Genomic DNA, 224,582 nt, shown 5'->3' with positions numbered 1-224,582 from the left:
TCTGAAATATCCTGCAGCGCCACACCTGCTGCATGATCAGACATCTCATCTGTGGACAGGTCACCAAGGGAGATGATTCCGGCCAGACGTCCGTTTTCAACAACAGGCAGGCGGCGGACCTGGTGTTGAGCCATGATACGGCTCGCTTCTTCCAGGGAACAATCCGGTGCGCAGTTGTACATCCGGTCACTCATCACCTGCTGAATTGGTGTTGAATCCGGTTTTTTATCCGCATAGCCGCGGATAACCAAGTCACGGTCTGTGACCATACCCATCACATTGCCTTGATCGTCGCAGACAGGAACAGCCCCGACGTTTTTGTCTTTCATCAGCTTGGCTGCATCACTTAGTTGGTCACTCGTCTGACAAACGGAAACATCCTTCGTCATGATATCTTTTACAGTTTTCATACAAAGATCCTCCTCATTGATCATGATCACTGTTTAGTGTCCCCGATCGACCGAATTTATTACATGCAGCCTCTGTCTATTTATAGTATAATGATGAGGAAACTGCTGACACGCCCTGGTGTTTCTGCCAGGAATTGCAACCTGGGTCATTTCATACTAAAATGAAGGAAGATACATACCAAATAGGTGAGGTGGAAAGTAATGAAATTAGAAGGCACTGGTCTTGAAGGTCTTGTGGTCGATTACAAACCATTGACTGAAATCATGGAGAAAAACGGATTTATCCTGGGCGGTTCCTGGGATTATGAACGTGTTACATATGATTACAAACTAATGGCTCCTGAGAAAAACATTACCCACTACGTCCGGATTCAAGGGTTTGCCCTTGAAGGAGACGTTGATAAAGGAGATGCGGTGATCCGTCTGATGAAGCCGCTGCTCGGCCGTCATTACTACCCTCACGGTGTAGAATACGGGCATCAGGAAGGTTTCTCAGATGACATGATCCAAAAAGCCAAAGCACTGATTGCCAAAGTAGCTGAACCTGCGAAAAAATACCACAGCCAGGTACCGGAGCACGTTGTCCTGGACAAGCTGAAAAAATGGGCACAGGAAAACGAAAACGACGAAGTCCTGCAAAAAGTGGAAGAGCTTTCAAACGACCCGGACCGCCGCTGAGGTTCACCCAATAAGTGATTTCTTTAGTCGCACATCATTGTATGGTGAGCGGCTTTTTTTAAAACCGGAATCCCCCGGATAAGAAAATCACTTGATTTTAATGGGGAAAGGAGAAAATTACATAAATTGTTACGCTATCTTTCAAAAAAACAATGGATTCTACTTATACTTTCCATCCTGCTCATCGTGGCAGGTTACTTCATCCTGCCTGTGTCCATTCCCTTGATCCTTGCGTTTGTGACGGCCCTGTTTTTAAACCCAGCCGTACGTCTGATGCAGTTCCGGTTCCGGATCAACAGAAAAATGTCGGTGACGATTGTCTTTCTGCTGTTTCTCATTCTACTCGGACTGCTTGGAGCTTTTGCTGTCACAAGAGCTGTCACGCAGGTGGTCCAGCTGGCAGATAACGCACCGTTATACATTAATCAAATAAACAATGTGCTGTTAGACTGGGAAAAACACATGGCCAGCTTCACTCAAAATATGCCGAAGGAATTCGTCGATAAAGTGACCAATGAAATATACAACACCGTCGACCGGACCACTACGGCCATTTCAGAAAGGCTGCAGCTGGGCAACATTGCAGCTGCAGCAGCAAAAATCCCGGAACTGCTTGTCAGCTTCCTCGTTTACTTGATTGCGTTGTTTCTGTTCATGCTTGAACTTCCGCGTCTGCGTGAAAAGATGCATGACTCTTTTACTGAAGCCACATCTGAAAAAGTGAAGTTCATGAACGCCCGTCTCGGGTATGTCGTTTTTGGCTTTTTAAAGGCACAGTTTCTTGTAAGTATCATTATTTTTGTCGTCTCCCTTATTGGACTGCTCTGGATTACGCCGGAGGTGGCCGTCATCATGTCGCTGATTATATGGGCGATTGATTTTGTCCCGATAATTGGTTCCATAGTTATTCTCGGTCCATGGTCCGTGTACATGTTCATTGTCGGGGATATTGCCATGGGAACACAGCTGGGTGTCCTGGCTGTAATCCTGCTTGCCATACGAAGAACTGTAGAGCCAAAGGTGATGGGACGACACATCGGGTTATCTCCGCTGGCTACATTGATTGCTATGTATCTTGGTCTGCAGCTGATCGGTCTGCTTGGATTCATCCTTGGACCGCTCGTGGTTATTGCCTTTAACTCAGCCAAAGAAGCCGGCATTATCAAATGGAACTATAAACTTTAACATCAATGACATCTGTATGTAGATCACACCCTCTCCAAAGGCAGCCGGGAGAAACCAAACAGAACACTTCCTTACGGGGGTACTTTTTATACAAACAAAAAACCTGAAGAGGTGCTTCAGGTTTTTTGCTGCTTTATTTAGCCTTATATGAATTCTCTTTATGGTCATTTCTTGCTTTTTCCTTCTTGAAGACCAGAATGTCCTGGCTTCTTCCTGTATGAGAAAAACCATTATTGATCAAAACTTTTTGTGACGGAATATTTCCTTTATCACACTGAGCCTCAATGCCTTCCACCCCCGGCTGGGTGAATGCCCAACGGCACAACTCGCCGACGGCTTCGGAAGCATAGCCTGCATTCCTCTCCGAGGCAACGACATGATAGCCGATTTCGATGTTCCCATCCTCATCAGGGCTCCCTTTAAAGCCGATATCTCCAACGACATGTTCCCCTGCGGCGTCCATCATCACCCAGGGACCAAACCCCATTTCTTCTGCACGCTCCTCCAATCGTTCCGTATAAATAGGCAGCATGGCTTTCAAGCCGTCATGAGGCCAGTTTTTGTTCCAGGGGAGCTGGTATTGATAATAAAAAGCCAATGAATTCTTCATTAAGGTTTGAGCCAGATCAAGGGTGATCGGAAAAATCCGCAGCCTTCCTGTATTAATTTCCACTTTTATCCATCCCTTTCATTATGTAGGCAGATTATGTCCATCGGTTCTCCTATTCCTTTTATCCCCGTGGTTTAAACAATAAAAACACTTCTTTCAAAATAAAAACAACGGACCGTTCGTACGGTCCGTTGTTTCCTCACCCTCCAAGTATAGCCTTGATCATACTTGTGGTCGTTCCACCATCATAGATGATATATAAGAGCAGGTAGACGGCTACTCCGGTAACCGCTGTACAGAACCAGATCACGCTTGTCACGGGCCCCACACGCCGGTGCCTGCTGATCTTCCGTTTAAAAGCAAGGACGAGTGTAACAATTCCAAAGACCGCCCCCACTGTTGCCAGGAAGATGTGGAAAATTAAAAAGATAGTATAAAAAATTTTAATGTCGTCCGGACCGCCAAAGCTTGTGTTTCCTACAACAATGGTCCGGCTTACGTAAATAATGAAAAATGTCAGGGCACTGACAGCGGCCGCTATCATCACTTTCCTGTGCGGCTCCCTTCTTTCCTTTACGATCAACACCCAGCCGACTGCAACTAAAACAGCGCTCAAAACGATGAAAAATGTACTCAACGTCGGCAGCAAAGGCATACCTTCACCTCTCCTCAATCAAATCTCTCTATGTTTCCGACGACAGCTCACCAGGAAGCGGATCAATGGTATCACGCTCACGGTTGAACCAGCTGAAGAAAATATAGGCGATGACGGAACCAAATATGATTTCCTGTGTCACCTTCATAATGATGCCACCCAGCTGCTGATCTTCAATAAGCGGCATCGGAGTGAAATAAGCCGGACCGCTTAAGCTTGCAGATAAGTCCGACAGCACGTTAACGGGTACGCACAGACTCATGGCCTGCAGCCAGGCGCCTGCTTCTGAATAGGTCGCATACAGCGGGGACCCTGCAAAAATAATCAATCCACACGCAGGTGTAATCAGTACCCCATTCGCAAATATGAACCCGATTTTCATAATGGGACTGAGAGCATCCATACTTTCGAGAGGTGGAAATATGGAAATCCACATACAAAAGGCGGTAATCAAAATGACGGTAGTAATCACCGCATGGGCGGTTTCACTGGATTTGGCGTAGTCAAAAATAACCGGCATATGGTAAAGCGAAAACAACCCATTAAACAAAATCAAAGATAGGAGCGGCTTTGTCAACAGCTTCATCACTGGACGTACAACGTTCTGTTTGAACAGCCATTCCCATATCCATGCGGGAATCCCACGTATGATAAGGATCGGAAACAAAAGGTAATACAAAGCCATCTGCGTCATATGGGCCGTAAACATGATGTGCCCCAGTAAATCAACAGGAGATCCTTTTACGATATACAAGAGCACAAGGCCTGTATAAAACATAAACTGCCGGGCTGGATTGGGCCTCTCCTCCCCCTTTTTCCTGCCGGGGCCTGTGATGTAGAAATAGACCAGAGCCAGTCCGAGGACAAACAGAAAGTAAAAAGGACTCCATAACGCCCGAAACCCGAATATTTGTAGTTCCAACCACATTGGTGTCTCACCTCAGATTGTAGACTTATACGTTTTCATTTTACCTAATTTAACTATAAAAAACGAGCCTTCCAGGCAGAATTTTACGATTGTTCATAATTTAGCCATAACTGTTGATAGACGCAAAAAGACCGGATATCCGGTCTTTTTGCTTTTCACCTATCTGATTTTTAGTGATTACCACCAGATGATCGAAGTAAAGGTGATAATCGTCAGAAGAGCGACAGCTGCTCCCCCGTACATCATTAATGCAACCATATCATGCCCCTTGTTTTTCATATGCATGAAATAGTAAAGCTGGAAAGCGACCTGCACGATAGCAAGGATGATCAGCGTAGGAATAATGAAATAGGAATTCACTTCCATGACGACCATACCAAAGGCAATCAGCGTAAACAGGATCATTAAAGCAAAGGTCAGGACCTGGTGCTTCATTTCCTCTTTATGCTGCTGCTTCTCATATTCCACTTTGTGCATCGGTTTGGATTGTGTTTGATCAGCCATCCGTTAACCCACCTTTCCCATAAGGTATACAACGGTGAAGATGAACACCCATACGACGTCAATGAAGTGCCAGTATAGGCTGGCGATATAATACTTCGGAGCGTTGTACAGATTCAGTCCTCTCTTCCGGTTCCGGAGAAGAAGAGCCGTAATCCAGCTGAGTCCGAACAATACGTGTCCGCCGTGGAAACCAACGAGCGTATAGAATGCGGATCCAAACGCTGAAGAACGGAACGTGAATCCATACTCATGGATGTAATGGTAGAACTCATAAATCTCACATCCAAGAAACGCGAGACCGAGAAAGACCGTAATGGCAAGCCACGTCTGCATCTTGCTGAAATTATGGTTTTTCATATGGTACATCGCATAAACGCTGGTCAATGAGCTTGTAAGGAGAAGCATCGTCATGATGAACACAAGTTCCAGGCCGAACAGGTGGTCAGGTGTATTCTCCCCCTGTGTGGATCCATTCAGAGCGAGATAGGTACCGAAAAGACTCGCGAAAAGCACCGTTTCTCCTCCAAGAAAGAACCAAAAGCCCAGAAATTTATTTTTTCCTTCAAGGGTGGCCTTTTCTGGATCATGGGGCATATGCTTCGGATTTAGAACGTCTTCATGACTCATTATCTGCCCACCCCTTTCTTAATATCTTCTTCCAGTTCTTCTTTATGAATATGATGGCCGAGATCGTCTTTCAGTGAGCGGATCAGCATAGAACCAAGCGTGATTCCCATACCTGCAAAGACGGCGATAAGCCATGCTGGATCATCAACCTGGTAGATGAATCCAAATCCTGCGATGAACAGCCCAAGAGAAATCGTAAATGGAAGAATTGAAGCGTTAGGCATATGAATATCCCCCAGCGGTTCTGCCGGTGTCATGCCTTCTTTTCCATCCATTTTTTCCACCCATAGCGGATCAAGACCACGTACAAGTGGTGTTTGAACGAAGTTGTAGTGCGGCGGTGGTGACGGAATGGACCATTCGAGCGTACGGCCGTTCCAAGGATCACCGCTGACCTTTTTCTCTTTTACAGACGTGTACACAACGTTAATCAGGAAGATGACTGTACCAATAGCCATCAGGAATGCACCAATCGTACTGATTAAGTTTCCTGCATCGAGACCCTGTCCCTCCAGGAAGACCCAGTAACGACGCGGCATTCCCATAAGACCAAGGAAGTGCTGGATAAAAAACGTCAGATGGAAACCGATGAAAAACGGCCAGAATGCCAATTTTCCAAGTTTCTCGTTCAGAACTTTACCGAACATTTTCGGCCACCAGTAGTGAAGGGATGCAAATATACCGAAGACGACCCCTCCGACGATAACGTAGTGGAAGTGTCCAACAACGAAATACGTATCGTGATACTGATAGTCCGCTGCTGCGGCCGCAAGCATAACCCCTGTCATTCCTCCAATTGTAAATGACGGGATAAAAGCGATGGACCAGAGCATGGCGGAGGTCATTTTAATCTGACCGCCCCACATCGTAAACAGCCAGTTAAAGATTTTAATTCCTGTAGGTACGGCAATGGCCATCGTTGCTACAGCAAAGATGGAGTTGGCAATCGGTCCCATCCCGACCGTAAACATATGGTGAGCCCATACCATGAATCCAAGGAACCCGATCAGGACTGTCGCAAATACCATAGCGGAATAACCGAACAGGCGTTTCTTGGAAAAGTTGGAGAAAATATCACTGAATGCTCCGAATAACGGAAGAATTAAAATGTATACTTCCGGGTGTCCGAAAATCCAGAAAAGGTGTTCCCAGATAATAACGTTACCACCGAGACCGACATCAAAGAATGCAGATCCGAACATCCGGTCAAACATCATGAGGAACAAACCGACCGTCAAAGCCGGGAAAGCAAATAAAATCAATGTGCTGGTTACGAACGTAGACCATGTAAACAGCGGCATACGCATATAAGTCATCCCGGGCGCTCTCATATTGACGATGGTTACAAGGAAGTTAATCCCCCCGATTAACGTCCCTGCCCCTGAGATCTGCAGCCCCATGACATAGTAGTCCACGCCGTGTCCCGGGGAGGATGTTGAGAGCGGTGCATAGTTGGTCCATCCCGCATCCGGCGCCCCTCCTGTAAACCAGGAAACATTCAACAGAAGACCCCCGAACAAAAACAGCCAGAAGCCGAGTGAGTTCAGGAATGGAAAGGCAACGTCCCTTGCCCCTATCTGCAGAGGGACGACCGCATTCATTAGAGCAAATATAAGCGGCATAGCTGCCAGAAAGATCATTGTTGTTCCATGCATCGTAATCATTTCATTATAGAGTCCAGCTGAGATGAAATTGTTATCCGGTTTCATCAGCTGAATACGAATTAACATGGCTTCAAGTCCGCCGATTAAGAAAAACAATCCGCCGGCTACCAAATATAAGTGGGCTATTTTTTTGTGGTCAACCGTAGTTAAGTAATCCCAAATCGCAGCGCCGAGCCCACGCTTTTGTGCTGTTGCAGTACTCACGCTTTAACCTCCCTTTTCAACCTCTTTCTCAAAACTTATTCGCTTGCTTCAATGACAGGAACGTCCTGACCGACATCCGAATGCTGCAGCTCCAGCAGATAGTCAGCAATCTTATCAGCCTCTTCCTCTGTCACGAGCTCTGCAGGCATTTGGTTGCCCGGCTTAATTTCATCAGGGTGCACGATCCAGTCTTTCAGGTTTTCTTTTGTAGGCTCAAGAATACCGGCGATTTTGGAACGGTTTCCAAAGTTGGCCAGGTTGGGGCCTACCCCCGCAGAACCTCCGCCGATGGCATGGCAGCTCATGCAGTTGTTGTTGAACAATTCCTGCCCTTCCTGAGCTGAAGCGGTTTCAGGTTCAGCTTCAGGATCCACATTTTTCATATCCTCCACCCACTGGTCATATTGGTCAGGACTGACCGCTACGACTTTAAAGTACATCAATGAATGGGAAGGACCGCACAATTCTGCACAGAACCCTTCATAAACCCCTTCTTCATAAGCTTCTAAGTACATCGTGTTCGTGTTTTCACCAGGGTTGGTGTCCATCTTACCAGAAATAGCAGGAACCCAGAATGAATGGATCACATCGCTGGATTTCATGTTTAAGTATACCCTTTCATTTGTAGGTATATAGAGTTCCTGGCTCGTTGAAATTTCCTGGTCGGCGTATGTAAACTGCCACCAATACTGATTCCCTGTTACATCGATCGTCAGTGTCCCTTCATCATCCTGGGAAGATTGATCCGCAAGATCAAACGTTGCCTGAACCGTAGGGATTGCAAGTACAAGCAGGAGAATAATTGGAATGACTGTCCAGATCACTTCCAACGCCTTGTTTCCTTCCGTCTGCTTCGGAATCCTGTCTTCCTGTCCTTTTTTCTCCCGGAATCGGAATAGAACGAAAGCATAGATTGCCATGACGATAACAAAGACAAAAATCATGATTGCAATGCTGATCATCATTAGATCAAATAATAATTCCGATCCGTATCCCTTTGGTTTTAAAGCGCTAACATTTTCAATACCACAACCGGTAAGAATCAGTGTCAGTGTACCAAAGAGTATTAACGAACGGAATTTTCCCATCCAACCTCTCATCTGAAATACCTCTCTTTCTTTTGTCATGCATGATTTATTTAATAACCGACCCCCGGAGCGGGGGTCAGTTCATTAAAATGGGAAAGGCAGTGTCACGATTACCATCATAAAAAACAGGATGGTCATATAATTCAAAGAATAAACAAACATCCATGTGGCCCATTTATCATCATTCTTCATAAAGAAACCAGCTATACCCAGGGCCAGCCAGCCAAAGGATAAAAGGAAAGCTGTGACAAGAAAAACAGGACCCAGAGATGCCAGATATACCGGCAGGGGCAGGAGACATGCGACGTAGACGACGATCTGACGCTTTGTCATCTTAAACCCGTGTACAACAGGCAGCATCGGAATACCCGCAGCCTTATATTCATCTTTTTTCTTCATGGCAAGCGCCAGGAAGTGAGGCGTCTGCCAGATGAACATAATCAGAAATAGAATCAGGGCTTCAAGCTGAAGGCCCGGATCCACCGCAGCCCAGCCGATCAGCGGCGGGACAGCGCCGGAAAAACTTCCGATCACCGTGTTGATCGTGTATCGGCGTTTTGACCACATCGTATAAAGGACGACGTAGACAAACCATCCGAATGCCCCCCATAATGCTGCCTGCCATGTAGTGAAAAGCAGAACAACAAACCCCAGTATGGAGAGAGCGATTCCCATATTTTTAATTACAGGCAGTGATATGGAGCCTGTAACGGTGGGACGCGTTTGAGTTCTCGACATGATCGGATCGATGTCCCGATCATACCAGTTGTTAATAACACAGCCACCCGCTATCACCAGAGCGGTACCAAGCATCGTTAACAGGAAAGTGACCCACTGGTCTGTGAATAGAGTGCCTGTAAAATATAAGGCCAGCCAGAACCCTGTAAACGCGGTAATCAAATTAGAGTTAATAATACCAACTTTGATTAAACTTTTTATATCAGCTAACAAAGTAGTTTCCTGGGTTTTTGTTTGGATCATTTCTGTAGAAGCAGATTCGACTGTTCTTGGATTGTCCATCGTTTATCTTCCTCCTTCTACTTCCCCTGATTCATCATTGTAACAAGTTCATGACGAAACAGGAGATGTTTCCGTCCTTGCACGTATCCCAGTGACAAGAAACATCAAAATAATTGTATCATGTAATGTTTTTTCTATCTATTTAAACCGGATAATTTTATGAATTTGTGACAAATTTGTGAAACCTGTCCTCCTCCCTCTTAGTATCTACCACGCCCGCTTATTTCCACTCCCTTTCCGGAGTGTTGACGACGTTCATTGAAATGTTCAGCTGAAATTTCGTCTGCCTGCCAGCCTGTAGTACATGAAGTTGCATTCAATCTGTCATACGGTTGTAAATTCCGCTCCGTCTATTTTACATGACCGTATCGGGAACATGGACCATCAGGAGTGAACGTTCTATGACAAAAATGTCCTTTTCTATCAGTCTGCCCTGATAACTGAATGTTCCTACATGCTTCCGCTCAAATATAAAGGGAAATTCCTGCACTATAAAAAAACCTGCCTGTGTGCTCTTTAAGAACACACAGGCAGGGTACCGGTATTTATTGCTTATCCAGCCGCCGGTTATCCGTTGAATCCTTTTTATTCAAACTCAATCAAAAGGTCGCCTACATGAAGGGCTGCATGATTATTGACGAAGATGTCTTTGATCACTCCATCAAAAGGAGCCTGAACGGTGGTTTCCATTTTCATAGCTTCCGTGATCATCAAATGGTCGCCTTTGTTCACCTTTTCCCCTTTACTGGATAAAACTTTAATCACCGTGCCGGGCATTGTCGCACCGATATGCTTCTGATTTGTTTTATCTGCTTTTGGACGCTCCTGGACAGCCGCTTTTACATTTTCGTCTTTGATGACGACCTCCCGGGGCTGGCCATTGAGCTCAAAGTATACCGTCCTCGTTCCGTCGACCTGAGGTTCACCTACCGAAACAAGTTTTACGATCAAGGTTTTCCCCTGCTCGATTTCGACTTCGATCTCCTCCCCGAGTCTCATTCCATAAAGGAAGGACGGCGTATCGAGCATAGACATATCTCCATACTGGTCTCTGAATTTTTGATGATCCATAAATACCTTCGGATACAACGCATAGCTGATCATATCAAAGCTTGTCACCTGTCTGTCCAGAGAGTGGAAGAGTGTTTCCTTTAAATTATTGAAGTCGACCGGCTCCAGTAGTTCGCCCGGACGTACTTGGATAGGTTCTCTTCCTTTCAAAATGATCCGCTGTAATTCAGCCGGAAACCCTCCATAAGGCTGACCGAGGTATCCTTGGAAAAATTCAATGACGCTGTCCGGAAAATCAAGGGACTCCCCTTTTTCATAAATGTCATCTTCATTCAATTCATTCTGTACCATATAAAGAGCCATGTCTCCTACGATTTTGGAGGATGGTGTGACTTTAACAATGTCGCCGAACATATCATTCACCCGGCGGTACATGCTCTTCACTTCGTCCCAGCGCTCACCAAGACCGACAGCTTTTGCCTGCTGTTGAAGGTTGCTGTACTGCCCTCCCGGCATTTCGTGTTCATACACCTCAGTATGTGGAGCATTCATGCCACTCTCAAAATCCTGATAATATTTTCTAGTGTCTTCCCAGTAATGGCCAAGCTTCTCGTAAGATTCGATATTCAGCTCAGGCTTACGCTCATGCCCCTCCAGTGCGTAGTAGAGGCTGTTGGCACTCGGCTGTGAAGTAAGGCCGGCCATTGAACCTGCAGCAACATCAACGACATCCACGCCTGCATCAACAGCTTTACTGTAGGTGAGCAGTCCATTGCCGCTGGTGTCATGTGTATGAAGATGAATCGGAATATCTACGGTTTCCTTCAGTGTGGAAATCAGCTGATAGGCGGCTTCCGGTTTTAACAGCCCCGCCATGTCCTTAATTCCGAGGATGTGGGCACCAGCCTCTTCCAGTTCCTCCGCCAGCTTTTTATAATAGGCCAGGTCATATTTTTGTCTTCCTGTATCAAGGATGTCACCGGTATAGCACATGGCCGCTTCTGCCACTTTACCGGATTCCCGAACCGCATTGATTGTCAGCTTCATCCCTTCCACCCAGTTCAGGGAATCGAAAATCCGGAAGACATCAATCCCCGCGGATGCACTCTTATCCACGAACTCACGGATCAGGTTATCCGGATAATTTTTATAACCTACTGCATTGGATGAGCGGAGAAGCATTTGGAACAGCACGTTCGGGGCTTTGGCTCTCAGCTTCAACAGTCTTTCCCACGGGTCTTCATTCAAAAATCGGTAGGATACATCAAAAGTTGCGCCTCCCCACATCTCAAGCGAAAACAAATCCGGCAGCAGACGTGCCGTCGGTTCCGCAATATTTTCCAGATCTTTTGTACGGACACGAGTAGCCAGCAGAGATTGATGCGCGTCACGGAAGGTGGTGTCGGTCAGAAGTACTTGCTTTTGACTTTTCAACCATGCGGCGAGGCCTTCTGGTCCCTGCTCATCAAGAATCTGTTTCGTCCCGCCGGGCATCCGTTCAGAATGATTGATCACAGGGATGCGCGGCTTAGGGAACACCGGCTTCTTCCTGTTTCCATACCCTTCAAATCCATTAATTGTCCTGTCCGCGATATACGTGAGCATCTTCGTCCCACGGTCTTTCCGCTTAGGAAATACAAAAAGTTCCGGAGACCTGTCGATGAACGTCGTATTATACTCTCCTGATAGAAACTGCTTGTGCTGCACAACATTTTCCAGAAAAGGGATGTTCGTTTTAATCCCGCGGATTCTGAATTCCTTCAGGTTCCGCAGCATTTTATGGGCCGCCTGATCAAAGCTCAGCGCCCACGTAGACAGCTTCACGAGCAGGGAGTCATAATACGGGGAAATAACCGCTCCCTGAAATCCATTGCCCGCATCAAGACGCACACCGAAACCTCCACCTGAACGGTAAGCCATAATTTTTCCGGTATCGGGCATGAAATTATTGAGCGGGTCTTCTGTTGTAACCCTTGATTGGATAGCAAAACCATGGGTGCGGATCTCTTCCTGCTTCGGAATTCCTATAGGGCTGCTGTGCAGACTGCGGCCTTCCGCCACCATGATCTGAGTCTGGACGATATCCACTCCTGTGATCATCTCCGTAATGGTATGCTCAACCTGGACACGCGGATTCACTTCAATAAAGAAGAACTCTTCATCTGTCACTAAAAACTCAACTGTTCCGGCGTTGATATAAGAAACGTTTTCCATTAACTTGACAGCTGCCTGACAAATCTCTTCCCTGAGCTGGTCACTCAAGTTCACACTCGGAGCAATTTCTACGACTTTCTGATGACGTCTCTGCACGGAGCAGTCCCGTTCATATAAATGGACGATATTTCCTTCGCGGTCTCCGATGATCTGCACCTCGATATGCTTGGGTTCCTCAATCAGCTTTTCAACGTAGACTTCATCACTTCCAAAAGCTGCTCTCGCTTCCGAACGGGCACGGTCATACGACTCGTCCAGTGTTTCAGCACTTCGGACCACCCTCATTCCCCGGCCGCCCCCGCCCATAGCCGCTTTAATCATAAGGGGGAAACCATGCCTGGCTCCGAAATCGTGAATTTCCTTCAATCCAGTCACTGGTCCATCACTGCCCGGGATCACCGGTATGCCTGCCTGAACAGCCTGATCCCTTGCTTTCACCTTATCCCCGAACATATTTAAATGGGTACTGGTCGGACCGATGAAAACGATCCCTTCTTCTTCACAACGTCTGGCAAACTGAATATTTTCAGATAGAAAACCATAGCCCGGATGAATGGCATCCACGCCGACACTTTTGGCAATATCGATCATGCCTTCAATATCAAGGTATGCATCAATCGGCTTTTTTCCTGCCCCGACAAGGTAAGCCTCATCAGCTTTATAACGGTGATAGGAACCGGTGTCTTCCTGGGAATACACCGCTACTGTACGGATATTAAGCTCTGTACACGCTCTGAATACACGGATGGCGATCTCTCCACGGTTCGCTACAAGTACTTTACTGATCTTCTTTGTCTCTGTCATTTTCCCACTCCCTCTATGTACGTAAAATCTGTTACTCCGCTTACCTAGATTCTCTATACTGTGGCAAAATTCCTTCAAATCTGACAATTTTACATTTAACCTGACTAGAAGCTTCCGTTCCATTTAAGAGAAGACATAAAAAAAGCCCAAACTACAACAGGATCTGTCGCAATTTGAGCTTTATGTTATGACTTCTGGGCAGCTTCGTGCAGAACGTTCAGCTGCTTTTCCAAGTTATCCAGTAAATCTTTACCTTCTACTTCGCTGATTAAATTCAAGCGAACTGCGAAATGTATTTCACGGGATAATCCAAACATCTGTGTATCTAAAACTTCTTCATATAGTGGACACTGGGGCATTGTGAGATTATCCATTTGGACTTTAATCAGTCTTAATATTTTATCAGCGTCAGCTTTCAGAAGGGCATAGGCTTTTTCCCGATGATCCACAGCCACATCAGACAACATTGAAATCCCCTCCATTACACAAGTCTTTCTTCTCACTATATTATCGTTTCGGCGTGAAAATTGCAACATTGGAATGGACGCCGCCTAGAAGATGGAGAGGTCATATCGATTGGACAATGTTTCCAGAAGCTTCAAACCTATGACGCTGTTTCCTTTTTCATCCAGGCTTGGACCATAGACAGCTATTCCTCCGAAATTATTCAGAGAAGCCAGCACCGATCCGGAGACACCGCTTTTGGCAGGAATTCCAACTTTAATGGCAAAGGACCCGGAAGCATCGTACATCCCGCATGTGACCATAAAAGTTTTACAGATACGGGCAAGATGTTTCGGAATGATCCGGCGTCCCGAAGAAATGTCCCGCCCTTCATTGGCAAGCAGAGCCCCGATCCGTGCAAGCTGACAGACGTTGACTTCAATCGCACATTGTTTTGTATAAGCATCGAGCGTTTCCTCTACACTGCCGGTCACGATTTGGTGCTGTTTCATATAAAACAACAGAGAACGGTTCAAAAAGGCCGTTTCGAATTCTGAACTTGCCACTTCTTCGTTGTAGCGGATGCTGTGATCATCGGTTAAATCATGAACAAAGCTCAATAGACGGCCTACTTTTTCATCAGGTGTCGCCCCGTGAATCATATTGGTCACAGCAAGAGCTCCGGCATTGATCATCGGATTCAACGGCTTGGAGGGGATCTGCTCCAGTCTGTAAATGGAGTGGAACGGATCTCCAGTCGGCTCCATTCCCACTCTGTCGAACACATACTCCTCCCCATTGTCCATTAGCGCCAGGGCCAGGGAGATGACTTTTGATATGCTTTGAAGCGTAAACCGGACTTCTGTCTGTCCCGCTTCTACCGTGTCCCCGTCCTGGTAATGGATGGCAACGGCCAGGTCTTCAGGATTCTGTCTTCCCAGTGCAGGGATATAATCGGCCACCTGGCCATCATAGGCGTAGGGACGGACATTTTCAAGCCACTCATTTAATACTTGTTCGGAAATATCTTTAATCAAAGAAAAGAGCCTCCTTTAATGAAATCGAATTCATTATCTGCTATGATTTTGGATGGATGATTCTTACTATTTTGAAAGGTGGCTTCAGCCATGATTGTTCAACTAACTGGAAAAGTAAAATTCCCGATTACTTTAGACCCCACCGTATGGATTTTTGATGACCGCAAATTAACATTTACTGAAGCATTTGAAGGGGGATCCCCGGAAACCTCCCCTGAGGAGGAAGATGAAATGAAACGGAAATCCCTCCGCTTCGACAGAGAAGTTTACCAGCAGAAACTGAATCCACCTGTAAATAAAAGCATCAACCGGTACGAAAAACAGAGAATTATGAACGGCACTTTCCTAATGCCCCTTCTCCCTTTCCTGCAAACCAGTGAGCCTTCCGCGGATTCGAAAAAAGCGGCGCTCGTTTCTGATCAGGGAGAAGAAATCATCCATGCCGATGATTTGAAAGATGCCCTGCTTTTATTTGCTGAAAACGGAAAACCTTTACAAACGGAGGGACCTGTTCACCTATACTTCGGTGATGGATCCAACCGCGAAACTCCTGTCAAAGGAATAAAGAAAATCATCTTTCAGTAAAGACGAAGGACGGCTGCCTGCAGCTGTCCTTTTTGTATATTATCTCTCCTCAGACACAGACTATAAGTAAAAAAAAGTGGTGGTTTCCTTTGAACAAGTTCCTATTGATAGCTGTTTTCCTACTTCTGAGTGCCTGTCAGCAGGGTGATAATGAACAATCCCTCCTGGAAGAAAAGCAGAGCGATCCAAAGTACAAATACGTATCTGATTCCGATCCCATTGAGAAAAAGACACTGACAAGTGAAGAAGCAGCCGAGCATTTAGCCGGGCTGGCTGTACAAGTTCCGGATGTCCATGATGCGACTGCTGTCGTCCTCGGTGATTATGTAGCGGTCGGCATTGATGTAGACAAAGACCTCGACCGGTCCAGAGTTGGTGTTATTAAATATTCAGTTGCTGAAGCGCTGAAAAATGATCCTTACGGAAAGCAGGCCGCCGTATTTGCGGATGCTGATGTCGTCGAACGCCTCAGGGGGATCGGGGACAAAGCCTCTCAAGGACACCCAATCGGGGCCTTGACCGATGAACTCAGTCAGATTATTGCCCGGTACATGCCTGAAGGTCCTATAAATGAAGAACCGGAGTCCAATGGCAGCCAGGACTCCATTCCGGAAAAAGAACAGAAGCAGCTGGATCAAATAGAGAAGGAACAATCGCATTCGGATTAGTACAGAAAAACAGCTAAATCCTAAAAAGGATTTAGCTGTTACTTTTTTCCAAAATTTCTCTTTCTTTTTCCGTCAGTTCATTATAGTACTGAACTCCGAACTGGGATCCCTCATTTACCATTTTAGAGTTTTCCAAGTCAGCGGTTTCCGGTTTGCCCGCTTCTTCGATCGGCATATCGTCACCTTTTTTCAGGCGGCTTTGAAGGGAACCTGCCTTGTCCTTCACTTTCTGTCTGTTGTCACCGTCTTTAAGAAAATAGGCAGCCACCCCGCCGGCCACGGCGCCTGCTGCTGTAACCATCCAGCGTTTTCTCACTATTATCATCCTTTCCATGACTTCTATAATAACAGTTCCCAAACCCAGTTCCGTTAAAACGTGGAAACTCCATCTATTTCTAAATTTTCACATGTGTTACACTAGAGGCAACCGTACTAAGTAAATAGAGGTGAGTATATGCGTGTCCAATGCGTAATTTGTGATCATATTGAAAAAATAGACAGCTACTGTCTTCAGGCGAAACGGTTAAGAAACCGGAGGATCAACACGTATATGTGTCAGCCATGTCATGAGCGGATAGCTGAAAATACGAAAAAAAGACTGGCCACCGGTGATTTCAAATTCCACCGCGAGCGTAAAAGAGAAAAACATTTAAGTTAACGATAAAAAACCCGGCTTATGAATGAAGCCGGGTTTTTCCCGTTTTACGATTCTCCCTGATGCCTGGCCGAACGCTCCCTGTGCAGTCTCACCCTGTATATACCAAGAATTAATGCGGCTGCAAGCAGACTTTCTGGTACGGGCAGATTCAGTCCCAGAATCAACGTCAACACGAATGTACCGATAATAAGGACGGCATAAACAACAATGGTCTTCAGCAAAGGGAGCTTCTTTGCAAATCCCAGTTTGAAGGTAATGACCGTTAAAATGACAGTCGTTAAGTATAACAGCATAAATGAGCGAAACAACATCGTTACTTCGCTTTCATCATTTAAGTTCACTTCGCTTCCAAGCCCGCGGAAGAAAAAGTCGGCCACCGGCCATAAATCCGTCGGTACTGGAAGTGTCGATGTATCCTGCATGATGTTCCTCCTCAAGAGATCCTGTCCTTTTCTCTATATTACTAGAAAAGAGACTGGGTTGCTACCCGTGAAACCATTTTCATCCGTGTTCAAATCCGATATACTGGTATCGAATAGAGGTGATTCAAAAATTATGGTGAACAATGCAATGCTTGCTGTTCTTGTCATTTTAAGTTTCGTTTTTGTCGGATTCGCCATCGGCCAGAATTTGTTCTGGCTGGCCGGACTCCTCTTCTTCTCCGGCTTTGCTCTCATGAGCGTCGGTCTCCGCCGCAAAAGAAGACGGGATGAAGTTCATGCCGATTAATTCATCCGCACACAAAACAAGCGACCTTTTCCCAAGGTCGCTTTTGTTCTATCTTTTCAGTTGTACATAATCATTGATGATTTCATCATGAATGTTGGACCGGCAGGCAAGCACGGTTGTTTTATTTAATAAATCCAGTTCTTCTTTGTCTGCACGGGTAACGATTCCACCTACTTCGCGGACGAGGATACTACCTGCTGCATAATCCCACGGCATCAGCGTCATCGTTAAATATCCATCGAGAATACCTTCAGCCACGAATGCAAGTTCAAGAGCGGCAGACCCGTAAGAACGCGTGCTTCTAAGCGTCTTCACAAGCTCCTCCACCCCTTTATGTTCTATAAATGGGTTTTCAGGAATGAGCCAGGTTGTATTCAAAGCGAGAATCGACTGCTTTAACGGACGGTCTTTGCTAAGCTGTGGAAGCTGCACATCGTTTTTCCATGCCCCTTCCCCTCGTTTCGCTGTGTAAAGAGTCCCTTCCATGACGTTATAAATAAAGCCGATTTCCCCTATACCATCTACGTAAATGCCGATGGATATAGCGAAATTGCGTTTTTGGTGGACGAAGTTCATCGTGCCGTCAATAGGGTCCACAATCCAGACGGTCCCTCCGATGTCTTCCAGTTCATCCCCAAAACCTTCTTCTCCAAGCAGATAATGATCCGGGTAGGCATTTTTAATTTTCTCTGCGAAAAATTGTTCCGTCTGCTGATCCATTTCTGTTACAAGGTCATTCGGATTGGATTTTGTTTCAATGGATCGGGGGGCATCAATCTTTGATTTGATCCGCTCGCCCGCTTCCAGTATCCATGCTTTAGCTTGATCGAACACTTCATTCTTTGTCTGTTGATCCATAGCATCGTACCCCTTTTATCAGTCTCACCTTTAATCGTACCAAATGCAGGCAACAAATGCATGCTTGATCCCCTTCCATCACAAATCTTTCACGCTTCCTGCCATTGGTAGAGGGAGTCCCGCGGTACAGGATTCACCCCTTTACAGGGAAGGAACACAAAAAAAACAGGCAACTCTATCGCTGCCTGGTTCTAGATCGACCATTCAATCAATTGTTTACGAAGTTCAGTCAGACGCCTTTTTGTCTTTGACATCTGCTCGGCGTCTCCTGCAATCATGGCATCATGCAGGGTGACCAGTTCATAATCAATCTCCATACGGATTACCGGGAGCTTCTCTTCAGCTTCTCTCTTACGCAACGCTTCCATTACATGTTTCATTGCAATCCCTCCCTTTTAAATCCTTACCTTATATATATGTGGCTTTAACGACAGAAGTTTCATTTAGATTACTTATATGTAACCCATTTTTCACGCCTTCAAACCAGTCAAACACATCCCTTAGTAACTTTGTCGAATTGTGTTAAACTATTATGGAAGAAATGGTAGGAGATGATAGTTTGACGACTTTTACAGGTTTTAAACAAGAAGACTTTGACGTATTTTCCATTCCCGGACTGGAAAATCGAATGGAAGCTCTGCGGGAAAGGATCTCCCCTAAACTTGAAGCGGCAGCACAGGAACTTTCAGCGGATGTTACAGCTATGACAGGCGATGAAATGTTTGTCCACGTCGCCAGGCATGCCCGTCGCAAAACCAATCCGCCAAACGATACGTGGGCCGCTCTTGCCTCCAGTAAACGCGGCTATAAAAAACTTCCCCACTTCCAGATCGGCTTGTGGGAAACCCACGTATTTGTATGGTTTGCCGTCATTTATGAAAGTCCAATCAAAGTAGACTTCGCTTCCAAGCTGGAAGAAAATAAAGAGGATATCCTTTCGCACATTCCAGAGGATTTTGTGTGGTCTGTCGATCATACGAAGCCCGAAGCGGCCCCTCACAGCGATGTGGACGACGAGACATTCTCCAAAATGACGGAACGGTTGAAAACCGTCAAGAAAGCAGAGATCCTTTGTGGACGTCAGCTTCAGCGTGGAGATGACCGATTGAAGGATCCTGAGGCATTCATTGAATTCTGCCGGGAGACATTCCAGACGCTGGAGCCTTTGTATCGTTTTACGAAACAACTGGAAGAAAAGTAAGAGACACACGTCTGACGTGTGTCTCTTTTTTCTTTACATTTTCAATCGGTCACCCTCTGAGAGACTGCGCGCCTGCTTCACGGTACGGTAACAGGAATATCCGGAATCTTTTTCAAACTGCCCGCAGAGTGTTTTTTCTTCACTCTTCGATGGCACAATCTGTTTAAACCGTGTATAAGCCAGCAGCAGGTCGTCCCGCTTCACTCCCTGCTCATACGCTTGTTCAACGATACTGTAGAAATTCACAACATCGATGATCTCTTCCTTTGACCAGTGGATTTCATCAATTGGATAAGTATAACTCATCTTTTTTCCTCCTTCATCAGGACCAGCGGGTGCGGATATCCTCCGCTTCCTTGATCACCCGGTCAAAGAGTTCTTCGACCGTTGGGACATCATGGATGCGGGAGGCAATCTGTCCGGCCCATCCAAAGCCTTGACCGGCCTGTCCTTTGTATATAAATGTTTTATTCGCATCCCCGCTGATATAGGAGCGGAGACCGTCATAGCCGGCATTTTCCTGCTCCAATTCTAAAATACGAGTTGTCCAGTCATTTTTCAAGGCCCGGGCCGGAGCTTTTAAACTTCTTTTAATGACGGTCGTTGACGTTTCATCTGCTTTAATCAGGGCGTCCTGGTAGGCGGGGTGCGCATGGGTGCACTCTTTTGTAGCAATAAAACGTGTTCCCATTTCCACTCCTTCCGCACCAAGGGACAACGCAGCCATTAAACCCCGGCCGTCTCCAATTCCCCCGGAAGCAATAACCGGAATATCGACGGCATCGACGACCTGTGGAGTAAGGACGAGCGTCCCCACATCATCACGCCCGAGGTGGCCTCCCCCTTCATGACCGACCACCATCACAGCATCCGCCCCAAGCTCCTGAGCTTTTACCGCCTGCCTCCGCGCAGCAACAAGGACGAGCGTTTTAATGCCGGTACCTTTAAGCGCTTCCAAAACACCTTGTGGATTCCCTCCAGTAACAGAAACCACGGGCACCTGCTCATCCACGGCTGTCTGCACCATTTTTTCAAAAGGGCGCCCGTGCTGGCCGATCGCAAAATTGACCCCGAACGGCCGGTTGGTTTTTTCCCGGACCAGCTTAATTTCTTTTTTCAAGTGTGCGGGTCCCTCCATGCTCATAGCTGTCAGCTGACCAAGCCCGCCGGCATTCGAAACAGCGGCGGCCAGGTTCGAATAGGCCAGATAGGCCAGCCCTCCCTGTATGACCGGGTATGTAATGTCCAAAAGTTCCGTCACTCGTGTATTCCATTTCATTTGCTCCACCTCCATACTTCTAGTTTAGCACGATTGGAAAAAGGAGACATAAAAGACTGGCGCAAGGTTCTGGACTCTGCTATAATTCATTTGCTTTGCTATTATAAAGAGGTGTTCCCATACATGAATCAACATGAAACCCCCCTGTTTACAGGGTTGAAAAAACACCGGGAGCGTAATCCCGTACAATTTCACATCCCCGGTCATAAAGGCGGACGTGGAATGGACGAGGAATTCCGTTCCTTTATCGGTGAAAATGCATTATCGATTGATTTAATTAACATACAGCCATTGGATGATCTCCATCATCCACAAGGCATGATCAAAGAGGCACAGGAGCTTGCAGCAGAGGCTTTTGGAGCCGACTACACGTTCTTTTCTGTTCAAGGGACCTCAGGAGCCATTATGACGATGATACTTAGTGTCTGCCAGCCGGGCGACAAAATCATTGTTCCAAGAAACGTGCACAAGTCGGTAACCACTGCCATCATTTTTTCCGGGGCCAAGCCTGTTTTTATCCATCCGGAACTGGATGAACGATTTGGCATTTCCCACGGCATTACGACTGACGCCGTGAAGAAGGCCTGTGAGGCACATCCGGATGCTAAGGGCCTGCTCGTTATCAATCCGACGTATTTCGGTGTGTCGGCTGATTTAAAAGGAATTGTGGATATTGCCCACAGCTTCGATATACCCGTCCTCGTCGATGAGGCTCACGGTGTGCATATACACTTCCATGAGCGTCTGCCTATGTCCGCTATGGAGGCCGGAGCGGATATGGCTTCCACCAGCGTCCACAAGCTGGGCGGGTCCTTAACGCAGAGCTCTGTTTTGAATGTAAGAGAAGGGCTTGTGTCTCATGAGCGTGTACAGGCTGTATTGTCGATGCTTCATACGACATCGACCTCCTATATTCTGCTGGCCTCCCTGGATACAGCAAGGCGTCATCTTGCCATTCATGGACATCAACTGATGGAAAATGCTATTCTGCTGGCCGATCGCGCACGTGAAAAGCTCAATCAAATTCCAGCCATTTTCTGTCCAGGTGCTGATATTTTATCGTCCAGCGCAACGATCGACTATGACCCGACCAAACTGATTATTTCAGTGAAAAATCTCGGCATGACCGGTTACGATGTTGAAGTGTGGTTAAGGGAGAATTACAGCATTGAGGTGGAACTTTCCGACCTTTACAATATTCTTTGTATCATCACTTCAGGCGACAGCCTGCAGGAAGTCGAAAAACTTGTACAAGCGCTGCATCATTTAACAGATCTGTGCCGGACCGAGGCCGAAGTAACACCCGTTTCTGTAAAAGTTCCTGACATCCCTGTTCTTGCGCTCTCTCCAAGAGAGGCGTTCTACTCCACCACCGAGACGGTTCCTTTGAAAAAGGCAGCAGGCAGAATCAGTGCCGAGTTTGTGATGGTCTATCCCCCGGGAATCCCTATTTTCATCCCTGGAGAAATCATTACCGCCGATAACATTGATTACATTTATGAAAACGTGGAGGCAGGACTCCCTGTCCAGGGACCCGTTGATGATACCTTAGAAACAATCCGAGTCATCCGTGAGCAGAAAGCCTTCAAGTAAACCTAAAAAAGCCGGACGCATCACAGCGTCCGGCTTTTTTCAGGTTTATTTTTCGGTATCCGTGCATGTCGGGCATGTGCTGTATAAAGTAGAAACCTTCTCGTTTTCGTAATGCTCAATCACCTTTTGACAGTCTTGACATACGATTGTTCCCATTCATATCCACCCCTTCATTTTTGTAATCGTTTTCAATGTATTTTTATTTTAATATGGCTTATTGTGAAAATCAACCCTTTTAGTATAACTTTTTAAAATATATGTCATACTAATAAGTCGCCCACCTACCATTATATGATCCTGTTCTTCAAAAAAGAATAAAAGAAAAAGGAAGCCGGGCGGCTTCCTTTTTTTAAGTGATGGTCATTATTTAAGGGGTTTGAATAAGCGCTGGATCAAGCAGGGTATATCCTTTATCCCTCAATCCATCTACGATATCCCCGAGAGCTTTATTCGTCCAGTCACGGTCGTGCATAAGCAAGTTTGCGCCGTTGGCCAGCAATGGTGTATTAACCATTATATCAGCGAGCGATGACGCATTTTGGTATTCCTGTTCCCAATCATAGCCATACGTCCAGTTCATCAGCAGCATGCCCTCTTCCTTTACGAGCTGCTTGACATAGTCTGTATTCGAGCCAAACGGCGAACGGTAAAACACCGGCCGTTCCCCGGTAATTTCTTCAATCTGGTCACTTACTGTCAGGATTTCCTCCCGCTGTTCCTCCTCGGACATTGTTTTAAGATCCTTATGGGAATAAGTATGGTTTCCGATTGGGAAGCCCATGTCATGAATGTCCTTCACCCACTGCTTTCTCTTTTCTGCCAGTTCTTCATCCGGAGTGTCTAAAAAGTGTCCATTTACAAAGAAAATGGCGGGGGCACCTTTCTCTTTCAAAGTTTCAGCCATCTCCATGGCATGTTCATCAGGTATATCATCAATCGTTAATAAAGCCACCTTCGGATCAGCATCTGCAATCGGCTGGAAAGACCAGGTGTCTGTCATTTCATATTGAGCCTCTTTCTGCACGAAAGCTTCCTGCGCAGCCTCTTCCTCATCTGACGCTTGCTGCGTTTCTTCTTCTGCCTTTTCCCCTTCTTCAGGGTTTTCTGACGACTCCGTACTGTCCTTTTCCTGCTGCTCAGCAGCCGGTTCATCTGACGCTGTCTGATCTTCTTCTGCCCCTGATGTTCCCTCGTTGCCGCCACAGGCAGCCAGGAATACAAGCATAAGCAGGAACGCACTAAACCATCGTTTCATTTTTGACCCTCCACTGTTATGTATTTCCACTTTTATCATTATAATAGATTATCCGACATTTTTTCTATCGTTTTTGGGTAATTTATTATATAATAAGGAACCGTGGTCAGAAGACACGACATATGGGTGATGGTTATGCTTCATACATTGAAGAAATTTAAGATTTTAGGAAGCCGGACGTTGAAAACGGGAATCTCTGTCTTTTTGACTGCATTAATATGCGGTTTTTTTAATTTGCCGATCATCTTTGCTGTTATTACAGCTATAGTGACCATCGAGCATACGGCAGCAGATTCCATTAAGAAGGCAGCGGTCCGGTTTCCTGCATCAGCAATCGGGGCTTTACTTGCAACTGCCTTTTATGGATTATTCGGTAAAGGTGCGCTGACATTCGCACTGGTCGCCATGGCTACGATTGCCGTCTGCCACAAATTAAAGCTTGATGATGGGATTTTGGTGGCCACGATCACAGCTACAGCTATGATTCCCGATTTTCAGGACCAGTATTTTGTTTCGTTTTTCACAAGATTGGGTACTACATCCATTGGGATCATCATATCGACATTTGTGAATTTTTTCCTGCTTCCACCCAACTATTCCCCCACGATTTACAAAAACATCAATGGTCTGTATAATCAAGCTGGTCTGCTCTTAAGGCGTATAATCGAGAATGTAACGGCAGATTCTAAAGAGAAATCCCGTGGGATTCAGCGGTCATACCGACAACTCACTGCCCATCTGGAAACAACGAACCAGCTGTCACGGTATCAGCGTGAGGAGTGGAAGTACCATCGTCATACCGACGAAGAGATGGTTTCTTTTCAGCTTTCACAGCGAAAGCTTGCCGCTTTTCAGCAGATTGCCTATCATTTGGGGAACCTGCAGTATGTCCAGACAAAAGCCTCTGATTTTACGGAAAGCGAAAAAAATCTGCTTCTCGAACTGACGGATGAATATGTCAATGTACTGCTTGACCCGGCTCATTCGATCAGGGAGAAACAATTCAATATGGTGCATCAATTGGATGAAGCATTTTGGAAATGGAAAGAAGAACATGTCGTGAAACAGACCGGGTACAGGCATCACTTACCCCCTCAAACCATTTTAATCTACGAAATGCTTTGTTTTCACGATGTTCTGGAAGAATTGCAAAATTTGTCAGAAAAACAGATGCATGTCGTGAAAAGGTGCTACTTTTAGACCTGATTTTTATGAGGGGAATCAAACATAATACTTAATAGGAGGGATTTTCTTCATGAATCAAGTGACGAAAGTGTTTTATATCTCTGTTGTCGCTGCACTATTATTCATTGGATGGGGTGTTATTCCTGAATCCACCCTTCCCACGTGGAACTTAAGCAACGTTACATCTACAATTCAGGGATTTCTAACCGATAAATTCGGATGGTTTTATCTATTATCTGCTACAGGCTTCTTAATCTTTGCCATCTTCCTCGTCTTTTCTAAATTCGGAAAGCTGAAGCTTGGTAAGCCTGACGACGAGCCGGAATATCCATACATTACATGGTTTGCGATGCTGTTTAGTGCAGGTATGGGGATCGGCCTTGTATTCTGGGGAGCTGCGGAGCCACTTTCCCACTTCCACACGCCGCCACTTCCAGGACAGGAGGCTATGAGTGAAGAAGCAGCCCAGGCTGCCATGAAATATTCCTTCTTCCACTGGGGACTCCACCCTTGGGCCATTTATGCTGTACTTGCTCTTGCCCTTGCCTACTTTAAGTTCAGAAAAGATGCCCCTGGTGTTATCAGTGCGGCTCTTACACCGGTATTAGGCGAGAAGAGAGTAAAAGGTCCAATCGGTACAATCGTGGACTTTATCGCTGTATTTGCCACAATCTTTGGTGTCGCTACATCACTCGGACTTGGTGCCCTGCAGATTTCAAGTGGTCTTGCATTTGTCATCGATGGACTTGAGGATACGTTTACACTGCAGCTGATCATCATTTGTGCTGTTACCGTATTGTTCATGGTTTCTGCTATGACAGGATTGAACAAGGGGATTAAATACCTGAGTAATACAAACATCGTACTAGCGATTACATTAATGGTTTTCCTACTGTTTGCAGGTCCTACGAACTTTATTATGGATTACTTCACGACGACATTCGGTTCTTATGTCCGTGACCTTCCTTATATGAGTTTCCGTCTGACGCCTTTTGCTGAGGATAATTCCTGGGTTCAGGGCTGGACGATCTTCTACTGGGCATGGTGGATTTCATGGGCACCATTCGTAGGTACATTCATTGCCCGTGTATCCCGCGGCCGTACCATCCGTGAGTTCATTCTTGGTGTCCTGCTCGTTCCAACGATCTTCGGTGCCCTTTGGTTCTCCGTATTCGGCGGAACAGCAATTTCTCTTGAATACTTTGACGGTATAGATATCATCTCTGACGTTAATGAACTTGGTACAGAAGTTGCTCTATTCTCCATGCTCGAGCACATTCCGCTCGGAGCTGTCATGAGTGTCATCGGACTGCTGTTAATCAGCACATTCTTTATCACATCTGCCGACTCTGCAACCTTCGTTCTTGGTATGCAGACGACAAATGGAAGCCTGAATCCTAAAAACCAGGTGAAATTTACTTGGGGAATCATTCAGGCAGGAGCTGCTGCTGTGCTGCTGTGGCAGGGTGGATTGGGAGCCCTTCAAACAGCTGCCATTATCGCAGCCTTCCCGTTCACATTCATTTTAATTCTCATCTGTTTCTCCCTGTTGAAAACGTTCCAGGAAGAAGCGAAGAAAGTCGACCTTAAGAAAAAACGATAAGCTCAATAAAAATGCCCGGGTAAAATACCCGGGCATTTTTATATCCAATCCTACTCTCCCTGATAACCTCCCCTCTTTAACATCTCTTTTCATTATAAAACACCAGGCTTTCATTCCTGTGACAAATCCATAACAACCCGGGATCCATCTTCTTCATCTGTTAAACTGAACATGAACTCAGATAAGGGAGAGAAGCTGCATGCAAACAAACAAACTTATGATCTTCACCGTCCTTCTCCTATTAATGGGCTGTATCGGTCAGTCTGAAGAAGTCCAGGTCCTTTCTACATCTCCTGATGATTATGATTTATACCTCTACACGAATCCAGATCAGGAGGAAAAGGCTGAAAACTACATGAGCGCCCTTCTGAATTGGAAATTAGAGCATCAGGACCAAAACCGCCTGCAATTCAAACAAACGACCACAGACTCCCACAAAGTCGAAGATATTGAAGGGGCTTCTCTCCCTATGCTCGTTGTCAAAAAGGAAGGCCGTACGATTACCCGGCTTTCCGGTATTGAAACCGAACATCGAATTTCATCCACCCTGGAGGAAGCACTCGTGCTCTCAGGAACATAAACAACATACCTCCAAACAAAAAGAAGCACCCGCTCCCGGCGGACTGCTTCTTTTTAATTCAGGGGCGCTGATCCCCCGTTTTATGTGGAAACATAAAAAAACTGCCGGACTTTTTGTCCGGCAGTTTTTACTTTATCATTACTTCGTGATGTGAATCGGCTGACCGATCGCAACTTCAGCAGCTTCCATCGTAATCTCACCAAGTGTAGGGTGAGCGTGGATGGTAAGAGCCAAGTCTTCAGCAGTCATTCCAGCTTCAATGGCAAGACCAAGCTCAGCAATCATGTCACTGGCATTTGGACCGGCAATTTGAGCACCGATAACAAGATCATCATCTTTACGCGTAACGAGTTTAAGGAAACCGTCACTGTCGTTAAGAGAAAGGGCACGACCATTAGCTGCAAACGGGAATTTAGAAGCTTTCACTTCATATCCTGCGTCTTTAGCTTCCTGCTCAGTATAACCAACAGAAGCAAGTTCTGGATCAGAGAATACTACAGCAGGGATGCCGTGGTAATCAATTTCTGTTTTCTCGCCTGCAATAGCTTCAGCAGCCACTTTCGCTTCGTAGGAAGCTTTGTGAGCAAGCGGAGGTCCAGCTACGATATCACCAATCGCATACACGTTATCAAGGTTTGTGCGGCACTGGTTGTCGATTTCAATCAGACCTTTATCCGTCATGTTCAATCCAAGATCTTCAAGACCGATTTCATCAGTGTTCGGACGGCGTCCAACCGTTACAAGAACGTAATCAGCATCAACGGTTTTTGTTTCGCCTTTCACTTCATACGTAACTGTTACGCCATTTTCTGTTTCTTCCACACCTTGAGCCATCGCGTTTGTTTCAATGGCCACGCCTTTTTTCTTCAGACGTTTCTTCACAATGGAAGACATTTGTTTTTCGAATCCGCCAAGGATATCTTTCATACCTTCAAGGATGGTTACTTCCGTATCGAAGTTTGCGTACGCTGTACCAAGCTCCGTACCGATGTATCCTCCTCCGATTACGACAAGCTTCTTAGGAACTTCCTGAAGGGAAAGAGCTCCTGTAGAATCAAGCACGCGGTCAGAGAACTTGAAGTTTGGAAGTTCAATTGGACGGGATCCTGTTGCGATAATCACATTGTTGAACGTATAGGTTTGAGAGTTTTTCTCATCCATAACGCGTACCGTGTTTTTATCGACAAAGTATACTTCACCTTTTACGATGTCTACACTGTTTCCTTTAAGAAGACCTTCAACACCGCCGGTAAGTTTGTTTACAACGCCGCTCTTCCATTCCTGGACCTTGGAGAAGTCAACCGTTGTATTTTCAGATTGGATACCCATGTCGTCGGCACCTTTAGCATGCTCGTAACGGTGACCCGCCTGAATCAATGCTTTTGAAGGTACACAGCCGACGTTCAAGCAGACACCGCCAAGGTTGCCCTTATCAACGATGGTTACTTTCTGACCCGTCTGGGCGGCGCGGATGGCAGCAACATAACCGCCTGGGCCCGCACCTACTACTAATGTGTCTAGTTCAATTGGGAAATCTCCTACTACCATACTTTACGCCTCCATCATAATTAGTTGTGGATCGTTCAGTAAACGCTTGATGTTGTTCATTGCGTGCTGAGCTGTTGCACCGTCAATAATACGGTGGTCAAAGCTTAGGGAAATAGCAAGAACTGGAGCCACTACGACTTCACCATCGCGTACGATCGGCTTATCAGCGATACGGCCGATTCCTAGAATAGCTACTTCAGGGTGGTTGATAACTGGTGTAAACCACTGACCACCGGCAGAGCCGATATTCGTAATCGTTGTGGAAGCACCTTTCATCTCTTCACCAGAAAGTTTACCATCACGGGCTTTAACAGCCAGTTCATTGATTTCACTTGAGATAGAGAATACAGACTTACGATCCGCATCTTTAACGACAGGAACCATCAGTCCTTTTTCTGTATCTGCAGCAATACCAATATTATAGTAGTGTTTCTGAATAATTTCATCCGTATTGTCATCAATGGACGTATTTAGAACAGGGAATTTCTTCAGTGTAGAAACAAGGGACTTCACAACATATGGAAGGTAAGTCAGCTTGATATCCTGTTCTGCAGCAACGCTCTTGAACTTCTTACGGTGTGCAACAAGTTCAGAAACATCCACTTCATCCATCAATGTTACGTGAGGAGCTGTATGCTTGGAGTTCACCATAGCTTTGGAGATCGCTTTACGGATTCCACTCATCTTCTCACGAGTTTCTGGATAAGCTTCGCCTGCAGCTGGTGCTGCCGGTTTGCTGGAGGCTTCTTCCTGCTTCTCTTCCTGAGCTGGAGCTTCAGAAGAAGCTGTATCCGCTTGTCCACCGTTCATGAAGCTTTCAATATCTTCCTTAAGAACACGGCCATTTTTGCCTGAACCCTGGACCTGACGGATTTCAACGTCATTGTCACGGGCAAACTTACGTACAGACGGCATAGCGATGACGCGCTTGTCTTCGTCTACATCTGCATCTGCAGAAGATGCAGCCGGCTGTTCAGTTTTTTCTTCTTTGCTTTCTTCTTTAGGAGCCTCTGCTTTTTCTTCCTCAGCGCTCTCTTCCTGAGGAGCTTCAGAAGAACCAGTGTCCTCGGAACCGTCATCAATTGTGATGATTACAGTACCTACGGTTGTTGTTTCGCCTTCATCAACATGGATCTCTTTTACAGTACCATCCACCTGGGAAGGAATTTCAACAACGGCTTTGTCGTTCTGTACTTCACAGAGTACATCGTCTTCTTTTACTTCGTCGCCTGGTTTGACGAACCACTTTGCAATTTCACCTTCGTGGATACCTTCACCGATATCAGGCAGTTTAAATTCAAATGCCACGGGTATTCCCTCCTAGTAATTAGAGATAATTAAAAGTTCATAACGTCGTTGACTTTTTCAACGATCGTGTTGTGATTAGGAAGCCATACTTCTTCCGCTTGAGTAAATGCATATACCGTATCTGGTGCAGCTACACGCAGAACCGGGGCCTCAAGGTGAAGAATCGCTTTTTCCTGGATTTCAGCTACAATGTTGGAAGCGATACCGGCCTGCTTTTGTGCTTCCTGCACAACAACGGCACGGTTTGTCTTCTTCACAGATGCAAGGATTGTTTCGTAGTCCACAGGGGAAACCGTACGAAGGTCAAGAACCTCAGCGCTGATTCCATTTTTCTCAAGTTCTTCTGCCGCTTTAAGGGAAGAATGAACCATTGCACCATAAGCAACAAGAGTTACATCTGTACCTTCGCGCTTAACGGCTGCCTTATCCAGATCCACCGTGTACTCTTCTTCCGGTACTTCTTCACGGAAAGAACGGTAGAGCTTCATATGCTCAAGGAAGATAACTGGATCATTATTACGGATGGAAGAGATCAAAAGACCTTTGGCATCGTAAGGGTTGGATGGAATAACTACACGCAGGCCAGGCTGCTGTGCCATTAGACCTTCAAGGCTGTCCGCGTGAAGTTCAGGCGTGTGAACACCGCCGCCGAACGGAGAACGAACCGTGATCGGCATTGGACGTGTACCGCCGGAACGGTAGCGGTAACGAGCCATTTGGCCGCTGATCGCATCCATGACTTCGTAAACGAAGCCGAAGAATTGAATTTCTGGTACCGGGCGGAAGCCGGTTAGTGCAAGTCCGATGGACATACCGCCGATTCCGGATTCAGCCAGGGGTGTATCAAATACACGATCTTCGCCGAATTCTTTTTGAAGACCTTCAGTAGCACGGAATACTCCGCCGTTTTGACCAACGTCTTCACCATAGATCAGCACGTTTTCATCATTTTTAAGTTCTGTGCGCATCGCGTCTGTGATGGCTTGAATCATTGTCATTTGTGCCATGATTTACTTCGACTCCTTTTCCTTATATTCTTCCAGCTGCTCCTGTAGGTTGGATGGAAGTTCCTCGTGCATGATACCGATAAGATCGGCTACCGACTGCTTAGGAGTGTTGTCAGCTTCTTTAACCGCTGCTTTGATTTCTTCTTTTGTTTTTTCGATCAGTTCGTTCTCTTCCTCTTCAGACCAAAGACCTTTAGCTTCGAGGAATTTACGGAAACGCACGATTGGATCTTTCTTCTCCCACTCGCTGTCTTCATCTTCCGTACGGTAGCGTGTAGGATCGTCACCAGCCATGGTATGAGGGCCGTAACGGTAAGTAAGAGTTTCGATCAATGTAGGACCTTCACCGTTTACAGCGCGGTCACGAGCTTCTTTTGTAGCCGCGTAAACAGCAAGAACATCCATACCATCAACCTGGATTCCTTCGATACCAGCAGCGACTGCTTTTTGAGCAATGGTCTGAGCCGCAGACTGCTTCTCTACAGGTACAGAGATCGCAAAACGGTTGTTTTGTACAACGAAGATCGCCTGGGCACCGAAAGCACCTGCAAAGTTGATACCTTCGTAGAAGTCACCCTGGGAGGCACCGCCGTCACCAGTATAAGTAATCGCTACAGCGTTTTGGCCGCGCTTTTTATAGCCAAGACCAACGCCGGCTGTTTGTGTAATTTGTGCACCAATAATAATCTGCGGGCTTACTGCGTTCACGCCCTCAGGCATTTGGTTTCCTTTGAAATGTCCACGGGAGAACAGGAAAGCCTGGTGAAGTGGAAGACCGTGCCAGATCAACTGTGGTACATCACGGTATCCCGGCAGGATAAAGTCTTCTTTCTCCAATGCAAACTGGCTTCCAAGCTGTGAAGCTTCCTGCCCTGCTGTTGGAGCGTAGAAACCTAGACGTCCCTGGCGGTTAAGCGCAATAGAACGCTGGTCCAAAATACGCGTATATACCATACGGCGCATGATTTCTTTTAAATCTTCATCTGATAGGTCAGGCATGAAATCGTCATTTACGATTTCGCCTTCTTCGTTAAGGATTTGAAACGTTTCGAACTGGTTTTCAATGTTCTCTAGAGTTCGTTTCAAGTCATTCACCCTTTCCTTTCGTATTTTAAAAATGGATGCTGTAAGTAGCTTTCCCAATTATGAAAAAAACTGTACCGATTTGCTCTTTACGTTTTACCCCTCACATCCATGGATTAATCATGACGAGGAGATATCTAAAACTGTTACAATTGTTAACTAAGATTCAATGGTACAATGTCAATCCACTTTGTAGTTTAGCTCAATTCGTCATCATTCGTCAATCACTTCGATGCAGATAATATCCAGATGAGGAAAGAGCCGCTGCACAGCAGTCGAAACCCGGCAGATCCTGCGGTGAAAAAAACTAACACTGTATCACCCAAAATTTAAACCTGTATTAATCTTATGTTTTTTCTCCTTAATAATCAAATGGGAGGCTTTAATAGGCAGGCATTTCCGGGCAGTCCAGTCAGCGTGAATCATATCCGGTGCGTAAAGCACCCTTCTTCGGGGCATTGATGGACTTAAGACTCCGGTCACCCCTCGCCCATGGGCAGGTGTCAAAACGGGGAGGGTTGAAGCGTCATCATAAAAACAACAAAAGACCCGCTTGCGTATGTAAGCGGGTCCTTTGTTGTTAAGAAGCTTCTTCCTCTGTTGTGTCCTCTTCAGATTCTTCATAGGTCACATCGAGTTCCATCATTTCATAAAGCTCTTTCTTCAATGTATTGTATTCATCTGTATACTGGTTGAACGCTTCGTTCTTTTCTATAACCGTATTGTAGCTTTCATTAATCTTCTCAACTTGAGATTTCAAGTCCTCTTCCTTCAGGTCTTCCTTCTGCGTCATTTCATACAATTCCGCATCAAGCGTGAGTGCCTCATCATAGGCGCTGTATAACTCCTCATATGTACGGTACCGTTTCTCCATGACATCTATAAGCTCCTGCGCTTTTTCCTGAGCTTCCTGATTCTCCTCGCCTAGATCTTCTACAGGAGATTTAATCTCATCAAATTCAGCTTTAGCTGCATCGATGCTTTCTTTTTCGAGCTCCAGCTTATTCCGTCGCTCTTCCACAATGCCGGCGGCTTCTTCTGATTTTTCTTTGATTTGATCAAGCTGATCCATATTCAAGGCAATGATTTCGTCATAAAGCTTTTGTTCCTGCTCTTCCAGTTCAACCATCGGCTCCTGCTGTTCACGGAACGTTTCTTCCTGTGAAACGGCTTCTTCCAAATGCTCGTAAATTTGTTCTTCCGGCGCTTGATTGGAACAGCCTGTCATAACTAAGGCCGCTGCGGCAAGCGCTCCGATCATCGTATGTAATCGCACAACATTTCCCCCTCGTAATCCCTGACACATTATTGTAAACTAAGCATATCTACAATAGTATAATAATTGGCAGGAATTGAAAAGTACCGAATTCATTCACCTGTCCTGTCAATGGAAATACAGAGGAAGATATAAGCTTGAAAGGATGTTGTTTCATGATCACAATGGACGATATTGTCCGCGAGGGTCACCCCGCATTAAGGACAGTAACGGAAGAAGTAACCCTCCCTCCTTCTGAAGAGGATAAGAAAACATTGGAGGAAATGGTTCAATACTTAAAAAACAGCCAGGATGAACAGGTGTGCAGCCGCTACGGCCTGCGTCCCGGTGTCGGCCTTGCAGCACCTCAGATCAATGTGAACAAACGGATGCTGGCCGTACATTTTACAGATATGAAAGATAAACTATACAGTTACGGTCTGTTCAACCCCCGTATAGTCAGCCACTCAGTGGAACGTACGTATCTATCCACTGGAGAAGGTTGTCTTTCGGTCGACCGTGAAGTGCCCGGATATGTCCCAAGGTACCGGAGAATCACAGTAAAAGCGACAGATTTGGAAGGGAATGATGTGAAACTGCGGCTGAAGGATTACGCAGCCATTGTCTTCCAACACGAAATCGATCACCTTCATGGAGTGATGTTCTACGATCACATCGACCAGGAGCAGCCGTTCAAAGAACCGGAAAACGCCACACCCGCCGATCGTTAATAAAAGAGCGCCGTCTGATCATTCAGCGGCGCTCTTTTCATTATTTTAATAAGCCAAGTTCATATATCGCGTGGGACAGGCCATCCTCTCCAACATCAACCGTAACAAAATCGCTCACAGCCTTCGTTTCGGACACGGCATTCCCCATAGCTACACCGGTGCCGACCTCCCGGATCATTTCAATATCATTCAATCCATCACCAAAGGCAAAAGTGTCCTCCATCTTAAGGCCGGCGGCTTCTACGAGTTTCTTGATCCCCTCTGCCTTTGACCCTCCACGGGGAAGCACATCACAGGACACCGGGTGCCAGCGGATATAATCGAAGGCCGGAAAGGCTTCCCTGTACTCTTCAATTTCATCGCCTTCACAAAAAATCAGGGACTGATAAATGTTTCTTCCTTTATAAAAAGACGCATCTTCATCCGGATGATCAATGTATAATGTTCCGAGGCTGGAAGAAATATCTTCATGATCCGGAGTGGAGGCCCTCATCTCCTCATGGTTCATGAACACCATCGGATGATTATTCGATTCTGCATGAGCATGGAGCTTTTCAAGATCAGGTCCTGAGAGGGGGTTCGTGTAGACTTCCTCCCCTTCAAAAACAACATACTGACCGTTGAAGCTGATATAGGAATCGATTCCAAGTTCTTCTCTCAGCTCTTCGTACATAAAAGGAGCACGTCCGGTGGCAATGGCACAGTAAACGCCTTGATCCTTCAGATCCTGAACCGCTTTTTTCGTCTTCTCCGGAAGCTTTTTATCGTGGTCAAGCAGTGTTCCATCAATATCAAAAAAGGCAATTTTCTTATCCATAAGCGTTCCTCCTGCATATTCAAATTCTTTCATTTCTGCGCTCTTATCATAGCATGTCCTGCTCTTTGGCTATACTGTAGCATGAGTGGATAGGTTTGAGAAGAAAAACACACCATAATGACAAAATATAAAATGTAAATGTTTCATTCTTTCACAAACCGTATTATACTAGAGATAACAGGGATTGGGCGGTTTAACGTTTTTGGCGTTTTCTTCATCAACATAAAGGGGATGGATGCAAATGATGAAGCGTCTGAGAAGAAAGCTTAGAAAACGTTGGAAAAATTTTATGAAGCGGAAGACATACGCGTAAATCATTGTTTCAGGTGTACGGCCACCTGCGCATACAAGAATCATTACCATACACGCTGGAATCGTGCTATGATGATGAGAGGACAAGAATGTGGAAATTATATCTAGTTAGGAGCGATAACGTAATGATATTCAAAGTATTGTATCAGGGACTTGATACTGAAGTTCCTGTCCGCGAACGTACAGACAGCATGTACCTCGAAGCGGAAACCGAAAGACAAGTACGTGAAAAATTAAAAAATGCAGGATTTAATATCGAATATATCCAGGTGCTTGATGAGGATCACCTGGCATATGAGCAGCAATCCGAAGATTTCAGGCTGGAGCAGTTTTAACCGATGAAATTTGTGAAAAATGACCAGACCGCCGTGTTTGCCCTTGGAGGCCTCGGTGAAATCGGTAAAAACACATACGGCGTACAATTCCAAGACGAAATCATCCTCATTGATGCAGGGATTAAGTTCCCGGAAGACGAACTGCTCGGTATCGACTATGTCATTCCGGATTATACTTATCTCGTGCAGAACCAAGATAAAATCAAAGGTCTGTTTATCACGCACGGTCACGAAGATCACATCGGTGGTATTCCCTACCTTCTGCGTGAACTCAATATTCCAATCTATGCAGGGAAGCTTGCCATCGGCTTAATCCGTAATAAACTGGATGAGCACGGCCTGCTGCGCAGTGCGAAATTAAACACGATTCAGGAAGAAGACGTGATTAAATTCCGCAAAACGTCCGTATCCTTTTTCCGGACGACACACAGCATTCCTGATTCTTATGGAATCGTTGTAAAAACACCACCAGGCAACGTCGTTCACACGGGTGACTTCAAGTTTGATTTCACTCCTGTAGGTGAACCGGCCAACCTTGCTAAAATGGCTGAAATCGGTAAAGAAGGCGTTCTTGCCCTCCTTTCTGACAGTACCAATAGTGAGGTTCCTGGTTTCACTAAATCAGAACGTGTTGTGGGACAAAGCATCCATGACATCTTCACGCGTATGGACGGCCGTTTAATTTTTGCGACCTTCGCGTCGAACATCCACCGCCTTCAACAGGTCGTGGAAGCCGCTATTAAACATGGCCGTAAAGTTGCCGTATTCGGCCGCAGTATGGAATCTTCCATCCGTATCGGTCAGGAACTTGGATATATCCGTGCCCCTAAGGATACATTCATTGATGCCCAGCAGATCAATCGTCTGCCGGCAAACGAAGTCGTCATCCTTTGTACCGGATCCCAAGGTGAACCAATGGCCGCCCTGTCAAGAATCGCCAACGGCACCCACCGTCAGATTCAAATTCAACCAGGCGACACCGTTGTGTTCTCTTCTTCCCCAATCCCTGGAAACACAATTAGTGTCAGCCGTACCATAAACAAGCTGTATCGTGCAGGTGCCGATGTTATTCACGGACCACTGAATGATATCCATACATCCGGACACGGCAGTCAGGAAGAAATGAAGCTCATGCTCCGCCTTATGCAGCCGAAGTTCTTTATGCCGATTCACGGTGAATACCGCATGCTGAAAGAACATGTGAAATTGAGTCTGGACTGCGACGTTCAGGAAGAGAACTGCTTCGTTATGGATAACGGTGATGTGCTTGCCCTAGGCAAGGAAGAAGCCTCTGTGGCAGGAAAGATCCCATCCGGGTCTGTTTATGTAGACGGAAGCGGAATCGGTGATATTGGTAATATCGTTCTTCGGGACCGACGCATCCTTTCTGAAGAAGGTCTTGTCATCGTTGTAGTCAGTATCAACATGAAGGAATTTAAGATTGCTTCCGGTCCTGACATCATTTCCCGTGGATTTGTCTACATGAGAGAATCCGAGGACTTGATCAAAGAAGCCCAGCAGCTCGTCAGCTCCCACGTTGAAAAAGTGATGGAGCGCCGTACGACTCAATGGTCTGAAATTAAAAATGAAATTACAGATACCATCGCGCCGTTCCTGTTTGAAAAAACAAAACGCCGTCCGATGATTCTTCCAATCATTATGGAAGTGTAATGAAAAAGCCCGCTGTCTCTCGACAGCGGGCTTTTTTGATGTGGTATTATAATAAACGTTGAATGGATTTCTTGAGGTCAGGAAGGTCCAGCGTTCCGGATTCAAAGAATTCCTTCACGATATACTTCGAATAATTCACCGCCGATGTGTAATCGATTTTCCCTGGAAGCGGAGCCTGGTCTTCAATGACTACATCAATCAGAACCGGTTTATCTGAGAGGAATGCCTGCTTCATTTTGGTCCCAAGTTCTTCATAGGATTCAATGCGGTAGCCTTCTGCTCCGCACGCTTCAGCAAATTTGGCAAAGTCCACTTCACCAAGGTTTGTTGCATAATTCAAGTGTCCCATCTGTTCCTGCTCATACTTAATCATCCCGATTTTACTGTTATTCAGAACAACCATTTTAATCGGCAGGTCGTATTTAACAGCGGTGACGAAATCATGCATGACCATGGAGAACCCTCCGTCTCCGGATACTCCGACCACCTGCTTCTCCGGATGAGCTTTCTGCGCTGCTATGGCACCAGGGAGTCCACTCCCCATTGTTCCAAGCCAGCCGGAAATGAGGAATTTCTGGTTGACGAGATGAAGGAAGCGTGTGAGCCATACGGTAACGTTCCCAACATCTCCGGAAACGACTGCCCCCGGCTTCAAATGTTTTTCCAATTCATACATTACTTGTGGAGCATGTAGAGGATCCTCTTCCCTTCTCTTTTCCTCCTGTACAGCAATACGCCAATCCTTCATCTTTTCCTGGTAGTAAGACAGAAAGCTGCGTTCTTCCACTGGTTCCATCACATCGGTCAGCGCCTGCAGTGTTTCCCGGCTGTCCCCGGCAAGACCTGTTGTAATCGGATAATGCTTGCCAAGGTGAGCGGGCTCCCGATCAATCTGAATCGCATTCACTTGTTCCGGGAGAAAGTCACGATAAGGAAACTGGGTGCCGACTAAAATGAGAAGGTCGGTTTCCTTCATAGCATGGTACGCCGGTTTGGTACCAATTTGACCGTGCTGGCCCAGACAATACGGATGATTATCGGGAATGATCCCTTTTCCGAGCAGGCTCATAATGATCGGCGCTTTAATGGTTTCGGCGAAGGCAATCAGTTCACTGGCTGAAGACTTCGTCCCCTGTCCTGCCAGAATCAACGGTTTTTCGGACTTCTCAATCAACTTCCTTGCCTCATTTAAATGTTCCTGACGAGGGAAAATTTCCGGTTTGAAAAATTCACCGGATGTCCGTCTCGTGTTATCGCTCTGCTTTTTAGCGAATAAATCATCCGGGACAATCAATACAGACACGCCTTTATTGGCATAAGCTTCCTTTACTGCCTGGTCCAGCAGATCCGGGAGCTGCTCTTCCGTTTCCGCACGTTGATTAAAAACCGATACATCATCAAACATGCGCTCCAGATTAATTTCCTGAAATGCTCCGGTTCCAATTTCCTCGCTGTGTACCTGCCCCACGATAGCAAGGACAGGCGCACCATCAGCCTTCGCATCATAAAGTCCATTTAATAGATGGATGGCTCCCGGACCGGCTATCCCCATCGTCACACCAAGTTTTCCGGTAAGCTTCGCATATGCGGCTGCAGACAGAGCACCTGTCTCTTCGTGGCGGACCTGAAGAAATTCGATCTCGTCCTTCCTTTTTCTCAAATCATCAATCAATTCATTTATAGAATCACCAGGCATGCCGTATACATGATCCACACCCCAGTCGATCAACTGCTGTGTCAGTAATGCTCCTGTACGTTTTTCAAACATATGCTTCATCCTTTCAACTTGCTGAATTTCTCGTCTATCCTTTGTATTTCCTTATCGCTCATTCAGTAAACAAAAAAAGAACGGGGATTCCGTCCCGTTCTTAAGATTCTTTCATTCTTCCCCCTCATCTAAAAGGGCCACAATCTCTTCGAGCTGTACCAGTACATCCCCCATCCACTGTTCCACCTCATCGATAAGAGGAGACTTTTCCAGCTCTCCCCCCTGCTCCTGTTTTTGCATCAGGTATAGGAAAAGCAGCTTCAAGGAGTCCTCCTCCAGAAAAACAAAACTATGGTCATCTGTCCGCTTGGCACTCTTTTTCTGTTTTAATTTTTCAACAAGCCAATGCTTTATAAATTGCTGGACATTTTCTTCCGCCATCAATCTCCCTCCCCTTTCACACCACTTGCACTCATCTGGTTCAAGGAGGGTACACCGGATTCCCACCCTTTTCCATACGCAAATCCCTGCATAATGGAAGCATAGGATTTCTCCGGTTTCCATTTCAGCTGAAAATTTGCGAAGGTCAGGGACCCTCCAGGTTCAATCATGTTCTGCTCCAGGGGTTTTAACCAGAATTCGTTCTTCGCCTGTTCTTCATCCATCCGAAGCCAGGCACCTGCTGCCTTCATTTTTGCGACTTGAGCTTTATGTATATATTTTCCTGAGAATTGAAATGGGGAATCCTCTGACATCTTAAGGCAGATGTAAGGGTCATGCATCACCTGGTGACCCAGGTTACGGATATGAAAACTTGCGATCATCATACTTTCCTGATCGGAATCATGGGAAACGTGGATGGAATACGTAAAAAAACAGATAACAGCCCTGTGCTGTCCTGCCTTCAATGCGGTGACTTTTTTACGGATGTCCTTGATGCGGGCCTCCTGCTGTTTTTTCAACTGCAACAACCGTTCCATATCATGCCACCTCCAAAAAAAATACAAGAGAAGAAGGGATTCCTCTCTTGTATTTATGCAGCTGGTTTACGCATTATCACCATCGTCAGCCGTTGGGAACAATACCGGACATTGTGGCGGCAGTGTTGGTGCCGGGCAAGGTGGGATTGGAAGCAGATCACGCGGCTCACAGAACTCAGCAATAAGCTCAAGCGTTACTGGATATGTGGATTGGATGCTTTGGCAGAGACGCACGGATACCGTGATGTCATCAAGGGAATCTCCAGCTGTTCCATTTTCTTCACACGTGAAGTTACAAACAAAACAGTCAAGGTCTGTATAAGTAACCTCCACGTTTGTTCCTTCCGGCGCACACAATAGTACCTGCTCACAGCGGACAAAGTCAGCTTCTCCTACTTCTACAACTGCTCCACCATTTTCTGCTGTCAATTCTACAGCGATGGTTACCGTAAAGTATTTACGGATGTTCACAAGCTGAAGCGTCAACAGCGTTCCGTCAACGACAAGCTCCTGATCGACGCGTCCGACGATTTCAATCGGATCGTCTTCACGCGGCTCTACTGTACAGATGACTTCTTCAATGTCATCACACTCAAGCTGTTCTCCTGAGGGACCGACGGGAAGCTCAAAGTCTCCGATTGTTAGATCAAACGAAGCCTCATTGATTACCCAGTCATAAACTTTTGTTGTGTTGATACATAGGAGCTCCTGGCCCCCATTAAGATTTTTTGCTTGCATGGTTAGCAAACACCTCCGAATAAGATTTTTCTTTCATTCGTAGCATATGTCTGGAAAAAAGCTTGGGTCTAGTACATTCGCTGATGTTTGGTGGGATTTTACAATTTTGTGCGAACACCTATATTACATGCAGGAGACCTCATATGGTGTCTGTCCAGCCCAAAGGAAATGTTCCACACATAACATCCCAAAGGCGGGCATAGGCTGATATGTAAAAAGAGCCGTTTCACAACCGTGGGCAGGTGTCTTAAAAACACCTCAGCGATGTGTCACGGATCAGGAACGAATCAATACTATAATACTGTGCTGGTAAGGGTGATGAATGATGGGACAGTTCAGCCATACAGGCCCGGACCATGTGGAGCTCCTAAAATGGAACATCAACCTTTTTAAGGAGATGGTCCAATCTCTGGAAAATGGTGACTGGACGGTGGAGGATGGGTACAGGGGAAAAGATCCGCTTCATTATAAGTTATTGTTAGAAGGAGTTATCAACAAAATGGAAGAATTCAACCAGCAGCTTGAGCTGCGAACGAATCAGCTCACAGCTCAAGTTCAGCAACTGAGTGAGCATGTTCATCTATTGAAAGATGATGTGGAAGACATCAAGGAAAAGCTTGACCGCCTGCAATTGAAAGATTTAATTCAGAAAATGAATGTGATTATTGAACAGCAGGACGATCGTGAACAGGAACAAGTGCAGCAATCTGAGAATGACCGGTTAAAAAGTGAAATTGATCAGTTAAAAGCGGAAATGAAAGCGCAGAAGATGCAGGAATACACCGAACAGAAGACGACGGCGAAAGAGCAGGCAGGACCTAAAGTTTCAGAGTATCGGAGACTGAAGACGATGCTGCATTCCTCGCCCATGTATCCAGCCCAGAGACAGGACTATTACCCTCCCCAGCAGCCTTATCCATATTCCAGCCCTGCCTCCTACTATCCACCACAACCGGGCCAGTATCAGCAAAACTATCCAACCGCACAAGAGTCGACCCGGAGAGGACAGAAACGGTCGTCCCGCCACCCGTTTATAGAACCTGTCAAAAATACCATCTTAAAGTCAACTTCAAAAAAAAACGATAAAGAACCCGCCCAGACCGTGAGTTCCCACACTCCGCCGGCGGTAACTACAATTCAGAAAGAGCCTGAAAATAAAAAAGCGCTGGTTCAAACCATCGCTCATACCATCGCGGCCATTCCAGCAGAGGAATCAACTCTCCCTGAACAACAGGCCTCCAAGGGGATGAAACGCACCTCCCCTGTCTCAATCGAAAAGGCTAACATCACGCAGAGGCATAAGCCGGAAATCGTCTCTCCTCGGTCAGAACCGTTATTGGAGAAGGAGACCCCTGCTAAAAAACGGGAATTCTCTTCGATCTTTTCCATCTTTCAGAAGTGGAACGGATAATGGTGAGGATTGATCAGAGGTTATATGAGCAAATGGTCGATCACGGGTATACCTGCCTGCCGAATGAAGCCTGCGGACTGATCTCGGGTCACGGTGAAAAGGTTGAGCAAATCTGGCCGCTTGTGAACGAACGCCCTTCCCCCCGCCGTTTTTTTGTCAGTAAGACCATCGTTTCTTCCACCCTTGAAGCTATTGAACAATCAGGGCAGCAGGTGCTGGCCGTTTATCATACCCATCCGGGAACAGCACCCGTGCCCTCCTCTTATGATCTTCAAAGTCACCAGGACAGCACGGTGAAAATGGTGATCATCTCCTACAAATTCCATTCTCCACGCTCCGCCTGCTACTCCATATGGGACGGCCGCTATGTAAAGCACCCATTTCATATCGGGGAGCGTTAAGCGCCCTTCCCTTTTTCCATAGTGTGCTTATACTACAGTATCAAGGTGTAAGGAGAGGTGGCTATGAAAGAAAAAAGAAGAAAAAGACTGGTTAAGGTCAACCGGACCATGAAACAAACCCCAACCCCAATCGTTATTGAAACGACGAAAAATAAAGTCGAGCGTCCTGTTAAACGAGGGGGCTGCTGTTTAAAAAGGAAAAGCTGATTGAATCTCGCCTCCGAATGAGACCAATGAGCGGCATGTCCTTATTATTATTTATAAACACTTATAATAAAGGCCCCGGATTCCATATAGGAACCGGGGCTTCTGGTTTAGTCCTCAACAACAAGATTTTTTTCAAAGCGGCTGATATCTTTGTCTGCACCAATGACGATCAGGACATCACTTTCCCTGATTTCCTCCGTAGCCATCGGGGAGACAATCACATCCTTCTCCCGCTTAATGGCAACGACGTTACACCCATATTCCGCACGGATATCGAGGTCCACCAATGTTTGTCCGCCCATTTTACTGCCGGCTTTCACCTCGACAACGCTGTGGTCATCGGAAAGCTCGATGTAATCCAGAATATTATTGGAAATGATATTATGAGCAATCCTTTTCCCCATATCTCTTTCCGGGTGGACGACTTGATCGGCACCGATTTTGTTCAGGATCTTTTCGTGGTAATCATTCTGGGCTTTGACCGTAATCATTTTGATGCCCATTTCTTTTAGAATCAAAGTAGTCAGCATGCTGGCCTGTATATTGTCACCTATGGCAACAATGACATGGTCAATGTTGCGGAATCCAAGTTCTTTCAGGGCATTTTCATCCGTCGAATCTGCAATGACGGCATGAGACGCGATATCCCTGTATTCATTGACTTTATCCTCATCAAGGTCAAGCGCCAGTACTTCCATTCCTTCACGGCTTAATTCGCGGCATATACTGCCCCCGAATCGTCCAAGACCAATGACGGCAAATTCTTTCTTCATCTTTCCCGACCCCCATCTATCACGTAAAAAATCTATGCTTATTCTATCACACAATTGTGTCCATCACATAAAAAAGTAGAAACCACTTGTTCTTCCACTGCCTAAAGAAGCTCCTACCATTCAGACGGGACCGGGGAAAGGCGGGGTATTCATAAGAAACAGGTTCTTTACCACTATTGTTTTGCAGAGCAAAAAGGGAAGAACGTCTGTCAAACAGAGGTTCTTCCCTTTTATCGATATCTATTTGGTCAGGCTGGTATCCGCCAATAAGCGATCCGTGACCTTACATGATGAAGGTGTATTTCTTCAGTAAGCGTAGAGAAGGAGCTCTGCTACTTTTTCCCCTTCACATAATCTGCATCAAACAAGAACATGCGCATGAGGAGAATCAGCGATGGAATCAGCAGGAAAAGACCTGCAATAAAGACAATGACAAGCGCCACAGCCATCGATTCATTCGTCACCGCATTGGAAATCGTCACGTACGGATAAAGCAGATACGGTAGATGAGACGCTCCATACCCAAAGAAAGCTACGAAGAACTGAAGCATGACGGCAATAAAGGCCCATCCGTAAAACCTTCCTGTATAGACGAGGAACAATGCAGTTATAAAGAACCCTACAGAAATTCCGAACACCCACCACAAGTCAATCGCCCGTTGAAAATGCTCTGGATTCTGCTGACTCAAAGCAATAAATGTCGTGAGGCTGGCAATGATGGTCGGAGAGCTCCAGAACAGGGCATACTTCCTGACAATTTCAAGTGCCGGGCGGTCTCCTGCACGATGGGCATAATACGTTAAAAACATCGCGCTGATGTAAAGAACGGAAACGATGGCGAGAAAAACGACACTCCATGAATAAGGGCTTGAGAACAGTTCTCCGAAAAGAAGCTGCACACCATTTTCCGTTTCTTCAATAAAGCCTCCCTCTGAAATCGTCAGAGCGGTGGATAAAGAGGCCGGAATGAGCAGCCCTGTCGCTCCGTAAAGGAACATGTAGAGGGAGTTGTCTTTGGATCCATAGTTTTCAAACGCATAAAAGGATCCCCGTATAGCAAGGAGAACAATCGCAATACTTCCAGGAATCAACAGGGACTGCCCAAAATAATACGCCATATCCGGGAAGAATCCGACAAGACCGACGAAGAAAAAGACGAAGAAAACATTCGTCACTTCCCATACCGGAGAGAGGTACCTGGAGATCAGCTGATTAATCAAGTGATCCTTTTTCGTCATTCTTGCATAATAGGCAAAAAAGCCAGCACCAAAATCTACAGATGCGACGATCAAATATCCGTAAAGGAACAACCAGAGGACGGATATCCCGATGATTTCATAGCTCATGACTGTCCCTCCCTGCTGGCTGCGGCTGTATTCGGAAAGCGGTGCTCCAGTTCAAGCTCGGCAGGCTTGCCTTTGAATATTTTGCGTAACGTAAGCAGACATCCAACACCGAGCACCAGGTAGACGGCAGCAAACAGCGCAAACATCCAGCCGATGTATGGAGATGTCGTCGAACCTTCCGCAACAGTCATAAAGCCTCTCAAAATCCACGGCTGTCTTCCGACTTCGGCATAAATCCAGCCAAACTCAATCGCGAGCATCGTCAAAGGACCAGCCGCTGCTACTCCCCACAAGAGAATAGGATGGAACGGGTTTCCTTTCTTCCATTTCCAGAGCACAAGGAACAGCAGGGAAATCCCCAGGGTGTAAAAGCCGATCGATACCATCAGATCGAACATATAGTGGATCCATAAGGGAGGCCGCTCGTTCTCAGGTGTTTCCTCGAGCCCTTCCACTTCTGCATTAAAATCGCCGTGAGCGAGGAAACTTAAAGCATTTGGAATCCTGATCGCGTTTTCGACTTCATTGTTCTCATTCAGCGTACCGAATACAACAAGGTCAGCGCCTTCTTCGGATTCAAAGTGCCATTCCCCGGCAGCGAGCTTCTCGGGTTGATGCTCAGCCAGAAACTTCGCCGATAAATCACCGGCAAGCGCTGTAAGCATAGCAAAGATAAAAGTGGCAGTCATTGTAAGTTTTAATGCTTTTTTGTGATAGAGGGATCCTTTTTTTATCAAAATGATGAAAGCAGCAATCCCTGCAAGCACCGCTGCAGCGGTTAAATAAGAGGAAGATATGACGTGAAAGACCTTCGTCGGTGTCGCAGGATTGAACATCGCAGCAAGTGGATCCACCGATGTAAAACGGCCCTCTTCCAGCTCAAAACCCTGGGGCGTGTTCATAAACGAATTCACCGTTGTAATAAAGAAGGCGGACATCGTGCCTCCAATGACCACAGGAATGGATAACAGCCAGTGGTAGATCGGCTTCTTGAACCGGTCCCACGTATATAAGTAGATCCCTAGGAAAATCGCCTCAAAGAAGAAGGCGAAGGTTTCCATGAATAACGGCAGAGCAATCACGTTCCCCGCAAGCCTCATGAAGCTCGGCCAGATGAGTGACAGCTGCAGACCGATCGCCGTCCCTGTCACAACTCCGACAGCGACCGTAATCGTATACCCTCTCGTCCAGCGCCTGGCGAGCAGAGTGTAATGCGGATCCTTCCGCTTGATTCCGATGAATTCCGCAATGGACACGAGGACGGGGACCCCGACTCCCAGTGTTGCGAAAATGGCGTGAAATAGTAATGTCATCGCAGTGAGCGCACGACTCACTTCGACGGTTTCGAATCCAAACATCTTAATTCGTTCCCTCCTACCCAGGAATAATCTCAAAATCTGTTCTGGGATTAGTATAAAACGTAAAACACCGTTGTGGTATTCAAGATGATGACTATTTTGTGACAAACTTCACAAAGTCTTTTCGATTCTCATCGTACCGCACACCATCCGTCCTGTCGACCTATCTGCCTGTTCCCCTCCTCCGTTCTTTTCTAACGTTGTTCAAAAGAAAAAACCCTGTAGAATTTTTCTACAGGGTGATTTATTATATGGCATCCAGCATTTGGAACTGGGCTTTTACAAGTTCATAATATTCACCGTGCTGATCCATAAGTTCATCATGAGATCCCTGCTCAAGAATCTTTCCATGCTCGAGCACGAAAATGTTGTCGGCTTCACGTATCGTTGATAAGCGGTGGGCGATCATAATGGCTGTTCTCCCTTTCAGGAGCTTCTTCAAAGCCTGTTGAATCTTCAATTCGGTTTCTGTATCTATACTCGCTGTTGCTTCATCCAGAATGAGAATTCTCGGATTGGCAAGCAGGGCCCGGGCAAAGGAGAGAAGCTGCCGTTCTCCGGCTGAAAGAATATTCCCCCGCTCCTCTACTTCGGTTTCGTAGCCGTTGTTCAAGCGCTGGATAAAACCATCCGCTCCTACCACTTCTGCCGCTTCTTTCACCTCTTCATCCGTAGCACCCGGACGCCCGAAGCGGATATTTTCCATAATCGTTCCCGAAAAAATGAACGTGTCCTGAAGAACGACACTGATCTGCTGTCTGATACTATCAATGGAAGCATCCTTCAAATCCACCCCATCGATTTTGACGGCACCTTTGGTTGGGTCGTAAAAACGGCTGATCAAGTTGGCAATCGTAGATTTCCCTGATCCCGTATGTCCAACAAGGGCCACCGTTTCTCCTTGTTTCATCTCAAGGTTGATATCATGAAGAGCTATCCGCTTGGAATCGTAGGCAAACTGAACGTGGTCGAATTCGATGTGACCTTTCATATCCTTCAGTTCCACGGCATTTTTCTTCTCCTCGACATTTGGTTCTTCATCCAGGAATTCAAAGATCCGTTCAGAGGCTGCCATCGCCATAAGAAGCTGGTTGTACATCATCCCCAGTCTGGATATAGGTTCCCAGAACATCCCAAGGAAGAAGGCGAACGATACAAACGTTCCGACCTGGATATCTCCCTGAAGAATCAACCAGGCCCCAAATGAAACGAGGATGACTGTACCGATGGCATTGCTCATTTCGACAAACGGACGAAACATCGCGCTTTTTTTCGTCGCTTCCTTCCATGCGAGAAAGTTATCCGTGTTCACCCCGTCAAAGTATTCGGTATTTTCCTTCTCCTGTGTAAAGGACTGGGTAATCCGAATGCCCTGCAGACTTTCATTCAAGTGGGAATTCAGCCTGGACTGCTGGATTCGTACCTGCTGCCAGGAGCGTCGGATATTCCGGCGCAGCTTCGTGGAAATATAGAACATCAGCGGCATGATCACGAGAATCGCCAGGGCAAGCTTCGGATCGAGTGCCAGCAGAATAGCGATGATCCCAGTTAAGAGAACAATATCCATCAGAAGGTTGATGATCCCGTTTGTAAACAGTTCCTGAAGCGAGTTGATATCATTCATAATCCGCACGAGAATGGAACCGGCAGATCTTGAATCAAAAAACTTGTGCGACAGCCTTTGGACATGGGAAAACAAATGCTGTCGGAGATCATAAATCACGTTCTGCCCCAGAATGTTGACATACTTAATCCTCAAGGCGTTGGCGATGTAGCTGAGAACATACAAGCCTGCAATTCCCAGCACCAGCTGGATCAATAAACCGTTGTCTCTTTCTGCAATCGCAGTATCAATAGCCACCTTACCAATTAAAATCGGTACAATCAGCCGGACGAGCGTGGAAATCAGCATGGAAATAATGGATACAGGCAGAAGTTTTTTTGTATACGGCTTGATGTACGTAAGCAGACGCCACATCTGTGCCCAGTTAAAAGGCTTCTCAATGGCCTGATCCTGTGAATATTTGAAACGGTTTAAGTGTTTATTTTTTCCTGCCATAGAATGTCCCTCCTTCCTTTCATCGATGGGAAGCTGTATTTAGAATCTTTTCTTTGTCCTGGTATTGAATATCGTAAATGCGTTGATACGGTCCTCCATTGCTCAACAGCTCTTCATGCACCCCGCGTTCTTTCACGCTTCCATCTTCGAGAACGATGATTTCATCGGCGTGCTTCAACGAGGAAATGCGGTGGGCAATGATGAATGTCGTACGGCCTTTCATGACTTCCTGTAGAGCTTTTTGGATGTTGAACTCGGTTTCCATATCCACAGCTGAGGTCGCATCATCCAAAATGAGAACAGCAGGGTCAATAAGAATCGCGCGGGCAATCGCAATCCGCTGCTTCTGTCCGCCGGATAATCCCATGCCCCTCTCTCCAAGGAGCGTATCATAGCCATCGGATAACTCCATGATAAACTCGTGGGCCTGGGCTCTTTTGGCTGCATCAATCACATCATCCATAGTCGCATCTGGATTACCATAGGCGATATTTTCCTTGATCGAAGTCGAGAATAAAAACGATTCCTGGAGCACGAAGCCTATATTCTTCCGGAGGGTTCTCAATCCATAATCCGAAACCGGCCGGCCGTCGACAAGCACCTCCCCTTTTTCCGGTTCATAAAAACGGGTAATCAGCTGGGTGATACTCGTCTTGCCTGACCCTGTAGCTCCGATTAACCCGATCGTTTTCCCAGGTGGGGCATCAAAGCTGATCTCCTTTAGTGCTGAGTCATCATCCTCCACATACGTCAGTGTGACATCCTTGAAGGTGACATGGCCTTTCAGTCGTTCCTGATGGATGGCATCCTCCTTTTCGGTAATCTCTTCCGGAGCTTCTAATATCTCAAGCAGCCGCTCGCCGGATGCTTTGGCCTGTGAAAACTGGTTGATGACAAACCCCAGATTCATCAATGGGCCGAGGATATACCATACAAAGCTGAAAAAGGCCACCAGCTCTCCAAGCTGGAGCGAGCCATTGATGACAAGATACCCGCCATAGGCCAGCAGTGCCACAACCGACACGTTTCCGATAAACTCCATCAGCGGAAAATAACGCGACCATATGTTGGAGGTGTCGATATACTTCGTCCTGTAGTCATTGCTGCGGTTGGAGAAACGACCGATTTCAAAATCCTCTCTGGAAAGAGATTTCACCGTGTTCATTCCACTGATATTTTCCTGTACTCTTGTATTCAATTTACCGAATGATTTCCGGATTTTACGAAAAGCCGGGTGCACACGGCGGTCGAACCGGTAGACGACTATCCCAAGAAACGGCATTGCAGCCATCGTGACCAGTGCCAGAGGAACGGAATAGTAAAACATGACAATCAAGCTGATCACAATCAACAGGACAATCCGGAGCAGTTCTGAAAAGCCAAAGGATAAAAAGAACCGGAAGCCTTCCACATCCGCTGTCAAACGGGACATCAGATCCCCCGTTTTCGCGTTGTCATAGTAACGGAAAGGCAGACGCTGCAGTTTCTTGTAAATTTCATCCCTGAGTGTGTAAACCGAACGTATGCCGAAATAATCTCCATAATACTGGTTGAAATATGTAGCGATTCCTTTAACAATCATAAGTCCGATAAAAGCAGCACATAAATAGGGAATTAAGCTGTACTGCTCCCCTGATACGGCATCGTCAATCGTTTTCTGCAAGACAATCGGATAAACCACGGTAATAGCTGTAACAAAAAGCAGGGCGAACATGGACCATAAAAAATAACTTTTAAACGGCCAGTAAAACTGTTTCAACTTTTTGAACGTATCCAAATCATGACCTCCTTCGCTGTCAACGTATTTATAAATATATCGGGTATCGAAATAAATTGCCACCCATTTGAAATAATTTTTAAAATTTTCTGTTAAGCCCTTTCCCGCTTTACCGCAGGATCTCAGCAAATGGCTCCTGGGTTCCCTTCCCCGGCTTTTGGATCTTGTCCAGCCTGAACAGCTCACGCCTGCCTATGTCTTTCCATTATATGCACAAGATTAGGGTGTCCCTATACGCCTCTTGGCAAATAGAAAGAAATGTAAAAAACGCAAGCGGATATGCGAAGTTTTATGCGTATTTTCGACAAATCATTGAAATCATCCCTTACGTTCCGCTATTCTATTAGAGAGGTCAGTACAAGGACATAAAGAAAGGAGCTCCATGCAGCTATGAATTTATTTGAAGAAGGAATGCAATTTAACCTCTCAGAGCTTGTCGAACTGCTCATTCAAGTCGGCTTGAAAGTGCTCGTACTCCTGATCGGTTATGCTATTGCAAAACCACTCGGCCGTAAAGCCATCGAATCGGCCATCAACCGCTTAAGTACCCAGAGGAAACTCTCCGAAGGACGGAATAAAACGTTACAGAAACTTTCTGTTAACCTCTTTTCCTATGCTCTTATTTTCATCCTCGTCATGATGCTCTTCAGTGCTGTCGGCATTGAAATCGGCCCTCTCCTTGCCGGTGCAGGAATCGTTGGTCTTGCGATCGGTTTCGGAGCCCAGGGTCTTGTGTCAGACATTGTCACCGGCTTTTTCATCCTGCTTGAACGTCAAGTGGAAGTGGATGATTACGTAACCGCCGGCGGTTATGACGGAATTGTCGAGGAAGTAGGCATCCGCACAACCCGCATCCGGAGCTTTGATGGAACGTTGAACTTCATTCCAAACCGCAACATTTCAGGTGTAGCCAACCACTCCCGCGGCAACATGCGTGCCCTTGTGGACATTGGCATCGGGTATGATGAGAACATTGACGAAGCAATGGCTGTCCTGCAGAAAGTGGCTCAGGACTTCCAAGAGGATGAACGCTTCAAAGAAGGTCCGGACGTCCTTGGTGTCCAAAGCCTCGGATCATCCGATATCGTCATCCGTATTCTTGGTAAGACGGAAAACATGGAACAGTGGGCCGTGGAACGCGACTTGAGAAAAGCGATGAAAGAAGCGCTTGATGCTGCAGGCATTGAAATTCCGTTCCCTCATCAAGTCTACGTTCATAAAAACGAAGAATAACAGAAAAACGCCCGGATGATTTGATCCGGGCGTTTTCTCATTCTTCCACTTTCCATATTTCCACTTTTTTTATCTGCCCTTTCACCATATCGACAACCTTAAAGGAATAGCCGCTGCTCACGACAACTGTCCCTTCTTCAGCCTCATAGTCCTGCGTATAAATCCAGCCGGATATTGTATCAATGTCCTCATGGTGAAGATGTACCTGGAAGTACTCATTAATATCCTGAACCGCTGTTTTCCCCTCGACGAGGTAGTGGCCGTTTTTCAAGCGTTTGATGTCCCGTTCCTCTTCTGCATCGAATTCATCCCTGATTTCCCCGACGATCTCTTCCAGGATATCCTCGACCGTCACGATACCGGCCGTCCCGCCATACTCATCAATCAGAACAGCCATATGGTTGTGCTCCTTCTGCATTTTCACCAACAGGTCATGAATGGGCACATTTTCGAACACTTTCATCACAGGCCTCATGAAAGGCCGGAGGGATGTATGATGTTCTGCATCATCAAACAGCAGCTCTTTCATATGGATGATTCCGATCACTTCATCCTTATTCCCATCTATAACAGGATAACGGGTAAAACGATTCTGCTTCACTTCACGTATGATGTTGGACACCGGCTGATGGACATTGATCACAGCCATTTCTGTCCGGGGGATCATAATCTCCTTGGCTGTACGGTTATCAAATTCAAATATCCGGTCGACATACGTATATTCTGAACGGTTGATTTCGCCTTTTTGGTAGCTTTGGGATAATATATGGCGCAGTTCTTCTTCAGAATGAGCCTCTTCAGATTCATTCGCTGTATGAAATCCCATCATCCGTACAAAGATATTGGCAGCGCCGTTCAACAGCCAGATCAGCGGGTACATGACCTTGCTGTAGAGCATTAAAGGCCTGGATAAGACCAGCGTGAGCGCTTCTGCTTTTTGGATGGCTACTGTCTTCGGAGCGAGTTCCCCGAGTACGACATGAAGAAATGTGATGACGAAAAACGCAATCGCAAAGGAGAGCGTGTGGGTAACTCCTTCAGGAAGCGGAAAACGATCAAACAAAGGCCGGAGCAGGACATCCAGTGTCGGTTCGCCCAGCCACCCTAAACCGAGGGCTGTGATCGTGATTCCGAGCTGACACGCCGATAGATAGTAATCCAGGTCATTCAACACTTTCAAGGCGTTGCCCGCCCGTTTATCCCCATCGGAGGCAGCCGACTCAATCCGTGTTTTTCTCACTTTTACGATTGCAAATTCACTCGCTACAAAGAAAGCTGTCAAAATGATTAAAACCGCTACTGCAGATAACTTCAACACCGATTCCATTTCAGCCGATCCCCTCCACTATAGAAAAAGAGGAGTCGTCCCTCCTCTTTTTCGATCATTGCTTATGTGAACTTCTCCTACACATGTTTTACCATTACTGACGTATTCTAAACACCTTTCTCTAGTGTTCACATAAGCGGGGAAGCTATACGCCTGCTTACAAAGAACGAAGCGTTTGTTCGACAGTGTCAACGCCTACAACCAGCGCTTCCTCTTTCGGCATTAAAGAAGATTGATGCAGACCTGCCTCCGAGTCCACCCCAAGCCAGAACATAAAACCCGGAATCTCTTTCAACATGTATCCGAAATCTTCCCCTGTCATGGCCATAGGGGCTTCTTTGAACGTATAGGAAAGATTATTCATCACCTTTTGAAAAGCTTCCACCTGCTCCTTGTCGTTATACACCTGATGATAAGTGGAGCCGTAATCTATGGAAATGCTGCAGTCGTGGGCAATTTCAAACCCGCGCGCGATTTTTTCGATTTCTTCTTTCACAAGCTTCATGGATGCTGGAGAAAGAGTGCGGATCGTTCCTTCAAGCCTTGCTGTTTCTGCGATGATATTCTGTACAGTGCCGGCCTCGATTTTCCCTACGGTAATGACGGCACTGTCGAGCGGATCCATCCGGCGGGCCACAATCTGCTGGATGTGTGTAACAAACGTACTTGCCGCCACACCCATATCATGCGTCAGGTGAGGAAAGGCGGCATGCCCTCCTACCCCCTTGAAATCGATGAAAAGTTCACTCGTGTTGGCAAACAACAGGCCCGGACGCGAAGTCACTGTCCCGACAGGAACGTCAGGAGCTACATGCAGCGCAAAAATAATATCCGGCTTCATTCGTTTCATTGGCTCAGAGGCCAGCATCGGCTCGGCTCCGCCCGGGCCTTCTTCCGCCGGCTGGAAGAGAAATACGATGTCGTCTTCTGCTGGCTGTTCAGCCAGCCGGGTCAATGCACCGAGGGCAATGGTCATATGAAAATCGTGCCCACACGCATGCATACGCCCTTCATGGATCGATGAAAACGGATAACCGGTGGTTTCTGTCAAAGGCAGGCCGTCGATATCTGCGCGGTACCCGATCGTCCGCTTCCCTTCTGTCCCTTTCACATAGACGAATACACCGGTCCTCCACGTTTCTACCGTTAACCTTTCCTGAGGCAGTGTATCAATATAGGAAAGTAAATAGGTCTGTGTTTTAAATTCTTCAAATCCCAATTCAGGGATTTGATGCAGTTCCCTGCGGATGTCTATCAGTTGATCCAGTTGCAAAACACTCACTCCTTCTATAGAAAAACCCTGCAGACCGCAGGGTATCAGACAGGCGCAGCCCGCTTTGGACTACGCCTGTATAAAGCTTATGAAGTGGAATTAGTTATCCAACTTACGCAGCTCCTGTTTGATTTCTGTTTTTGATTTTGTCTGGTCATCAATTTCCTTGATCACTTTAGCCGGGGTTCCCGCCACGAGTGTGTTTGCCGGTACATCTTCAGTTACAATCGCTCCAGCTGCTACAACGGCACCTTCTCCTACTGTGACACCTTCAAGGACGACCGCATTGGCACCAATGACAACGCCGTCTTCTACTACAACCGGTTGGGCAGAAGGCGGCTCGATGACTCCCGCGAGAACGGCCCCTGCACCGATGTGGCAGTTCTTACCGACCGTCGCGCGGCCGCCGAGAACGACGTTCATATCAATCATTGTGCCTTCTCCGACTACGGATCCGATATTGATCATCGCTCCCAGCATGATCACCGCTCCATCACCGATTTCCACTTGATCACGGATCACAGCACCCGGCTCGATCCGCGCATTGACTTTCTTCAGGTCAAGCAGCGGAATGGCAGAGTTGCGGCGGTCATTTTCAAGGACATAATCCTCAATGTCATTTTCATACTGTTCAAGAAGTGGCTGAATGACTTTCCATTCTCCGAAAATGACACCTGTATTTCCAGTAATGAAGTCCTGGATCTGGTCACCAAACTCAAGGCTTTCCAGATTGTTACCTTTAAGATAAACCTTTACAGGTGTAGATTTTTCACTGTTTGAGATAAAAGAAATAATCTCGTTGGCATCCATTTGTTTCATCAGTCATTTCTTCCTCCTTTATGTATCTTTCATCCTTTACTTTATCAAAGGATGTCCGGGGTTATCAATCTTTTTTCGGAATTTGCAGAATCAGTAGAAAACTTACGGCCGCTAAAAGGACCAGACTGATGTATACGATATGAAGTCCCGAGGTCAGTCCATGCTGCAGTACGGCAAGAGCTTCTTCACCTAAAGACAGCCGTGTTTCTTCCCGGAGCAGGGCGTTCGTATCGTTAATGCTTAATTTACTGCCCATGCCGGCCTCCTCAATCGCCTCAGATACGCGGCTGTTCAGCAGACCGCCGAGAAGGGCTGCTCCAAGCGCACTTCCGATCGTCCTCATAAACATGTTGGAAGCCGTCGCGATCCCTCTTTTCTCCCAAGTTACACTATTTTGAATGGAGACGATAAAAGAAGTGGTCGTCAATCCCATCCCGATTCCAATGAACAAAGAACCAGCTGCTGCGAATAAAGGCCCTTTCTCAGGAGAAAGCAAGGAAAAGAGAATGCTTCCCACTATAAGAGAAACACCGCCGGCGAGAGCTGTAGGTCTGAAACCGATCTTCAAAAACAACCGTCCGGCAGCTGCAGATGCCGCCGGCCAGCCAATCGACATTGTCGTAAGGGTAAATCCTGCCACTGTAGCGGACTGCTCCATCACGCCCTGGACAAAAGCCGGAAGGTAACTGCTCACCCCGATCAAAATCATACCTGTAATCAGAGACGTGGCATTGGAGTAACGGATGGACCGGATCTGCCACAAGTCGAGCGGCATCATCGGGTCCTCCATCTTTCTTTCATGAATAATAAAAGCCAGGGTCCCTCCTGTGGAAATCACACCCAGTGCAGCCATCCCCCACGAAAGCCACGGGATGCTTGTCCCGCCCTCAATCAAAATGACAATCAAGGAACTGATCGTAATCATCACCCATACGGAACCGGGCAGGTCTACGCTCCGTTTTTCTTTCGTTTTCTCTTCCTTAAAGAAGAATAAAATGCCCAGCAGAGCCAGCATACCGAGAGGCAGGTTCATCCAGAAGACATAAGGCCAGCTGAGCACATCGACGAACAATCCGCCGAGCAGCGGTCCTGCGACTGCAGATATGCCCCACACACTGGACAGCCATCCTTGGATCCGGGCCCGTTCTTCTTTTGTATAGATATCTCCGACGATGGTGGTTGCTATCGGCATCAAAGCCCCTGCACCAAGTCCCTGTATCAGCCTTGCCCCAATCAGGACTTCCATTGAAGGCGCGAGCGCACATAAAACCGCTCCGGTTAAAAACAGACCGATGCCGGTCATAAACACGGGTTTCCGACCAAAAACATCAGAGAGACGGCCGAAGAGCAGAACGGTGGCCGCATTCGTCAAAAGATAAGCGGAGAACACCCATGAATACCATCGGAAACCACCGAGGTCTGCAGCGATACTCGGCATGGCTGTTGAAACGATGGTAGCTTCAATAGCCGCCAGAAACATCGCCAGCATAATCGAAGCGAGGACCAGTCCTCTATTTTGTTGTGTATTCGACATATGTATCTCCACCTTTTTCGTTATAAAAAAAAGATGACACCCGGTGGATGTCATCCATTTTACCATAGATGGAAGATTATGTTGTCTCCAGCATGGTATACTTCAACGTTTCATGATAGTGTTTGCTGAATTGTTTTAATATCGTTCTACGGGTCACAATACCGTCGAATTCGCCTTTGTCGTCTGTTACACATACAAAAGGATGATCGATCAGTTTGTGAAGCGCATCAATCATCGTCTGCTCCTTGGTGAGGCATGGGACTTGATCATCCATGACTTCCTTAACCATAATTTCAGAAAGACGGTTCATCTCGAATTCTTCTATACCAATCGTTTCCTCTAAAATTCTCGTTTTGCTGATCACACCTTGAAATGTATAGGATGGGTCCAGTACAGGAACAGCGGAATACCCGGATTTCACTAATACGAGCAGGGCATGCTCCAACGGGTTGCTGATTTGTACGTGGGCCACTTTCTCAGATGGAATCATCAGCTCAGATACTAATGGAATACGCAGTGTTTCTTTTTGTAAACTTACCATGTTCTACTTCACTCCTCTTTTTTTCACAAACATTGAAGGAGCAGAAAGAGACGTTCATTGGACCATAAACAGTTTATCATACATCATCCTAAAACTCGAACCGCAATTCCCGACAAATCTCTCTCTGACCAGGTTGACGATTATCTGATACCCCGATTCACAGGCTGTCAAAACCTGTAAAACACACTTGGTCTTTATAATTTTTTCTTAACCGCTTATAATGAATATAACTGAACAATATTGGGGTTGAATCGATGCTGACACATACATTTACGAAAAAGGAAGAAATCGCAAATGCCGTAACTCACGGAATTGGAGCCGTCCTGAGTGTGGCTATGCTTGTCCTGCTGATAGTTTTCGCAAGTCTCGGAGGCAATGCGTGGCACATTACAAGTGTGACGATTTACGGAGTAACGATGCTCCTGCTCTACACTTCTTCGACTCTCGTCCATAGTTTTCCTCCCGGCCGCGCCAAAGATCTCTTTGAGATTTTCGACCATTCCGCCATCTATTTGTTTATTGCCGGGACGTATACACCGATTCTCCTCGTTCCACTGAGAAGTTCCCTCGGCTGGACGCTTTTCGGAATCGTGTGGGGAATTGCCATTCTGGGGATCGTTTTCAAAGTATTTTTCGTGAAAAAGTACGTCTTTATGTCCACGGTCTTCTACCTGCTGATGGGCTGGCTCATCGTTCTCGCCTGGGAGCCTTTGACTGCCCAGTTACCAGCTGCCGGCATCACCTACCTCGTCGTAGGAGGCGTCCTTTATTCCATCGGGTCCATCTTTTACGTATGGAGAAGCTTCACCTACCACCATATGGTATGGCACCTGTTCGTACTCGGAGGGTCGATCCTTCACTTCTTCACGATTTTCTTTTATATCATCGGATAAAAAAACGCTGCGCTTTATGCGCAGCGTTTAGCTTTTAGAGAAACCTTTTTCCAAAGGAGTGGTCATCAATACTTGGTCATGGATAGGATTTTTCCCACGCAGGCCGCAGTAACGCAGCTTGTCCTGTTCTTTTGAAACGGCGGAGGAGCGATGCTTAACGTTCTCTTTTATCCGAGGGTAAAGCTGTCTTCCCACAGGCATCGGCACGAGGAGCGTTCGGTGGTGACGCCTGCGGGAACAGCGCGAGCCGAAGATCCACTTGGTCAAAAGGGTTTTCTTGACCAAGTTAGCTGAGGCCGTGCCCGCGGCAAGCATCCACCGATAAGCGGAACGTGTCACCCTCAACACGACAGGCGGACAACTCTAACTGGATAACACGGCTTTTTCTACAGCCTGAACGCTGCGCTTTATGCGCAGCGTTTTTTATTTAGACTACATCGTATCCTTGATCTTCGACTGCTTCTTTCAAAGCTTCATTGGAGACCGTATCGTTATGAGAAACACGGACCTCTCCCGATTTCAGGTTGACATCGGCTTGTTCCACACCGGAAAGTCCGGCTAAAGCTCCTTCCACCGCTTTCTTGCAGTGGTCACATGTCATTCCTTCTACTTGGAGCATCGTTTCCATTATCGTTCCTCCTTTACAATTTAACCCGCTTCAGTCTGAGAGCATTGGTTACAACACTGACCGAGCTGAAGGCCATGGCCGCACCAGCCACCCAGGGCGCGAGCAGCCCGAGCGCCGCCACCGGAATCCCTGCACTGTTGTAGGCGAGTGCCCAGAATAAATTCTGGCGGATGTTGCGCATCGTCTTCCTGCTGAGGGAAACGGCCTGGCTGAGATGGGCAAGGTCTCCTCCGACTAGAGTAATATCTGCGGTTTCAATCGCAACATCCGACCCAGTCCCGATCGCTACCCCTATATCGGCAACAGCAAGCGAAGGAGCATCGTTGATTCCATCCCCGACCATGGCTACTTTATGACCTTCCTGCTGCAGTTCCTTCACTTTTTCCGCTTTCTCTTCTGGAAGCACTTCTGCAAAGACGCCGTGAATGCCTACTTCCTTGGCAATCGCTTCAGCCGTCCGGCGGTTGTCTCCTGTGACCATGTACACATCCAGACCAAGCTTCTTCAAATCGGCAACAGCTTCCCTTGAGGATTCCTTCACCGTATCAGCCACAGCCATAATACCTGCAAGTGCAGCGTCGACAGCAATGAACATCGCTGTTTTCCCTTCCTGCTCAAAATCTGCCATTTTCGATTCATATGCCTCATAATCCAGCTGTTCCCGTTCCATCAATTTTCTCGTACCGATCATAATGTGGTGTCCCTCTATGTCTGCAATGACCCCATAGCCAGGAACGGCTTCAAATCGCTCAGGTTCTGCCAGCGCTGTCTCCTGCTTTCCCGCATAGTCAACGACCGCTTCCGCAAGCGGATGCTCAGATGCCGATTCCGCAGAAGCAGCGAGATGCAGCAGATCAAAACGATCATCAAACGATTCAAAGTTCGTGACTTCCGGTTTCCCTTTCGTAATGGTCCCCGTTTTATCCAACAGAATAGTGGTCAGGTTATGTGTCCCCTCCAAATATTCTCCGCCTTTGTATAAAATGCCGTGTTCTGCTCCCTTACCGGTCCCAACCATGATCGAGGTCGGCGTAGCAAGACCAAGGGCACAAGGGCAGGCAATAACAAGGACAGCAATCGCAGCCTCCAGAGCAGGCCCCCATTCTCCTGGAGATACAAAGATCATCCATACTAAGAATGTCATCAAGGCGATTCCGACGACAATCGGCACGAAAATTCCGGAAATCCGATCCGCTGTTCGCTGGATGGGAGCTTTGGACCCCTGGGCCTCTTCGACGATTTTCACGATGCCGGAAAGAGCGGTATCCTTCCCTACCCTTTCCGCTGTCATTCGGATTGTACCATGCTTGTTGATGGTGGATCCGATGACCGCTTCTCCTTCCATTTTCTCGACCGGAATCGATTCACCGGTAATCATCGATTCGTCGATGGAAGTCATCCCGGAGCGGACCGTCCCGTCGACGGGTATTTTTTCTCCAGGTTTAACGATGAGCTCATCGCCCACCTGAACCTGTTCAACAGGAATTTTTTCTTCTTTTCCGTCTCTAAAAACGACAGCTTCCTTCGCCTGCAGATTCAGCAGGTGGGAAAGGGCGGCTGTTGTTCTTCCCTTAGCAAGGGCTTCAATCAACTTCCCGACGAGGATCAGCGTAATGAGGACGGCACTCGTTTCAAAATAAAGATCCGGCATCCCGTCTGATGCGCTCATCCAGCGGATCATTTCTACAACACTGTAAAAATAAGCCGCCGAGGTACCCAGCGCAACGAGTACATCCATGTTGGCACTCTTATTGGATAACGCCCGCCAGGCCCCTTTGTAAAACGGCGCCCCGATGTAAAACTGGACGGGAGTTGCCAGAAGAAATTGAAACCACGGATTCATCAGCAGTTCAGGCACGTAAAAAGCAAGACCAAAAGGAAGATGACCAGCCATCGTATATAGCAGAGGAAGGGAAAGGAGAGCCGAAATCCATAACCGGCGTTTCTTCTGTTGGATTTCCTCTTCTTTCTTTTCCTTCTGATCCTCCCGGTCACGTTTCACTACAGCACCGTATCCGAGCTTTTTCACGCGGGCAATGATATCATCGACCGTGACTTCCGATGGGTCATATTCCACGACTCCCGCTTCTGTCGCCAGATTAATGGCTGCCTCATTGACGCCATCCGTCCGGCTCAGCACTTTTTGGATGCGGGAGGAGCAGGCAGAGCATGTCATCCCTTCAATATCAAGTTCCAGCTTTTCCATGCGGAGACCATAGCCGAGTTTCTCCACCCGTTCTTTGATCTGATTGGCATCGACTTCATCATTACGGTAGGAAACAGACGCTTTTTCCATGGCCAGATTGACGTCTGCCTGTTCCACGCCATCCATTTTATTTAACACGTTTTCAATTCTGGAAGCACAGGCGGAACATGTCATTCCTGTTACACCAAATTGTATTTCTTTTGTATCTGACATATCATGATCCCTCCTTATTTGGAGAACTGCTGGACGACTTTCATTAATTCATCAATGGCTTCGTCTCCGTCTCCCTTTTGAATAGCATCTTTCACACAGTGGTGTGTATGCCGCTCAAGAAGAGAATAGCCGACACGTTTCAAGGCTTTATCTATAGCAGATATTTGTACGAGAATATCGACGCAGTAACGGTCATCCTCGACCATTTTCTGGATACCACGGACTTGACCTTCAATTCTCCGCAGCCTGTTTACGACGGCCTGCTTTTCATCGTCGGTTCTTGGCGTCACCGGGGCTTTCCCGCTGTTCTCAGGTAATGAGTGCTCACACATGTTCTCCGCCTCCTTTGATAAGCTTAATATACCCGGTATAGGTATAGATAGTCAAAAGAAACGTTTGAAAATCTATGTAGGTTTCATATTTTCATAATTACTTACCGGGGGTATACAAAAGTGACATCTTATATAAAAAACTGATCGAATGGCTTACCATCCTCAGATGATGAAAGTCTTGAATGTTGTATAGCCGATCAACGGCTGGATCCTCGTCAACAAGGAATCAAAGAAGAGAGGGAGTCTAAGTACAAGGCCTGCTGTTCAAGTCCATCAAGCATAAGAACCTTTGAAACAAACAAAAAACTGCCGGGAATTTTCCCCGGCAGTTTCCGATTATAGGTTTGTCTTCATTCATACAGGACATGCCTGCTCATGGAAGAACCGATTGGGTCTGTATCCTCGCGGCATTTATACACAATGGGATGATAAACGTTTAAAAAGGAAACTTATTCAACCACTGACCACCATCCAAGGTGATACACTCTCCGTTCATATAAGCCGCTTCCTCAGAAAGAATAAACCTTGCCAGTCCGGCAATCTCTTCTGGAGTTCCGACACGTCCGAGCGGCACCGATTGAATCGTACGCTGCGCAGCCTTTTCGGACTGAAATAACTTATCGGCCCCTCCCGTACGTTCAATCGGTCCCGGAGCTATGGCGTTGGCCCGGATTCCATACTTACTTCCCCACTCCACCGCAAGGGTCCGGGTCATCGTGAGAACGCCGGCTTTCGCTGAGGCAGAATGAATGACGCCGGCCCCGGCATTCCAGGCATATGTAGCCACCATGTTCAGGATCGACCCTTTGATATGGTTTTCAATCCAGTACTTGCCAACGGCCTGACTGCAGTAGAATGTACCATTGAGGACAATATTAATAACCGAATTCCAGCCATTTGGTGAAAGTTCTTCAGCTGGAGCTATAAAGTTACCGGCCGCATTATTGACGAGGTGGTCGATGGTCCCGAATGCATCTACGGTTTCCTGTACCATCCGCTGTACATCCTCCACTTCTCTGACATCCATTTGAATGGTCAGAACAGCAGACTCATCTCCGCCTGCTATTTCCTGTTTAGCGGCCGCCAGACGTTCTTCGTTCCTTCCAGTAATAGCTACACGGGCTCCTTCGGAAACGAAACGTTTCGCCATATGGAGCCCCATACCGCTTGACCCCCCAGTAACGATGATTACTTGATCCTTCATCATGTACCTCCATCTTTTTGACTTCTTAACTTACATTCCACAAAAGGAAAATGAATTCCTGTTCATTTTAGAAATTTAATCGATCATTCGACTTCTTCTTACAGTAATTCGTGATATAATGACGAAAGAATTTCAGAGGAGAATCGCTATGAACTTAACACGCCGCCAGTTTATCAAGCGGATGACCGCCGGAATAGCCGGATTTGTGGGGATCGGTGCGCTCGGTTATTCTTATGCCTGGTATATAGAGCCGCGTCTGCTTTCCAGACAAATGTATGTCATCGAGCATCCGAAGGTACCTCGTGCCTTTCATAACTTTAAAATACTGCAGTTTTCCGATACCCACCTCGGGTTTCATTATGATTTGGAACAACTTGAGAAGCTTGTCCGGAAAATCAATGAAGAAGAGCCTGATCTGCTTTTGTTCACGGGTGACCTGGTGGATGAACCGCAGACGTATCCTTTTTCACCGAGGCTTGTGGATGTACTCAAAAAACTCCACGCCTCCAAAGGGAAATACTGGATTTACGGCAACCATGACCATGGCGGTTATGGGACCGAGAAAATTCAGCAGGTGATGGATGCCTCCGGTTTTCAACTGCTCCAAAATGAGCATAGATTCATAAAAAACGGGAACGCTTCCTTCACTCTGGCAGGACTGGATGATGTGATGCTCGGGAAACCGGACATTGCCAGAGCTTTATACGGGGCGGATGAAGAGCTTTTCACATTGTTGATGGTTCATGAGCCGGATGTAGCCGACCGCTTCACAGACAGAGCTGTCGATATCCAGCTTTCTGGTCACAGTCATGGCGGTCAGGTGCAGCTCCCTTTGATTGGTCATCTGATTACACCGCCTTATGCCGATAAGTATGTGGAAGGACATTATTCAATCACACAAACCTTCGACTTATATGTAAGCCGCGGGATCGGTACGACAAGACTCCCTTACCGTTTTCTCTGCAGGCCGGAATATTCCGTCTTCCAGCTCAAGCATAAGGGTCCCTGACTCGTACAGTTTTGTGACAGATGACAGAACCGGTGCCTCTCTTCTCCCCTGAATGTTACACTAGACTCATCTAAAGACATGGAGGCAGGAACATGAATGCAAAACTTTGGTTTGGACTACTATGTACCGTTCTCTTTATAACGGGATGCGGATCGCAGGATGTCAATCCCCTCCACGCTGTCAATCAGAACGGAGAAGAACGAACCCTCCCCCAGTCCTATGAAGGGGGCTACTGGATCGTTGATTTCATTTTTACCAACTGTGAAACCGTCTGCCCTCCAATGACCGGACATATGTCCAGACTCCAAGAGCAGTTGGAATCGGAAAATCTGGACGCCCGGCTCGTATCTGTGAGTGTGGATCCGGAGAATGATACGAAGGATGTGCTGAAAAGCTTTGCGGATGCCTATCAGGCAGACTACGACAATTGGGACTTCCTGACGGGCTATTCCTATGAGGATGTCAAAGAATGGTCAATCAAATCCTTTCAATCCCCTGTCAAGAAAATGGAAGATTCCGATCAGATGGCCCACGGAACGAGCTTTTTTCTTGTCGGTCCTGACGGGGACATATTAGAGAATTACAGTGGGACAAGTGCCGACAGCATCAACGAAATCATCAAAGATTTAAAAGAATATAAAAAGTGACCAATGTAAAATGTTGTCAATCGATAGAGGGAACGCTATACTTGGATGGAAAGGAGATCTTAGATGAACAGAAAGCAGCTATCCGACCGTGAAATTGCCGAATCATTATTCATCGTAAACCGCCACGCAAAAACGGCTCCTGAGCCGAAACATTTATATGACATAAAAAAACACACCATCGACCTCCTGCTGAAGGAGAAACGGGCCAGGAAAGTTGGTCTTCATTATTCTGATCATCCTCGTTTAAGTCAGCAGCATTCCACTCTTCTGATCGAAATTGGCGGGTATTATTTTCACGTACCAGCAGCAAAGGATGACTTCCAGCACCTGGAACACCTTGGCCGGGTCGACCAGTCCTACCGCAACCCTAAGCCGAAGCTGTCTTTGTCCCGTGCGAAACGGACCTTATACCAATATTTAAACTGGAAGCAGCCGGAAAAGAGCTCTCCCCGCGCTTTTCATTCCACTCCGCAGCCATCCCTGCTCGGCCAAAGGACGGAAACCCCTTGGAATCAGCGCCCAAGAAGATGAATGTAATTCTCTTCCTTTTTGATGTTTCGTTCTTTCAGGAAGAAGGAATGAAAGTACCAGAGGAGGAGGATCACTATGACGATGAATCCAATGGACGATTTTCTATGGCACTTGAAAAAGTATATGGAGTATACCACAGAAATGAGAGCTTCTTATGAGCATCTATCCGATCATGAAAAAAGCCTGATTGTAGAATCATCCCCTACAAAACAAGGGCCGGAAACCCTTTCTAAACAGGCCTATGCCTGGCATGACGAACTGTTTGAACGACTGAAGAAATAAAGAAAAATCCGCTGATTCCAGCGGATTTTTCTTTATGTTACAAGATGTTTTGATCGATGATTTTGACCAGCTCCACGATTTCCGGTTTGGAAACCTGGGCATCTGCCCCTACTCGTTCTCCTTTATGTCGGAGATCTTCTGTAATAAGGGAGGAAAATATGACAACAGGAAGTACCTGCAGCTGCTCATGCTCTTTCAACAGTTTCGTAAAATGATGACCGTCCATCATAGGCATTTCGATATCTGTAATGATCAGCTGGTATTCCTCGGTCATCGTTTTTCCTTCTTCCATCATTCCTTCGAGATGATCCCACGCCTCCCTGCCGTTTTCAAAACTGACGGTCTGATCATACCCGGCTTCACTCAACGTTTCCTGAAGCATCGCACGGAGCATGGCAGAGTCTTCAGCTATAAGAATCTTTTTCGAAGAACGCTCCCGCTGTCCCAGCTCCCGGAGCTGTTCTTTTTTCATACTCGTTTCCGGGTTGATATCAGCGACCACTTTTTCGAAATCAAGCAGAAGCAGCATATCCTCTTCTCTTTTGATGACCCCGGTGATCTGCGTGTCGAGGCCTTGATACATTTGATTCGGTTTTTCAATCTGTTCCCATGAAATCCGGTGAATCTGAGTAACCGTATGGACGTGAAAAACGATTTTCGTCTGGTTGAATTCCGAGAGAATAAACTTATCCTTTTCCGGACGATCAGAGGCTGGAAATCCCAGCGCATGCGCAACATCGACGACGGGCACGACTTCACCGCGTATATCGATGATCCCCTCTACAGAGGGGTGGGAGTGAGGCACTTTTGTCATTGGCTGCGGGTTTAAAATCTCTTTCACTTTTATCACATTCATACCGAAGCGGTTTTCACCAATTCCAAACTCTACGATTTCGAGTTCATTGGTACCACTCTCCAGTAAAATTCCCTGGTCCTGTTTCATGAACATCGCCCTTTCTTCTAAACATCCTCCTATAGTATCGGCAGGACTCGTCCAGTGGTGAAGAAAAAAACTCTCTTTTTAAAAGAGAGTTCAAGCAGCCTTCCTTCTTTTACGCTTCGTGAATCTGAGGTACGCCTGTTTTACCGTCAGCCACCCGGCGAGGGTGAGACCGTATCCACTGATAGCGGAAAGGCAGATGAACCAGTAGTATTCCGGCAGGGTGGATGTTGTTCCTGACATGGCATACCTGTCCACCATCTGCAGGAAAACGAGCGCGATCAATACAGAGGCCCCGCCACTTAAAAAGATGAGCCAGTTTCGCAGCATCAGCCACTCGACCACCGGCTTTACCACCCACATCAAAGCCCCCATGAAAGCAAACACCAGAAGAAACTGGATGTATTCCGGCTCCATACCAAATATCTGAAGGATATCTTCATCCAGCCATTGGATCGGTTCTTCCAAAAAGTGAGGATCGAGCCATTCACCCATATTCATCATGTACGTCTCCTTTATCCTTGTTCTCTTCTCCATTATGAACAGGAGCTTTAAGGAATAAACCTAGAGACGGTCCAGCAGGTGAGGCTGCTTGTTCTTCAGCCACTTCAATCCCTCCCGGCGGCTGAGGGGACGGCATTCATGCGTCGATAAAAAATCGATAACAGCATCCGGATCGGTTTTGCTGTATTCCCTGAGGGCCCATCCGATGGCTTTTTCGATGAAAAATTCCTTCTCCTCTCTTAAACGGAGGATGGTTTCAAATAAAAGGGCTTCATCTGTCTCCCCTTTGTACTTCAGTTGAAAAAGCAGTGCGGCACGACGCAGCCACATAAAGTCCGAATCACGGAATTGTTCTGTATATGGACGCAGCTGTTCCGGGTAGAGCTTAAAATATTCGCCGCACAGATGGGAAGCGATCATATCAACAGTATCCCACCACGGTTTCATCAAAAGGAGCTCTCTGTAAAACTCCAGCGCCTCCGGAGAAACCGCCTTTTTCCCTTTTTCCAAGACAGCCAGGGCTGCATAGTGACATTCTCTCTCAGGCATCTGAAAAAGTTGAAACGCCAATCCGAATCGTTCCTTCTCATGGTAGGTTTTACTGTCGCTCACAAAAGGAGCCAGGATTTTTTTCCTTTCGGGCGTTTGGATTCCATAGAATGGAAAGTGGTTTTTCATATAGTTTTCCATCGGCTGCCGTTGGCGGTCATCCTTATGTTCCGCCAAGGCTTCATTGATTTCAGACGCTATATACTCAGGTCTCATGTCCGGATCATTTCTAAGTGATCCATCTGAAGAAAATCGGCCAGCTGTCCTCCAAGATCCTCTGCTTCCTGATAGCCCTGCGTATAGAGGTTGTGCAGCCGGTCGCGGTTCCTCTCAATCCGGCTGACCACCAGCGGCTGGCGGGGACGGATGACGAGAGCCCTGCCCTCCTCCTCCAATTTTCTTACGTGTTCCAACTGGGCATTGTAGTTTAAATGGCGGTCTGTCATCGTTTTAGCGAAGTTCGGAAACTTTTTATACCGCCGGTTCAAATACCAGCCCGCTTTGGATTTTTCTTTCGTATACCCGTCATTTCTTGTCAGGACGATCACATGCTTTTGATTGCCGTCATCAATCGAACGCTGCAATGGGATCGGATCGGCAATACCGCCGTCCATGAGTTGAAATCCGCCGAAGTCAATGCTGGGAGCAATCATCGGAAGCGAGCTGGAAGCCCGGATGACTTTCAGAAGACTTTCCCTGTCATGGAAGGAATCAAAAAAGACCGGTCTGCCGGAATCCATGTCTGTTGTCGCTACGACGAACTTCGTCGTCTGTTTCATAAATGAGTCATAATCGAAAGGGACCAGTTCATTTGGAAGCTTGTCGAAAAGAAAGTCCATGCCAAACAACTGCCGTTTCGTCAGCATTCGCTTATAGGATATGTATTCGGGATGATCCCCGTATTCAACAATGACCCGGTAATTCCTGCCCCGCTGTCTCGCTACATAGGAGCTGCCATTACACGCGCCGGCAGAAGCTCCGACAACATAGGGGAAATGCAGACCCTGATCGAGAAAATAATCCAGGACTCCTGCGGTATATGCTCCCCGCATCCCCCCGCCTTCCAACACTAAACCAACATCGTTCATATGGATCACCTGCCTGAAAATAGTTATGGTTTATGCTTTACATTCTCCCACGTTCCTATGAAAATGTAAAAAGCAGCCCCTTGCAGGCGGCCGCTTTTTTTAGTACAGTCATTAATTTACAACATGGTCAGGACGAAGTTTATTTGTATGTTTTTCATCTATTTGTCTTTCAATTTCTTCAATCGCTTCTTCGTCTTGCAGCAGCTGCTGCTTGTTACGATCAACAAGTTCTTCAAAAGATAAACGGTGAATCGACCTCATTCTACACTTCCTTTCCTTGTCTTAGTTTGAATTATAACAAAATTCAACAAATGATACACTTGAATTGTTTGAACATTTTGTTAACTTTATGTAAAAAGGAGAGCTATAATGGAGCATTTGATCAACCCAACAGTTAAAAACATCGAAATTTCAGGCATCCGCCGCTTTTTTAATATGGTCAGCCATTATGAGGACGTCGTTTCCCTGACCATCGGCCAGCCGGACTTCCCTACCCCTGATGCCGTCAAGCGGGCGGGTATCCAGGCGATTGAAAGAGACCAGACGAGCTACACACATAACGCCGGTCTCCTTGAGCTCCGCCAGGCGGTCCAGCATCATGCGGCCGCATCCTATGGTCTTTCTTATGACGCCGAACAGGAAATCATTATAACGGTCGGAGCATCCGAAGCGCTGGATCTTTCCCTGCGTACCATCCTCCATCCTGGAGATGAAGTTATCCTCCCCGGCCCTGTATATCCGGGATATGAACCATTGATCCGGCTCGCCGGCGGCATACCGGTATTTGCAGATACGAGTGCTGAGGAATTCAAGCTCACCGGCGGCATTATTCAGTCACATATCACCGAAAAAACTAAAGCGGTCATTCTTCCCTACCCTTCCAACCCAACCGGTGTTTCATTAACAAAAGAAGAGTTGGAGGACATCGCTGAAGTCATCAAGCAGAACGACATCTTCCTCATTGCTGATGAAATTTACAGCGAGCTCGTTTACGAACAGCCGCATACATCCATTGCTTCTATTCCGGATGTCCGCGACAACGTCATCGTCGTGAACGGAGTATCCAAGTCCCACAGCATGACGGGTTGGCGGATCGGCTATCTGCTTGCACCGGAATGGCTGTCCCGTCATCTATTGAAAGTCCATCAATATAACGTGTCCTGCGCCACCTCGATCAGCCAATATGCTGCTCTGGAAGCACTGTCCAATCAGAAGCAGGAAGCGGAGAACATGCGTGATGCCTATAAGGAACGTCGCGATTATGCAGCAGATCGACTCAAACAAATGGGATTATCATTCGCTCAGCCGGACGGTGCCTTTTATTTGTTTATCCAATTCCCCCTGGATGGTAAATCGACCACAGATAAAGCCGTCGAGCTGGTGGAAGAAGCCGGCCTGGCCCTCGTGCCGGGAGATGCTTTTTCCAGCTATGGAGAAGGATATATGCGACTTTCCTACGCTTACAGCATGGAAACACTGAAAAAAGGTCTCGATCGACTTGAGAAATATTTGAAATAACAAAAACACGTGTGACAGCTTGCAGATGCAAAGGCCTCATGTGTAGATGGTCACGTGCGACTTAACGCTGGATGTTTGCATCGTCACTAAGTCTTTGTGAATCAAAGCCTTTACACATGGTTAATTGCGATCAACGTTTCTCAAAACAAACCTTTATTTACAAGATTACAGAAACAAGCCCCTTATCAGAGAAACGAAGGAAAACCGACGGTCTGGGCCAAATTGTTTTAAGACACATCCATGACGGATGTGTCTTTTTATTAGAAGTGCCTGATTTTAAAAACTTTCATTCCTCTAGTACACAAACCTATGCAGCTTCTTCTTTTTATCATAGGCTGTACTATAACGATTCAAGGAGGAAAACGAATGGCGAATTGTTGTTGTCCCGACCGCGGTGGTCAATTTGCTATGGATGAGTTCTGCGGAAACTTTACGATCGATTGTTTAACTGATACGGCAGACCCGGCATTCGACCTTGCAGAAACGGTCTGGACCTCAAGTTTTTCGATTGATGCCGGTACCATCAGTGTCTTTTATGATACCGGGTGTGCCGATCCATTGACTGTTTATGTAGCGAATGGTGGAGTGGTGGTGGAAACCTTTACGATCCCTCTGGCAACACTTGGGAGTAACGGAAACACACGATCAGTGACGGTCCAGACCTTTGATGAAGTCCGGATCATTTGTAATACAGAGGCGGCAGCAGGAAACGCATGCCGTGGAAAATACTGCATCAGCGCGAATTATCGATTATGAATGGCGGGGCAGGATACCTTTTACTCCTGCCTTTTCCGATTTATCCCAAAATTCAATCTTTATAGGAAAGGTAGTGTGCCGGTATGGCCACAATAGATGAAATTGTTGAAGCACTGGTCACTCCCTTGACAAAGTGCTGTTTAGTAAATGCTACAGTGACAGGCCCGTCTGTTCAAAGTGAAATTTTCTCTACGGCGCTCCAGGGTTTTCCGACGAATGGAAATGAATTTGTCGTTTTAAGCAGCGGTTTTGCCAGCCTTACTCCTGGAACAGCCACCACTTTCGTATCTGAAAATACAGGCGGGCCCATCGTGCCCGCCGGAGACCCCTTAGGTTCCCCGGATGGGCAGGTGTCTCTTGATGTTGTCACCGTCAGGCTTCAATTCCTTCTGCCGAAAGACCCCGGCAAGCTGACATTCGACTGGAAATTCGGTACCGAGGAAAATCCACAGTTTGTCGGAGCGTTTGCCGACTATTTCCGGGCGGATGTCTTCACTTCTCTCGGGACAGAAAATATTGCCCTGCTCCCGGATGGAAATCCTGTAACGGTTACGAATGCTGCGCCCTTTTCCAATATGCCGAATGGGAATTCCATGGCACCTCTTCCACCTTTCCCTACACCTAATGATGTTACGTATAACGCTGTGACTACGGACATCTACACAGCGGAGCTTGACCTGTCCTGCTACAGCTGTGAACTGATCACCCTTCAGATCAGAGTGGCTGATGTCATTGACCGGGTGTTTAACTCGGCTGCTTTTTTGGATAATCTGCGAATCACCGGATGCGAAGATCCGGAACCCGTGAAACCGATCTGTCCATGAGCCGTTATGGTTCCCTGCAGGAAGAAGATGGAGGAGCGTTTGTTACGAATGATAAAAAAGAGGGACCAGCATGAATGTTTACAGGTGCCGGCTACTATTCTAAAAGGGGGGATCTTATGGATAAGCATTGTATACAAACAGAAAAAGTGTATGACTGGGTGACCGCACCTCTTCAATTTACGAAGTGTTTAACCATTTCATTTCGTGATGATATCCTTATGGATGAGGTCTGCGGCAACTTCACCTTGACGAATGATTCCCGTCAACTGCTTTGGCAGTCGCTGTTGACTGAACCGATTACAGGAACCATTGTCCTCACCCTTCAGCAGGGAGATTTAAGCGATCTTTTTATTTTTATTAATGGCGAAAAAGTAAATAGTGGTACAGGGAAAACATTCAGCAGGACTGTTCAAGGTCTTCAGAGCCTTGAAGTTGTCCGTACGGGGGATATGGTACTGAGAGGAAAATACTGCCTGGATTTAAATTACATCCTTCCCCAAGGAAAGGAAGAACTGCCTCTCGACTGTGAATGTTACACCTGCTTTTTAACGGATGGGTGCTGCAGGAAATCAGGTCTTGACTCCATTATCTGCAGGGAAATTGGACAGAGAAAAGAAGTCCCGGTTCTTCTGCCGTCTGGTGAAAAAATCATCCTTCATGAAGTTACTTTATGTAAAGAAGGCTGTCTGGGTGTCAAACTCCCTAATGGATGCGTCTGTGTGTGTGCCTTTTCGCAAATTGAAAAACTGCTCCTCTGTGCCCCGCCAGGCACGAGTATCCAATGTGAAGTGACCCATTTTACCTGCAGGGTACAAATGATTACGAAAATCAAACACTGCCTCTGCCTGGAACTGCTGATTGATATCTGCCAGTCGGTCAAAGTGATTCACCCTGCCACCATTGCTGTGACTGCTCAGGAATGTGATCCCCGCCCTTTGATCGATCCTCTTTCCTGTTCCAATCAAACAGAAAAAAACTGATCTGCTCTTTATGTATAGATGACATCATCGCTGAGGGCAGCTACATAAAAAAACTTACAGAACGGTAAGCTCTGTAAGTTTTATGATTGTTGTTGAATCTCGTTGAGTAATGTATCCAGCCGCTGACTGATTTGAACCGATTCCACACTGGAGAATCCCTTTTCATTGGCGACCTCCATCATTCTTTTTCGAAGGTGCTCAATCTCTTCCAGCATCGTCTCTTTATCCATGACCTGCACGTGCGACGACCTCCTGCCAGTCCTATCTTTTTGTCTTTATCTCTTTCAAATACGTAAGCAAAAGGAATGTTTGTTCGCCTGTCCAACCTGCACGAAAAAAATTATCTCAATTTTCATTCCATTTGTAAAGATATATGCTAAAACAATTTACAATTCGACATAGGTTGACGAAGATTCCCCCTTTCCTATGTTACATATCCATTACATTGAAATCGATCTCCCTTTCATTTCTAAACCAATATGGTAAAATAAAAGCGAAATCATTTCTGTTCATCGAGAAAGGAAGATGAGATTGTCTGAACAATCTAAAAATGAATGGCTGGAATGGTTGAAAGCCATTGCCGTCGCCATCACACTGGCCTTCATTCTAAGAACGTTCTTCTTCGCCACGTCTATCGTAGAGGGTGCCAGTATGGATCCTACTCTTCAAAACGGTGAACGAGTCATGTTCAATAAAATTATCTACTATATAGATGAACCTGAGCGTGGAGATATCGTGATCATTGAACGTCCTGTTAAAAGTTATGTGAAACGAATCATCGGTCAGCCGGGGGATACCATCGAAATCCGGGACCACGAGCTTTATGTTAATGGAGAAAAGCAGACGCAGGAATACTTGAGTGAAGATGCGGCCTCCGCTACGAGAGACTACGGTCCTGTGGATGTTCCAGACGGGAAATACTTTGTCATGGGAGATAACCGCTCCATCAGTAAAGACAGCCGCAACGGTCTCGGCTTTATCGAAGAAGATGAGATCATCGGCCGTACAGAACTGGTCATCTATCCATTCAATCAATGGGGGCTTACCAATTAAAAAGAACATCCAGCCTATCATGGCTGGATGTTCTTTATTTTTGATTGATCAGCTTTTCCGGCCACTGATGCATCGTTTCAATCAACTGATCCAGCTTTCCTTCGATCCGGTGAAGCAGGTAAAAGGTCACCGCAACCGGAAAACCGACATCCGCCATGATGGATATCCACGTGTCCAAGGGCAGCATCCTCCTTTTGATAAAAAAGCCGCCCGCATCTCCGGGCGGCTTTCCTCATTTACAACGCAATATCAAATACGTTCCGTTCCACAATACGGGCTTCTTTCTTGGATACAAGACTTCCCCCAGTTGAAGTAAAACAGTCTTGCACGAGGATTTCATCCATCGCAGCGTTCACCAAAGCCGGATCCACTGGTTCTACTGGATCATCAAGACTGATTGTCACTGTCCTGTTTTCTTCATTTAAAAACTTAAGCTCGAGCTTTTTCATCGTTTGACCTCCTTGTTATTAATCTTCAGTAAGAATCGAGCGGTTGTCTCGGGCGACTTCTTCCATGATGTGCTGTTGAAGCGGTGCAAGCGCAACTGCGGTTTGGTAAAGCTGTTCATCCGTTGCTTCGGTTTTCATGTTGTTAAATGATTTCGTCTTGTAAACCATGTTTCCCTCTTCATCCTGTCCAACCGCTAATACAAGCTGCAGCCGGGAATCCATGCGTGTGTTGGTTACGGCCATATTTCTCACCTCCTCTCACTTCTATAATCGAAGTGAAAGACAAATAGGTGTCGGCCTATTTTTTCTGCGGCCCAAATTACAATATGGTAAGTCTTCATAGACGGATACACAAGCTGTTTCTACGAAATGACATAGATTATTACTATAGTGTAGAAGTGAAATTTGAGACTGCAAGGAGGAATGAATATGTGTGGTGTCTATTCGGATTCCGGGTCCGCGTGCTGCCCCCAGGCACAGATCGTCCAGGAGGAAATCTGTGGGAATATCAATGAACTGCTGGTCGCTGATACTTTATGGGAGGCTCCAGCCGGCAGCTATGTTTCTGCAACGTTCCAAGTATTTAATTCAGCATCAAGTGCAGGGAACATTGTCACAGCCGGAGATGTCGTTTTGACAGCCCTGCCGGGGAACACGGTTTCCGAAAGTGTTAACAACCCGACATTATTTACGGTAACCACCCTCGCCGGGGTAACCGGCACGTACTGTATTACGTTGTATAAACGTGTTTTAGCTTAATAAAACAAAGGAGAATATAATTATGTGTCAATCACATTCGGCCTGCTGTCCGCAGGCGCAGATTGTTCAGGAAAAAATTTGTGGGAATTTCAATGGAGCACTTGTAGCTGAAGAAGTGTGGAACGCTCCTGCAGGAAGCTACGTCTCCGGAACCTTCCAGATTTTCAACTCCGCTTCCAGTCTCGCTCCTGTAGCAGGGGCAGTCGTAGGTACACCCGCAGGGGTTCTTGCAGCAGCTCCAGGTGTTACTGACTCTGTCAGCGTCAACAGCCCGACTTCATTTACGATTACCTCTGCGCTTGGTGACAGCGGTACCTACTGCATCACGCTATACAAGCGCGTCCTAGCTTAATTCAACTAGATAAACAGCTCATCTGCGTACGCGTGCGTTAACAATAAAAAAGCCCGGGAACCTGTATGACAGGTTCCCGGGCTTTTTTTTTCTACGTATTAACCGTGATCAAAAATCGTGAGGCCGATCAATCCCAGCATAACGACAATACTTACTACATTCATGACCATTTCCATGATCTTCCCACTCCTCTCTCTGCTCCCATTTTAACAAAAAACGCTTTCATCTGCTTCGTTTATTTTTAGACATTCTCTCTTCCTTATTCGTGATTCTTTCCCGATAACCTTCCTTTGCCCCTCACTGTTCACCATTCGTTCTTATGTTTATGGCTATATTGTGAAATAGTGAGCAATACACCATCCATCCTCATGATTCATTATATAATGGAGTTGTAACAAAGATGCCGGCAATCATGTGAAACAATGAACATAATAAACGAAGGAGTGAGGAACATGTTGAATCATTTCCTGAGAACCAATAAAATAGCGGCTGCTGTGTTAGCGGTCATCCGGGTTTATATCGGTGTGACGTGGCTGAAAGCTGGTATTGGTAAGCTGACCGGTGGTTTTGAAGTCCAGGGATTTCTCCAGGGAGCCATCAGTCAAGCGGCAGGCGATCACCCGGCCGTACAAGGATGGTGGGCGGCTTTCCTTGAAGGGTTCGTGCTTCCGAATCATCCATTATTCGCACAGCTCGTCATGTGGGGGGAAATTCTTGCGGGCATCGCTCTTATCCTTGGATTATTTACAACAGCTGCAGCCTTTGGAGGCATCCTGATGAATTTTGCTTTCTTGTTCAGTGGTACAGTCAGCACCAATCCACAGATGGTCATCCTGACGATTTTCATCCTTGCTGCCGGTATCAACGCCGGACGGTACGGCCTGGATCACTGGATCGTTCCATTCATGCAGAAACGCCGGCCGCACATCCGAAAAGGGCAGCTGGCTCATACGTAACAGAATAGACAAACACAAAGAGCAGGCCCATGCCTGCTCTTTGTGCATGAAAGGAACCCCTGTATCCGGATTCCATTTGAATACAAAATATTGTTTATTTTCTAGATGGATGAGGTATCATGAAAGGAGGTCTCGACCCTGTTATATATTTGATATTCTTCGTAGAAATTGAGGTGCGTTCATGTCCACTTATATTTTCCGCTTTTTTATTTTCTGGTACATATGCGGCGTATTCCTGGTTACCTTTGACTGGCTGCCCCCCTGGCTCGAATGGGCCAACAGTGTATTTTTAATCGCTGCCGGTATTGTCGCCGGGCTGTACTTTATACATATGTATGGGAAAAGAACAGGCATCCTCTACAGCCTGTTCATTATAGCTGCCAGTATTTATATCGAACATTTAGGAGTGGCCTACAACTTCCTGTTCGGAACCTATGACTACACGCAGGACTTTGGGATAAAGATCGCCGACACCCCTGTCACCATTGGGTTTGCCTGGCTCTTGATCATCGGGTGCTCCCACGAAATCGCTCGTGTTATTTCCAGCGGCCTTCCATCCCTCCCCCGCTTCCTTACGTTTCTTTTGACGGGAGCGTTGTGTGCGGTAACGATCGATCTTATTCTCGATCCTGTATCCTATAAAGTAAAAGAATACTGGATCTGGCAGGAACCCGGCTTTTATTATGACATTCCTTTCAGCAACTTTGCCGGCTGGTTTGTCACCGCCGCCTTCTTCCATCTCGTATTCCTGATATGGAATCCGGATAACCTGGTGAATGAGGGAACATGGCCGAAACGAATGGCTTTGGTGTTCGGGCTGATGGTGTTCTTATTTATCTGTATGGCCTTTACCGGGGGGCTGTATTTGGCTATCACGCTTGTCGCTCTCTTAACCGCTGGCTGGTACGCTCTTTATTTTTGGAGGAAAAAACATGTTCAAGCCGTCTCATAAACGTCCGATCATCGAGTGGGGGTTTACCCGTTTCAACCGGATGTTCCTGAACAAACATTTCAACCGGATCCTGTTGGATGCCCCGGAGACCGTTCCAAAAAAGAATACCTTATTTCTTATCAACCACTCAGCATGGTGGGACCCTTTGTTCATCTTTTATCTCAATGACCAGGTCGTCCATTCCGACGGATACGGTATGATGCATGAGGATGGGCTGCAGAAATTCCCCTTTTTCAGGAGCATTGGCGCCTTTTCCATCAACAGCAGCAGCCACAAGCATCTTATAGAATCCCTTTCCTATAGTGCGGATCTGTTATCTAAAGGAAAAACGGTATGGATTTTCCCCCAGGGGGCGGAACAGCCTTTGGAAAAACGTCCGCTTGAGTTTTTTTCCGGCATCAGTTATATCGTGCAAAAAGCTCCACACGTCAACGTGGTGCCTGTTTCCATCTATTATGCCCTGGAGCATGAACGAAAACCGAATGCTTACATAACAATCGGGGACCCTCTTCCACAGGAGGGGTACTCCGATTTGAACCGGAAATCTATGACCCGTTACTTTGAAACAGCCGCCACGAAGCAGCTGGATGAACTCCGGACACGAGTCCTACAGGAAGACCATCAGCTGTTCCGCCCTATTTAAACAGAAAGGAGGCTGCCGTCATTGCTATGGTTTTTTATCTTTGTCCTTCTTTTAGTCGTTATGAACGTATGGACAATGGTTAACAGTTTATTCCTATATCCTTTGCGGGCAGGTAAACACGAAGAGGCGGATCAAAAAGTTTCCCTGCTCGTCCCCCTCCGGAATGAAGTGGATAACGTGGAGGGCTTGATCCACTCGCTATCATCACTCACCTATCCAAATCTTGAGATGCTTCTTCTTGATGACCATTCCGAGGATGGTACCTATGAAAAACTACTCTCTCTCACAGCGGAGGATGCCCGGTTTACGATTCTGCAGGGGAAAGAGCTGCCGGATGGATGGAACGGGAAAGTTCATGCCTGCCACCAGCTTTCAGAAAAAGCAGGGGGCGACTACCTGTTTTTCCTGGATGCAGATGCCCGTGTCGCCCCATCCGTGATACAGCAAACATTGGGAACAATGAACAAAAGAAAAGCTTCTATGCTCAGCGGATTTCCGTATTACCCGAATCATCATTTTCTCAGCCATATGCTTGTGCCGCTTCAGCATATGGTCGTGTTGCTTCACCTTCCACTTTTTATGGCCAACCGCACGACAAAGCCGATGTTTACAGCAGCCTGCGGCATTTTTATTATGATTGAACGGTCGGCTTATCAGGCGGTCGGAGGTCATGAATCGGTAAAGGATTCGCTTGTAGAAGATGTTCATCTCGCTCGTGAAGTGAAAAAGAACGGTTACCGCATGATCCTTGCCAATATTACATCATCCGCTCTGTCGTATATGTACGAGTCGAACAAAGAAACGTGGGCAGGATTTAAGAAGAATCTATACACCGGCATCGGACGTTCCACATGGATGGTCGTTTTCCTAACCGTGTTGTATGCCATCCTTTTTATACTCCCAGGGGGCCTCGCCGTTTTCGGTGTCTTCACGGGAGCCTTTTACCTGCTGCTTCCCTATGTATTGCTGATTACGTTCAAAATGTATGTGGATGCACGGACAGGACACCCCTTGTGGCTGTCGTTTCTCATGCCAGTAGCAGGAGTGCTGCTGATTGCGATGATGTGGGCATCCATGCTTGTACATAAACGAGGACGTACTTATCAATGGAAAGGCAGGTCGTATCAATGAAAGCAGTCATTATCGGGGGTGGACTCGGCGGTCTTTCCGCTGCGGTCCACCTGGCCAGTGAAGGCGTAGATGTGAAATTGTTTGAAAAGAACAGCCATTTTGGAGGCAAAATGATGGCCGTAGACGAAGAAGGCTATCACTTCGACTTTGGCCCCAATACTATGACAATGCCGGATGTATTCACAAGAGTGCTGTCGAAAGCTGGACTCTCCCCCCATCTTCTCGACTTTGAAAAGATTGACACTCATACGAGAAATGTCTTTCCGAATGGCACGACCTTTGATTTTTCCACCGATCAGGATGTTATGAAAAAACAGCTGAAGCAGCTTGATCCTGAAGGGTACCAGGCTTATGAACCGTTTCTGAAGGAGATCGAGCGGCTCTACCATATGTCCCGGGAGCATTTTCTGCACAGAACATTCAACGGATGGAAGGATTATCTGTCTCCCGCCCTTATGAAGAGCATGATGAAGGTACGCCCGCTCCAATCGATGGATCATTTTTTCAGACAGTACTTTACCAATCCTGATATCATTAAGGCCTTGAACCGGTACTCGACGTATATCGGATCCAATCCTTATCAAGCTCCGGCCACATTCAGTATGATTGCCCACCTTGAATGGAATGAGGGGGTGTATTATGTGAAAGGCGGCAATACGAAAATTGCGGAAGCCTTCGTTCAAGCAGCAGAAGCTGCCGGCGTCCATCTCTACAGCGGCACCCCCGTATCAAAAATCCATACGTATCAAGGAAGTGCCGTAGGCGTCGAAACAGGGGATGGCGATTTCTTTGAAGCCGATCATGTCATCGTAAACGGCGATCTGCTCCAGGCAGTCCCGGACCTCATCGATCAGAAGGAAAGGAAAAAAATGAGTGACGGGAAGCTCGCTTCCTATGATCCTTCCATTTCCGCTTTTGTGATCATGGCAGGACTGGATACCTATCTTCCCCAGCTGCACCACCATCATCTGCTCTTTTCGGGTGATTACAAAAAAGAGTTCCGGCAGCTGTCCCGTGGAAGGTATGCCGACGATCCGACGATTTATATCTGTACGTCAGCAAAATCAGATCCTGATGTTTCTCCTAAAGGGGATAATTGTTTTATTCTCGTCAATGCTCCAGCCGTTGGCGGGCATCCGCAGAATAAGGACCATTACAAAGCGCTGATCTATGAGAAACTGAAAAAGGCCGACATCCCCATCAGTGATCATCTTGTATATGAAAAGGTCATCGGACCGGAGGAAATTGAAGTGACATTCGGAGCCTATCGTGGTTCGCTTTACGGCCCTTCCTCCAACAGCAGGAGTCAGGCCTTTATGAGGCCGTTCAACAAATCCCAGGACTTGAAAGGCTTATGGTTCTGTGGCGGCAGCACCCATCCTGGTGGTGGTTCCCCGATGGTCGTTCTCAGTGGAGAAAACGTAGCTAATCAAATCATCGGAAAAATTGTCCATATCGAATGAATGCCACACCTGCAAAAAGAGGCTGCCGGAAATCCGGCAGCCTCTTTTATTATGTAAGTTTATGCCTGTTTTCTTTTTGGCAGACAAGATAGGAAATAGGATACGGTGGCCACCACGACCAGGATCAACAGATGGGATGGACCACTGCCAGCTCCGCCTGTCCCAGGGTCATATTGGATCGTCAAAATTATACCAGAGAGATATTCATAGAAAAAATAAAGAACGATAAAACTACTTATAAAAATCAAATACTTTTTCATCAGGCTGCCTCCTTCTTCTGTCTATACGAAAAAAGCAGCCAATCGTTTCAAAAAAAATAGGAAATGCATCAGGAAAGGGAGATTGATCGGCTCCGTAAATCCTTCCCTGACGGATCGTCTTCGTTATACAAATGACAGGCTGCATAGTGTCCACTTTCAACCTCCTGCCATTTTGGAACTTCCTCTGCGCAACGGTCCATCGCTGCGGGGCACCTTGTCCGGAACACACACCCGCTTGGAGGATCGATCGGACTGGGAATTTCCCCTTCAATAATCATTTGTTCGCGCTCATCTTCCAAATCCGGGTCAGGAATTGGAATCGCAGACAACAGCGCTTTTGTATAAGGATGGAGGGGTTTTTTATAAAGCTGATCACTGGTTGTCAGCTCGACGAGGTGACCTAAATACATCACCCCGATGCGGTCCGATATATGCTGCACCATAGACAAGTCGTGGGCAATAAACAAATACGTGAGCCCCTTCTCCTCCTGCAGCCTCTCCAACAGGTTGACCACCTGAGCCTGGACAGAAACGTCGAGCGCAGAAATAGGTTCGTCAGCAATAATGACGGATGGATCAAGAGCAAGAGCGCGGGCAATCCCGATCCGCTGCCGCTGTCCGCCGCTGAACTCGTGTGGATATCGATTGGCATGATCACGGTTCAACCCGACTTCTTCAAGCAGTTCATACACCCGTTCCATCCGCTCCCGCTTTGTTCGGAAGAGCTTGTGAATTTCCATGGGTTCCGCAATAATTTCCGCTACTGTGGATCTTGGGTTTAAAGAAGCATAAGGATCCTGAAAGATCATCTGCATCTCTCTTTTCAAGTGGAACTGCTCTTGTTCACTACGATCATGAACACTTTTCCCTTTATATAGAACCTCTCCATCTGTGGCGGAATACAGGTTCATCATCGTCCGGCCTGTGGTCGATTTGCCGCACCCGGACTCCCCGACAAGGCCGAACGTCTCCCCTTCATATACATCAAAGCTGATGCCGTCCACAGCTTTCAACGATTTGTTTCTGCCGATGTCAAAGTGCTTTTTCAATTGTTTGACTTCCAATACTTTTTCCATCGTCATCCTGCCTCCTCCGCTTCTTCCCAGTATCTTCGTACCGCACACAGTTCTTTTTCATAGATCGTGTCGTTCAGCTCAATGATTTCAATGCTCTTCCCTATGTTCGGAGAGTGAAGCATTTTTCCGTCCCCATAATAGAACCCGACATGGTGGACACGCCCCTGACCTTGATCATAGGCAAAAAACAACAGATCGCCAGGCTGCTTTTGATCGATCGGTACTTCCACTCCTTTGGTCACTTGATCAGTGGCGTCACGCGGAATGATGTAGCCATGAGCTTTGTGCAGTGCATAAGCGAAACCTGAGCAGTCAAACCCATATGCACTCATCCCTCCCCAGAAATAAGGCAGATCAAGGAAGGTTTCTGCTGATTCTATAATGGCTGCTCCACTGCCTTTCGGGACCGCTTCACCAGAAGGGTAAACCGATACAGCCTCTGCAGATACATAGCCTTCTCCATGAGGGGTACGGACCTTGATCAGCACGCCCTCCTCTTGAATGACCGGAAGAGAGGTCAGATAACTGAGCTCCAGGAACGGCTGGCGTTTTTCATCCAGAAGCATCGTCTGTTTATCATGGACAACGAGCATGCCATTTCCCTGCCATTTGGAATCCGCCAGAGCACTGAGCTGCCTTTCAGGTATGTAGCCGGGATATCCCCGGGCATCTTTTTTCGAAGCCTGATGCGGAATAATAATCCGTGCCCACCCGTCCTTCATGTCATCGACGATCACTTCTTCGCCGTATAAAAGCTGGGATTGAACGAGATTGTCATCGCAGAGTGCAAGTTTCTGTTTATGATCGAGCTGGTTCAGCCATTCGGACATCGAACTGACCGCTGACAGCCCTGCTTCATCACAGTCTCTCGGGGAGTCTGGTGCCGTCCAGACCGTGGCTACTGGAACGGCCACCACCCAGACTGTTTCGATTGTTGGTTTCTTTGTCATGGTCTTCCTCCTTTTATGAAATCCCGGTATTCTTTAAAGAGAGCCTGGAAACGCCGAGACCCGGAGTTTTTGGTAGAGTCATAACCGCCTGATTGTAATGCACGCCTCCTTCAACAGGGTCTGCGGTAAGCATGAGAGGAGCATCGAAATCTACTTTCGTTACGTTCTTCTGACTGGCAGCAAAATGGGCCGCTGCGGTAATGCCGAGTTTCGTTTCAATCATACTCCCCACCATGCACGGGACGCCGAAACTTTCAGCAGCCGCATTGATTTTCAAGGCCTGGTGAATCCCTCCGCTTTTCATCAATTTAATATTAATCATATCTGCGCTTCCTGTTTTCAAAATACGTATCGCATCTTCTGGAGAAAACACACTCTCATCAGCCATAATTACCGTACTTACTGCATCGGTCACCATCTTAAGTCCATCAATGTCTCCCGCTTTGACCGGCTGCTCCACCAGTTCGATCGGAAGCTTCCTGTTTTCCATCTCACGGATCGCGTAGACAGCTTCTTTTGCTGTCCACGCTTGATTAGCGTCAAGTCGTATGGCAGCTTTTTTTCCTATTCTTTGATGAATGGCTTGTATGCGTTCAATGTCATGATGGATACTGTCTTTACCAACTTTCACTTTCAAGACGCGGAATCCTCGCTGGATATAGGCGTCAGCGTCCTCCGCCATTTCCTCTGGTGTATGGACACTGACGGTATAATCCGTTTCCAATTGGTCCGTCCACCCTCCAAGAAATTGATAAAGAGGGAGTCCGGCAGCTTGAGAAAGCCCATCATACAATGCCATATCGACGGCTGCTTTGGCACTGGTGTTTCCTACACAGCTCCTATGGAGAGACTCAAATACAGCTTCTCTCTGCAATATGTCGGAGCCAATTAACACCGGTGTCAAAATCTCCTTGATCGTGTGCTCAATACCTCCGAGCGATTCCCCTGTGATGACATGGGTGGGCGGGGCTTCCCCGCAGCCTGTCAGACCATTATCAAATTCAATTTTCACATAGATCGATTCGGCGACGGTCACCGTACGAAGAGCGGTTATAAATGGTTTGTGTAGTGGAACGGCCACCCTCATTGTTTCTACGGACTGGATTTTCATCGCTTTCCCCCCCCCTTTCGTTATTGAACACCTGCGGCAATCCTCAAATATTCCGCGTTGCTGCACAGCTCCGCCTCCACCCCGAGAGGCACAGCATAGTGAGGCAGACAATGACCGATTCTAAATCCTGACAGGACCGGTTTTTGAAAATCAGCAAAATAATGACGGAATACTTCCTGAACTTCGATCGTTTCTTTTTTCTTTTTAGGATCGGTCTCACTGAAATCACCAACGACGATACCGGAAGCGTCGTCGAGTTTACCTGCAAGCTTTAATTGACTTAAGAAAGAATCAATCCGGTAAGGTTCCTCACCGACATCCTCGATCAACAGAAGCCGGTTCTTCGTATCGATTTCATAAGGGGAACCGATGGAGTTGACAAGAAGGGAAAGGTTTCCCCCCACAAGTCTGCCCGAAGCCGTCCCCTTACAGATTACTTGTAACGGTGATGTCTTATTGGTGTACGTAAATGTCTCCGGATGAAACAGCTGGGTAAACCGCTGTTTTGAACGATCATCAAAGCCGGGCTTCCCGACATCCGAGCTCAACATCGGTCCGTGAAATGTGACAAGACCTGCCTGACGCTGGATGGCGGTATGTAAAAAAGTAATATCGCTGTAGCCCCAGAATACTTTGGGGTTTCTGCGGATCATGCTGTAATCGATGGAAGCAGCCAGACGACTGGTCCCATACCCCCCTCCGGCACAGAAAATCCCTTTAATGGCTGGATCTCTGAACATCTGATGCAGGTCGTTCAGTCGTTCACGGTCTGTGCCAGCCAAGTAGCCGTATGTCCGCTTAACGTTTGGTCCGATCATAACGTTCAATCCCAGCGAATGCAGGAACGGCAGCGCATTTGTTAAATTCGTTAGATCCGGAGGGCTGGCTGGAGCAATCACTCCAACCGTATCTCCTTTTTGTAATCGGTTTGGTTTCTGCATAGACTCCTCCATAGAGAAGAGGCAAGCCCGGCTCAGCCGGGTGCCCCTTTGGTTGTTACTCCTTATCTGCCCATTTCAATTCCAGATAGCCGACAGGATGACGGATGACATCGGATATGCCTTCTTTTTCGAGCAGAACGAAGTTGTAGAAATGGATCGGGAAGATCGGCATCTCTTCAAATAAAATCTTCTCTGCTTCATACATATGCTCCCACCGCTTCGTTTCATCGGTTTCATTTTTCGCCTGTTCAATGAATTGATCATACTCGTCATTGGACCAGCCCGTCCGGTTCATGGATGAATCGGTGACGAAACTTTCCAGGAAGTTGATCGGATCGGCATAGTCGGCGATAAAGGAGCTGCGTGACAACTGGTGCTTCAAATCTTTTTGATTCTGGAGGAATACGTTCCACTCTGCATTTTCCAGGGTGACGTCAACATCCAGGTTTTCCTTGAACATCTGCTGGATCGTTTCCGCAACCTTTTTATGTGACTCACTTGTATTATAGGAAAGAGTGATTGGAGGCAGTTCTTCATAGCCTTCTTCCTTCATCCCTTCCTCCAGCAGCTTTTGCGCCTCTTCAGCGTTGAACTCTACAAGGTTTCCATTCTGTTCACGGAAATCTTCCCCGGAAGGGCCTTCGAATCCATAGGAAACGAATCCGTAAGCAGGTTCTTCTTTGTTTTTCGTTACATAATCGACGATGTCCTGCTGATTGACAGCCATCGCAAGCGCCTGTCTGATTTTCTTGTTCTGGAACGGCTCTTCGTTTACATTAAAACGATAAAAATAGGTGCCCGCCTGGTCTTGAACTTTCAGCTGTTCATGTTCCATCAGCTCTTCGGACATATCAGCCGGGATGTTCGTCGTGTCCAGTTCCCCACTTTCATACATCTGGTATTCTGTGTTGGTATCATTGACCATGGCCCAGTGAACTTCATCCAGCTTGACTGTATCCTTGTCCCAATAGTTTTCATTTTTCTTAAACGTCATTTCACTGTCATGCTTCCACTCGTCCAACGTAAACGGTCCGTTTCCTACAAAGCTGTCCGCTTCCGCATACCATTCGGCATTTTCTTCCGCCACACTTTCATTAATCGGGAAGAACGCCGGGTTGGAGATAATATTCAGGAAGTAACCGGTTGGTGAGGAGAGGGTCACTTTCAGCTCCTTCTCGCTTACGGCCTCGACCATCACATCTTCTTTTGATTCATCACCATTGTTAAACGCTTCTCCACCTTCAATGAAATAGCCGAGAAACGCAGCCGGAGAGGCCGTTTCAGGATCCAAAAGACGTTTCCAGGCAAATTCAAAATCTCCTGCTGTTAAGTCGTCACCATTGGACCATTTAGCATCCTCACGAATCATAAACGTGTAAACCTTACCATCTTCAGAAACTTCCCACTCCTCTGCCGCTGCAGGCTCAGGCTGATGATCCTTCCCGAGCCGGGTCATTCCTTCCATCAGGTTGTTCAAAGCGTTCCAGGAAACGGAATCAAATCCCATCGGAGGGTCAAAGGACGTCGGCTCTTCCCCATTATTGAGCAGTAATGTTTTAGTGTCTCCTGATTTTGCCTGCTCCCCTTCCGCATTGTCCTCTTCACTAGAACTGTTGGCTGTACAGGCCGCCAGCACAGCAATAATTGCAATCCCCCATAAAACATGCAGCCACTTTTTCATCGTACTACCCCTCTCTTTGATCATGATTGAATGGTTGCTGAGTATTTCTCCGCCCGCTCATCTTGAAGCCAGCAGTCCACCTCATGGGTTTCGCTGCGGACCGTTGGATATGGATAAATCCTGCTGCACACTTCCATAGCAGCCGGACACCGGGCGGTAAATGGACAGCCTTCCGGTGGTGAAAACAAATCCGGAGGCGTACCGTCAATCGGAATCAGCTTTTCTCCTTTTTGGTCCAGACGGGGAACAGAATGCAGAAGCCCTTTTGTATAGGGATGCTGCGGCTCATAAAAGATCTCCCGCCTTGTACCTGTTTCGACGACTTTCCCTGCGTACATGACCGCGATCCGGTCCGCCACTTTCGCAACCACACCCAAATCGTGTGTGATCAGGATGATCGAGACTCCGGTTTCCTTTTGAATTTTGTTAAACAGCTGGAGAATCTGCGCCTGAATCGTTACGTCAAGGGCAGTCGTCGGTTCATCGGCTATCAAGAGCTCCGGTTCACAGATAAGAGCCATAGCGATGACAATCCGCTGCCGCATTCCGCCGGAAAACTGGTACGGATACTGCTTCATCCGTTCATCAGGATTCGGAATGCCGACGAGGTTCAACATGTCCACAGCCTGGCCTTCCGCTTCTTTTTTCGTCACACGCCGGTGCTGTCTGAGCCCTTCTGTAAGCTGATCACCGACAGTCAACGTCGGGTTCAAGGCTGTCATCGGATCCTGGAAGATCATCGATATGTCGACACCACGGATCCCTCTCATTTTCTTGTCGGACAGTTTCGTCATGTCCTTTCCCTTAAAGAGAATGCTTCCCTCTTTGATCTGTCCCGGAGGGGTCGGGATTAAGCGCATAATGCTTGAGGCTGTTACACTTTTTCCACAGCCGGATTCTCCGACAATTGCAAGCGTCTCTCCTTCGTACAAGTCGAGATTGACTCCGCGTACCGCCTGCACTTCTCCTCCGAACGTCTTAAAGGAGATATGCAGGTCATGAATTTCAAGAATCTTGTTCAACATCCTCACCTCCTTAAGCGTGGGTCGAGCGCATCCTGCAGCCCGTCCCCGAGCACATTAAATGCAAACATCGTTGCTGAAATAAAGAAGGCCGGGAAAAACAGCCGCCACCAGTCCCCCGACAAAATGACGCCGAGGGCATCGTTCGCCATGACTCCCCAGCTGGCATAGGGAGACTGGATGCCGAGACCGAGAAAACTTAAAAAGGCTTCGGCGAAAATCGCCGTCGGAACGGTCAGCGTCATTTGTACAATGATGGGCCCCATCGTATTAGGCAGCAGATTTTTCTGGATGATCCGTTTCGTTTTGGCACCAAAGGACTGCGAAGCCATCACAAATTCGTTGTGCTTCAACTGCAGCACCTGCCCACGGACAATCCTTGCCATCCCCACCCATCCGGTTACTGTAAGAGCAATAATGATGGTCAAAAGGCTCGGCCCCATAACGACTAACAGAAGAATGACAACGAGCAGGTAAGGAAGGCCGTACAATATTTCAATGATCCGCATCATCACATTGTCCGTACGGCCGCCTTTATAACCGGAGATCCCTCCATAAACGACTCCGATAAAGAAATCAATCAGGGCGGCCATCAAACCGACAAATAAAGAAATTCTTGCTCCATACCACGTTCTTGTAAACACATCACGGCCGAGTTCATCCGTCCCGAACCAGTGGTCCATTGACGGGGGCTGGTTTTGATCAGCCAGGGAAGCTTCGGACACGGTATACGGGGAAATCCATGGGCCGATCACCGCCATGACGGCAAGCAGAATGAGGAAAACAAACCCTGCCATGGCTAATTTGTTCTGGCGGAGCCTGCGCCAGGCATCTTCCCAGTATGAAAGGGAAGGACGGACCACAGACTCAGCCTCATCGATGTTTTTCTCTTTTGGCCGGAACCACTCATCCGGAATCGATGAATGGGAATCATCCCGTTGCTTTTCTTTTAAAGCAGACATATCAGCTGCTCCCCCCTTCCTTATGAAGTTTGATGCGCGGGTCTAAAAAGCCATAGGCAATATCAACAAGGAACAGCATGAATACGAGAAAAGCGCTGTAAAATACGGTCGTTCCCATAATGACTGGATAGTCCCTCTGGTTGATCCCTTCTACGAAATATTTGCCCATACCTGGAATAGCGAAGATTTTTTCGATAACAAAAGTGCCTGTTAAAATTCCTGCAAGGAGGGTCCCCATAATGGTCACGACCGGCATCAAGGCATTTTTCAATGCATGTTTCACAACGACCTTATAGGGAGAAAGCCCTTTGGCACGGGCTGTTTTTATGTAGTCCTGGGTCAAGGTTTCCAACATGCTCGATCGTGTCAGCCTGGCGATAATCGCCATCGGCCCTGTTGCAAGGGCGAGTACAGGGAGAACCATATGAGCAGGAGAACTCCAGGTCGCTGCCGGAAGCCATTCCAGCTGTACAGCCAGCTGTTGGATCAGCATGGTAGCCAGGACAAAGTTTGGAATGGAAATGCCGAGAACGGCGATAGTCATGGCCATGTAATCAATCAGATGGTTATGTTTTAAAGCCGCAAACACTCCGAGAGCCACCCCGGATACCAGCGCGATCAGAACCGTCCAGATTCCGAGTTCAGCTGAGATAGGAAAACCACGGCCAAGCAGAGAATTCACCGTTTCGGTCGGCTGCTTGATCGAAGGACCAAAATCAAGAGTGATGATGGATTTTAAATAAAGCACATACTGGACAGCGAGCGGTTCATTCAAGTGGTAATGCTCCTCCAGATTCTGCTGAACCGCTGCATTAGTGGTCCTTTCTTCGTTAAACGGTGATCCTGGAATCAAGTTCATCAGGAAGAATGTTAACGTAGCGATAATAAAAACGGTAACAACCATGTAAACCAAACGTTTCACTATGTATGTAACCAATCGTTTTTCCTCCCCTCAGCTTGATGTCGCCTGCATCGCAAGTTCTGTCATGACGAGCATCGCCTGGTAGGCTTCCAGTAGATCGACGGACTTAAAATGAACCGTTGTTGAACCTGGTTCAAGTGTGGTTCCCGGCATCAAATGGGCCCATTCTGCCTGTCCATAGTTCATGAATTCAATTTTCAGCTCAGGGTGTGCTACTGTCGTGAGCGGCTTTATTTCCCCCCGTCTATTTATGGCAAGTGCGGTTCGCTCCCGGAGAAGCTCACCGGCTTTTTTCGGTGTGAGGCTTTTCACGGCTGTACGGGAGATGGTCTCTTTCACAGGTGCCGTCACGATGTTCGGCACCAGGTCTTCGGCTTCAGCTGCTGCACAATCATCACCAGCCACCATCAGGACAGGCACGCCGTAGTAGCCGGCCATCAAAGCATTGAACCCCAGTTCTCCAACGGGTTTGTCGTTAATGAAAAAGTGACGCACTCCAAACGTCATGGAATGGGAAAGCACCCCTTTTTGGGCCGCTCTTGCGTGATAGCCGATAAACACCGCGCCGTCAAAGCCCGCATCAAGTCCCTGAACCATTGAATAAGGTTTCGCACTTCCGGTAATAAGCGACACATCCGGATGGATTTCATCAATAAGCAGGTTATTCATTTTAGAATGACTGTCGTTGACGAGAATCTCAGTGGCCCCATTTCGAAATGCTTCTTCAATCACATGATTCGTTTCCTGTGTCATGATTTTTCTAGCGCGTTCATAATTGTGTTTGGACGAATCGACAAAGGTGTGATCGGGAACCCCAGTAATTCCCTCCATGTCGACAGAAAGATACAGCTTCATACAGTTCTTTCCTCCCTAGTCATTATGTGTTAATATTTCTAATTTTCTCATAACTTTACCAATAAAAAGGAATAATTTCAAGAAGGAAAACGAACTATGAAATATTATTTCAAACCGCAGAATCCCTCGATTCCTCGGCAAAACAGCCGGTGTTCGACAAAAAGGGATGCAAAAAACCGCTGGATTTTCCAGCGGTTTTCAACTAAAAAGCTCTATTCCTTCCCGATTCAACACGTTCCCTTTCACCGACGGTTGATGGGGGCTGTTTTTGAAAACGTCTTGACAGGGCACCATGATTCCCGAGCCTGTCTTCTCAGCCATCTGCTTATTTGAAGCGCTGTATACCACCCGGCGGACGCTGGAAAACACGATAGCACCGGCGCACATGACGCACGGCTCACAGCTTGTGTACAACGTATAGTCACTCAAGTCTGTCCCCCCTGTTTCCCGGCAGAAACGCCTGATTAAGGCAAGCTCTGCATGATGGGTGGGATCGCTGTTTGTATGCACCTGGTTTCCTTCCTCCATGATAACAGCACCCTCTTTCACGAGAAGGGCACCAAACGGCGCATTTCCTTGTTTTTTAGAACGGCGGGCTATGATAAGCGCCCGCTGAATCATCTCTTCATCCTTCGTCATTATCCAATCCCTCCTGTCTAGTCCTTTTGTTCCTTGTTGTGTTCCCTTTTATTCCCTTCACCACCCATTAAAAAAAGAGACGGATGCTATTCGTCTCTTTTCTAAAGTAATCGGATGTGTGTAATTTTAGTTTCAGGAAACTTTCTCAAATGGCTTTCCCGGGCTTGTTCCCGGTGAGCAGCAAACACGGGAACACGTTTGACTACACCAGATTTTGCCTGATAGTAGATCAAATACTTCTCCTGCATCAGGACGCTCCTTTCTATAAACAACAGATCGTAGTTACAAGTATCTGCTATATTATAGAAAACTATACCTGTGGACGCCCCGGCGCATGAATCATCCGCTTTCCCTTTTTGTCCAATCGACTGCGGAACGAATCCCGCCTGACACCCCCGCTCCGGCAAGAAAGATCATCCCATAGGAGGCCAGCAGGAGCGGTCCCGGAATACCCGAAGAAACAACGGCTCCGCATGCGGAGCCGATGCCGATAGCAGAGATCCATAAAACTAGAACATTCTTCAATATCTTATTCAAGCACAGTCCTGACACGAATAAGCCTCCTGCTATCCATAACACAAGCGTCATATAGCTTCCCCCTTTTTCTATGCCGCCCTGGTCTTGTCCTATAAGGGAAGCAGCGGTCATTCCTCCGCCCACTGCTAATCGTGATAGCCTTCTGCTGTTTTACCAGATCCTGGTTTATTCCACAGCTCATGAAAGGCCCAGTATGGACGTCCATCTTCATAGTAAAAAAGCACAGAGTTTGACTCTGTCACCAGCCCTTTTCCTTCGTACCGCCAGTCCATCAGCCATGCTGTTTTCAGCCTTCGGATAGCTTCTGTGTCGGTAAGACGGGTGTGTACGGCAACAATTCTTAAAGGCGGTGCAACTGACACCCCTTTAATTTCCTTGACCGGTTCCCACAACTGTTCCATCAGACGTACTTTTTCCAACCACCGCAGACCTCGGCTTTTCTTTTCATGCCCATCCTGTTTTTTCTGCATCCATAAACCGATTCCCCAGCAAATGAGAAGCAGGGCACTGACTATCGATAATATTCTCACTCGTATTCCCCTCTATCAGCTTATGCGGGCAGAACAGGATCCTTTCCTACATAAAAAAAGAAGCAGCATCACTGCATTTCTGCAATGATCTGCTTCTTCTGCTTGTCCGAAACGTAATTCCGGCGGCCGAACACTTGGTAATCATTTTTTCGAACGGTGGGAAGGATCGCACGATACATCTTCGCCGCTCCCCCCACAGGAGCTCTGGAATACACCGGATAATCGGGAATGGTTTTCAAAGCCCTCTCGTAATAGGTTTCTGCGTCATGAGCCAGGTCCTCCCACATTTGTATGAAGGCGGTATTTACTTTTCCATTCTGCAGATCCCGAGAGGTATAACCATAGGATTCCATGACTTGTGTCGGTAAGTATACACGGTCAATTTCCACATCTTCTCCAATATCCCGCAGGATGTTGGTCAACTGCATCGCATAACCGAGTTCAACAGCCCCCTGCCTTAAAGAAGCCGTACGCCCGGGAGCAATGACAGGCAGCAGCATCAGACCAACGGTACTCGCTACATGATAGCAGTAGTCAAGAAGATCTTCCTTCGTCTCAATCAAAGTCGGATACAGGTCCATCCGCTGCCCCTTGATCATATCGTAATATGGGTCCGGATCTATAGAAAAACGTCGGAAAACGTCGTCCAGAGCGAGCCAGCACGGATCATTCAGTTCAAGCTTTCCCTCAAGGAATTGGTCAAATTCAAAGGCGAACGCCTCCAGCTCTGCTTTCGGGTTCGTCCCTTCATCAACAATATCATCCACACGCCGGCAGAAAGCATAAATGGCCCAGACAGCCCTTTTCTGCTGCCTGGGCAGCATAGCGAATGCTTTGGAAAATGTCTTGGAATGTTCTTCGATAATCCTTCGACAATGATGGTATGCTTGATTCAAATCCGTCATCATTAAACACCTCGCTTGTAATTATGCCTTTTTTTAGACCCATATTGCAAATAATCTGCCAACAATTTTGCTCCCTGCATAACAATAGGGACGCCACCGCCGGGGTGAACAGACGCTCCGACAGCATATACATTCCTGACCGGATAAGGCTGAAGCTGTGGTCGGAAGACACCGGATTGGAACAGGGTGGGGGCAATCCCGAAGCTGCCGCCTTCAAACAAACCGTCTCTTGCCGCTTCCTCAGGAGAACGGACATGCATCCATTCGATATGGTTTCGGAGTTCAGGGAAACCGCGGGCTTCCATTTCATCCAGGACGTGCTCGATCAATGCTTCTTTTCCGTTCCAGTCCACGTCCTTTCCAGCTGGTACTGGAATCAGCGTATACAATACCCCTTTTCCTTCCGGAGCCAGGGAGCCGTCGATAATGGATGGGTGGAACGTGTAAAAGGATGGTTCATCAGGAAGCACTTTATCCATAAATACCTGTTTCATATGATGGTCGAAATCAGACGTCATGAAAAACTGGTGCATCGTGTTGTTTTCATAAATACGGTCAAGACCCATATAGAGGAGGAGACATCCGGATGAAGCCGTATATTTTCTATTCAGACGCTTCTTCTCGGGCATCAGTTTATCCATTAATGGAAAGTCACCATTCAGGATATATTCATCAAAAGAACGTGTTTCTCCATTGACGGTAATGGAAGAAGCTTCTCCCCCCTCCACCTCCACATGGCTCACTTCCGCATTCGTGTGTATCGAAACGCCGCGGCGTTCCAATTCCTTTTGTATGATCTCCACAAGGTGGGCGTACCCTCCTTTGACATACCAGATCCCGTGTTCATGCTCACTGTAGGAAACGAGCGAATACATCGCCGGAGACTGCTCGGGGTGACCGCCGATGTACAGCGTCTGGAGTGTGTACGCTTCTACAAGACGTTCATCATCGAAGTACGTCCGCATCATCTTCTTCACATTTTGATAAGCTTTCAGTTTCATCAGCGTTTTGATGTTCTTCCCCGAAAAGAACGTCCGTTTTTCGACAAAAGACTTTTCAAGAAACTGTGCTTTTCCCTGCAGGAACCTCGTTTTCATGTCCTGAAGGAACCGGTCGAAATGCTGTTCGTTCCCTGCAAATTTCGCTTCCAGTTCTTCCTTCTGAAGAGCTGGATTTCTATGTTTCGTATAGATGGACCCATCCTTAAAGTGAATATGATATAACGGATCACACGGTTCCATAGGGATTTCCTCTCTCGGAATTCCCGCCTCCTCCATAATGGTGAGCAGCATTTCTGGCAGAAGGACGATGGTCGGGCCCTGGTCAATCTTGAAACTGCCGTGACGCTCATAAGTTAAACGCCCGCCTAGAAAATCGTTCTTCTCAAAAATCGACACGTGTCGTCCTTCCTGTTTGGACAAGTACAAAGCGGTCACAAGTCCGCCTATTCCTCCTCCGACAATGGCTGTACGTCTCATACCGGCTCCACCTCTTTCTCGGTAATCCATCCGGTGGTGATTCGTGCCGATTCCAAAATCGTAGGAAGACCGCTTCCCGGGTGCGTTCCTCCTCCCACAAGCCAGCAGTGATCCAGCTCCTGGAATCGGTTGTGAGGGCGGAAGTACATCATCTGCGACAGTTGGTGACCAAGACTGAACGTAGCTCCCTGATGAACAAAATGGTCCGTTTCCCATTGTTTCGGTGTCAGAACTTTCTCGACGACGATATGATCCCGAATGTCTGAAAAGCCGGTTTTCGCTTCTATTTCGTCAAAGACCAATTGTTTAAAAGTATCTTCCTTATCCTCCCAGTCGATTTCAGAATAATTGTTCGGTACAGGGGCCAGAATGTAAACAGCCGAATGACCTTCGGGTGCCAGTGTATCATCCGTGACACTGGCGTTATGAATATAGATGGAGGGTTCATCGGATAAAACGAGGTCTTTGGTCATTTCCTCCACATTCTTCTTATAATCTTCGGCGAACAGGATCGTGTGATGGGGCATTTCATACTTTTTGTCCAGCCCGACATAGATCATAAAAGTGGAACAGGAGAATTTTTTATTCTCCAGCTTCTTCTTCGAATGCTTGCGGAGGACGCCGTCATCAACGAGTTTCGTCATGGCCTCTGCAAAATCGGCGTTGATGATGTATTCGTCCGCCTTCACAATTTCGCCGGAATCCAGTTCCAGGCTCGAAATGGCCTGATGATCTGTATGGATTCGTTTTACTCCACTGTTCAAATGGATCTTCCCACCGTGTTCTTCTGTCACTGCGGCCATCGCCTTGGAAAGCTGATTGACGCCTCCAATGGGATGAAATACGCCCCATTCGTGTTCCATGTACGAGAGAATGGAAAAAGCTCCCGGGCATTCCCACGGAGACATGCCGAGATATTTAGCCTGGAATGTAAAGGCTATTTTCAACTTCTCATCCGTAAAGTAGTCGGAGAGGACATCGTACACGGATTTACCCAGTGACAACTTCGGCAGGGCTTTCAACGCCCGTTTGGAAACATAGTCCGTCAGACGGTTATGTTTCGTCTGCAGCAGCGGCATCAGCGCCTGCATCTTCTCCCCTGTCTCCTCCATAAACCGCTCATACCCGTGTTCATTTCCAGGGAAATGTTTCTGGATGACTTCCACCATCTTCTGCCGATCGCGATACATCGGGATGCGTTTCCCATCAAACTGCAGCTCATACATTGGTGCCAGTTCTTTTAAATCGAGATAATCATGGACGTTCCTCCCTGACATCTCAAAGATCTCCTCCATGATCTGCGGCATACTTAAAAATGTCGGTCCAATATCAAACGTATATTCTCCTAAAGAAAAATGACCGTTTCGTCCTCCTACAAACGGCTGTTTTTCATAAACGTCTACGTCGTACCCTTTTGCGGCTAAAATCATAGCCGATGCAAGCCCTCCGGGGCCGGCACCAATCACAGCGATCTTTTTCATTACGTTCACCTTCTCTTATGTGACATCTATTGTGCAATCATTATACAAAATATGTACAAAGCCGGCTATTCAATGTACTTCCTCAATGTGCCGGTCTTTTTTCCTATACACATGATGTACCCTTCTTCGTTGTTCTATAACCTACATAAGAGCATTCACATTAATTATTTTCGACACATGTGTCAAAAAACCTTCTCCTCTACCGATTTTAACGGGATAAAATCATGAATTATGGGAAAAATACAGCCGAAGGAGGACTGTCTATGTATGCAAACCAAAGAATTTCGGGACCTTATTACCCTTCTCATTCGACTCAGCATCCGCCCCATAACCAGTATAACAATGAACAGATAAACCACTGGTGCGAAGAGCTCGACCAATGCAGCCATCAGCAGAAGCAGCAGGCTGATGCCCTTCACCAAAGGAGCAGCATTACGAAGTTATCTCCACCGACATTTATGAACTGATCTTTCTGGGTGAATGACCATACACAACAGCCTCCCTCTGCATAGGCTACGAATGTAACAACAGGAGGTGAGCTTATGTACGGAGGCTATCCTTACGGAGGAAGACAATGCCACAGACCTTGCTACCGCAACAACTTTGCTTTAATCGTCGTATTGTTCATCCTGCTTATTATTGTAGGTGCAGCATTTTACTGCTGATGGGTTGGTCATAAACTGCCGCAGTGAGATCAGGCGGCCGGGCCGGTCTGAAAAGAAAATTCGGGAACAGGAGGGTATGTCATCTCCCTGTCCCCTTTCTACAGACTCATCCTATACCTTATTAAAAAAGAACACAGCCCAAGCGCTGTGTTCTTTGTCTTTATCTGCAGCATCAAAACCGTGTGCGTTGGGAATAGCTGCCCGCTGCATGATCGGCGCCGTGGACGATTTCCACGGTTACCATAAGGAACAGGAGTAGATCCTGAATCCGGCTTTGAACCTATTCTTCCACCGGTCAGGATGAATTTGAATGCTCAAGCATTCAGCTTCCTGTTGTTTATCCAATGATGATTCTTTCTCTCGGATAATGGTAATTTCCCCTGGCATCGTTTTTCTGGAACGTAAACAAGAATGTCAACAGACCTATTCTTCCTAAGAACATAAGGAGCATTAACACACACTTCCCGAATGTTGTCATTCCAGGGGTGATCCCCAGGGATAACCCGACGGTTCCGAATGCAGATGTTACTTCAAATACAAGTTCATTCAAAGTAAATGGTTCTGTAATCGTTAATGTAATCACAGCGCTCAGACAGACAAATAGAGCAACAATTAAAACGACAACGGCTTTATTCAAGTCTTCCGGATGAACCTCACGACGGAAAATGCGGATGTTATTTCCTCCGCGGGCAAAAGTGAGCACAAAAATGACCACAAGAGCAAAAGTTGTCGTTCGAATCCCGCCTCCGACACTGCTTGGAGACGCCCCGATAAACATCAGCGAGGACATGAACAACTGGGTCTGCTCTGTAAACTGGTTGATATCCAGCGTGGATAAGCCGCCGCTCCGTGTGGTGACGGATTGAAAAAGCGCATAAAAGAATATTTCATGCCAGGTCTTATCAGCAAAGAAATGATTGAACTCAAGCAGGACAATCATGATCGTCCCGAACACAACCAGGACAAAAAATGTCAGGGTTGTAAGCTTGGCAAACAAGGAAAAACGAATCGTCTTCTCCTCCTGATTTTGGAGGAGATACTGCTTCACCTCAATCAAGACGGGAAAGCCGATCGCCCCTGCGATAATCAAAATCATATTAATGAACTGGACAAAGTAGTCATCCTTAAAGAGGACGAGCGACTGTCCTGTAATATCAAAACCACCGTTGGTCATGGCACTGATTGTCCCGAAAAATCCTTGAAGGTAAGCTTCCCCGGGATCGAAATACTGGAGGTAGTACGTACCCAGCACTAAAAATCCAATCAATTCGATTAAAAGCACTACGAGGACAATTTCCTTCACAAGCCGTACCATTCCCTGGAAGGAGGTCTGATTCTGATCGGTCATGATCAAACGCCGTTCCTTCAGGCCGATCTTCTTCCCGAGGACAAGCCAGATCAGTGTTCCAAGCGTCATGACGCCAATCCCGCCAAGCTGCAGGACGATAGCGAGGATGAATATGCCCGGTGTACTGAAAGTCTCGGCTGTAGGGACCGTTGTCAACCCTGTTACACTGACAGCACTGACAGCTGTAAATAATATATCAATAAAATCCAACTTCACGCCGTCCTGGTGAGCTACAGGCAGAGCGATCAAGATGGAAGATATGGTCACAGCGAGCAGGTAATACACTGCAATCAACTGAAATGGTGTTAAATCGTTAAGCCACCGCAGGCCTTTTCTTCTCACCCACATACTAAAACTCCTTTTGATGCTGCTTTTTCTGTTCGATGATGACCATCATTCATAGTATAGCAGGATAATCGACATAATACTTCCATGATTTATGAATTTACAAAAGCTGATAAAAGAAGCACATAGAAGGCGTCTGGGGGGGATCCCAGACGCCTCTGTCCGTTCAATTAAGCTTTCGATTCGCTGCCTTTCTGCTTGAACTGCTCCAACAGATCCTCCCCTTGATATCCTTCATCAAGCAGCTGTTTGAGCACTTTTTCAACCTGTTCCTGTTGACGATCCATCATCGTTCCCATGAAAATGACATTCATTGAACCACCAATTTCATTAAAATCGATCGGTTTGACCATAAACGTAGCGGGACGGTTTGTCTGTTTCGTAATCTTCGCCTGGATAATAATCTCATCCCCGTTCCGGTACATATCCTCAAAAAAGGAACGGTAGCTGTTATCCATGTAGGCCTCAATCACCCAGCGCCCGTGATCATCTTCACGGTTGATGATTAAACCATCCTGCAGCTTGATTCTCCGCTGCGTAATGTCTTCGTTCTTCTCTTCGACAATGTCCAATGAAATCAATTTAAAGGTTTTCATCCGAATGACCTCCGGGATTCATCATTATAACTCATTATAGAGGAAAAGGAGGGGGTGAGAAAAGCCTGAATCTTACTTTTTTCTATCCTCCGATGTAGGACATTTCAATTTTCCGCTCTTTCATCGGTTTTCCCCGGGCTCTGTCAGCCGAGTATTGATCGGCACGTCCTTCCCATACAGCCATCAAATAATCGGTCAGGTCCTCGTCACTCCAATTCTCCCGCAGACGTCCACGCAGATCGTATCCTGAATCCGCAAACAGGCAGGTATACAGCTGCCCGTCTGCTGACAAACGGGCTCTCGTGCAGCTGGAGCAGAATGCTTCAGTAACCGATGAAATGATGCCGATTTCCCCTGACCCATCTTCATATTGATAACGGGAGGCCACTTCTCCGTAATAATTAGCTTCTGCCGGAATTAAAGGCATCTCCTCATGAATAGCATCAACGATGGCTTTTTTTGATACGACGGCATCCATATTCCACCCATTATGGTTTCCGACTTCCATAAACTCAATGAATCGAAGGTTGTCCCCCGTCTTTTTAAAGTAACGGGCCATCGGAAGAATCTGATCCTCATTCATTCCTTTTTTTACGACCATATTTATTTTAATTCCCAGTCCAGCCTTTCTCGCGGCTTCAATTCCACGCAGGACCGGATCCGTATGAACTCCTCGGCCGTTGGTTTTCTTGAACACTTCATCTTCAATGGCGTCAAGACTGATGTTCACCCGGTCTAGTCCCGAGGCCTTCAATTTTTCTGCCTGCTTCACAAGCATCACCGCATTCGTCGTCAAAGCGATATCTTTGATTCCGTCAATTTCCCGGATACGCCGGATGAGTACATCCAGATCCTTTCTGAGCAGAGGTTCCCCTCCGGTCAGACGGATTTTTTCGACACCGAACTGGGCAAAGATGTGGACAAGACGTATGATCTCATCAAAGTTGAGCCGCTCTTTTTCCGGCATAAATAAATAATCCGGTCCAAAAATCTCGGCAGGCATGCAATAGCTGCAGCGGAAATTGCATTTATCAATAACAGATATCCGCAGATCTTTAATCGGCCTTCCTAGTCGGTCTATGATACGGGAATCGATAGGATCACCCCTTTAAAATTGTGTTTGACCCGTCTGGTCTTCCAAAAGGACGGCTTCCACCATGTCCCCTTTGCTGTATCCCCTTGTACCGCCTCTTAAGACGATGAAAACATCTGTATGGGCCAGTGAGGTCACAACGGCTGATTTATCCATGCCGGCGGGATAAACGACGACTTTCCCCTCTTCGTAGTGCAGTTTCCCACGGACGAACCTCATAAATGGATTGGCTTTCTTGAAATCCTCACCAAGAACAGCCTGCACCCGGGTGTGATAGGGACGTGTGTTCCCCATAAAATGCTGAAGGATCGGATGGACAAATAATTCATACCCGACATAGCAGGCCGAAGGATTTCCGCTCAGTCCATACAGCAGTTTTCCGTGATGCTCTGCGACCGTTGTGACACTCCCCGGTCTCATCGCCACCTTATTGAATAAGACTTCCGCATCCAGCTTTTCGTAAATATCCGGCATCAGATCATAATCCCCGACAGAGACGCCCCCTGTTGTCACCAATACATCGTAATCTCCAAGAGCACTGGAGACCGCTTCATAGCAGGAATCAAAATCATCATCCAGTTTTCCTAAATATGTACACGCTGCCCCGGACCTCTGCAACTGAGCCTGAATCATAGATGCATTGGAATTGCGGATCTTCCCAGGTTCCAGAGGTTCATCCACTTCCAGCAGTTCTGTACCTGTGGCAAAAACACCTACCCTGGGTTTTTTATATACGCTGATTTCAGAATAACCGAACGTGGCCAGCAGGGCTTGGACCCCCGGATTTATTTTAGCTCCTTCCGGTACGAGCACTTCTCCCTGCTCTGCTTCCGAGCCTTTCTGAATTACATTCTGCCCTGCATCCATCCTCCTCTTAAGCGTCATAACCGGGTGCCCTGTTTGATCTTCTCCCGTGGTGCAGATTTCAAACATAGCTACGCAGTCCGCCCCCTGTGGGATTTCAGCACCTGTCATTATTCTGACGGCCTCCCCCGGCCGCAGCTCCCTTGAAGCCCGGTGTCCTGCAGCCACCGTTTCTATAACCTGGAACGTTCCCGGATTTTCGCGGGACAGGTCTTTTGTATCCGCTGAAGACAAAGCAAAACCGTCGTAAGGAGATTTATGAAAAGGAGGTACGGCATGAGTGGCAGATACATCTTCTGCCAGCACTCGTCCACCACTTTCATGAAGGAATTTCTTTTCCACCCCGCCCTTTCGTTTATACTGCATGACCCTTTCCACAGCATCCAGGACGGGAAGAGGTGTTCTATGTAAATGTGCCATCTATTTCTTTCCTTTCTGTGATCCGGTAAAATGGATACGCTTCTTAGAACATAAAGCATTTTTCCAACTTTTTCAAAGGTTGTCGAATGTAATCATTTTTTCCCTTTACAGACGATTCTGAAACATATGGACAGCCCATGTTTTCTTACGGACCTTACGTTATAGATCGATGATACCGGAACCTTGTGTGTGATGGGCCTGCTGCGGAAGTAATTACCGACAGGCTCCTCCAGTCAGATTCAGGAGAAAGGGATTCCCCCCTTCCCCTGAATCATGCAGAGAGATCATCAAACACGTCTACCATGAGGCACCTCTGTCCCTACTTCACAGAAGAAGAACAAGGATCATCCCTTGGTATTGGATAACCATAAGAAAAAGGCTGCCGGTGTATGTACCGGCAGCCTTTATACAGCTCACCCTGTCATTGTTCTGTTAGATGGGGTCATAGACATTGACGACGTGGTTCACGGCTGTCTCCCCCTGATCTCTGCCACGTCCTCGTTTACGTTCTGCTGGTTTCTTTCTGCCGGTTTCAGCAAGTTTTTTATTCCCTGAAGCCATCTCGACTCCCTCCCCTCGTCCTTATTCTTCACCGCTCTACATTTCAATATGATACCAAAATCAGGATACGCCAAAGAAAAACCCCTGCACAGCAGGGGTTTGCATCATATGTGGTATTTGGATTTCACATCATTGATCTTCTTCCCAATCGCGCGGGCACGCTGGATGGAGTGATCCATGTTTTTACGACTGGTCCGTTCAATAACAATCGTAAACATCAGCATATTCAATCTCATCGTTCTACCTCCTCTTTGTAATGAGGCTAATCCGTATCCTTCTCCGCATTGAACCAGCTCATAAAGACCATCTTGAATGTCTGTGTCATTGTTTATTCTCCTCCTTCTTGTATTTACACGTAGCGGTTAAAAGCGGATGATTTACGGTCGAGCCATTCGTCTTTGACTGTGGGTTGGTACCCGGGAACCGGCTGCAGACGCTGCTGCTTCTTTTTGGTCACATGAATCGTAAACAGGAAAAAATGAATCGTCATAGGTGTCAACTCCTTCATAAATATAGTGTAATTTTATATCAAAAGAGTAAAATTACTCTTTGACAGCATAAGAAAAAGCCGCAGGAGGTCTGCGGCTTTTCAACATTCAAATCCATTAAAAAAGCCACAGGAATACAATATGCACCTCCTGCGGCTATCATGATTCATTGTAGGTAAAATAGTCGTTGGTCTCAGAAATTATTCCGAGCGCAGGTCGATGGTATGAAATTATTCAGGAAAACCGTTTTTGTGTTTTTCATGATTTCCGACCTCGCTTTCTGAGAATTTTTTCTTACAATGGAAAGTATATAGGGCTTTTTTCCAATTGTAAACCTTTTTGTGTAAATCATTTGACTTTTCTGAAACGCTTCATACAGATTCAGGATCCTTCTCATCGAAAAAGGCTTCGATTTTCTGGTCCAGTTCGTGCAGACGTTTCAATGCTTCACTTTTATCCATTTCCTTATAATGATGCAGCCCCATCGGCTGTTCATCTTTTTCATCGGCCTTGGCGACCACATGCTGGAGCGGGGTTCTTTTTTCATCCAGTCCAAACGGAAGGTAGCTGTCCGTATGCAGAAGAACAGCGACGGATACATCCTTCGCAGTCAGCCGGTCTTCCCCAAGCCGGATCAGCAGTTTATGAGCCCTCTCTGCTCCTTTGATGGCATGGATGTCATGTCGGCGGTATTCATCATAATCCCATTTCCCATCCCTGTACCATTCATAGTGCCCCATATCATGAAGCAGGGCTGATTTCGCTGCAAGATCTGGATCCACTCCTTTTTCAACCGCCATATCAAACGCATAACCTGCCACGGTGACCGCGTGATGAATGCCTGAGCGTTGAAGATACTTTTGTGTTATTCTGTGCTTAAATACATCTACCAGGGTAACACGAGCCATACGATCACCTCCGTCGATTTCCAGTCTCTCCCTGATATGGTGGGCTCTACGGGAGAGAACGTGCATCCTTTTGTTAAAAAAAAGCTTATCATGAGGCTTGCTTTTGAACAAGGCTGAAAAGCTATTCCAATCTAGAGAAAAAGGTGGACAACCCATGAGCGAACGCAATGAAACCGTCCTGATCACAGGTGCGGCAGATGGAATTGGTTTTGGGACAGCAAGATTTTATGCAGAAAAAGGCTTTCAGGTCATCGGGGTGGATAAGGACCGGGAAAAAGGAAAAGAAGCACTCGAAAGCCTTCCCGGAGGAAGAGGCGCTTTTTATTATTGTGATGTCAGTGACCCGGATAGTACAGCGGAGCTTTTTCAACAGTTGAATGAAGACAGCCGTTCCTTTTCGATCCTTATCAATAATGCCGGAGAAAGCACCTTTACATCCATGTTCGAGTTGTCTGTGGAAGATTGGGACCGGATACTGAATACCAACCTCCGCAGCGTATTTCTCTTTTCCAAGCTCGCTGCAGCACTGTGGAAAAAGAATGGGACGAACGGAAGAATCGTAAATATGGCTTCCACGAGAGCTTTGATGAGTGAGCCGGATTCAGAAGCCTATGCAGCCAGCAAAGGCGGCATTACAGCGCTGACTCATGCCATGGCCTCTTCCCTGTCTCCGTGGTCCATCCGGGTCAACTGCATCAGCCCCGGCTGGATCCACACAGGCTCCGAGGAGTTGACAGAAGGTGACCACCTCCAGCATTTATCCAATCGTGCAGGCCGGACGATGGATGTGGCGAAAGCCTGCTTTTACCTGACCGATCCGGAGAACGATTTTGTGAATGGGGAAAACCTTGTGGTCGATGGTGGAATGACACGGAAAATGATATATGAAGAGTAAATGCGTCGATGTTTAGTATAAACAGCACCGGGGTAACGTTATATCAACAAACTAATACGGAGGTGACGACAGTGAATGAGCTGTCATCTTACCAGATTCAGTTGAACCGTCCTTTAAAAACGAATGAAATCATGAAGGTGCACCATACCGTCAAACAGCATGGATGCGACTTATACATCCATCAGAATCAATTGATTGCAGATGCCGGACACCTTCCCAAAATGTTGTCTTTTTTCCTATTCATGAATATAGATGACCCATTCGTGCTGATCATTGACGGCCGCTGTGTAGAAGATGTATACGAGGAGATCACCGCATTTCTTGACGACACCATCGTAAACAGTGTCTGCCGCAGGAAATACAGTTCTTCCATGGTCACGGACGAAACATCCATCCCTGTTTAACAGGCATACTTACCGCTTTACGCAATCATCACTCTTTTATCATACGAAATGAAAAAGAACCCGCTCCTTATAAGGAGCGGGTTCTTTGGCTGTCGAAAAAGCGTGTGTTAACCAGTTAGAGTTTTCCATTTGTCGTGGGAAGGGTCACTTTCCGCTTGCGTGGAAAAGAAAAAGGAAAAGCACAGCCGCTGATACGGCTGCCTGCCGGAATCTAAAAAAGACTCTCCTCCATCCAGTAAAGTTGAGCTGGGTGAAGGAGAGTCTTTGTCGATGTTAAAGAACTCCCAAGGAGCGGTGCCCCTTCCACTCCTGCGGAAGAACGAGTGGGCCGAGATCGCCGAGCGTGGGTGTTGCGAGGAAGCTCGGGCGCTCGTCCGCGGAAAGGGAAGGGGCTTTCGCTCCTGGCGGCAAGAAAGAAAAAAGCTTGTAAAGAAACAGAGATTTCTCTACAAGCTGTGAACCCGCTCCTTATAAGGAGGCGGGTTCTTCTTGTGCTGCCGGCTTTTTCGTTTTGTTGTAGTTCAGCCTGAACTGAATGAAACCAACGGCAATGATGACAGCAAAAACTAAAAAGACGTTACTGTAAATGGCTGTGTTCCCGTTAAATCCAAGCACATTTATAGGTTGGAAAGGGTCATACAGATCCAATGCTTTTCCGATGACCGCTCCACTTAAAGCTCCTGAGACAAAGTTCAATAGATTAAACACACCCATCCCGACCCCTGTTTCATTTTTATGAAGCAGGTTGGCCAGAATATCGGCAGAAGAAGCCTGAACGAGCGGGAAGCTCATGTATGAAATAATGATAGCGGCACTCAACACATACGGATGGGCACCGACGAGGGTGGACAGAACGGCAAATCCCGTGATCAACAGCGTTAAAGCAAGATAAAGGACAAAGGTATTCCCTTTGGAATCAACAAGGTTTCCGCCCTTCTGCCCCATCAGGGCCGCACTGATCGCACCAGGGAAAAGAATCAGACCGATGGTCATCGTATCCATCTGGTAGGCATCCCTGAACATAATCGGAAGCATAAACATCATTCCGAACAAGCACACAACACCTAAAAAGCTCGTAACGATCGTCGCTGTGTATTTGACATTCTTAAACAGATGAGGCGGGATAAACGGTTCATCAATCATCTTCATCCGCCAAAGGTTCAAGGCAAAAAACAGGGCGGACACGGCAAAAAGCCACGTCACTCCGAGTGTAATCGCCAGAAGAAGGGTAGAGATGAAACCTCCGATCAAACCAGCACCCACGTAATCGATATATCCCTTCTTCGCTTCTTCCTGAGGCAGATTCTTCCTCAGAAACGGCAGGGTTATGATGATCAGCGCTGATGTCAGGAACAAATAGCGCCAGTCAAGAAAGCCAGCGATAAATCCTCCGGCGATCGGACCGATCCCCGACGCAAAAGCCATGACTGAAGATACAATCCCAAGTACTTTTCCGCGTTCATTCGGAAAATACCGGATGGGAGCCAGGAAAACAAGCGCCGGGATCATCGCACCTCCAAGAGCTTGAATAACACGGGCCATGAGGACCATGGCATAATTCTGGGCAAAGAAACCGAACAGAGACCCCACGGCAAAAACCGTTAGTCCGAACGTAATGAGCGTTCTGTACGGATAATAGTCAGCAAGCTTGCCGTAAGTAAGAGCCCCTACAGCATAAACCATAATATATCCAGTCATTACCCAGCTGACTTCTGACGGCATCAGCTGGTACGTTTTAGCGATATCCGGAACGGCAATATTGAACATTGTCCCGTTCATCACAGACATCATCATGACCGCACAAAGAGAGATCAGTAATCCTCTCGGATTGCGGACCGTTTGTTCTTCACTCATGATCTCTCCTCCTTTTATTTCGCATTCCGAAATGAATCATACGTGACATCTATGGATAAAGCAACGGGGTTGCTCACGAAATATGAAATTTATTTTTTCTAATCATTCCGATATAATTGAATTGTCTACCAATTTCATGTAGAGGAGTGACAGGCATGTACGATATTGCAATCATTGGTGCCGGTCCAGCCGGGGCCGGAGCTGGTCTATTTACAGCGAAAGCAGGTAAAAAAACGCTCGTACTCGATCACGGAAAGAGTATAACCGCAAAAGCCTGGGTCGAGAATCATTATGGGGTGGACGCGATCGAAGGTCCGGCCCTTCTTGAAACGGGACATCAGCAGCTGAAAAAATTCGGAGCGGAGTTAAAGTCTGAAGAAGTGACTAATCTTTCCTTTAAGGATGGCGCCTATTATGAAATCACAACTACGGAAGGCAGCTATGAGTCGGAACATCTCCTGTTTGCTACCGGAATGTCCGTGAAGGCGGCTGAACAGCTTGGCGTAAAGACGACCGATGGCACCGAACCGCGGGTCGCTAAAATCATTGAAACAGACCAGCATGGGCGTACATCCCTCCCGAAAGCTTGGGCAGCCGGGACAGTTGCTGGAAAAAGTGTACACACCATCATTACAGCCGGCCACGGTGCAGAAACAGCCGTCAATATCATCAGCGAATTGAACGGAAAACGGTATGTCGATCACGATATCCTGAAGAACTGAACAAAACGGAACCCCACAGCCCTGTACCGGCCGTGGGGTTCTTCTATTTATCTTTATGTGGCGGGTTGAACCGGCCGACGCCCAGTTCCCTTCCTTCCTTATAAATCGCCTTGATAAAGCTGATAACCATCAGCAGCATAATAATGGAAAACGGCAGCGCAGCAATGATCATCGTGTTCTGCAGAGCCTGCAGGCCTCCCGTGTATAGAAGAGCAACCGCTGTTGCGGAAAGAAGCACGCCCCACGTCAGTTTGATAGAAGTTCCCGGAGTCTCCGATCCCCCTGTCGTCATCATCCCGAGGACAAATGTCCCGGAATCCGCAGAGGTAATGAAGAAGGTTGCCACAAGCGTCATGGCTGTAATGGAAGCCAGCCAGCTGAGCGGGAGATTTTCAAATACTCCGAACAGGGATTCTTCAGCTGTCAGTTCCGATATCATACGAAGACCGCTGTGCTCCATGTCAATCGCTGTCCCCCCGAATGTGGAAAACCACAGGAACCCGATAATCGAGGGTACAACGAGGACCGTAAAGACAAACTCCCGGATGGTCCGGCCTCGGGAAACCCTTGCGATGAATACACCGACGAACGGACTCCAGGCAATCCACCAGGCCCAGTAGAACAATGTCCACGCGTCAATCCAGTCTCTCGTCTCGGCATTTAACGGAGCAATCCGGAAGCTCATCATCGGCAGATTCTGCACATACGTACCAATTGAGTTCGTAAATAAGTTCAAAATAAACATGGTCGGCCCAAGGATGAAGACGAGCAGAAACAGCAGACTCGCCAGTCCCATATTGGCATTACTGAGAATTTTAATTCCTTTTCCAAGTCCTGACCAGGCGGAAATCATGAACAAGACCGTCACGACAGCGATAATGATAAATTGGACAAGAATGCCGGATGGAAGGTCAAACAAGTACGAAAGACCTCCGTTTATCTGAACGGCTCCAAACCCAAGGGTGGTTGCAACCCCGATTACAGTAGCGATCACAGCCAGAATATCGATGACCTGGCCGAACGCGCCCTTCGCTGCTTTTTCACCGATCAGCGGCTTCAGTGTCGCACTGATCAGCCCCGGCTGTTCATGACGGAAATTGAAATAAGCGAGCACAAGAGCAACGATGCCATAAATCGCCCACGCATGGATGCCCCAGTGAAAGTACGTAAAGCGCATAGCATCTTTAATTGCCTGCTCAGTTCCTGTCTGCCCTGTCGGTGAACTGACAGCATAATGACTAATCGGCTCCGCTGTTCCCCAGAACACAAGCCCAATTCCCATACCTGCACTAAACAGCATCGCAATCCATGTCGGACGGGAAAATTCAGGCTTATCGTCCTTCTTTCCGAGCTTGATCCTTCCCAAAGGTGTGACTAAAAAAGATAAACAAACGAGAAGAAACAAGGTGACAACAATTAAGTAATACCACCCGAGGGTGTTGGCAATGAGTGTTTTTATGGATGAGGTCGTCTGTTCAAGCGCGTCCGGCCATATGACCCCGAACACGACCAGCACAAGCATAATAGCAGCGGATACTTTAAACACCATGTTGTATTTTTTCAGCAACGGGAATGCTCCTCCCTTGATTTGATGAGTCACGTATAGTATCCAACCGCTTGTTTTTCTTATTCTTTCGAAAGGGAAAGTTGTATTTTTCCCTTCAACCTGTCAGACTAGGGAAGAAGACCGCTCAACAGAAAGTGCAGGTGAACGAAATGATCGAAGTACGGACTTCCACACTGGAAGACGACGAACTGGGACGCGGAATGTTTGCTGTCCGTAATATTCAAAAGGACGAATTGATCCACAGGGCACCGGTTATTCCTTATCCGAACGAAGAACACGAGCATATTGAAAAAACAATGCTTGCCGATTATGCCTTTGAATACGGGGAAAACCATACCGCCTTCGTTCTTGGATACGGGATGATGTTCAATCATTCCTATAAACCGAACGCGAATTATGTCATTAATTTTGATACGCATACGTTTGACTTTTATGCTTATACAGATATCAAAGCGGATGAAGAAATCTTCATTAACTATAATGGTTTCGTCGACGACGACGAACTGCTCTGGTTTGATCAGGAAGATTAAAGTCAAAAGCGCCTGGAGGTGATCTCCAGGCGCTTTTTTTCGTTTATCGAGGCCGGCGTTCTTCCATATCAATGGAGATTTCCAAAGGGTTCCACATGCTTTCATCTCCTTTGTTTTGTAGTTATCTCCAGTATAGAACGCCCCCCTCATTTCCATAACGGCCGGACGAGTGAACTTTTCTCCTCCTTAAGACGGAAAAAAGACGGAGATTCATTCTCCGCCTTTTCCTTAATCAAACCATCCTTTATTTTTGAACCAGAAGAACATGCTTGCAGCAACACCGATCATAATGATCCAGACGATCAGGTAGCTGTATTGGAATCCAAGCTCCGGCATATGTTGAAAGTTCATGCCATACACCCCGACGATGAATGTCAAAGGCATAAAGATGACACTGATGACGGTCAAAATCTGCATTGTCCGGTTCGTCTCATGGGAGTTTAAAGACATATAGCTGTCCCGGATATCCTGCGTCATTTCCCTGTTGGACAAAATCATATCTGCCACTTTGATCAGGTGGTCATGGATATCCGCAAAGTATTCCCTCCGCTCGAACACCCCTTCCAAATGATGAGAGTTCAAAATCCGATACAAAAGATCGCGCATCGGGTGAACCGTCTGCCTTAATGTCAACAGTTCCCCCCTCCTGTCAAACAACTGCTCCAGCAGCTTTTCCATCGACAGGTTTTTCGTATTGTCCTCAATATCATTGATATGATCTTCAATTCCGTAAATGATCGGGAAATAGTTATCGACCACTTTATCCAGAATCTGATGGAAAATATAATATTCATCCACCTGGGTGAAATCGCGCGTCCGTTTTACGATAGTATGCGCTTGATCCAGGGGGGCGTTCTTTTCCTTATGAAAGGTGACGATGGAACATTCCCCGAGAAAGATATCCACTTCCTTCCGTTCCAATGTCGTGCTGTCGACTGAATGGATGACGAGAAATGTGTGATCATCATAATAATCCAGCTTCGGCCGCTGCAATCCATGGAGACAGTCCTCCACGGCGAGCGGATGAAAATGGAAATCTGTTTCCAACCGTTTCACTTCATCTTCGGTCGGGGCTTCAAAATCCACCCAGTACCAATCCCACTGCTGGTTATGCAGGTCATCCACCGATAAACCTTCCTTCAGGCCGTTTTCTTTTGAATAGGCCATAACATGAATCATCTTCTCACCTGCCCTGCTTATGTACGTTTCCTTATTTTAATTCCACACTTCCATTTTTTCAAACAACCCTCTTCAATTATGGTACGATGGAAAAAAGTGTGAACGGAGGGGGATGCGCTTGCAAAAACTGAATAAGGCACTAAAATTGACCAGTCAGCTCGTTACACTACGAAGTATTGAAGAAGAAGATATACCCATTCTTTATCCTTTAATTTATGGAAAAAACGCGGAATGGAAAAAATGGGATGCTCCTTATTATCCTCTGGAGCCTCATACAATGGACAGCTATCGAAGTCATGAGTACGCCAGAAAGCGCAGGCTCGCCCCCGATGAACCCGATTCAAGATTGATCATCGAAGTGAACGGAGTCATCATCGGCACCGTTTCCTATTACTGGGAGCACAAGCCTTCGCTGTGGCTCGAGGTCGGCATCGGGATATACGACCCTGTCTACTGGAACGGCGGCTATGGGTCAGAAGCGCTCAAGCTTTGGATCGGTCATTTATTCGAAAACCTCCCACTGGCCCGGATAGGGCTTACGACGTGGTCGCGGAATGAACGAATGATGCGTGTCGGGGAGAAGCTGGGGATGAAAATTGAAGGAAGGATGCGGAAAGTCCGTATCTATCAGGGTGACTATTATGACTCTATCCGCATGGGGGTTCTTCGGGAAGAGTGGCAGCACCAAACATGAATCGATGGAAACTGATCAGTGCCGTTCTTCTTTTCACAACACTCCTCTCTTCCTATCTGGCATTTGATTTCAGCCGGGCGGATGATGTGGATGAATTTTCAGTGGCCGCCTCTGAATCCATCATTAAAGAACTCCCCTTTATGTTGGAAGATGTAGCGATCAGCTATGAATCCTACCACAACCAGGACTCTGGAGAGGCTGGAGCCCAAATGAAGACGGCCCTTTTGACCAAAAGTCTGCAGCGGTTGACGGGAAACCAACGCCTCTTAAATACGGCCGAGCGTTCAGCCCTGCTTGAAAAGGGATGGTTCAACGAGTACAATAACGCCCTGTTCACTCTGAACGGAATCATCACCCACCATTCCTTCGAACAGGAGACAGATGCAGACAATAAAGCATTGGCGTCTTCCTTACGAACGCTGAAGGAAGAAATCAAAACGTTGGTAAACGACCCTTCTTTTTCCATACAAAACCCATCGCAGCTCGACAAGCTGACCACAACCATCCAGCAGTTTAATGAAAACTACTAAAACGCCGCTCCCTTTAAAGGTCTGAACATGAATACACTCTTAAGCTCTCCTTATGGAGAGCTTTTTTTGTCTGTTCTGTGACTATTTCATGACAAGAATCGCACAATCATCTCGTAATTTTCTTCCTTATCCAATTCTATTTGAAGGGGTTGTCCTTTTTTTATACCCTGATAGATGGAGCTTTTTTCTCCATCCTCAAAATCTATCTATGCATATTGATCCAGTTGGATCGTTCATTCGTAATCTTTATGCCGACTAAAAACCAAACCATCCCAATGTTAAAGGAGCCGGACACATGAGCCATCATCCCCTTCCAGCAGATAAGCAGTCAAAAAAGAAAAAAAGAGCGACCCTCTACCAGACGATATGGAAATGGCACTTTTACGCAGGTATCCTTTTCGCCCCATTTCTTCTGATACTGGCCGTTACAGGAGCTGTTTACCTGTTCAAACCCCAGATTGAAGCTGTTCTTTACAGTGAGTATCATGAGGTAACAGAAACAGGCCAAAAGGTACCAGCATCCGAACAGGTGCAGGCAGCGGAAGCTGAATATCCAGAAGGAACTACTACTGCATTCCGCCCAGGAGAATCTCCCATCCGCTCCAGTGAAGTCAACCTACAGACTGAAGGGGATGGACTTACGGTATTCGTTGATCCCTACTCAGGCGAAACCATGGGAACTTTAAAAGATGAAGACCGCATTATGGATAAAATAGAAGAAATTCACGGAGAGCTGATGGCTGGCACAACGGGCGACAGAATTGTTGAATTAGCCGCGAGCTGGGGTGTTGTGTTAATCGTGACAGGCATATACTTATGGTTTCCCCGGAAAAGGAAAGGCCCCTGGGGTATATGGATTCCGCGTTTCAATAAAGGGAAGAATATTTTCCGGCGGGATCTGCACACGGTTCCTGCCTTCTGGATTTCTGCCGGCATGCTTTTCTTAATAATGACCGGTCTTCCTTGGTCCGGGCTTTGGGGCACCAACTTCCAAAACATGGCCACAAATACTGGGGAAGGCTATCCCCCTTCCGTCTGGACAGGCAGCGCTCCGACCTCGAATATGGAAACAAAGGATATTGCGGAAGTGCCATGGGCCGCAGAAACCCTGGATGTTCCCGTTTCTGCTGTCCAGGGGCTGACGCCTGTTTCCATAAATGATGTGGTTCAAAAAGCGGAACGGCTGGATATTCACCCGACGTATAGTGTTTACTACCCAAGCACCCCGGAAGGCGTGTACACCTTATCCGCTTTTCCACCACGTGCTCAAGATGAAGCAACGGTTCACATCGATCAATATTCCAATGCCGTTCTTGCCAACTATCAGTTTGAAGATTATGGCTGGATCGGAAAGACCGTCGCTCTGGGGATCACCCTTCACAAAGGAACTCAGTTCGGCATAGTCAACCAGCTTCTAAGCCTCTTCATCTGCCTTGGAATTATTCTGGTAGTTGTCAGCGGCGTTTACCTATGGTTGAAAAAGAAGCCCAGTCACAGCATGGGTGCGCCAAGAGAGAGAAAAGAAAGAAGCGTGAAGCCATTCTTCACCTTACTGCTTCTTCTCGGCTTATTCTTTCCACTGGCGGGGTTGTCCCTGCTGGCCGCCCTTCTCATTGATCAGCTGATCATTAGACGAGTGGGAACCTTAAGGAGGTTTTTCCATGAAGCTTAATGGAATATCCATCATCATTGGAGCTTTGCTGTTATTGTCGGGATGTCAGTTGAAGGAAGATGCTGCATCCATGTATAAGGTTACACACCCCCTCCAAGCGGAAATTTCCATACCTCAAGATTTAGTTAAAGGTGGATCAGCTGTTACAACTGTCACCCTCACTCAAGACGGACAGCCGGTAACAGACCCTGATTTCGTACATATCGAATGGACAAATCGGGATGGAACGTCATCTGGAATGAACGCCATGAGCCATCATAAAGAGGGATCATGGCGTTCAGAAAAAAGCTTGGAAACCGAAGGCCTGTACTTTGTAAAGGTTCATGCCTCCAATGAAGGCTCAACCATTTCACCGATGACCCAGGTTGTAGTAGGTGAACTGACTTCTGAAGACATTCAGTATCTTCAAGATCAGGCCCCTGCCGACATGACAACCCATGAAGGACACCATTAAAAAAGGAAGGCTGGTAAACAGCCTTCCTTTTCAGCTTGTAGAGAAACTTTTTTTCTAGTGACTCCAAAGGAACGATCACCAATACTTGGTCATGAATAGGATTTTCCCCACGCAAGCGGCCGTAACGCAGCTTGTCCTGTTCATTTGAAACGACGAAGGAGCGATGCTCAACGTTCTCTTTTATCATAGGGTATAGCTGCATCGGCACGAGGAGCGTTCGGTGGTGACGCCTGCGGGAACAGCGCGAGCGGAAGATCCACTTGGTCAAAAGGGTTTTCTTGACCAAGTTAGCTGAGGCCGTGCCCGCGGCAGGCATCCACCGATAAGCGGAACGTGCCTTCTCAACAGGACATACGGACCACTCTAACTGGATAGGACGAACTTTTTCTACAGACTGAAAGGAAGGCTGGTAAACAGCCTTCCTTTGGTTATCATTTTTTGTCCTTCCATTCCTGGATGAGCAGATCCAGCTTTTCTTCTATGCGGTCCATCCTATCCTTCTTTTTTCTCGATGTAATGAAAAAAGAAACCACACCAACGACAGCAGCGGCGAGAATCAGAAAAAACAAGCCCTGGACAAGCAGGTCTCCTACGAGAATACTCCCTGCCCCGAGTAACCCTGTTTCACTCATTATATCTTCTCCCTTACTTCAAATAACGATCTTTCAACAGCTGCTTCAGGTTATCGATATCTTCCTGAATCTCCTGTCCTACATTCGTTTCCATCACCTTTTTCCGTTCCAGTTCCTTGTCTACGAGGCGTTTCACGGATAATACATCGGTTCCGTCACGAAGAACCTCTTCCTTCGAGTTGAAGTACTGGTGGGCGACGAGCTGCATCCCGTAAGAATTGTAAAGGAGCGTATAACCGGCGATTCCGGTTTTAGGCTGATAGGCTTTTGAAAAACCACCGTCGATGACGACCATTTTCCCGTTGGCCTTGATCGGATTTTCCCCTTCAATCTCCTTTACAGGTGTATGACCGTTAATAATATGACCCTGGTCTGGGTTCATATCAAACTCCTTTAGAATTTTCCTGCAGATCTCTTCATCCTCACGAAGGTAATAATAAGGATTTTTCTTCTCTTTATGAGTCGCCTTGTCACTGATGAAATAACGTTCAAACGTAGTCATGGCCCGTTTCCCGAACAAGGAGGAATGTTCTCCCGTCCATAAATACCACACCATGTCAGTGGCGAGGTCATCGATGGTATTCGGATTTGCGAAGGCCTGACGCAGGAATTTTTCAAATTGATCAAGAAGTTCCCTTCCCGCGTATGTCTGGTTTTCAATCTTCATCTCTTCCATATTTCCATCTTCATCGATAGGTATACACCCGTGGATAAGCAGGTTGCCATTATATTTCAAATAAAGACTGCCTTTTTTCATTAAGAATTTCATATGTCTCGCCAGCTTCTCAGAATGCTGGACAGAAAACAACAGTTTGTCGATGACTTCCTGCTCTTCTGGCAGCAGCCTGGACGGGTCTTCCGGATCAATGGTCGCAAAGCAGGTATTTTCCAACGGATACGTGGTTCCCTGCAGCGTAATCTCCTGCCGCTCATAGTCGACTTTTTCCAGTAGAAGGCGTTCATCCATATTAAAATATGGGCGCCGTTTAATGATTGGACTCTCGAGTTTGAACTGGATCATGGCTATGGCCTGATGGATTTTTGAAATTTGGACAATTTCATCCTCCGACGGCTGGTAACCGGATTGGATTTTCGGCCGGAAAGGCACGTTATCATCATAGTACTTTTCGGCAAGGGTCATCAGCGGACGCAGATTGATGCCGTACATATCTTCAATAATATCGAGGTTATTATAGCGCGCACAAATACGGATGATGTTAGCCAGACATACCTGTGAGCCGGCATATGCGCCGATCCAGAGAACGTCATGGTTCCCCCACTGGATATCAAGGGAATGGTAGTCCATCAACGTTTCCATGATCTTATCCGGCTCCGGGCCACGGTCATAGATATCCCCGACAACATGCAGATGATCGACGACGAGCCGCTGTGTTGTATACGAAAGCCCGATAAGCAGCTGATCAGCCTGATCGAGGGAGATCAGCTGCTGGACGATTTTGTTATAGTAGGATTCCTTATTTGCAAAGTCCTCGGTTTTGTACAGCAGTTCTTCCACAATATAAACAAAAGGCTCTGGAAGGGCTTTGCGGAGCTTGGAGCGTGTGTACTTGGAAGAGGCATAAGAAATCAGCTTGATCATCCGCTCAATCATGACCTCATACCACAGCTCAAGATCCTCCCTGCGGTCGAAGGAATTTTTAATCCGCTGCATTTTTTCTTCAGGATAATAAATCAGCGTAGCGAATTCGTTCAATTCCTGTTCAGATAGAATGCCTTTGTACAAGTCACTGATTTTTTCACGGACTTTGCCTGACCCATTGCGGAGTACGTGCTGAAAGGCCTGGTATTCGCCGTGCAGATCACTGACGAAGTGCTCCGTTCCTTTGGGAAGATTCTGGACAGCTTTCAGATTGATCAGTTCGGTAATCACTTTTTCTTCACTATCGTATTCCTTGGCAAGCAGTTCTAAGTATTTATCCTTTAACACGATGGCTCCTCCTCTCCCGCCAGTTTGGCAGGTTCGAAATCTTTTATAAAAAGTATAGCAGGTTTTCATATGAACCGCGCGCTGAGATTTTCGAAACGATCCGGGGCCCTACCCGATATAATAAATATAAAGAAAGGTTCCGACCCATAAGGCAGCGGCTCCCTGCATAGCCGCATAAAGACCGGTTTCAAACAAGGACAGCTTTCTTTCCTTTTTCGTTTTTCTCAACTGCAGGATGGAAAGCAGACTGCATAGAAGCAGGACAGCGATGGAAAACTCGTACAAGCTCTCTATTGTATTCATTCCTTTCCCCTCCTCGTTCCTTACGGTCGAAGCCGGATTCGTACTCCGGAAGCCTGCAGAAGCGCACTCCGATTGTCTTTCCTAAATGAGTCCTTATCAAACGTTCATGAACTATGGAATAAAAAGGAAAAACTGCCAAATCAGCTTTCATGACCTCTAAAGGAAATATGTAAGGCTGCACCCTGCTTCTATTGTTTCAAAAAAACTCTTGACTGGCAATTCCATCCACCCCTTTGCTATAGAAAAAAGAGACCCGTTCAAGGGCCTCATTGCATGTTTGCTGCTCAACTTCCGATATACACACTGTCACATGACCCAGGAGCCGGCTCATAATAACAGTGCTTCTTGTATTGTCCGGCAAAGGGCTGGCCGTACCATGTGTCTGGACATGGGGCGTAGGGGTTGAAATACCAGAGGGAATATTTAGCCGGATGCTGCCGCCAGTAATCCAGATTCTTTTTTGCCAGTCTTTTTTCTGTAGAACGTGCCCGGTTATAAAACATGTTGCCTTTTTGAACAGCTTCAAACGAATAGTTTCCGCCTTGAACCTGATAAATGACGTCATTGATATTCCGCACATTTCTAAAATCCAGACAATCTGCCTTGGCCCTGTTCACAATGACATTCCCTACATACAACATCCCCTGTTTTCCTTCTCCTACCGCTTCCGCCCTCATCATACGGGCCATCAAGTCAACGTCGGAATTATTATATTGAATTCTCGGCATATCCTCACCTCGACTATTAGTGTATGAAAAAAGCCGCCGGTGATGAATAAACGATGCGGATAAACAAAAGAGGATTTCTCCATGGGATGTGCGAAGCAGTGCCGTGTTCTCCTGGTCCTTCCTGTCAGGATTCGTTTTGATGAATCATGGTTTTGAAAGAAGCAGCTATGTCCCCAAGGGCTTCTTGGGCACGATCCACCGCGCCCGCCATATTGATAAAACTGTGAACGAGATCTTCGAAATGGAGCCTTGATGCCTGGACACCGGACTCCTGCAGCTGTCTGTGATAGGCAGCGGCCTCCTCCCGCAGGGGATCGAAATGGGCTGTAACAAGCAGTGTTTCAGGCAGCCCGCGTTTATTCTTCAGGCGAAGGGGAGAAACTTCTTCTTTTTCTCCCTCTTCCTCCATATGTAAGTAATGATTGAAAAACCATTTCATCTTTTCCGTTGTCAAGTTATAGCGGAAGTCTTCCTGATAGCTGAACGTCGAAAAATTGTAATTAAGGACCGGCGTAATTAACAGCTGCCCTTCAATAGAAACCTCGTGATTATCCCTGAAATATCCAGAAGCGGCTGCGGCCAGATTACCACCGGAGCTTTCTCCCCCTAAATAGACCGGAGCGTCCGGCCATTGCTGCCGGGCCCATAAAACGGAGGCACGTGCATCATCATATGCTGCCGGGAACTTGTGCTCCGGTGCAAGCCTGTATCCGACAGAAACGATGGTGACCTCTGAATGGGAGGAGAGATAACGGCAGACCGAATCAGCGCTGTCAATATCCCCGAACACCCATCCCCCGCCGTGGAAATAGACAAGTACAGGGAGGTCTTCTTTATCTGAAGGCGTATAGATGCGGACAGGAATGTCATGCCCATCGGCAGACAAAACCCTGTCCTCCCTTGTATTCACACCCTGGGCAGGGAGGTCAGGGAAATACGTACGCGCGACTTTGTAGTACTCGCGCGACTGTCGGGCTGTCAACAGATCTAAAGGTGGATGCTGGAGTTGCTGCATTTTCCGGCCGATTTTATGTAATAATTCAAGCACCTGTTCATCTACTTGATGCGTCTTTTCCATATACACCCTCCTTTTCTTCTGAAATCCGGAAGGCAACTTGGATCCCCTGGCTTTTACGGACATGTTCAACCGCCTGCTTCTCTCCTGCTATAAGAACTGCCCGCTTATGTGGGAGTTGAATCCGGTGAAGAACCTTTCCTCCCAGACCCTTCATAATGGGAATAATGATCCGGTTGCGGATATCCGGTTCTCCTATGATCCGTTCTGTACGATAGGTAAAAAACAAAAACTGAATCATGGACTGCAGCAGCTGCCGTCCTGCCTGCTTGTTCAAAAATTTCTCCGGACCTACAAGTACATGCATGCCGAGGTCTCCCGCCTCGTGGTCATAATGGCGGTGAACAGGATCCTCTCCCGCCCAGTAAGCAATGAGATACCCTGCCGGCTCCCCATTCCAGTCTACGAGATAACAGTCTTTATGATCTGCAGTGATGGATGCCCGCACCCACTCTTTAAACGATTCCATCGGAAGATCGAGCTTCCAGAAAGGGGCAATGTGCCTCTGATGCATCCATTCAAACAGCGTATCGGTATCCTTTTCACTCAAGGGCCGGAACGTAAAGGTTTCTGTTTTTTCCTGTTCGGTAATTTTTATGTCCGTGATGGTCAACATGTTCAACCCCTTATTGAAAATGATTATCATTATCGCAAATTATAGAGTTTTCTGCACAGGCTGTCAATGACATAAAAAAACTCCCCTTATGAAAGGGGAGTTCTGTGTTCCTTATCCAAAATACGTAGTAAGCGGTGGTACGACCTGTTTCTTACGGGAAACAACGCCGCTCAAGACCGCCTGGTTTCCATCAAGGGACGTTTCAAAAGCTTCGGCGACAGCTGCTGTTTCACTACCGACAGCAACGACAGTGGAGTTACTTTCAAGAATGTCTGTAACGACAAGCACGAATAAATCCAGTCCTTTTTCAGCCACATTTATATCCATTGCTGCTTCGAGTTCTGCTTTACGGGAAAGGACATCATTCGTATCGACGGTATTCACCTGGGCGATCTCAACTTTCCTGCCCCCCATATCGAATTCCTTGGCATCAAGGGAAATCAATTCTTCCGCTGTTTTATCACTGATATCCGCGCCGGCCTTCAACATGTTCAAGCCGTACTCTTCTGTATCGACACCGGCGGTTTCAGCAAGCTCTTCCGCTGCACGACGGTCTTCTTCCGTGCATGTCGGAGATTTAAATAGAAGGGAATCAGAGATGATAGCTGAAAGCATCAGCCCTGCCATCGGCTTGGAAACCTCCTGTCCTTTCTCCTTATAAAGCTTAAGAAGAATTGTTGCTGTACAACCGACCGGTTCTGCACGGTAGTAAAGCGGGCCTTTCGTTTCGAAATTGGCAATACGGTGGTGGTCAATGACTTCAAGAACCGTAACGTCGTCAATGTCTGCTGCACTCTGCTGCCGCTCGTTGTGATCGACAAGGATCACCTGTTCCACCTCATCAGATACACGCTCGACAAGACGCGGCGCTTCTACGTTAAACTGATCCAGTGCGTATTGTGTTTCCCCGTTCACTTCACCAAGGCGGACAGGTTCCACGTCCTCGCCAAGAGCCTTTTTCAGATCTGCATACACAAGTGCAGACGTAATCGTATCGGTATCCGGGTTTTTATGACCGAAAATAAATGTCTTACTCATTTAAAATCATCCTTTCTATGTAAGTTTGCTTGTCCGATACGATTATAAAATAGATTAACGCCCGCGTCCATTACGGCCTCCATTTTTTGACGGGCCACACTCCTTCAAGACGGAGAGCATTCCATACCCAAGAAGCACCTGCACCATCATACCTGCATAAGGGTCGGCATGAAGAACCTCTGGAAAGATCATGAACCCTGGAAATAAAAAAGGTACATAAAGAAACAGAAAACAGGGTATGACATAGAAGGTAAGCAGAGTAAAGGCCGGCTTTGATAAATGAAAGGAAGAGAAATTCACCGGAAGGGCAAGGATCATCCCCACGGGAATATAGGCGGTCTGCATCATAAGCAGATACCTGTAAATGTGCCCCTCGGATGCCGTTTCCTGAAGCCACGGCTGCATGCCGCTGAGCAGGAACAGGTATAAAAAACAGAAAAAAACCTTCCATAAATGGATGAATTTTATCATGACAGGCCATCCCCTTTCCCTTTAAGTTTATGATTCCCATCTTATTTTCTTGCTTTACACAAGTTTCAGAATATTTTTTTGGGGAATTTCCTAAAAGGGTTTGAGATTACTCTACACTTTATGTTAGAATTCCTTACATAAAGAAAAAAGAGCTACATATCCAAAGTGAAATGGATACAAAACTTACAAATTATAAAGAGAGAGGGTAAATCAATGGGATACACGAAAGAACAGATCATTCATGAAGTAAAGGAAAACAATATTGAATTTCTTATCTTGGAATTCACGGACATGCTTGGGGATACGAAAAACGTAGAACTTCCAGTTGAAGAGCTTGAAATGGTTCTTGAGAATGAAGCAATGTTTGACAGCTCCTCCATTTCCGGATTCTCGGATATTCAGGAAAGTGACATGTATCTCTATCCTGATCTCGACACCTTCCTGCTTCTTCCTTCCCTTGTGGACGAAGATCGCAGTGCACGTTTCATCTGTGACATCTACAAGCCGGACGGAACGCCATTTGAAGGCGATCCACGCTTCATTCTTAAACGTGCGATGCAGGAAGCGGAAGACATGGGCTATACCGTTAACGTTGGTCCTGAACCGGAATTCTTCCTATTCAAACTGGACAACGCCGGCTACCCAATCCGCGAAATGAACGACCGCGGCGGATACTTCGATGCTTCTCCTAAAGATAAAGGAGATAAAGTGCGCCGTGACATCGTGCGTACCCTTAAGAAATACGGATTCGAAATGGAAGCGTCCCACCACGAAGTAGCTATGGGACAACACGAAATCAACTTCCGTTTTGACAGCATGGTGAAAACAGCCGATAACATTCAAACATTCAAAAACGTGGTCAAAGATATCGCCACCAACCATGACTATCATGCAACCTTCATGCCGAAGCCGATTTCCGGTGAAAACGGTTCTGGAATGCACTGTCACCTATCCTTGTTCCAAAACGGAGACAGCGCCTTCTTTGATGAGGATGCTTCTGACGGCATTTCCAAAACAATGAAGCAGTTCATTGCGGGTATTCTTCACCACGCAAGCGGAATCGCTGCGATTACGAACCCGAACGTAAACTCTTACAAGCGTCTTGTACCAGGTTATGAAGCGCCGGTGAGTGTGGCATGGTCCCACTCCAACCGCAGCTGTATGGTCCGAGTACCAACAACCCGTGGAAAAGGAACACGCTTCGAAGTCCGGAACCCGGACCCGACTGCCAACCCTTACTTGACGCTTGCTGTCCTGATCCAGGCGGGTCTTGACGGAATCAAGAAAGAAATGGACGCCGGTGAAGCAGAAAGCCGTAACCTGTATGAAGTCGAGGACGATAGTGTTCCAACACTTCCAACAAACTTGAAAGAAGCGCTTGGCGCCCTTGGGAAAGACGAGCTTCTTCTATCAGCCCTTGGTGATCACACATCCGGTGCCTATATTGAAGAAAAGCGCAAAGAATGGACAGAGTATTCCCTGCAGGTCAGTAAATGGGAAATCGAAAAGTATATGAATAAATAAGAACGACAAAAAGCATCTCCTATCGGGAGATGCTTTCTTATATGGTATCAACAAACGCCCCCTGTTCTCAGGGGGCGTTTGTTGATACCGATGTCTTTATTCTTTGACAGCGTTGGGACCATGCAGCATACGATTCGTCCGATGAGTTCCGTACTGATCCTTCAACTCCAGACGTCTCCGTTCACGCTTCAATTTATAGTAGCTTTTCAACCGGCTCGCTTCCATCTCTCCGCTTTGAATGGCCGCTTTGACCGCACACCCCGGCTCCTCTTCGTGACGGCAGTCCCGAAACCTGCACCCGGCGCTTAAAGCTTCAATATCAGAAAACGTATAATCAAGATTCCCTTCACCGTTTCCCCAGAGCTGAAGCTCCCTCATTCCCGGCGTATCGATCATATAAGAGCCGTCAGGCAGGCGGAACAACTCTCGATGTGTCGTCGTATGACGCCCGCGATCATCTTCTTCCCTGACGGCCTGTGTCTCCTGTACTTCTTGTTCAAGCAGAGCGTTCATTAACGTGGATTTCCCTACCCCCGAAGAACCGATCAAAGAAACGGTCAATCCAGGTGTTAATTCTTGTTTCAATGGCTCCAGCCCTTCTCCAAGAAGGCTGTTCACAGGATACACAGGGACTCCCGGGGCTGCTTGTTCAACCTGAAGCAGCTGTTTATGAAGCGACGCAGATACATCCTTTTTCGTACAAACGATAACTGGACGTGCCCCACTCTCATACACCTGCTCTATATACCGTTCCACTCTTCTCGGATTCATTTCCTGAGTCAAAGCTGTGACGATAAAGACAACGTCCACATTGGCCGCTATCACCTGCTCTTTGTGGGTCTGTCCAGGAGCACTCCGGGATAAGACCGTATTCCTGTTTAATACACGCTGGATTTTCACACGCCTGCTTTGATCACAGGGCTTAATGACAACCCAGTCCCCTACAGCAGGAAAACCGCTGTCTTCAACCGTATGATAGTGGAAGCGTCCGGATACTTCACCGAAGCGCTCCGTTTCATCGTCGGCCACTGTGTAAATGCCGTGGGTGGATGTCGTCACCCTGCCGGCCTTTTCTCCATCCTGCAGCTGTTCTTTAAAGTATGTTGTAAAATCCTTCCGTTTCATTCCATTCCTCCTGAATATGTGGAGGACGCTACGAGTGGTGTCCTCCTCTGTTTTGTTGGATGCTATTTGTTATGAATCGTCTGTTATTTGACATAAACACCACTCCTTGCTTCATTATTATCCTTAGTCTACCATACGAGGAAGGCCAGAATCTCCCTTTTTCCTTAATTATCCACGGGAAACCGCCCGCTTCGCTGAGACTGCCGCAAAAGTAATGGTCAATGTACTGACGATGGTAATGGCGATGACCCCCTGCATCATATCCCAGAAGACCCACCCATCAATCAGAACTGTCCGCATACTCTCAAAAATATAGGTGGTCGGGTTGATGACCGCAGCAATTTTGAGCCACTGCGCGTCAATGAGCTCATAGGGGACGAACGTGGTGCTTAAAAATATAAGAGGAAAAAAGATAAACGTTCCGGCCTGAGCAGCCTGCGCGTTCCCTGTCCGTAAAGCAACACCGGCGGAGTACCCGGCAAAGGCAAGTCCCCATCCGATGGCGATCAGAAGGACAAACAGGACGCCTCCCACGCCTGTCCGGACTTCAAGACCCAGCAAAAAAGCTATCCCGATGATAAGCAGCGTCTGCACAAAAAGCTGGAGCATCCCCGCAATGATCGGACCAAGGACAATCGAAAGACGCGAGGCAGGCGTCAGCAGCAGCCGGGAAAAGAACCCGTTTTCAATATCCTTCACAATACTCTGCCCCGCCCCACCGGCTCCACCAATGGCTGCCGAAACGATGGATACAGGCAGAATGAAAGCTAAGTAGTTGGCTCCCTCAAACGTTGGAAGCTGAGATATCCCGCTCAGCCCTCCTTCATAGACCAATAGAAAAAAAGCGGAAATCATCAGATTGGGAATAAAAGAAAACGGATTTCTTAAGGTCGTTTTCACGTTTCTTCTTGTCATCAGCCACGTATCTCTCCACACATTACTGCTCATAGCTTTTCTTCCCCTCTCCTGTAATCTTCAGGAAAATATCATCCAGGGTCGGAGAGGATAATTGGATATCCTCGACTTCAATATTTTCCCGATCGAGAATACGTGTCACTTCCAACAGTTGTCTCGTCCCTTCCTCAACGTAAATCAAAATCTTTTCCTGTTTTCTAATAACATCCGCATCGATCAGACCGGATTTCAACAAGTGGAGCGTCCTGTCTTCATCTCCTCCATCCACAGGAGTGAGGGCGATAAGGTCACTCCCTATTCGAGCCTTAAGCTCTCTGGGTGTTCCGGAAGCCACGATTTCTCCATCGTTAATGATGCTGATCCGGTCAGCCAGACTGTCGGCTTCCTCCAAATACTGGGTGGTTAAAAAAATGGTCGTTCCCTTGTCTTTATTCAACCGCCTCAACTCCTCCCACACGGCGATACGGTTGGAGGGATCCAACCCTGTTGTCGGCTCATCCAGAAAAAGGATGGCAGGTTCATGTACAAGGGTAAGCGCCAGATCGAGACGCCGGCGCATGCCTCCGGAATACCGTCCGATTCTTCGCTCAGCAGCTTCCGTCAGCTGCACAATATCCAGAAGCTCTTCTGCGCGAATACGCCCCTCCCTTTTACCGAACCCGAAAATCCATGCCTGCAGCTCAAGCATTTCCCGGCCGGTCAGATCCGGATCGACCCCTGTTTCCTGAAGGGCCGCACCTATATGGCGCCTCACCTTTTCCGGTTCCTTGATTACGTCAAAGCCTGCAACAAAAGCCGATCCAGACGTTGCATTCATCAAGGTAGTCAAAATCTGCACAATCGTTGATTTCCCAGCTCCGTTTGAACCGAGAAAGGCGAAGAACTCTCCGTCTTCCACGTTAAAAGAAACATCCTTGACAGCTTGAACCCCGCCTTTTTTAAATGTTTTAGATAAATGATCAACGACAATCTTTCCATTCATCCTTCCAACACCCTCTCTATGTAAAAAAATGTTGTACGAACAAGTTTAAATAAGCAGCAGCACGGGAATACCTATCCATACCTCAAACAACAGAAAAGCGTCAAAACTAGACGTTTTTCACTGTTGAAGCCATTACACTCAGATGATAAACTTTTATAAAATTCAGAAAACAATCAGGAGGTACAAATAATTATGGAAGCTTTATACCTTTATCCATGGGCAGCACCGCTGCTTGTCGGACTAGCCATTCTTTCCCTCATCGGGACCTACTTCAGTTTTAAACAGGAAAAGTATCTACTAATGATGAGCATGGGGATCATCCAGACAATGATCAGCACCTACCTTGTCACTGGTGCCGCTCCCGTCCTGTTCGGTGTCGGACTTACCCAGATATACTTAGGAGTCGTCAATGTAAAAAGGGTGAAAGCTGTAAGACATGAGTAATCATCGTCTTATAGAGCTTTCACCCTTTTTTCGATATACGCGCATAAATCTCCGACGGTCCCAAAAACAGCAAACGGGTTTTCCGGAAGAACATGCGGTGTATAGATGAGTTTCCAATGGACCAGCAGCGATTGAAAGGTATGCAGAAAAAGCAGGCGGTTATCATGATAAATTTCCTGCAGACTGCCCTGGGTGGACATGTATTCAAATGCTGGCTGCTGAAGTTCCGTGACATCCAGATGAATATAATAAAGCACACTCTGATAGACCGCTACGGGGAGCCTTTTATCCGGGATCAGTTCTATTGTTTCCTTCCTTTTTTTAAAAGAATGGAAGCTGTAAAGTTCCGCCACTTTTACCACCTCGTCTTTTTCCTATACCTTAAGATTCTGCACCCCTCTAACGGATTCCTTCTATTCCTGTAAGAATAAAAACAGCCATATCATTACCATTCTCCTGTCGATTTTGTTACCTTAAAGGAAGAAAATGAAAAAGATCCATGTGCAGCACTTTTGAGGAGGCAGGAAAATGAACCAGACGATAGAGACTTTGTTGAACCACCGCTCCATCCGTAAATTCAAAGATGAAAAGTTGACAGACGAACAACTGAACACCATTATTGAAGCAGCCCAGCAGGCTTCCACATCCAGTTACATGATGGCTTACAGCATCATCGGTGTGACGGATGAGGAGAAGAAATCCCAGCTGGCCGAAATTTCGGGCCAGGGTTATGTAAAAAACAACGGACACCTGTTGGTTTTTTGTGCGGACTTATACCGCCATACATTGTACGCCACACCATCTGAGTATGAGCAGATGCTGTCCAACCTGGAAAACAGCGAACATTTTCTCGTGTCCGCCATCGATGCAGCGCTTGCGTCCCAGAATGCCGCCATTGCCGCTGAAGCGATGGGACTGGGCATCTGCTATATTGGAAGCCTTCGGAATCAACTGGATAAAGTTGATGAAATCCTTGACCTGCCTAAGCATGTCCTGCCTTTATTCGGCATGGTCATCGGCGTCCCGGATCACGAGCCCGATCTTAAACCACGCCTGCCAAAACAGGCTGTTTACTTTGAAAACAGCTACAAGCGGGACCACAAAGAGGAGCTTGCTGCTTTTGACAAGGAAATTGCTTCTTATTACGAGGCCCGTCAGACGAACAACCGAAGCGACTCATGGACGGATCAGATGCGGCGTCGTTTCTCAAAACCGATGCGTATGGATGTGACCGGTATCGTGAAGAGAAAAGGATTCAATAAACAGTAAGGAGAGATCCTCATGTCCTATGAAGCAGCAGCCCGCCGGATAAAACGCGCAGAGCGGATCGTCGTTCTCACCGGGGCGGGTGTATCAACGGCAAGCGGAATACCTGATTTCCGCTCCAGTGAAGGATTGTGGACAGAAGATCATGCGCGGGAATACTACATGTCCAGCGATTATTTCCAAAGGCATCCGGATGACTTCTGGAAAAAGTACAAAGCCATCTTCCGTTTAAAGCTTCTGCAGGAGTATCGTCCAAACGACGTCCATCAATTTATTCACGAGCTTGAATCGGAGCGACGTAATGTGTCTGTCATTACCCAGAATGTCGACGGTCTTCACCAGCTCGCTGGCAGCTCATCTGTTCTCGAGTATCACGGAACGTTGAACCAATCGTTCTGCCAGGACTGCGGACGCTCTTATTCGTTGGAAAGTGTGATGGAGAGGATGGTTCCTGTGTGCAGGGAGTGTGGGACGACGCTGAAACCCGGCGTCATGCTGTTCGGGGACCTGATTACAGCTCATGACGAAGCCGAGCGGATCATCAGGGAGGCTGACCTGCTTCTCGTTATGGGAACTTCCCTGCAGGTTACACCATTCAGTCTTCTTCCTTATTTCGCACGGGAACACGGCAGAGCGGCGTCGATCCTGATCAATAATGAACCTACGGACAAGGACAATTGGTTTGATATCGTTCTCCATGAGGATCTTTCCTGTGCCGTCCAACAGCTTCAAGAGCTTCTTTAAAATAGGGACCTGAGAATCGGTGGATGTCTGCTGCAGCCGTCACCACCAATAAGCTGTTCGTGAATACAGCACATTCACACAACAAACAGGCTTTCCTTAAAGCCTATCCAAAGATCCTGACGAGCATAACGTAGAAAAGAAAACGACCAGTTTGCGCTGGTCGTTTTTTTATGAAGATAGGAGCACGGCTGTCTTGGTGGACCAGAGTTCGATACAAGGCCCGGCAAGGAGGACAGACAGGATCGTCCCCATCCCCACCGGTCCGCCGACCCCAGCGGAATGGGAAGAGCTGTACGCTTCGTTTCTATTCCGGGATCACTTTGTCGCTGGGGTTTCCAATGACTCTCCTCTTGCTGATCTGGAGACCGTATCCCTGGAGGAATGCTTGAAGGAGCATCAGATTCTTCCTGCTGAAAACCAGCGGTTCACAAGCCGCTTCCAGTCCCTGGCTGAAGAAATGGGAGGCTCTTACGAAAGCACGGCGGTGCATGAACATGCCCACTCCGGTTTTGTTTCCCAGGGCATGGGAATCGCTTATTTTCCTGAATGGATGGCAAAACATATGGAATACAGAGGCATTACTTTTTTTCCATTGAAGGACGACCCACATGTATCTTGCGGCAGCCTCTCCTTCTGCCTTTCAACGACTCAGGCATGTGTTTGGTACAGGTTCAGTATAAAACCAGTTCGAACCGTTCCGAAAATGCTCATTTAACATGGGGTTATAACTTTTAGACATAAAAAAAGACGCCGGGAAACGGCGTCTTTGTTCGGGACTCAGACAAGACCAAGCTTTTTGATCAGCGGCTTCAATGTCAGCCCTTGGACAATCAATGAAAACAGCACGACTGAGAAGGTTAACAGCAGCACCTGGTCCCTCCCGGAAAAATCCATCGGCAGACTGAGCGCAAGGGCGACAGACAAACTTCCCCGCAGACCGCCCCAGTTGATCAGCAGACGCTCCTTGGCATTCAGTTCCTTGATCCAACCCGTACTGATATAAAGAGCGATCGTCCGGCCGATCAGTACAATCACGACAGCCCCTGCGATATAGGCCCAGTTTTCCGATAGATTGATGTTCCGGATTTCCAGACCGACCATAAGGAAGATCAACGCATTCGCAAGGAGTGTGATCGAATCCCAGAACGTGTTGATGTTCGTTTTTGTCTGCTTGGACATGCCGACTTTCGCCCCGTAATCTCCAAAAACAAACCCTGCTACGACGACAGCGATAACTCCGGATGTATGGAAATGCTCGGCAATGAAATAGCTCCCGAAAAACAAGAGGGCGCTGAAGGCCACCTCGAGCGGATAATCATCAAAGAAACGAATGATCTGCGAGAAGAAAAATCCAAGGGCAAGACCGACAAGCGCCCCCCCAATGGCGAATTTCAGGAACATGAAAACTCCGCTGCCAAGGCCAGACCATCCCATTTCAATGTAGGTAAGCAGATAAATGCTCGCGATTTTGAATAATACGACCGCAATCCCGTCATTGAATAGAGACTCGCCTTCCATAATCGTCGACATCTTCTTAGGTACTCCGAGCGACTTAAAAATGGACAGGACACTGATGGGATCCGTCGCACTCATGAGCGCAGCGAACGTGAAAGCAACAGCCAAAGGAAGGTCCAGGAAGAAATAGGACGCAGTCCCGATACAAATCGCTGAAATGAACGTTCCCATAAAGGCCAGTCCCATGACGGTTTTCTTTTCGGAAAACAAATGATGAAACGGCAGCTTCAACGTTGCATCACCCAGTAAAATCGGCAGAAACAAAGAGATGATCGTCGCTTGGAACACTTCCGATTGTGTGATGTACCGTTCTGCTTCCTCGATCACCGGAAGTTCCGTCAATCCCAGCACAAGACCGACAAGGACGAGCGCGATCGAATCCGGCTCCTTTAACAATTTGGCAATCGCGATAACGGTAATGGAAATCGCTAATAAAATTAAAATCTGGATGAAAACATCATGAAACCCATGCACAACAGGATGCCCCCTTATTAGAAAATGACATCTTTAGTCATTCCCCAAACCCGGATGGACTAAGCATTCATGTTACGGGCTAAGCGTAAGCACTCCGCCTTCCTGTTCATCCAGGCTTGTTACATGATAGTCGCCTTCAACCCAGTCCTCCAGCTGATCATGGTACCAGGCGCTTCGGAAATGCCCGGACTGCCCGGGACCAACGAGATGGTATCCTTTCTGTGACTCGGCCATATCGATGACAAAACGCCAGGAGGCACCGTGATTGACGAGGCCGTTCTCATTAAAACCCGCGGCTCTGACGGTTACCCGGCTTCCACTGACAGGGGAAGGATCGCCTGGATTTAAGAAACGCTCCAGAAAACCAATACTGGATAACGGATGAGTAAATTCCACGGCGTGATACTCTCCCCATTTCCACGCAGAAGGATCTTCCCCATATTCCTCAGCCAATTCCCGAACCGTGGTTTCAAAAGCCGTCGTGATCACCTTTGAACTTCCTCCGGCTTTCTCCATCCATAAAGAATTTCCACCGTCCCTGTCCATTCTCAACAGCTCATCTGTCGTTTGAGCTGAACCTCGGAAAAGACTTTGAATGGACTTGGGAATGGATGATTCATACAATTCGTTTTCGATGCCGGCCATCCAGAGATGGAATAGAAGCGGCTGTGGGAGATTCCGATCATCTTCAAAATTCCATTCTTCCAACAGGGTGACCGCCTGCTTTTCCAAGTTTCCTTCAGCTTCCGTATGTTCCAACAGATAAGGCAGAAATTCTTCAGCCTGCAGGTTTTTGACATCCATCTGCATGTCCTGCATATCAGCCAAAGTTACCGATTCATGATTTTTAAGCATCTCAGCAATTCTGTTATACCGGTAAGGCTGAGCCCAGTTATGACTGATGTGATAAGGATAATCATCGGAAACGACTTTGTTGTTGGCTGTAGCCACAAACCCTTCCTCAGGATTGATGACCGTAGGCAGCTCATCAAAAGGGATATAGCCCTGCCACTCATCCTCTGCTTCCCATCCTCTTAATGGCAGCAGCGCATCATCCGGATTGTCATAAATCGGAATACGGCCGTTCGCTTTATAGGCGATCGTGCCGTCCTTCCCGGCAAAAACAAAATTCTGTGCAGGAGCTAAAAATTTTTCCAGGCCTTTCTCAAACGATTCCCAGTCATCCGCCTGATTGATTTCCAGTATCGCATCAAGCTCTGTCGTTGCATCCAGTGCTGTCCACCGGAGCGACAGGACCGTATCTCCCTCTGCTCCTTCACTGAACTCGCTGATCACAGGACCATGTCTTGTCTCCAGTACATCCATCTGAACATCGCTTCCATCTTTCACCTCAATGGTTTCTTCGATCACATCCGCCTGCTCCCACCGGCCTTCATATAAAAATTCCTCCGGATTATCCGGATTTCTTTTTTCCATGTACAACTGCTGCACATCCGGGCCGACGTTCGTCACCCCCCAGGCTGCCGATTTGTTGTGGCCGAGGATGATTCCCGGGATACCGGCAAAAATGACACCGGAAACCTGGTAATCATCAGCCATTAAATCCATCTGATACCAAATGGACGGGGTGGCCATTCCGAGATGAGGATCATCAGCCAGCATCGGTGAACCGGAAGCCGTCCGGCTGCCACTGACCACCCAGTTGTTACTGCCGTTGAATTCGTGTGGAATAACCGCATGAGCCAGACTTTCTTCCACGTCCAGCCCTTCCGCATCCGCTAGAACGGTTGGAGCTCCTTCCGGATAAGCGGGAAACAATTCATAGGCTTCCTCTTCAGAAAAATTATCCAGAATATAATAGTTGAACGCCTGGCGTTCCCAGTGCCCGCCCAGGTCAAAAGCCATATATTTTCCAATTGTTAATGAATCAAGCGGTGTCCAGGGCTCGGGATCAATGGCCATCATGGCAAATTCGGGTGGGAGCGGCTCTGTTTCCATATAAGCGTTCACTCCGTCTGCGAAAGCCTGCAACAGTTCCATCGTTTCCTCTGGATATACAGCCAGCGATTTCTCCGCCGCCCGTCTAAGTCCCAATGTCCGGAAATACCGGTCCTGTTCAATGGCTGCTTCACCAACCACTTCACTCAACCGGCCGGACGCCTGCCTGCGGGCCAGCTCCATCTGGAACATCCGGTCCTGCGCCTGAACATAGCCCTGGGCCATGAATAAATCATCCAGGCTTTCCGCTTCAATATGAGGCACACCATTTTCGTCACGGAGCACCTCAACCTGTCCGTTTAACCCCTGCAGCGAAACGTCACCTTCTGTTTCAGGAAGGCTCCTCAAAGTGTAAGCGTTTACAAAAATAACGACAGCAATCATTAAAAAAATCGTAATTCCAAGCGTCCAAAATACAGGCCTTTTCCATTTTTTCCGGTGCTTTTGTTTTTCTGTATGAAACTTTCCCGCTGTTTCCACTCCCCCAGCCCCTTTCGTCATTACCATCATTATAACCTGCCATCTGGAAAGTGGATAGGTTCGGCTGGAAAAGTTACAAATGGGTGTGGTTAATTTCTGCAAAAATCGGGTACAGACCATAATGTGTTTGATTGTGGAGGTGAAGAAATAATGGAAAAAGTAAGAATTAGTAATACATCAATGGAAGCCAGCCGCATCGGCCTCGGCACATGGGCCATCGGCGGCTGGATGTGGGGCGGCACAGATGAAAAGGAATCCATCCAAACGATTCATGCCGCTCTCGATCAAGGCATTAACTTAATTGATACAGCCCCTGTATATGGGTTTGGTAAATCAGAGGAAATTGTCGGAGAAGCCGTCCGCCAGTATGGACGCCGCGAAGATCTTCTTTTAGCGACGAAGGTAGCTATGGACTGGAAAGACGAAGAAACGGTCTTCCGTAATGCAAGCAAAGAGCGGATCCACCAGGAAGTGGAAGATTCCCTCCGACGCCTGCAGACGGATTACATCGATATCTATCAGGTGCACTGGCCGGACCCGGTCACACCGATCCATGAGACCGCTGAAGCGCTGGCCTACCTGCATAAGCAGGGAAAAATCCGTGCCATCGGAGTGAGTAATTTCACGCCGGAGCAGATGGATATATTCCGTGAAGCTGCACCGCTTCACACGCTCCAGCCCCCTTACAATTTATTTGAACGTGATATTGAATCCAAAACACTGCCATACGTGCAGGATCATGAGATCACAACGATCTCCTACGGTTCCCTCTGCCGCGGACTCCTTTCCGGGAAAATGTCCACCGATCGGGAGTTTGAAGGCGATGATTTGAGAAACAATGATCCGAAATTCAACCAGCCGCGGTTCAAGCAGTATTTAAACGCTGTACAGGAACTGGAACAGCTTGCTGAGAAACGGTTCGGAAAATCGGTCCTTCAGCTTGCGGTGCGCTGGGTGCTTGATCAGCCCGGCTCCGGTATTGCTCTAATGGGCGGACGTCGTCCGGACCAGCTCAATCCTGTCAAAGGTATCAGTGATTTCCAGATCGACGAGCAGACGATGCATGATATTGATGAGATTTTATTGAAGCATGTCAACGACCCGGTCGGTCCTGAATTCATGGCTCCACCGGACCGCCAGGAACTAGGACTAAAATAAACCTTTAAAGTCGGATGCTTACACAGGTCTGTAAATTTCAGAAATACGACCATTCACATCGTAGGAACGTGACCATATGTCCAGATGGTCACGTTCCGCTTATCGGTGGATGCTTGCCGCGGGCACGGCCTCAGCTAACTCGGGCAGGCGTCACCACCGAACGCTCCTCGTGACCTTACCAAATGATGAGCGGGAAAAGAGGCGGCCTTCTAAATAATAGAAGGCCGCCTTTTTTTTATAGAAAATCTAAGAAATCTTCTGCGGAAAAAGTCTATCGTACACACAACCTCGACAGTTTTTCAAAACCGTCCGTATACAAGCCTATCCACTTGCAAAATATGAAGATTACAGAACCGCTGGAACGACTGAAATCCCTTAGTTAGGGTTGCCAAGACACCTTGGACGCCCGTACGCACAAGGTGATGAGACGGAATTTCCTTAGCTATGGTCCCTTATGAGAGCTCACTTTGCTCTTTCAAACAAAACCTAAGCATTGAAGAAAGAAAAGTTTAGAAACCTTTTTTGTTGTGAATCGTAATAGAAGCGTAGTGTAAATGAGGAGGATGGAACAGTGGAAATTCTAATATGGGTATTCATCATTGCAAGTTTCGTGGCGAGTTTTGCCAGTGTCATATTCCCGATCATTCCAGGACCATTGGTTTTATGGATTGGATTCCTGATCTATTTCTTTTTTGTAGATGGGAACGAACTGTCGGTCTTTTTCTGGATCGGTGCGGTTGTGCTTACGATTCTGCTTATCATATCCGATATCATCGCCAATAGTTATTTTGTGAAACGGTATGGGGGAAGCAAATGGGGCGAGCGGGCAGCGGCCATCGGCGTCATTATCGGCTCGTTTATTATCCCGCCATTTGGGATCTTAGTCGTCCCTTTTGTCCTTGTCATCATTGTAGAACTTGTTCAAAAGAGGGAAAGCCAGGATGCCTTCAAGGCCGCTATCGGCTCTTTATTCGGCTTCCTTAGTGGTACCGCGGCTAAAATTGTCATCACACTAATCATGGTCATCTGGTTCTTCATCGATATTTAAAAACACGCCCGGGATGCAGCCTGCATCCCGGGCGTAGTTTTATTTAGCTGCACGTGCGTTTTTCTGGTTCCGAAGCCGGCTTTCCGGAAGCCGTTTATGATGGGTGGCGATTACATAGACGGCCGCGGTCATAATCATGGCGGCTAATATAGAGCCAAGATTGAAGATCCCTTTTTCAGCCGTCCAGACGATGGCCAGTCCAACCAATCCGCCAATCATAGAGGGAAATTCAGTTCCGAGAAGGTTTGCAACGATGGTATACGGAATGGTCATGGCAAAAGCAGCAAATAATGCAAACTTCCAGACACGGATGCCTTCAACAGTTTATTCATATCATAACCGGCAACATTTTTTACGACCTTCCACCTGTACGGATGATCCGTCCATCAGGATAGACCACACGCAGTCCGATGACGAGATCACGCCCGGATCCGTAGGCTAACCGCTTCGTGCCTCCGGATTCAACAGCCACGTGCAGCCCTTCCTTATGGGCCTGTGTCAGCAGTTCCCTGATTCCTTCCTCCGTTACGGGTTCATGAAGCAGGCTTCCTCTATTTCCATAGATATCCTTAAGCTTTACATGTTCCTGAGTGTCCATCAGGCTCCTCCCTTCTGGTTTCCCACCAGGCCCTGCCGGAAAGAGAACAGGAGCCGGAATTCCGGCTCCCTTTTCTTAATGGCTGGCATATTGTTTCTGTTTCGCTTCGCGGCGTCGTCTATGAAGAATCGGTTCGGTATAGCCGTTCGGCTGTTCTTTTCCTTTGAACACAAGATCACAAGCCGCCTGGAAGGCCACGCTTTGCTCATAGTTATGGGACATCGCTTTGTACTCAGGGTCATCCGCATTCTGTTCGTCCACGACCTTCGCCATCCGCTTCAATGTTTCCATGACCTGATCTTCCTGGACGATACCATGGTGGAGCCAGTTCGCCATATGCTGGCTGGAAATCCGAAGCGTCGCCCGGTCTTCCATCAATTCAACGTCGTCGATGTTCGGTACTTTCGAACATCCGACGCCATGCTCGACCCACCGGACGACATAGCCGAGAATTCCCTGGGCATTGTTATCCAGTTCATGCTGGATATCCGCTTCCCTCCAGTCTCTGTCCTTTGATACAGGAACCTTCAGAATGTCCTGCTGAAGAACGGCAGGGTCCCCGGAAATTTCTTTTTGTACATCGGCTGTATCTACTTCATGATAGTGAAGGGCATGAAGAGTTGCAGCTGTCGGGGAAGGCACCCATGCGGTGTTCGCTCCCGCCTTCAGCTGGCCGTCCTTCACAGCCATCATCTCTGCCATTCGATCCGGCATAGCCCACATTCCTTTTCCAATCTGCGCGCGGCCTCGAAATCCGGCATGGACGCCGACAAGGACATTCGATTTTTCATAGCCCTGCAGCCACGGCGAATCTTTCATATCATTTTTGCGGATGACAGGTCCCGCTTCCATAGATGTGTGGATTTCATCGCCGGTCCGGTCAAGAAATCCGGTATTAATAAATGCGATGCGCTCCTTCACTTCATTGATACAGGCCTTCAAATTCAAGGTTGTGCGCCGTTCTTCATCCATGACGCCGATTTTCAATGTGTTTTTTTCATAGCCAAGCAGCTGCTCTGTCCGGTTGAACAACTCGTTGGCGAACGCCACTTCCTTGGAGCCATGCATCTTCGGTTTTACAATATACACAGACCCTTTGGCGGAGTTTTGATACGGCCCATTTTTCAACAAATCATGTTTCGCCAGCAGTCCGGTGACAACGGTATCGAGGATTCCTTCCGGCACTTCCTCCCCGTTCTGATCAAGAACCGCATCGGTCGTCATGAGATGCCCGACATTCCTTGCAAACATAAGAGAGCGCCCGGATAGAATCAGGGAACTTCCGTCCGGCGTCGTATACGTCCGGTCCGGGTTCAGCTCTCTCTTGATCTCACGGTCTCCCTTTTGAAAAGTGACAGAAAGACCGCCTTTTAACAGACCGAGGTAATTTTGATAGACTTCGACCTTATCGTCCGCATCAACGGCCGTCACGGAGTCTTCAAAATCCATAATCGTCGTCACTGCTGATTCCACAAGCACATCTTTCACACCAGCCTTGTCCGTCTGACCGATCGGATGATTACGGTTGATTTGAATCTCGACATGGAGACCATTGTTGACAAGCAGCACACCCGCCGGTGCATCTGGTCCTCCAGTGAATCCAGCCAGCTGCTCCGGATATTTCAGCTCCGTCGGTTCTGCTGACGTTTTCACTTGCAAACGGCCGTCAAATATCCTGTAACCTTCGACGTCTTCATGTGAGCCTTCAGCAAGTGGGAATGTCCGATCAAGAAACGATTTTGCATAGGTGATGACTTTTTCGCCGCGTATGGGATTGTAGTCCCCTTTAGGTTCGGCTCCATCTGCTTCACTGATCACATCCGTCCCATATAACGCATCATACAAGCTTCCCCACCGGGCATTGGCAGCATTGATGGCATATCGGGCATTGTTTACAGGCACCACAAGCTGAGGACCTGCCTGACGGGAGATTTCATCGTCAATATTTTCTGTGGAAATGGAATAGTCCCCGACTTCCGGCTCGATGTAATCCAGTTCCTTTAAAAACGACGTATAGGCCTCTTTGTTGGATAGATCATGGTTGAGATGCCAATCATCGATTTTTTCCTGCATCTCATCACGGATTTGCAGCAGCTGCTTATTTTTTGGAGTGAGGTCGTCCAGGATGGCTTCAAGACCGGACCAGAAGTCATCACTGGAGATGCCGCTTTCCGGCACCGCCTGTTTATTAATAAATTCATACAGCACAGGAGCGACCTGAATGTTTCCCACTTTCACATAGTCCTGCATTCTTTATTCCTCCTTCATAAATGGAAAGAACATCCGACAGAAAACGCTTCCAATAATTGTCGGAAATTTCTATCTATTGGTTGCTTTCTATCATATAATAGATGTGAGCATATCTAAAATACATATTTGGAATCACTATTATTCCATTTAGTTATACCAGGACATTTGAATGACCTGATTTTTACAGGGAGGAATGGATATGGATATTCGTCATTTGCAATACTTTGCAGAAGTCGCTAAACAAATGAGCTTCACAAAAGCCGCTTCTACCCTGCATGTGTCCCAGCCTTCGTTAAGTAAAACGGTCAAGCAGCTGGAAACAGAGCTTGGTGTGCCGCTGTTTTACAGATCCAAGGTCCTGCAGCTGACCGATGCCGGAGAAGCTGTACTCGCCCATGCCATTCAAGTACTGGATGCCTTTCACAATTTGACGGCGGAGCTGGATGATATTACGAACGTGAAAAAAGGGAAGATTCGTATCGGCATACCACCGATCACAGGGGCAGCTTTTTTCTCAAAAATCATCCGTTATTACCGTGACAAATATCCCGAAGTGGACATTCTCTTAAGTGAAGTCGGATCGAAGATGATCAAGCAGGGCGTTGAAGACGGTTCACTGGATTTTGGACTCGTATGCAACCTGCCTGTGGAATCGTCGCAATTTCATACGTTAAAGGTTGTGGACGATCCTTTGATGCTTCTTGTCCATAAAGATACAGCTACGGCTGCTAAGGAAACCGTCCATCTAGGTGAACTCCAGGATGAACCTTTCATTCTATACCGGGAGGATTTTACTCTTCACGACCGCATCATTGAAGAGTGCCGGGCAGCCGGCTTTCACCCGAATATCGTCTGCCACAGCTCCCACCGTGACTTTATGATGGAGATGGTGGAGGCAAAAGTCGGCGCCGCCCTGCTTCCAAGTCAGATTGCACGGGAAGCGGCTGACAAAAATATCGCTGTTCTTCCTCTGTCGCATCCCAACCTCCGCCTGGAGCTCGGGCTGGTATGGAAGAAGAATAAGTACCTCGCCTTTTCAGCGCGGGAGTTCATTTCAATGTCGCGGGATTATGTAAAAGAAACGGCCCGTCTTTCATAAGAAAAGCCGTGACCGTCCATGTCAGCTTCCAAGGGTGGTTTTTTATGAACGGAAGCCTCCATCGGAATGGATGATCTGCCCCGTCACCCACCCGGCATCTTCTCCGACTAGAAAACAGATCAGGCGGGCCGCGTCCTCAGGTTCACCGATCCGTCCCATTGGAAATCTTGGCTTCAGTTCATCTTTAAGCGTCCCGGTCATCCACCCTGTGTTCGTCGGGCCCGGGTCGACAGCATTAACAGTAATATTCAGCGGCGCCAGTTCAACCGCTGCAGATTTCGTGAAGGCAGAGACAGCCCCTTTCGTCGATACATAGGCAAGGTTTCTCGGTTCCGGCGATTGATCCTGTCCGGAAACCATATGAACCACCCTTCCTCCGTGTCTGCCTTCGATTCTCCTTGCAAAAGCCGTCGTTAATAAAAGGGTGCTTCTGACATTCACCTCGTAATGGGCATCAAGGATAGCTGCATTCATAGATTTAAAGTCTGCGTCAATGGAATAGGCCGCATTGTTTATAAGAATGGAAGGACTCCCGAGGCGTTCTTCCACCTCATCGAGCAATTTTTCCGGGGCTTCTTTTTCCGATAAATCCAGCTCCAGTGACGCACAGCGGACCCCGGATTGTTGAATCTGCGCTTCCAGTTTATCCGGCCATCCTTCATCTTTATCTCTGTCATAAAAAGGCATCGACCGGTCATAAGCCGACCAATAAGTGAAGAAAATATCCACTCCAGCAGACGCCAGTGCGTGACATACCGCTGTACCGATGCCTTTTTCCCTCCCCACTCCTGTAACAATGGCAATGGTTTGATTCAACATAGTTCATCCTCTCCTCCCGATGACGAATCTGAACAAAGAAGCCTGAACCACATGTTGGTTCAGGCTTCTATTTGCTGATTACTTCTGTCCCATCCCTTTTAAAAAGGACATCAGCATTGTCAGGCTCCGGTTGATTTCCGGATCTTTCAATACTTTGGCAAAATCAAGCATGTTCATCTTTTTCGTCGTTCCTTCATCCTCCATACGCTCCAGACCATTATTCAGGCGGCTGCTCAAGCTGCGGATGCCACTGACGTTCAAGTCGCCAAGCAGGAAAACAAGCTCAGGAAGATTGTTCAACAGTGGTGTATACTGTTCCTTGTCAATTTCCCTGACAACATTGGCAAGGGTTTCATCCTTCGCCTTCACAAAAGCCGACAGCGTTTCAAGCGTTCCTTCTTTTTGAAGGGCGCTGAGCAGTTCGATGCCTTCCAGGATCGCATCCTTGTTGTCTGCGACCGCTTCTTTGACCTCCTGGACATTTTCTTCAATGACTTCTTCCCGCGATTTCTCCAACCGTTTGATATCGGTGATCGCCCGTGCCATTAATGAGCCCCCCTGCCTGGGAATGTGTAATCTTCCCGCTGCCATTTTTTCTGGACCTTCACACTAATCTGCGGCACCGGGTTTCCATTCCGGTGGTTATTTTTCGGAATCGGCGACTTCCCTTTCTTCTTCAGCACTTTCATTTTCACAGCAATTTCCTTATACGCCGGTGTATCGGTATCTTTATCGACACGGTTATCAGTCAGATAGTTGATGGCTGATTTACCATTGCTGTTCAACGGCAGGAAGATCTCTTTTCCACGGACACGGTCAGTAACCGTCACCTGTCCGGTCGCTTCTCCTGATTCAGAAATCAGCTTCACTTCCGCTCCTTCTTCAATGCCCCGCTCTTTGGCGAGTTCCTCGGAAACTTCTATGAAGGCATTCGGTGTTTTCCTCTGGATGCCCGATGTTCGGTAAGTCATGTTGCCTTCGTGGAAATGCTCCAGCAGCCGGCCGTTGTTCACATGAAGGTCATACTCTTCATTGGTGTCGTACATCAGCTCATACGTCAGTGGATAAAGCTTCGCCTTTTTATCCTCAAACGGGAACCCTTCCGTAAAGAGAAGCGGTTCATCTGTTCCGTCTTCGGCTACAGGCCACTGCAGGGAATTGTACCCTTCCAGACGGTCATACGTAACACCTGCAAATAACGGTGCCAGTCCGGCCGCTTCTGCCATAATTTCAGATGGATGCTCATAGCCCCAGTCCACACCAAAATGTTTGGCCATCAGCTGGATGATTTCCCAGTCCGGCTTTGTGCCTTCCAGCGGGTCAAAGCTCTTATAAAGACGCTGGATCCGTCGTTCCGTATTCGTAAACGTGCCGTCCTTTTCAAGACTTGGGGAGGCCGGCAGCACAACGTCGGCATATTCAGCGGTCTTGGTCAGGAACAAGTCCTGTACGATAAACAGATCGAGCTTTTCAAAGGCGGCTGTTACATAATTGATATTGGCATCGACAATTCCTGTGTCCTCACCCATGACATACATCATGGAAAGCTCCCCGTCATGAATGGCTTCAATCATCTCGTGGTTATCCATGCCGGTTTCTTTCGGAAGCTCTGTTCCCCAGGCTTTTTCATAACGGGCCCGGACTTCCTCATCCTCTGTCGATTCATAGCCGGGGAAGAAGTTCGGCATACTTCCGAAGTCACTGCATCCCTGTACGTTGTTGTGGCCGCGCAGTGGATAAGCGCCTGTACCCGGCTTCCCGTAGTTTCCGGTAATAAGCAGCAGATTACTGATCGCTGTACTTGTATCACTGCCAAGCATATGCTGCGTCACGCCCATCGCCCAGCAGATCGCTACCGTTTCCGATGTGGCCACTTCTTCCGCCACCTGCTTCAGTTCCTCCTGAGGGATACCGGTTAGTTCAGATGCATATTCCATCGTAAACGGCTCCAGGCTTTCCCGGTATTCATCAAAGCCGTTGACCCAGTCGTCCAGGAAGTTTTTATCTTCCCAGCCTTGATCAAGAATGTATTTCGTAACAGCGGAAAGCCAGACAAGATCGGTTCCTGATTTCGGCTGATAAAAACGATCCGCACGCTTCGCCATTTCATGCTTTCTCAAATCAAAGACGAACAGCTTATGTCCCAACAGTTTCTGGGAACGTTTGATGCGCGAAGCAAGAACTGGGTGGGACTCCGCTGTATTGGAGCCGATGGTAATGACAAGTTTACTGTCTCCGAGATCATCAATGGATCCGGAATCGCCGCCATACCCCACCGTACGGAACAACCCTTTCGTTGCCGGTGCCTGGCAGTAACGGGAACAGTTATCCACGTTGTTCGTTCCGATCACCTGACGGGCCAGCTTCTGCATCAGGTAGGATTCCTCGTTGGTCGCTTTGGAGGATGCGATGAAGGCCAGGTGATCCGGTCCTTTTTCAGCAAGGATCTTCTTCATACGATCGACCACATACTGCATCGCCTCGTCCCATTCCACCTCTTCAAAATGATCACCGCGGCGGACGAGAGGTTTCTGAAGACGGTCTTCACTGTTTACATAGTCCCAGCCGAATTTCCCTTTAATACATGTGGATATGCCGTTGGCCGGTGACTGGGCACTCGGTTCCACCTTCAGAATCTGGCGGTCCTTCGTCCATACATCAAAGGAACATCCGACACCACAGTAGGTACACACGGTTTTTTCCTTCTTGATCGTTTCCTCACGCATCGCTGCTTCAGAATCAGATACAGCGAACAATGGACCATAACCGGTTTCCACCTTCTTCGTTAAGTTGATCATCGATTTCAGGATTCCAGGCTCGGTGTCCGTCAAAAATCCGGCCTCTCCCTCCATGCCGACTTCCATCATGGCGTTACACGGACAGACGGTGGAGCACTGCCCACAGTTGACACAGGAAGACTGATCAATCGGAACATCATTATCCCAGATGACACGCGGCTCCTGACGCTCCCAGTCTATCGTCAGCGTCTCATTTACCTGAACGTCCTGACAAACTTCCACACAGCGGCCGCACAGGATACACTGGTCAGGGTCGTAACGGTAAAACGTGCCGGAGTAGTCCTTTTCATAGCTTGTTGGCTGAAATGGACGTTCCTGGTGCTCAATGCCGAATTCTGCCATTGTATTGTGGATTTCACACGATCCATTGTTATAATCACAGACCGTGCAGTACAGTTCATGTTTTTCCAGAACACGGTCAAGTGCTTCCTTCTGTGCTTTATGTACATGTGGAAGCTGCGTCTGCACTTTCATCCCCGCCCTGACTTTGGTCCCGCACGCCCGGACAAGCTCTCCGTCGACCTGAACGATACAGGAATCGCAGGTCTGGATCGGTCCAAGGGATTCGTTGTAACAAATCTGAGGGACCTGCTCATTGACTTTATTCATTAATTGGATGAGTGTCTGGTCCGGATGATCAGCAAGGTATTCTGTGCCGTTTATTTTTACGACGGTATGTTCATTCAATCATAACTCCTCCTCTACTTTCTTCCTTTACACGGCCGGGATGGGTGTACACGTTCATCCGGTTTCCTCTGACAAACCCGGCGGCTGTAATATTCAGATCATCAGCCAGCTGCAGCGCCAGATCTGTGGGGGCCGATTTTGACAAAAGCAGTCCGAAACGCATTTTGGATACTTTCAAAAGAACCTCCGAAGAAATCCGGCCACTGAAAATCACGATCTTTTCTTTTGGACTTACCTGCTTTCGCAGCATCCACCCATATAATTTATCAAGAGCATTATGACGGCCGATATCTGTATACGCCTTCAAAATGCCCGAAACACCAGCAATGGCAGCCTGGTGGACGCCTCCAGTCTGTTTGAACATGCCCGCTTCCTGATGAAAGGATTCCATCAGCTGATAACACTTTTCTGGAGAAAACGACGTCGTATCCACGGCCGTCTTGGCGGTAGCCGCATCACTTTGAAAGTAAAAGGCGCGGCTTTTTCCGCAGCAGCTTCCAAGCCAGCGTTTCTGCCCTTCTTTTACAAACGGAACGCTGCGGGATGTTTCCACATAGGCAAAGCCGCGCTCCTCGTCGATCGTCAGGCTCGTCAATTCCCTATACGAAAGAATGACACCTTCCGAAGCAAGAAAACCAATGACAAGGTCTTCCATATCCATCGGTGTGCAGACCATCGTAGCGAATTCCTCTCCATTGACAACGATGGTCAACGGGTATTCGACAGCTACGATGTCTTCTTCCTCCTGCCCGTACTGTTCGTTGTAGCGTTGAATGTTCCACATACGGGTTTCCAAAATTATCCCCCCTCGAACGTTACCAATCCTTTCCCTTTCTTTCGACAAAACAAACACCTGACAGCATTTGGATGTCAGGTGTTGATCAGGGTCTTATATAAATAGGAGACTATCGTACGCCTACTCCTCCAGAAGAGGAAGCTTCAACGTGAAAATTGTGCCGTTCTGCGATGATTCAGTCAGCTCAAGACGTCCTCCGTGCGCCTCGGCAAGCATACGACTGAGAGGAAGACCGAGTCCGAGGCCTCTCTGTTTCAGCTTTTTGTCTTTCCCTCGGTAGAAACGTTCGAAAATGAGCGTCTGCTCGTCATCCGGAATGCCTGTTCCGGTATCGGAAATTTTCATGATCAGATCGGATTCGTCCCGGCTGACATCTATAGTGACTTTTCCTTCCTCGACTGCTTGATCGGCATTTTGAACAAGATTGAATAAGATCTGCTTCAGCCGGTGATCATCAACAGAAAGAGGGACAGCCTCCGCTGGGAACCGCACGTCCAAGGGTATGTGATCCGGATCTGACTGCCACTGTTTTTGAAACTGGGTCAGAATCGGACGAAGCGGCTGATGCTTTTTGTACATCGGCAGGGCTCCTGCGGCGTACGTATTAAAGCTCAATAGATCCTGAATCATGACTTGGAGGCGTTCCACCTCCTGCAGAGATAAATCAAGATATTCTTTGGCTTCCTCCCCTTCGACAATCTCATCCTTGACCGCCTGGATCAGACCGCTCATCGAAGTGACAGGGGTTTTCAAGTCGTGAGTCACCCCCGCCAGGAGTTCGGTGCGCATCTCTTCCAACTGCTTCAGCTTGGCGGCCATATCCGTAAAGGAATCCATCAATTCGGCCAGTTCTTTTTCCTTCGGCGGCGAAGACATTTGGATATCATAGCTGCCTTCACTGACCATCCGGGCTGCACGGGCTGTCTCTTTCAACGGCTTCGAGAGCTGTCTTGTCAAATAATAGATGACCCCCCAGCCGAGCAGACCGACACCACCGAGCAGCAGAGCCAGCAGTCCGTATTCCTGATTCAGACGGCTGAGCGTTTCCTTATCATTGACTAAAACGACATACCCAAGCGTTTCTTCTCCGCTGACAATCGGCTCGCTGATGACGTACGCCCGCTGATTCTGATCCAGCGAAATTACAGACTCGGTCGTCTGATACAACGATTCATCGACATAATCGCCGGCATTCCTGATCTGGCCTCCGCGCTGATTCGAAACGAGGATTTCTCCTTGATCGGTGACTATCAGTGCGGCCGGAGATTCATCCACATCCAATTCTCCTGCGCGGTTTCTTAAAATCTCCTCAAACAACGGCCCCGAAAGAATCCGGCCATTTGTCGTCACAATTCTATCAGCGATTTCCTGTCCGACAATGTGCATGAGATTCAACCGGTGATCAACGGTCGTCTTCTTGATCCACCAGACGGACCCTGCGGCTATGAGAATCAGTCCGATGAGAAGCGTAGCTAAGTATCTTCTGGACCAATAATGGAAAATCGTTTTACGCTTCTCAGGTTTGTACACTCCACTGATACCCCAATCCCCGCAGTGTTTTGATGTCATACGGCTCTTCCTTTGAGTCTCCCAGCGCCTTACGGATACGCTTGATCGACAAATCCACCGCGCGGTCACTCCCCTCATATTCGTAGCCCCATACCCGGTCAAGCAGCTGCTCCCGTGTGAAGGTCTGGTTCGGATGACGGGTAAGAAAAATAAACAGCTTGCCATCCTTTGTAGACAGTTCAATTTCCTCTCCATTTTTATGGACGGTATGAGCAGCCGGGTCGACGACAAGTGATCCTATGCGGAGAAGCTGGTCCTCCACTCTTGCCGGAGGGCGGCTCAGGACCGCTTTCACTCTTGCCACCACTTCTTCACCGATGAATGGTTTAGCTATGTAATCGTCTGCCCCTGTTTCAAACCCTTTCAGTTTATGATCGATTTCGCCGAGCGCGGTCAGCATGATGACGGGGCAGGCACTTTTTTCACGGATTTCCGTCAGCACCGTCCATCCATCCTTGTCCGGAAGCATCACATCAAGCAGAACGAGATCCGGGCGCTGTGCAGTGAATTTTTCCATGGCTTCATTCCCCGTCCACGCCTGTTCAGTGATCATGTCATTTTTGGATAAATAGGCTTGGAGAACACGGGAAATGGTCGGTTCGTCTTCTACAATCAATACTTTGTTCATCGTTTCAGCTCTCCTTTGCTTCCATTATAAAGGGTAACCAGGGCCGGTGAGAAAAAATCATAAAAAAAGAAGGCTTTGTGGGAAAAGCCTTCTTTACTCGCAAGAGGAGATTATACAGCGGAATCCGTAGGTTCTGCTTCTTCACTTTCCTCTGTATCCGGGGCCTGACCGCGAGGTTTTATGTCCAAGCCAAGTTCCTCGAGCTGGGCCTGTGCTTCCTCCTGTGTCAGTTCACCGCTTTTGACCTGCTCACGGATCTCCTTCACCTGGGTGCGCTCTTCCTCAGTCAGGTCTCCGCCCATGCGATGACCTTTTCCACCGCGATGACGGGGCTGCTCAATCCCGAGCTCCTCCAGTTCTGCTTTCGCTTCTTCCTTCGTCCATTCGCCTGCTTCCACCTTGGACCTGATCTCTTCCAGTTTCTCTTTGGTTTCTTCATCTACGTCCTCAAAATGGTGGCCGCCTGTTTGGAAGAAAAAGCGTTTCTGCTCCTGCAGCTTTTCAAGAATTTCATCTTCGCTCAGCTCCCCGTTTTTAAACTGCTGGAGCAGGCTGCGGATTTCCGTTTCCCCGCTTTCCACCGATTCCTGCGCGGCTTCTGAACCCGTATCTGTTTGTGCATCTGTCGCCGCATAAGAGATACCCGGGATGGCAATCGCCAATGCAAGAGCCCCTGTCAGCGCTTTTTTCGATAGTAGGTTTTTCATGTCTTTACGTCCTCCTGTAGACTTCATGTATTTGGTACATGTTCATCATAAAAAAGAAATAAGTCAGGAAGATGTCAAAGCGAAAACTTTTTTGCCGGAGGTGATATCGGTCGGTCAGGCGGGGCTATCAGTCTTTTTCCACATATATCGATTTTTTTAGAATATATCAACTAAATTTGTGATATATCGATTTTTTCCAGTCTATATCAATTAATTTCGCGATATATCAATTTTTCTCCATTTTCCCCATAAAAAAAACGGAGGCCGCAGCCTCCGTTACTCATTATTGGTGTTGATTCAATGTTTCAGCAAGTTCTTCTCTTGATTTGAAGCCGACTTTTTTATCAACCAGCTCTCCGTCTTTGAAGAAAAGAAGTGTCGGGATGCTCATTACTCCATATTCCTGCGCAGTTTCAGGGTTTTGGTCAACGTCCAGTTTTACGATTTTCGCTTGTTCGCCCATTTCAGCATCCAGTTCCTCAAGAACAGGGGCGATCATTTTACATGGTCCGCACCATGGGGCACCAAGATCCGCAAGGACAAGGCCTTCTTTGGTTTCATTTGCAAAGTCTGCATCGGTTACGTTTGTAACTGCCATGATATATTCCTCCATTTGCCGGTTATTTTCTAACCTGTAAATAATTTTATTACGGTTAGAATGATAAGGTATGTTAAACTATAAGTCAATAGAAAGGATTCGGAGGTTTTTATGATGCAGGATCGGATGACACTGTCCCAATTTTCCTCTTATGTATTTATTAACTTTTTCAATACGATAAACAGCCACTGGGATCAGGCGAATGATTATTTAACGACAGAAGAAGAGGTGTATCAATGGCTTGACCTCATGTCTTACCACGGACTCCTCTCGGATCAGCAGATGAAAGCTCTCAAACAGGAAGCCTTTCACACTGATAAACTCCGCGATTTCCGTGATCGAAGCCGTTCTTATTTTTACAGGAAAGAGAATGAAGAAGGATTCACACACATGCTGAGTGAATGGACGAAAGGAACGCTGCAGTTCATGTTCGAACAGGGTGCGCTTGTACCCGTCCCTTTAAAAGGGGGTTCGGACGGGCTGCTGGCACTCCTTGCCTATCAAATGCTCCATCACAAGGAAGCCGGCATCTGGGAAAAGATTTCTGCATGCCAGAACGATGACTGTCTGGCGTTGTTCGTGAACCAAAAAGGACGGCGCAAATGGTGTTCCATGGACGTCTGCGGCAACCGGATGAAAGCAAGAAAGCATTACAGCAAGAAGAAAGCCGGCCAGGCTTCTGAATAAAAAAGGAAGCGTTCATCATGAACGCTTCCTTTTTTATGGCTGTAGAAAAATCGCTTCGAGCGGCGGCTGCTCACCAGCTAATCCGACCGCAACAGCCGTATAAGCTTCATTCGGGTTCAAGGTTACCCCCGGCACTTCGAGAACGACCTGATTCGTTCCCGCTACCCGGACCTCTAAATCAGCTGTCGTCGGTGGAACCGTGATATAGCGGGTCGCCCGGCCGAACGGCACATTTCTGAACAGGACATCTCCGCCTTTGACAGCTACATCTACAGCCGGTGCGTTTGGAGACAGGTGCCAGAAACGGACCTTGGCATTGCCGTACGCGGTGTGATCGTTGTCGACAACCGGGATGAGCTGAAGCTGATTGACTTTTCCAGCTGCGGCCACCGTATAGGATTGATCTGCCTCAACAGCTACAGTCTGGGTCAGAACAGGCTGCGAAGTGTCACCAGCGGCATAAATATCTATGCGGTACTGCCCTTGAGGAACTTCCAAATACTCACTCTGCTGCTTATACGGGACGTTTTCCAATATTTTCTGACCGTTCACATAGACATCCACGTTCGGTGCATCCGGTGAAGCATGAAGAACTCTTACTTTTGCTGTTCCACCGCCACCCATGCCCATCCCTTCACTGCGTTCACACATCACCCACTGCTGCATGCACTGCAGGTGCTTATGGTAATAGTGGATATGCTTATTCGGGTCAATATACTTGTAGTAATTCGAAAGCATATCATATTTCATCGCCTGCCACGCCAGCTGCTCCGGATTTTCGTTTGGATACATCGTGCCACTCCCCTTTCAAGAAATCCCCATCTTCATCTTATTCAGCAGATTCATGGACAGAACTATTTATCCCGGATGCCGTCTTTTCTCGTTCATGATAAAGTGGAGGATGGATAAAGAAAGAAGGTGACGGTATGAAAAAGAAAGGAGCCTTGCTGGTATTTACCGGAGCAGCAAGTTTCGGTTTCACCCCGATTTTTGTGAAGCATGGATTTGCTGAGGGGTATTCGCTCGGTCAGTTGAACATCGCACAGATGATGACCGCGTTCATTCTGCTGTGGCTGTTGTCCTTCCCGCATTGGAAGGAGATCCGGCAAATGAAGTACATTGACCGGCTCAAGGTGATGGGCGCCGGGTCGTCCGTAGGCTTAACAAGTATTTTTTATTACGGAGCGATGCGGTATATTCCCGCTTCCATGGCCATACTCCTGCTTTTCCAATTTGTCTGGATCGGAATGCTGATTGAATGGGTCTTTTTAAAGAAATCACCGGAAAAAGTGCATTTCGTCTCCCTTGCGATTACATTGTCCGGTGTCATTCTGGCGTCCGAGGTGCTTTCAGGAGGCGTGGGTGAACTCCCTCCTGCCGGCTTGATCCTCGGCCTTTTATCTGCACTTTCCTATGCGGCGTTTATTTATACGAGTGGACAGGCCGCACCGGAAGTGAATTCCGTGCTCCGCAGCTCCTGGATGATCACAGGCTCACTCCTGCTCGTACTGATTGTATTTTCCAGGGACATTCCAACGTTCCCTGTCTTCGAAGGAGAGCTTTGGCTGATCAGTCTCGGTATTGCGATGGTTGGTGCTGTGATTCCCCCATTGTTTTTCGCTGGAGGGGCCCCGCACATTTCTGCGAGGCTGGCCAATATTCTCAGCTCTGTAGAACTGCCGGTCGCCATTGTATCGGCTATGGTGGTGTTAAAGGAACAGGTGACCCTCCTGCAGTGGGCGGGCATCGGCCTGATTCTCTTTTCCATCGTTGTCAATGAAACCGGAGACAGGTGGTTCCGACGCTCCCAAAAAAAGAAAGCCGCTTCATAATCAGCGGCTTTCTCTATTCTCATCTCTTCTTGTTCTTCTTTTTAAAACCACCGACCGCCATAAATAAGGTGAACAACAATATAAACCAGGAAGCAAAACCCACGTCCGTCCACCTCCCTTGTTGTTAAAAAACACGTGTGACCATCATCATAAACAGCAGCACCGACATCAGCATCTTACTCACTGCTGTTATGAATGAGCGATCCTTCCACGCTTTAACGCTGTCATACATTAGAAAGATTGACACGACTCCAATAAATACGGTGTAACCGGCTGGAAATATATCTATAACCTTAATCAGAAGACCTATAGCTGCCATAACTAAAATCACCGGCAGTAGATGACGCATTTAAGACGCTCCCTTATTCAGATCTGTCAGTTTTCCCCGCCGATGCAGGACTTCAAAGGTTCCTATGATGACTACTGCCCCTGTGATCATCACCCCAAAAGCGGTTCGATCCGTCCACACGTTAAAAACTGCAAGCAGAAACGAGCCATTCATGATGATTACGAACGAATAAATCAGCCATCTCAGCATATGAATTCCCCCCGGACATTTTTTCTCTGCCTTTCTATACGATTGAAGCCGGCGGACGTTTCACTTTCGCCATTGTTTTTCCCACGTTCTTCTCCAATGACTTTAATTGGATCGATTGATATAATAGAAAGATCACCTGTTTGGAAGGAGGAAAAGGATGCGTCTCTTTATCGCAGGATGCATGCTGTTGTTTGCAGCGGTTTTAAGTCCGCATGGAAAATTTCTGGAGCTTGCCTACAGCTGGTCTGACGATTTGAATATCGCGTCATCTGTTCAGTTGTCGGACGGCGCGGCCGTCTTTTTCCAGCCTCTATCCTTTCCTCTGCCTCCGGACCAGGATGATGAGGGACCTTCTGCGTTTTTAAACGCTCCCCTTTTCTCCCTTGTCCAGTTCCATGAACTAGTTGAGAACCAGGTGTTTGGTTATCAGGGTGAAAACAGAGGATTTCTCATTGCCAGGCATGCGAATTCAACCTATACATAAATGCTCCTTTCTCATGGATCCACACGATTCCATATAAAGGAGACAGCGCGTTGAAAAATTCTAAAGACACAGGGCTTTATGCCGTGGTCGTTCTATTTATCTATCTATGCTTTTTCGGGTCTGTCTGGTTCTTCGGTGCTCTAAACGGAGCGGACTGGTCCTCCTGGTGGATCGATTTTTCCTGGGACATGTTCAATACGAAAGAGCTGAAGCAGATCATAAGTTTGTAAAAACGGGACCATGCTTGGAGCTGCAGGCATGGTCCTTCATCTACACATTGAATAAGGGAGTTATGGAATGTTTATTGAAGCTTTTGGAACGGATGCGTTTGTACTTATTACCGCTTTTTTACTTTTCAGCGGCATCGTGGCCGCCAAGTTTTCCAGCCGCTGGGGGCTGCCGGCGTTGATTCTGTTTATGATTGTCGGAATGATTATCGGGAGTGACGGCCTTGGGATCATCTATTTCGATGATGCGGGAGTGGCTCAGTTGTTCGGGGTCTTCGCCCTTGTTCTGATTTTGTTTGAAGGCGGGCTTCACACAAAATGGTCGACCGTCCGCTCGGTGGCCCTGCCTTCTCTGTCCCTCGCTACCATCGGCGTTGTCCTTACATCGACGTTAATTGGGGCGGCGGCTTTTCTTCTGCTTGACTTAAGCTTGATGGAGGGACTGCTGCTCGGGGCGATTGTCGGTTCGACCGATGCCGCCGCTGTATTTTCTGTGTTAAAAGAACGGAACATCAAAGCGAAAATGGGAGCGACCTTGGAAGCGGAATCCGGCACCAACGATCCTATGGCCGTCTTTTTGACGCTTTCTTTCATTGAATTGATTTCCAATGAAGGGAGCTCCATCTGGATGCTCATCCCCACATTTTTCCTTCAGATGGGCCTGGGCCTCGTGTTAGGTGTCCTGTTCGGCTGGACAGCCTCCTTTTCTATCAACCGCATCCGACTCGGATCAAGTGCCCTTTATCCAATCTTATCGATTGCATTTGCGCTCTTGACCTACGGAATTACCGCGTTCGTCGGCGGAAGCGGCTTCCTGGCCGTTTACATTGCCGCGCTTGTTATTGGAAACCGAGAACTGACATACCGGTATTCCATATTTCAATTTAATGAAGGCTTTGCCTGGATGGCACAAATTCTCATGTTCATCATCCTCGGGCTGCTCGTCTTTCCGGACCAGCTGTTTTCATCCGAAGTGATGTATGACGGCATCATCCTGTCTCTGCTGCTCATCTTTGTTGCGCGGCCGGCCGCTGTATTCCTTTCCTTGATCCGCCTCAACTATACGTTCAAGGAAAAACTGTTCATTTCATGGGCCGGACTGCGGGGAGCCGTTCCAATCGTCCTGGCTACTTTTCCGGTCGTAGATGGATTGAACAACAGTCAGACCTTATTCAACATCGTCTTCTTTATCGTGTTGACGTCTGCGTTGATCCAGGGCTCGACGATCTCATGGATGGCGGACCGCTTAAACCTTGTCGGGCCGAAAAAGGATACCCCGCACCATTCCATCGAGCTGATATCGATGGGGAAGGTGGCTGTGGAAATGATCCAGTATCAGACAAGCCAGGAATCAGCGGTGGTGGGAAGCCGGCTGCGGGACTTGTCTTTCCCGAACCATGCGAACATTAATGCCATCATTCGTGATAATCAGGTCATCACCCCTTATGGTGAAACAGAAATCAAAGCTGGAGACTTCCTTTATATTCTAGTGGAATCCAAATATAAGGATCAGGTGACAAAGGAGCTGGAGAGGACAGTCACTCCTATAAAAACCGGATCGGAATCATAGAAAAGGAGAGGGCCCCGGGGTCCTCTCCTCAGCTTGTAGAGAAACCCCTGTTTCTTTACAAGCTTTTTTCTTTCTTACCGCCAGGAGCGAAGCCCCTTGGGGGTTCTATAACATCGCCAAAGACTCTCCTTCACCCCGCTCACCCTTGCTGGATGGAGAACAATCTTTTTCATATTCCGGCAGACAGCCGTCATCAGCGCCTGTTCTTTCCCTTCTTTTCCACGCAAGCGGCAATAGCGCAGCTCATGCCGTTCTTTGGAATCTGCGAACCTGCTTCGTGCACAATCTCTCTACTCTATATTCTAACGTCGACACGTGGAGCGTTCGGTGGTGATGCCTGCGGGAACAGCACGGGCCGAAGATCCACTTGGGCAGGCGACCTTCCTGACCAAGTTAGCTGAGGGCGTGCCCGCGGCATTCATCCACCGATAAGCGGAGTGTGACCCTTCCCACGACAAATGGACAACGCTAACGGGTTGACACAGGCTTTTTCTACAGACAAGGAGAGGACCTCAGGGCCCTCTCCTTTTTTATTTATTCCTCTGCGATTTCCACCTGGTTTAAACATTTGTACACGAGGAGCTGTACCAGAATAAAGCCGATCCATAAGAGCACCAGACTATTACGGTACATAAAAACAGAGAGTTCATGGTCTCTATGCAGATCAAACAGGCTGTCTACAATAATCATTGTCCCCATCCAGCTGTAGATCAGACTGATGATGAAAAACAGCCACTTGTTTTTCCGATCGGTAATGATTGACTTTTCATATGTATACGACACAGCAAATAGAATGACAGCTGTCAGCAGGTGGACAACGACCATGACCATTAGACCGGAATGGTTTAGTACAGGTAACATTCCTCCCCCCTTTCTTACGGAAAATCCCGGACCATTATCCCGTACTCAGCCGGATTTTTCAATACTCTAAGGGATCAGCAGAGCGCATCATACGTTTGTTTATCACAGACGACACGGATATGCGCCCCTTCAGGGAGCGGCTCATCCAAGTGTTTATAGATGTCCATGTTTTCTCCGACGGCGATGACATTGCCCCCTTGGGACGTGACATCCTCGACAACATCGCGGTAGGTCTTCCATTCTTCTTTTCTTTCAATCTGGCGCAGATCATAACCGGACTCCCGGCTGATAAGCTGATTGAATAACCCGGAAACGCCTTTTTGGAATGAAGAGCGAACGAGCATACGGGAGACAAACTCATCGGATAAAACGACCTCATCTACTTTGCTGTGCTTGAACATCGGAACGTGGTCGCGGTCGAGCACCTCGACCGTTGTATGGACGTGAGGGGCATTCTTTTCCAACGCTGCAGCAACGAGCAGCGAGTTGCCGTCGACAAGCCTCGAACTGTCCGAGCAGTCTGTCGCAAAAACAATCGCACTTTTACTGTCTTCAAGATTGGCTTTGTCAAGAACATCCTTTTTCATCGGACTGCCGTTTATGTAATGGACACGCTTCATGTTGAGAGGTTCTTTTTCTACCTCATCGATGAGGACAATTTCTGTCTCTTTATCGGCCAGCAGGATTTCATCAATGGCCAGCGCCGCTTTTTTGGACCAGCCGACGATGACAATGTGGCCTTTACCGTGATAACTCAATTTCCCTTCCTCCTTCCGCTTTTTAAAAATCCCCATCGCATTGGCAATCAGGCTGATGACAACACCCAGCACACCGATACCCACAAGGTAAAGCAGCATGGCAAAATTTCTACCGGCGGTTGTTTGTGGGGAGATGTCTCCATAACCGACGGTCGATATCGTCGTCATTACCCACCAGAGGCTGTCGTGAAAACTCGTGAAGGTTTCGGGCTCGATCCACATGATGGTGAACGTACTGCCGAAAATAATCAGGAAAGAGCCGATCAGCAGCGTCGTTTTATCAAGGCGGATAAATTTGATTAGAATATTACGCAAAGGACTCCCTCCTATCTCTGTTGTGCATCGTTTCATAGATTATTTCTCGTATTGAAAAATTGAAACGCGCGTAAATAAAGATCGATCGTTTCGCAAGCTGAAGGAAAGAAAACGGCCCTGCCCCCCTCTGCTTTCGGAAGCCAGGTCCAATAGTTTCAAGAATACGGGTTTTCGTCAAACCGGGGCCGGTTGTCATCAATCCTACCTTCGTCTTATGTCCTGTCAGTATTACAAACCACATGGTAAAACACAAGTAAAAACAGAAAGAGACAGCTCTATGGCTGTCTCTTCAAAGTGGTTCGAAAATTCCCGGAAGGCTTTACGGGGATCCACAGCGTACACTGGTGACGTCTGCGGGAACAGAACCTCATCAAAAAATAGAACGTGAGCACGGATACTGATCAATCTCACTGATGAATATGCAGGAGTTCCAGTTATTCGCCGATGTTCTCTGTGGTTACCAGTTTCAAAGGAACCGGAATCGTTTCCTCTACTTCCTCTCCCTGCAGTACATCTGCGCCTGCCTGGACAGCCAGCGAGCCGATCTGTTCCGGCTGCTGAGCGACGGTTGCGGAAAGATTGCCGTTCTGAATACTCGTCATTGCATCTTCATTTCCGTCAAATCCAACGACTAGTACATCACGGCCGGAGCTTTGAATGGCCTGATAGGCGCCCAGAGCCATTTCATCATTGTGGGCGAAGACTGCTTCCAAATCCGGATTTCCCTGAAGAATGTTCTCCATCGTATTCAAGCCTTCTGTACGATCGAAGTTCGCGGTCTGCTTAGCCGTCACATTCAACTGCTCATCAGCTACCGTATGGAAGCCGCTTCCCCGCTCCCTCGTTGCAGAGGCTCCGGGAACACCTTCAAGCTCTGCCACTTTGGCGTCCTCTCCCAGCTGTTCCACCATATATTCAGCGGCCATCTTCCCGCCTTTTTCGTTATCCGAACTGACGAGAGTGGCCACTTCTCCTTTTTCAGAAGAACGGTCCAGCGTAACGACGGGAATGCCTAGGCTGTTGGCAGACTGGACAGCCGTTGAAACCGCCGAAGAGTCGGTCGGGTTGATCAGCAGGACGTCGACCCCCTGCTGGATCAAGTCTTCCACGTCGCTGACTTGTTTAGCTGCATCATTCTGTGCATCAACGACGACAACATCCATCCCCTGGGCTTCTGCTTCTTTCTCCACCCCGTCCTTCATGGAAACGAAAAACGGGTTATTCAAAGTCGACACAGACAATCCTATTTTGATATCTTCCGGATTTTTATTATTGTTCGGTTTGGCCCATTCCGGCGGCTGCAGAGAACATCCGCTAAGAAAAAGCAGGACTGCACCGATGATAAGTAACAATCGTTTGTTCATGTTCATCCCTCCTACGCTGATTTCTTCCGGTCCATGAGGACGGCAATAATAATGACGACACCTTTAACAACCATTTGGAAAAAGGAGGAGACCCCGAGCAGGTTCAGTCCATTGTTCAACGTTCCAATAATCAAGGCGCCAATCAATGTACCGACAATCAAACCACGCCCTCCGGATAAGCTCGTCCCGCCAAGCACAACGGCAGCAATCGCATCCAGTTCATAGGATGTACCGGCAGTCGGCTGTGCTGAATTCAAGCGTGAGGTAAGAATCGCCCCAGCAAGTGCAGACAATAGACCGGCTAAAGAATAGACAAGGACTTTCACCCGGGAAACATTGATTCCTGAGATGAACGCTGCTTTTTCGTTACCACCAATCGCATACGTCCGACGTCCGAACGGTGTTTTATGAAGAATCACCCAAAGAACAGCAAAAGCGAGCAGCATGGTCACCGCAGGTACAGGGATGCCGAGGAAATAGCCGCGGCCGAACAGCTGAAACGCATAGCTGTCGCCAAGTCCTGTAATCGGGTTTCCGTCGGTATAGACAAGAGTCAGACCACGGAACATCGTCATCGTTGCCAATGTAGCAATAAACGGAGCCATCTTTCCTTTTGTAATCAACAGTCCGTTGACAGCTCCCATCAGCGCACCAAGCAGGCATCCGATCAGAATAGCTAAAATCGGATCAATGCCGGATACCATCATCCCGGCCATCAGGGCACTCGATAGAGCAAGAATCGATCCGACGGACAAATCGATGCCGCCGGTGAGAATGACGAAGGTCATCCCATAGGCAATGAGGGCGTTAATGGCAACCTGACGTAGCAGGTTTAATAGGTTCAAAGGTTCCAGAAAGCTTGGGTTTATAATGGATACAACGGTAATAAGTACAAGAAGCCCGACCAGCGGCCCCAACTTCTGCAGTGACTGGCCGATGCTGTTCGTTTTTTTAATGGCGTTCATCATGGACGTTCCCTCCTGTCGCAAATGTCATAATCTTTTCCTGTGTCGCTTCCGACCGGTCCAGTTCACCGGAAATGGTGCCCTCGTGGACGACGAGAATCCTGTCGCTCATGCCGAGTACTTCCGGCAGTTCAGAGGACACCATCAGGATAGCTACTCCACGGTCGGTCAGCTCGTTCATCAACTGGTAAATCTCCCGTTTTGCCCCGACGTCCACTCCACGTGTCGGTTCATCAAGAATCAACACTTTCGGCCCGATGCCGATCCATTTGGCAATGACCACTTTCTGCTGATTCCCGCCGGATAAGTTCTTCGCTTCGGTTTGGGCGGATTCGGTTTTGATTGTCAGGCGCTTGATCAACATCTCCACGAATTCCAGCTCCCTGCCATCCTGGATGAGCGAACGCTTTGTGAAGCTTTTCAGGCTGGGGAGAGCGATGTTATCTTTAATAGGAAAATCAAGCACGAGTCCTTCGTCTTTCCGGTCTTCTGTAATTAACCCAAGTCCGAGTTTGATCGCCTGGCCCGGATTCTTCATAACGGCACGCTGACCGTTCACATGGATGTCTCCCTCGTATTTTCCATCCAGTCCGAAAATCGTCCGCATGATCTCTGTTCTTCCCGCCCCCATCAATCCAGCAACCCCAACAATTTCACCAGATTTCACTTGGAAACTGACGTCCTGGAATACGCCCGGACGTGTCAGGTTTTTCACCTCAAGGACGGTTTCTCCCGGATCGGCCTGCCTTTCTGGAAAACGATCGGTGAGTTCACGCCCCACCATTTTGCGGACCACTTCATCAAAGCTCGTGTCCGGAATCGGTGTCGTATCAATGGTACGGCCGTCCCGCATGACGGTGATACGGTCGCAGACGTCAAAAATCTCCTCCATCCGGTGGGAAATATAAACAATAGAAACCCCCGAGGCTTTTAAGGAACGGATCACGCCGAACAGCTTTTCAATCTCTCTGTCGGTTAAGGCTGCTGTCGGTTCGTCCATAATAATCACCTTGGCATCGGTCATGAGCGCCTTGGCGATTTCAATCATCTGCTGCTCCCCGACCGAACACTGTCCGGCATCCTTATGAAGCGGGATGGAAATGGAGAGCTTTTCAAACTGTTCCTTCGCAACCGCTTTCATTTTTCTCGTATGGATAATCCCAAAAGATGTAACCGGTTCCCGATTAATGAACAGGTTCTCCAGAACGGTCAACTCCGGCCAGACATTCATCTCCTGATGAATAAAAGCGATGCCGTAGTTTTCCGCTTCTTTTGGGTTGGAGAACGTTTTTTCCTGACCGTCAATCTGGATCGTCCCCTGATCCTTTTTGTGAAGGCCGGTCAAGATATTCATGAGCGTTGATTTACCTGCCCCGTTCTCTCCCATGAGGGCATGGACTTCCCCTTCCTTGATTTCGATATCCACGCCTTCCAGCACTTTGTTCGTTCCAAACGCTTTATGAATCTGATTCATCGTAATATGCATCGTCTCACCCCTTTTTAGAAAATGACCCCGGCATGCAGGATACAGTTGGCATAAGGCGTCATTTCACCTGTGCGGATGACAGCTTTGACATCTGTCAGCTCCTGCTTGAACGCTTCATGGGAACGTTCGTCCATCCCGATATCCGTGAACATTTCTTTCATTTTTCGATGAACAGCCGGGTTGGATATCATCTCTTCCGCTGTGGTCACTTTTTCTACACACATCTCCTCCTGCACGACCTGTACCACTTCCATAAACCCGGGTACTCCCTCTTTTAAGGCAAGGTCGATCTTCAATGTTCCTGCCGGTATCGGAAGGCCCGCATCAGCGATGGCGATCCGGTCGGTGTGACCGAGATCGGCGAGCACTTTACTAATGCTGCTGTTCAAGATGCCGTGTCTCTTCATGGCTTCATCGCCTCCTCAACATCCTCACGGGACGGCATTCCCCCCTGCGCTCCGAAGCCGGTGACAGACAAGCTGGCCGCCCGGTTGGCAAAACGCAGGCTTTCTTCCATCTCTTTTCCTTCGGCAACAGCTACAGCAAAGGCGGCATTAAACGTATCCCCCGCTCCCGTCGTATCGACAGCCTTGACTGGGAAGGACGGTACGAGAACTTCTTCCCTTCCATTATGGTAACGGACGCCGGCTGCGCCTTCGGTGATGAACAATTTATTCTGGTGTGCCTGGAGCGCCTCTGATAAAGCCAGGCCTCCAAATAATACAGCGGCTTCATGTTCATTCGGTGTGACGTAGCTGACTTGATCCAGGACCACTTGTGGTACAGGTCTTGCCGGAGCTGGATTTAACAACAAAGGCACGCCATAACGGGAGCACAGCTCTGCGGCATGAACAACCGTTGCTTCCGGCACTTCCTGCTGAATCATCACAAGATCACTGTTCTTCAAAAGTTTTTCTGCTTTTTCAATATACTGCGGAGTGACATGGTCGTTCGCTCCCTTGACGACGACGATGCTGTTATCGCCTTCTGCTAAGATGATGTGGGCTGTTCCACTTCTTTCATGTGTAACCGGTTCCACATAGTCGATTCGTACACCGTTTTTCTTCAGATTGGCTGTGATTTCTTCTCCGTAAGTGTCTTCCCCTACACATCCGATCATATAGACATCAGCTCCCAGACGGGCGGCTGCGACCGCCTGGTTCGCCCCCTTGCCCCCGGGCACGGTATCAAATGCTTTACCTAATACGGTTTCACCTGCCTCCGGCCGTTTGTCAGAGGAGACGACAAGGTCCATGGAAGAGCTGCCAATGACAGCGATGGTCGGCTTTTTCATTCTTGATCATCCTTTCGTGTTGTATGTCGTTCGATCAATTCCACCGGCATTTGAATGGACCGGTGCTCTTGTTGAGGCTGTCCAATTCTTTGTATTAACAGTTCAGCCGCTTTTCTACCCATTTCATAAGCCGGCTGGCGGATGGTCGTCAGCGGCGGATAGGACAGACGGCTTTGTGGGATATCGTCATAGCCGATGATCTGCAGATCCCCGGGGATGTTTTTCCCCCGCTTCAACGCTTCATGGACGATGGCGATGGCGACAATATCATTACTGGCAATGATGCCGTCGGTTTCAGGAAATTTCTGAAACAGCTCCTCGGCCCAGTTCAAAGCTTCCTCAAAGGCATAGGAGGTCGTTGACATGACGGAAAAATCCACGTCCGCTTCCCCAAGAACCTCCATGGCACCCCGGTAGCGATCAACTGCGGGTTTAACGTGGGCAGGGCCTTTGACGAGCGTCACCCGCTGCGCCCCTTTTTTAATGAGGGTCTCTGCTGCGAGCCTTCCTCCTTCCCGGCCGTCTGCGTACACAGCGGGATAACTGCTTGACGTACGGTCAAGCAGGACCAGCGGGAGATCGAGCGACTGGTACATATCATAATCCACGTGGTTCGTCGCCGTAATCATACCAACCACATTATTCTGGACAAAGGTTTGAATGTAGTCCATTTCCTTTTCGATATCCTCATCACTGTTTCCGAGTAGAAGACGGAAGCCCTGGCGGCCGGCCTCATCCTCCACTCCTCTGGCCAGCTGAGGGAAAAACGGGTTTGTTATATCCGGAAGAAGCAGGCCGATCAATCTGGAGCCCCGCTTATACAGCGACCGTGCCACTTCGTTCGGGCTGTAATTCAGCTCTTCAATAGCCGCCATCACTTTCTTCCGTGTTTCTGTGCCTACATAGCCATTATTATTCAACACGCGTGATACCGTAGCCACGGACACCCCCGCATGTTTCGCTACATCTTTTATCGTTACCATAGCTTCACTCCTGCATTGTGTAACCGGTTACATAGAACATAGCATAAACGTTTCAAGAAAGGCAAGAACAAAATGAAAAAACCCGGAACAGCTGATCCGGGTTTCTGGATATTCAAGCTCTTTTCATCTGTACGCCGCTTTGTACCGGCGCACTCCCTTTTTTAACGGACAGGCTGTGCAGAATGATTCCTGTGATTAATAACCCCATTCCCAGAAAGGCCGTTGAACCAGGAAGGGGCGCTGACAATAGAAGCACTTCTCCTAGAAGGACGAACAGAACCTGGGTGGACTGCGTGGCTTCGACAGCTGCAAGCTTTCCGCTCTGATGCCTGGCGCGGTCTGTTGCTATAAAAAATAAGGTTGTGGCTGCCACACCGGAGCAGACGGCGACAATGAAGGACTGGAGTACCTGCCCCTGCGCCGGCGGCCCCGCTGTGACCAAAGCCGTCGTACTTAAAATCAACCAGAACGGGAGACTGGCAAGCGTCATGCCTAGAATGCGCTGGAAGGTATCCAGACGATCACTGCTGAAGGCCATCATTTTCCGATTTCCAAGAGGATAACAGAAGGCAGCGATAAGAACAGGAAGAATCCCTGCTGTTAGTTCCAGTGGTGTGACCTTCTCCAAATGCTGGAGTTGAATCAGACAGACTCCTGTTAAAATAAGAAAGGAAATAAGCAGCGAGCGCATCGGAATCCGCTCCCGCTTTTTTTCAGGACGATTCCCGATGTACACCGTCGTGTGGAAAAACGGAGTGAGGAGGATACCGGCCGCAATAGTCACCTGCCACGTCCCGGCGATCAACCATCCAGGACCGTAGGCAGCGGCATAGGTTAAGGGAGCGTAAAACAGAACGAATCCGACAAAGCTCCATCCGATCCAGGTGGCCGGATGCTTTTTCAATTCCATAAACACTTGTTTCCCATTCTTTCTTACACGTACAATGAGAAGCAGGAACGGGACCATAAATAGAAAGCGCAGGGATGCACTCCACATCCAGCTGCCACCGGCTAGTTCCATCGACCGATTCAGAATGAAGGTGACAGCAAAAAACATCGAGGCCGTTACACCGAGCAAAATCTCTCTCATCTCCACCACACCTTTATATATTATATTTAACTGATGTTACATCATAATATACCAAAAGAATGATCAATTGAAAACCATCTACAGGAGGAAAAATGATGAGCGATCCCCAAAAGAACGATGCTGAAAAAATAGCCAGACAGGCCGGAGTGACGCTCAGGCGCCTGCGAAAAGGAAAACAGCTCAGTCTGCAGGACCTGGCCGACCTCACGAATGTCAGTAAACTGACGCTTGGCAACATCGAGCGCGGAGAAGCCAATCCATCCCTTACCGTCATGTGGAAAATTGCCAACGGTCTGCAGATCCCTCTTTCCACGCTGCTTGCCGAGGAGCAGGAAATTGTCATATCAAGAAAACATGAAGGAAATAAAGTTCTGAGTGCAGATGAGTCCTTAACACTTGAACCGATGTTTTCCACCCGCAGCTTTGACGCAATCGAGACGCACCGCGCCTTTTTAAAGCCGGGAACCGAATATGTCACCGATGCCCACCAATCCGGAGTGGTCGAATACATCACAGTGATGGAAGGACGTGCCCGTATTCAGATCCAGGACGACTTCTATGATCTAAAACCGTATGATGCGATTAAATTCAGTGCTGATCAGCTCCACGGGTATCATAACCCCTACGATGAGCCGGCCGTCCTCCATTTTGTAATGATGTATAATTAAAAGCCATGAAAGGACCGGACAAAATTCGTAACATCACCAAATCAAAAAAGAAAACAGGGAGGAGCTTCTGTCAGACAGAAGCTCCTCCCTGTTTTCCATAAACATGATAGAAGAATCGCTGGACTCCTGAATTACAAAAAAACATCCGTTTTCTTCACAACCGGCCGCGGGAGGATTCATCCATTTTCACAGCCTCCTGCCTTTTCAACCGCCGGCGCGCTGAAACGGTCTGCGGGCTGATTTTTGTATGACCGATGGCTTTAGCCAGCCCGAATTTCGGCATGTTTCCATAGATCGATTCAAACTGCCCCGGTTTCTGAAGATACGTTTCATGATAGATGCCGACTTCTTCTGTATCCCCGGCTAGTTGGTAAAACTTCTTCCACGCCTGCCGATGCTTTTTCCCACGGGCATAGTCCATCAAGGCCTCCTCAGATTTCCAGTACTGCACCATCAGCACCGTCCGGCCTGTAAAGAAGTTCTCCATATCAAGAAATCCCATGTCCTTATGTGTATAAAGCTCCTTGATCATCGGCGGCATCGCCCGGAGCACAGGAAGCCATTTGTGTACCGCCCGCCATTTATTGATCCGCATCCCGATGAGAAAAACGACAAACCCTTGCTCTCCTGCCGCTTGTGTCGTATAACGTCCTTGAAACACTTGTTTCCCCACGTTACTCCTCCTTCATTTCATCGATACGGGATTTCGTTTTCTCACACCATTCGACAGCCGCTTCCGTCGTAGCGAGTCCGTAATCCAGGGTAATGATCCAGAACGGCGCGTCTTCCGACGGACACTCCTCGCTCAGCAGCAGTTCTTTGATGCTCTGGTACGTATGCTGCTTCTCATACAGTTTTTTTCTGTAGCTTTCCAACTGATGAAGAATGACGGATTTCTGCTGATTCCGGCTGAAAAACAGCTTCAGCAACAGTTCATTTTTCTCCACCGGGAGATCCTCCACCGGTTTCATCAGCCAGGACCGGAGCTGTTCCTCACCGGACGGAGTGATGATGTACTCCTTCTTATCCGGCCGGCCTTCCTGTGAGGTGACATGAACCTCTGCATTTCCCTCCTCCACCAGTTTCTTAAGCGTCGGGTAAATCTGTCCGTAGCTGATCTTCCAAAAGTGATTCAAGCTCCCATCCATCATCCGCTTCATCTCATAGCCTGTGTGAAATCCTGCTGTCATCAAGCCAAGCAGGGCATAAGGGGTATGATTCTCCTTCATAGGCTGCTCCTTTTATATCAATATGATATATATCTATTTGATATAATTATAAAACAGAACGCCCGCATAATAAACAGACTATTTTCAAATCCACCCCTTCTTTTTTCCATAAGCAAGCAGCCCTTCATATGGATCCCCTTCGATTTCTAATGGATCACAGAATGCGGCTTCCGTGGAAAAGCCGTCTTTCTTATTCTGAAGAATGATGAGTTTGAGAGCAGGATCCTCCCGGAGGATACGGTATTCAATAAACATGTGAAGCCAGGCATGCTGCTCGGTCACCGGCTGGTTCTGAGCGAACAATTCCCACTCCAGTCCCCCGTACCGGAAATTGGCTTTTGCGACCTTACGCCCTCGTATGTATTTTTCTACAGTTTTAAAATTGGAAAAGTCTCCATACAATCTCTCCCATCTTTCCAATAAAAAGGAATGGTTTTCTGTCTGCATGATGATATCAACGTCGGAGTCCTCCAAATCAATCCCGAGTGGAATGGTTCCACAGATGACCGGGTGGTTTTCCTTGAATTGTGCAGCGATGTTCAGTTTGTGAAACAACCGCAGGACGTGCCGCTGCTTCTCAGACCCTGTGCGTAATAGTTCCATCACGTTCATCCAGCTCCCTCCTTTCTCCCTACCATAAAAAGAAACACCCCTGTCTGCAAGGACAAGGGCGTTCGTTTATTAATAAGCTCCGTCAGAATACGTCAGCTCATAGCTGTGGGAGTAAATTTCAAAAATGTTGCCGAACGGATCTTCAACATAAACCATCCGGTACGGCTTATCTCCAGGATAGTATTCACGGATCGGCATGCGCTGCTTTCCACCGTGGGCTTTAATTTTTTCAACCATGCCCTCTACATCCGGGTCCTGGATGCAGAAATGGAAGATGCCTGTCTTCCAGTATTCAAAATTGTTTTCCGGCTGCTCGTTCTCCGGAAATTCGAACATCTCGACACCGATACGGTCACCTGTAGCGAGGTGGGCAATGCGGAACTGCTCCCACTCGTTTCCGAAGACGTCACGGCACATCTGGCCGATGGCTGTGTCATCATTTTTCACTTCTGAAGGCTCCATAATGACATACCAGCCAAATACCTCCGTGTAAAATTTAACGGCTTCATCTAAATTCGGGACAGAAAGTCCAATATGGGAAAAAGATCTTGGAAAAGTCATCATTATTTATTCCTCCTTGTTTTATTTCCTTTACAAATTCCATTATAGTTAGATTTAGACGTTTGAGAAGAACGCACTTTAAAGTAAGAGGCTTACCAAAAAGTTAGAAAGGAGCCCGTTTATGAAGGCACCGATGGACGATAATGGAAAGCTTAAATGCTCCATTGAATATACATTGAAAAAGATCGGCGGCAAGTGGAAAACCGTCATCCTCTGGCACTTGAGCGTAGACGGCACGCTTCGCTACAACGCTTTGAGGAACCTGCTTCCCGGCATTTCGCATAAGGTGTTGAGTCAGCAGTTGAAGGAACTGGAGGAGGATGGATTCATCATCCGCTTCCAATATGATACTGTTCCTCCAAAAGTCGAGTATTCCATTACAGATATGGGAAAAACGCTGATGCCGATTCTTGAACAGATGCATAAGTGGGGAACCACCTATGGAGATTTGGAACCATAAAAAAACCTGCAGCAAGGCCTGAACTTAGCCTGCTGCAGGTTTTTCTTTTTATTCCGATTTTGCTTCCTCAACCATTTGAACGAGGTCATCGATAGAGCTGCCTTCAAACTTTTCACCATTAACGAAGAGCGTCGGCGTTCCAGTGACATCCCAATCACCAGCCCAGTCAAGATCACGATCCAGCGCTTCTTCTCCAGCACCATCCTGATAGGCGGTAAGAACAGACTGCGCTTCTTCTTCACTGACGACTTCTGCCAGTGTGTCATATAAGTAATCTTCGGTGTAAACTTCCTGCTGCTCGGTTCCCGGTTCCTGCTTTTCATACATCAATTCATGAAATTCCCAGAAGGTGTCGTTTCCAAGCTCCTCATAAACGACTTCAGCAAATTCAGCAGAGCGGTCGGAATCCGCATTGATGAATGGATATTGAATAAAGTAAAATTTCACATCTCCGGTTTGAATCAGCTGTTCATCAATCAATGGAAAGAATCCAGACTCAAAATCCTTACAGTACGGACACTTGTAATCCCCGAATTCCACAATATTTACTTCTGCGCTCTCCTCACCTAAGTAAGGCTGGCTTTCATAACGATCCGCTGTATCTTCACTTGACTGGCCCCCGCTTAATAAAGCTATGGCGCCGATCACAATGACAACGGCGGCTGCAACAGCCATCCAGATCCACGTTTTTTTCATGTATGTTTCCTCCCTGTGTACGATTTCAGGCTTCGGCCATTCAACCACGATGACCCGCCTGGACGATCCCCCATTTTCCGTACAGCCGGAAAAATCTCCTACGGAAATATCATGCATGACCACTCTGGGAAAGTCAAAAAAATCATCTAATAGCAAGGGTGGAAACGGGTCTCTATCCAGATCGTTCCAAAGAAAACGATGCCATTTTTGAAAAAGACAAATAATTTCAACGAATTGCGGTAAGCCTATTGTTCCTTCCATCGATTCTTGGTAGGATAATCTTTATTCGTTCAGCGAATGACGACTACATCGAAGAAAGGAACATGCATATGCAACAACGAACTTCCATTTCCACCTACATCATGATCGGAACCATGCTGTTCGGGTTATTTTTCGGGGCCGGGAACTTGATTTTTCCGATTCAGCTTGGACAGCTTGCTGGAACTTCCTTCTGGCCGGCTTTGATCGGTTTTCTCGTCACAGCCATCGGACTTCCGTTCATGGGTATCCTTGCCATCGGCTTATCCGGAAGCCGCGGACTGCATGACCTGGCCAGCCGGGTCCATCCATTATTCGGCACGGGATTTGCTCTTTTATTATACTTAACCATTGGACCGTTTTTTGCGATTCCCCGGACAGCTACCGTCCCATTTGTCGTTGGATTCGAACCTTTCCTTGACCAAGGATCAGCGGCTATCTGGCTCGGCGTTTTCACCTTTATCTTTTTTGCGGCGGCCTACTACTTTTCTCTTAATTCGGCAAAAGTGATGGATATCGTCGGGAAGTATCTGACTCCGACCTTTTTACTGTTCTTATCCATTCTTATCGTTACAGCCATCATCAAGCCGATGGGAAGCTTCGGTGCCCCGACCGGAGCTTATGAAGCCATGCCGTTCATGACCGGCTTCAAGGAAGGCTACAACACGATGGATGCGCTCGGCGCCCTCGCTTTCGGGATTGTGGTCATTCATGCGATCCGCCGTCTCGGGATCACCGACTCCAAAGCGATTGCGAGTACAACGTGGAAATCCGGCTTGTTTGCCATGAGTTTGATGGCGCTGATTTACGGATTGATTACGTATATGGGGGCCTCCAGTACAGCAGCCGTCGGCCAGTTTGAAAACGGCGGATTGACCTTTGCAGCGGTTTCTCAGTTCTACTTCGGGTCCTATGGTTCCATTCTGCTTGCCTTGATCATCATCCTGGCCTGTTTGAAAACGTGCATTGGTCTGATCATTGCCTGCAGTGAATTTTTCCATACGATCTATCCGAAAGTCAGCTATAAGACGTTCGTCCTTGTGTTATCCCTGTTTTCCTTTATCGTAGCAAACGTTGGGCTGACGAATATCATCGAGTATGCAGTGCCTGTACTGATGTTCTTATATCCGCTGGCCATCGTTCTTATTCTGCTCGGTCTCAGCTCTAAAATGTTCAACCATAAGCAGACCGTTTATGCTGGAGCCATGGGGCTCACCTTTTTCGTCAGCATCATCGATGGATACAATGCCCTCGTGGGAACGATCCCATCAATTGCAGCCGATTGGCTGGAATCAGTCAACACCCTCTATGCTGCCTACCTGCCGTTTTACGATATCGGCCTTGGCTGGATACTGCCGGCCGTGATCGGAGGATTGGTCGGTTATTTTTGGAAGAATCAGCACGTCCAGCCTTCGAAGAACATGCAGACAGAAACGATTCAATCATAAAAAGAAGCGTACCTGATCTTTTTCAGGTACGCTTCTTTTTTATTTAATCAGCAGGAGCAAGGAGGTGTTCCTTCACTTTTTGAGCAAATGCTTCGCCGGACATCAGCTTCCGGCCGCCCCCTTGAACAAAGTGAGGCCGGCCGCCTCCCTTGCCTTCAATCAGCGGCATCACCTGTTTGGCGACCGCATTCATATTCCCATCGAGGGATTCCCCTCTTGCCATAACAAATTGAAGCTGATCTTCCTGCTCACTCACAAAGACAACCTGATGGTCAGAGGTCTTCTTGAGCACGGCCTGCGCCAGAGACTGCAGAGCCTTAATGGAACGATTCTCGTACACATTCACAATGAGCTTTTCCTCCCGATGAGCGGCTGCCAGCTCTGAAGCTTCATAAGATAACAGCTCTTCTTCCAGTTCAGCGATTTTTTTATCTTTTGCCTTGTCACCTTGGATGAGAGACTTCACCTCATCTACCAGCTCCGCTTCCGGACGCGAAATCAGCTGCTTGACTCCTTGGATGACCTGATGTTTGTTTTCAAGCTGCTTCAAAACACGATCGCCGCAGACAAATTCCAGACGGACCTGCCCTTTGTTCTTCGTCCAGCCGAGGAATTTCACTGTTGCCACTTCCGCGGTCGATGAGGGGTGTGTGCCGCCGCAGCCGCTGTAATCGATCTCCGGAATAATGACAAGACGCACGTCCCCTTCCACACTTAACGATTTGCGAAGTGGATAGGTGTCTGCTTCTTCCACCGTCACCCATTTCGTGTCAATCGGATAACCAGCGCGGATGACCTTATTGATTTTCGCTTCTGCTTCCTTCATGACGGCTTCACTGAGTTGAGGGGTATCCAGGTCGATGGTAACCGTATCGTCACCCAAATGAAAGCTTGTCGTTGGAATCTGGTAATCATCATGGAAAATGGCGGATACGATGTGCTGTCCGCTGTGCTGCTGCCGATGGTCATTCCGCCGCTGTTCGTCCACGACGCCATGGACACTTGTGTCTTCCAACGGCAGGGCTTCAGCCAGGTAATGACGGATCTCCCCATCGATTTCCTCGACATCAACAACCCTAGTCCCGTTCAATGTGCCGGTATCGTGAGGCTGACCTCCTCCTGTCGGATAAAAGGCCGTTTCCTCAAGAACCGCGTACGTTCCGCGGTCATCCATTCCGGTTTCTTTTACATATGTATGAAAACTCGTAAGGTACGCATCTTCGTAATACAATTTCTTTGTCATCGTTCTTCCTCCTGTCTATCCCCTATCGTACCATGAGCGCCTTTTGCTTTGCATGCAAACTCGGACTCTGATTCCAACAGTCCAAATACATCATGATCCACGTGCGTCTTCCCGAGCATCTCTGCTTCACGGATTCGTCCTTCATATGCGAAACCGAGCCGCCGGGGAATGGCCGAACTGCTCTCATTTCCAACAGCGACCCGGAGTTCAATTCGGTTCAACCTCAGCGTTTGGAAGCAGTGGCGTACGACTTGCCGGCAGGCGGCTGTCATTAACCCCTTCTTTTGAAAGTGCATTCCTATCCAATAGCCAATTGAAGTGGATTTGTGTTCCCAGTTGATGCCATGCAGACCAATCACCCCTGCCAGTTCTCCTTTATCGATGATTCCTGCCTGAAAACCGTTGTTATCCGCATACTGTTGAAGCGAGCGTTGAATAAACTGCAGGGAGTGTTCAGGCTGTGTGACTGCATCCACCCATGGGAGCCATACTCGTAAATGCTCTCTTGAGGAATCAATCAGCTGAAATAACTCATTTTGATCTGAGGGATGGAGCAGTCTGAGTTTTGTGTGTTCGTCCACGTGTATGGAAAACCTCTCTCTCCCCCTTGACACCCAATCAAACATCCAGAACACCTCCTTAAAAAGCAGGAACAATGACCGTCCTAAAGCCAGTCGATACTTTCCTATCTATCCTTTTTTCAGATCCACTTTCGTTCTGCTTCCCGCAAACTCATCCAAAGCCTTGCGGTAATTAACCACCTGCTCTTTAGATGAAAAGAAATGCTTCGGCACAATAAAAATTTTCGTGCGGTAAACGGATAAGAAGAAATGCTCTTCTCTTTCCATTATAGAGGTGAGTTCATCCCACTCCAGTAATAAATACGCGTTTTTTCCCTTCTGAATAACACCTTCTGAAGATAATTGATAAGTGATGGGTGATTGTAAATGCCGGTTTTTCGCATAAGTTAGACGTGTGGTCATATAGACGAATAACCGGCATAACAGCCAGAGGAAAAAGGTATAAAATAAAGCTTCCATTACAGAAAACACAATGTTGACCAGCCAGTGTCCCTGAGACCATGAGATAAAGAATCCCGTTAATATTAAAAAAGAGAATAAGACCACACGCTTTATTGATCTTTGCATTTTCAACCGCATAAACGTGTGGACATCCTTAAACGTTAATACCCCTTGAACTTCTGTTTCTATGTTCTCCATACAACTTCCCTTTCGACAATGGATACGGATGAAAGTTTCACCTCTTATAGTCGTTCACATTCTGAATCCACTTTCACCCCATTGATATTGGTTCCGGAGGTTGATTTCTCATCCAACCCTTCTAATCTCTATCCATCCACCACTTCGCTATAATAAAGAAAAGAATAAAGACAACGATGGCACTCCAATAGTACCATTGAGGCACATGCTCGAACCCATACATACACACACCACCCTGACAGATTTATAGATTGGGACTCCAAGTACGTTTCAAGCATTATGTAACTGATCAAAGACGATGACCGGGATCATCAGGATCAACAGCTGTTGAAACTCAGAAAGATCACTACGGTTGTTGACCTCATAATGATCCATGGACACTAAAGCTTCCTTTGTTGTCGGATATGGAATCGACCGTTTTTTGATAGTCGAGAGCTTTGAGGAAGGATCACCTTCTTCATATACCACAAAATCCAGTGACCCATTCTTTCCCTCCGCCGAAAGCAGCAGGCGGCCAACTGTATCCCGGACGCTCAACCGTTGAGAACTGAATTTTAATTTCTGCTCAAGGACGGCCACCCGCTTCCCATCCCGACCAAAAATATCGATCTGCTGATTCAGTCCTCTTTTTTTACGAAAGGCAGCCACAGGCTCAGCTTTAGGGTTGGTCATACGAAAATGTTTACTGCATAGAAAATGTAAGCTGACCCATTGAAGCAGATGATCCTTCCAGCTGGACGCCGACTCAGCTGTTTCTTCGATCATCCCGATCAACGCCCCACCTGCCCGAATCGAAAACTGCTGCTTCTGACTTTTATAGAGAGATTGCGGCTTAACTTCCAGTTTGCTGTGGCTGGTAAACAATGAACGATCACTTCTTTCCTTCTCATTTAGTGATTCTCTGATGTTTTCTTTCGATTCTTCATGAAATTATCGATGGCCCACTTGGAGAAGGTAGCAGCAACAGCTGTCCCTGCTATCTCCATCCATCCGTCCTCAAACGTTGAAAAAAGAACCTGAAAGATCGTCAGGCCAACGATCATCCATATAAAGAATCGGATATATTCCTTCCCACTGACACCTCCTGAATCAGACCTATCCATTATTTCAAAAAAATACCACACCCTCAACTTGATTTTTTATAAAAGGCATAGGAAAACCCCCGGCAGCTGGTGCCGGAGGCTGAAGTTAGGAGGCGTTGTTTTTAAATCCATATAAGTAATTCACAAGCTTGTCATAATCTTCGTCCGAAGAACACTCAATCTGCAGATCAATGAAGGCCATAACGATATCTTCCTGTTCAAATGGAAAGTGACTGCTGTCGACGTTGGAGAGAATATCCCGATTGGACAGCCCCTTATTTTTTAGTACATCAACCGTCTGTTCCATAGAAAATACCCCGGACATGATGCATTCCTCCTCCATCATACTTGAGTTTCTAGAAGAGCAGGACGACCTTGTCCTGCTCTTTTATTTATTCGACATGAAGAAGAGAAATTCCTTTTCAAAATCCTGTGATCATACAGGTCCCCAGTTGATGACAACCCCGATGGAGAGCATCACGACAGCAATAACGACCCAGATCAGCATCAAGGGAAGCATCCATTTCGCCCATTTGATCCACGGAACTCCTGCAACGGCCAGACTGGCCATCAGCGGGCCTGACGTCGGGAAGATGCTGTTCGTAAACCCGTCCCCGAATTGATACGCTTGAACGGCAACCTGGCGGGTAATCCCGACCATATCCGCCAGCGGGGATAGAATCGGCATGGCGATCATCGCCTGACCGCTTCCGGATGGGACGAGAAAGTTCAGGACTCCGTTCGCCGCAAACATACCGAGCGCAGCTGTGACGGGGGTGAGTTCCTGCAGAGGAACCGACAGGGCGTGTACAGCTGTATCAAGGATCTTGGCGTTCTCCATCACAATAAGCACAGCCCGGGCAACACCGATGATCAGAGCGCCGTACACCAGCTTCTGACATCCATCGAGAAACGTCAGTGCCAGTTTATTGTAGTTCATACCAGCGATGATGCCCGCTCCAAGACCAATGACGATAAAGAAGGCAGACATATGATTGATCGTCCAGGAAAACTGGATTGTAGCGTAAATGAAAAAGGCAAGGCAGGCCCCGACAAAACCGAGCAGCCATTTATGGCGGGTGGTGAACGGTGCTTTTAACCCCCCTTTTTCCTCCCCTTCATCCAAGACACCCATCAGGCTTTTCGACGGATCCTGTAACAACTTTTTCGCATATCTCCACGTATAAGCAATGGTCACCCCGACGATCACGACGAACGCAGTCATTCTCAGCGCCATCCCTGAAAACAAAGGGATGTCAGCAATCGACTGAGCAATTCCTACGGTGTAAGGGTTCAGGAAACCTACGTTAAACCCGGCAAACGTCGCTCCGAACGTAATCGATACCGCCACAATCGCATCGAGCTTCAACGCCCGGGCAATGATGACTCCGATTGCTACGAACGGAATGACCGCGTTCGCAATTACACCGACCGCTCCACCAATGGCAAATAACGTGGAGACGACAGCGATGAGCCAGAACTCTTTCCCCCGGGTCAAATGGACCGCTCTCAGGATTCCTCCCTTGACCGCGCCTGAACGTTCAACCACTTCGAAGGCTCCACCAGCAAACAAGACTAAAAAGATCATCCCGGCAGACTGAATCATTCCTTCCTGAAGCGCCATGAAAATGTCCATAAATCCGGCCGGGGATCCGTCAGCGGCACTAAAGGTGCCCGGAACCACACGTTCCACCCCATCGACGGTTTCCCGCTCAAACGTTCCAGCGGGGACGAAATAGGTAGCAATGGATGCAGCAAGGAGAACGGCAAATAAAATGACGTACGTATCCGGCATCTCCCACCGGCGTTTTTTCTCATGCTGCATCTCTGTCTTCTCTGCTGGTACACTCATATACGATACAATCCTCCTGAATATGTATTCATAGTTTCTTTTTCCTGCCTATGAAACGTAAAGATTTCCTAAAATGGATGTTGTATAGTATATAAGCTCTGATGAATATTTGCAAAATTTAAAAGAAACAAAATGTTGATCCATCATCCCTCCCTTCTCTTTCATACAGGACTATAGTTACAAAAAAACCGTTGCTTCATGAAGAGCAGCGGGGTCATTTACAGGAGGAACCATCGGAGGAGCTCCCTCCTATTTTCTTAATTCACAGGACGAAAGCGTTTTTATTTCCGTAAAAGCCGCTCGATGAATAAAAAGCTGATCGTTCCAAGCAGCAGTGTCTTGTTTTCCTTTGTCAGCGTATCCGATAACTCTACCATATCATTGTCTATATCACGGAAGATCCGGGTATATTCGATAGGAAAGCGTCCGTTATAAAAATGGGCCCAGGTGTGACCGGTCTCATCCTTAAGTGTGAAATCCCCGGATAACCCGGAAGCCTGCACGAATAAGACCTCCTCCCCCAGTGAATTCTTTATCATCCCCTTCATATGGATAAGGCTTTTGAATTCCTTTTGTATGTAAGAGCCCACCTTTTCCTCCTTCTCATTATCAATTGCCACCACCGTTTCCTTAAACCCTTTCCTATGCAGGGAAAACACCGGTCTCCCTTCATTGGAGTAAAAACGAAAGGTGCAGGGAATAAAAGACAGAAAAGAGGAACGGAAGGCAACGAGCGGGCGGCTCCACCATGGCAGGTCATCCACTTTCAACATTCCTACATATGCTCCGTTTTTCTCAAAAGCGAGAAGCCTCGGGTACAAGCCTGCATCCGGCTGGATAACGAGATGATCCAGTTCCTTTAATGAACGAGTGGAATCTTCGATAGCCATATTTCGGACTTTGTTGTATTTCCTCCGGCTTGAAAGCGAAATGAAAATCAGGAGGAGGATCGGAAAGAGAAAGAATCCCGTTTCCATCCACTCTTCTGTTCCTGACGGCCTCATAAAAATAATCACCCCAGCTGTAATGAGCAGCACAACGATTAAAAGACTGTACGCGATCCGCTCTCTTCTTTTATACATATCGGCAATCATGAAAACTCTCCCTTCCATTTCTTGTACGTTTCAGGAAATATACGGGTTTCAATCTTTCAAGGATGAATGATTACCGGATTGGATGAGTTGCTGTTATAATGTACTTTTGTACAAGAAAGAAAGGGGTAACCTATGAAAAAAATCTGGCAGTTATACAAACATTCTTCTTTTCTATTAAAAATGACCATCGGATTCGTCCTTGGTATTACAGCGGGCATTGTCGTCGGACCGGAGATGGAAATCGTCCAGCCGCTGGGAACCATCCTTATCAATCTGCTCAATCTGATCGCCGTTCCCGTCATTTTCCTGACCGTCGTGCTGGCTATCAATGAAATCAGTCCGAAACACCTCGGCCGGCTTGGTGGTAAGCTGCTCGGCTATTACGGTATAACGACAGCAGCCGCTGTTTTGATCGGGGTCGGACTTGCGCTTTGGATCAACCCGGGCACAGGCCTCACCCTCCCTGCTGCTGATGTTGAGAAGCCGGAGACACCGGGATTCTCTGATGTATTGCTGAATATCGTCCCGAACAACTTGTTCCAGGCGTTCTCCTCAGGTGAACTGATGGGCATCCTTTTCCTCGCTGTCATCATCGGGTTGACGTTGTCGATGATGCGTTTCCGTGGAACAGAGGAGCATAAGGAATACGGCGATCTTCTATACCGCTTTTTCCGTGCCGCTAATGAAATGTTTTTCCTTCTGTTAAAAGGAATCCTGCTTTATGCACCCATCGGGATTTTCGCTATTGGAGCTTCTACATTTGCCACACAAGGATGGGAAACCTTCCAGTCTCTGTTCGCCTTTACCGGTGTTTTCTATTTAGGCGTCGCACTTCTCTGGATTTTCGTCTATACCGGTTTTCTGATGTATGCCAAAGTGAACATCCGACAATTTTTCAGCCGGACAAAAGATGCCTACGTGACCGCCTTTTTCACTTCCAGCAGTATTGCATCCCTGCCGGTAGCTGTTGAAGCGGCTAAAAAAGCAGGCATATCCGAACGAACGGCCCACTTCTCCCTCCCGATCGGAGCGGTTTTCAATTCCGATGGAGGCGCACTGCGCATGGGGGTTTCCATCGTCTTTGCCGCCAACATCACAGGGCTCGATCTTTCTGCCGTCGATTTTATTACGATCGTCGCTGTCGGCACGCTGCTTTCCATCGGAACAGCAGGCATCCCGGCGGCTGGGCTCGTCACCCTGTCTGCAGTATTGACGATGTTCAACCTGCCGCTTGAAATTGTCGCCCTCATCGCCGGCGTGGATGTACTGATCGGCATGGCCGGCACAGCCTCCAACGTGCTTGGTGATATCGTCGGATCCGCCGTCGTTGATAAAAAAGAAAAGAACGCTGACCAGGCAGCATGAAAAAACCGGACTTGATTACCCATCAAGTCCGGTTTCTTTCTACTTCTCTGCGTCTCCACTTCCATTTGACCACCGTCCACCATAGTGTCAGTCCGATAGTAATGAAGAAAGCCATTTCGTATATCAAGGTGTTCTTATACCCTGTCAGATAAAGCACGAGACAGATGATCAGTCCTACAAGCGCTGCTGCCTGCAGCCTTCTCATGATTCATCATCCTTTTTGTGAATAGGTTTTACCTGTAAGCCTGACTACGTAAGTTCTTTTCCTTCTCTATTCCCTTCTTGAAGGTGTTTCAAAATCTGTTCGTTGGTTTTATTCAATTTCCGCAGCTGCAGTTCAATGGATATGGCCGTTACAATAATAATAAAAATAAGCACTAAACCCATAAAGGACTTCCTTTCCCATGGATGGATCATCTATAAACCTAAACCATCCACCTCTTGGAATCTTTTTAACGGATAGCTTTCTAAAAACTGATGGAGGAAACGATTGAATTCCTCCGGCTTCTCCTGATGGACCAAATGGGAGGCAAATGGGACCACCGCTCCGTGAACATGCTTATGATTTCTTTTATATTTCAAAACAGTGGCTGTTTCAAACTCATTTTCTTCACCGGCGATACAAAGAACAGGAATACTTCCCCCGTCCAAGTCTTCTGTGTAAGAAAATGGATACCAATTCTCATCCTGTGCAAGGTCCAGCAGCTTCACCCAACCTGGTCCGTGCAGTTCTGTGAAATGTTGATTTATGTCTTTATCATTACGCAGCTGTCTTTGAGAAGCCGCTTCTTTTTCATGGATTTCCAGCCAGTGATCCGGCTTGTCCGCCATGATCCCTGAAGTCGTTAACGTAGCCACATACTCCGGAAACCGTTTCGCAAAGACTACCGAAGCCAAGGCTCCCATAGAGGCACCGATGAGATGGGCGCGCTTCAGCTTTAAGTGATCGAGCGTATCCTTGATATCTTCCGCGCATGCTTCAAAATAATGACCCAGATCATCACTCTTTGATTTTCCATGCCCTCTTAAATCCAGAGCAATGACACACATGGTAGATTTCAGCGATTCCCGCTGTTCCACAAAATCTCTCTCCCCCGTCTGAAGCCCTGCGTGAAGAAAAACGACAGGATCTCCCTCCCCTTCTATGATCGAATGCAATATCATAACGCCCCTCCTCCCTCTCTCATCCCCATCGATAAAGAATAAAACCTGCTTAATCATTCTTATGAAAATAATAACATAGTTTACCAATTAAGTTGTTTATTACAAGATAACCCTGGCAAACGAACCGGTATTCACCCATATATTTCTATAGGAAAATTTAACCACGTATAACTCTGAGCAGTTTGCTTCTCTTTTTTCATCAAGGACTTCTATAATAAACATGAAACACCGGAAACACATCATTTCTACTATTGACATAGGAGGTTATCATGATGAGTAAAGTTGCAATTGTTACAGGAGGCGGCAGTGGCCTGGGCCGTTCCGCTGCACTGAGACTGGCAGAAGAAGGTGTCAACATTTCCGTCGTTGATGTCAACGAGGAAGCGGGAGAGGAAACCGTCAAACTGGTAAAAGAAATCGGACCTGATGCGATTTTTGTACAGGCTGACGTTTCCAAAGCGGAAGAAGTGAAAAAATATGTCGATGAAACCGTCGAAAAGTTCGGTACCATCGATTACTTCTTCAACAACGCCGGCATCTCCGGGAGCGGAAAATACTACTTAGATACAGATATCGAAGAGATTGAAAAGATCATCAATATTAACTTAATGGGAAGCATGTACGGCATCCGCTATGTAGCCGATGTGATGATTAAAAACGGCGGAGGCGCTATCGTAAACACCGCTTCCAGTGCCGGAGTCATCGGACAGACAACGGTTGTCACATACTCCGCCACGAAACACGCCCTTGTAGGAATTACGAAGAGTATGGCGGCCGAATATGCCAAAGACGGTCTGCGGATCAACGCCGTAGCCCCAGGTCCGACCGAAACACCAATGGTCGCTTCCTACTTTGAGGCGAACCCGGAAATGAAGAAAAGCGCAGAAGCAGGAATTCCTCAGCAGCGGCTCGGAACACCAGAAGAAGTGGCCGAGCTTGTCAATTTCCTGCTTACATCGAAAGCTCAGTATATCAATGGCGAAGTGGTCCGCATCGACGGCGGCTTCACGAACGCCAAATAAAACCAAAAGGGTTCCACGTCTTAAACGTGGAACCTTTTTTCAGGCTGCAGATAAACGATGATTTACACGCAACTTCCTATTTGACAAAATCCGCATTTATCTCTCTCAGCTAATGCAATACCTCGAAACCGCGTCCTTCTCAACTCTTCTTGTATAATTAGTTAAAGAAAAGGCAGTTATTCGTAATGAATAATCACCCGCATAAATTAAATCTTAGGGTCAAGGTATGTCTAAGTAACCTTTGATTAATAAAGACATCAATTCATTAAGGAAAATTTCTATTGAATTTAACAGCTGCCTTATGTTACACTTATCCAGCGATGAGCTGAATTGCATAAGACGAGATTGACGCGCCTTTATGGCAAGGCACTAATGTGGAGTGCTGTCACTCGCCGCAATACGCAAAGACGCCCTTTCTAGGGCGTCTTTTATTTTTGGAAAATGAGATCTTCCATATTATGTTATTCCTTATATTCTATTAGAATCATGGTTTAGTTCTTTCTGTTCTTTTAAATCGTTTCTTAATTTCTCTACTTTCTCGAACTTCCTTACAGTCAGCAATGAAAAAACACTAACTACAATATACTTCATCATTATTTCATCTTTATTTTGCTCAATAATTTTTTCCACCAGAATGTTCCTTTATTTTTTTTAAGTATATTATAAAGAAAAACACCGCATGAACATTACCTCTTAAAATTCAGCCTCCACTTATAGAAGACTTGATTTCGAGGTGTGTGCGAATCAATTACTACAATCCATTTATTGAAACTACGACAGGCTTTGGAAAAGAGTGATCGTTATAAATAAACTAGATAAACAACCAGCAGACAATAATGTTATCATTTTCCACCGGTTTATTTTATTTGAAGGTTTTACAGCCTCTTTAGACACCATAACCCATGCAGCCATAGATATGATAACTATGAGAAACAGCACCTCTTGAGACATATTTCACACCGCCTTTCTTTATATATTACGATCAGCTTACTTTAAAGTTTCAAAAATCATCCAATTCCGCCTCATATCTCGAAACTGAGTCTCCTGCCCTTTCCTTGAAGACTCAATTTCGGGATAATGACAAACACAACTCAACCTCCATAATAGTCTTTTAACAATTCATCCATCACACGGTTGGTGCGAAGAGCCGTCTCCCCTGTACTCGGACACGTCCCTTTGCCTGTAAGCTCATGAACGATCGACTCGATATGAGGCTGCTGGATATGCTTGGGATGTTCAATAGTAAAGTCTTCTTCTCCCTCTTCTGTAAGCAGCTTCACCGGTTTGTCATCAAACGTGGAAAACTGGATTTCTCCTTTTGAGCCGACGATCTTGTTGTTATCTTCATGTTTGTAAGAGGAGAAGTTCCACACGCCTGTGCCTGCCGCTCCAGATTCAAACCGCCACGTTCCGCTGACCGTATCCTCTGCCGGGTACACGTCAGCGAGGTTACAGGCGGTGCCTTTCACGTCCTTCAGCGGACCCAGAAGATAGTCAAAAAGGTCGAGGGTATGGGCCCCCACATCATAAATCAACCCGGCGCCGCTCGTTTCAGGCATGACGCGCCACGGCCAGTTCCCTTGCTCGTCTCTTTCCGTTAAACGCTGCGTCTGTTGGATGGATGCAAACCGGACATCCCCGATAGCTCCATTGTCGAGCAGCTCTTTAACCTTTAAAAACCTCGGAAGTGATCGACGGTAATAGGCGACAAACAGAGGTACGCCATGCTTTTCGCAAATCTCCACCATCTCGGAACAAGCCTCCGTACGGTCTGCCATCGGCTTCTCCACATAAACGGGTTTGCCCGCTTCTGCTGCCATGAGCGTATATTCCTTATGAGAGGAAGGCGGTGTGGCTATGTAGACAGCATCCACTTCATCATCATGAATCAGTGCTTCCGCTTTGTCATACCATTTCGGAACACCGTGACGCCGGGCGTAGTCTTCAGCCTTCTCCCCGTCTCTTCTCATAACCGCTGTGAGCGAGCTGTTGTCGATAAGTTGAAACGCCGGACCACTTTTGACTTCTGTGACATTGCCGCATCCTATGATTCCCCATCGGACTGTATTCATTTGTTACTCCTCCTGTCTTGTTTCAATGATGTAAAATAGCACTCCCTTTTCTTCTTTCCACGCCAACGAAGCATTTCCCTGTTCGAAATAAGAAAAAACCCCTGCTTTAAGCAGAGGCTTTTCGGTCAGGAAGAAACCAGCTGTTCTTCCTTCCATTTTTTATTGTATTCATCCATACGCTCATTGTGGGAGGAGACCATCGCACGGGCACTGGCCTCTGGATCGATATACTGCTTGGCCAGGTTCACGGCATTGGCTGCATCCTGGAAGGCCCCGGCAATCAAGTGAAGCTTTCCTTCGTGATGAAGGATGTCACCAGCAGCGAACAAGCCCGGGACCGAGGAGGCACTCTGGGCAGAGCCTTTTATGAAAAAGTCATCCACCCGCTCCAGCGGGATCGGGCTTTGGTCAAGAAGGGATGCGTCTCGGTTGAAGCCATGGCTGATGATGACTTCATCGACATCCAGCGTTCTTACCCCGTGTTCCGGATGGGTGAGCGTAACCTGACTGATCTCCGTTCCTGCTTCATTGGCGGTCAACGCCTGGATGGCGGACTGCTCATTCAGCTCAACGCCCTGTTCGATGAGAAGGTCAATACTCGCTTCATGACCTTTCAATTCTTCCCGGCGGTAAACGAGATGGACACGTTCTGCAATGGGAGCCAGTTCATTCGCCCAGTCGATGGCTGAATGACTTCCTCCCGAAATGACCACACGCTTGCCGGCAAAGCGCTGAAAGGACGGCACGGTATAATGAAGGTTGCTGACTTCAAATTTCTCCGCTCCCTGGATATCCAGTTTCTTCGGTTCGATGATGCCGCCGCCGACTGCGACAATCACAGATTGCGACCAGTGCACTTGTCCGTTATGGGTGGTGAGCTTAAATGTACCGTCGACCTTCTCGATGGACGTTACCTTTTCTCCCAGCACGATATCCGGATCGAACGTCGTTCCCTGCTTTACGAGGTGATCGATCAACTGCTGTCCGGTGACAGCCGGAAGACCCCCGACATCCCAGACTATTTTCTCAGGGTATACATGCACCTTGCCGCCGAGAAACGGGTGGCTTTCGATGATTTTCGTTTTCATGTTTCGTAAACCGCTGTAAAAAGCTGAGAAAAGCCCGGCTGGTCCTCCGCCGATAATCGTCACGTCGTGCATATGTATCCGCTCCCTTTTTTGATCTGTTACACACATTATAGTGAAAGTGAGAATCATTTTCAATAAGAATCATCAAAAAGAAAACAGCTCCCGCCTAAAAGCAGAAACCGTTTTGTGGACGATTATCTTCTAGGAATAGCACTACGAAGATCAAAAAAGCCTAACAAACCGCAGATAACACCGACGGCAAGGAAAAACCAAGGCAGGAAAAGACCCCCTTCTCCCCATGTATGCACGAACGTATAAAAACAAGGAGAGCGCCATACGTCCGGCAGAACTTTTCCAGCTTACGCCCGGCTGTCTTCATAGTTCTCCTCCTTTTCGTTCATGAGGGAGCTCAACAACCTAATCATGTTCAGCACTGCTGCATAAAGCAGGGCACTGCCCGCCCCTAGGCCTGATAACAGGAGGTCTTCCTCCGATTTCACAAAGCAAACACCCAGGATGCATCCGGCAGCACCTCCCGCCAGGATCCAAATAACAAGACGAAGCGGTGAGCGTATCGGAAAGCTTTTGTGAACAGATGTAATGATCTTGTCAGCCAGCGTTCCTCCGATTAGAAAGAGCGGGAATGTAAAGCCGAAAACCATGACCGAATTGTCATATCCCGGGCTTCTTATGTTCCAAATGATACTTAAACTGATAGCAGCTAAAAAAGCGGCCAGACTTCTATGAAAAATACCTATTCCCCCAGACTCATTGTCTATTCTTATGTAAAGTGTTCTGTTTTCTATGACCTGTCAAGTGGATATGGTAAGATAGGAACAGCCCCTGCCAAGACAACCAGCAGGACAACGTGATTGACAGGAGGAAGCCGCTATGAAAGACAAATTGAAAAAGGATGAATGGTTCCATTACATCATCGCCATCGCTGCCCTGGCGTCCGGACTGCTTCATTTCTTCTTTAATTGGGACTATTACCATCATCACCATTACTTAACTTCAGGACTGTTGTTCTTTACCATTGGTCCTGTCTTATACGTGGTTTGTGCCTTTGCCTATTACCGGGCAAAAACTCACGATTGATTGAAAAAGGCCGTGCCTGTTCCGTGTACGGCCTTTTTTTTCGTTCAACTTTACCTATCATCGACGACGATGTAGGTCGCCTTCACCGGACCATGCACCCCGACAATCAGGTTCATTTCAATATCCGCGCTGTTGCTCGGACCTGTAATAAAGCTCACGCATGAGGAAACAGGCACCCCTTTTTTCTCCTGCTCATGAATGATTTTTGCTGCCTGCGTCATCCTCGGGACGAGCGTACTTTTCGGGATAACCGCTACGAAGGTTTCCGGGAGCAGGCTGATTGACCTTCCGTTCCAACGGTCGTTGAAAAGGGTGACGGTCCCTGATTCAGCAAGGGTCACATCGCTGAACACGATGCCGGCCCCGGCCTTTTCTGCGGTCGTCACGTTCTTCTGTCCTTCCTGCTCATCCCACACATGGACATGGTAACCATCCTGTCTCATTGTTTCAAAGACATCAGAAAGACCGTACGCTTCCAGACGGGGACCGCCGGCGCTGACGATGGTTTGAATGTGATCCTCCTCCCATACATGCCTCAAGGTTTCTTCAAGCTCTTCAGTCGTCGTTACGAGACACTTCGTATGAATAATCTTACACTGCTCCTTTAGTTTTTCCAGCAGCTGGTCCTGGTCTGCTCCTTGGAAGACCCGCTCCTGAGGCTGTACGGAGTAGGCTGGTCGTTCAGCCCTTGTTCTCCGGTCCCTTCCCAATTGTCCGGCGAGTTGATCCAGGAAGCGTTCCCGATTATAGACGGTCATCTTTCTCCCTCCTTTTCTCCCGTTCATCAAACCACGTTCGAAAGCCCTTTTTCGCTGGTGCCGGAAAATCCCGGGCTGCCGTCCACGCTTTCATCGGACCCGGTCCATTCTTGATCGACCCGTCCTTCGTCCACGGTTTCAATACCGTTCCCGCCATTTTCGTACTGAGTTTGTAAGCAGCAGGCGTCGAGGCCCATTGTGCAAAACCGTTCATAGCGAGCCGCTCCGCTTTGGTCGTTTTCTGTTCCTTTTCCACGATGATTTCCCTGTGGCGGATCAAATGTTCATGAAGCGGGATTTTCACCGGACAGGCTTCGGTGCAGGCCGCACAAAGACTGGAAGCGTAAGGCAGCTCCTTATGGTCTTCATACCCATCAAGCAGCGGTGTAAGGACAGCCCCGATCGGTCCCGGGTAAATGGAATTGTACGAATGTCCGCCGACATGGCGGTAAACCGGACAGACGTTGATACATGCCGCGCACCGGATGCAGTGGAGGGCGGACTGGAATTCCGTTCCTAAAATCTTCGAGCGGCCGTTATCGACGATGACCAGATGAAAATCTTCCGGGCCGTCCACTTCATTTTCCAGACGCCTGCCCGTCAGCGACGTAATGTAGCTCGTCAGTTTCTGCCCGACCGCCGCGCGGGTCAACAGGCTGACAAGCACCTCCAGCTCCTCCCATGTCGGTACGATTCGTTCCATGCCCATCACAGCAATCTGTGTATCCGGGAGTGTACTGACCATACGGGCGTTTCCTTCATTGGTGACGAGCGTCACGGTACCCGATTCGGCTACGGCAAAATTACAGCCGGTTACACCGATATCCGCTTCCAAAAAATCCTGCCGGAGCTGCTCGCGGGCAAAAGCCGCCAGTTCTTCCGGGTCATCGGTTTTCGTATAGCCTTTTTTCGTGACGAACGTCTCTCTGATCTGGCTTTTATTTTTGTGAAGGGCGGGCGTAACGATATGGGACGGGGGATCTTCATCGAGCTGCAGGATCCATTCGCCAAGATCCGATTCCACAACCTCACACCCACTTTCCTCAAGAGCTTCATTCAAGCCGATTTCCTCCGTCACCATTGACTTCGATTTGACGACTTTCCGGGCCTGTTTTTCCGCAGCGACCTTCTTCACATAGGCGTTGGCTTCCTCGGCCGTCTCAGCAAAAAACACCGTTCCGCCCCTTTTTTCCACCTGCTCACTCAACTGATGCAAGTAGGAGTCGAGGTTTTCCATTGTATGCCTGCGGATCTCCTCCCCAAGCGTACGCCAGTCCTCCCAGTCTCCGAGCTCTTCTGCCGCTTTCAGCCGCCCTGTCCGGAAACGGCCCTGCGCTGAGCTGACGGCGCTGCGCATAAACGTATTGTCAATCCCTTCCTGAATCCGGTCCGCATACGTTTTCGTTCCAATCTTTATACTCATTTGTCCGCCCTCCCCGTTATTGGCTGTTCAGAACTTGAGCGATGTGCAGCACTTTCACGTCTTCCTTGTTCCGCGATAATCGTCCGCCGATATTCATAAGGCAGCCCATATCGCCGCCGATTAAGTATTCCGCTTTTGTCTCCGTGACGTGGCACGTTTTCTCCTGGACCATCTGTGCGGATATGGCCGCATTTTTCACAGCAAATGTCCCGCCGAACCCGCAGCAGTCCTCCTCTTGAGGCAGATCGATCAAGGTGAGTCCTTCGACATTTCCCAAAAGGCGGCGCGGCGCATCTTTTACTCCCAGCAGCCTCGTCATGTGACAGGAGGGGTGGTAGGTAGCTGTACCTTGAAAAGTAGAGCGAACGTCTTCGATGCCTAAAACGTCTACGATGAACTGCGTCAGCTCGTAGGTTCTTCCGGCTACATGTTCTGCGCGTTTCTGCCATTCCGGTTCGTCCCTCAAAATATGTGGATATTCTTTTATCATCTGCACACAGGAACCTGATGGACCAACGACATACTCGGACGCATCAAAGGCGGCAATCATCTGCTTGACGGCTTGTTTGGACTGGGTCGTGTACCCGCTGTTGTAGGCGGGCTGTCCGCAGCACGTCTGACCAGCTGGAAAATCCACTTCGCATCCGAAACGCTCCAACAGCTGTACCGTATCCTTCCCCACATCCGGCGTAAAGGTATCACACAAACAAGTGATAAATAACGAAACGTTCATCATTCATCCTCCCTTTTAATCATAAGGTCATCTGATGACTGGAGTAGAACCCTTTCATCACGAAATGATTCCACTGAGCGATTCTCTGACGTGATTCAAATGTTCCACCATAAATGCCTGCGCTTCCTCGTTTTTTTCTTCCTTTATGGCAGCAAAAATCCGTTGATGCTGGTCCAGCAGCTGACGTGCGCCTTCTTCGGTGTGAAGGAGCTTCCTTGTCTCCCGCATGCCCTGCATCATGATTTCCGACACGCTCTGCATGAGGTGAAACAGCATTTGATTGTGAGCAGCTTTTACAAGCGCCATGTGAAACGCCAGATCCGCCTGCTCCCCGATGTCCCCATTTCCCTTCGCTCTTTCCATCTCAAAAAGAGCCGCTTCCATGGCTTGAAGGTCTTCATCTGTCCGTGATAAAGCTGCCGCTCCTGCCGCCCCCACCTCGAGGATCTGCCGGACTTCCAACAGTTCTCTCATATCTTCCGGCTTCATTAGAAACGCGACAGATGCAGGAACGGTGAACCGGGCAGGATCGAACGTTTTGACATACGTCCCTTCGCCCTGGTGCATTTCAAGAATACCCATGGCCCGCAGCGCACTGAGCGCTTCCCTGATCGCTGACCGGCCGACATCAAAGCTTTTGGCCAAAGCTTCCACACTGTCCAGCTTATCCCCCGGCTTCAACCGACCTTCCTTTAAAGATTCCAATAACGAATCCGCTACCTGTTCATAAATTTTCTTTCTCCGAATCGGTTTATACTCCACGCCACTTCCCCCAACCCTATCTTTTAATTTCAGTTTACTGTATTCTTCCATTCTTTGAAAGCGCTCACGGAAAAATAACAAAAGATTCGGAAGGTTTTTAAAGACACCAGAAAGGTTAAAGGAACGCAGGCTGTATTTTTGACGTTTTTTCTTAACGTATGTAAAATGACCGCATAAACAAATTTTGCACGAAGGCAACTTTTAGAAAGGTGATAACTATGATTGAAGCGTTTCAAGATATGAACCCTGTGATGCAGGCCTTTATCGGTACTCTTTTTACGTGGGGCATGACAGCTCTCGGAGCCGCTCTCGTCTTCTTCGTAAAGGGGACGAATCAAAAGTTTCTCGATAGTATGCTGGCTTTTGCCGGCGGGGTGATGATTGCGGCGAGTTACTGGTCATTGCTTGCACCGGCTATTGAAATGTCTGAGAATGGTCCTGTACCAAGCTGGATTCCAGCCCTTGTCGGTTTTTTACTGGGCGGAGCCCTTCTATTGATGATTGACCGGATGCTTCCGGCTTTGGATACAGATAAGTATTTGAATGACATCAAGGATAACCGTGCTAAAAATCGGACCGCCCTGCTCATTTTTTCCATGACGCTGCACAACATCCCGGAGGGACTTGCCGTCGGTGTAGCCTTTGGTGCGCTTGCCTCGAGCGGAACGGAATCGACGCTTGCCGGAGCGGTCGCCCTGGCGCTTGGTATCGGTATTCAAAACTTCCCGGAAGGTACAGCCGTATCCATGCCGCTCCACCGTGACGGGATGGGCAAGAAGAAAAGCTTTATGTTCGGGCAGTTTTCCGGCATGGTCGAACCAATCGCGGCCGTCGTTGGTGCGGTTGCTGTGATTTTCATCGAACCGATTCTCCCCTATGCGTTAAGCTTCGCTGCCGGGGCGATGATTTTCGTCGTGGCTAAGGAAATCATCCCGGGTTCTCATGAAAAAGGGAACGTGAACCTCGCTTCGATCAGTCTCATGCTCGGTTTCGCCATCATGATGACGCTCGATGTCGCGCTGGGGTAACGATGTGCTTACCTATTGGAAAAACTGCTCCCTATATTATGCAGAGTGGTCACCTTCCGCTTTTTGGTGGATGCTTGCCGCGGGCACGGCCTCAGCTGACTTGGGCAGGAAAACCACCTGCCCAAGTGGATCTTCGGTCCGCGCTGTTCCCGCAGGCGTCACCACCAAACACTTCACGAGACCTTACTAAATGACGAGATGAAAATAGGGATGGGTTGACTTGAACGCTCATCAGCTTAAAGCGGTTTGCCGGAGCTTCAGGAGGCATTAGAAAAGAACACGTGCTCTCTACAAATGGAAAAAAGCTCAGAGACAGGGTCTCTGAGCTTTTTTTATCCTGTATACCGATGATAGAGGGTTTTCGCTTCGGCTACACTCTGGGTTCCGTGAATGAGGGCGCGTCCGTCTTTAAAGAACACCATCCGCTTATCCCCGGTCGTAAACGAAAGCAGGTACGGGTTCTGTTCCACCTTGCCGTCCTGACCGGACAGGGTCTCGGCGAGCACGGTCAGGTTCCATTCCTGCTTCGATGCCGGGCGGATCTGCACAGAGTCACGCCCGCAGAGGACAGCTGTCTTCATCTGCTGGTCATAGGATAAGAACGGATAGGATGCCTCTCGGCCGCAGGACGGACAGTCATCCTTTTTCACGCTGGAGACGCCGATGGCTGAATGCTGGTTCGTCCATAGATCAAAAGAAACGAGTTTCTTCCTGACAGCGTCCCAGTCTTCGACTAACAGTTTCATAGCTTCTGCTGTCTGATGAGCGGTCACCATCTGGACCGCTGGACTGATAATACCTGCGGTGTCACATGTCAATCCTCCAAGCGGCACCTGCTCCATCAAGCAGTGCAGGCACGGCGTTTCTCCCGGAAGAATGGTATAGCTGATGCCGTAGCTCCCGACACAGGCCCCGTAAATCCACGGGATCTGATGCTTTTGGGCAAGATCATTGATGATCATCCGGATATCAAAATTATCAGTGGCATCAATGATGACATCAACGCCCTCCAGAAGGGGCTCCAGTTCAAGCGGTGTCGCATCGACGACTTTTGCATCAATGATGACATCACTGTTTACCTGCTCCAGCCTCTGCCGGGCAGCGACCGCTTTCGGAAGCCGGGTCTCTGCGTCTTTTTCTGTATACAGCTGCTGACGCTGAAGATTGCTCCATTCCACATAATCCCTGTCAAGGATCGTCAGTTTTCCCACCCCGGCGCGCACAAGATTTTCAGCGGCTCCGGTTCCGAGGGCACCTGCCCCGATGATCAGTACATGTTTGCTGCTGATTTTCTCCTGCCCCTTTTCCCCGATGGGCTGGAACAGAGTCTGTCTTGAATATCGGTCGTTCATGTTCGGCTCATTCCCTCCATTGGACTGCTGGCCGCAGCATAACGCTTTTTCGGGATCCTCCCTGCTTCAAATCCAAGCCGTCCTGCCTGTATGGCAAGCTTCATCGCTTCCGCCATTTTCACAGGATCATCGGCGGCAGATACAGCAGTATTCAACAGCACACCATCAGCGCCAAGTTCCATCGCCGCTGCTGCATCGGCTGGTGAACCGATGCCCGCATCCACAATGACCGGCACTTCGGCCTGTTCAATAATCAAATCCAGCTGATGCGGATTGAGAATCCCCTGCCCTGACCCAATCGGGGACGCCCCTGGCATTACGGCGTGGGCTCCCATTTCTTCCAGTCGTTTTGCAAGGACGACGTCATCCGACGTATAAGGAAGAACCGTAAAGCCTTCCTCCAACAGCATTTCCGTCGCCTTCAACGTTTCGACCGGATCGGGCAGAAGCGTTTTTTTACAGCCGATTACTTCTACCTTAATCATATCGCAAAGTCCGGAAGAATTGGCTAATTTTGCATGCCGCACCGCCTCTTCAGCATTTTCCGCCCCTGCCGTGTTAGGCAGAAGTGTATAACGGCCGACATCGAGCTGTTGAAGCAGGTCCGGCTGCTGCGGTTCAAAAATATTCATTCTCCGGACGGTAAAGGTAAGGATATCGGTTTCCGATACGTCTACAGCCTTTTTCTGCGTTTCAAAATCAGGATATTTCCCTGTCCCCAACAGCAGTCGTGAGTTAAACGTGAAATTTCCAATCTTAAGCATGATTATCCCCCTCCTACGAATTGGACCAGTTCCATTTGATCGCCTTCATGCAGCTGTGAATGGCCGTGCTCGCTTTTTTCTAAAATGGTGTCGTTCAGTTCCACCATCACCACCCGGTTATCCAATTGAAAGTGGCTCAGAAGCGTACGGACATCAGCCAGGTGGTCAGGAATCTCATGCCACTCGCCGTTAATTTTCACATTCATGATGATCCTCCTTTATAACGTGATGAAGCTTTGTCCACTCGTCACCCAGTCCGGCTCCACCGGCTTCCCTTCGATTTGGTCCGCCACCAGCGTTCCAGTCACCGCCGAAAGCAGGATGCCGTTCCGGTAATGGCCTGTCGCCAGCCACAGCCCCTCTTTTTCAGGATGTGGACCGACATAAGGAATGCCGCTTTTCGTCTGCGGCCGGATTCCGGCCCACGTAGCTTCCATTTCGGCATTCCGAAGTGAAGGAACGAGGCGTCGGGCTTTTTCCATCAATTGAAAAAGGCCCTCTACAGTAACGGACTCGTCGAAGGAACCCACCTGTTCAGTGGCGCCGATAACGAGGCGGTTTCCCGCCTTCGGAACGATGTAGCAGCCTTTTGTGAAAAGGGTCCCTGTGATGAGCGGCCGTTTCGTCCGGACAGAAAAGCACTCCCCTTTGACCGGGTACGTTTCCACAATGGTGCGTTCAGCATTCAAAAGCGAAGCACTCCACGCCCCGGCCGCTGCGATGACCGCATCCCCTGTATACGTGCCTCCGATGGTGTTGACTCCAATGATCCGACCGTTTTCTTCCACCAAACCGGTGACGTCCGTGTGTTCCAGGAAATCCGCGCCGAGCGCTGCGGCCGAAGCCGCATACGCTTTTGTCAGCTTTGGTGCGTCTACCTGTCCGTCTTCCGGCAGGTATAATGCTCCTGTAATCCTGTCGGAAAGAGACGGCTCTGTATCACGCATTTCATCACGATCGATCCACCGGGCTGTTTCACCGACCGCTTCCTGCGATTTCCCCAGCTGCTTCCACGCTTCCTTTTCCTCATTCGTAAGGGCAATTTTATACAACCCTTTCTGCTGGAGTCCGATATCCACCCCGCTGAGTTCTTTCAATTCAGCTGCAAGAGAAGGAAACATCGCCCGGCTCGTTCTCGCCATTTGAAAAAGCGGATCGTCCCCTTTCCATTCGGACTGAGCCCCAAGCATGCCGGCGGCGGCGCTTGATGCTTTCTGTCCAGTTTTCCCCCGGTCGATGACGAGGACTTTTTTCTGCCGCTTAACCAGCTGATACGCAATAGAATTCCCAATCACTCCACCACCCACAACAATTGCGTCATAAAACATCCCTTCATCTCCTTCCCAGTCGGTATTGATAACGGCGGACCGCCTTTTCCGCATCGTCTGCTAATAGAATGCCGGATAGTACAGCCGCTCCCGACGCTCCAAAGGGCTGAAGACGGCTGACATTTTCCGGTGTCAATCCCCCTATCGCGGTGACAGGCAGCGAGACTGCCTGTGTGACCCTCTGCAGAGCCTCGAGCCCGCGTCCCGCCGATCCAGGCTTGGATGCTGTCTCAAAGACATGTCCGAACAAAATAAAATCTGCTCCCCGTTTTTCTGCAGTGACAGCTTCTTCTACAGAATGGACCGAACACCCGGCGTTTAAAAAAGGAAAAGCCCGCTTAACCTCTTCGACCGGAAGACTGTGTCCGGCCAGCTGCACGTGAGGCACTGCTTTTGCCACGGCTACATCCACCCTGTCATTGATGACGAGCTTTTCGGTTGGAAACCCAAGGTCTGTCAAAGCATCTACAGTATCCGCCACTTCACTTGCGGACCACTGCTTTTCACGAAGATGGAAGAAATCAATCATCGGTTCAATCGCAGCCACCCTTGTGCACAGTTCCTCCCTGGACTGCCGCCCTGTGGAAATGACGTGCAGTTTCATTCACGTCCGGCTGCGATCGACTGTTTTAAATCAAACGGCCATTCCTCCATACGGTAAGCCATTTCCCAGAACATATATTCATACTGACTGCTGATGATAAACAATTCCTTCATCCGGGATCTGCCGGCATCTGTTTTCGCTTCAGCCAGTTCATCAAGGCGCTCGATCTGCTCTTCTACAAGCGTCCGGAACCAATCCCCTCCGTAAGCCGCAATCCATTCCTGATAGACCGGTTCTTCCGGTGACGATTCTTTCAAATGTTCGCCGACTTCATAATACAGCCAGTAGCACGGAAGAATCGTCGCAATCACATCCCCTAAGTCCCCGTTATACGCTCCTCTGTACATATGGGACGCATACGCATAGGCCGTTGGTGACGGTTTGAACTGCTCCCGCTCTTCCTGCGTAATGCCCAGCTGCTTCGAAAAATTCTCATGAAGCCCAAGCTCAGCTTCATACGTACTTTGAGCATGAGACGCCATATTGGCCATGACAGCCATATCTTCAGACTTTGCAGCTCCCAGTGACTGGACACGGGCAAAATGAGACAAGTAATACGAATCCTGAAGCACATAATAACGGAACTTTTCGAGAGGAAGCGTTCCCTCTCCAATCCCTGTGACAAAAGGATGGTGAAAACTTCCCTCCCAAATCTCATCCACGGCCTTTCTGATTTCTTCTGAAAATGTCATATCCACTCTCTCCTTTGTTGAACGATCCGCCACTGATTTTTTCCACTAAAAAAGCCACTTTCCCCGGCATAGGAAAAGTGGCTGATATACATTTATTTTCATAGACATGTATAGGTATCGGCCACTTCCCTACGCTGGTATAAACCAGATCAGGTTCCAAGAGTCTTAAAGCATCACTTTAATCTCAGCCTTTGAGAAGGCACCCCTAGTGGATCGCTCGTTATTCAATTCCCTTTCATCGTAACACGTTAGAATTTTTTGTCAAAAACAGATTTTCGACTGCCGTTCCACGGCTTTCTGGATACTGTTGGCGGTCCATGGAGGAATCGGGACGGGACTCTCGTTCAGACCCGGCTCGACCCAGACCATGTCCCCCACTTCTTCCGGACTCTTTATATAGGGCTCTCCTGTGAAATCCGTAGTCAAAAACACGATATTCAGAACCTGGATATCCCCGATTAAAAAAGAATTGCTGTGTACATAGGTAAGGTCCCCATCCAAAGTGAGGCCGATCTCCTCTTTAATTTCACGGCGGACGTTATCTTCCAGCACATCAAGGGAATCCGGACTGAACTCCATTTTCCCTCCAGGCAGCGAATACAATCCTCCCGCGTGCTCCTCTTCCGGTGACCTTTGAATAAGTAGAATATGGTCCTCTTTCATAATGGCCGCTTCTACGTTTATGATATAAGAATACGACATATACAAACTCCTTCCCCCACCAAATTCGACACACCGCTTCAAACTCCTCCCCTTCATGAAGAAAAGATTTTTGAGCATATTCATTGTGTCTCTTTATTATAAACCGTTACACAGAACGGATAATAACGTCTTTGACTTTCTGCATCGCTCCATTAATGGCAGAAGCCTTCAGGGAAGCGAGGTAGACAACGACACCTGCTCCTTCTTCCACCTTACCAAAGCGCTGGATATCCACGATAATGGTCCTCTGCAGGGAAGGACAAGTCATTTCATTTCATTCTAAAAACACCCGCCCTTTTCAGGACGGGTGTTTTTTTATGCTCATCTCAGGTAAAATATGGCTCGGAGAGGAGGAAAACAATGACACAACTGAAAGTCCTTTCGGCGTGGAACATCCTTCCCGCTGCGCTTTTGATCACTGCCGGATGGTTTCTGTTGGATGACAATCCATCCAACACCTACACGGGATCCCTCTTTCTTATCCTGTTCTGGACAGTGAAAAGCGGACTGGACGCCTGGAGGTATCACTTGATCCGCCAAAATAAGCATGCCATTTTAAACTTCGGCTTTACCGCTGTCAGTCTTGTCTTGTTGTTTTATGTCCTCTAAGGGAAGGCAGCATTTAAAGAGAATCATCCACTTATAAGGAGCGGATACATATGTTAAAAAAGATTCGAATCCTCTTATCAGTCATAATCATCCTTTTGTCCGGCTACGGATTATGGACAGATAAATCAGGAGACCTTTTGTCTTTCACTCTCGCAGGTTTAGCCATTCTTATGGTTATCCTTGGCCTTGAAGAACAAAAAGAAACAACTAAAAAGCGTGCCTCCATTTATTATGCGGTCTCTGTTTTCTGTCTGTTTACTTCCATAGCCGGATTCATCCAATAATAAGAGTCCCTTTAGATGAGATCCCTATTCCTGCAAACGCGACTTAAACATCCTAGACCGCATAAGGGAAGGCGACGTGGAGTGTTCGATGGTGACGCCTGCGGAAAAGCATGAGGTGAAGATCCACTTGGGCAGGTGGTTTTCGTACCCAAGTCAGCTGAGGCCGTGCCCGCGGCGGGCATCCACCGATCAGCGGAGCGTGACAATCGCAGTCCCCCCCCTCGAGGAGAAAAGCTTTTTCTACATGAGGAGAGCCCCTGGAGAGGGCTCTTTACACCAACGTATGGATAAAATCAATTTCACTCATCACCTGTATGCCGTTCCGTTCAAGCAGGGCCGCCGTGACCCCTTTTCCGGTAACCTGTCTCCCGCTGAACGTGCCGTCATAGACGAGGGTACTGCCGCAGGACGGGCTTCCCTCCTTCAACACTACCGTATCAATCTGCAGATCTCTTACCGTTTCCAACGTCAAATAAGCCCCTCTTATGTACGACTCTGTTACATCGGTTCCTGTCTTTTCCATTACACGGGCCCGGCCTTTCAGGACATCCTCTCCATCACCGCCGATAATCTCTGCCGGAGGGCGCGGGACCATGAATCCTCCCAGCAGTTCCGGGCAGGCGGGAACCGCTTTCTTTTCCAATATTAATTTTTGAATTTTCTCCTGGAGGCAGTCGGTGCCATCGTAGCGCACTTTCATACCAGCCAGACAGGAACTGATCAAAATCACCCTTCTTTTCCTCCCTTTATCTTTTATTAAAGCTCTGTTAAAGTCTGTTGTTGATATTTTAAACGATTACTAAATCGTTTCCGTCTGGAATTAGGGGTCCGGTCCGTTGTTTACTCAGAGCGTGGGATGCCAGGGAAAACCGTCCGCTTTCCGCGGGGAACGATGAGCCTCCTCGAACTTCGTTCTCCGGGGTCTCCCCTTGTTCCTTTTTCCCGCAGGAGTCTACCTGTTTTCCCTGCCATCCCTTTCGTAGTGGTGTAACGGACTTCGGTTATGTCCTTTCTAACTACCCTTCTTTGAAGAGGCGGCCTTGGGAATGGCGGGACTCCTGTGGGATGAAGGTACATCGTGAGACCCCGGAAGGCGCTGCCTGAGGAGGCTCACGGTACCCCACGGAAAGGGAGTCATTCCCAAGGCCGCCTCCTACAAATCCCATAACAGAAAGAGATGATCTGAGCTCATATGTTAAATACCAACACCAAGCAATAACAGAGCTTTATTAAAAAGAAAGTCCAGACCCTGCTGACAGAGTCCGGGCCTTCCACCTAAACCACTTCCATCAGACAGACACTAAAATACTCTCTTTCATCTGATACGACACGCTGAAGCAGAAAACCGCTCGATCTGCCCAGTTGAATCATATCTTCCGGATCATATTTATAGGAGTTCTCTGTATGGATTCTTTCCTGCTTTTTCATCTCAATGGTATACCCGCCGACGGAAAGAACCTGATCCCTGACGCTTTCCAGGTGCATTTCAATTCTCCCGGCAGTTGAATTATAAAGAGCCACATGAGAAAAACTCTCCACATCAATCGATGCTCCATGTTCACGATTCATCCTTGTGATCAAGTTTTTATTAAACGCTGCGGTCACCCCTGCCGCATCATCATAAGCGGCTTCTATGATCGTTTCGTCTTTTTTGCGATCAACTCCGAGGATCAGCTGATCGCCGGGTTGCAGGAGGCTTCGGATATTTCCGAGAAAACGCTCTGCCTCCTCCGGTTCAAAATTTCCGATCGTAGAGCCTGGGAAGAAAACGACTTTCTTCTTCCCCTTCAAATCAGGGAGTGTAAACGGCTGTGTATAGTCCGCACTGACGCCTTGAATATGAATCCCCGGATACGATGTCTGCAGCTGAGTCACCGTATCCGCCAGAAATTCTTCAGAAATATCGATGGGAATATAGCTTTCAATGTTCTTCACATGATCCAGCAGAATTTTCGTCTTTTTACTGCTGCCGCTGCCCAGCTCAATCAGGGCGGATGGTTCATGGAAAACGGATTTCCATGCACTCAGGTTTTCCAGAAGAATCTGCGCTTCTGTCCGTGTCTGGTAATACTCCGGCAGATCTGTAATCTGTTCAAACAGCTGTGACCCCTGCTCATCGTATAAAAATTTAGAGGAAATCCATTTCTTTTCTTCTAAAAGACCGGTGAGAATATTGGATGGCGCCTTTACATTCAAATGCGTCTTCATACATCCTCCGCCAATCGGATACCGCTGAACTGCCAGCGCATCTGCGGATGGAAAAAGTTCCGGTACGTCGCCCGGATGTGGGACTGCGGTGTAACACAGGCGCCTCCACGGAGAACGATCTGGTTCGCCATGAATTTGGCATTGTATTCACCAAGAGCTCCGTCCAGTGGTTTATTTCCCGGGTAGGGAACGTATGGGCTCTGTGTCCATTCCCACACATCGCCGTATGCCTTTTCGATCGTTCCATCTCCCTTATAAATGGAATGCGGCTGATACTGCTCATGCTCCATAAAGTGACCGTCCACCTCAAGCGCTTCCATGGCATGCTCCCACTCCTGTTCTGTCGGAAGCCTGTGCCCGGACCATCTCGCATACGCGTCGGCTTCGTAAAAGCTGACATGGCTGACCGGAGCATCCAGATCAATTTTCTGCAGACCGGAAAGTGTGAACATGTGCCATTCCCCGTCTTTATTCACCCAGTACTGAGGATGCTTCCACTGATGTTCCTTCACCGTTCCCCAGCCGTCCGAAAGCCAGTGCTCGGGCTGTTCATAGCCACCTGCCTCCATAAACTGCATGAACTCCCCGTTTGTTACCGGCCTGTTGGCAATGCGGTACGGATGAAGGTACGTTTTGTGGCGCGGACCTTCATGGTCAAAAGCAAACCCCTCCCCGTTATGACCGATTTCCGCGACCCCTTCTTCGAATTCAAAGAACGAAAGCTCAGGAGCACGGCCATAGGAAGCATCCACCTGCTCCTTGAATACCGGATAAAGCGGGTTATAGGAAAAGTTGTATTTGATGTCCATTAAGATGAGCTCCTGGTGCTGCTGTTCGTGCTGCAGACCGATTTCCACAAGCCCGTCAATATCTGCGTCACCGACACGTCCGGCAAGCAGGCGGCTCATTTCCTGATCCACATGACGGCGGTAATCCATCGTTTCCTCCACAGTCGGGCGGGTAATCAAACCACGCCTCTCCTGCGGGTGGAATTCTCCGACGGTTTCATAGTAGGAGTTGAAGAGGAATAGGAACGCCTCGTTATAATGCCGGTAATCAGGAATGTACACTTCCAGAATGAATTTCTCGAAAAACCATGTCGTGTGCGCCAGGTGCCATTTCGCCGGACTCACATGCTTAGCCGCCTGGACGACAAAGTCTTCCGTCTTCAGCGTTGCAACAAGCTTCTCTGTGAATGTTCTCGTTTCTGTATAGACACTTAATACACTTTGATGGGTCGTTTCCATATAGCAGCTCCTTTTACTCTGTGGTATTCCCAACAGCAGGAATAGGGTTTTCCTTGAAAATACGGGCCAGGTGTAGCGTATTGTAGGCAAGCATCTTCACATGACCTTTTGTAAACTCATTCTCCTGTCCGCCGCCTTCATCCAGATAAGACGCGCCGGGACCGGCTTCTCCGACCCAGTAGGCATCCACATTCGGCGGAATGACGAAACCGATATGGGAAAGCCCGTAAATAATGGAGGCAGCGGCGTGCTTCGCTCCATCTTCGTTCCCGGTAATGACGACGCCTCCGACTTTGTTGTAGTAGACCGCCTGCCCTTTTTCATTCGTTTCACTGCTGCTTCCATACAAACGTTCCATCGCCACGCTTGCGATGCTGCTTTTCTCCCCGAGCCAGAGCGGTGTTCCGATCAGAAGGATGTCCGCTTCTTTGACCTTTTCAAAAATCTCCGGCCACTGGTCTCCGCCCCCGAGGTCCTTCGCCACGCCGTTTGGAATATGATAATCCGCCAGACGGACCGTTTCCGTATGTACCCCTTCGTTCTCCAGAATATCGAGTACCTCCCGCCCGAGAGCTTCGGTATGAGATGTTTCATCCGATGTTTTCTTTAAGCTGCAGTTCAAGATCAGCGCTTTCAAATCTGCCATCGTTTCAAACCTCCTTATAAGTATATTGAATCCTTTTTCCCTTCTGCCTTTATTTTAATCCTGCTTTTTCCAATTTGTAAGGTAAATGACAAAATCTTTACACATGTTTACATTTGAATGTGGGCATTTTAGGAGAGAAGAATGGATGAAGGAGTGTGTATGAATGTTCAAATTGAATGACAAAGCGCCTGATTTCACCCTTCCGAAAATTACCGGCGGGGAATTCTGTTTCTCTGAGGATTTAAAAAGCCATGACGAGGATCACTGGCATTTGATTATATTTTTCCGTGGATCGTGGTGCCCTGCCTGCATGAGCGAGCTCGATCAGCTGGAAAAGGACCAGGGATACTTCAACGATAAAAAGATCCATCTGATTACTGTGACTCACGACGAAAAAGCCGATCTTGAAAAAATGCAGGAGGAGCATCAATTCAGCTTTCCTGTGCTGAATGATACGGACTTCCAGTTTTTAAAAGACTACCAGGTGCACTTCCACGATGAAGATGCGCCTTACGAAGACCACGGCACGCACGGAGACCCGGCCTACTTTCTGACCGATGCTGAGGGACGGGTGTTGTACCAGCAGAGACAGACGAGTCCATTCGGTCGTCCGGCACCGACAGAACTGAGGAAAATCATCCAGTATATCCGCAGCAACTTAAAAGGCTGAACACAAAAATCCCGTCCGGTGAACGAAACCTGTTCACCGGACGGGATTTTTGATTTTCCTTATTCCACGAACCGCCATGCATACTGAAAACGTGCTTTCACGTTAAAAACGAATCTGGGTATAATGCTTCATCATTCTTTGGTTATGTTCGTCAGAGCCATCTACATTCCCGCTTTTGAATATCGGCACTTCCTTACCGCTCTCCTCCAAGTGATGAATGGTGCGGGTCAAAAGCTCGTGGATGATAGCCGTCCCAAGTACCGTGGATACGGGGGAATGATCCGTTTCCTTCCCTTTCATGACTGCGTCACCGACCGGAACTTCCATATCAATCACATCCTCAGCCCTATCTTCCAGCCGCTTCCCGGAATCCAGCCGGGAAGGCTGGGAGTCAGCATAACGGAGCGATGTCAGAGCTGTTGTGTACACACCCATCTCCCTGAAAAATTCCGCTGCTTCCACTGGAGCCGGATTTCGGCCTGAGGTGGAGATGATCAGTACCGCATCTCCAGGCTGTACGTCTTCCTTTTCCAGATACGGACCGACAAAACCGGGGGTTCTTTCATATTGGCTTGCCTGCACGGCGCCCTTATGAAGCATGAGCGGCTCGATGAGTATCGGACGGACCGGAACGAGACCGCCGGCCCGGTAATACGCTTCCTGGGCAATCAAACTGGAATGCCCACAACCGAACGTATGAATCACACCGCCCCTGCTGATTACTTCCGCATAACGACGACTGATGGCTTCAAAAGCCTCTGACTGGCGCCCTGCCAATGACTGCAGGCGGCGGGTCACATCCAATAAGTAACTCATGACATCCTCCTTACCGCTCAATATCACTGATGAACTTATAGCGATCCGCCCTGTAGGTGGATTTGACGACTTCGAACGGAACTTTGTTATCAAGATAACTGCAACGCTCAATATGGAGAACAGGCGAGTGGGCTTCAATATGAAGATCTCCACTGTCTTTTTCATCGGCCGCACGGGCTTCAATCTCCTGACGCGCATGACTAATTCTAAAATCAAGCACGTTCTCCAAATACTCATACATCGATCCCTGGACGATTTCCTCTGTAAGATCCGGAAGCAGAGAAACAGGAAGAAAAGACGTTTCCACTGCCATCGCCTGTTTGTCAGCGAATCGGATTCGTTTGACGGCATACACCTCCCCGCCATCTTCAAGGTTCAATTTAGAGGCAATGTCCTGAGGGGCCTGTATTACATCAAACGATAACAGACGGCTGGATGAACTCATGCCGCGCAGCTTCATGTCCTCGGTAAAGCTTGTCAGCCCTTTCAGAGGCTGTTCAATTTTCTTTTCTGCGACGAACGTTCCTCTTCCCTTTTCCCTGTACAGGATGCCGTCGTTGACCATGTTGGATACGGCCTGTCTGACGGTCATCCGGCTCACTTGAAAGCGTTCCGACAACTCTCTTTCCGAAGGGATCATATCTCCCGGATGGAACGTTCCTTCCTTGATTTCCTGCTTTAAAAACTCTTCAATTTGATAATACATCGGGAGCGGATGATTCTTTTTCAGCACAATCCCTCACCCTTTCTCGTTTACTAACGCATAAGCCTCACGGTCGACGATCAGCGTCAAATCATGATGCTCTTTCAAGGAGGAAGCCGGAAACTGCTCATCCCTCTCCCCGTAAATCAGCTGACGGATCGCTTCAGCCTTGCGCTTTCCGGAGGCCAGCAGAATGATTTTTTTACTTTTATGAATGGATTGAATCCCCATCGTAACCGCATGCGTCGGTACTTCCTCCATTGTATCAAAAAAACGGGCATTCGCCTGACGCGTAGAAGGCGTCAATTCCACGACATGGGTGCCGCTCTCAAATGACGTTCCCGGCTCATTGAAACCGATATGGCCGTTTTCGCCGATGCCAAGCAGCTGCAGGTCCGGCGGGCCGATCTGATCAATGACCTGCTCATACCGTTCACACTCCTCAGTAAGGATCCCTGCCTTGCCATCAGGAATGTAGGTGTTGGCTTTCTGGATGTTCACCAGGTCAAAGAGATGCTCGTTCATAAAACAGCGGTAGCTTTGATGGTGATCCGGACTCAAGCCGACGTATTCATCCAGGTTCAACGTAGAAACCTGGCTGTAGTCCGTCTCTCCTTTTTCATAACTCTTTACAAGCTCCCTGTACGTTCCAAGGGGTGTGCTGCCTGTAGCTAAACCGAGGACAGAGGCAGGGTCTTTCTTCACCTGGCTGTCAATGATCTCTCCCGCTTTTCTACTGAGTTCCTCATAGTTGTTCGTAACGATGATTTCCATTACTGCCCCTCCTCTGCGTTGTAGCTGATCGTTCCTCTGCACATGGTAAGGGTGACATTTCCTTGTTCATCCAACAGCACAAGGTCGGCATCCTTTCCTTGTTCGATGCTCCCCTTACGGTCTTCGACACCAAGCTGGACGGCGGCGTTCCAGGAAGTGATACTGACTAGTTCCTGCCATGACAATCCAGCGTCCTGTTTCATCTTTTTAGCGGCTTCCTCCAACGTTAAAATGCTGCCGGCAAGGGTTCCATCGGACAACCTGGCTTCATTGTTTTCTACAAAAACATCCTGCCCGCCAAGATCATAGGTCCCCGGCGGAAGACATTTGGCACGCATCGCGTCTGTGATCAAAACCGACCGTTCGCTTCCGATATTCTGATACGCTAATTTGACGGCATCCGGATGGACATGAATATGATCGACAATCATTTCCACGAGCAGACGGTCATTCATAAAGGCGGCGCCTACAAGTCCGGGCTCCCGGTGATGCAGGCCGCTCATCTGGTTGTACAAGTGCGTGACATGACGCGCTCCTTTTTCGACGGCTTCTGTTACCTGATCGAAACGCGCATCGCTGTGACCGAGCGAGCAGACCACACCTGTCCGGCTCACGTCTTCAATGAAAGCAGAGGCCCCCTCGGTTTCAGGGGCAACCGTAACAAGCTTGATGTGACCGCGGCTTTCCTGCTGCCATTCGTGAAACAACTCGACGGATGGTTTGATAATGTGATCCGGATGCTGGGCGCCGGCCTTTTTCTCTGAAATGAACGGACCTTCCAAGTGGATGCCGAGCATTTCGGCACCCTCGCCGGGGACCTGGGATTCCTTGAATGCCCCAGCGTTTCTGATAGCTTTCGTTATGTTTTCGCGTGACTGGGTCATCGTCGTCGCAAGGAAGCTGGTCGTTCCTTCTTCCGGCAGCTGTACACTCATGCCATGGAGCGCTTCCGGCACAGCATCCATCACGTCATGCCCAGCCGCTCCATGGATGTGTACATCAATGAACCCAGGGAGCATCCTCCGGCCTTTCCCATCAACAACTGTTCCAGAGCTTTTCAGTGTCCCAGTCGAAACTTCAGCGATTTTCCCCTCTTGGATCCGCACAGAGCCGGATGAGATGGTACGGTCAGTGAAAACGATGTCCACATTCGTCATGACCATTTCATTCATTGCCATCGTCCTCCTTTTCACTGGTGACTTCCACAATCTCTTTATCTCCACGATCTGCTGTTCCCTGCTTGAGCACATGGACGACTTCATTCTCCAGGTTCGTGAAAATAATCGGTGTAATGACGGACGGTGCTTCCTTCTTCACGTCATCAAGAGCCACCTGCAATAACGGCGTTCCTTGATCGACAAGACCGCCGGCTTCAACAAGAGCTTCGAATCCTTTCCCTTGAAGTTTCACCGTATCCAGACCAACGTGAATCAACAGTTCAAGACCTTTATCTGTTTCCAGACCAACCGCATGCTTCGTCGGGAAGACTTGGACTACTTTTCCTTTTACCGGAGAAGTGATGGTGCCGTCGGCAGGTTCCACTGCAAGACCCGGCCCCATCATGCCTTCTGCAAAGACTTGGTCCGGTACTTCTTCAAGCGGTAGAATTCGTCCATTGACCGGCATGGCGAACTCTTCTTTGTTTAATGTTCGTCCGGTAGATCCAGGAGCTTTTTCCTTTTCGGCCCTTGGAGCAGAGGAAACCGTCATTCCTGGGTTCTGCATCTGTTTCTTCATAGCTTCCGCTACAAACTCCACCGTCGTTCCAACGATGACCTGCAGATTGTTACGGCCGATCTTCATTACGCCGCGGGCGCCGGAACGCTTCAAAGCGGGTTCATTGACAATGTCACGGTCCTTCATTTCAAGACGTAGACGGGTTGTACAATAGTCGAGCGTTTCAATATTATCTCTACCACCAAGAGCTTCTAAATAATGATAAGCTTTGGCTTCATATTCGTCTGCTCCATCTTCCACCTCTGTCTGCACTTCTTCATCGTCTTCACGACCTGGTGTTTTCAAGTTTAATTTGATGATCAGGAAGTAGAAAACAAAGAAATAGACGGCAGCCATAAACAAGCCAATCAAAATAAGAGTGAACGGGTTTTGGGCAATATTGTAATTCAATACGTAGTCGATCAACCCGGCAGAAAATCCAAAACCGTGACGAACATCAAAGAGGTAGGCCAGAATCATCGATACTCCTGTTAAAGCAGCGTGTACAACATAAAGGAGTGGAGACAGGAACATGAAGGAAAATTCGATCGGCTCTGTTACACCTGTCAGGAACGATGTCAGACCGATACTGAGGAACATCCCCCCGACGGCTGCCTTGCGTTCTTTTTTCGCTGCGGCATACATAGCGAGACAAGCTGCCGGCAGACCGAACATCATGACAGGGAAGAATCCGGCCAGGAAGCTTCCTGCAGACGGATCGCCGTTCAAGAAGCGGTTGATCTCCCCGCGCACGACCTCTCCGCTTTCTGTTGTGAACGTACCAAAATCAAACCAGATCAATGTATTCATCACATGGTGCAGTCCGACTGGAATCAACAGACGGTTTAAGAATCCGTAAATACCGACACCAGCGGCTCCACCATTTAATATCCAGTCCGCTGTTGAATCCAACAAGGCCTGCGGATAGACCCAGACATAACCCAGAACAAAAGCGGCGACAACCATAACCGCGGACGTAATGATGGGTACAAATCGTTTTCCTCCGAAAAATGATAAAAATTCCGGGAACTTCACATCATTGTAGCGGTTGTAAAGCAAACCAGCCGCAATCCCGGCGATCACCCCGGCAAAAACGCCCATCTTTACATCTTCATTTATGGCACCGATTCCATTATCAAGAACCAGATACCCGACGGCACCCGCCAAAGCGGCGGCTCCGCTTCCATCCTTCGACAAACCCATCGCAATTCCGATGGCGAATATAAGGGCAAGGTTGCCTAGAATTCCGTTTCCCGCTGCTGTAATGAACGGAAGATCGAGAAAATCCTCCATCCCGAGCCTGACAAGCAGGGCAGCAGCCGGCAGCGTAGCAATCGGAAACATGAGCGACTTTCCGATTCTTTGTAAAAAGTTCAACATGATGGTGTACCTCCTCTAAAATATGAAAACGTTTCATTGAAGCTATCGTACCACCATCCCCTTATAGTTGTCTATACCAGTTTAAATTATTAGAATATTTAAACTTAAAGCGATTCTAAAAGGTCGGTCCCCACCATTCTCCTCTTTTCTACAAACTTTTGTGTTTTTTTACAAATGTAAGCGCTTAGAATTTCACATCTACACAAATAGTTATAGAAACAGGAATGGTAAAGTGTGAAAGGAGAAACCGTTTACATCCACCACACAACAACGTATCAACCGATTTCAGGGGGGATTTCATGCTGGAACTATTAAATCAAATCAACGATGTCCTATGGGGAACACCCAGTCTTATACTATTATTCGGGACAGGCTTATTTTTAACGGTGATGCTGCGGGGACTGCAGTTCCGAAAGCTTTTTTATGCCTTCAAGCTCGCCTTCACAAAAGAGGAAAAAACGGATCAAACCGAAAGTGCCGAAGGAGATATCAGTAACTTCAAAACGCTGATGACGGCTTTATCGGCGACAATCGGAAATGGAAACATTGCCGGTGTGGCTACGGCACTGACACTCGGTGGGCCTGGAGCGATCTTCTGGATGTGGATTGTCGGTCTTCTCGGGATGGCTACCAAGTATGCTGAAGCCCTGCTTGCCATGAAATACCGCGTAAAAAATGAAAATGGCGAATACTCCGGGGGACCGATGTATTACGTGGAACGCGGGCTTGGAAGCAAGTGGAAATGGCTCGCTGTCGCTTTCGCCTTCTTCGGTGCCTTTGCTGCACTCGGGATCGGCAACAGTGTGCAGTCCAACACCATTGCGGATGTGATGAACGAAAGTTTTCATATCAATGGCTGGATTACGGGAACGGTGCTCGTCCTGTTTACGGCCCTGATCATTTTCGGCGGGATTCAGCGGATCAGTACGGTGGCCGGATTTTTTGTACCGGTCATGGCTTTTCTGTACATAGGCGGAGCCCTGCTGATAATTACGATGAACTACAATGCGATCATACCGGCGTTTGAGATGATCTTCACCTACGCTTTCCAACCTATTTCTGCGGTCGGCGGTTTTGCTGGTGTCGTCGTTATGGAAGCTGTCCGGAGCGGGGTTTCCAGAGGAATCTTTTCCAACGAAGCAGGACTTGGTACAGCTGCTTTGATTGCGGGGAATGCCAAAACCGACCACCCGGTAAAACAGGCGCTTGTAGCGATGACCGGTACGTTTATTGTGACGATCATCGTTTGTACAATGACAGGACTTGTCCTTCTCATGACCGGATTCTGGGACCCGTCCGGCGGAGATATTTCAGGCGTCCAGCACGCGTCCGGCCTTGACGGTGGTGCGCTTACCAGTGCAGCCTTCGGTCATGCGCTGGGAACTGTCGGGGAATATATCGTCGCCTTTTCGGTGATCTTTTTCGGGTTCTCAACGATTGTAGGCTGGTATATGTATGGGGAGAAATGCTTTGAATACCTGGCTGGATTGAAGTATATCGTGCCTTACCGTCTTGTTTACGTCGGGGCCACTTTCATGGGGGCTGTCATGCAGCTGGATCTTGTCTGGGCCTTCGCCAACATGGCCAACGCGCTTATGATGATTCCGAACTTAATCGCGCTCCTGCTGCTTTATAAAGTGATTGTCAGAGAGACCGATTCGTTCTTTAACGATTATTTGATGAAACCTCATCACAGCAGCCGGAAAGCAAGCTGACTAAGCAAAGACCTGCCATATCGGCAGGTCTTTTCATTTGATGGAAAACGTTTGTATGTCCATTGTCTCCAGGAACATTGACCATTCCCTTTCCGCATACAATCGTTGGATCCTACTCGGGACAACCATTTCTGTTTGTGCCGTGTTGATGGTCACGTTCCGCTTATCGGTGGGTGCTTGCCGCGGGCACGGCCTCAGCTAACTTGGGCAGGAAGAACATCTGCCCAAGTGGATCTTCGACTCGCGCTGTTCCCGCAGGCGTCACCACCAAACGCTCCTCGTAACCACACCTAATGATCAGGTTTAAGTATTGGTTAGCGACGTCTATTTATTTGGATATACAAAACCTCATCTTCACTCGAACAGGAGTCTGATGAAAAAGGAGAGTTTTTTGGTAGCGGAAGGGAAAAAGAAACGTCTGCGGGGGATCTTCCCAACAGACGTTTACTTTACCAAAGCGCTTCTTCTTTACTCGTCAGTTCCACCATCCATGGAAAAGCGGTTAAAAAGCCGGCTTCCGCTGTAAAAAGCAGAGCCAGTCCAACAGCTATCGAGACATCCATCACAAGGGCAAACGGCAGGACCGATAATGGCATCATATGAAAAAGCGATACTTTGCGCATGCTTTTCCGGGATTGGAACTGCTTCTCGCCGCAGAACTGGCAGACCGCTCCGCGATCCCTGCGTATGGACAGCCTCTGGGTATCTTTCCAAGGCCATTCATGCCCACAATTTCTGCATACAGGCATTCTTCACGCCCCCTTTTTCTCTTTTTCTAAACGATCATGGCACCGGACCTCTCTATGGCCTTGCCAGGACCTTCCCATTACGAGAAAAATCGCTGCTATGGATAGAGAGCTGCCAGCTTATGAAAGGGTTCGACCGATAGTTGCGATGCTTTCTTTACCCTTCAGCCCTGTTTTCAGAGGGGTTACTTGAACATGACGTTATGTACGGTCGTATTGATCAGGTCCGCATAACGGATCCACTGGATGAGGAAAAACACACAGACAGCTGTATGGAGAACAATTGTTACCCACAACAGCCCCTTTTTCCTGGGATGTCTGCCGAGGGCTTTCCTACTCGTCAATACGGCGTATGTTGCTATGAAAACCGGGAGGAGAACCGCTGCCACGAGCACCCATTGGTTAAAGGCTTCCATATGTGTGCCAAGCTTACTTAAACCAGCCTCTTCACCGGAAACGTTTGAATTCATGATTGGCCCGGGTTCTTTCCATCCTTCATGGATAACGAGCTGATCTTTGTCGGTTACACTATAATCCAAATAACTGAAATTCATCGTATAATAGATGCCCAGCGTCGCCAATAAACTAAGGACAAACACAAGCATCCACCGGATAGGAACAGAAGTCATTGGATCCTCCCCTTTTATTCCAAAATCAATCTTTCCACACCGTCCCTCCAAAGCTGAGGGTTATCCCATTTCCCGAGGTCAGCCCATACCAGTATAGATAAGGATGGAAACGAACAGGAACCCGGAGAGAAACAACGCTTTCTTGGAGCGGCTCCACGATTTCATCCAACCCCACCTTTTTCTGTCCACATCAAGCCAGAAATAATCAACGGCCACTGAGATCATAATAATCAGGAGTGCTGGTATCATCGGCCTCCCTCCTTCCATTACGTTCACCTTATCATAAAACAACCAATATATTCCATTGTGACTGAGAACAAAAACGGGTTTTCTTTTCGACGGTTTGCAGGTATAAAGGAAAAAAGCGCAAATATATAAAACACACGTTCTTTCTATAAAGATCACGTGAGAAGGAGGAAAGCAAGTGTATAGAAGCAAACAGAAGCGGCGTTGGTTATGGTCCATCCTTTTCCTTGTGTCATTGCTGATTTTCCCTGCCCAAGGATGGGCAGCAGAATCAACTGAAAACGGAAAATGGAGATACACGGCGCTTGGTGATTCCCTCGCCTACGGTATTCAATCCGACGGTTCTGCAGGACTCAGCTATGCCGACTTTTTAGCCAACGATTTGGAAAACGTCGACAGGCTGGAAACGTTCACGAAGGCCTATGCTGTCCCCGGCCTCACCTCGGAAGGGCTGCTCAGTCAGATGCAGACCAATGAGGAGGCTCTCAAATCAGCCTCTGAAGCCGACTTGATTACGATCAGTATTGGAGCCAACGATTTTTTACAGGTATTCAGTAAAGACCCTGACGAGCTTAAAAATCCGGAAGTCGTTCAATCAATCCTGCAGAATGTGGGCGAGAATTATGGAAAAGTCGTCCGTCAGATTCGAACCGTCAATCCGGATGCGAAGATCTTCCTTATGGGCTACTACAATTCGTTTCCTGCCTACCCTGAAGAAGACCAGCAGCAGTTCATTCAGTTGATGGACGCATTGAACCAAACCATCCAGAAGGTGGCGTCTGCATCAGGAAGTGACTATGTCGCTACTTTTGAGGCAGTGGCTGAGAATTATGACGCCTATCTCCCGAACCCGCAGAACGTCCATCCTGGTGAAAAGGGCTATGAACGGATCGCTGAGGAGTTCTGGAAAGCGGTCAAACCATTCGTCCCTATTGCCACAGACCGGATTGCCGGAGAGAACCGTTATGAAACAGCTGTTGAAATCTCTAAACAGGGCTGGGACGAATCAGACACCATCGTCCTTGCCAGGGGGGATCATTTTCCAGATGCACTGGCAGGCTCGCCACTTGCCTACCATATGGATGCGCCCATCCTGCTGACAAAGGAACGCCTGCCAGCTGAGCTCAGGGAAGAAATCCAGCGACTCGGAGCGGACAAAGCCGTTATTCTCGGCGGTACAGAAGCGGTCTCTCCTTTTGTTGAAAGTCAGTTAAAGGGCATCGGCCTTACCGTTCAGCGTATTGGTGGTAAAGACCGGTTTGTAACGGCAGCTAATATTGCTGCTGTCTTGAACGGAAATCCTCAACAAGCTGTAGTAGCGAATGGTATGGATTTCCCTGATGCCCTGGCCATCGCCTCCTACGCTGCTGGAGAGGGCCACCCAATCTTACTTACGAAAGACACCCAACTCCCCGACGTGACGGCCCTGGCCCTTACCGATGTGGATGCTGCGATAGCGGTCGGCGGCACGCGTGTTATCTCTGATGAAGTTTTTCATGCGCTCCCTTCAGCCGTCCGTTACGGAGGTGACAATCGTTATGAAACTTCAGCCTTGATTGCTAAGGAGTTGAATCCGGCAGACCGGGCATTTATAGCTACCGGTTCAGATTTCGCCGATGCGTTGACAGGATCGATCCTGGCGGCTAAAGAAAACAGCACGTTCCTGCTTGTTCCTCCTGATTACCTTGATGCTTCCATTGCAGAAGCAGCAGAGGAGCTCGGCATCCGTCACTTCACCATTTTAGGCGGAACAGGAGCGGTCGGTCCTTCCGTAACAGAAGATCTGATGAAATCAGCACACGAATAAAGGAAGACCTGCCTCGTGCAGGTCTTCCTTCTTTTGTAGAAAACACACAACACAGGATCCGCCATTCATCAAAGCGGCTTTTTTGTAAAGTCTTTAGTAGAATAGAATAACAACAGATGAAGAGAAGGAGAAGGCTTATGAAAAAATGGCTTCTGTATATCCTTGCTGGTCTGTTCACCCTCGCTCTGCTTGCCTTTGGAGCTTTCTATATATGGGCGGAGCAGACATACGAACCCTCGGACCAACTATCAGACATTCCAGAGCGTCAGGAAGACTGGGTAATCTTTGAACCGGACGGGGAGCCGAAGGCCGGGGTTGTGCTATATCCTGGAGCGAAAGTCGAACCCGAAGCGTACAGCTATATTGGGAATCAACTGCGGGAACAGGGATACCTGACGGCAATTCCGTCCATGAGGTTCAACTTTCCCATCCTAGAAGCACAAAAAGCGGATGAAATGCTGGAAAACTCGCCCCTTGATGAATGGTTCATTGGAGGACATTCCCTTGGTGGTGTTGCCGCTGCCTCTTATGCCGATGACAATCAAGAACAACTGGACGGCTTGTTTTTCCTGGCTTCCTACCCGGCTGATCAAAATGACTTTTCGGGAACCGATATCCCAATGCTGTCCATCTATGGAGAAAAGGATGGCCTGACTACGCTCACAGATATCGAAGAAAAGAGTCCGCTTCTTTCAGATATGGCTGTCCTCTATGAAATTAAGGGTGGCAACCATGCCCAATTCGGCTGGTACGGAGAGCAAAAGGGGGACAATCCAGCGGATATTCCTGTTCAAGAACAGCAGGACATTATTATCAAAACATTGGTTACGTGGCTTGAATCATCCTAGAACAAACAAGATGGGCTCCAGGCGTGTATGACGGACCCTGATTTTCATGCAGGCTTTTGCCTTTCCCTGTTTTTTTAAAAATGAAGAGGCTGCCTGGACAGTCGCAGGCAGCCTCTTCTGTATAACACCGTTCTTTGTCAGCGAAGAAAGATCGAAAAAAGAATGAAGCCCAGAATCAAACCGACAAGAATCAGTCCTGTTCCTTTCCAGCCGAGGCTGCCGACTAAATCCATCAGTCCGCCGCCGTGTTCCCGGCCGGGACTGTTTCTTTTTAAATCCTCCTGCCTCAGCTTTTCTCTATCATAAGCTTTATCTGATTTGGTCATAAATGATCCGCTCCCCTTTGTTCATGAATCGAAGCGTTTCTCGACTACCATGCCGATGTAAACCAGACATCCGGCACAAACACCGATCATTATTCCATCAATAAACATTCCCACAAGCCCGCCTGTCAAAGCGTATGTGGTGACTTTCCATTTCATCATGACAAGGACTCCTTATAAGCGATAAAATCCTAAACCCGAAGGCTTTACTTGGACAGCTTTTTGATGTTTCCGATTTCTCGAGCGTTTATTAATACCCATGTCAGTCCCATAGGGAGAAAGAGGGAAAAGAGATCCGCAGGTGGACGCCCAAAATTAGTAAGTCCTAAAAATCCAAGGACAATGACAGGGAAAGCAATAAGTATGGAAATTTCTATCCCTCTATTCCTGCGCCACTTCTCCCTTCCCATCCGCTCCTTTTCAAAAGCCTCGATGACTCTTATATCTTTGGATCCCCAAGCTTCTCCTCTCCATGACGAGAAAAGCTTGTACATGGCTGTGCCTATTAAAACAACTGTACCAAGGATTAATACATACGCCGCCGGCCATTGATTGAACACACAAACCGCATAGAAACCAAGCAGCCCACCCATCAAAAGATTGGAGAATAAAAGCTGCCGCTTCTTCGCCTGTCGCACACGCTCAATATCGACGCTTTCTACCTTCACATCCTCAATCGTCTGCATACAGCAAATCCCCTCCCAAGAAGTAAGCATCTGCTATATTTTTCCTCACCCAGATGATTCCGAAACCTAATCAAGTTGGTCAGCGTATGTATAACAAAGACTGATTTCCTTATGGAGGTGAACAGCATGTTCTTCCGGCTCTTTCACAAACTCGACCGTCCAAAGAAAATGGCCCTGCTCTTCGTGTCTATCCTTTTACTGATCGGGGGCATAGTCATGCTCTTTCTGTAACTAAGCCCCATTACTCCTTACGTCCCGGACGGCTCATACGTTTCATCATCGATCCATTCCAATTGAAAGACGATCGCATAATCCGCCTCTTTCACAGCATCCGGCATCTGCCGGGCATCTTCGATTCCCGGCACACGCAGCATATCCTCTTTACCGGCAATCATATAAGCAGGATAATAGGAAACCCCTTTTTCCATGTTGAAGGCCTGCTCGATTCCAGTAAATGAATACCCGGTTAACGAGTCCGGAAGCTGAATCGTTCCTCCTGACCGGCCCCCCATCGTTCCGACGCTCACAGACGTTTGTTCTTCCATTTCACCGAGGTGAAAGCTGAAGAGGTCTTTTTTATAGATTTCCTCCCCTTCTTCTCCGGAGAATGATGAAAACCGTTCTTCCGGTTCGCTTCCATCTTCGATTACATAAGTCGTAGTCTTTAAGCCCTCTCCCTCAGGTATTTCCCCCTCTATAGTGTAAAAACGTTCGAATCCGCTGCCCAGATGGGAAATGATTGTTTCTTCACGCTCCGACAATTTTGCCGGCTTAACTGCCAGCGTATCCTTCGATGCTTCCTTCTGTTCAGGTTCTCCTTCTTCATTCGAGCAGGCGGCCAACAGAAGACCGAGTATCATAAATATCCCTAACTTTTTCATACCATTCTCCTTCTCACCCTTGAATGGAAAGCAGTTCAGACACTGTCACGAACTGATAGCCTTCCTTCTCCAAATAGTCCAGCAGCGTCGGCAGAGCTTTGGCTGTTTCCTTATGCACATCATGCAGCAGGACAATCGAGCCGGGTACGACTTCTTCCTTGATCACTTTATTCACGGCCTCCGGATCTCTGCTTTTCCAGTCGTGGGAATCCACGGACCATAATACGACTGATGACCCAAAGTGCCTTGCCGCTTCCTCTACGGTTTCATTGACAGCACCGTAAGGAGGGCGGAAAACCGACGGCTGCTGACCTGTGACGTTTGAAATTTTCTTACGGGACGCCTGCATTTCATTCTTGACGGCCGGCATCCCAATCTTCGTTAAATCCTTGTGCTGGTCGGTATGGTTACCGATCTCATGCCCCTCCTCAGACACCCTTTTGGCAAGGTCGGGATATTTATCCACCTGTTCCCCCATCATGAAAAAAGTGGCTTTGGCATGGTGATGCTTTAAGATATCCAGAACTTCCGGTGTCACTTTCCGGTCTGGACCATCATCAAAGGTAAGCGCCACCACTTTTTGTCCGGAGTCTGTAAAAGAAAGAATCCTTTCCAGCGATACGTTCACTTGAACAAAATCTTCCTTGTCTATTCCAAGGTCTTCCGGATTGAAATAAGCGGTCAAATCTTTCCCTTGTATGGACCAGTTCCAATCATCCGGACGGTTTATCATATCTGCAAGCGCCTCCCCATCAGGGTTCTCCTTTTTCAACTGCTTCTCCACACCTTCCTGAATCCCTCGGACGGCTTCAGGGTTATCCAGCAGGTTCGTAAGCGTGACGCTTTGATTTTCCCTGTTCAGTGTAAAGACCCGCACCTTGGACTCGGACTGCTTTTCCTCCACCCTTTTGTGGGAGCGGAAAATAAAGCTGTATGTATCCCCGCGCCCCTGATGAGCATCAACCTCAATGGTTAAATGCGCACGTCTGCCGTCACCGAGCTCCCCGTTATACTTTTCCACTTTGTTGAAAAAGCTTTCTTTTTCCTGTTCAATCCACGCTTGGACAGCCTCGTTCTGTTCATCCTCTTTCATGGAGGCGGTGCTGATGGAGAGCGTGTAGGTATCCGCTTCCTCCGTCTCCTCCTGGAAATAGAGGTAGGGGGCACTGCTGCTTTGACCAGATACAGGCGTGAGCCATTTTACCATTCCCATTGCTATTAGACCGGCAATCAGCAGGAGAACGACCCAGCCAGGCCATTTAATCCGTTTGATCAGTGGTTTTCTTCCTGCCATATCCCCTTCATCCCTTTTCTATTATTCTCTCTATCTATTATTCCAAATTTATACATATTTCTCAATGCTAATCTCTCTGAAGGATACTCTCTTCCAGTTGATAGAGAGGCAGGTCATTACCTTTAAAAAAACCAGCAGATCGTGAGAGATTAACCATAAAAAAGCCCGCCATAATGGCGGGGTGGAGTCTTTTCCTGACCTTAGGTGTTCATTTTTCTTCGTGCATTGAATTCTGTCCCAAAGAACACGGCTCCCATAAGAAAAAGAATGCTGGAGAAAAACAGAACCATGCCGTTCCATTGACCATCAAAAATTGTAATGTTCACAAGTGTCATGGTATGTGTAATTAATAAAAGCACAAACAAAATCACATAGGTTTTCATACGTCGCGACCTCCTAAACGTAACCTCTACTCTTCTTTCATCTTCTTCCATCCTAAATAAAACAGCCCTGTCACAAAAAGAAGCCAGGGCAGCCAGGGCACAGCGCTGGAATCATACCGGAATGACATTCCCGGAAAGCTCTGCGCCATTTCTATGATGACAAACAGCAGCATGGAAAAAGAAAAATAGATCGCCGCTGCTATATGGTGTACCAATGAACATCCTCCTTTGTTACACAGTTCTCCGGCCGAACCAGACATACATCAACAGGGCACTTCCCACGGCAAACATCCCGGCTGCTATTCCAAAGTAAAAAAAGAGATGTCCGCCAATTGTGGAGGAAGCATAGCTGAGGTAACTGAAAGCGAACAGCCCCGCCCCTAACAAAGCCAGTAAAACCATCGACCCTTTCCACCGGCCTTTCGTCAGGATGGAGCCCACCGCCAAAAGCAATAAAATGAAACTGCTGAACATCAGCATCGGAAACAGCGGACTGAACTTAGCGGCATATACAAAGTAATCCAGCTGGATGATCTGCTCCTCTCCCCTTACCTCTCCGTTGATCATTTGGGAAAAAGGAGTAGAATGGGCCCATTCCCATGATTTATCCAGAAGCGCACTTCCTTCATACCAGGAAACAAGGGCAGAAAAAATGAAAACAACGGAAAGAAGAACACATACGACAAAGGATCGATACATAGAACTCCTCCTCTTTCATTTCCTTTTAGGAATCCATCCGTTCCAAAAGCCTGTAGTCCTTTGTTTTTTCTACATCGATTTGATTTCTCCTGCCAAAAGCCAGTAATTCGTCATACCCCTCCGGCTCTGTCATCACCACTAACGGGATGTTCAAGCCCTTATAGGTTTGAATGGCAGCGGCTTTCTTTTTCCACCCGGTCCGGAAGAATTTAAGCGTTTGGATATGCGCAGGTACCAGTTCTTTCTTTAACACCCGCTTCTTCAGATAGGTAACGGTATAAATCAATCGCTGATCCTGAATATCAATTTGAAATCGAAATAAACTCCCCATCGCTAAGAATAATAGAATCACCAGGAACAGTTGAATCGATGCACCGAATGCGCTGGAGAGGAGTAACCACAGAAGGGGAAAGAGAAGTGTGACCGTATCCCTGATCCTCTTCGGATTGATGGAATAACTCATGACTGATCACCTCCAAACCTTTCCAGCTTCCTTTGGACACTCCAATAAACAGCTAAGGCTGCCATTTGAAGTGGTAAAAGAAACCGAAAAGGAGAAGATGAATGTGGATGAATGATTTGATAAATGCCGGCTGTTATGACCATTAGACCCATTCCTAATACGACCATCCGCAGAATCTTTTTCAGCTTATAATCGTTCGTTAAAATTTCCCCCACTCCTCTTTCAACAAACCATAAACGATCCTGTCGTGATGGCTTCCGTTCAAATATTCATACTCACGCAGGACTCCTTCCTTCGTGAATCCGAGCCGTTCGGGGACCGCTCTGCTTTTCCCATTTCCTACGGCCGTCTGAATGTCCACTTTTCTTAAACCGAGCTCAAAAAATGCGTAATCGACCATCTTCCGGACCGATTTCGTTACCAACCCCCTGCCCGTAAAGTCGTCTCCGAGCCAGTAGCCGATTTCCGTTCTTCCCGTTTCCTCATCTATGTATAGAAATCCAGTGGAACCGGCCAGTTCTCCTTTATACAGGATGCCGGCCCAGAAACCTTTTCCATCGGCCATCCTTGTCAGGGACCTGCTTATAAAGGCAGCAGAATCGTCCGCTTCCTTCGTTTTGTTTGGGAAGGAAAGCCACATCCCAAGATGACTCCTGTTTCTGTCGACCAGCTTGAACAAGGCATCCGCGTGTCTTGGTTCCAGGATGGACAGCTCTACGTCATCATCCACATGCATCGTAAACATATGTTTTCCTCCTCTTCTACGATTCCAATTATTTCAAAAGATTCCCCTGAACTCAATCATTAAAAAAACCTTCTTTTTTATAAAGAAGGCTTTATCTGCTTTATTTCTTCACAGGCTGTCTGGAAGTTTTCCAGTGATTCTCCTCCCAGCGCAGACCTGTCACCGCCGAACAATCGCTGCAGGACGATTTCCTGCGCTTGTTCGATAGAGAGGTCTCCACTGTTTAACACGAGCTTTATATAAGACTTAAAATATTCCTTGGTCAATGCGCCCGATTGATGCAGCATGCGTCATTCCCTCCTCCATTCTTCATCACAGAAGCAGGAGAGCCTTCCTTGAAGACTCCCCCGGCAGACTCTATGCGTTTTCCTGACGGTTTTCCTCCTGTCCCTCTTCGCTATCGTTTTCCTTTGTTTCTTTTTCCTCTACCTCTTCAATGTCTACATGACAGCAGTTTTTATCAGATTTGGAAAACAAACCGCGGAGCCCTTTCTTTTTTTCAGCCATGGATTTCACCTCCTTTAAAGTATCGTCTGCACGATAAACCCTGTGGATACCGCCACGACGAGGATGGAGACAACAAAAGCGGTGACGAGCTTCGGTTTGAACAGTTTATTCAACAAAACCACCTCAGGAATACTCGCGCCCGCACCACCGATGACCAAGGCGATAATGGCACCGATCCCCATGCCCTTACCCACCAGTGCATCGGCAATCGGCAGAATCGCTTCCGCTCGGATGTACATGGGGATACCAATGACAGAAGCCACCGGAATCGTCCATGGTTGATCTCCACCTGCAAACCTGGCAATCATCTCCTGAGGAATGAAGTCATGGATGAATGCTCCGATGAATACCCCAAGTAGAAGGAACGGCAGGACAGGGTAAAAGAAGCCCCAGGCGTCCCGCAGCGCCACCTTCCATTTCGGCTCATCCGCTTCAGCAGTAGTGCTTCCTTTCCGGACCCTTACATTTTTCACGAACTTTTCAAGCCCGAGCAGATCCCATACCACTCCAATCAGGATAGAGAAAGCACCGACAATCAGAACATAGGACAACGTCAATTCCCACCCGAGCAGCGTCCACAGCAGAAGGACAATGACGGGGTTCAATAATGGTGAGGCTACTAAGAAGGACATGGACGGTCCAAACGGTGCTTTAGAAGAAAGCAGTCCTGCCAGAATCGGAATCGTCGAACATGAACAGAAGGGCGTCAGTGCCCCGAGCACCGTTCCATACAGGTAGCCGCTCCACTTATTCGGTCGTTCCAACACCCGTTTAATCCGCTCCTCTGTCACCTTCTGCTGCAGAAGACTGACGAGGAAGCTGATGAGAATGAACAATGCGGTCAACTCCGCAAACAAAATGAGGAATGTTTTCATAAACTCGAGAAAAGCATTCATAAGATCCCTCCCTGCATCAACTTTTTTTGATGTATAATGTATAGATTTACCCTGACTACTGACCAGGGTAAAAGATGCAGCAGAGTTCCGGGGATAGGATGGATTTAACTTCCGAATCGTTCAGCTGATAATAGTTCCAGGTCCCCTTCTTTTCCCTCTGAATAAAACCGGCATCATGGAGGATTTTCAAATGGTAGGACAGTTTGGACTGCGGGAGTCCGACAAGCTCTGTCAGATCACAGACACACAGCTGTCCCTTCTGATTCAGTTCATACATGATTTTAAGACGAAGCTGATCTGCGAGTGCCTTGAATTTCTTTTCGTACCCTTCAAAGGAAAGTTCCTTCCCAGTTCCTGCATGTTGATCGACCGTTTCCATCGTCTCACCTCTACATCAAATTTTTTTGATATAACTGCATTATATTCATCCCTCAGGAAGGATGTCAATTGAATGCATCAAATTTTTTTGATGTATGTTCATTCATCCCTTCCTAAGTAATGCGTCTCCAGCTCTTCTTCCTGTATACCACGGTTATGATAAAGCCGGTGAGCCCTGGCATTCGGCTTAGAACTCACCACTCTGTGCAGATGGTGATCAATATAGTGGGCAGCCGCATGATCATCTACGGCCAGTCCGGGCTTGATTTTCCCTTCGGCCATTAATTTCTTATATGCCGGCCTCCGTTTCGGTTCGCCGTCATAATGCGGACAGTGGCTTCCCGAAAGAAAGCCCAGCCCTTGCAGCGGTTCCAGCTCCCCTCCGAAGGAATCCGTGACGCCTTCTTCAAACCAACAGATCGATCCGGCACTGACACCTGCAAGGATGACGCCCTGCTCCCACGCTTTCTTCAAGATCACATCCACTCCCCATTCTCTCCATAACGCCAGTATATTCCTCGTATTTCCACCGCCGACGAAGATGATATCCTTTTCCAGTAGAAAACTGTCCAGATCTCTTGTGGGTGGGTGAAATAATGAAAGGTGGGAAGGCTGACAGGCATAGTTTTCGAAAAAGTTGTAAAATCTGGCCATATAACTGCCGGAATCTCCGCTCGCCGTCGGGATAAAACAGATGTGGGGCTTTGTTTTCGAAGACTGCTCCAGCAGGTACGTATCCAACAGTGGATTTTCAGGATCCATCGAAAAGCCTCCTCCACCTACAGCGATGATCTGTTTCATAAGCAGCACTCCTTTTCAACATTGATTTATCAGTTAAAATATGTAAAAATATCCAGGAATACAATGGTATTTTTAAAACTCCTCATCAAAAGGGAGAGGTAAAATGACTGGGTTCTTATACAATAGTACGTTGGCTGGATTATTCGGTTTAGGGATGTATCGGTTGATTATTTTCGAAGGAACGGCAGCCAAAGAGCATGTGCTTTCGTTTATAATTTGTGCCATCGTTATTCTGGTCACAGCCCTTACAGGAAAGCGTTTTGCAGCCAAAGCATCTGAAAAAGCATCCAATGACTGGTTTTACGTATCTCTTCTGTTTCCATTTCTATGGGGAATAGACGCTTTTCAAGCCATTCAATATGCGTATCCCCCATCATTCAGTGCCATTATCGGATGCGGGCTTGCGACCTCTCTTCTGGTCTCCGCATGCTTATGGGAAAGACCTGTACAATCAAACAGGAAAAAGATTGTCTCAGAGGCCGTCCAGGACTAAATGGAGATAATCCCCATGTCCTCTGATCAAATCCACTTCCTCTACGGACGAAATCCAGAAGAAGTGGAAGGTCAGCCCTTTTTCTTCTCCTCCCCCGGACGGTTCGTGCAGCCAGCTGCCTTTCACCTCCGGGGTGTGGAGCTGATAAAATACCGCTTGTGCGGATTTCCGTCCTCATTTATCCACGTATCCATCACCAGTAATTTTTCTACATAGACGGAATTCAGCCCTGTCTCCTCCACCATTTCCCTTACAACAGCATGTAGAGGATCTTCCCCCGGGTTCACAGTTCCTTTAGGAATTTGAATGCCGGCCTCAGGAACTGAATTTTGAAAAACAAGCACCTGCGGCTTTTCTTTATCAAAGCGGGTGATATATCCATAGACTTTCCATACAGGTTCCACAAGCACACCTCCTTTGTTACTGACCCGGGATGATTGTCCCTTGATGGAAATACAGCTGCCATCTGCCATGGGTTTTCTTCCAGATCGAGCTCCTCCATGTGTTCCGCTTCCGCGTCGTATCCTTGACTTTATATGTACTCAGGACCGTATCCTCTGCCAGAATCTGAATCTCATAATGATGCATCGTCATTTCTGACAGAACGACCCCAAGATTCAGGCAGTCTTTTTTTGTATAGATGATTCCGGAACTGCCAATCTCCCAAAAATCATCTGCAAGGATCTGATCCAGTTTTTCAGCGGAAGACCTGACGTCCAGACTGATATGTGCTCCTTCTAATTCCCTGAGATGGTTTTTTAGATCTTTCATCTATCCTCCCCCTCTTCTGCTTACCGCCCCTTTATAAAGATTAGTTCTACACATTTCCTTTTTTATCCTTTTTCTTCAGCATACACTCCTGTTTATGACCAGAAAAAAAGACCCCTTGAGGGCCTTTCTTTGATTGATTAAGAGTACCATCCACCGTGGCTGTGATGAACGCCGCCCCACGGATAATAATTTCCCTGGCCGTAATGGTACCCGTAGCCGGGTGCATAGCTGCTGTGTCCGTGCTCGAAACCGGATCCTCCATACGTTCCCTGCCCATGATGATACCCGTAGCCCGGGACATAGGTGCCATGTCCATGGTGATAGCCATACCCCGGGATATAAGTCCCGTGTCCGTGGTGGTATCCTGCGCCGGGTACGTATGTGCCGTGACCATGATGATAAATCCGTTCCACAACGATCGCCCCTTCCGTTTGCTTCAACCTTAGCCTATGCTGGGCGGGAAGATGTGGTCTGGGCGTTATCCATAAAACAAACCACGCTGTCCCTTGACAGCGTGGCTCGTCATTCATTGAGATTCATAGATTAAATCTATGGTTTTCCACCGTTTCCTTATACCAGTAGTAGCTGTCTTTCCGTGTCCGCTCAAACGTATCAAAATTCACGTGGATGATTCCGAAACGCTTGTCATAGCCTTCCGCCCATTCAAAATTATCCAGAAGCGACCAGACGATGTACCCTGTAATCGGAACGCCGGCCTCAATCGCCCGGCTCAATGATGTCAGGTGCTGCTTTAAGTATTCGATTCGCTCCTGATCATGCACCTTTCCATCCTCTTCCACCCCGTGGTTGTAGCAGGCCCCGTTTTCTGTGATGTACAGCTGCACGTCACCGTACGTTTCATGAAGATCCTTTAACGTTTTGTAGAAGCCTTCTGCATAAATCGGCCAGTCAATATCTGTGCGTCGGTCGTCGACGGGGATTTCCTCGACCTGGAACATGCCTCCATCTTCCTTGTAGCGGCCGAGGCTTCCTGTGTAGTAGTTGATTCCCATAAGATCGATTGGCTGGGAGATGATATCGAGATCTCCTTCTTCCATACGCAGCACGGCATCCTGTTCAGCAAAGATGTTCTGCAGCGTCTCTGGGTATGTTCCTTTGAACACAGGATCCATGAACCATTCCTTCTGCCACATCATCCCTCTGCGGCAGGCTTCCACATCTTTTTCATCCGGAGAAAAGGGCTCCATCCAGCCAACATTCGGAGCATACCCGATCTCCCCGTCCGGCACAAAATTCCGGAACGATTGGACTGCTTTTCCGTGGGCGAGCAGCAGGTGGTGGGAAACATCGACCGCTGCCTGCAGGCTCGTTTTGCCCGGCGCATGAACACCGATGTAGTTGGATAAAAAGGAGGCACACCACGGTTCATTAATCGTCAGCCACTTTTTCACCTGTCCACCGAACGCCTGAAACATCGCTTCGGCATAAGATAAGAACGCGTCTGTCGTGTCTCGGTTCTCCCACCCGCCCGTTTCCTGGAGCACCTGGGGAAGATCCCAGTGGTAAAGGGTGATCATCGGCTCGATTCCGTTCTCCAGCAGTTCATCAATCAAATGGCGGTAGTAGGCCACTCCTTCTTCGTTCAACTTTCCCGTCCCATCAGGAATGACCCGGGACCATGATATCGAAAAGCGGTAAAGATCGACACCAAGGCTTTTCAAATGCTGCACGTCTTCCTTGTACATATGATAACTGTTGCAGGCCTCATCTCCATGATCCCCGTTTTTTACGTTGCCGGGGGTATGAGCAAAGACGTCCCAGATCGAAGGAGTCCTGCCTCCCTCTTTTGCTGCCCCTTCGATTTGGTAGGACGCGGTGGCCGCCCCCCACTTAAATTTTTCTGGAAATTGAATAGTTGTCATAAGCGATACCTCCAGTTTTTACCCGGAACGTTCAGCTTTCCTTCGTAGAAGCTCTGAGCACAAGCTCAGGGTCTACTTTCATATCCTGGATATCATGGTCATCCTTGATCAAATCCTCCAGCATATAAGCAGCCAGCTTTCCGAGCTTTTGTTTGTCCTGTTTGACTGTTGTGAGTGGTGGATCGCTGTACCGGCATGCTTCAATATCATCACAGCCGATCAGCTGGATATCCTCAGGAACGGATAATCCTTCTTCCTTGATCGCCTTCAACGCACCGAGTGCCATCATATCAGACGCTGCGAAGACAGCTTCCGGAAGACGATCGGCTTTCAGAATCTCCTTCATTCCTTCATAGCCGCTTTCTTCGAAAAAGTCCCCGTAATAGAGCCAGTCCTTTTCAATAGGAAGACCAAACTGATTCATCGCATCGATAAAACCGATGTTACGGATACTGGACACCAGCGAGTCCTGTTTTCCTCCGATATAGGCGATGGTACGGACCTGGTTCAAGTACAGGTGCTCCACCACTTTGGCTCCGATTTTCGCATTGTCGGTCATAATATAGCTGGATTGCGGGCCTTCCAGTTTCAAATCAATGCCCACGCTTGGAATGTCACTTTGGGCAATGTCATGAACGGCCTCTTCAATTTCATCCCCTGCGATGATCAGACACCCGTCCACGTGGAAATGCTTGCACCTTTCCAAATACTTGCTTTCTCCCTGGTAAATCTTTTCATTCGAGAACAGCAGCAGGTCATACCCGAGCGATCCGACCGCTTTTTTGAACGAATTGACGACTTCGTTGAAAAAAGGGTGGGTGAAATCAACATTGATTTTCCCCGCATAGATAAGTCCGATCAAATTCGATTTCTTCGTCGCCAGCGACTTTGCTGAAAACGTCGGCTGGTACTTCGTATCTTCAATGATTTTATAGACTTTCTTTCGTGTCGATTCACTGATGCCTCCATAATTGTTGATAATCTTGGAAACCGTGGCTGGAGACACTCCGGCCATCTTAGCTATGTCGCGTATTGTCAAATCCATATCTCTTTCTCTCCTTCAAAATCAGCCTCCATGTCATTACCATCTATTGTATCAACAATTTGGAGAAGCGGGACAGATTTACTTGATGGATCCTTCTGTAATACTTGAAATGAACCATTTGTTGAAAATCAGGAAAATGAGAATAAGTGGAACCGTCGCCCAGAAGACACCGCTCAACAGCATCCCGAAGTCCACACGGAAGGCATTGTTCAAGGAAGCAAGCGCCACCTGCAGCGTATAGGAAGCCGGATCACGCAGAACCGTAAACTGCCACAAAAATTCACCCCAGACGAGCGTGAACACGATGATGCCGAGCGTCGCAAAGGCGGGTTTGATGATTGGGAGCACGATGCTCCTGTAAATCCTGAAGTTGGAACAGCCGTCCAGCTTCGCCGCTTCCATCAACTCATCAGGAACCGATTCACTGATGTACTGCCGCATCAGGAAAATCCCGAGCGGGTTGAGTAAAAACAGCACGCCCGCCCCTAACAGCGTATCGAGCCATCCCAGCTGAGAAACCAGGTAAAACTGAGGAATCAAGCCGAGCTGCGGCGGAATCACCATCGTTAAGAGAATCAGAATGAAAAAGAAGTTCTTCCCCGGGAACTGAAATTTCGCAAAGGCAAAACCCGCCAGTGAACTGATAAACAGGACAGCCAAGGTCACCGTCGAGCACAGTACGATCGTATTCCACATCGCCTGGAAGAATGGTATCGTATCCAGCACTTTCATGAAGTTCTCCACCAGCTGATCACCGGGAAGAAGCGTCGGTGGAATGGAATTGTAGGCCGCACTTGGCTGTGTGGCCATTACAAACATCCAGTAAAATGGAAAGATCGAAACGAGTGACGCAAACCCAAGGGCGATATAAACAGGGAGCGTTCCTTTTGCAGCACGTTTCATTTTATTCATTTGGTAAACGCCCTCCTCTTCTGCTTACGACCGAATCCGGACGTGAGCCACGTATTGATTGCGGCAGCCGCCACGATAATGATCAACAGAAGCACCGCCGTTGCGGACGCTGTTCCGAAAGAGCCAAGGTTGAACGCATCACGGTACAGGTACATGACTACAGTCATCGCCTCATCCCTGTTGAAAGCGGAGGAACCGAGGAATACAGCCGGTTCAGCAAACAACTGAAGCGCCCCGACCGTCGACATGAATACCGTAAGGACGATAAACGGCTTCAACAATGGAATGGTGATGTGAAGAAACTGCTGGACTTTTCCAGCGCCGTCGATCGTTGCGGCTTCGTACAAATCCTTCGGTATGCTTTGAAGACCAGCTAAATAAATGATCGTATTGTAGCCGACCCATCTCCAGAAAACCATGAGGGAAATAGCAATTTTCGCTCCCCATTCCGACGTTTTCCAACTGACCGGATCAACACCGAACAAACCGATGACATAGTTGGCAAGCGCGGTTTCACTGCTGCTGAAAAACACACCGAATACTAATGCGACAGCTACCATCGATGTAATGTAAGGCATAAAGATGGTGACCCGGAAAAAATTCGTAAAGCGGATGACCGCCATATTAAGAAAATAAGCAAGAATAATGCCGACAACCAGCTGAGGAGCCGTTCCCATTAAACCGATGATGACTGTGTTATACAACGACTTCCAAAACAACGGATCCTGAAGGACGACAACGAAATTGCTGAACCCGACAAACTCCATGGCCCCGAGGCCGTTCCATTTCTGGAAGGCGAGGACGATGCTGAAAACAGCTGGATAGAGACCGATGATGGCAAATATGATGAAAAAGGGTGCGATATACAAATAACCGGACAGCATATCTTTCTTTTTCTCAGACATCGGTGTCTTCGCTGCGGCTTTGGATGCATGCTGACGCTTCTGTACACTCTCCACTTCTTTCCCTCCTTTATGTAGGAGGGCCGGATGTTCCCCACCCAGCCCCGTGATATTTTAGCGGTTCATAAGATCTTCGATTCGTTTGACAGCCCCTTCCCATTCGTCCTCTGGGTCGGCCCCTTCCTGCACATTGCGCAGAGCCGTCAACACTTCATTGTTTACCGTAACGTATTTCGGCCCTTTGTAGACTTCAGGTATTTCCTGAGCAGCCTCTGCGAAATAAGCCGCGGTATTCTGTCCACCGAAATACTCGTCGGAATTGTTCACGAACTCTTCCATTTCATACACTTCAGGAGCAGATGGGAATAAACCGCTTTCTGTGAAAGACTTCAACTGGTTTTCAGGAGAAAGCATCCACTGAGCAAAGGCATAGGCTTCTTCACTGTTTTTCGTTTCAGATGGAATGGCCACATAAGAACCGCCCCAGTTACCGGCAAAATCCGTTGGAAGTGTGGTCACTTTCCATTTCCCTTCGCCCTCCGGCGCATTTTCGGTCATGTAGCCTTTCAGCCAGGCGGGTGCCATTTCTACAGCAAACTCTCCTTTATTCAAGGCGTTGGCCCATTCCGGTGTCCACATTTCAAAAGATCCGACGACACCTTTCTCCTGGAGATCCACCGCATAATCGTAGGCTTCTTTCACTCCATTATCAGCTTCATTGATAAGAAGCTCTCCATCACGATTGAAATAGCTTACCTGCAGGGCATCCATATTGGCACGAAAAGCCATTTCCATGCTGTCGACCATCGGCTTGCCAGTTTCCTTCAAAACTGTCTCCGCAGCCTCTGAAAATTCATCCGGAGAGGAAATCATGGTGCTCACCTCATCTGGATCTGTCGGCAGGCCGGCCTCTTCAAACACATCGGTATGGAAATACATCGCTTTAGGTCCGATATCGGTTGGAAGACCAAAGAGGAAATCGCCTCCCCCGTTTTCTGCCATCTTCCATTTCCAATCTAAGTATTGATCCTGAATTTCATCCGCTCCTAACTCATACAAGTTTACGAAACGACCCTGCGCTTCGCGGTAACGGTCCAGCTGATCGACTTCTATCATTGTCAAATCCGGGGCGCCTGTTCCGGCAGAGATGGCTGTAAACAAACTGTCGTGGTGATCGCCAAGCTCAGAATTTTTAATGTTGATCGTAACATCCGGGTTTTCCTTTTCATATTCATCAGCAAGCGTCTCATAGTTCGTTGCTCCAAATACCCAGAAGTCCAGTGTCACTTTCCCTTCTCCAGATGCCGCTTCATCATCACTGCTGCAGGCAGAAAGAAACATAGATAAGACCAGTAACAGAACGAGTGTGAACCTCTTTTTCACATTGACCATCCCTTTCGTATCCATCAATTTAGTTGCTTCCCTCCGATTAACGAAACCGGTTTCGTTAATACCTAAAAAAAATCAATTGATTTGTAAGGTTAGCTTGATTATAACGACAAATGTATCCGTTTTCAATAGGTTTTTTTTGTTTTTATAATAGTTTTATGTGATTTTAGTAAACCGGTTTCGTTAACTCTGCATGGTTCCCTTTCCTCAGCCATTGAGCTTAAAAAAGACGACCTCCCTCTACAAGGAAGCCGTCTGACTGGTGTGATTATTGAAGCCTCGTTTTCCCATGGGCAGCAAAGGAAGCGGGGTTTTTCTTTCTGTATACACTCAGCACCAGCCCGAATAAAACCGCATGAAGAACAGTAGCGTCCATCCCGTAGCTGAGGAACGGAAGCGGGAAGGAAGCGGTTGGCAGGACCCCTATCGACATAAGCAGGTGATAAAGGACTGGAACAGCATAGAACACCAGGCTCCCTCTTACCAGCAGCTGACCAAAGGGTTCCTTGATCTCCCTTGTCATCCAGAAGAGGCGGCCAATCACAAGAATCAGAAGGGTCAGGAGAATAAGGGCAGCGGCCCAGCCCACCTGATTCACTATTGAAAGAAAAACGAAATCGGTGTGACCGGAAGGCAGCGGCTCCGCTTGTGAACTCTCCCCTATCCATGCGGCATGACTGATGACTTCCTCCATCCGCAGATACATAGACCCGCCCCCATTCGAGAATTTCTCAGGGGATAAAAACGACAGCAGCCGATCCTTTTGATAGCTGGCAGCAACTGCAAAGAACCACCAGCCAGCATATACAGCTCCGATGATGGCTAACGAAACCAACGACCAGAGGATTTTTTTGTTCACCTGTTTACGAAGGAACAGGGCCGTAAAGAGCAGCGTATAAATGAACGCAGCATTCGGATCCGCAGCTCCCATGAAAAAATAAACGGGAAGCACATACAACACGATCCCCTTCCACACCTTCATCGGTCCGTTACTGCCGATAGCAGCAAGACCAACGAGAAGCAACGGAATGAAGTCAATGCTGGTCACATGAAAGGGTCCGACCTGCACACCTACGCTCCCCAGAATAAGCGTGGTCATCGACATCGGTCCCCACGTCAGAAACATGGCTCCTGCCAGACCCAGCCCGTAAAACAGCCACCCTAATGGCTGGAGTTTCCTATAGTCGATCAACAGGAGTGACCCTGCCACCAAGATACCGACCACAGTGAAGAAAAATTTCCCGTTGAATGAATAGCCATTTTCCCCGCTGAAGATCAGAGCCGTCAGAAAACCAAAGCCCATCAATGCAGCAAGAAGAAAGACCAGCCATCCGTCGATTTTTTCCTTGTACACGTCCTGGAAATGACGGCCGGTTTCCGGTGCACTTCCCATCCGGCGGACCGCTTCCGCCTCAGCCGCTTCCGGACTGA

255 protein-coding genes, 2 pseudogenes and 1 riboswitch (2 of these 258 cut by a window edge) are annotated in these 224,582 nt (G+C 47.8%); of the genes and pseudogenes, 72 read left to right on the top strand and 185 right to left on the bottom strand.

Annotation, left to right across the window (positions count from 1 at the left end; all coding sequences use genetic code 11):
* Window positions 1–410, bottom strand: partial view of a CBS domain-containing protein gene (locus tag ACXAD6_RS07820; protein WP_027954084.1) — the 5' portion only. Its footprint begins 19 nt before the window's first position; the window shows 410 of its 429 coding nt (coding positions 1–410); its start codon is at window positions 408–410; its stop codon lies off the left edge, out of view.
* A 201-nt stretch (window positions 411–611) separates the two neighbouring features.
* Between ACXAD6_RS07820 and ACXAD6_RS07815 the strand changes: the two genes are divergently transcribed.
* Entirely contained in the window at window positions 612–1,088 is a 477-nt protein-coding gene (locus ACXAD6_RS07815; protein ID WP_474968403.1) for a YugN family protein, read from the top strand.
* Window positions 1,089–1,214: 126 nt separating this feature from the next.
* Window positions 1,215–2,273, top strand: a complete 1,059-nt coding sequence (ytvI, locus tag ACXAD6_RS07810) for a sporulation integral membrane protein YtvI (protein ID WP_474968402.1) — start codon at window positions 1,215–1,217, stop codon at window positions 2,271–2,273.
* 133 nt (window positions 2,274–2,406) lie between these two features.
* Here the strand turns inward: ytvI and ACXAD6_RS07805 are convergent, their stop codons facing one another.
* The 11 genes from ACXAD6_RS07805 to glsA form a co-directional block, all read right to left on the bottom strand.
* Window positions 2,407–2,946 (bottom strand): GNAT family N-acetyltransferase, encoded by a 540-nt coding sequence (locus ACXAD6_RS07805; RefSeq protein ID WP_474968401.1) that lies wholly within the window; start codon window positions 2,944–2,946, stop codon window positions 2,407–2,409.
* 136 nt (window positions 2,947–3,082) lie between these two features.
* Entirely contained in the window at window positions 3,083–3,538 is a 456-nt protein-coding gene (locus tag ACXAD6_RS07800; RefSeq protein WP_474968400.1) for a DUF420 domain-containing protein, read from the bottom strand.
* A 28-nt stretch (window positions 3,539–3,566) separates the two neighbouring features.
* The gene (gene ctaG / locus ACXAD6_RS07795) at window positions 3,567–4,466 is read right to left on the bottom strand and encodes a cytochrome c oxidase assembly factor CtaG (RefSeq protein ID WP_474968399.1); all 900 of its coding nucleotides are present in this window, start codon (window positions 4,464–4,466) and stop codon (window positions 3,567–3,569) included.
* A 177-nt stretch (window positions 4,467–4,643) separates the two neighbouring features.
* Entirely contained in the window at window positions 4,644–4,970 is a 327-nt protein-coding gene (gene ctaF, locus ACXAD6_RS07790) for a cytochrome c oxidase subunit IVB (protein WP_027954078.1), read from the bottom strand.
* 3 nt (window positions 4,971–4,973) lie between these two features.
* Window positions 4,974–5,597 (bottom strand): cytochrome (ubi)quinol oxidase subunit III, encoded by a 624-nt coding sequence (locus ACXAD6_RS07785; RefSeq protein ID WP_474968398.1) that lies wholly within the window; start codon window positions 5,595–5,597, stop codon window positions 4,974–4,976.
* Window positions 5,597–7,465: a cytochrome c oxidase subunit I gene (gene ctaD, locus ACXAD6_RS07780; RefSeq protein WP_474968397.1), complete on the bottom strand. Its 1,869-nt coding sequence runs from the start codon at window positions 7,463–7,465 to the stop codon at window positions 5,597–5,599. The genes ACXAD6_RS07785 and ctaD overlap by 1 nt, the downstream gene beginning before the upstream one ends.
* Window positions 7,466–7,500: 35 nt before the next feature.
* Window positions 7,501–8,565 carry a cytochrome c oxidase subunit II gene (gene coxB, locus ACXAD6_RS07775; protein WP_474968396.1) on the bottom strand — a complete coding sequence of 355 codons (1,065 nt, stop codon included), beginning with the start codon at window positions 8,563–8,565 and terminating at the stop codon, window positions 7,501–7,503.
* 72 nt (window positions 8,566–8,637) lie between these two features.
* Entirely contained in the window at window positions 8,638–9,573 is a 936-nt protein-coding gene (gene cyoE, locus ACXAD6_RS07770) for a heme o synthase (RefSeq protein ID WP_474968395.1), read from the bottom strand.
* 585 nt (window positions 9,574–10,158) lie between these two features.
* The gene (gene pyc, locus ACXAD6_RS07765) at window positions 10,159–13,602 is read right to left on the bottom strand and encodes a pyruvate carboxylase (protein WP_474968394.1); all 3,444 of its coding nucleotides are present in this window, start codon (window positions 13,600–13,602) and stop codon (window positions 10,159–10,161) included.
* Window positions 13,603–13,787: 185 nt separating this feature from the next.
* Window positions 13,788–14,069, bottom strand: coding sequence for an Fpa/YlaN family protein (locus tag ACXAD6_RS07760; RefSeq protein ID WP_027954072.1), 282 nt, complete (start codon window positions 14,067–14,069; stop codon window positions 13,788–13,790).
* 84 nt (window positions 14,070–14,153) lie between these two features.
* The gene (gene glsA, locus ACXAD6_RS07755; protein ID WP_474968393.1) at window positions 14,154–15,083 is read right to left on the bottom strand and encodes a glutaminase A; all 930 of its coding nucleotides are present in this window, start codon (window positions 15,081–15,083) and stop codon (window positions 14,154–14,156) included.
* A gap of 90 nt (window positions 15,084–15,173) precedes the next feature.
* On the opposite strand from glsA, the gene ACXAD6_RS07750 reads away from it, so the two are divergent.
* Complete coding sequence (locus ACXAD6_RS07750) at window positions 15,174–15,668, top strand: hypothetical protein (protein WP_474968392.1); 495 nt, start codon at window positions 15,174–15,176, stop codon at window positions 15,666–15,668.
* 89 nt (window positions 15,669–15,757) lie between these two features.
* Complete coding sequence (locus tag ACXAD6_RS07745) at window positions 15,758–16,336, top strand: YhcN/YlaJ family sporulation lipoprotein (protein WP_474968391.1); 579 nt, start codon at window positions 15,758–15,760, stop codon at window positions 16,334–16,336.
* A gap of 31 nt (window positions 16,337–16,367) precedes the next feature.
* Here ACXAD6_RS07745 and ACXAD6_RS07740 read toward each other — a convergent pair whose 3' ends face one another.
* Entirely contained in the window at window positions 16,368–16,661 is a 294-nt protein-coding gene (locus ACXAD6_RS07740) for a hypothetical protein (RefSeq protein WP_474968390.1), read from the bottom strand.
* A 129-nt stretch (window positions 16,662–16,790) separates the two neighbouring features.
* Here ACXAD6_RS07740 and ACXAD6_RS07735 point away from each other — a divergent pair, with 129 nt between their 5' ends.
* Window positions 16,791–16,994: a YlaI family protein gene (locus ACXAD6_RS07735; protein WP_084162991.1), complete on the top strand. Its 204-nt coding sequence runs from the start codon at window positions 16,791–16,793 to the stop codon at window positions 16,992–16,994.
* 44 nt (window positions 16,995–17,038) lie between these two features.
* On the opposite strand, the gene ACXAD6_RS07730 is transcribed toward ACXAD6_RS07735, so the two are convergent.
* Entirely contained in the window at window positions 17,039–17,416 is a 378-nt protein-coding gene (locus ACXAD6_RS07730; protein ID WP_474968389.1) for a YlaH-like family protein, read from the bottom strand.
* Window positions 17,417–17,549: 133 nt separating this feature from the next.
* Here ACXAD6_RS07730 and ACXAD6_RS07725 point away from each other — a divergent pair, with 133 nt between their 5' ends.
* On the top strand, window positions 17,550–17,723 hold the full coding sequence (locus ACXAD6_RS07725; protein WP_474968388.1) for a DUF5325 family protein: 174 nt from the start codon (window positions 17,550–17,552) through the stop codon (window positions 17,721–17,723).
* A 48-nt stretch (window positions 17,724–17,771) separates the two neighbouring features.
* On the opposite strand, the gene ACXAD6_RS07720 is transcribed toward ACXAD6_RS07725, so the two are convergent.
* Window positions 17,772–18,581, bottom strand: a complete 810-nt coding sequence (locus tag ACXAD6_RS07720) for an inositol monophosphatase family protein (protein ID WP_474968387.1) — start codon at window positions 18,579–18,581, stop codon at window positions 17,772–17,774.
* 191 nt (window positions 18,582–18,772) lie between these two features.
* On the bottom strand, window positions 18,773–18,961 hold the full coding sequence (locus ACXAD6_RS07715; RefSeq protein WP_474968386.1) for a hypothetical protein: 189 nt from the start codon (window positions 18,959–18,961) through the stop codon (window positions 18,773–18,775).
* Window positions 18,962–19,140: 179 nt separating this feature from the next.
* Here ACXAD6_RS07715 and ACXAD6_RS07710 point away from each other — a divergent pair, with 179 nt between their 5' ends.
* Window positions 19,141–19,782 (top strand): YktB family protein, encoded by a 642-nt coding sequence (locus ACXAD6_RS07710; protein WP_474968385.1) that lies wholly within the window; start codon window positions 19,141–19,143, stop codon window positions 19,780–19,782.
* Window positions 19,783–19,815: 33 nt separating this feature from the next.
* On the opposite strand, the gene ACXAD6_RS07705 is transcribed toward ACXAD6_RS07710, so the two are convergent.
* Both ACXAD6_RS07705 and ACXAD6_RS07700 read right to left on the bottom strand, forming a co-directional pair.
* Window positions 19,816–20,088 (bottom strand): UPF0223 family protein, encoded by a 273-nt coding sequence (locus ACXAD6_RS07705; RefSeq protein ID WP_474968384.1) that lies wholly within the window; start codon window positions 20,086–20,088, stop codon window positions 19,816–19,818.
* A 16-nt stretch (window positions 20,089–20,104) separates the two neighbouring features.
* Window positions 20,105–21,076 carry an NAD(P)H-dependent flavin oxidoreductase gene (locus ACXAD6_RS07700; RefSeq protein ID WP_474968383.1) on the bottom strand — a complete coding sequence of 324 codons (972 nt, stop codon included), beginning with the start codon at window positions 21,074–21,076 and terminating at the stop codon, window positions 20,105–20,107.
* Window positions 21,077–21,184: 108 nt separating this feature from the next.
* On the opposite strand from ACXAD6_RS07700, the gene ACXAD6_RS07695 reads away from it, so the two are divergent.
* Window positions 21,185–22,654 (top strand): aminotransferase class I/II-fold pyridoxal phosphate-dependent enzyme, encoded by a 1,470-nt coding sequence (locus ACXAD6_RS07695; protein ID WP_474968382.1) that lies wholly within the window; start codon window positions 21,185–21,187, stop codon window positions 22,652–22,654.
* Window positions 22,655–22,699: 45 nt separating this feature from the next.
* Here ACXAD6_RS07695 and ACXAD6_RS07690 read toward each other — a convergent pair whose 3' ends face one another.
* The gene (locus ACXAD6_RS07690) at window positions 22,700–22,810 is read right to left on the bottom strand and encodes a GapA-binding peptide SR1P (RefSeq protein WP_084162990.1); all 111 of its coding nucleotides are present in this window, start codon (window positions 22,808–22,810) and stop codon (window positions 22,700–22,702) included.
* Window positions 22,811–23,021: 211 nt separating this feature from the next.
* Window positions 23,022–23,909, bottom strand: coding sequence for a polysaccharide deacetylase family protein (locus ACXAD6_RS07685; RefSeq protein WP_474968381.1), 888 nt, complete (start codon window positions 23,907–23,909; stop codon window positions 23,022–23,024).
* Between the two features lie 129 nt (window positions 23,910–24,038).
* Between ACXAD6_RS07685 and ACXAD6_RS07680 the strand changes: the two genes are divergently transcribed.
* The 3 genes from ACXAD6_RS07680 (at window position 24,039) to ACXAD6_RS07670 (ending at window position 27,277) form a co-directional block, all read left to right on the top strand.
* Window positions 24,039–25,109 (top strand): FUSC family protein, encoded by a 1,071-nt coding sequence (locus tag ACXAD6_RS07680; protein ID WP_474970382.1) that lies wholly within the window; start codon window positions 24,039–24,041, stop codon window positions 25,107–25,109.
* Window positions 25,110–25,164: 55 nt separating this feature from the next.
* Window positions 25,165–26,697: a glycine betaine uptake BCCT transporter gene (locus tag ACXAD6_RS07675; protein ID WP_474968380.1), complete on the top strand. Its 1,533-nt coding sequence runs from the start codon at window positions 25,165–25,167 to the stop codon at window positions 26,695–26,697.
* Between the two features lie 199 nt (window positions 26,698–26,896).
* The gene (locus ACXAD6_RS07670; RefSeq protein ID WP_474968379.1) at window positions 26,897–27,277 is read left to right on the top strand and encodes a hypothetical protein; all 381 of its coding nucleotides are present in this window, start codon (window positions 26,897–26,899) and stop codon (window positions 27,275–27,277) included.
* A gap of 138 nt (window positions 27,278–27,415) precedes the next feature.
* Here the strand turns inward: ACXAD6_RS07670 and lpdA are convergent, their stop codons facing one another.
* The 5 genes from lpdA to ACXAD6_RS07645 all read right to left on the bottom strand — a co-directional run bounded on the left by lpdA (window position 27,416) and on the right by ACXAD6_RS07645 (window position 33,499).
* A complete protein-coding gene (lpdA, locus tag ACXAD6_RS07665; protein WP_474968378.1) occupies window positions 27,416–28,825 on the bottom strand; it encodes a dihydrolipoyl dehydrogenase in 1,410 nt (469 codons plus the stop codon).
* A 3-nt stretch (window positions 28,826–28,828) separates the two neighbouring features.
* Entirely contained in the window at window positions 28,829–30,133 is a 1,305-nt protein-coding gene (locus ACXAD6_RS07660; RefSeq protein WP_474968377.1) for a dihydrolipoamide acetyltransferase family protein, read from the bottom strand.
* A 29-nt stretch (window positions 30,134–30,162) separates the two neighbouring features.
* Window positions 30,163–31,140, bottom strand: coding sequence for an alpha-ketoacid dehydrogenase subunit beta (locus tag ACXAD6_RS07655; RefSeq protein WP_027954054.1), 978 nt, complete (start codon window positions 31,138–31,140; stop codon window positions 30,163–30,165).
* Window positions 31,141–31,143: 3 nt separating this feature from the next.
* The gene (gene pdhA / locus ACXAD6_RS07650; RefSeq protein WP_474968376.1) at window positions 31,144–32,226 is read right to left on the bottom strand and encodes a pyruvate dehydrogenase (acetyl-transferring) E1 component subunit alpha; all 1,083 of its coding nucleotides are present in this window, start codon (window positions 32,224–32,226) and stop codon (window positions 31,144–31,146) included.
* Between the two features lie 577 nt (window positions 32,227–32,803).
* Window positions 32,804–33,499 carry a YkyA family protein gene (locus ACXAD6_RS07645; RefSeq protein ID WP_474968375.1) on the bottom strand — a complete coding sequence of 232 codons (696 nt, stop codon included), beginning with the start codon at window positions 33,497–33,499 and terminating at the stop codon, window positions 32,804–32,806.
* 155 nt (window positions 33,500–33,654) lie between these two features.
* Here ACXAD6_RS07645 and def point away from each other — a divergent pair, with 155 nt between their 5' ends.
* Entirely contained in the window at window positions 33,655–34,209 is a 555-nt protein-coding gene (def, locus tag ACXAD6_RS07640) for a peptide deformylase (protein ID WP_474968374.1), read from the top strand.
* A 40-nt stretch (window positions 34,210–34,249) separates the two neighbouring features.
* Here the strand turns inward: def and ACXAD6_RS07635 are convergent, their stop codons facing one another.
* A complete protein-coding gene (locus ACXAD6_RS07635) occupies window positions 34,250–35,026 on the bottom strand; it encodes a Cof-type HAD-IIB family hydrolase (protein ID WP_474968373.1) in 777 nt (258 codons plus the stop codon).
* A 437-nt stretch (window positions 35,027–35,463) separates the two neighbouring features.
* Here ACXAD6_RS07635 and ACXAD6_RS07630 point away from each other — a divergent pair, with 437 nt between their 5' ends.
* Window positions 35,464–35,673, top strand: a complete 210-nt coding sequence (locus ACXAD6_RS07630; protein ID WP_474968372.1) for a DNA-dependent RNA polymerase subunit epsilon — start codon at window positions 35,464–35,466, stop codon at window positions 35,671–35,673.
* Between the two features lie 3 nt (window positions 35,674–35,676).
* Window positions 35,677–37,344 (top strand): ribonuclease J1, encoded by a 1,668-nt coding sequence (gene rnjA / locus ACXAD6_RS07625; protein WP_027954048.1) that lies wholly within the window; start codon window positions 35,677–35,679, stop codon window positions 37,342–37,344.
* Between the two features lie 46 nt (window positions 37,345–37,390).
* Here rnjA and ACXAD6_RS07620 read toward each other — a convergent pair whose 3' ends face one another.
* The 4 genes from ACXAD6_RS07620 to ACXAD6_RS07605 form a co-directional block, all read right to left on the bottom strand.
* On the bottom strand, window positions 37,391–39,112 hold the full coding sequence (locus tag ACXAD6_RS07620) for a pyruvate oxidase (RefSeq protein ID WP_474968371.1): 1,722 nt from the start codon (window positions 39,110–39,112) through the stop codon (window positions 37,391–37,393).
* 111 nt (window positions 39,113–39,223) lie between these two features.
* On the bottom strand, window positions 39,224–39,493 hold the full coding sequence (locus ACXAD6_RS07615; RefSeq protein ID WP_474968370.1) for a hypothetical protein: 270 nt from the start codon (window positions 39,491–39,493) through the stop codon (window positions 39,224–39,226).
* Window positions 39,493–40,032, bottom strand: a complete 540-nt coding sequence (locus ACXAD6_RS07610; RefSeq protein WP_474968369.1) for a hypothetical protein — start codon at window positions 40,030–40,032, stop codon at window positions 39,493–39,495. The genes ACXAD6_RS07615 and ACXAD6_RS07610 overlap by 1 nt, the downstream gene beginning before the upstream one ends.
* A 66-nt stretch (window positions 40,033–40,098) precedes the next feature.
* Complete coding sequence (locus ACXAD6_RS07605) at window positions 40,099–40,770, bottom strand: BMQ_0737 family morphogenetic spore coat protein (protein ID WP_474968368.1); 672 nt, start codon at window positions 40,768–40,770, stop codon at window positions 40,099–40,101.
* Window positions 40,771–41,095: 325 nt separating this feature from the next.
* On the opposite strand from ACXAD6_RS07605, the gene ACXAD6_RS07600 reads away from it, so the two are divergent.
* The 3 genes from ACXAD6_RS07600 (at window position 41,096) to ACXAD6_RS07590 (ending at window position 42,789) form a co-directional block, all read left to right on the top strand.
* Window positions 41,096–42,181 carry a hypothetical protein gene (locus ACXAD6_RS07600; protein ID WP_474968367.1) on the top strand — a complete coding sequence of 362 codons (1,086 nt, stop codon included), beginning with the start codon at window positions 41,096–41,098 and terminating at the stop codon, window positions 42,179–42,181.
* Window positions 42,181–42,582 (top strand): M67 family metallopeptidase, encoded by a 402-nt coding sequence (locus tag ACXAD6_RS07595; RefSeq protein ID WP_474968366.1) that lies wholly within the window; start codon window positions 42,181–42,183, stop codon window positions 42,580–42,582. Before ACXAD6_RS07600 ends, ACXAD6_RS07595 begins: the two co-directional genes overlap by 1 nt.
* A gap of 63 nt (window positions 42,583–42,645) precedes the next feature.
* Window positions 42,646–42,789, top strand: coding sequence for a hypothetical protein (locus ACXAD6_RS07590; protein ID WP_156896443.1), 144 nt, complete (start codon window positions 42,646–42,648; stop codon window positions 42,787–42,789).
* 107 nt (window positions 42,790–42,896) lie between these two features.
* On the opposite strand, the gene ACXAD6_RS07585 is transcribed toward ACXAD6_RS07590, so the two are convergent.
* From ACXAD6_RS07585 to ACXAD6_RS07565, 5 genes are all read right to left on the bottom strand, one after another.
* Window positions 42,897–43,562, bottom strand: a complete 666-nt coding sequence (locus tag ACXAD6_RS07585) for a potassium channel family protein (protein WP_160835446.1) — start codon at window positions 43,560–43,562, stop codon at window positions 42,897–42,899.
* Window positions 43,563–43,894: 332 nt separating this feature from the next.
* Window positions 43,895–44,908, bottom strand: a complete 1,014-nt coding sequence (locus ACXAD6_RS07580; RefSeq protein WP_474968365.1) for a cytochrome d ubiquinol oxidase subunit II — start codon at window positions 44,906–44,908, stop codon at window positions 43,895–43,897.
* Window positions 44,905–46,266 carry a cytochrome ubiquinol oxidase subunit I gene (locus tag ACXAD6_RS07575; protein WP_474968364.1) on the bottom strand — a complete coding sequence of 454 codons (1,362 nt, stop codon included), beginning with the start codon at window positions 46,264–46,266 and terminating at the stop codon, window positions 44,905–44,907. Before ACXAD6_RS07575 ends, ACXAD6_RS07580 begins: the two co-directional genes overlap by 4 nt.
* 247 nt (window positions 46,267–46,513) lie before the next feature.
* Window positions 46,514–48,325: an ABC transporter ATP-binding protein gene (locus ACXAD6_RS07570; RefSeq protein ID WP_474968363.1), complete on the bottom strand. Its 1,812-nt coding sequence runs from the start codon at window positions 48,323–48,325 to the stop codon at window positions 46,514–46,516.
* 19 nt (window positions 48,326–48,344) lie between these two features.
* Window positions 48,345–50,102 carry an ABC transporter ATP-binding protein gene (locus tag ACXAD6_RS07565; RefSeq protein WP_474968362.1) on the bottom strand — a complete coding sequence of 586 codons (1,758 nt, stop codon included), beginning with the start codon at window positions 50,100–50,102 and terminating at the stop codon, window positions 48,345–48,347.
* Between the two features lie 390 nt (window positions 50,103–50,492).
* Between ACXAD6_RS07565 and ACXAD6_RS07560 the strand changes: the two genes are divergently transcribed.
* Entirely contained in the window at window positions 50,493–51,335 is an 843-nt protein-coding gene (locus ACXAD6_RS07560) for a mechanosensitive ion channel family protein (protein WP_474968361.1), read from the top strand.
* A 37-nt stretch (window positions 51,336–51,372) separates the two neighbouring features.
* Here ACXAD6_RS07560 and ACXAD6_RS07555 read toward each other — a convergent pair whose 3' ends face one another.
* The 5 genes from ACXAD6_RS07555 to cbpB form a co-directional block, all read right to left on the bottom strand.
* Window positions 51,373–52,662 carry a hemolysin family protein gene (locus tag ACXAD6_RS07555; RefSeq protein ID WP_474968360.1) on the bottom strand — a complete coding sequence of 430 codons (1,290 nt, stop codon included), beginning with the start codon at window positions 52,660–52,662 and terminating at the stop codon, window positions 51,373–51,375.
* 157 nt (window positions 52,663–52,819) lie between these two features.
* Window positions 52,820–53,935, bottom strand: coding sequence for an N-acetyldiaminopimelate deacetylase (locus ACXAD6_RS07550; protein WP_474968359.1), 1,116 nt, complete (start codon window positions 53,933–53,935; stop codon window positions 52,820–52,822).
* Window positions 53,936–54,034: 99 nt separating this feature from the next.
* Window positions 54,035–54,754, bottom strand: coding sequence for a 2,3,4,5-tetrahydropyridine-2,6-dicarboxylate N-acetyltransferase (gene dapD, locus ACXAD6_RS07545; RefSeq protein WP_474968358.1), 720 nt, complete (start codon window positions 54,752–54,754; stop codon window positions 54,035–54,037).
* Window positions 54,755–54,818: 64 nt separating this feature from the next.
* The gene (locus ACXAD6_RS07540) at window positions 54,819–56,288 is read right to left on the bottom strand and encodes an MDR family MFS transporter (RefSeq protein ID WP_474968357.1); all 1,470 of its coding nucleotides are present in this window, start codon (window positions 56,286–56,288) and stop codon (window positions 54,819–54,821) included.
* A 76-nt stretch (window positions 56,289–56,364) separates the two neighbouring features.
* Window positions 56,365–56,829, bottom strand: a complete 465-nt coding sequence (gene cbpB / locus ACXAD6_RS07535; RefSeq protein ID WP_027954032.1) for a cyclic-di-AMP-binding protein CbpB — start codon at window positions 56,827–56,829, stop codon at window positions 56,365–56,367.
* 254 nt (window positions 56,830–57,083) lie between these two features.
* Here cbpB and trhA point away from each other — a divergent pair, with 254 nt between their 5' ends.
* Window positions 57,084–57,722, top strand: coding sequence for a PAQR family membrane homeostasis protein TrhA (gene trhA / locus ACXAD6_RS07530; RefSeq protein ID WP_474968356.1), 639 nt, complete (start codon window positions 57,084–57,086; stop codon window positions 57,720–57,722).
* A gap of 427 nt (window positions 57,723–58,149) precedes the next feature.
* Here trhA and copZ read toward each other — a convergent pair whose 3' ends face one another.
* The 4 genes from copZ to fadH all read right to left on the bottom strand — a co-directional run bounded on the left by copZ (window position 58,150) and on the right by fadH (window position 62,305).
* Window positions 58,150–58,350: a copper chaperone CopZ gene (copZ, locus tag ACXAD6_RS07525; RefSeq protein WP_474968355.1), complete on the bottom strand. Its 201-nt coding sequence runs from the start codon at window positions 58,348–58,350 to the stop codon at window positions 58,150–58,152.
* Between the two features lie 13 nt (window positions 58,351–58,363).
* A complete protein-coding gene (locus ACXAD6_RS07520) occupies window positions 58,364–60,769 on the bottom strand; it encodes a heavy metal translocating P-type ATPase (protein ID WP_474968354.1) in 2,406 nt (801 codons plus the stop codon).
* A 14-nt stretch (window positions 60,770–60,783) separates the two neighbouring features.
* Complete coding sequence (locus tag ACXAD6_RS07515) at window positions 60,784–61,101, bottom strand: metal-sensing transcriptional repressor (RefSeq protein WP_474968353.1); 318 nt, start codon at window positions 61,099–61,101, stop codon at window positions 60,784–60,786.
* A 436-nt stretch (window positions 61,102–61,537) separates the two neighbouring features.
* Window positions 61,538–62,305 carry a 2,4-dienoyl-CoA reductase gene (gene fadH, locus ACXAD6_RS07510; protein WP_474968352.1) on the bottom strand — a complete coding sequence of 256 codons (768 nt, stop codon included), beginning with the start codon at window positions 62,303–62,305 and terminating at the stop codon, window positions 61,538–61,540.
* Window positions 62,306–62,453: 148 nt separating this feature from the next.
* Here fadH and ACXAD6_RS07505 point away from each other — a divergent pair, with 148 nt between their 5' ends.
* The 4 genes from ACXAD6_RS07505 to ACXAD6_RS07490 all read left to right on the top strand — a co-directional run bounded on the left by ACXAD6_RS07505 (window position 62,454) and on the right by ACXAD6_RS07490 (window position 64,774).
* Window positions 62,454–63,314: a metallophosphoesterase gene (locus ACXAD6_RS07505; RefSeq protein ID WP_474968351.1), complete on the top strand. Its 861-nt coding sequence runs from the start codon at window positions 62,454–62,456 to the stop codon at window positions 63,312–63,314.
* Between the two features lie 92 nt (window positions 63,315–63,406).
* Window positions 63,407–63,961 carry an SCO family protein gene (locus ACXAD6_RS07500; RefSeq protein WP_474968350.1) on the top strand — a complete coding sequence of 185 codons (555 nt, stop codon included), beginning with the start codon at window positions 63,407–63,409 and terminating at the stop codon, window positions 63,959–63,961.
* Window positions 63,962–64,024: 63 nt separating this feature from the next.
* Window positions 64,025–64,492: a YkyB family protein gene (locus ACXAD6_RS07495; protein ID WP_474968349.1), complete on the top strand. Its 468-nt coding sequence runs from the start codon at window positions 64,025–64,027 to the stop codon at window positions 64,490–64,492.
* A 75-nt stretch (window positions 64,493–64,567) separates the two neighbouring features.
* A complete protein-coding gene (locus ACXAD6_RS07490; protein WP_035531270.1) occupies window positions 64,568–64,774 on the top strand; it encodes a hypothetical protein in 207 nt (68 codons plus the stop codon).
* A 37-nt stretch (window positions 64,775–64,811) separates the two neighbouring features.
* Here ACXAD6_RS07490 and ACXAD6_RS07485 read toward each other — a convergent pair whose 3' ends face one another.
* From ACXAD6_RS07485 to ACXAD6_RS07465, 5 genes are all read right to left on the bottom strand, one after another.
* The gene (locus ACXAD6_RS07485) at window positions 64,812–65,717 is read right to left on the bottom strand and encodes a chemotaxis protein (RefSeq protein WP_474970381.1); all 906 of its coding nucleotides are present in this window, start codon (window positions 65,715–65,717) and stop codon (window positions 64,812–64,814) included.
* A gap of 90 nt (window positions 65,718–65,807) precedes the next feature.
* Entirely contained in the window at window positions 65,808–66,215 is a 408-nt protein-coding gene (locus ACXAD6_RS07480; RefSeq protein WP_474968348.1) for a hypothetical protein, read from the bottom strand.
* Window positions 66,216–66,278: 63 nt separating this feature from the next.
* The gene (locus ACXAD6_RS07475) at window positions 66,279–66,983 is read right to left on the bottom strand and encodes a DNA alkylation repair protein (RefSeq protein WP_474968347.1); all 705 of its coding nucleotides are present in this window, start codon (window positions 66,981–66,983) and stop codon (window positions 66,279–66,281) included.
* Entirely contained in the window at window positions 66,980–67,855 is an 876-nt protein-coding gene (locus ACXAD6_RS07470; protein ID WP_474968346.1) for a patatin-like phospholipase family protein, read from the bottom strand. Before ACXAD6_RS07470 ends, ACXAD6_RS07475 begins: the two co-directional genes overlap by 4 nt.
* A 111-nt stretch (window positions 67,856–67,966) precedes the next feature.
* Complete coding sequence (locus ACXAD6_RS07465) at window positions 67,967–68,116, bottom strand: FbpB family small basic protein (protein ID WP_474968345.1); 150 nt, start codon at window positions 68,114–68,116, stop codon at window positions 67,967–67,969.
* Window positions 68,117–68,224: 108 nt separating this feature from the next.
* On the opposite strand from ACXAD6_RS07465, the gene ACXAD6_RS07460 reads away from it, so the two are divergent.
* The 4 genes from ACXAD6_RS07460 to ACXAD6_RS07445 all read left to right on the top strand — a co-directional run bounded on the left by ACXAD6_RS07460 (window position 68,225) and on the right by ACXAD6_RS07445 (window position 71,933).
* The gene (locus tag ACXAD6_RS07460) at window positions 68,225–69,373 is read left to right on the top strand and encodes an aminotransferase A (RefSeq protein WP_474968344.1); all 1,149 of its coding nucleotides are present in this window, start codon (window positions 68,225–68,227) and stop codon (window positions 69,371–69,373) included.
* 366 nt (window positions 69,374–69,739) lie between these two features.
* On the top strand, window positions 69,740–70,129 hold the full coding sequence (locus tag ACXAD6_RS07455) for a DUF3992 domain-containing protein (RefSeq protein WP_474968343.1): 390 nt from the start codon (window positions 69,740–69,742) through the stop codon (window positions 70,127–70,129).
* Window positions 70,130–70,212: 83 nt separating this feature from the next.
* Window positions 70,213–70,953 (top strand): choice-of-anchor L domain-containing protein, encoded by a 741-nt coding sequence (locus ACXAD6_RS07450; protein ID WP_474968342.1) that lies wholly within the window; start codon window positions 70,213–70,215, stop codon window positions 70,951–70,953.
* A gap of 116 nt (window positions 70,954–71,069) precedes the next feature.
* Window positions 71,070–71,933, top strand: a complete 864-nt coding sequence (locus ACXAD6_RS07445) for a BMQ_0737 family morphogenetic spore coat protein (protein ID WP_474968341.1) — start codon at window positions 71,070–71,072, stop codon at window positions 71,931–71,933.
* Between the two features lie 80 nt (window positions 71,934–72,013).
* On the opposite strand, the gene ACXAD6_RS07440 is transcribed toward ACXAD6_RS07445, so the two are convergent.
* On the bottom strand, window positions 72,014–72,163 hold the full coding sequence (locus ACXAD6_RS07440; RefSeq protein ID WP_474970380.1) for a Spo0E family sporulation regulatory protein-aspartic acid phosphatase: 150 nt from the start codon (window positions 72,161–72,163) through the stop codon (window positions 72,014–72,016).
* Window positions 72,164–72,458: 295 nt separating this feature from the next.
* Here ACXAD6_RS07440 and lepB point away from each other — a divergent pair, with 295 nt between their 5' ends.
* Complete coding sequence (gene lepB, locus ACXAD6_RS07435; protein WP_474968340.1) at window positions 72,459–72,986, top strand: signal peptidase I; 528 nt, start codon at window positions 72,459–72,461, stop codon at window positions 72,984–72,986.
* A gap of 34 nt (window positions 72,987–73,020) precedes the next feature.
* Here lepB and ACXAD6_RS07430 read toward each other — a convergent pair whose 3' ends face one another.
* The 3 genes from ACXAD6_RS07430 to ACXAD6_RS07420 are packed head-to-tail and all read right to left on the bottom strand — an operon-like array spanning window position 73,021 to window position 73,678.
* Window positions 73,021–73,164: a YvrJ family protein gene (locus tag ACXAD6_RS07430; protein WP_160835417.1), complete on the bottom strand. Its 144-nt coding sequence runs from the start codon at window positions 73,162–73,164 to the stop codon at window positions 73,021–73,023.
* A 58-nt stretch (window positions 73,165–73,222) separates the two neighbouring features.
* Window positions 73,223–73,435 carry a DUF2922 domain-containing protein gene (locus ACXAD6_RS07425; RefSeq protein WP_474968339.1) on the bottom strand — a complete coding sequence of 71 codons (213 nt, stop codon included), beginning with the start codon at window positions 73,433–73,435 and terminating at the stop codon, window positions 73,223–73,225.
* 18 nt (window positions 73,436–73,453) lie between these two features.
* On the bottom strand, window positions 73,454–73,678 hold the full coding sequence (locus ACXAD6_RS07420; RefSeq protein ID WP_474968338.1) for a DUF1659 domain-containing protein: 225 nt from the start codon (window positions 73,676–73,678) through the stop codon (window positions 73,454–73,456).
* 186 nt (window positions 73,679–73,864) lie between these two features.
* Here ACXAD6_RS07420 and ACXAD6_RS07415 point away from each other — a divergent pair, with 186 nt between their 5' ends.
* From ACXAD6_RS07415 to ACXAD6_RS07385, 7 genes are all read left to right on the top strand, one after another.
* Entirely contained in the window at window positions 73,865–74,194 is a 330-nt protein-coding gene (locus ACXAD6_RS07415; protein WP_474968337.1) for an S-Ena type endospore appendage, read from the top strand.
* A gap of 22 nt (window positions 74,195–74,216) precedes the next feature.
* Window positions 74,217–74,546: an S-Ena type endospore appendage gene (locus ACXAD6_RS07410; protein WP_474968336.1), complete on the top strand. Its 330-nt coding sequence runs from the start codon at window positions 74,217–74,219 to the stop codon at window positions 74,544–74,546.
* 452 nt (window positions 74,547–74,998) lie between these two features.
* Window positions 74,999–75,502 carry a DoxX family protein gene (locus tag ACXAD6_RS07405; RefSeq protein ID WP_474968335.1) on the top strand — a complete coding sequence of 168 codons (504 nt, stop codon included), beginning with the start codon at window positions 74,999–75,001 and terminating at the stop codon, window positions 75,500–75,502.
* Window positions 75,503–75,683: 181 nt separating this feature from the next.
* On the top strand, window positions 75,684–76,454 hold the full coding sequence (locus ACXAD6_RS07400) for a carotenoid biosynthesis protein (protein WP_474968334.1): 771 nt from the start codon (window positions 75,684–75,686) through the stop codon (window positions 76,452–76,454).
* On the top strand, window positions 76,435–77,097 hold the full coding sequence (locus ACXAD6_RS07395; RefSeq protein WP_474968333.1) for a lysophospholipid acyltransferase family protein: 663 nt from the start codon (window positions 76,435–76,437) through the stop codon (window positions 77,095–77,097). The genes ACXAD6_RS07400 and ACXAD6_RS07395 overlap by 20 nt, the downstream gene beginning before the upstream one ends.
* A 60-nt stretch (window positions 77,098–77,157) precedes the next feature.
* Window positions 77,158–78,228 carry a glycosyltransferase family 2 protein gene (locus ACXAD6_RS07390; protein ID WP_474968332.1) on the top strand — a complete coding sequence of 357 codons (1,071 nt, stop codon included), beginning with the start codon at window positions 77,158–77,160 and terminating at the stop codon, window positions 78,226–78,228.
* Window positions 78,225–79,691: a phytoene desaturase family protein gene (locus ACXAD6_RS07385; RefSeq protein WP_474968331.1), complete on the top strand. Its 1,467-nt coding sequence runs from the start codon at window positions 78,225–78,227 to the stop codon at window positions 79,689–79,691. The genes ACXAD6_RS07390 and ACXAD6_RS07385 overlap by 4 nt, the downstream gene beginning before the upstream one ends.
* A 59-nt stretch (window positions 79,692–79,750) precedes the next feature.
* On the opposite strand, the gene ACXAD6_RS07380 is transcribed toward ACXAD6_RS07385, so the two are convergent.
* The 16 genes from ACXAD6_RS07380 to ACXAD6_RS07305 form a co-directional block, all read right to left on the bottom strand.
* Window positions 79,751–79,951: a hypothetical protein gene (locus ACXAD6_RS07380; protein WP_474968330.1), complete on the bottom strand. Its 201-nt coding sequence runs from the start codon at window positions 79,949–79,951 to the stop codon at window positions 79,751–79,753.
* Window positions 79,952–80,019: 68 nt separating this feature from the next.
* Window positions 80,020–81,033 (bottom strand): ABC transporter ATP-binding protein, encoded by a 1,014-nt coding sequence (locus tag ACXAD6_RS07375; protein ID WP_474968329.1) that lies wholly within the window; start codon window positions 81,031–81,033, stop codon window positions 80,020–80,022.
* Entirely contained in the window at window positions 81,030–81,977 is a 948-nt protein-coding gene (locus tag ACXAD6_RS07370; protein ID WP_474968328.1) for a C40 family peptidase, read from the bottom strand. Before ACXAD6_RS07370 ends, ACXAD6_RS07375 begins: the two co-directional genes overlap by 4 nt.
* 13 nt (window positions 81,978–81,990) lie before the next feature.
* On the bottom strand, window positions 81,991–83,088 hold the full coding sequence (locus ACXAD6_RS07365; protein ID WP_474968327.1) for a dipeptide epimerase: 1,098 nt from the start codon (window positions 83,086–83,088) through the stop codon (window positions 81,991–81,993).
* 20 nt (window positions 83,089–83,108) lie between these two features.
* Window positions 83,109–84,029, bottom strand: a complete 921-nt coding sequence (locus ACXAD6_RS07360) for a S66 peptidase family protein (RefSeq protein ID WP_474968326.1) — start codon at window positions 84,027–84,029, stop codon at window positions 83,109–83,111.
* 55 nt (window positions 84,030–84,084) lie between these two features.
* Entirely contained in the window at window positions 84,085–85,710 is a 1,626-nt protein-coding gene (locus tag ACXAD6_RS07355; RefSeq protein WP_474968325.1) for a peptide ABC transporter substrate-binding protein, read from the bottom strand.
* Between the two features lie 20 nt (window positions 85,711–85,730).
* Window positions 85,731–86,732 carry an ABC transporter ATP-binding protein gene (locus tag ACXAD6_RS07350; protein WP_474970379.1) on the bottom strand — a complete coding sequence of 334 codons (1,002 nt, stop codon included), beginning with the start codon at window positions 86,730–86,732 and terminating at the stop codon, window positions 85,731–85,733.
* A gap of 5 nt (window positions 86,733–86,737) precedes the next feature.
* A complete protein-coding gene (locus ACXAD6_RS07345; RefSeq protein WP_474968324.1) occupies window positions 86,738–87,694 on the bottom strand; it encodes an ABC transporter permease in 957 nt (318 codons plus the stop codon).
* Window position 87,695: 1 nt separating this feature from the next.
* Window positions 87,696–88,631, bottom strand: coding sequence for an ABC transporter permease (locus tag ACXAD6_RS07340; RefSeq protein WP_474968323.1), 936 nt, complete (start codon window positions 88,629–88,631; stop codon window positions 87,696–87,698).
* Window positions 88,632–88,646: 15 nt separating this feature from the next.
* Window positions 88,647–89,471 carry a M55 family metallopeptidase gene (locus ACXAD6_RS07335; RefSeq protein WP_474968322.1) on the bottom strand — a complete coding sequence of 275 codons (825 nt, stop codon included), beginning with the start codon at window positions 89,469–89,471 and terminating at the stop codon, window positions 88,647–88,649.
* Window positions 89,472–89,669: 198 nt separating this feature from the next.
* Window positions 89,670–90,110, bottom strand: coding sequence for a nucleoside deaminase (locus ACXAD6_RS07330; protein WP_474968321.1), 441 nt, complete (start codon window positions 90,108–90,110; stop codon window positions 89,670–89,672).
* Between the two features lie 339 nt (window positions 90,111–90,449).
* Window positions 90,450–90,698, bottom strand: coding sequence for a hypothetical protein (locus ACXAD6_RS07325; protein ID WP_474968320.1), 249 nt, complete (start codon window positions 90,696–90,698; stop codon window positions 90,450–90,452).
* 74 nt (window positions 90,699–90,772) lie between these two features.
* On the bottom strand, window positions 90,773–91,177 hold the full coding sequence (locus ACXAD6_RS07320; RefSeq protein ID WP_474968319.1) for a hypothetical protein: 405 nt from the start codon (window positions 91,175–91,177) through the stop codon (window positions 90,773–90,775).
* A 68-nt stretch (window positions 91,178–91,245) separates the two neighbouring features.
* A complete protein-coding gene (locus ACXAD6_RS07315; RefSeq protein WP_474968318.1) occupies window positions 91,246–92,082 on the bottom strand; it encodes a phytoene/squalene synthase family protein in 837 nt (278 codons plus the stop codon).
* A 2-nt stretch (window positions 92,083–92,084) separates the two neighbouring features.
* Window positions 92,085–93,560, bottom strand: coding sequence for a phytoene desaturase family protein (locus ACXAD6_RS07310; protein WP_474968317.1), 1,476 nt, complete (start codon window positions 93,558–93,560; stop codon window positions 92,085–92,087).
* Window positions 93,557–95,041 carry a phytoene desaturase family protein gene (locus ACXAD6_RS07305; RefSeq protein WP_474968316.1) on the bottom strand — a complete coding sequence of 495 codons (1,485 nt, stop codon included), beginning with the start codon at window positions 95,039–95,041 and terminating at the stop codon, window positions 93,557–93,559. The genes ACXAD6_RS07310 and ACXAD6_RS07305 overlap by 4 nt, the downstream gene beginning before the upstream one ends.
* 263 nt (window positions 95,042–95,304) lie before the next feature.
* Here ACXAD6_RS07305 and ACXAD6_RS07300 point away from each other — a divergent pair, with 263 nt between their 5' ends.
* A complete protein-coding gene (locus ACXAD6_RS07300; protein ID WP_474968315.1) occupies window positions 95,305–95,508 on the top strand; it encodes a hypothetical protein in 204 nt (67 codons plus the stop codon).
* Between the two features lie 75 nt (window positions 95,509–95,583).
* Window positions 95,584–95,706 (top strand): YjcZ family sporulation protein, encoded by a 123-nt coding sequence (locus ACXAD6_RS07295; protein ID WP_084162986.1) that lies wholly within the window; start codon window positions 95,584–95,586, stop codon window positions 95,704–95,706.
* 337 nt (window positions 95,707–96,043) lie between these two features.
* Here ACXAD6_RS07295 and ACXAD6_RS07290 read toward each other — a convergent pair whose 3' ends face one another.
* The 8 genes from ACXAD6_RS07290 to ACXAD6_RS07255 form a co-directional block, all read right to left on the bottom strand.
* Window positions 96,044–97,402, bottom strand: a complete 1,359-nt coding sequence (locus ACXAD6_RS07290; RefSeq protein WP_474968314.1) for a TrkH family potassium uptake protein — start codon at window positions 97,400–97,402, stop codon at window positions 96,044–96,046.
* 167 nt (window positions 97,403–97,569) lie between these two features.
* Window positions 97,570–97,995 carry a YwpF-like family protein gene (locus ACXAD6_RS07285; protein ID WP_474968313.1) on the bottom strand — a complete coding sequence of 142 codons (426 nt, stop codon included), beginning with the start codon at window positions 97,993–97,995 and terminating at the stop codon, window positions 97,570–97,572.
* A gap of 82 nt (window positions 97,996–98,077) precedes the next feature.
* Window positions 98,078–99,091, bottom strand: coding sequence for a GTP 3',8-cyclase MoaA (gene moaA / locus ACXAD6_RS07280; RefSeq protein WP_474970378.1), 1,014 nt, complete (start codon window positions 99,089–99,091; stop codon window positions 98,078–98,080).
* A gap of 12 nt (window positions 99,092–99,103) precedes the next feature.
* Window positions 99,104–100,372 (bottom strand): molybdopterin molybdotransferase MoeA, encoded by a 1,269-nt coding sequence (locus tag ACXAD6_RS07275; protein ID WP_474968312.1) that lies wholly within the window; start codon window positions 100,370–100,372, stop codon window positions 99,104–99,106.
* A gap of 432 nt (window positions 100,373–100,804) precedes the next feature.
* Window positions 100,805–100,933 carry a hypothetical protein gene (locus tag ACXAD6_RS07270; RefSeq protein WP_474968311.1) on the bottom strand — a complete coding sequence of 43 codons (129 nt, stop codon included), beginning with the start codon at window positions 100,931–100,933 and terminating at the stop codon, window positions 100,805–100,807.
* A gap of 104 nt (window positions 100,934–101,037) precedes the next feature.
* Complete coding sequence (locus ACXAD6_RS07265; protein ID WP_474968310.1) at window positions 101,038–101,169, bottom strand: hypothetical protein; 132 nt, start codon at window positions 101,167–101,169, stop codon at window positions 101,038–101,040.
* A 113-nt stretch (window positions 101,170–101,282) separates the two neighbouring features.
* Window positions 101,283–101,423 (bottom strand): hypothetical protein, encoded by a 141-nt coding sequence (locus tag ACXAD6_RS07260; RefSeq protein ID WP_474968309.1) that lies wholly within the window; start codon window positions 101,421–101,423, stop codon window positions 101,283–101,285.
* 369 nt (window positions 101,424–101,792) lie between these two features.
* Window positions 101,793–102,329, bottom strand: coding sequence for an HD domain-containing protein (locus ACXAD6_RS07255; RefSeq protein ID WP_474968308.1), 537 nt, complete (start codon window positions 102,327–102,329; stop codon window positions 101,793–101,795).
* 154 nt (window positions 102,330–102,483) lie between these two features.
* Here ACXAD6_RS07255 and ACXAD6_RS07250 point away from each other — a divergent pair, with 154 nt between their 5' ends.
* Together ACXAD6_RS07250 and ACXAD6_RS07245 are read left to right on the top strand one after the other, a co-directional pair.
* Entirely contained in the window at window positions 102,484–103,224 is a 741-nt protein-coding gene (locus ACXAD6_RS07250; RefSeq protein WP_474968307.1) for an SDR family NAD(P)-dependent oxidoreductase, read from the top strand.
* A 71-nt stretch (window positions 103,225–103,295) separates the two neighbouring features.
* Window positions 103,296–103,628, top strand: a complete 333-nt coding sequence (locus ACXAD6_RS07245; protein WP_474968306.1) for a hypothetical protein — start codon at window positions 103,296–103,298, stop codon at window positions 103,626–103,628.
* Window positions 103,629–104,096: 468 nt separating this feature from the next.
* Here the strand turns inward: ACXAD6_RS07245 and ACXAD6_RS07240 are convergent, their stop codons facing one another.
* On the bottom strand, window positions 104,097–105,482 hold the full coding sequence (locus tag ACXAD6_RS07240) for an MFS transporter (RefSeq protein ID WP_474968305.1): 1,386 nt from the start codon (window positions 105,480–105,482) through the stop codon (window positions 104,097–104,099).
* Window positions 105,483–105,637: 155 nt separating this feature from the next.
* On the opposite strand from ACXAD6_RS07240, the gene ACXAD6_RS07235 reads away from it, so the two are divergent.
* Complete coding sequence (locus ACXAD6_RS07235) at window positions 105,638–106,204, top strand: FAD-dependent oxidoreductase (RefSeq protein ID WP_474968304.1); 567 nt, start codon at window positions 105,638–105,640, stop codon at window positions 106,202–106,204.
* A 43-nt stretch (window positions 106,205–106,247) separates the two neighbouring features.
* On the opposite strand, the gene ACXAD6_RS07230 is transcribed toward ACXAD6_RS07235, so the two are convergent.
* Entirely contained in the window at window positions 106,248–107,768 is a 1,521-nt protein-coding gene (locus ACXAD6_RS07230) for a glycine betaine uptake BCCT transporter (protein WP_474970377.1), read from the bottom strand.
* A 152-nt stretch (window positions 107,769–107,920) separates the two neighbouring features.
* On the opposite strand from ACXAD6_RS07230, the gene ACXAD6_RS07225 reads away from it, so the two are divergent.
* Complete coding sequence (locus ACXAD6_RS07225) at window positions 107,921–108,301, top strand: SET domain-containing protein (RefSeq protein WP_474970376.1); 381 nt, start codon at window positions 107,921–107,923, stop codon at window positions 108,299–108,301.
* 228 nt (window positions 108,302–108,529) lie between these two features.
* On the opposite strand, the gene corA is transcribed toward ACXAD6_RS07225, so the two are convergent.
* Window positions 108,530–109,480, bottom strand: a complete 951-nt coding sequence (corA, locus tag ACXAD6_RS07220) for a magnesium/cobalt transporter CorA (protein ID WP_474968303.1) — start codon at window positions 109,478–109,480, stop codon at window positions 108,530–108,532.
* Between the two features lie 127 nt (window positions 109,481–109,607).
* On the opposite strand from corA, the gene ACXAD6_RS07215 reads away from it, so the two are divergent.
* From ACXAD6_RS07215 to ACXAD6_RS07200, 4 genes are all read left to right on the top strand, one after another.
* The gene (locus ACXAD6_RS07215) at window positions 109,608–110,174 is read left to right on the top strand and encodes a GNAT family N-acetyltransferase (protein WP_474970375.1); all 567 of its coding nucleotides are present in this window, start codon (window positions 109,608–109,610) and stop codon (window positions 110,172–110,174) included.
* The gene (locus ACXAD6_RS07210; RefSeq protein ID WP_474968302.1) at window positions 110,171–110,704 is read left to right on the top strand and encodes a hypothetical protein; all 534 of its coding nucleotides are present in this window, start codon (window positions 110,171–110,173) and stop codon (window positions 110,702–110,704) included. The genes ACXAD6_RS07215 and ACXAD6_RS07210 overlap by 4 nt, the downstream gene beginning before the upstream one ends.
* Window positions 110,705–110,999: 295 nt before the next feature.
* Window positions 111,000–112,376, top strand: coding sequence for a PepSY-associated TM helix domain-containing protein (locus ACXAD6_RS07205; RefSeq protein WP_474968301.1), 1,377 nt, complete (start codon window positions 111,000–111,002; stop codon window positions 112,374–112,376).
* Complete coding sequence (locus tag ACXAD6_RS07200) at window positions 112,366–112,830, top strand: FixH family protein (RefSeq protein WP_474968300.1); 465 nt, start codon at window positions 112,366–112,368, stop codon at window positions 112,828–112,830. Before ACXAD6_RS07205 ends, ACXAD6_RS07200 begins: the two co-directional genes overlap by 11 nt.
* 431 nt (window positions 112,831–113,261) lie before the next feature.
* Here the strand turns inward: ACXAD6_RS07200 and ACXAD6_RS07195 are convergent, their stop codons facing one another.
* The 8 genes from ACXAD6_RS07195 to ACXAD6_RS07160 form a co-directional block, all read right to left on the bottom strand.
* The gene (locus ACXAD6_RS07195; RefSeq protein WP_474968299.1) at window positions 113,262–113,462 is read right to left on the bottom strand and encodes a hypothetical protein; all 201 of its coding nucleotides are present in this window, start codon (window positions 113,460–113,462) and stop codon (window positions 113,262–113,264) included.
* Between the two features lie 13 nt (window positions 113,463–113,475).
* Window positions 113,476–115,410 (bottom strand): fructose-1,6-bisphosphatase, encoded by a 1,935-nt coding sequence (locus tag ACXAD6_RS07190; protein WP_474968298.1) that lies wholly within the window; start codon window positions 115,408–115,410, stop codon window positions 113,476–113,478.
* Window positions 115,411–115,518: 108 nt separating this feature from the next.
* On the bottom strand, window positions 115,519–115,713 hold the full coding sequence (locus ACXAD6_RS07185; protein ID WP_474968297.1) for a hypothetical protein: 195 nt from the start codon (window positions 115,711–115,713) through the stop codon (window positions 115,519–115,521).
* 284 nt (window positions 115,714–115,997) lie between these two features.
* On the bottom strand, window positions 115,998–116,441 hold the full coding sequence (locus tag ACXAD6_RS07180; protein WP_474968296.1) for a cell wall hydrolase: 444 nt from the start codon (window positions 116,439–116,441) through the stop codon (window positions 115,998–116,000).
* Between the two features lie 124 nt (window positions 116,442–116,565).
* On the bottom strand, window positions 116,566–117,519 hold the full coding sequence (locus tag ACXAD6_RS07175) for an alpha/beta hydrolase (protein WP_474968295.1): 954 nt from the start codon (window positions 117,517–117,519) through the stop codon (window positions 116,566–116,568).
* Window positions 117,494–118,132, bottom strand: a complete 639-nt coding sequence (locus ACXAD6_RS07170) for a GNAT family N-acetyltransferase (protein WP_474968294.1) — start codon at window positions 118,130–118,132, stop codon at window positions 117,494–117,496. The genes ACXAD6_RS07175 and ACXAD6_RS07170 overlap by 26 nt, the downstream gene beginning before the upstream one ends.
* Window positions 118,133–118,243: 111 nt before the next feature.
* Window positions 118,244–119,170: a manganese-dependent inorganic pyrophosphatase gene (locus ACXAD6_RS07165; protein WP_474968293.1), complete on the bottom strand. Its 927-nt coding sequence runs from the start codon at window positions 119,168–119,170 to the stop codon at window positions 118,244–118,246.
* Between the two features lie 54 nt (window positions 119,171–119,224).
* On the bottom strand, window positions 119,225–119,575 hold the full coding sequence (locus ACXAD6_RS07160) for a hypothetical protein (RefSeq protein WP_474968292.1): 351 nt from the start codon (window positions 119,573–119,575) through the stop codon (window positions 119,225–119,227).
* 279 nt (window positions 119,576–119,854) lie between these two features.
* On the opposite strand from ACXAD6_RS07160, the gene glnA reads away from it, so the two are divergent.
* Window positions 119,855–121,165: a type I glutamate--ammonia ligase gene (glnA, locus tag ACXAD6_RS07155; RefSeq protein WP_474968291.1), complete on the top strand. Its 1,311-nt coding sequence runs from the start codon at window positions 119,855–119,857 to the stop codon at window positions 121,163–121,165.
* 96 nt (window positions 121,166–121,261) lie between these two features.
* On the opposite strand, the gene rsgA is transcribed toward glnA, so the two are convergent.
* From rsgA to ACXAD6_RS07140, 3 genes are all read right to left on the bottom strand, one after another.
* Window positions 121,262–122,290: a ribosome small subunit-dependent GTPase A gene (gene rsgA / locus ACXAD6_RS07150; protein ID WP_474968289.1), complete on the bottom strand. Its 1,029-nt coding sequence runs from the start codon at window positions 122,288–122,290 to the stop codon at window positions 121,262–121,264.
* Window positions 122,291–122,458: 168 nt separating this feature from the next.
* On the bottom strand, window positions 122,459–123,238 hold the full coding sequence (locus ACXAD6_RS07145) for an ABC transporter permease (RefSeq protein WP_474968288.1): 780 nt from the start codon (window positions 123,236–123,238) through the stop codon (window positions 122,459–122,461).
* Window positions 123,228–124,187 carry an ATP-binding cassette domain-containing protein gene (locus ACXAD6_RS07140; protein ID WP_474968287.1) on the bottom strand — a complete coding sequence of 320 codons (960 nt, stop codon included), beginning with the start codon at window positions 124,185–124,187 and terminating at the stop codon, window positions 123,228–123,230. Before ACXAD6_RS07140 ends, ACXAD6_RS07145 begins: the two co-directional genes overlap by 11 nt.
* Window positions 124,188–124,379: 192 nt before the next feature.
* On the opposite strand from ACXAD6_RS07140, the gene ACXAD6_RS07135 reads away from it, so the two are divergent.
* On the top strand, window positions 124,380–124,631 hold the full coding sequence (locus ACXAD6_RS07135) for a hypothetical protein (protein ID WP_474968286.1): 252 nt from the start codon (window positions 124,380–124,382) through the stop codon (window positions 124,629–124,631).
* Window positions 124,632–124,639: 8 nt separating this feature from the next.
* On the opposite strand, the gene ACXAD6_RS07130 is transcribed toward ACXAD6_RS07135, so the two are convergent.
* Window positions 124,640–124,984: a hypothetical protein gene (locus tag ACXAD6_RS07130; RefSeq protein WP_474968285.1), complete on the bottom strand. Its 345-nt coding sequence runs from the start codon at window positions 124,982–124,984 to the stop codon at window positions 124,640–124,642.
* A gap of 175 nt (window positions 124,985–125,159) precedes the next feature.
* Here ACXAD6_RS07130 and nfsA point away from each other — a divergent pair, with 175 nt between their 5' ends.
* From nfsA to ACXAD6_RS07115, 3 genes are all read left to right on the top strand, one after another.
* Window positions 125,160–125,900, top strand: a complete 741-nt coding sequence (gene nfsA, locus ACXAD6_RS07125) for an oxygen-insensitive NADPH nitroreductase (RefSeq protein WP_474968284.1) — start codon at window positions 125,160–125,162, stop codon at window positions 125,898–125,900.
* Between the two features lie 12 nt (window positions 125,901–125,912).
* Window positions 125,913–126,641 carry an NAD-dependent protein deacylase gene (locus tag ACXAD6_RS07120; protein ID WP_474968283.1) on the top strand — a complete coding sequence of 243 codons (729 nt, stop codon included), beginning with the start codon at window positions 125,913–125,915 and terminating at the stop codon, window positions 126,639–126,641.
* A 196-nt stretch (window positions 126,642–126,837) separates the two neighbouring features.
* Window positions 126,838–127,356 (top strand): substrate-binding domain-containing protein, encoded by a 519-nt coding sequence (locus tag ACXAD6_RS07115; protein ID WP_474968282.1) that lies wholly within the window; start codon window positions 126,838–126,840, stop codon window positions 127,354–127,356.
* A gap of 62 nt (window positions 127,357–127,418) precedes the next feature.
* Here the strand turns inward: ACXAD6_RS07115 and ACXAD6_RS07110 are convergent, their stop codons facing one another.
* Together ACXAD6_RS07110 and ACXAD6_RS07105 are read right to left on the bottom strand one after the other, a co-directional pair.
* Window positions 127,419–128,630 carry a cation:proton antiporter gene (locus tag ACXAD6_RS07110; protein WP_474968281.1) on the bottom strand — a complete coding sequence of 404 codons (1,212 nt, stop codon included), beginning with the start codon at window positions 128,628–128,630 and terminating at the stop codon, window positions 127,419–127,421.
* A 72-nt stretch (window positions 128,631–128,702) separates the two neighbouring features.
* Window positions 128,703–131,096 (bottom strand): penicillin acylase family protein, encoded by a 2,394-nt coding sequence (locus tag ACXAD6_RS07105; RefSeq protein WP_474968280.1) that lies wholly within the window; start codon window positions 131,094–131,096, stop codon window positions 128,703–128,705.
* Between the two features lie 123 nt (window positions 131,097–131,219).
* Between ACXAD6_RS07105 and ACXAD6_RS07100 the strand changes: the two genes are divergently transcribed.
* A complete protein-coding gene (locus tag ACXAD6_RS07100; protein WP_474968279.1) occupies window positions 131,220–132,227 on the top strand; it encodes an aldo/keto reductase in 1,008 nt (335 codons plus the stop codon).
* 571 nt (window positions 132,228–132,798) lie between these two features.
* Window positions 132,799–133,275, top strand: a complete 477-nt coding sequence (locus ACXAD6_RS07095; RefSeq protein ID WP_474968278.1) for a DUF456 domain-containing protein — start codon at window positions 132,799–132,801, stop codon at window positions 133,273–133,275.
* 168 nt (window positions 133,276–133,443) lie between these two features.
* Here the strand turns inward: ACXAD6_RS07095 and ACXAD6_RS07090 are convergent.
* The 3 genes and pseudogenes from ACXAD6_RS07090 to ACXAD6_RS07080 form a co-directional block, all read right to left on the bottom strand.
* Window positions 133,444–133,593: pseudogene (locus ACXAD6_RS07090) on the bottom strand (L-lactate permease); the annotation flags it as partial.
* 2 nt (window positions 133,594–133,595) lie between these two features.
* Window positions 133,596–133,729 (bottom strand): annotated as a pseudogene (locus tag ACXAD6_RS07085) (FAD-binding oxidoreductase); the annotation flags it as partial.
* A gap of 219 nt (window positions 133,730–133,948) precedes the next feature.
* Window positions 133,949–136,123, bottom strand: coding sequence for a malate synthase G (locus ACXAD6_RS07080; RefSeq protein ID WP_474968277.1), 2,175 nt, complete (start codon window positions 136,121–136,123; stop codon window positions 133,949–133,951).
* 199 nt (window positions 136,124–136,322) lie between these two features.
* On the opposite strand from ACXAD6_RS07080, the gene ACXAD6_RS07075 reads away from it, so the two are divergent.
* Window positions 136,323–137,222 carry a LysR family transcriptional regulator gene (locus ACXAD6_RS07075; RefSeq protein ID WP_474968276.1) on the top strand — a complete coding sequence of 300 codons (900 nt, stop codon included), beginning with the start codon at window positions 136,323–136,325 and terminating at the stop codon, window positions 137,220–137,222.
* A gap of 42 nt (window positions 137,223–137,264) precedes the next feature.
* Here the strand turns inward: ACXAD6_RS07075 and ACXAD6_RS07070 are convergent, their stop codons facing one another.
* The 8 genes from ACXAD6_RS07070 to trxA form a co-directional block, all read right to left on the bottom strand.
* Window positions 137,265–138,041 (bottom strand): SDR family oxidoreductase, encoded by a 777-nt coding sequence (locus tag ACXAD6_RS07070; protein WP_474968275.1) that lies wholly within the window; start codon window positions 138,039–138,041, stop codon window positions 137,265–137,267.
* A gap of 78 nt (window positions 138,042–138,119) precedes the next feature.
* Window positions 138,120–138,587: a helical membrane plugin domain-containing protein gene (locus ACXAD6_RS07065; RefSeq protein ID WP_160835348.1), complete on the bottom strand. Its 468-nt coding sequence runs from the start codon at window positions 138,585–138,587 to the stop codon at window positions 138,120–138,122.
* Window positions 138,587–141,526 (bottom strand): formate dehydrogenase subunit alpha, encoded by a 2,940-nt coding sequence (fdhF, locus tag ACXAD6_RS07060; protein ID WP_474968274.1) that lies wholly within the window; start codon window positions 141,524–141,526, stop codon window positions 138,587–138,589. The genes ACXAD6_RS07065 and fdhF overlap by 1 nt, the downstream gene beginning before the upstream one ends.
* Window positions 141,519–142,322 (bottom strand): formate dehydrogenase accessory sulfurtransferase FdhD, encoded by an 804-nt coding sequence (gene fdhD, locus ACXAD6_RS07055; protein ID WP_474968273.1) that lies wholly within the window; start codon window positions 142,320–142,322, stop codon window positions 141,519–141,521. The genes fdhF and fdhD overlap by 8 nt, the downstream gene beginning before the upstream one ends.
* Before the next feature lie 120 nt (window positions 142,323–142,442).
* The gene (locus ACXAD6_RS07050) at window positions 142,443–143,891 is read right to left on the bottom strand and encodes a HAMP domain-containing sensor histidine kinase (protein ID WP_474968272.1); all 1,449 of its coding nucleotides are present in this window, start codon (window positions 143,889–143,891) and stop codon (window positions 142,443–142,445) included.
* Entirely contained in the window at window positions 143,839–144,519 is a 681-nt protein-coding gene (locus tag ACXAD6_RS07045; protein ID WP_474968271.1) for a response regulator transcription factor, read from the bottom strand. The genes ACXAD6_RS07050 and ACXAD6_RS07045 overlap by 53 nt, the downstream gene beginning before the upstream one ends.
* A gap of 110 nt (window positions 144,520–144,629) precedes the next feature.
* Window positions 144,630–145,226 (bottom strand): hypothetical protein, encoded by a 597-nt coding sequence (locus ACXAD6_RS07040; RefSeq protein WP_474968270.1) that lies wholly within the window; start codon window positions 145,224–145,226, stop codon window positions 144,630–144,632.
* Between the two features lie 283 nt (window positions 145,227–145,509).
* The gene (gene trxA / locus ACXAD6_RS07035) at window positions 145,510–145,824 is read right to left on the bottom strand and encodes a thioredoxin (RefSeq protein ID WP_474968269.1); all 315 of its coding nucleotides are present in this window, start codon (window positions 145,822–145,824) and stop codon (window positions 145,510–145,512) included.
* A 114-nt stretch (window positions 145,825–145,938) separates the two neighbouring features.
* Between trxA and ACXAD6_RS07030 the strand changes: the two genes are divergently transcribed.
* A complete protein-coding gene (locus ACXAD6_RS07030) occupies window positions 145,939–146,511 on the top strand; it encodes a CGNR zinc finger domain-containing protein (RefSeq protein ID WP_474968268.1) in 573 nt (190 codons plus the stop codon).
* A gap of 33 nt (window positions 146,512–146,544) precedes the next feature.
* Here ACXAD6_RS07030 and ACXAD6_RS07025 read toward each other — a convergent pair whose 3' ends face one another.
* A complete protein-coding gene (locus tag ACXAD6_RS07025; protein WP_474968267.1) occupies window positions 146,545–147,303 on the bottom strand; it encodes a DUF4397 domain-containing protein in 759 nt (252 codons plus the stop codon).
* 134 nt (window positions 147,304–147,437) lie between these two features.
* On the opposite strand from ACXAD6_RS07025, the gene ACXAD6_RS07020 reads away from it, so the two are divergent.
* The gene (locus tag ACXAD6_RS07020; protein WP_474968266.1) at window positions 147,438–148,343 is read left to right on the top strand and encodes an EamA family transporter; all 906 of its coding nucleotides are present in this window, start codon (window positions 147,438–147,440) and stop codon (window positions 148,341–148,343) included.
* Between the two features lie 124 nt (window positions 148,344–148,467).
* Here ACXAD6_RS07020 and ACXAD6_RS07015 read toward each other — a convergent pair whose 3' ends face one another.
* Window positions 148,468–148,692, bottom strand: coding sequence for a hypothetical protein (locus ACXAD6_RS07015; RefSeq protein ID WP_474968265.1), 225 nt, complete (start codon window positions 148,690–148,692; stop codon window positions 148,468–148,470).
* Window positions 148,693–148,881 (bottom strand): hypothetical protein, encoded by a 189-nt coding sequence (locus ACXAD6_RS07010; RefSeq protein WP_474968264.1) that lies wholly within the window; start codon window positions 148,879–148,881, stop codon window positions 148,693–148,695.
* A gap of 157 nt (window positions 148,882–149,038) precedes the next feature.
* On the opposite strand from ACXAD6_RS07010, the gene ACXAD6_RS07005 reads away from it, so the two are divergent.
* From ACXAD6_RS07005 to ACXAD6_RS06995, 3 genes are all read left to right on the top strand, one after another.
* A complete protein-coding gene (locus ACXAD6_RS07005; RefSeq protein WP_474968263.1) occupies window positions 149,039–149,365 on the top strand; it encodes a hypothetical protein in 327 nt (108 codons plus the stop codon).
* Window positions 149,366–149,415: 50 nt separating this feature from the next.
* Window positions 149,416–149,595 (top strand): hypothetical protein, encoded by a 180-nt coding sequence (locus tag ACXAD6_RS07000; protein ID WP_474968262.1) that lies wholly within the window; start codon window positions 149,416–149,418, stop codon window positions 149,593–149,595.
* A gap of 67 nt (window positions 149,596–149,662) precedes the next feature.
* The gene (locus ACXAD6_RS06995; protein ID WP_474968261.1) at window positions 149,663–151,162 is read left to right on the top strand and encodes a potassium/proton antiporter; all 1,500 of its coding nucleotides are present in this window, start codon (window positions 149,663–149,665) and stop codon (window positions 151,160–151,162) included.
* 534 nt (window positions 151,163–151,696) lie between these two features.
* Here the strand turns inward: ACXAD6_RS06995 and ACXAD6_RS06990 are convergent.
* The 9 genes from ACXAD6_RS06990 to ACXAD6_RS06950 all read right to left on the bottom strand — a co-directional run bounded on the left by ACXAD6_RS06990 (window position 151,697) and on the right by ACXAD6_RS06950 (window position 160,278).
* Window positions 151,697–152,023: a hypothetical protein gene (locus tag ACXAD6_RS06990; protein WP_474968260.1), complete on the bottom strand. Its 327-nt coding sequence runs from the start codon at window positions 152,021–152,023 to the stop codon at window positions 151,697–151,699.
* Window positions 152,024–152,097: 74 nt separating this feature from the next.
* Window positions 152,098–153,096: a potassium channel family protein gene (locus tag ACXAD6_RS06985; RefSeq protein ID WP_474968259.1), complete on the bottom strand. Its 999-nt coding sequence runs from the start codon at window positions 153,094–153,096 to the stop codon at window positions 152,098–152,100.
* Window positions 153,097–153,530: 434 nt separating this feature from the next.
* Entirely contained in the window at window positions 153,531–154,460 is a 930-nt protein-coding gene (gene rbsB, locus ACXAD6_RS06980) for a ribose ABC transporter substrate-binding protein RbsB (RefSeq protein WP_474968257.1), read from the bottom strand.
* A gap of 11 nt (window positions 154,461–154,471) precedes the next feature.
* A complete protein-coding gene (gene rbsC, locus ACXAD6_RS06975) occupies window positions 154,472–155,428 on the bottom strand; it encodes a ribose ABC transporter permease RbsC (RefSeq protein ID WP_051254585.1) in 957 nt (318 codons plus the stop codon).
* A complete protein-coding gene (locus ACXAD6_RS06970; protein ID WP_474968256.1) occupies window positions 155,412–156,911 on the bottom strand; it encodes a sugar ABC transporter ATP-binding protein in 1,500 nt (499 codons plus the stop codon). The genes rbsC and ACXAD6_RS06970 overlap by 17 nt, the downstream gene beginning before the upstream one ends.
* Window positions 156,912–156,925: 14 nt before the next feature.
* Entirely contained in the window at window positions 156,926–157,318 is a 393-nt protein-coding gene (gene rbsD / locus ACXAD6_RS06965) for a D-ribose pyranase (protein ID WP_474968255.1), read from the bottom strand.
* Complete coding sequence (rbsK, locus tag ACXAD6_RS06960) at window positions 157,315–158,205, bottom strand: ribokinase (RefSeq protein ID WP_474968254.1); 891 nt, start codon at window positions 158,203–158,205, stop codon at window positions 157,315–157,317. The genes rbsD and rbsK overlap by 4 nt, the downstream gene beginning before the upstream one ends.
* The gene (locus tag ACXAD6_RS06955; RefSeq protein WP_474968253.1) at window positions 158,202–159,188 is read right to left on the bottom strand and encodes a LacI family DNA-binding transcriptional regulator; all 987 of its coding nucleotides are present in this window, start codon (window positions 159,186–159,188) and stop codon (window positions 158,202–158,204) included. The genes rbsK and ACXAD6_RS06955 overlap by 4 nt, the downstream gene beginning before the upstream one ends.
* A gap of 112 nt (window positions 159,189–159,300) precedes the next feature.
* The gene (locus tag ACXAD6_RS06950) at window positions 159,301–160,278 is read right to left on the bottom strand and encodes a DMT family transporter (protein WP_474968252.1); all 978 of its coding nucleotides are present in this window, start codon (window positions 160,276–160,278) and stop codon (window positions 159,301–159,303) included.
* A 95-nt stretch (window positions 160,279–160,373) separates the two neighbouring features.
* On the opposite strand from ACXAD6_RS06950, the gene ACXAD6_RS06945 reads away from it, so the two are divergent.
* Window positions 160,374–160,946 carry a helix-turn-helix domain-containing protein gene (locus tag ACXAD6_RS06945; RefSeq protein ID WP_474968251.1) on the top strand — a complete coding sequence of 191 codons (573 nt, stop codon included), beginning with the start codon at window positions 160,374–160,376 and terminating at the stop codon, window positions 160,944–160,946.
* Window positions 160,947–161,100: 154 nt separating this feature from the next.
* Here the strand turns inward: ACXAD6_RS06945 and ACXAD6_RS06940 are convergent, their stop codons facing one another.
* From ACXAD6_RS06940 to ACXAD6_RS06925, 4 genes are all read right to left on the bottom strand, one after another.
* A complete protein-coding gene (locus ACXAD6_RS06940) occupies window positions 161,101–161,619 on the bottom strand; it encodes a DUF4188 domain-containing protein (protein WP_474968250.1) in 519 nt (172 codons plus the stop codon).
* 1 nt (window position 161,620) lies between these two features.
* The gene (locus tag ACXAD6_RS06935; protein WP_474968249.1) at window positions 161,621–162,175 is read right to left on the bottom strand and encodes a PadR family transcriptional regulator; all 555 of its coding nucleotides are present in this window, start codon (window positions 162,173–162,175) and stop codon (window positions 161,621–161,623) included.
* Window positions 162,176–162,259: 84 nt separating this feature from the next.
* Window positions 162,260–162,787, bottom strand: a complete 528-nt coding sequence (locus ACXAD6_RS06930) for a DUF4269 domain-containing protein (protein WP_474968248.1) — start codon at window positions 162,785–162,787, stop codon at window positions 162,260–162,262.
* A gap of 69 nt (window positions 162,788–162,856) precedes the next feature.
* Window positions 162,857–163,348, bottom strand: a complete 492-nt coding sequence (locus ACXAD6_RS06925; RefSeq protein WP_474970374.1) for a lactoylglutathione lyase family protein — start codon at window positions 163,346–163,348, stop codon at window positions 162,857–162,859.
* 121 nt (window positions 163,349–163,469) lie between these two features.
* Between ACXAD6_RS06925 and ACXAD6_RS06920 the strand changes: the two genes are divergently transcribed.
* Window positions 163,470–163,808: a winged helix-turn-helix transcriptional regulator gene (locus tag ACXAD6_RS06920; RefSeq protein ID WP_051254583.1), complete on the top strand. Its 339-nt coding sequence runs from the start codon at window positions 163,470–163,472 to the stop codon at window positions 163,806–163,808.
* Between the two features lie 48 nt (window positions 163,809–163,856).
* Here the strand turns inward: ACXAD6_RS06920 and ACXAD6_RS06915 are convergent, their stop codons facing one another.
* Window positions 163,857–164,504, bottom strand: a complete 648-nt coding sequence (locus ACXAD6_RS06915; protein WP_474968247.1) for a DsbA family protein — start codon at window positions 164,502–164,504, stop codon at window positions 163,857–163,859.
* A gap of 329 nt (window positions 164,505–164,833) precedes the next feature.
* On the opposite strand from ACXAD6_RS06915, the gene brnQ reads away from it, so the two are divergent.
* Complete coding sequence (gene brnQ, locus ACXAD6_RS06910; protein ID WP_474968246.1) at window positions 164,834–166,210, top strand: branched-chain amino acid transport system II carrier protein; 1,377 nt, start codon at window positions 164,834–164,836, stop codon at window positions 166,208–166,210.
* A gap of 43 nt (window positions 166,211–166,253) precedes the next feature.
* Here brnQ and ACXAD6_RS06905 read toward each other — a convergent pair whose 3' ends face one another.
* The 8 genes from ACXAD6_RS06905 to ACXAD6_RS06870 all read right to left on the bottom strand — a co-directional run bounded on the left by ACXAD6_RS06905 (window position 166,254) and on the right by ACXAD6_RS06870 (window position 172,701).
* Window positions 166,254–167,453 (bottom strand): alanyl-tRNA editing protein, encoded by a 1,200-nt coding sequence (locus tag ACXAD6_RS06905; protein WP_474968245.1) that lies wholly within the window; start codon window positions 167,451–167,453, stop codon window positions 166,254–166,256.
* Window positions 167,450–168,079, bottom strand: a complete 630-nt coding sequence (locus ACXAD6_RS06900; RefSeq protein ID WP_474968244.1) for a GNAT family N-acetyltransferase — start codon at window positions 168,077–168,079, stop codon at window positions 167,450–167,452. The genes ACXAD6_RS06905 and ACXAD6_RS06900 overlap by 4 nt, the downstream gene beginning before the upstream one ends.
* Window positions 168,080–168,142: 63 nt before the next feature.
* Window positions 168,143–168,493: a YcxB family protein gene (locus ACXAD6_RS06895; RefSeq protein ID WP_474968243.1), complete on the bottom strand. Its 351-nt coding sequence runs from the start codon at window positions 168,491–168,493 to the stop codon at window positions 168,143–168,145.
* A gap of 450 nt (window positions 168,494–168,943) precedes the next feature.
* Entirely contained in the window at window positions 168,944–169,537 is a 594-nt protein-coding gene (locus tag ACXAD6_RS06890; RefSeq protein WP_474968242.1) for a hypothetical protein, read from the bottom strand.
* A gap of 26 nt (window positions 169,538–169,563) precedes the next feature.
* Window positions 169,564–169,776, bottom strand: coding sequence for a hypothetical protein (locus ACXAD6_RS06885; protein ID WP_474968241.1), 213 nt, complete (start codon window positions 169,774–169,776; stop codon window positions 169,564–169,566).
* An 85-nt stretch (window positions 169,777–169,861) separates the two neighbouring features.
* Window positions 169,862–170,080 carry a hypothetical protein gene (locus ACXAD6_RS06880; RefSeq protein ID WP_027953913.1) on the bottom strand — a complete coding sequence of 73 codons (219 nt, stop codon included), beginning with the start codon at window positions 170,078–170,080 and terminating at the stop codon, window positions 169,862–169,864.
* Between the two features lie 111 nt (window positions 170,081–170,191).
* A complete protein-coding gene (locus ACXAD6_RS06875) occupies window positions 170,192–171,607 on the bottom strand; it encodes a YfcC family protein (protein ID WP_474968240.1) in 1,416 nt (471 codons plus the stop codon).
* 281 nt (window positions 171,608–171,888) lie between these two features.
* Complete coding sequence (locus ACXAD6_RS06870) at window positions 171,889–172,701, bottom strand: hypothetical protein (RefSeq protein ID WP_474968239.1); 813 nt, start codon at window positions 172,699–172,701, stop codon at window positions 171,889–171,891.
* A gap of 132 nt (window positions 172,702–172,833) precedes the next feature.
* Here ACXAD6_RS06870 and ACXAD6_RS06865 point away from each other — a divergent pair, with 132 nt between their 5' ends.
* Complete coding sequence (locus tag ACXAD6_RS06865; RefSeq protein WP_474968238.1) at window positions 172,834–174,066, top strand: dicarboxylate/amino acid:cation symporter; 1,233 nt, start codon at window positions 172,834–172,836, stop codon at window positions 174,064–174,066.
* 22 nt (window positions 174,067–174,088) lie between these two features.
* Here the strand turns inward: ACXAD6_RS06865 and ACXAD6_RS06860 are convergent, their stop codons facing one another.
* The 3 genes from ACXAD6_RS06860 to ACXAD6_RS06850 are packed head-to-tail and all read right to left on the bottom strand — an operon-like array spanning window position 174,089 to window position 175,230.
* A complete protein-coding gene (locus ACXAD6_RS06860) occupies window positions 174,089–174,271 on the bottom strand; it encodes a hypothetical protein (protein ID WP_027953909.1) in 183 nt (60 codons plus the stop codon).
* A 44-nt stretch (window positions 174,272–174,315) separates the two neighbouring features.
* Entirely contained in the window at window positions 174,316–174,453 is a 138-nt protein-coding gene (locus tag ACXAD6_RS06855) for a hypothetical protein (protein WP_156896435.1), read from the bottom strand.
* Window positions 174,454–174,483: 30 nt separating this feature from the next.
* Window positions 174,484–175,230, bottom strand: coding sequence for an alpha/beta fold hydrolase (locus ACXAD6_RS06850; RefSeq protein WP_474968237.1), 747 nt, complete (start codon window positions 175,228–175,230; stop codon window positions 174,484–174,486).
* 272 nt (window positions 175,231–175,502) lie between these two features.
* Here ACXAD6_RS06850 and ACXAD6_RS06845 point away from each other — a divergent pair, with 272 nt between their 5' ends.
* A complete protein-coding gene (locus ACXAD6_RS06845) occupies window positions 175,503–176,252 on the top strand; it encodes an SDR family NAD(P)-dependent oxidoreductase (RefSeq protein WP_474968236.1) in 750 nt (249 codons plus the stop codon).
* 1,091 nt (window positions 176,253–177,343) lie between these two features.
* On the opposite strand, the gene ACXAD6_RS06840 is transcribed toward ACXAD6_RS06845, so the two are convergent.
* The 3 genes from ACXAD6_RS06840 to ACXAD6_RS06830 form a co-directional block, all read right to left on the bottom strand.
* Complete coding sequence (locus tag ACXAD6_RS06840; protein WP_474968235.1) at window positions 177,344–178,324, bottom strand: Gfo/Idh/MocA family protein; 981 nt, start codon at window positions 178,322–178,324, stop codon at window positions 177,344–177,346.
* 125 nt (window positions 178,325–178,449) lie between these two features.
* Complete coding sequence (locus ACXAD6_RS06835; protein ID WP_474968234.1) at window positions 178,450–179,484, bottom strand: NAD(P)/FAD-dependent oxidoreductase; 1,035 nt, start codon at window positions 179,482–179,484, stop codon at window positions 178,450–178,452.
* A gap of 287 nt (window positions 179,485–179,771) precedes the next feature.
* Window positions 179,772–180,074 (bottom strand): hypothetical protein, encoded by a 303-nt coding sequence (locus tag ACXAD6_RS06830; protein ID WP_474968233.1) that lies wholly within the window; start codon window positions 180,072–180,074, stop codon window positions 179,772–179,774.
* A 229-nt stretch (window positions 180,075–180,303) separates the two neighbouring features.
* Here ACXAD6_RS06830 and ACXAD6_RS06825 point away from each other — a divergent pair, with 229 nt between their 5' ends.
* Window positions 180,304–180,510, top strand: a complete 207-nt coding sequence (locus tag ACXAD6_RS06825; protein WP_474968232.1) for a hypothetical protein — start codon at window positions 180,304–180,306, stop codon at window positions 180,508–180,510.
* Window positions 180,511–180,560: 50 nt separating this feature from the next.
* On the opposite strand, the gene ACXAD6_RS06820 is transcribed toward ACXAD6_RS06825, so the two are convergent.
* From ACXAD6_RS06820 to ACXAD6_RS06805, 4 genes are read right to left on the bottom strand one after another with little or no spacing between them, the layout of a single operon-like run.
* Window positions 180,561–181,268: a LutC/YkgG family protein gene (locus ACXAD6_RS06820; RefSeq protein ID WP_474968231.1), complete on the bottom strand. Its 708-nt coding sequence runs from the start codon at window positions 181,266–181,268 to the stop codon at window positions 180,561–180,563.
* Window positions 181,255–182,691: a LutB/LldF family L-lactate oxidation iron-sulfur protein gene (locus ACXAD6_RS06815; protein ID WP_474968230.1), complete on the bottom strand. Its 1,437-nt coding sequence runs from the start codon at window positions 182,689–182,691 to the stop codon at window positions 181,255–181,257. The genes ACXAD6_RS06820 and ACXAD6_RS06815 overlap by 14 nt, the downstream gene beginning before the upstream one ends.
* A gap of 16 nt (window positions 182,692–182,707) precedes the next feature.
* Window positions 182,708–183,424 (bottom strand): (Fe-S)-binding protein, encoded by a 717-nt coding sequence (locus ACXAD6_RS06810; RefSeq protein WP_474968229.1) that lies wholly within the window; start codon window positions 183,422–183,424, stop codon window positions 182,708–182,710.
* Between the two features lie 57 nt (window positions 183,425–183,481).
* Window positions 183,482–184,186 carry a FadR/GntR family transcriptional regulator gene (locus tag ACXAD6_RS06805; protein WP_474970373.1) on the bottom strand — a complete coding sequence of 235 codons (705 nt, stop codon included), beginning with the start codon at window positions 184,184–184,186 and terminating at the stop codon, window positions 183,482–183,484.
* 218 nt (window positions 184,187–184,404) lie between these two features.
* Between ACXAD6_RS06805 and ACXAD6_RS06800 the strand changes: the two genes are divergently transcribed.
* On the top strand, window positions 184,405–185,214 hold the full coding sequence (locus ACXAD6_RS06800; RefSeq protein WP_474968228.1) for a ZIP family metal transporter: 810 nt from the start codon (window positions 184,405–184,407) through the stop codon (window positions 185,212–185,214).
* Window positions 185,215–185,250: 36 nt separating this feature from the next.
* On the opposite strand, the gene ACXAD6_RS06795 is transcribed toward ACXAD6_RS06800, so the two are convergent.
* The 9 genes from ACXAD6_RS06795 to ACXAD6_RS06755 all read right to left on the bottom strand — a co-directional run bounded on the left by ACXAD6_RS06795 (window position 185,251) and on the right by ACXAD6_RS06755 (window position 190,924).
* Window positions 185,251–185,391: a hypothetical protein gene (locus ACXAD6_RS06795; RefSeq protein ID WP_474968227.1), complete on the bottom strand. Its 141-nt coding sequence runs from the start codon at window positions 185,389–185,391 to the stop codon at window positions 185,251–185,253.
* A gap of 155 nt (window positions 185,392–185,546) precedes the next feature.
* Window positions 185,547–186,566 carry a thiazole biosynthesis adenylyltransferase ThiF gene (locus ACXAD6_RS06790; RefSeq protein ID WP_474968226.1) on the bottom strand — a complete coding sequence of 340 codons (1,020 nt, stop codon included), beginning with the start codon at window positions 186,564–186,566 and terminating at the stop codon, window positions 185,547–185,549.
* Complete coding sequence (locus ACXAD6_RS06785; RefSeq protein WP_474968225.1) at window positions 186,563–187,330, bottom strand: thiazole synthase; 768 nt, start codon at window positions 187,328–187,330, stop codon at window positions 186,563–186,565. Before ACXAD6_RS06785 ends, ACXAD6_RS06790 begins: the two co-directional genes overlap by 4 nt.
* Before the next feature lie 2 nt (window positions 187,331–187,332).
* Window positions 187,333–187,536 carry a sulfur carrier protein ThiS gene (gene thiS, locus ACXAD6_RS06780; protein ID WP_474968224.1) on the bottom strand — a complete coding sequence of 68 codons (204 nt, stop codon included), beginning with the start codon at window positions 187,534–187,536 and terminating at the stop codon, window positions 187,333–187,335.
* Window positions 187,537–187,548: 12 nt separating this feature from the next.
* Window positions 187,549–188,658, bottom strand: a complete 1,110-nt coding sequence (thiO, locus tag ACXAD6_RS06775; RefSeq protein ID WP_474968223.1) for a glycine oxidase ThiO — start codon at window positions 188,656–188,658, stop codon at window positions 187,549–187,551.
* 4 nt (window positions 188,659–188,662) lie between these two features.
* Window positions 188,663–189,262, bottom strand: a complete 600-nt coding sequence (tenI, locus tag ACXAD6_RS06770) for a thiazole tautomerase TenI (RefSeq protein WP_474968222.1) — start codon at window positions 189,260–189,262, stop codon at window positions 188,663–188,665.
* Window positions 189,259–189,954, bottom strand: coding sequence for a thiaminase II (gene tenA / locus ACXAD6_RS06765; RefSeq protein ID WP_474968221.1), 696 nt, complete (start codon window positions 189,952–189,954; stop codon window positions 189,259–189,261). Before tenA ends, tenI begins: the two co-directional genes overlap by 4 nt.
* A 109-nt stretch (window positions 189,955–190,063) precedes the next feature.
* Window positions 190,064–190,171: riboswitch (TPP riboswitch) on the bottom strand.
* 44 nt (window positions 190,172–190,215) lie between these two features.
* The gene (locus ACXAD6_RS06760; protein ID WP_474968220.1) at window positions 190,216–190,656 is read right to left on the bottom strand and encodes an NUDIX domain-containing protein; all 441 of its coding nucleotides are present in this window, start codon (window positions 190,654–190,656) and stop codon (window positions 190,216–190,218) included.
* Window positions 190,657–190,762: 106 nt separating this feature from the next.
* On the bottom strand, window positions 190,763–190,924 hold the full coding sequence (locus ACXAD6_RS06755; protein ID WP_474968219.1) for a hypothetical protein: 162 nt from the start codon (window positions 190,922–190,924) through the stop codon (window positions 190,763–190,765).
* Between the two features lie 92 nt (window positions 190,925–191,016).
* On the opposite strand from ACXAD6_RS06755, the gene ACXAD6_RS06750 reads away from it, so the two are divergent.
* Window positions 191,017–191,265, top strand: a complete 249-nt coding sequence (locus ACXAD6_RS06750; RefSeq protein WP_474968218.1) for a hypothetical protein — start codon at window positions 191,017–191,019, stop codon at window positions 191,263–191,265.
* Between the two features lie 50 nt (window positions 191,266–191,315).
* Window positions 191,316–191,549, top strand: a complete 234-nt coding sequence (locus ACXAD6_RS06745; RefSeq protein ID WP_474968217.1) for a hypothetical protein — start codon at window positions 191,316–191,318, stop codon at window positions 191,547–191,549.
* Between the two features lie 271 nt (window positions 191,550–191,820).
* Here the strand turns inward: ACXAD6_RS06745 and ACXAD6_RS06740 are convergent, their stop codons facing one another.
* The 4 genes from ACXAD6_RS06740 to ACXAD6_RS06725 all read right to left on the bottom strand — a co-directional run bounded on the left by ACXAD6_RS06740 (window position 191,821) and on the right by ACXAD6_RS06725 (window position 195,650).
* Entirely contained in the window at window positions 191,821–192,279 is a 459-nt protein-coding gene (locus tag ACXAD6_RS06740) for a 2-thiouracil desulfurase family protein (RefSeq protein ID WP_474968216.1), read from the bottom strand.
* A gap of 545 nt (window positions 192,280–192,824) precedes the next feature.
* Window positions 192,825–193,757 (bottom strand): L-histidine N(alpha)-methyltransferase, encoded by a 933-nt coding sequence (gene egtD, locus ACXAD6_RS06735; protein WP_474968215.1) that lies wholly within the window; start codon window positions 193,755–193,757, stop codon window positions 192,825–192,827.
* The gene (gene egtB / locus ACXAD6_RS06730) at window positions 193,754–195,004 is read right to left on the bottom strand and encodes an ergothioneine biosynthesis protein EgtB (RefSeq protein WP_474968214.1); all 1,251 of its coding nucleotides are present in this window, start codon (window positions 195,002–195,004) and stop codon (window positions 193,754–193,756) included. The genes egtD and egtB overlap by 4 nt, the downstream gene beginning before the upstream one ends.
* Before the next feature lie 13 nt (window positions 195,005–195,017).
* Window positions 195,018–195,650, bottom strand: coding sequence for a flavodoxin family protein (locus ACXAD6_RS06725; RefSeq protein WP_474968213.1), 633 nt, complete (start codon window positions 195,648–195,650; stop codon window positions 195,018–195,020).
* 163 nt (window positions 195,651–195,813) lie between these two features.
* On the opposite strand from ACXAD6_RS06725, the gene ACXAD6_RS06720 reads away from it, so the two are divergent.
* A complete protein-coding gene (locus ACXAD6_RS06720; protein ID WP_474968212.1) occupies window positions 195,814–196,320 on the top strand; it encodes a peroxiredoxin family protein in 507 nt (168 codons plus the stop codon).
* Between the two features lie 102 nt (window positions 196,321–196,422).
* On the opposite strand, the gene ACXAD6_RS06715 is transcribed toward ACXAD6_RS06720, so the two are convergent.
* The 5 genes from ACXAD6_RS06715 to nagE are packed head-to-tail and all read right to left on the bottom strand — an operon-like array spanning window position 196,423 to window position 201,709.
* Window positions 196,423–197,136: a sugar isomerase domain-containing protein gene (locus ACXAD6_RS06715; protein ID WP_474968211.1), complete on the bottom strand. Its 714-nt coding sequence runs from the start codon at window positions 197,134–197,136 to the stop codon at window positions 196,423–196,425.
* Window positions 197,137–197,146: 10 nt separating this feature from the next.
* Complete coding sequence (gene phnF, locus ACXAD6_RS06710) at window positions 197,147–197,869, bottom strand: phosphonate metabolism transcriptional regulator PhnF (RefSeq protein ID WP_474968210.1); 723 nt, start codon at window positions 197,867–197,869, stop codon at window positions 197,147–197,149.
* A 6-nt stretch (window positions 197,870–197,875) separates the two neighbouring features.
* Window positions 197,876–198,613, bottom strand: a complete 738-nt coding sequence (gene nagB / locus ACXAD6_RS06705) for a glucosamine-6-phosphate deaminase (RefSeq protein WP_474968209.1) — start codon at window positions 198,611–198,613, stop codon at window positions 197,876–197,878.
* Window positions 198,613–199,785, bottom strand: a complete 1,173-nt coding sequence (gene nagA / locus ACXAD6_RS06700) for an N-acetylglucosamine-6-phosphate deacetylase (RefSeq protein WP_474968208.1) — start codon at window positions 199,783–199,785, stop codon at window positions 198,613–198,615. The genes nagB and nagA overlap by 1 nt, the downstream gene beginning before the upstream one ends.
* The gene (gene nagE, locus ACXAD6_RS06695; protein WP_474968207.1) at window positions 199,778–201,709 is read right to left on the bottom strand and encodes an N-acetylglucosamine-specific PTS transporter subunit IIBC; all 1,932 of its coding nucleotides are present in this window, start codon (window positions 201,707–201,709) and stop codon (window positions 199,778–199,780) included. Before nagE ends, nagA begins: the two co-directional genes overlap by 8 nt.
* Window positions 201,710–202,008: 299 nt before the next feature.
* Between nagE and ACXAD6_RS06690 the strand changes: the two genes are divergently transcribed.
* The gene (locus tag ACXAD6_RS06690; RefSeq protein WP_474968206.1) at window positions 202,009–203,424 is read left to right on the top strand and encodes an alanine/glycine:cation symporter family protein; all 1,416 of its coding nucleotides are present in this window, start codon (window positions 202,009–202,011) and stop codon (window positions 203,422–203,424) included.
* 449 nt (window positions 203,425–203,873) lie between these two features.
* On the opposite strand, the gene ACXAD6_RS06685 is transcribed toward ACXAD6_RS06690, so the two are convergent.
* The 3 genes from ACXAD6_RS06685 to ACXAD6_RS06675 form a co-directional block, all read right to left on the bottom strand.
* Window positions 203,874–204,173, bottom strand: a complete 300-nt coding sequence (locus tag ACXAD6_RS06685) for a TIGR04104 family putative zinc finger protein (protein ID WP_474968205.1) — start codon at window positions 204,171–204,173, stop codon at window positions 203,874–203,876.
* 182 nt (window positions 204,174–204,355) lie between these two features.
* Complete coding sequence (locus tag ACXAD6_RS06680) at window positions 204,356–204,799, bottom strand: hypothetical protein (protein WP_474968204.1); 444 nt, start codon at window positions 204,797–204,799, stop codon at window positions 204,356–204,358.
* A gap of 78 nt (window positions 204,800–204,877) precedes the next feature.
* Window positions 204,878–205,048: a hypothetical protein gene (locus ACXAD6_RS06675; RefSeq protein ID WP_474968203.1), complete on the bottom strand. Its 171-nt coding sequence runs from the start codon at window positions 205,046–205,048 to the stop codon at window positions 204,878–204,880.
* A gap of 175 nt (window positions 205,049–205,223) precedes the next feature.
* Between ACXAD6_RS06675 and ACXAD6_RS06670 the strand changes: the two genes are divergently transcribed.
* Both ACXAD6_RS06670 and ACXAD6_RS06665 read left to right on the top strand, forming a co-directional pair.
* On the top strand, window positions 205,224–206,852 hold the full coding sequence (locus ACXAD6_RS06670) for a cell wall-binding repeat-containing protein (protein WP_474968202.1): 1,629 nt from the start codon (window positions 205,224–205,226) through the stop codon (window positions 206,850–206,852).
* A gap of 137 nt (window positions 206,853–206,989) precedes the next feature.
* A complete protein-coding gene (locus ACXAD6_RS06665) occupies window positions 206,990–207,700 on the top strand; it encodes an alpha/beta hydrolase (RefSeq protein WP_474968201.1) in 711 nt (236 codons plus the stop codon).
* Between the two features lie 137 nt (window positions 207,701–207,837).
* On the opposite strand, the gene ACXAD6_RS06660 is transcribed toward ACXAD6_RS06665, so the two are convergent.
* From ACXAD6_RS06660 to ACXAD6_RS06590, 15 genes are all read right to left on the bottom strand, one after another.
* On the bottom strand, window positions 207,838–208,026 hold the full coding sequence (locus ACXAD6_RS06660) for a DUF6366 family protein (protein ID WP_474968200.1): 189 nt from the start codon (window positions 208,024–208,026) through the stop codon (window positions 207,838–207,840).
* A gap of 21 nt (window positions 208,027–208,047) precedes the next feature.
* Window positions 208,048–208,185: a hypothetical protein gene (locus ACXAD6_RS06655; RefSeq protein WP_206932209.1), complete on the bottom strand. Its 138-nt coding sequence runs from the start codon at window positions 208,183–208,185 to the stop codon at window positions 208,048–208,050.
* Between the two features lie 44 nt (window positions 208,186–208,229).
* Window positions 208,230–208,709: a hypothetical protein gene (locus ACXAD6_RS06650; protein ID WP_474968199.1), complete on the bottom strand. Its 480-nt coding sequence runs from the start codon at window positions 208,707–208,709 to the stop codon at window positions 208,230–208,232.
* A gap of 248 nt (window positions 208,710–208,957) precedes the next feature.
* Window positions 208,958–209,590 (bottom strand): hypothetical protein, encoded by a 633-nt coding sequence (locus ACXAD6_RS06645; protein ID WP_474968198.1) that lies wholly within the window; start codon window positions 209,588–209,590, stop codon window positions 208,958–208,960.
* Window positions 209,591–209,603: 13 nt separating this feature from the next.
* Window positions 209,604–210,884, bottom strand: coding sequence for a polysaccharide deacetylase family protein (locus tag ACXAD6_RS06640; protein ID WP_474968197.1), 1,281 nt, complete (start codon window positions 210,882–210,884; stop codon window positions 209,604–209,606).
* 200 nt (window positions 210,885–211,084) lie between these two features.
* Complete coding sequence (locus ACXAD6_RS06635) at window positions 211,085–211,267, bottom strand: hypothetical protein (RefSeq protein ID WP_474968196.1); 183 nt, start codon at window positions 211,265–211,267, stop codon at window positions 211,085–211,087.
* 26 nt (window positions 211,268–211,293) lie between these two features.
* Window positions 211,294–211,482 (bottom strand): hypothetical protein, encoded by a 189-nt coding sequence (locus ACXAD6_RS06630; RefSeq protein ID WP_474968195.1) that lies wholly within the window; start codon window positions 211,480–211,482, stop codon window positions 211,294–211,296.
* Window positions 211,483–211,498: 16 nt separating this feature from the next.
* Window positions 211,499–211,966: a YjdJ family protein gene (locus ACXAD6_RS06625; RefSeq protein WP_474968194.1), complete on the bottom strand. Its 468-nt coding sequence runs from the start codon at window positions 211,964–211,966 to the stop codon at window positions 211,499–211,501.
* A 25-nt stretch (window positions 211,967–211,991) separates the two neighbouring features.
* On the bottom strand, window positions 211,992–212,429 hold the full coding sequence (locus ACXAD6_RS06620; protein ID WP_474968193.1) for a hypothetical protein: 438 nt from the start codon (window positions 212,427–212,429) through the stop codon (window positions 211,992–211,994).
* A gap of 199 nt (window positions 212,430–212,628) precedes the next feature.
* Window positions 212,629–213,174, bottom strand: coding sequence for a GNAT family N-acetyltransferase (locus ACXAD6_RS06615; protein WP_474968192.1), 546 nt, complete (start codon window positions 213,172–213,174; stop codon window positions 212,629–212,631).
* Between the two features lie 77 nt (window positions 213,175–213,251).
* Complete coding sequence (locus ACXAD6_RS06610) at window positions 213,252–213,461, bottom strand: hypothetical protein (protein ID WP_474968191.1); 210 nt, start codon at window positions 213,459–213,461, stop codon at window positions 213,252–213,254.
* 70 nt (window positions 213,462–213,531) lie between these two features.
* A complete protein-coding gene (locus ACXAD6_RS06605; protein ID WP_474968190.1) occupies window positions 213,532–213,681 on the bottom strand; it encodes a hypothetical protein in 150 nt (49 codons plus the stop codon).
* 14 nt (window positions 213,682–213,695) lie between these two features.
* Window positions 213,696–214,577: a permease gene (locus ACXAD6_RS06600; protein WP_474968189.1), complete on the bottom strand. Its 882-nt coding sequence runs from the start codon at window positions 214,575–214,577 to the stop codon at window positions 213,696–213,698.
* A gap of 55 nt (window positions 214,578–214,632) precedes the next feature.
* Window positions 214,633–214,956: an ArsR/SmtB family transcription factor gene (locus tag ACXAD6_RS06595; RefSeq protein WP_474968188.1), complete on the bottom strand. Its 324-nt coding sequence runs from the start codon at window positions 214,954–214,956 to the stop codon at window positions 214,633–214,635.
* Between the two features lie 98 nt (window positions 214,957–215,054).
* Window positions 215,055–215,756 (bottom strand): Type 1 glutamine amidotransferase-like domain-containing protein, encoded by a 702-nt coding sequence (locus ACXAD6_RS06590; RefSeq protein WP_474968187.1) that lies wholly within the window; start codon window positions 215,754–215,756, stop codon window positions 215,055–215,057.
* 103 nt (window positions 215,757–215,859) lie between these two features.
* Between ACXAD6_RS06590 and ACXAD6_RS06585 the strand changes: the two genes are divergently transcribed.
* Window positions 215,860–216,249 carry a hypothetical protein gene (locus ACXAD6_RS06585; RefSeq protein ID WP_474968186.1) on the top strand — a complete coding sequence of 130 codons (390 nt, stop codon included), beginning with the start codon at window positions 215,860–215,862 and terminating at the stop codon, window positions 216,247–216,249.
* A 122-nt stretch (window positions 216,250–216,371) separates the two neighbouring features.
* On the opposite strand, the gene ACXAD6_RS06580 is transcribed toward ACXAD6_RS06585, so the two are convergent.
* From ACXAD6_RS06580 to ACXAD6_RS06540, 9 genes are all read right to left on the bottom strand, one after another.
* Window positions 216,372–216,653, bottom strand: a complete 282-nt coding sequence (locus ACXAD6_RS06580) for an NUDIX domain-containing protein (RefSeq protein ID WP_474968185.1) — start codon at window positions 216,651–216,653, stop codon at window positions 216,372–216,374.
* Window positions 216,654–216,669: 16 nt separating this feature from the next.
* Window positions 216,670–217,020 carry a nuclear transport factor 2 family protein gene (locus tag ACXAD6_RS06575; protein ID WP_474968184.1) on the bottom strand — a complete coding sequence of 117 codons (351 nt, stop codon included), beginning with the start codon at window positions 217,018–217,020 and terminating at the stop codon, window positions 216,670–216,672.
* A 137-nt stretch (window positions 217,021–217,157) separates the two neighbouring features.
* A complete protein-coding gene (locus ACXAD6_RS06570; RefSeq protein ID WP_474968183.1) occupies window positions 217,158–217,460 on the bottom strand; it encodes a hypothetical protein in 303 nt (100 codons plus the stop codon).
* A 96-nt stretch (window positions 217,461–217,556) separates the two neighbouring features.
* Entirely contained in the window at window positions 217,557–218,903 is a 1,347-nt protein-coding gene (locus ACXAD6_RS06565; RefSeq protein WP_474968182.1) for a GH1 family beta-glucosidase, read from the bottom strand.
* 31 nt (window positions 218,904–218,934) lie between these two features.
* Complete coding sequence (locus tag ACXAD6_RS06560; RefSeq protein WP_474968181.1) at window positions 218,935–219,948, bottom strand: LacI family DNA-binding transcriptional regulator; 1,014 nt, start codon at window positions 219,946–219,948, stop codon at window positions 218,935–218,937.
* Between the two features lie 78 nt (window positions 219,949–220,026).
* A complete protein-coding gene (locus ACXAD6_RS06555; protein ID WP_474968180.1) occupies window positions 220,027–220,860 on the bottom strand; it encodes a carbohydrate ABC transporter permease in 834 nt (277 codons plus the stop codon).
* Window positions 220,857–221,765 (bottom strand): carbohydrate ABC transporter permease, encoded by a 909-nt coding sequence (locus tag ACXAD6_RS06550; protein ID WP_160836443.1) that lies wholly within the window; start codon window positions 221,763–221,765, stop codon window positions 220,857–220,859. Before ACXAD6_RS06550 ends, ACXAD6_RS06555 begins: the two co-directional genes overlap by 4 nt.
* 111 nt (window positions 221,766–221,876) lie before the next feature.
* Window positions 221,877–223,154, bottom strand: a complete 1,278-nt coding sequence (locus ACXAD6_RS06545) for an ABC transporter substrate-binding protein (RefSeq protein WP_474970372.1) — start codon at window positions 223,152–223,154, stop codon at window positions 221,877–221,879.
* Window positions 223,155–223,419: 265 nt separating this feature from the next.
* On the bottom strand, window positions 223,420–224,582 hold the 3' portion of the coding sequence (locus ACXAD6_RS06540) for an FtsW/RodA/SpoVE family cell cycle protein (RefSeq protein ID WP_474968179.1). The gene runs 130 nt beyond the window's last position; 1,163 of the gene's 1,293 nt are visible here — the last part of the coding sequence; its start codon lies off the right edge, out of view; the stop codon is at window positions 223,420–223,422.

Source organism: Halobacillus sp. ABH2_015 (assembly GCF_056158945.1).
This window is presented reverse-complemented; position numbering and strand designations above follow the sequence as displayed.

Coding starts and splice junctions, on each gene's coding strand:
- ACXAD6_RS07265 (WP_474968310.1), bottom strand. CDS start 101,169: ATGAGATTGAATATGCTGATGTTTACGATTGTTATTGAACGGACCAGT.
- ACXAD6_RS07630 (WP_474968372.1), top strand. CDS start 35,464: ATGATATTCAAAGTATTGTATCAGGGACTTGATACTGAAGTTCCTGTC.
- ACXAD6_RS07450 (WP_474968342.1), top strand. CDS start 70,213: ATGGCCACAATAGATGAAATTGTTGAAGCACTGGTCACTCCCTTGACA.
- ACXAD6_RS07590 (WP_156896443.1), top strand. CDS start 42,646: ATGAAAGAAAAAAGAAGAAAAAGACTGGTTAAGGTCAACCGGACCATG.
- ACXAD6_RS07370 (WP_474968328.1), bottom strand. CDS start 81,977: ATGACAAAGAAACCAACAATCGAAACAGTCTGGGTGGTGGCCGTTCCA.
- ACXAD6_RS07720 (WP_474968387.1), bottom strand. CDS start 18,581: ATGGATCAACAGACAAAGAATGAAGTGTTCGATCAAGCTAAAGCATGG.
- rbsK (WP_474968254.1), bottom strand. CDS start 158,205: ATGAAAAAGCCGACCATCGCTGTCATTGGCAGCTCTTCCATGGACCTT.
- ACXAD6_RS07235 (WP_474968304.1), top strand. CDS start 105,638: ATGTACGATATTGCAATCATTGGTGCCGGTCCAGCCGGGGCCGGAGCT.
- ACXAD6_RS07685 (WP_474968381.1), bottom strand. CDS start 23,909: ATGAAACGATGGTTTAGTGCGTTCCTGCTTATGCTTGTATTCCTGGCT.
- ACXAD6_RS07420 (WP_474968338.1), bottom strand. CDS start 73,678: ATGGCCGTAACCAACACACGCATGGATTCCCGGCTGCAGCTTGTATTA.
- glnA (WP_474968291.1), top strand. CDS start 119,855: ATGGGATACACGAAAGAACAGATCATTCATGAAGTAAAGGAAAACAAT.
- ACXAD6_RS06640 (WP_474968197.1), bottom strand. CDS start 210,884: ATGGCAGGAAGAAAACCACTGATCAAACGGATTAAATGGCCTGGCTGG.
- ACXAD6_RS07325 (WP_474968320.1), bottom strand. CDS start 90,698: ATGACGCTTGTGTTATGGATAGCAGGAGGCTTATTCGTGTCAGGACTG.
- ACXAD6_RS07595 (WP_474968366.1), top strand. CDS start 42,181: ATGGTGAGGATTGATCAGAGGTTATATGAGCAAATGGTCGATCACGGG.
- ACXAD6_RS06790 (WP_474968226.1), bottom strand. CDS start 186,566: ATGAACGACCGATATTCAAGACAGACTCTGTTCCAGCCCATCGGGGAA.
- ACXAD6_RS07605 (WP_474968368.1), bottom strand. CDS start 40,770: ATGCAAGCAAAAAATCTTAATGGGGGCCAGGAGCTCCTATGTATCAAC.
- ACXAD6_RS07030 (WP_474968268.1), top strand. CDS start 145,939: ATGCAGGATCGGATGACACTGTCCCAATTTTCCTCTTATGTATTTATT.
- ACXAD6_RS07270 (WP_474968311.1), bottom strand. CDS start 100,933: ATGGCTTCAGGGAATAAAAAACTTGCTGAAACCGGCAGAAAGAAACCA.
- ACXAD6_RS07575 (WP_474968364.1), bottom strand. CDS start 46,266: ATGTTTGGATTCGAAACCGTCGAAGTGAGTCGTGCGCTCACTGCGATG.
- ACXAD6_RS07705 (WP_474968384.1), bottom strand. CDS start 20,088: ATGAGTTATACTTATCCAATTGATGAAATCCACTGGTCAAAGGAAGAG.
- ACXAD6_RS07070 (WP_474968275.1), bottom strand. CDS start 138,041: ATGTTGAATCAAACCATTGCCATTGTTACAGGAGTGGGGAGGGAAAAA.
- ACXAD6_RS07355 (WP_474968325.1), bottom strand. CDS start 85,710: ATGAAAAAGTGGCTGCATGTTTTATGGGGGATTGCAATTATTGCTGTG.
- ACXAD6_RS07570 (WP_474968363.1), bottom strand. CDS start 48,325: ATGGCAGGAAAAAATAAACACTTAAACCGTTTCAAATATTCACAGGAT.
- ACXAD6_RS07760 (WP_027954072.1), bottom strand. CDS start 14,069: ATGTTGTCTGATGTGGCTGTGGATCATCGGGAAAAAGCCTATGCCCTT.
- ACXAD6_RS07520 (WP_474968354.1), bottom strand. CDS start 60,769: ATGTCAGATACAAAAGAAATACAATTTGGTGTAACAGGAATGACATGT.
- egtB (WP_474968214.1), bottom strand. CDS start 195,004: ATGGAAACGACCCATCAAAGTGTATTAAGTGTCTATACAGAAACGAGA.
- ACXAD6_RS07010 (WP_474968264.1), bottom strand. CDS start 148,881: ATGCTGAGATGGCTGATTTATTCGTTCGTAATCATCATGAATGGCTCG.
- ACXAD6_RS07480 (WP_474968348.1), bottom strand. CDS start 66,215: ATGAATATGGGTGAATGGCTCGATCCTCACTTTTTGGAAGAACCGATC.
- ACXAD6_RS07695 (WP_474968382.1), top strand. CDS start 21,185: ATGAATCAACATGAAACCCCCCTGTTTACAGGGTTGAAAAAACACCGG.
- ACXAD6_RS07065 (WP_160835348.1), bottom strand. CDS start 138,587: ATGGCACGGGCGATCACCGATATCAAACGGTTGGAGAAATCGCGGGAA.
- ACXAD6_RS07160 (WP_474968292.1), bottom strand. CDS start 119,575: ATGCAGCCGTGGCTTCAGGAAACGGCATCCGAGGGGCACATTTACAGG.
- ACXAD6_RS06835 (WP_474968234.1), bottom strand. CDS start 179,484: ATGCACGACGTGACGATTATCGGCGGAGGACCAGCCGGGCTTTTCTCA.
- ACXAD6_RS06905 (WP_474968245.1), bottom strand. CDS start 167,453: ATGACAAAGAAATTGTATTACGAAGATGCGTACCTTACGAGTTTTCAT.
- ACXAD6_RS07185 (WP_474968297.1), bottom strand. CDS start 115,713: ATGAATACAATAGAGAGCTTGTACGAGTTTTCCATCGCTGTCCTGCTT.
- ACXAD6_RS07680 (WP_474970382.1), top strand. CDS start 24,039: ATGGTTATGCTTCATACATTGAAGAAATTTAAGATTTTAGGAAGCCGG.
- ACXAD6_RS07335 (WP_474968322.1), bottom strand. CDS start 89,471: ATGAAGCTGTATCTTTCTGTCGACATGGAGGGAATTACTGGGGTTCCC.
- ACXAD6_RS07610 (WP_474968369.1), bottom strand. CDS start 40,032: ATGGAACGGTTGTTGCAGTTGAAAAAACAGCAGGAGGCCCGCATCAAG.
- lepB (WP_474968340.1), top strand. CDS start 72,459: ATGAGATTGTCTGAACAATCTAAAAATGAATGGCTGGAATGGTTGAAA.
- ACXAD6_RS06990 (WP_474968260.1), bottom strand. CDS start 152,023: ATGTTACCTGTACTAAACCATTCCGGTCTAATGGTCATGGTCGTTGTC.
- ACXAD6_RS07410 (WP_474968336.1), top strand. CDS start 74,217: ATGTGTCAATCACATTCGGCCTGCTGTCCGCAGGCGCAGATTGTTCAG.
- ACXAD6_RS06855 (WP_156896435.1), bottom strand. CDS start 174,453: ATGGGTTTAGTGCTTATTTTTATTATTATTGTAACGGCCATATCCATT.
- ACXAD6_RS07400 (WP_474968334.1), top strand. CDS start 75,684: ATGTCCACTTATATTTTCCGCTTTTTTATTTTCTGGTACATATGCGGC.
- ACXAD6_RS07225 (WP_474970376.1), top strand. CDS start 107,921: ATGATCGAAGTACGGACTTCCACACTGGAAGACGACGAACTGGGACGC.
- coxB (WP_474968396.1), bottom strand. CDS start 8,565: ATGAGAGGTTGGATGGGAAAATTCCGTTCGTTAATACTCTTTGGTACA.
- ACXAD6_RS06750 (WP_474968218.1), top strand. CDS start 191,017: ATGACACAACTGAAAGTCCTTTCGGCGTGGAACATCCTTCCCGCTGCG.
- ACXAD6_RS06825 (WP_474968232.1), top strand. CDS start 180,304: ATGAAAGACAAATTGAAAAAGGATGAATGGTTCCATTACATCATCGCC.
- lpdA (WP_474968378.1), bottom strand. CDS start 28,825: ATGGTAGTAGGAGATTTCCCAATTGAACTAGACACATTAGTAGTAGGT.
- ACXAD6_RS07675 (WP_474968380.1), top strand. CDS start 25,165: ATGAATCAAGTGACGAAAGTGTTTTATATCTCTGTTGTCGCTGCACTA.
- ACXAD6_RS07690 (WP_084162990.1), bottom strand. CDS start 22,810: ATGGGAACAATCGTATGTCAAGACTGTCAAAAGGTGATTGAGCATTAC.
- ACXAD6_RS07555 (WP_474968360.1), bottom strand. CDS start 52,662: ATGGAATCGGTGTTGAAGTTATCTGCAGTAGCGGTTTTAATCATTTTG.
- ACXAD6_RS06660 (WP_474968200.1), bottom strand. CDS start 208,026: ATGACCAAATCAGATAAAGCTTATGATAGAGAAAAGCTGAGGCAGGAG.
- ACXAD6_RS07815 (WP_474968403.1), top strand. CDS start 612: ATGAAATTAGAAGGCACTGGTCTTGAAGGTCTTGTGGTCGATTACAAA.
- ACXAD6_RS07750 (WP_474968392.1), top strand. CDS start 15,174: ATGATTGTTCAACTAACTGGAAAAGTAAAATTCCCGATTACTTTAGAC.
- ACXAD6_RS07425 (WP_474968339.1), bottom strand. CDS start 73,435: ATGAAAAAGCTCGAGCTTAAGTTTTTAAATGAAGAAAACAGGACAGTG.
- ACXAD6_RS07100 (WP_474968279.1), top strand. CDS start 131,220: ATGGAAAAAGTAAGAATTAGTAATACATCAATGGAAGCCAGCCGCATC.
- ACXAD6_RS07015 (WP_474968265.1), bottom strand. CDS start 148,692: ATGCGTCATCTACTGCCGGTGATTTTAGTTATGGCAGCTATAGGTCTT.
- rsgA (WP_474968289.1), bottom strand. CDS start 122,290: ATGAAACGGAAGGATTTTACAACATACTTTAAAGAACAGCTGCAGGAT.
- ACXAD6_RS07715 (WP_474968386.1), bottom strand. CDS start 18,961: ATGAAACATGTAATGGAAGCGTTGCGTAAGAGAGAAGCTGAAGAGAAG.
- ACXAD6_RS06685 (WP_474968205.1), bottom strand. CDS start 204,173: ATGCCTGTATGCAGAAATTGTGGGCATGAATGGCCTTGGAAAGATACC.
- ACXAD6_RS06615 (WP_474968192.1), bottom strand. CDS start 213,174: ATGTTTACGATGCATGTGGATGATGACGTAGAGCTGTCCATCCTGGAA.
- ACXAD6_RS07670 (WP_474968379.1), top strand. CDS start 26,897: ATGCAAACAAACAAACTTATGATCTTCACCGTCCTTCTCCTATTAATG.
- ACXAD6_RS06845 (WP_474968236.1), top strand. CDS start 175,503: ATGAGTAAAGTTGCAATTGTTACAGGAGGCGGCAGTGGCCTGGGCCGT.
- ACXAD6_RS07105 (WP_474968280.1), bottom strand. CDS start 131,096: ATGGTAATGACGAAAGGGGCTGGGGGAGTGGAAACAGCGGGAAAGTTT.
- ACXAD6_RS06690 (WP_474968206.1), top strand. CDS start 202,009: ATGCTGGAACTATTAAATCAAATCAACGATGTCCTATGGGGAACACCC.
- cyoE (WP_474968395.1), bottom strand. CDS start 9,573: ATGGACAATCCAAGAACAGTCGAATCTGCTTCTACAGAAATGATCCAA.
- ACXAD6_RS06935 (WP_474968249.1), bottom strand. CDS start 162,175: ATGAAGGAGAATCATACCCCTTATGCCCTGCTTGGCTTGATGACAGCA.
- ACXAD6_RS07045 (WP_474968271.1), bottom strand. CDS start 144,519: ATGAACAAAGTATTGATTGTAGAAGACGAACCGACCATTTCCCGTGTT.
- ACXAD6_RS07300 (WP_474968315.1), top strand. CDS start 95,305: ATGTATGCAAACCAAAGAATTTCGGGACCTTATTACCCTTCTCATTCG.
- ACXAD6_RS07500 (WP_474968350.1), top strand. CDS start 63,407: ATGAATGCAAAACTTTGGTTTGGACTACTATGTACCGTTCTCTTTATA.
- ACXAD6_RS07730 (WP_474968389.1), bottom strand. CDS start 17,416: ATGCAGGATACATCGACACTTCCAGTACCGACGGATTTATGGCCGGTG.
- ACXAD6_RS07295 (WP_084162986.1), top strand. CDS start 95,584: ATGTACGGAGGCTATCCTTACGGAGGAAGACAATGCCACAGACCTTGC.
- ACXAD6_RS07515 (WP_474968353.1), bottom strand. CDS start 61,101: ATGTGTGAGCACTCATTACCTGAGAACAGCGGGAAAGCCCCGGTGACG.
- ACXAD6_RS07365 (WP_474968327.1), bottom strand. CDS start 83,088: ATGAAAATCCAGTCCGTAGAAACAATGAGGGTGGCCGTTCCACTACAC.
- thiS (WP_474968224.1), bottom strand. CDS start 187,536: ATGAATGTGAAAATTAACGGCGAGTGGCATGAGATTCCTGACCACCTG.
- ACXAD6_RS06875 (WP_474968240.1), bottom strand. CDS start 171,607: ATGAGTGTACCAGCAGAGAAGACAGAGATGCAGCATGAGAAAAAACGC.
- ACXAD6_RS07385 (WP_474968331.1), top strand. CDS start 78,225: ATGAAAGCAGTCATTATCGGGGGTGGACTCGGCGGTCTTTCCGCTGCG.
- ACXAD6_RS07180 (WP_474968296.1), bottom strand. CDS start 116,441: ATGCCGAGAATTCAATATAATAATTCCGACGTTGACTTGATGGCCCGT.
- ACXAD6_RS06675 (WP_474968203.1), bottom strand. CDS start 205,048: ATGATACCAGCACTCCTGATTATTATGATCTCAGTGGCCGTTGATTAT.
- ACXAD6_RS07560 (WP_474968361.1), top strand. CDS start 50,493: ATGAATTTATTTGAAGAAGGAATGCAATTTAACCTCTCAGAGCTTGTC.
- ACXAD6_RS07005 (WP_474968263.1), top strand. CDS start 149,039: ATGCGTCTCTTTATCGCAGGATGCATGCTGTTGTTTGCAGCGGTTTTA.
- ACXAD6_RS06840 (WP_474968235.1), bottom strand. CDS start 178,324: ATGAATACAGTCCGATGGGGAATCATAGGATGCGGCAATGTCACAGAA.
- ACXAD6_RS06590 (WP_474968187.1), bottom strand. CDS start 215,756: ATGAAACAGATCATCGCTGTAGGTGGAGGAGGCTTTTCGATGGATCCT.
- ACXAD6_RS07330 (WP_474968321.1), bottom strand. CDS start 90,110: ATGACGAAGGATGAAGAGATGATTCAGCGGGCGCTTATCATAGCCCGC.
- ACXAD6_RS06830 (WP_474968233.1), bottom strand. CDS start 180,074: ATGGTTTTCGGCTTTACATTCCCGCTCTTTCTAATCGGAGGAACGCTG.
- nfsA (WP_474968284.1), top strand. CDS start 125,160: ATGAACCAGACGATAGAGACTTTGTTGAACCACCGCTCCATCCGTAAA.
- trxA (WP_474968269.1), bottom strand. CDS start 145,824: ATGGCAGTTACAAACGTAACCGATGCAGACTTTGCAAATGAAACCAAA.
- ACXAD6_RS07285 (WP_474968313.1), bottom strand. CDS start 97,995: ATGAAAACCTTTAAATTGATTTCATTGGACATTGTCGAAGAGAAGAAC.
- ACXAD6_RS07040 (WP_474968270.1), bottom strand. CDS start 145,226: ATGAAAAACCTACTATCGAAAAAAGCGCTGACAGGGGCTCTTGCATTG.
- ACXAD6_RS06950 (WP_474968252.1), bottom strand. CDS start 160,278: ATGAGAGAGATTTTGCTCGGTGTAACGGCCTCGATGTTTTTTGCTGTC.
- ACXAD6_RS07080 (WP_474968277.1), bottom strand. CDS start 136,123: ATGCAGGACTATGTGAAAGTGGGAAACATTCAGGTCGCTCCTGTGCTG.
- ACXAD6_RS07800 (WP_474968400.1), bottom strand. CDS start 3,538: ATGCCTTTGCTGCCGACGTTGAGTACATTTTTCATCGTTTTGAGCGCT.
- ACXAD6_RS06920 (WP_051254583.1), top strand. CDS start 163,470: ATGAAGGCACCGATGGACGATAATGGAAAGCTTAAATGCTCCATTGAA.
- ACXAD6_RS06995 (WP_474968261.1), top strand. CDS start 149,663: ATGTTTATTGAAGCTTTTGGAACGGATGCGTTTGTACTTATTACCGCT.
- ACXAD6_RS07440 (WP_474970380.1), bottom strand. CDS start 72,163: ATGGATAAAGAGACGATGCTGGAAGAGATTGAGCACCTTCGAAAAAGA.
- ACXAD6_RS07210 (WP_474968302.1), top strand. CDS start 110,171: ATGAATCGATGGAAACTGATCAGTGCCGTTCTTCTTTTCACAACACTC.
- ACXAD6_RS07415 (WP_474968337.1), top strand. CDS start 73,865: ATGTGTGGTGTCTATTCGGATTCCGGGTCCGCGTGCTGCCCCCAGGCA.
- ACXAD6_RS07455 (WP_474968343.1), top strand. CDS start 69,740: ATGGCGAATTGTTGTTGTCCCGACCGCGGTGGTCAATTTGCTATGGAT.
- ACXAD6_RS07260 (WP_474968309.1), bottom strand. CDS start 101,423: ATGACGATTCATTTTTTCCTGTTTACGATTCATGTGACCAAAAAGAAG.
- ACXAD6_RS07615 (WP_474968370.1), bottom strand. CDS start 39,493: ATGGCGGAAGAAAATGTCCAGCAATTTATAAAGCATTGGCTTGTTGAA.
- ACXAD6_RS06620 (WP_474968193.1), bottom strand. CDS start 212,429: ATGAGTTATTCCATCAATCCGAAGAGGATCAGGGATACGGTCACACTT.
- ACXAD6_RS07495 (WP_474968349.1), top strand. CDS start 64,025: ATGAACAGAAAGCAGCTATCCGACCGTGAAATTGCCGAATCATTATTC.
- ACXAD6_RS06785 (WP_474968225.1), bottom strand. CDS start 187,330: ATGCTTAAGATTGGAAATTTCACGTTTAACTCACGACTGCTGTTGGGG.
- trhA (WP_474968356.1), top strand. CDS start 57,084: ATGCTGACACATACATTTACGAAAAAGGAAGAAATCGCAAATGCCGTA.
- ACXAD6_RS06720 (WP_474968212.1), top strand. CDS start 195,814: ATGTTCAAATTGAATGACAAAGCGCCTGATTTCACCCTTCCGAAAATT.
- ACXAD6_RS07275 (WP_474968312.1), bottom strand. CDS start 100,372: ATGGCACATTTACATAGAACACCTCTTCCCGTCCTGGATGCTGTGGAA.
- ACXAD6_RS06755 (WP_474968219.1), bottom strand. CDS start 190,924: ATGACTTGTCCTTCCCTGCAGAGGACCATTATCGTGGATATCCAGCGC.
- ACXAD6_RS06870 (WP_474968239.1), bottom strand. CDS start 172,701: ATGATTGCCGATATGTATAAAAGAAGAGAGCGGATCGCGTACAGTCTT.
- ACXAD6_RS07735 (WP_084162991.1), top strand. CDS start 16,791: ATGCGTGTCCAATGCGTAATTTGTGATCATATTGAAAAAATAGACAGC.
- ACXAD6_RS06760 (WP_474968220.1), bottom strand. CDS start 190,656: ATGTCGTATTCTTATATCATAAACGTAGAAGCGGCCATTATGAAAGAG.
- ACXAD6_RS07020 (WP_474968266.1), top strand. CDS start 147,438: ATGAAAAAGAAAGGAGCCTTGCTGGTATTTACCGGAGCAGCAAGTTTC.
- ACXAD6_RS06820 (WP_474968231.1), bottom strand. CDS start 181,268: ATGACCGTCTATAATCGGGAACGCTTCCTGGATCAACTCGCCGGACAA.
- ctaF (WP_027954078.1), bottom strand. CDS start 4,970: ATGGCTGATCAAACACAATCCAAACCGATGCACAAAGTGGAATATGAG.
- dapD (WP_474968358.1), bottom strand. CDS start 54,754: ATGAAACAAATGGATGCCAACGAGATTATTTCTTTTATCTCAAACAGT.
- ACXAD6_RS06970 (WP_474968256.1), bottom strand. CDS start 156,911: ATGCATATTACGATGAATCAGATTCATAAAGCGTTTGGAACGAACAAA.
- ACXAD6_RS06550 (WP_160836443.1), bottom strand. CDS start 221,765: ATGTCTGAGAAAAAGAAAGATATGCTGTCCGGTTATTTGTATATCGCA.
- ACXAD6_RS07405 (WP_474968335.1), top strand. CDS start 74,999: ATGTTGAATCATTTCCTGAGAACCAATAAAATAGCGGCTGCTGTGTTA.
- ACXAD6_RS07345 (WP_474968324.1), bottom strand. CDS start 87,694: ATGTCTGCTTTAAAAGAAAAGCAACGGGATGATTCCCATTCATCGATT.
- ACXAD6_RS07445 (WP_474968341.1), top strand. CDS start 71,070: ATGGATAAGCATTGTATACAAACAGAAAAAGTGTATGACTGGGTGACC.
- ACXAD6_RS06655 (WP_206932209.1), bottom strand. CDS start 208,185: ATGATGAAATGGAAAGTCACCACATACGCTTTGACAGGCGGGCTTGTG.
- brnQ (WP_474968246.1), top strand. CDS start 164,834: ATGCAACAACGAACTTCCATTTCCACCTACATCATGATCGGAACCATG.
- ACXAD6_RS07725 (WP_474968388.1), top strand. CDS start 17,550: ATGGTGAACAATGCAATGCTTGCTGTTCTTGTCATTTTAAGTTTCGTT.
- def (WP_474968374.1), top strand. CDS start 33,655: ATGATCACAATGGACGATATTGTCCGCGAGGGTCACCCCGCATTAAGG.
- fadH (WP_474968352.1), bottom strand. CDS start 62,305: ATGAAGGATCAAGTAATCATCGTTACTGGGGGGTCAAGCGGTATGGGG.
- ACXAD6_RS06745 (WP_474968217.1), top strand. CDS start 191,316: ATGTTAAAAAAGATTCGAATCCTCTTATCAGTCATAATCATCCTTTTG.
- nagB (WP_474968209.1), bottom strand. CDS start 198,613: ATGGAAATCATCGTTACGAACAACTATGAGGAACTCAGTAGAAAAGCG.
- ACXAD6_RS07470 (WP_474968346.1), bottom strand. CDS start 67,855: ATGAACGATGTTGGTTTAGTGTTGGAAGGCGGGGGGATGCGGGGAGCA.
- ACXAD6_RS07025 (WP_474968267.1), bottom strand. CDS start 147,303: ATGTATCCAAACGAAAATCCGGAGCAGCTGGCGTGGCAGGCGATGAAA.
- ACXAD6_RS07195 (WP_474968299.1), bottom strand. CDS start 113,462: ATGAGTGAAACAGGGTTACTCGGGGCAGGGAGTATTCTCGTAGGAGAC.
- ACXAD6_RS07460 (WP_474968344.1), top strand. CDS start 68,225: ATGGAGCATTTGATCAACCCAACAGTTAAAAACATCGAAATTTCAGGC.
- ACXAD6_RS07050 (WP_474968272.1), bottom strand. CDS start 143,891: ATGACATCAAAACACTGCGGGGATTGGGGTATCAGTGGAGTGTACAAA.
- ACXAD6_RS06635 (WP_474968196.1), bottom strand. CDS start 211,267: ATGAAAACCTATGTGATTTTGTTTGTGCTTTTATTAATTACACATACC.
- ACXAD6_RS06545 (WP_474970372.1), bottom strand. CDS start 223,154: ATGGTCAATGTGAAAAAGAGGTTCACACTCGTTCTGTTACTGGTCTTA.
- nagE (WP_474968207.1), bottom strand. CDS start 201,709: ATGTTGAACTTTTTACAAAGAATCGGAAAGTCGCTCATGTTTCCGATT.
- rnjA (WP_027954048.1), top strand. CDS start 35,677: ATGAAATTTGTGAAAAATGACCAGACCGCCGTGTTTGCCCTTGGAGGC.
- ACXAD6_RS06680 (WP_474968204.1), bottom strand. CDS start 204,799: ATGACTTCTGTTCCTATCCGGTGGATGCTTGTGTTTGTCCTTAGTTTA.
- ACXAD6_RS07620 (WP_474968371.1), bottom strand. CDS start 39,112: ATGTTTGAAAAACGTACAGGAGCATTACTGACACAGCAGTTGATCGAC.
- ACXAD6_RS07390 (WP_474968332.1), top strand. CDS start 77,158: ATGAACGTATGGACAATGGTTAACAGTTTATTCCTATATCCTTTGCGG.
- tenI (WP_474968222.1), bottom strand. CDS start 189,262: ATGAAACTGCACGTCATTTCCACAGGGCGGCAGTCCAGGGAGGAACTG.
- ACXAD6_RS06600 (WP_474968189.1), bottom strand. CDS start 214,577: ATGAATGCTTTTCTCGAGTTTATGAAAACATTCCTCATTTTGTTTGCG.
- ACXAD6_RS07700 (WP_474968383.1), bottom strand. CDS start 21,076: ATGGAGGTGGAGCAAATGAAATGGAATACACGAGTGACGGAACTTTTG.
- ACXAD6_RS06610 (WP_474968191.1), bottom strand. CDS start 213,461: ATGCTGCATCAATCGGGCGCATTGACCAAGGAATATTTTAAGTCTTAT.
- ACXAD6_RS06575 (WP_474968184.1), bottom strand. CDS start 217,020: ATGAAAGATCTAAAAAACCATCTCAGGGAATTAGAAGGAGCACATATC.
- ACXAD6_RS07305 (WP_474968316.1), bottom strand. CDS start 95,041: ATGAAAAAGATCGCTGTGATTGGTGCCGGCCCCGGAGGGCTTGCATCG.
- ACXAD6_RS07490 (WP_035531270.1), top strand. CDS start 64,568: ATGACGATGAATCCAATGGACGATTTTCTATGGCACTTGAAAAAGTAT.
- ACXAD6_RS07165 (WP_474968293.1), bottom strand. CDS start 119,170: ATGAGTAAGACATTTATTTTCGGTCATAAAAACCCGGATACCGATACG.
- ACXAD6_RS07250 (WP_474968307.1), top strand. CDS start 102,484: ATGAGCGAACGCAATGAAACCGTCCTGATCACAGGTGCGGCAGATGGA.
- ACXAD6_RS06585 (WP_474968186.1), top strand. CDS start 215,860: ATGACTGGGTTCTTATACAATAGTACGTTGGCTGGATTATTCGGTTTA.
- cbpB (WP_027954032.1), bottom strand. CDS start 56,829: ATGGTAAGTTTACAAAAAGAAACACTGCGTATTCCATTAGTATCTGAG.
- ACXAD6_RS06945 (WP_474968251.1), top strand. CDS start 160,374: ATGAGCGATCCCCAAAAGAACGATGCTGAAAAAATAGCCAGACAGGCC.
- ACXAD6_RS07205 (WP_474968301.1), top strand. CDS start 111,000: ATGAGCCATCATCCCCTTCCAGCAGATAAGCAGTCAAAAAAGAAAAAA.
- ACXAD6_RS06815 (WP_474968230.1), bottom strand. CDS start 182,691: ATGAGTATAAAGATTGGAACGAAAACGTATGCGGACCGGATTCAGGAA.
- egtD (WP_474968215.1), bottom strand. CDS start 193,757: ATGAAGACGCATTTGAATGTAAAGGCGCCATCCAATATTCTCACCGGT.
- ACXAD6_RS06725 (WP_474968213.1), bottom strand. CDS start 195,650: ATGGCAGATTTGAAAGCGCTGATCTTGAACTGCAGCTTAAAGAAAACA.
- ACXAD6_RS07140 (WP_474968287.1), bottom strand. CDS start 124,187: ATGAATGGAAAGATTGTCGTTGATCATTTATCTAAAACATTTAAAAAA.
- ACXAD6_RS07135 (WP_474968286.1), top strand. CDS start 124,380: ATGGAAGCTTTATACCTTTATCCATGGGCAGCACCGCTGCTTGTCGGA.
- ACXAD6_RS07380 (WP_474968330.1), bottom strand. CDS start 79,951: ATGAAAAAGTATTTGATTTTTATAAGTAGTTTTATCGTTCTTTATTTT.
- ACXAD6_RS07475 (WP_474968347.1), bottom strand. CDS start 66,983: ATGAGACCTGAGTATATAGCGTCTGAAATCAATGAAGCCTTGGCGGAA.
- ACXAD6_RS07740 (WP_474968390.1), bottom strand. CDS start 16,661: ATGATAATAGTGAGAAAACGCTGGATGGTTACAGCAGCAGGCGCCGTG.
- tenA (WP_474968221.1), bottom strand. CDS start 189,954: ATGACATTTTCAGAAGAAATCAGAAAGGCCGTGGATGAGATTTGGGAG.
- copZ (WP_474968355.1), bottom strand. CDS start 58,350: ATGGAAACGATGCTCCAAGTAGAAGGAATGACATGTGACCACTGCAAG.
- ACXAD6_RS06900 (WP_474968244.1), bottom strand. CDS start 168,079: ATGTTTGATTGGGTGTCAAGGGGGAGAGAGAGGTTTTCCATACACGTG.
- ACXAD6_RS07175 (WP_474968295.1), bottom strand. CDS start 117,519: ATGGAAAAGACGCATCAAGTAGATGAACAGGTGCTTGAATTATTACAT.
- ACXAD6_RS07395 (WP_474968333.1), top strand. CDS start 76,435: ATGTTCAAGCCGTCTCATAAACGTCCGATCATCGAGTGGGGGTTTACC.
- ACXAD6_RS06565 (WP_474968182.1), bottom strand. CDS start 218,903: ATGACAACTATTCAATTTCCAGAAAAATTTAAGTGGGGGGCGGCCACC.
- ACXAD6_RS07375 (WP_474968329.1), bottom strand. CDS start 81,033: ATGACGATGGAAAAAGTATTGGAAGTCAAACAATTGAAAAAGCACTTT.
- ACXAD6_RS07360 (WP_474968326.1), bottom strand. CDS start 84,029: ATGCAGAAACCAAACCGATTACAAAAAGGAGATACGGTTGGAGTGATT.
- ACXAD6_RS06555 (WP_474968180.1), bottom strand. CDS start 220,860: ATGAATAAAATGAAACGTGCTGCAAAAGGAACGCTCCCTGTTTATATC.
- ACXAD6_RS06885 (WP_474968241.1), bottom strand. CDS start 169,776: ATGGATAGGTCTGATTCAGGAGGTGTCAGTGGGAAGGAATATATCCGA.
- ACXAD6_RS07145 (WP_474968288.1), bottom strand. CDS start 123,238: ATGAGCAGTAATGTGTGGAGAGATACGTGGCTGATGACAAGAAGAAAC.
- pyc (WP_474968394.1), bottom strand. CDS start 13,602: ATGACAGAGACAAAGAAGATCAGTAAAGTACTTGTAGCGAACCGTGGA.
- rbsD (WP_474968255.1), bottom strand. CDS start 157,318: ATGAAGAGACACGGCATCTTGAACAGCAGCATTAGTAAAGTGCTCGCC.
- ACXAD6_RS06895 (WP_474968243.1), bottom strand. CDS start 168,493: ATGGAAGCTTTATTTTATACCTTTTTCCTCTGGCTGTTATGCCGGTTA.
- ACXAD6_RS06915 (WP_474968247.1), bottom strand. CDS start 164,504: ATGAAAAAAACGTGGATCTGGATGGCTGTTGCAGCCGCCGTTGTCATT.
- ACXAD6_RS06925 (WP_474970374.1), bottom strand. CDS start 163,348: ATGACTTTTCCAAGATCTTTTTCCCATATTGGACTTTCTGTCCCGAAT.
- ACXAD6_RS07485 (WP_474970381.1), bottom strand. CDS start 65,717: ATGAAACAGGACCAGGGAATTTTACTGGAGAGTGGTACCAATGAACTC.
- ACXAD6_RS06880 (WP_027953913.1), bottom strand. CDS start 170,080: ATGTCCGGGGTATTTTCTATGGAACAGACGGTTGATGTACTAAAAAAT.
- ACXAD6_RS07310 (WP_474968317.1), bottom strand. CDS start 93,560: ATGAGACGTACAGCCATTGTCGGAGGAGGAATAGGCGGACTTGTGACC.
- ACXAD6_RS07170 (WP_474968294.1), bottom strand. CDS start 118,132: ATGTTGACCATCACGGACATAAAAATTACCGAACAGGAAAAAACAGAA.
- ACXAD6_RS06650 (WP_474968199.1), bottom strand. CDS start 208,709: ATGCAGACGATTGAGGATGTGAAGGTAGAAAGCGTCGATATTGAGCGT.
- ACXAD6_RS07655 (WP_027954054.1), bottom strand. CDS start 31,140: ATGGCACAAATGACAATGATTCAAGCCATCACAGACGCGATGCGCACA.
- rbsC (WP_051254585.1), bottom strand. CDS start 155,428: ATGATGAACGCCATTAAAAAAACGAACAGCATCGGCCAGTCACTGCAG.
- ACXAD6_RS07120 (WP_474968283.1), top strand. CDS start 125,913: ATGTCCTATGAAGCAGCAGCCCGCCGGATAAAACGCGCAGAGCGGATC.
- ACXAD6_RS07785 (WP_474968398.1), bottom strand. CDS start 5,597: ATGAGTCATGAAGACGTTCTAAATCCGAAGCATATGCCCCATGATCCA.
- ACXAD6_RS07240 (WP_474968305.1), bottom strand. CDS start 105,482: ATGAGTGAAGAACAAACGGTCCGCAATCCGAGAGGATTACTGATCTCT.
- ACXAD6_RS06930 (WP_474968248.1), bottom strand. CDS start 162,787: ATGAACGTGATGGAACTATTACGCACAGGGTCTGAGAAGCAGCGGCAC.
- ACXAD6_RS06665 (WP_474968201.1), top strand. CDS start 206,990: ATGAAAAAATGGCTTCTGTATATCCTTGCTGGTCTGTTCACCCTCGCT.
- ctaG (WP_474968399.1), bottom strand. CDS start 4,466: ATGTGGTTGGAACTACAAATATTCGGGTTTCGGGCGTTATGGAGTCCT.
- ACXAD6_RS06810 (WP_474968229.1), bottom strand. CDS start 183,424: ATGAACGTTTCGTTATTTATCACTTGTTTGTGTGATACCTTTACGCCG.
- ACXAD6_RS06860 (WP_027953909.1), bottom strand. CDS start 174,271: ATGAGAAGGCTGCAGGCAGCAGCGCTTGTAGGACTGATCATCTGTCTC.
- ACXAD6_RS06645 (WP_474968198.1), bottom strand. CDS start 209,590: ATGAAAAAGTTAGGGATATTTATGATACTCGGTCTTCTGTTGGCCGCC.
- ACXAD6_RS07540 (WP_474968357.1), bottom strand. CDS start 56,288: ATGTCGAATACACAACAAAATAGAGGACTGGTCCTCGCTTCGATTATG.
- ACXAD6_RS07600 (WP_474968367.1), top strand. CDS start 41,096: ATGGGACAGTTCAGCCATACAGGCCCGGACCATGTGGAGCTCCTAAAA.
- ACXAD6_RS06605 (WP_474968190.1), bottom strand. CDS start 213,681: ATGGCTGAAAAAAAGAAAGGGCTCCGCGGTTTGTTTTCCAAATCTGAT.
- ACXAD6_RS06625 (WP_474968194.1), bottom strand. CDS start 211,966: ATGTATCGATCCTTTGTCGTATGTGTTCTTCTTTCCGTTGTTTTCATT.
- ACXAD6_RS07200 (WP_474968300.1), top strand. CDS start 112,366: ATGAAGCTTAATGGAATATCCATCATCATTGGAGCTTTGCTGTTATTG.
- ACXAD6_RS07315 (WP_474968318.1), bottom strand. CDS start 92,082: ATGACGGATTTGAATCAAGCATACCATCATTGTCGAAGGATTATCGAA.
- ACXAD6_RS06595 (WP_474968188.1), bottom strand. CDS start 214,956: ATGGAAACGGTCGATCAACATGCAGGAACTGGGAAGGAACTTTCCTTT.
- thiO (WP_474968223.1), bottom strand. CDS start 188,658: ATGTTTTATGACGCAATTGTTGTGGGTGGTGGAGTGATTGGGAATTCT.
- ACXAD6_RS06955 (WP_474968253.1), bottom strand. CDS start 159,188: ATGGTAACGATAAAAGATGTAGCGAAACATGCGGGGGTGTCCGTGGCT.
- ACXAD6_RS07465 (WP_474968345.1), bottom strand. CDS start 68,116: ATGAGGTCGATTCACCGTTTATCTTTTGAAGAACTTGTTGATCGTAAC.
- ACXAD6_RS07255 (WP_474968308.1), bottom strand. CDS start 102,329: ATGGCTCGTGTTACCCTGGTAGATGTATTTAAGCACAGAATAACACAA.
- ACXAD6_RS07290 (WP_474968314.1), bottom strand. CDS start 97,402: ATGTGGGTGAGAAGAAAAGGCCTGCGGTGGCTTAACGATTTAACACCA.
- rbsB (WP_474968257.1), bottom strand. CDS start 154,460: ATGAACAAACGATTGTTACTTATCATCGGTGCAGTCCTGCTTTTTCTT.
- ACXAD6_RS06850 (WP_474968237.1), bottom strand. CDS start 175,230: ATGATATTGCATTCGATCATAGAAGGGGAGGGAGATCCTGTCGTTTTT.
- ACXAD6_RS07580 (WP_474968365.1), bottom strand. CDS start 44,908: ATGAGCTATGAAATCATCGGGATATCCGTCCTCTGGTTGTTCCTTTAC.
- ACXAD6_RS07585 (WP_160835446.1), bottom strand. CDS start 43,562: ATGAAGAAAGAATTTGCCGTCATTGGTCTTGGACGATTCGGGGGCAGT.
- ACXAD6_RS07075 (WP_474968276.1), top strand. CDS start 136,323: ATGGATATTCGTCATTTGCAATACTTTGCAGAAGTCGCTAAACAAATG.
- corA (WP_474968303.1), bottom strand. CDS start 109,480: ATGATTCATGTTATGGCCTATTCAAAAGAAAACGGCCTGAAGGAAGGT.
- ACXAD6_RS06715 (WP_474968211.1), bottom strand. CDS start 197,136: ATGAGTTACTTATTGGATGTGACCCGCCGCCTGCAGTCATTGGCAGGG.
- ACXAD6_RS06800 (WP_474968228.1), top strand. CDS start 184,405: ATGATTGAAGCGTTTCAAGATATGAACCCTGTGATGCAGGCCTTTATC.
- ACXAD6_RS06865 (WP_474968238.1), top strand. CDS start 172,834: ATGAAAAAAATCTGGCAGTTATACAAACATTCTTCTTTTCTATTAAAA.
- ACXAD6_RS07505 (WP_474968351.1), top strand. CDS start 62,454: ATGAACTTAACACGCCGCCAGTTTATCAAGCGGATGACCGCCGGAATA.
- ACXAD6_RS07635 (WP_474968373.1), bottom strand. CDS start 35,026: ATGGATAAGAAAATTGCCTTTTTTGATATTGATGGAACACTGCTTGAC.
- ACXAD6_RS06560 (WP_474968181.1), bottom strand. CDS start 219,948: ATGGATTTGACAATACGCGACATAGCTAAGATGGCCGGAGTGTCTCCA.
- nagA (WP_474968208.1), bottom strand. CDS start 199,785: ATGAATGAAATGGTCATGACGAATGTGGACATCGTTTTCACTGACCGT.